Source organism: Paralteromonas sediminis (genome assembly GCF_003820355.1).
Classification (GTDB): Bacteria; Pseudomonadota; Gammaproteobacteria; order Enterobacterales; family Alteromonadaceae; genus Alteromonas_F; species Alteromonas_F sediminis.
Window position 1 is genome coordinate 461,373 of sequence record NZ_RPOK01000002.1, and the last position, 230,686, is coordinate 692,058.

Consider the following 230,686-nt stretch of genomic DNA (forward strand, 5'->3'; position numbering starts at 1 on the left):
CTTGGAATACGTGTGGTGCCTACATGCATGGCGTGTTAATGGTGCACCCATTACAGTATTTATTCTATGCATTTTTTAACGTAATTAACCCAATATTAGCCATCATATATGCCTATGTGGGTATAAAAATTCTGAGAATTACACCGCCAAAACTGAAAACGGTATGAAAGTAAAACGAAGACTCGATTACACGCCCCCTCCATTTACTATCTCCAGTGTGGAGCTGAACATCAAGCTCCACCCAACACACACGCGTGTTGAGTCAACGCTAACGGTAAGTCGCCAGGGTGTTCACAATGAACCCTTGTGGTTAGATGGTGAAGGGTTAAACCTTGTCTCTGTGAAAGTTGACGATAGCGATATCACGGCGCAGGTGCAGGTTAGTGAGACGGGGATGAGCGTACCTTGTACGCAAGATACTTTTAAATTGCACATTGTTAATCACATTTCCCCATCAACCAATAAAGCGCTGGAGGGCCTTTATCAGGCCGGGAATGCATACTGTACGCAGTGTGAAGCAGAAGGCTTTAGGCGTATTACTTATTTTACCGATCGCCCTGATGTGTTGGCGGTATATACGGTTACGCTCAGCGCGCCTGAGGAAGGTTATCCGTTTTTGTTGGCAAACGGCAATAAAGTGAATGAGCGCACGGAAAATGGGGAAAGGATAGCCACATGGCACGACCCATTCCCTAAACCGAGTTATTTGTTCGCAATAGTCGCCGGTGATTTTGATGTGGTTGAAGACAACTACGTAACCGCATCTGGCAGGGACGTAAAATTGGCGGTATACGTTGACAAGGGCTATGCGTCCAGAGCGACTTTCGCACTGCAGGCACTACAGCGCGCCATGCGCTGGGATGAAGAAAATTACGGCCGCGAATATGACCTTGATGTATATATGATAGTGGCGGTCGACTTTTTCAATATGGGTGCCATGGAGAACAAAGGATTAAATGTTTTCAATAGCAAATACATTCTTGCCGATAACGCCACGGCAACAGATAAAGATTTTTTCAACGTTGAAGCGGTTGTGGCACATGAATACTTTCATAACTGGACAGGAAACCGAGTAACGTGTCGTGATTGGTTCCAGTTGAGTCTCAAAGAAGGTTTAACAGTATTTCGCGATCAGCAGTTTAGTGCCGATATGAGCTCACCGCTTAGCACGCGTCTGAGTCAAATCAATATTATGCGCGAACATCAGTTTGCCGAAGATGCCAGTGCTATGAGTCACCCAATAAGGCCTGACGAAGTGATAGAAATGAACAATTTCTACACTGTGACTGTCTATGACAAAGGCGCTGAAGTGATTCGCATGCTACATGCCATCCTTGGAAAAGAGCGGTTCCGGCAAGGCATGGACACGTATTTTGAACGGCATGATGGCAAGGCTGTGACTTGTGACGATTTTGTTGATGCCATGCAAAGTGCGACTACCACCGACCTTAGCCATTTCAGACGCTGGTATTCACAGTCTGGAACACCTGTCCTTTCAGTTGGTAAAGTCGTTAATTCTGAGAGCGGGGAAGTTACCATTTCTCTTAGCCAACACACTAAGCCGACGGCTGGTCAACCGGACAAGCATCCTTTAACACTCCCCCTGAGGATAGCCTGCTACACATCAACGGGTAAGGTTTTAGCCCTTTCAAAGGCGAGTGAAGGTATCAAGGTTCTCAGTGATGATCTCATTATGTTTGAGTCAGAATGTGCTGAATTGACGTTTAATAGCCATGACATCAATCCACCGACGGAACCTGTTGTATTCACCGCGTTAGGTGATTTTAGTGCGCCGGTTAAAGTGGAACAGTCTTTTTCAGTATCTGAGCGCTCAATTGTTGCCATGGCAGATCCCGATCCTTTTAATCGCTGGGACGCATTACAAAGCTTGTATAATGAAGGGGTTCTGCGTTGCCAGGCTGGGGAATCAGCCAACTTAAATGACTTATTTTCGGTGGTAAAAGAAGTCATTACACTGCATTCCCATGATGCACATTTATTAGCGGAACTACTCTCTGTTCCGTCCGTCGAGTCGCTGATACAGCAACAGGACGATGTCGATCCAATCAAGCTTAGTCAGGCCCGAGCTGAGTTTTGTCGTTGTCTAGCTATCTCACTGAACGCTGAATTAACAGCTATGCTTCAGGCTCCAAGTGCCAGTACCTACGCCTATGAGCAAGAGCAAGTGGGTGAACGAAAACTGCGACATGCATTACTGATGCTGCTGTCGTATTTACCTGATACAAACGCATTTATTGAAAAGCTGTATCAGGTGTCTGATAACATGACGGATACGCTAACAGCGTTAAATGCAGCGCAACGCTGTAATAGCCAAACCTTTATTGCATTAATGCACGACTTTGAACAAAAGTGGCATGGCGATAGCTTGGTATTGGATAAGTGGTTTGGTTTGCATGCAACCCAGCCTAGCCGGGATATTTTGTCTACGCTGACACTACTTAAACAGCACCCTAAATTCGCCGATGACAATCCGAATAGAGTGCGCGCACTAATTGGCAGCTTTGCTTTCTACAATACTGAGGGCTTTCACGCGAAAGACGGTTCTGGCTACAAATACGTCACCGATTACTTAATGGAATTGGATAAGGTTAATCCCCAGGTAGCCGCCCGCATTGTTACACCACTTATTCAATGGCAAAAGTTTGATCAGGCACACCAGCAATTAATGAAAACGCAATTAAGTCGATTGCTCAATGAGCCTGGCTTAAGTAAAGACTTATTTGAAAAGGTGAGTAAGAGCTTAGCGTATGAGCAAGCCTCGTAATCACTTTTATTTTTTTAGTCTTAATGTCCCTTATCAAAAGTGTCAGGCGCTCTATGATGGGGGCTTGCCCCATGCCATTCTAACATCAGATAGCGGACAGCGCGTGCAGATACCGGTTGTGCGCCTGAAACAATGCATTAACAGTAACGGATTAAAAGGCCGCTACAGATTAACAGTGGATGAAAACCATAAGTTCATAGAATTCGTAAGAGTAACAACGTGATATGTTCGTGAATCAACTGGTACGATTTGTTCTTGCGATTATACACAAATGATGTAATCATTTTGTTAACCGAAGTGTTGGTCTAATTGGCGTCATTCAATTAATGGCAGCTTAGGAGAATAAAAACTATGACAAACAGACCCCGCGCATTTAAAAAGTCCCCAATTGCAGCTGGTATTCTTGCCCTCATGGCGGGTGCGAGTGGTGCCCAAGCCGCAAGCTGGGATTTTGGCGATGTTTCCGTTACTCTCGACTCTACATTCACTCTGGCTACCAGTATTCGCGTTGAAGACCGTGACCTCAACCTGATAGGTAAGAGTAATCAGGCCAATTTCAACTGGCTTGGTTATAACGCTGCATTTAATGAAAAATACTCGAGTTTTGACGTTTGGGCACAAACTGATGTTGGCGGTTATTCTACCAACGGTGATTTGGGTAACTTGGCACACGATCCAGGTGAAGCGTTTTCTACTCAGATAGCCGGTAACCATGAACTCGATATCAATATGGGTGATTATGGTTTCTTTGCCCGTGCATTCTGGTTCTATGATTTTGAACAGGAAGAGCGCGATAGACCGTGGTCAAACAAAATCACTGATCGCCGTGTCGACTTATGTGCAGACCCAGAGGCCGCTGATTTACTTTGCTCAGACTTTAGGCTGTTAGATGCGTTTTTCTATGCAGATGTTTGGGTCGGCGATATGCCACTGAGTATCCGTGTAGGTGAACAGGTTATAAGTTGGGGTGAAAGCACCTTCATTCAGCACGGTATCAATACTACAAACCCTGTTGACGTAACCCGAGCGCGCTCACCCGGTGCGGAATTGAAAGAAGTGTTCATTCCCGTAGGTATGGTTTATGCGTCCCTAGGGGTAACCGAAAACTTCAGTATTTCCGGTTACTACCAGTATGAATGGCAGGAAAGCTTGTTGCCAGTAGCGGGTAGTTATTTTGCCACCAATGACTTCGGTGGTGAGGGTGGTCAGGATAGCAACATACAACTCGGTTTTGCGGGAAATCCAGATATCGATCTTGAAACCTTGCTGGCGCAATTGAATGACTTGGGCAGTATGATTCGGTCAGGCGCAGATATCGCTCAGATCTCAGGTGCCTATGTGCAATACCCAAGAAAAGTGGCTATTCGTGGCTACAGTGATGCGGCTCTGAACAAAGCTGACGACCAAGGCCAATTTGGTATTCGTTTAACCTATTTCGCTGAAGAGTTAAATCAGACGGAAATGAGCTGGTACATGATTAACTACCATAGCCAGCGTCCACTGATTTCTGGTGTAACATCAGACTTCACTGCGGCGGGAATAGGGCACGATATTGGGTTGTTAGCAGACCCTAATGTCACTATTACACGAGATAACATTACTGACTTAAAAGCGTTCACAAAAGCTGAGTTCTATTTCCCTGAAGACATCAAGCTATATGGGTTTAGTTTCAACACAAACGTAGGAACGACAGCGATAGCCGGTGAGATTGCTTACCGTCAGGACGAGCCTTTGCAAATCGATGATGTTGAGCTTTTGTATATGGGTATGCCTGAGCAGCTAGCAACCGGATTCCCTGAATCAGCAGGTGCACTAGCAGGGATTTCCCAGCTCAATAATATCGGCAGGGCAGTAGGACCAGGTGAAACAGCAGAGGGCTTCTTGTTCTCTGATACCATGCAGATTCAGGCTACTGTTTCTCATGTATTTGGCCCTATGTTTGGTTCAGACAACTTCATCTTACTCGGTGAAGCGGGTTATGTTGACATTATGGATTTCCCAGACCCAGATGTGATCCGCCTAAATGCGCCCGGTACATCTAGAACACCGTCACTAGAGCCAAATCCGATTACTGGCAGTAGCAACGAAGGTTTGCACACGCTAGTATCAGATGGACCTGAGACTAACCCTTTTGCAACAGAAGATTCATGGGGTTACAGATTGGCCGCCGTCGCTGATTTTAACAATATCTTTAGCGGCATCAATCTGCGCAGCCGAGTGACATTTGCCCACGATGTAGACGGTACGACACCCGATCCGTTGTTCTTATTCATAGAAGACAGAAAGTCTGCGAATTTGTCGTTCACTTTCGATTATTTGAGTAAGTGGTCAGCAACTGCGTCTTACAGTGCTTTCTGGGGTGGCATAGGTACAACCAATGCATTGGCAGATCGTGACTTTATCTCTTTCAACATCAAATACGCGATTTAACGAGGCAGTATAATGAGAATGAAAAAATTAGGACTGGTAGCCGCCACGCTTGCACTAACGCTTGGCGCTAGTTCAGTTGCAAACGCAAACGTTACGCCAGAGCAAGCAGCAGCCTTAGGTGATACGTTAACGCCGCTTGGTGGTGAAAAAGCAGGTAACGCTGATGGCTCAATTCCTGCCTGGACGGGTGGAATCACAGAAGCGCCGGCAGGGTATACCCCGGGCGATTTTCACATTGATCCCTTCCCAAATGACAAAGTGTTATTTGAAATTACCGGCAGTAATTATAAAGAGTATGCTGATTTTTTATCGCCAGGCCAGATGAAGCTATTCGAATTGTACGGCGACACCTATCGTATGCCTGTTTATGAAACGCGCAGGACAGCATCAAATCCTCAGTCGGTTTATGATGCTACTAAGGTGAATGCAACTCGTGCAGAACTACTGGATGGTGGTAATGGTATTAAAGGTGCCGCTATCGGTATACCTTTCCCTATTCCGCAAAATGGCCTAGAGGCCATTTGGAACCATATTTTGCGTTATCGTGGTGAAGGGGTTCAGCGGTATGGTGGTCAGGCTGCGGTAACGTCAGGGGGTGATTACAACGTCATTGGTTTTGACGAGCAGTTGATTCTGAAGTATTCATTGCCAGATGCCACACCAGAAAGTTTATTGGAAGATAACATCTTGTTCATGTTTAAACAGAAGGTTACCAAGCCATCGCGTTTGGCGGGTACGGCCTTGCTGGTGCACGAAACAGTTGACCAAATCAAAGAGCCGCGCAAGGCGTGGACATACAATACCGGGCAGCGTCGTGTTCGATTGGCGCCTAACATAGCGTATGACACACCCGGAACGGCAGCTGATGGTCTCAGAACTACCGATGATTTCGATATGTTTAATGGTTCTCCAAACCGCTATAACTGGGAGTTAAAAGGCAAACAAGAGATGTATATTGCGTATAACAACTTTAAGCTAAATAGCAATGAAGTGTCATACGAGGATATACTTAAGCCGAATCATATCAACCCAGACGTGACGCGTTTTGAGAAGCACCGTGTTTGGGTTGTTGAAGCAACGTTAAAAGAGGGGTTCCGCCACGTTTATCAGAAGCGTGTGTTCTTTATAGACGAGGACAGCTGGCAAATTCACGTTGCAGATATGTATGACAATCGCGGTGAACTGTATCGCGTAGCCATCGCTCATGGTGTAAATTATTATGAAGTTCCTACACATTGGTCTACATTAGAAGTGTTCCATGACTTAAATTCACGTCGCTATTTGGCGTTGGGTCTGGACAACGAAGAGACAATGTATGATTTCAGTGTAGAACTGACCGATAAAGAGTTTACACCTCAAGCCTTACGGCGAGAGGGCATACGCTAATCACAATGACGGTTGGCGATTGCCAACCGTTTTTTTATATTGTCCCTTAAAACATCAACAAGGATAATAGAATAGATGAATTCAATGCGCCGGCTTGCCTGCCTCCTAGTGTTATTTTCTTCCTTTCCTCTCTCTGCTCAAGAAGCATCGTTTATCGCTCCACTTGCTAAAAGCTCAGTTTTGCTCGACGCAAAAGTGGGTGATTATCTGGTAGTAGTGGGTGAACGTGGACATGTTTTACTCTCAGAGGATGGTGAGGTGTTTGAACAGGTTCAAGTTCCTACGCAGTCAACGTTAACGGCTGTTTCTATGATTGGCGATAACATATGGGCCGCGGGGCATGATGCTGTCATTCTTTATTCGGGTGATAGAGGGGCAACCTGGACCGTACAAAATTATGAGCCCGAATTAGAGCGGCCTTTTTTGGACCTGCATTTCTTTGATGTTAATGAAGGGATTGCAATTGGCGCATACGGGCTGTTCTACAGAACGGTAGACGGCGGTTTAACTTGGCAACCAGAGAGACATGCTGAATTACTTGACCCGATGGATCAAGAGTACCTTAACGAGATCAGGCAAGAAAGCGAGGAGTTTTATCTACAGGAGCTAGATTCTATCTTGCCCCATTTGAATCGCGTGAGTGAAAGTGGTGATGCGTTATTTATGGCTGGTGAAACAGGTCTGCTCGCGTCAAGCAGCGACAGAGGAAAAAGCTGGCAACGCCTATCAGCCAATTATGCTGGTTCTTTTTTTGACATTAAAGCTGTTGATCAACAAGGTACACTGTTAGCTGTTGGCCTTAGGGGAAATGCCTTTGTTAGCGAGTCAGGCGAAACCTGGACAAAGGTTCAAACATGTACAACAGCCACGTTAAACTCGCTCTATCATCACGAAGATAACACCTGGATAGCGGTAGGCAATAATGGTGTGATCACCAGGCTTCAACTTCCATTGCAACAGGCCTTAGACGCGCCTGCATCGCAATGTGACTCGCTGTCTGAGGTAACCACAACTCAAACTGCCGACAAGAGCGCCATTGTAAATCTGGTTTCAGTTCGGGACCAGGTATTTGCAGTGTCTGCGCAGGGCATTCAACTGTTGGACTTAAAATAAGAAAATCGCATGACGAAGTTTACTGAAATTGCAGAAAAAGCCATATTCTCTAATCGTCCCATCGTTATTTTGCTGTTTGCATTGGCGACGCTGTTTTTGGGCTACCAGTCGTCTCAGTTGAAATTGGATGCAGGGTTTGAAAAGAATATTCCCCTAAATCACGAATACATGAAAACGTATATGAAGCACCGTGAAAACTTTGGTGGTGCAAACAGTATTTTGGTTTCAGTGTGTGACAAGAGTGGCAATATTTTAAATCAGAATTTCTTCGATACGTTGAAGGATGTTCACGATCAGTTGTTTTTCATTAACGGTGTAAACCGTTCACTGGTCGTGTCTTTGTTTTCGCCATCCACGCGTTTTACCGAAATCGTAGAGGGCGGTTTTGCCGGCGGACCAGTCATTCCCGCTGATTTTGATTCATCGCGGCCAGAAGCTTTGCAGTTAGTAGCGGCGAATATTGAAAAAGCCAAAATCGTAGGACGACAGGTGTCAAACGACTACTCCTGTGCCATGGTTACCGCCCAGCTACTTGATATCGACCCAGAGACCGGTGAGGCACTTGATACCTTGTCGCTGGCAGCCGAACTAGAAGAGAAGCTTCGAGGGCAATACGAAAATGACAAGATAAGCATCCACATCATTGGCTTTGCTAAGATGATTGGTGATGTGGCTGACGGCGCAAAAGATGTAGTGATGTTCTTTGCCATTGCCATTGCGATCACCGCGGTGATGGTGTATTTCTTCTCACGCTCACTGATGCTCACCTTGTTACCGCTAATTTGTTCGGTCATTGCGGTGATATGGCAAATGGGGCTGCTAACTGTACTCGGGTTTGGGTTGGATCCCATGTCAATACTGGTGCCATTCTTAGTGTTTGCCATTGGTGTGAGTCATGGCGTTCAAATGATAAATGCGGTAGAGAAGCGAGCCAGCCGAGGAATGGATGCAAAATCAGCGTCTATGTCAGCGTTTCGTACACTGCTAGTGCCTGGTGGTATAGCGCTTTTATCCGATACCGTGGGCTTCATGACCTTGTTAGTCATCGACATCGGCATTATCAGAGAACTTGCTATAACGGCCAGTGTGGGTGTTGCGGTGATAATTTTAACGAATTTGTTATTACTGCCAGTGTTGATGAGCTATCTGAAGCTCAATAAAAGCGACGTTGAAGACTTTTCTGAGAAGGAGTCTGACACTTCAACATTCTGGAAAATTACCGCGGGTTGCGCCAACAAAAGTTCGGCATTGGTGATTGTTGGCATCACTATCGTGTTGTTTGTGTTGGGTTTGATTCAATCTCAGCAAATGAAAATTGGCGACTTGCATGCTGGTGCACCGGCGTTGCATGAGTCGTCTCGCTATAACCAGGACGTATTCTCAATTACTGATAAGTACGAGGTTACCGTAGATTATATATCTGTGTTAGTAGAGACCTCAGCGGAAGCGTGTACATCCCATGCGGTGATGAAAGCGATAGATGATTTCCAGTGGAAAATGGAAAACGTCCCAGGTGTACAATCAACGGTTTCCTTAGCGTCAGTAGCCAAGGTGGTTAACGCGGGCTACAACGAGGGCAATGTTAAGTGGCAAGTATTACCGCGTAATCAGCAGACATTAGTACAAGCCATGAGTAGGGTACCTACATCATCGGGCTTGTTGAACAATGACTGTTCTGTGATGCCTGTGATTCTATTTATGGAAGATCATAAAGCCGAATCTATCGAACGGGTAGTGGACGCAGTAAAGAGCTATCGTGATGAGTATGAAACCGATGACCTTAAATTCAAACTGGCATCTGGACCTGTTGGCGTTATGGCGGCTACCAATGAAGCCGTAAGTGCAGCACAAGACCCTATGATGCTATACGTCTTTGGGGCTGTGATTTTACTGTGTCTGTTAAGTTTCCGCTCTTTGCGTGCAACCTTGTCTGTGGTTATTCCACTGTATGTTGTGTCTATACTTGCTCAGGCACTGATGACGTATCTGCAAATAGGCCTGACGGTTTCAACGTTGCCGGTTATCGCATTAGGGGTTGGTATTGGTGTGGATTACGGCATCTACATTCTTTCAACCATGAATGCGAAATTGAAGGAAGGAGCGTCGGTCGAAGTTGCTTATTTAGCGGCATTAAAAGAGCGCGGCAGTGCAGTGCTGTTCACTGGGATCACACTGGCAATAGGTGTGAGTACTTGGGTGTTTTCTTCACTTAAATTCCAGATGGATATGGGCATTTTGTTGACCTTTATGTTTGTTGTAAACATGTTAGGCGCCATAATCGTACTGCCAGCCATTGCCCGATTGCTGTGGTGGCGTCGTTAAACAAAAATATTTTTGCATATATAGTCACAAAAAGGGCCAAAAGGCCCTTTTTTTATGGTCGTTTGTCAGATAGTTATCTATGCTGTTAATAATTCGTAAAGTAAAGGCTTTAAATACCTGATTGAATTAGCGAAAATAGGCCTTGGGTGAACGCGCTAAAACAATAAAGGACCCGTAATGACAGTCAACACTCAACGACACTCTGTACTCCTACAAAACGTATTTACGTTAATTGATAAAAAAGTCGCTGCCGATTCTCGTGACATGGTGAAAGATTTTGCCAAGTTATTGTTCAGAAATATGTCAGCGGATGATCTTGAAAATCGAAATGACAGTGATTTATACGGTGCAACTCTGAGCCTGTGGCAAACATTTGCGCAATACGATAAATCTGAACCCCATATCCGTGTATTTAATCCCGAGATCGAAAAGCATGGCTGGCACTCTAGTCATACCATTGTAGAAATCATGGTAGACGATATGCCGTTTTTGGTTGATTCCATTCGTATGGCATTAAACCGCCTTAATATTACGGCTCATTTATTACTGCACAATCCCATTGGTTTACAGCGCGACAAAAGCAACAGTATCGTAAAGCTTTCCAGCGGTGTGAAAGAAGAAAAAGCGTCGCACAAAGAGACGGTGTTTCTAATTGAAATAGATCGTCAAAGCACAAAACGCGATTTAGATATCTTGACGAAAGAGCTACATTCTGTTGTTGATGAAGTGTCACTTGCTGTGAGCGACTGGCAATCTATGCGGGCAAAGCTCAAAGAGGTGATGACTTCTTTTGATAATGCACCTTGCCCCGCTGGCGATGCAGTAAAAAAAGAAACGCAAACGTTTATTAAGTGGTTATACAACCATAATTTTACCTTGATGGGGTATCGCCACTATTCGGCTAAGGCCATTAAGGGTGACCATCGCTGGGTTCCCGATAATGATAGTAGCCTAGGCCTGATGAAAAACTCTATCAGTGACCGCGAGCGCTTGTTGTCACGTATACCAGCTTCTGCTAGAGAAGAAGCATTAAGTGATAAACCGCTTATGCTGACTAAAACCAATACAAGAGCTCGTGTCCATCGCCCGGCCCATATGGATTATATAGGTGTTAAAGAGTTCGATAAGTCGGGCCAGGTGATTGGTGAACACAGATTTATTGGGTTGTATTCAGCGTCCTTTTACAACAGCAGTGCAACAGGCCTTCCTGTACTCAAGGAAAAAATCGAACGTATCTGTAATCTGTCAGGTTTTGAACCAGGTACGCATGCGTTTAAAGCATTCGTTAATATAGTTGAAACATACCCTCGTGATGAATTGCTGCAGACTTCTGAAGAAGAGCTGGCGCAAATTGTGTTGGGTATTTTTCAGATGCAAGAGCGCGGGATCTCCAGAATGTTCATGCGCAAAGATGTGTTTGGCCGCTTCTATTCGTGCATGGTTTATGTACCCCGCGAGCGCTACAACACTCAGTTGAGAAAAGATACTCAAGAGCTCCTTAAACATTCATTTGGTGCTTCGGAAGAGGTTGAGTTTACCACTTACTTTTCAGAATCAGTGTACGCGCGTACACACTATATTGCCCGGGTCAAAAATAATAATACGGACGTCGATGTGAAAGAAATTGAAAAAAATATTATCGAGCTCAGCAAAACCTGGAACGACAGGTTAGCTGCTGCGATCCGCTCGGCTCATGGTGAAAGTAAGGGTAAGGCACTTGAAAACCGCTATATCAATGCATTTTCTCGAAGTTACACTGAACAAAATCTTCCTAGCGCGGCGTTAGTCGATATCGGTAAGCTTGAACAGTTAAACGATCAACACAAACTCGACATGCTGTATTACCGTCCGCAGGAAGAGCCGGCAGGCAGCGACGTCGTTAAACTGAAACTGTTTCACAAAGACGTGCCTATTCACCTCTCTGATGTGTTGCCAATGCTTGAAAACTTTGGCTTGAGAGTCATAGACGAAAGTCCTTACCGTATAAAATGTGCTGAAGGTGACACCCATTGGATAATGGATTTCAGCATGCTCCACAAGCGCGATAAAAAGCTCAATATGGAAGAAGCGCAGGCGTTATTCCAGGATGCATTTGCCAAGGTCTGGAACAATGCATTGGAAGATGATGCGTTTAACCGGTTAGTGCTAGGTGCCGGCTTGACTGGCCGTAAAGTGACCATTTTGAGAGCGTATGCCAAATACATGCGTCAGACCGGAAGCTCTTTTAGCCGCGATTATATTGCAAACACCTTGTCAAAATATCCGCAAATAGCCACCTTATTAGTGCAGTATTTTGATATGCGTTTTGATCCGACAATCAAACGCAATGCCAAAAAGACGGAAGCTTTGTTGGCGACTATCATTGAGCACTTGGACAATGTAAGTAACCTGGATGATGACCGTATCATTCGTCGTTATCTGGATATGATGGCAGCAACCTTGCGGACCAATTTCTATCAACCAGATGACAAGGGTGAGGAAAAGTCTTATGTGTCTATTAAGATGCAGCCTGAGCTTATCCCTGATATGCCATTGCCATTGCCGAAGTTTGAAATTTTTGTGTACAGCCCTCGTGTCGAGGGTGTACATCTTCGCGGAGGTAAAGTAGCCCGTGGTGGATTGCGCTGGTCTGATCGCCAGGAAGATTTCCGTACTGAAATTCTTGGCTTGGTTAAAGCACAACAGGTAAAAAATACCGTAATTGTGCCTGTGGGCGCTAAAGGCGGCTTTGTGTGTAAGCAACTTCCCACTGAAGGCGGCAGACAAGCGTTCTTCGAAGAGGGGCAGGCGTGTTATCGCATGTTTATACGCAGTCTCTTAGATATCACAGACAATATTGTAGACGGCGCTATCGTACCGCCTAAGAATGTCGTTCGTCATGACGAAGATGACCCTTATTTGGTTGTAGCTGCCGACAAAGGTACCGCAACATTTTCTGATATCGCGAATGGCATTGCTGAAGAGTTTGGTTTTTGGCTAGGCGATGCGTTTGCGTCGGGTGGAAGTATTGGCTATGACCATAAAAAGATGGGTATTACTGCGCGTGGAGGCTGGGAGTCTGTTAAGCGCCATTTCCGCGAGATAGGTATTGATTGTCAAACTACAGATTTTACCTGTATCGGTGTGGGTGATATGGCAGGTGATGTATTTGGGAACGGTATGCTTCTTTCAGAGCACACGCGAATCATAGCCGCCTTCAACCACATGCACATTTTCTTTGATCCTAATCCAGATGCAGCTGCGTCGTATAAAGAGCGAAAGCGTTTGTTTGACGATCCAAGCCTGAGTTGGGAAGACTATGACAGCAAATTGATTTCAAAAGGCGGTGGTATTTTCAGCCGTGCAGCCAAATCAATCAAGCTGACGCCAGAAATGAAAAAGTGGCTGAGTACACGCCAGCAAACTATGACGCCCAATGAGCTCATTCATAACATACTCAAAATGCCTGTCGACTTGCTTTGGAATGGCGGTATTGGGACGTACGTGAAAGGAAGCAAAGAGTCTCACTCCGAAGTGGGAGACAGAGCTAACGATACGACCCGCGTCAACGGCAAAGACCTACGCGTTAAAATAGTGGGTGAGGGTGGTAACTTGGGCCTCACCCAGCTAGGTAGAGTTGAGTTCGCAGCAAACGGCGGGCGCGTCAATACCGACTTCGTTGACAACGTGGGGGGCGTTGATTGCTCCGATAACGAAGTCAACATTAAGATATTGCTTAACTCGTTGGTTCAAAGTGGTGATATGACCATGAAGCAGCGAAACGAGTTGCTTTATGCAATGACTGATGACGTCTCAAAGATAGTTTTGCATGATTGTTATCGCCAGACGCAGTCATTATCAATTACTGAATTGGGTGGTGTTTCGCAACTCAAGGAGCAGCTTCGTTTTATTCACGGTTTAGAGCGCGACGGAGCCTTGAATCGCGAACTAGAATTCATTCCCAGTGATGATGAGATCTCAGATCGCGTTGCGACTGATAAGGGGCTGACTCGACCTGAACTATGCGTCTTGATTGCCTACGGCAAGATGGTTTTAAAAGATTCTCTGAATATCCCTGAGATAACAGACAATCCTTATCACGGCAAATTGTTAATTGAAGCATTCCCCGAGAGGCTTCGTGATAAATTTGCCGATAAGATGCAGGAGCACCCGCTTCGTAGCGAAATTATTGCCACTAAGTTGACCAATGAAATGGTCAACACTATGGGTCTGAATTTTGTTTTTCGCATGCAAGAAGAAACCGGTGCTTCAATTCAGGAAATTGCCGATGCATATAGTATCGTTAATGGTATTTTTGATATTGATATGCTTTGGGTTGATATTGAAGCTCTCGATAATAAAGTGGATGCAACTGTTCAATTAAGAATGCTGGAAAGTGCACGACGTTTGCTACGCAGAGCGGCGCGTTGGTACATACGTCATGGCGATAAAAGCAAAAGTATCAGCGATGCCATTGCTTATTACACGCCGACCATGGAAAACTTGCTGGTTAACTTAGGTGATTATCTGGTTTCAGCTGAATACAACCAGCTAGAATCTAATACCCAGAAGTTAATAAAAGAGGGTGTACCCGACAAGTTAGCATACCGTGTGGCCAGCTTCAGCAATCTGTTCTCTACACTTGATTTATCGCAAATCAGTGACGAGACCAAGCATGATACGACCTTAGTTGCCCGATTGTATTATCAGCTGGGATCAAAGCTTGAGCTTCACTGGTTCCTTGATCAAATCAATAATCAGGCTGTCAGCAATCACTGGCAAGCATTGGCCAGAGCATCTTATCGTGAGGAACTTGATTGGCAGCAGCGTTCGATTACTACCAATCTTTTGTCAACGGGTGATGAAGCAAAAAATGCCGATGACATCTTGAATGCCTGGATAGAGAGTCATGACGTGCTGCTTAAGCGTTGGTATTTAATGATGAGCGAGTTTAAAACTAGCTCGACGCACGAATTTGCTAAATTTTCTGTCGCACTTCGTGAATTGATGCTTTTAAGCGTGAAGTCAAACCATTAAAATACCCACAATCAGACAACATGCCCTGGTTTGATTACCGGGGCATTTTTGTATAAGCCCGTTAATTATTGAAAGTGATCTCATGTTTCAAGTTGCACAGCACGCCTTACACGCCCTCTCTCCAGAAACTGCGCATGACCTAACTATAGGTTGGCTAAAGCGCACCCAACGCACTCCGTTAAAGGCCACCTACGCGCAACATCGCATTGATAAGCCCGTTAAGGTTGCAGGTATCACGTTCCCCAATCCAGTGGGGCTGGCCGCAGGACTGGACAAAAATGGCGAATGTGTGGACGCTTTTGCTGCTATGGGTTTCGGTTTTGTTGAGATTGGCACTGTCACACCAAAAGGTCAGCCGGGGAACGACAAACCTCGTATTTTTCGTATTCCAGAGAAGCAAGCCATCATCAATAGAATGGGATTCAATAATTACGGCGTTGATTATTTAATTGAAGAAGTGAAAAAGGTTAAGTCATCGTGTGTTGTGGGCATTAATATCGGCAAAAATAAAGCAACGCCCGAAGCGCAAGCGCTTGACGATTACGTGCACTGTCTGAACCGAGCCTATCCGTATGCTGACTATATTACCGTAAATATTTCGTCACCCAATACGCCGGGCTTAAGGAATCTTCAGTACGGTGAAGCACTTGATGCATTGCTCGCAGGGTTGAAGGCCGCGCAAGAAACACTGGCACAAGCTCATGGGCAATATAAGCCATTATTTATTAAGATTGCGCCTGATTTATCCGATGAAGAAATAAAGAGCATTGCGGCATCACTGATGAAGGCTAAGATGGATGGCGTAATCGCGACGAATACCACCCTATCAAGAGAGAGTGTCGCTGGGCTCGAGCATGCGGAAGAAGCTGGCGGTTTAAGTGGCTCAGTATTAACTGATATGTCGTTACGCGTAACCGAGGTTCTTGCCGAATCTCTAGCTGGCAGCCTACCTATTATAGGGGTTGGCGGAATTGACAGCCCAGAGGCTGCAAAAGCAAGATTGGAGGCAGGAGCATCTCTGGTCCAACTATATTCAGCCTTTATTTACCAGGGGCCAACCCTAATAAACAAAATTGTGGCTGCTTTATGAGCATGATCCACGTCACCACGAGCAAAGGGTTAGATACGTTATTAGACGACGAGATTCATGCGCTGCTTCCTGATGTCACTACGAAGATGTCTCCTGGCTGCATTTCTTTTGAAGGCACTTTGGAAGATGCGTACACCTTATGTCTGTGGTCCAGACTAGCAAATAGAGTCCTCTGGCAGCTGGCCGAAGGCAAAGTCAATGATGCCGAAGACCTTTACCAGCTTGCCGCTGACATAGACTGGTCGATGCAATTTAAGACAGATTCACGGTTTATGGTGCAGTTCAATGGCACAAACAGAGCCATTCAGCATACCCAATTTGGAGCACAAAAAACCAAAGATGCGATCGTTGATCATTTTTCAGAAAATGGCGCGTCGCGACCTAGTATTGACACCAAACAACCCGATATTTCTGTGTTTGTAAGATTGCGCAGAGAGCAATGCCAAATAGGTATTGACCTATCTGGTAGGAGCTTGCATCAGCGTCATTATCGCGAAGCGCAGGGTGATGCGCCGCTTAAAGAGCATGTAGCTGCAGCGATGTTAATGCGCAGTGGCTGGACTGAGAATAAGACACTCCCCTTGGTCGACCCCATGTGTGGTTCGGGTACGATTGCCATCGAAGCCGCGTTAATAGCAACTAATGTAGCACCTGGTTTAAACCGTGAAGTATGGGGCTTTTCTTATTGGTTGCAACACAACGCAAATAGCTGGCTCCGTCTGCGTGAAGCTGCGTTAAATGCGAAAACAGAGTGCGAGTGTAAAATACTAGCCTCAGATTCAGATAAGCGTCTGGTCATTAAAGCAAAGAAAAATGCCGACAATGCTGGCGTATTTTCATTAATACAATTTTCTCACCGTGATGCGTTGCAACTTACACCCGCTGACACTGAATCAGGTTTTATTGTGTCTAATCCTCCCTATGGGGAGCGTCTCAGTGAACTGGCCCAACTCGTTCCCTTGTTTACGCAGTGGGGTAAACATCTAAAACAAGAGTGGTCGGGTTGGCATGTAAGTTTACTCAGCAGCAATCGCGACTTGTTGCGAACCTTGAAACTTCGCGCAGACAAAGAGTATGCCGTTATGAACGGTAAGCTTGAATGTAAGCTGGTTAATTATGCCTTGGTTGGCGATAACCTGGAAATAATTGGTAATGATGCTGAACATCCATTCTCAAATCGCCTGAAAAAGAATATTAAGCGCTTAAAACCTTGGCTTAAAACACAAGATACTGAGTGTTACCGGATTTACGACGCTGACTTGCCAGAATACAATGTGGCTGTGGACCGTTATGGTGATTATTACGTTGTACAGGAGTATGCGCCGCCAAAAACGATTGACGAGCAAAAAGCCCGTCGGCGGTTACAGGATGTACTCTTGTATTTGCCCGCAGCGCTGGGGATAAACACAGACAAGATAGTGTTAAAAGTGCGTGAGCAGCAAAAAGGCAAAGCCCAATATGAAAAAGTCAGTCAAACTGAAAAGCGTATAACGGTAAGAGAAAACGGGGCGCGGTTTTTGGTCAACCTGTGGGACTATTTGGACACCGGATTGTTTCTTGATCACCGGGAAACGCGTCAGATAATCAAGAAAGAAGCCAAGAATAAAGACGTTCTCAATTTGTTTTCTTATACCGGCAGCGTTTCCGTAATGGCGGCGTTAGGCGGAGCGAGATCAGTGACCACCGTTGATATGTCTAATACCTACTTGCAATGGGCTAAAGATAATTTCCGAGAAAACCATATAACAGGTCCACATGCCTTTATACAGGCCGATTGCTTGAGCTGGTTAAAATCTCACAAAGGTAAATACGGGTTGGTTTTTGTCGACCCACCGTCTTTCAGTAATTCTAAACGGATGCAAACAACCTGGGATGTTCAGCGTGATCATCTTTCGCTGTTAGTAAACGCAGCGGCTTGCCTTAATGAAGAAGGAACCCTGATGTTTTCGAATAACAAACGGGGCTTTAAATTGGATGTGAACGGGTTGCAGCAGGCAGGGCTTATTGCCACAGAGATAACAGAGCAGACTATTCCCGAAGATTATAAGCGCCGCGGAAACATTCACAAATGCTGGAGCATCACCCGTGCACATTAATCTGTATACTGGGCCCCAGTGTAGTTTGTGTGATGATGCAAAATCATTGCTCGATACATTGCCAGAAAATATTCGCCCTCAGGTAACACAAATTAACATTAGAGATGATGTAAACCTGTATCATGCCTATGCAGTTCGTATTCCGGTATTAAAGCGAACTGATAATCAGCAAGAGTTGGGCTGGCCTTTTGACCAGACACAGTTAATTCAGTTTCTATCATGAGTTTATTACAACTAAAAGACATTCAGCTTGCCTATGGCACACCGGCGTTATTGGAGGGTGTTGACCTAACGATCCACAACGGAGAACGGTTGTGCATTGTGGGACGTAATGGCAGTGGGAAGTCAACGCTCATGAAAGTTATCGCAGGGGAAATACTCGCTGATGATGGTCAACGCATTATAGATAGCAGTGTTGGTGTAGCCAGATTGGAGCAAGATCCCCCAGAGCGGGGAGACGTGACCCTGTTTGATTATGTCGCCGAAGGTTTATCCGATGTCGGTGAGGTATTAAAGGCTTACTTTAGACAACTTGATGTGGTCGCTCATTCTCCTGATGAGAGTAATCTCGCTCGGCTACAGCAGCTTCAGGATAAACTTGAAAGTGCTAATGCCTGGCAATTTGAACAAAGGATAGAACAAACTTTATCGACCCTAAAACTACAAGGGAATGCACTACTTTCATCACTGTCAGGTGGTTGGAGAAGAAAAGCGGCGCTTGCTCGGGCTTGGGTTCAGAACCCTGATATTCTGCTACTGGACGAGCCTACCAACCATCTAGATGTCCAAATGATCGACTGGTTAGAGTCCAGTTTAAAGCAGTTTCAAGGCGCAATCGTATTTGTGAGCCATGACAGAGCATTTATTCGACATCTGGCTACCCGTATTCTGGATTTGGACCGCGGTTGCTTAACCAGTTATCCGGGCGATTACGATACCTATCTGCAAAAGCGTGAGGAAGCGCTGGCGGTGCAGGAAACGCAACAAGCTGAATTTGACAAAAAGCTAGCTCAGGAAGAAGTGTGGATTAGGCAGGGGATCAAAGCCCGAAGAACTAGAAACGAAGGTAGGGTTAGAGCGTTAAAAGCGCTCCGTGAAGAACGCAAAAAACGCCGAGAGCTGCAAGGCTCAGTTGTTGCAAAACAAAGTAAAGCCGCCCGTTCAGGCAAGCGCGTATTTGATGTAGAGGGGCTGTCCTTGATACGTGGTGGTCATATCGTCGCTAAAGATCTCAACTTACAGGTGCTACGAAAAGACAGAATTGCATTTCTGGGGCCTAATGGATGTGGGAAAAGCTCGCTCATTCAGTGTTTATTAGGTGAGCTTTCCCCAGACAGTGGGGACGTTCACCAAGGCGCTAACCTTGAGGTTGCCTATTTTGATCAACACAGAAGTCAACTCGATTTAGAGAAAACAGTGATAGATTGTGTGGGTGACGGAAAACGTGATTTAATCGTTAACGGTCACCCCCGTCATGTCATTAGCTATTTACAGGATTATTTGTTTGAGCCTGAAAGAGTCAATGCTAAGGTAAGTTCTCTTTCGGGTGGAGAAAAAAACCGCCTGTTGTTAGCAAAAATCATGTTAAAGCCAAGCAATGTCCTGATATTGGATGAGCCAACCAACGACTTGGATGTTGAAACCTTAGAAATGTTGGAAACGTTATTGATTAACTACGACGGTACAGTGTTACTAGTGAGTCATGACAGGGACTTTATAGACAATGTTGCGACAGCATCCTTGTCTTACGAAACCGGAGGACAATGGCAGGAGTTTGTGGGTGGATACTCCGACGTCTCCCGCTGGTATCAAGAAAATCAGGCGAAAACAGAAAAAAGTGGAACTCAACCCAAGTCACAGAGTCCTAAAGCCACGTCTTCTGTCACTAAGCCAAAAAAGTTATCCTATAAAGATAATCGGGAGCTGGAAACGCTACCACAGGAAATTGAAAAATTAGAGCTTGAAGTCGCGCAGATACAAGAAAAGATTAACGCGCCAGATTTTTTCAAGCAAGAGAATACGCAACCCATTTTAGATAGCCTGCAAAAGCAGGAGGCCGCACTGAGTCGTGCTTATGAGCGATGGGATGAATTGGAAAGCATGTTAGCTGACATGCAGCAGTAAACAGGAAATAGAATGAGAAAAACAATTCTTGCCAGTGCCGTTGCGCTGGCCAGTCTGAGCCTAACTACCACCGCCGCCGTGTATGACGTTGACGTTTTGACGGCAAATGATCTGGCGCAAAATGTATTTGCCAAAGGTATAGACGACACTGGCAACGCATTAGTGGTTGTTCAAAATGAATACAATCAACCTATCGACCTGTCACAGTTGGATTTTGATAATGAAGCGTTTACGGCAAACCTGACCGATGTTGATGCCGCAAAAGAGGGTAACTTCAACGATGCTGATTACAATTTAATTATTGCCTTGTTACGGTCTTCCACAGGCAGAAACACGGGCGGTCAGCGACTGCCCAATTTCAGAAGTTACCAGCAAAGTGGGGTGCAGATTAATTCGGTATTTGCGTTTGACGAACTCAACGAAAATTTCAATGCATTGAGCCGTTCTAACCAGGTCATCGTTAGAGATAGCTTGAACGGTGATTATTTTGTTGGAACCAGTGATGATGCGTTTAGCTTGTTCACTTACACCGATACTGATGGAGACGAACAGACAATTCAAATCAACGATTTTGGTAATCGTGGTTTTGTTCAAATTAATGGTGTGACAACAGGCTTGCCCGGTCCATATAGTACCTTAGGAGGCAGCTCTGACGCGTTCGCCATTAACAATAATTTGCAAGTAGCGGGTAGTGCGATTGTCTCTGTTAGCGAAAACGTGACAGATGCGATTGAAAGGTGTGACGATGATGACGCTAGGGGCGATACGCCCATTGAAGTGTGTCGCTGGAGAATTAACTATCCAAATAATCTAAACGGTGCCTCTGTTTCAGCGATTGTAGCTGGCGGTCAGCGCAGAGCGGTGATTTGGGAGTTGTCAACCGATGGTACGCTGGTAAATACCCAAGAGTATGGTTTGCTGTTTGAGCCTGAAGAAGATGATACCTTCCTGTATTTATCGGAAGCGGTAGATATTAACGATGCGGGTATCGCCATAGGTACAGCAAGTACCGGTGAAATAGTAGAGATTACACGGCCCAACCCAAACAGTGGCGTCGGTTCTAACATTATTGAGCTTGGTGTTGTTGCCACTTCTTTTCACAACGGCGAAATGACCGAGCTGCTGGATAGAAGCACGTTTAGCCAGAGTAGGGCATTGGTAATTAACAACAACAATTGGGTAGCCGGAATCTCAGCGCAGGTTGCGAGCACCACTGCCAGAGACAAATTATTTGTAAAAAACTTAGACTCCGGTGAAGAACGTATCGTTAATGGTTTTTTCACCAGCTCTCAAACCACGCCAAGAGATATTAACGACAACAATATTATTGTGGGTGAAGCAGAAGTTGAGGTGAGTAATGAAGCAAGGCGTGAAAAGAATGCCTTTATGTACAATATCGAAACCGATGAATTCGTAAACCTAAATACCCTGATCCCATGTGATGCGCCTTACACCTTGGTTGACGCAGTTGGCATCAACAATAACGATGAAATTTTGGTAACTGCGCGTGCGAGTTCACCGATTAGAGATGCGCGAGGTCAGGATGTGCTGGATGATGATGGGAATCAGCAACTGATTGACAAAGCCATTGTTTTAAAACTCTCGCCTAACGCGAACGGGCAGGTTGAAGAATGTGGCGGTTCCACAGATACAGACACTATTCCTGAGCGTCAGGGCGCTTCTCTACCGCTATCGGTATTGGGCTTTTTAGCAGGTGCTCTGGTATTCTTTAGGCGATATAACGAAAGGGATTAATCCCTTTCGTGTTTATGAAAAAAAAATGTAATAAAAAATACATAAACGCATCAGGAATTTAGTTAATGTCAATACCTTTTAGCGATAAAATTCATTGAACCAAATGCCAACTTAGCCTATCAATAATAGTGTGAGAGGTTGTGAACTGCCGCCATGAATACAAATTGATTTAGCGCGCAAGTAAGCAACGTTTCATACTTAACTTGAAAGAGGCGAATCAATGAAAAGACAAAAAAGAGATAAAGCTACACGTGCTCATGCAAAGGGCTATCAAGCAGGTATCAGTGGACGTTCTAAAGATATTTGTCCATTTCAGGCAGCAGAACCCCGGTCGCAGTGGTTAGGAGGATGGCGCGAGGCGGTCGAAGATAGGCAGATTGGCCTGGGAACGCGTTAACTTAATCTCAAAAAAAGCCCCTTTACGGGGCTTTTTATTTAGAAATTACTCGTATCTTGGAACAAACCAACCTTTAAATCTTTTGCACTGTATATTTCTCTTCCATCAACTTTTACAATGCCATCGGCCATACCCATAAACAGTTTGCGTTTTATTACACGCTTCATTGTAATGTGATACGTTACTTTTTTAGCGGTCGGCAGTATTTGGCCCGTAAACTTGACTTCACCGACACCTAAAGCGCGGCCTTTACCCGGTCCGTCACACCAGCCAAGGAAAAAGCCAACCAATTGCCACATAGCATCTAAACCTAGGCAACCTGGCATTACCGGATCACCCGGGAAGTGGCAGTCGAAAAACCACAGATCGGGCGTAATGTCTAATTCAGCAAGAATTTCACCTTTGCCATATTCACCACCGTCTTCGGTAATGGAAACGATCCGGTCCATCATCAGCATATTGGGTGCCGGTAACTGACTGTTGCCCGGTCCAAACATTTCTCCGCGACTGCATGCTAAAAGATCGTCACGGTTGAATGCATTAGGCCTATTACTCATGGGTTTCCTCATTTTTTTATCGAGCGCGTAATTTAGCTAACACTTGTACGCTATACAACTCTGAACAGTGATTTTTCTCTAAATTTTCACATGCTACACTTCTGTGTAGTGCAAAATCACAGAATAAAATGTATGACGGTAAGTAAAACAAAATCCCAATTGAATGCTGAAAAGCAAAAACGCTTTCGGGAGCGCCAAAGAGACGCGGGAAAAAAGCTAGTTCGTGGCTACATTACGCCAGAAGCCATGAGTTGTTATGAAGAGATACGAGACAAAACCCATTGGAAAGACAGTGAAGTGCTCTCTAACGCACTCCGCCTTACGTATGCTGCTTACAAGTGTGGTCAAATACAATTGCTGACACAATGGCTAAAAGACCATGAGCGCTAGCTCAGTTTAGCCTGTTTCCTGGAGGGGCTAGAAGGCGTAGTATGCCTCGCAATGATGCGCCTGGCTTCCTGTTTCACTTCGCGTTTTTTTCTGAACGCCCACATTCTTTCTCTTGCATCTTCCATCGCGCGCTCAATGTCGATTATTGGTTTAGGGTACGCCAACGGCTCGGAGCCAAACAAAGTAAAGTCAAGTGGCGTGAGTTTCCAAGGCTGGAAGAGTAGGGGCGGAGGAAGTGCATTGAGTTCAGGTACCCATTTGTAGATAAAAGTACCGTCGGGATCATTGTCTTCGGCCTGTTTAACCGGGTTGTATAACCTGATCGTGTTGGTACCCGTCACGCCTGCTTGCATTTGAATTTGTGGATAATGAATGCCTGGTTCGAAATCCAAAAACACGGTGGCAAGGTGTTCAGCCGCCAGTTTCCAATGTACATTGAGAACATGGGTTAAGAAACTTACTAACAGTGCTCTCATGCGAAAATTAAGATAGCCAGTCTCGTTTAATGCTCGCATACAGGCATCGACAAGCGGAACACCAGTCTTACCCGATTTCCATGCATAAAAGCGGCGTTGTGCCTCTGGACCTGTTTCGTAGGGATAAGACAGATAGGCTTTATTGACTGGTCTGAATTCCATGTCAGACTCGCTTTCAAATTTTTGAATAAAATGACAGTGCCAATGTAGCCGCGAGGCTACAGCTGACATTGGACGACGCCACTCCGGCCTGTTTTGTTGCAGAATGCTGTGATAAACCTGTTTAACTGAAATGTTGCCCCATGCAAGGTAGGGGGACAATCGAGAACAAGCTTTTCTCGCGAGCGCTGGCTTTGATATGTGTTGATGATAGTGTTTTCCTCGGTCTTTTAAAAAACTCTTCAACACTTGCCATGCACGGCATTCACCGCCCGGTTGACGGCTTGGATGGGCACAGATATCGTCAGTCTGGCCAATTACCTCTGAAGGCAACGCTGCAAAGGATGTAAACCAGTTTACTGCTGCTAAGTCAATATCACTAGTTGGCGTAAGGATGCGTTGTTGCCAGCGTTTATCCCAATCTTGACGATGAGATAACCCCCGATACACGGCCCCGTAAGGAGATTCATGCCAATGTAAATTGTGCTGACAACACCATGTTGCAACTTTTTTGTCTCGTTCGAAGGTTACACACAAACCAATTTGTTGGTAGCTATAGAGTGATGCCAAACCAAGATGCCGCTGAAGTTTCTTCAGTAAGCCCTTCATGTTACCTCGGAACACAAGAACCTGTGTGTTGAATGCGGACAATTGCTGATCAATATCTTTAATCGACTGAAAAACAAAGGTTTGATGGCGCTCATCATAATGGGGATTAGCCCAGATATCATTATCTATAGCATAACAGAGTAAAACAGGCTGACCATTTTGAGCCGCAAGTTGCAAAGGGGCATGGTCTCTTAGCCTAAGGTCACGTTTTAACCAGACTAGGTTAACCATTTACGCCTAAAGGCTCCATCTGCATCATAATACTGGGCTTGTTTTTCAAGGTTGAATTGACGATGACCACGGGGATCACTGCCAACCCCTGCAAGGTACTGCCAATTGCCATAATTACTGGCAACATCAAAATCGATCAGTTGTTGTTCAAAATAAGCGGCCCCATAACGCCAATCCAAATTAAGTTCATGAACAAAGCAAGAAGCCACAAGTTGTCGTCCCCGATTAGACATAAAACCAGTTTCATTCAATTCATGCATGTTGGCATCAACGATATCGAATCCGGTTGCACCCTGACACCAAAGGTGGAAGCGCTTTTTATCATATGAGGTCTTAGGCAGCTTGTTTTGAATACCCGAAATCTTGAAAAAAGCCGTCTTGTGTTTTGTTAGTTGCCAATGAAAAAACTCACGCCACAGTAATTCAAAAAATAACCAGTACGTGGACTCATTAGCAACATGTGCCTGCTCGTAGGCTTTGAGTTTTTCGTAAATCACGCGTGGTGACACATGTCCATTGGCTAGCCATGCTGAAAACTTACTTGAAAAATCCCAACCAAGCATTCCGTTACGTGTTTCCTTATATCGAGACACCGCGTGTGTTCGGCTAAAATAATAATCAATCTGATTTAACGCATGCTTTTCTCCACCGATATGCTTAGCATCATCGGTCACAGTGCAGTCAGTTGGCGGAGCAGTGCCAATATCAATATCACTGGGCGGAGGTGGTAGCGCCTCAGGCGGAGGGAGGCTAGCATTTACCGATGAATATTTTTCCACTTTTCTACGAAAGGGAGAGAAGTGGTCTGGCATAGACTCAAGCGAAAACGGTAAGGTGTCTGATTCATATAGTAGAGTGGCACTGTCTTCAAAAAACACCAGCTCCTCATGTGCCTCCTTCAACCTAGCAATTTGGTGCACTTCATTTGGACCGGCGTAAGCAGCACATCCCATATGAGTCACTTTATAATGGGAAATCAACCGGGTGATAACCTCGACAGGCTGACCTTTTTCAATAATGAGTGTTTGCCCTAAATGAAACAATTGCCTATTTAGCGATTGTAGCCCAGATTGAATAAAGTCATTTCTGCGCGCTCCTAATGGTGTAGTTCCGTAGGCTGTGGTTGTGAACCATTCCTGATCATACACGTACACACACAACAAGCGGTCAACCTGGTCGGCTAATTTACGCAGCGCTGGCATATCGGTGAGACGACAATCGTGCCGAAACCAGAATAATCCAGTTAATAGTTTTCTCTCATTCATATGTCTGAATAGAGGGCCCAGCAAAAAAAGATCATTCAGTGACTAAAGCAAATAGCATAATGTGGTTCAGAAAGGACCTAAGACTTAAAGACAATCCGGCATTGCACTTTGCTGCCAAACAAGGCGATGTTTTACCCGTATTCATTTTAGATACACAGACCGATCAAAACGATGCGCTTGGTGGCGCCTCTCAGTGGTGGTTACACCACTCATTAGAATCGCTGAATCGCGATCTGGGTGGTAAGTTATTGGTTTTAAAAGGCGCACCCAAACCTTTACTAGAAAAACTGATTGATGCTTTTGATATTCAGGTTGTTACGTGGAATCGTTGCTATGAGGCTAATAGCATTGAACGAGATACCGATATAAAACAACACCTCACAAAAAAGGGACTAACGGTTAAGAGCTTCAATGGTTCGCTTTTGTGGGAGCCAATGCAAATCACAAAGCAGGATGGCAGTCCCTACAAAGTATTTACTCCTTATTATCGAAAGGGCTGTTTAGCTGCACCGCCGCCCCGGTACCCTGAAGAAAAGCCAAATGTTACTACGTTAGATAGTAAGGGCTATGGTTTGTGTATTGAAGAGCTGTGCCTTCTCCCTGACATTGCGTGGGACCAAGGCCTAAAAGAAACGTGGCAGCCTGGAGAAGAGGGCGCTGCGACGCGTTTGCATACCTTTCTTGATGGACCGATTTTACGCTATAAAGACGATAGGAACATTCCTGCGATCCGGGGCACTTCAATGTTGGGTCCACATTTTCATTGGGGTGAAATGTCAGTAAATCAGGCGTGGTATGCTACGTTGGACAAATTTGGCGGGATGGATAAAGAAGGGGTTGATACGTTTCTAAGTGAGCTGGGTTGGCGTGAATTTAGTTATTATTTATTGTTTCACAACCCACAGCTGAGAACGAAAAATGTTGCATCAAAATTTGATGCTTTCCCATGGCGAGAAGACTCGTCAGCATTGAAGCGTTGGCAGAAGGGCCAGACAGGTATTCCTATTGTTGATGCGGGTATGCGTGAACTATGGCAAACCGGGTATATGCATAATCGTGTACGCATGGTAGTGGGGTCATTTTTAGTCAAAAATCTACTACTTGACTGGCGATTGGGTGAACGCTGGTTTTGGGATTGTCTCTGTGATGCCGATACGGCCAGTAACAGTGCTAGCTGGCAGTGGGTTGCTGGTTGCGGAGCAGATGCTGCGCCCTATTTTCGTGTATTCAACCCCGTTTTGCAGGGAGAAAAATTTGATAAACACGGTGAGTATGTAAAAACCTATTGTCCAGAGTTATCCGCCCTTCCAAATAAATACATTCATAAGCCCTGGGATGCACCAAAGTCGGTATTATCGGAAGCAGGTGTGACCCTCGGGGAGCATTACCCAAAACCGATCGTTGATCTAAAAGCATCAAGGGTACGGGCATTAGAGGCTTTTGATGCGGTGAAGCAAGCATCATGACAGAGAAAGTACTCAGAGTTGTATTGGGCGACCAGCTAAACCTGTCTATCTCTGCATTAGAGGGTATAAAAGCGGCTTACGATACTGTAATAATGGCAGAGGTGAGAGAAGAGGCCACCTATGTTAAACACCACAAGAAAAAAATTGTTTTTCTCTTTAGCGCAATGCGTCATTTTGCACGTTTACTCGAGCAAGAAAAATTCAATGTATGTTACGTCGCCTACGACGACGAGAGTAACAAAGGGAGTCTCTTCGAGCAGGTAAAACATCAGCTAAGGCAAGAGGAATATAGCAAAATCGTGTTGACTATGCCGGGTGAATATCGGCTGCTTGAGGAGGTGAAAAGCTGGTCAGATAAGTTTAGTTTACCTGTCGACATTAGGCCGGATAATCGTTTCATAGCCGATGACGGCTTTTTTGCCAACTGGGCAAAGGGCAAAAAACAGTTGAGAATGGAATTTTTTTACCGAGAGATGAGGAAACGTACCGGGTTTCTCATGGAGGGTGATCATCCTGTAGGAGGAAAGTGGAATTATGATGAACAAAACCGCTCTCCGCTGCCCGCACAAACCTCTATTCCAAAGCCAACACACTGTGTTGTGGATGACATAACCCATGACGTTATCAGGCTTGTAGAAAAGTATTTTCCAGATCATTTTGGAGACATTCTACCGTTCCACTATGCCGTTACACGAGAGCAAGCGTTAGACGTGCTTGATGAGTTTATCGAAAAAAGGTTGGTTAATTTTGGTCAATATCAGGATGCCATGGCACAAAATCAGCCTTGGTTGTTCCACTCTCATATTAGCTTCTATCTAAATTGTGGTTTGTTGCATCCTGAAGAAGTCATCGCTCGGGCTGAAGAAGCTTATTACAATGACAACGCACCATTAAATTCTGTTGAGGGATTTATACGTCAAGTTTTGGGTTGGAGAGAATACGTTCGCGGCTTTTATTGGTATTTCATGCCCGCACTTAGTACTGAGAACGTGCTTCAAGCAAAACGAAAGCTGCCGGATTTCTTTTGGTCTGGTCAAACGAATATGAACTGCCTTCGTCAGTGTATAACAGAAACAAAGCAAAACGCTTATGCCCATCACATCCAAAGACTGATGGTCCTAGGTAATTTTGCATTATTAGCAGGTCTGTCACCCAAAGCGGTCAATGAATGGTATCTCATTGTTTATGCTGATGCTTATGAATGGGTGGAACTTCCCAATGTGTCGGCAATGATCTTGTATGCAGATGGCGGAAAGCTAGCCAGCAAGCCTTACGCCGCGAGCGGCAGTTACATTAACAAAATGTCTGACTATTGTAAGAAATGTGGCTATAGCGTGAGTAAAAAAACTGGTGAAAAAGCGTGCCCTTTTAATTATCTGTACTGGGACTTTATTGATAGAAATTTGGAAGCTCTGGGTAATAATCCAAGAATGAATATGACGTTAAACACCTATAAAAAGATGTCAGAGGAGAAGTTAACCCTCATTCGGGAAAGCGCGTCAGCATTCTTACACAAAATCGACAATGCACAAGAAGTGTAATCTACCGCAGAAGACGTGCGTCGTCTGTCAACGCCCCTTTGCGTGGAGGAAGAAGTGGGAACGGGACTGGGAAAACGTGAAATACTGCTCTAAACGGTGCGCGAGACAAAAAGACAAACACGCTAATTTGTGTAAAACTTAAAACTTAGAAGGGTTGCCTTTTTCGGTTTTGCACATGAACCTAAGTATCAGTCGTCAGACTAAGTTATATATAGCTCTGTTTGTTGGGTTATATGGGCTATTGCTCTGGATAGCTGTCCAAACAGTAACCGATTTGTATGTTCAAAAAGTGACAAACCAGGAAAGCGCTCACCTAACTCAACGTTCTGCACTGCTCAAATCAGAAATAGAAGCGCTATTGTTTGAGAGTATTTACCTCGCAGACAGCCTCGCCAATGTGGTCGTCATGGATCCGCAGCTGGCACTTGAAAACTGGGCAAAATTAAGTGAGAAACTAATCGGCCGAACCAGCATTGTGCGAAACCTCGCTATCGCACCTAACGACATCATTGAAAAAATCTATCCTATAAGCGGAAATGAGCAAGCTCTGGGGCTGAACTACAGCAATGTACCATTACAATATCCGAGTGTCTTAGAGGCTAAGCAATCAGGCGATGTTTATTTGGCTGGCCCCGTAAATCTGGTTCAGGGCGGCAAAGGTCTAGTCGCCCGATTTCCCATTTTTACAGATTATCCCAAGAATAAAACCTATTGGGGGCTGGTAAGCGTGGTTATCGATTACGATACGCTACTGGAAGATGTCGGTATAGATAATATTAACAATATGAAAGTATCACTCAGACGGTTGGACACGGCTTCCGGAGAGCGTCTTGCTGAGAGCTTCTTTGGACCTGTAGAGGTATTTAAGAAACCAGATTTCATTTCACCCGTTATTTTGCCAGGTGCCACATGGGAGTTAGCTACCCAATTTCAATTTGATTCTTTAGAAAGTGTTCTTAAAACAAAAGCAACAGTACAAGTCATTGGGACCACGATAGGGATAATCGTTTTATTGGGCCTTTTACTTATCGCCAGAGCGTTCCAGATAGTAAGGGTTGCATCATTACATGATGAGCTAACAGGCCTACCAAACCGTCGATTTGTCCTGTCTCATCTCAAGCACATTTTGGCCAAAAAACGAAATGGGCACCAATTCTCCATTTTTAATATTGATATTAATAATTTTAAATCTATCAATGACAACTACGGCCATGTTGTGGGTGACGATGTATTGTGTTTTGTGAGTGAATATTTAACTGAGTCATTGAGAACCTCAGACATGGTATCCAGAGTAGGTGGCGATGAGTTCTGGGCTATTGTAGACAGGACCGAAAGCACAGAAGAAGCACATAGGCTCAAAGATAAGTTAAAAAATGGCGTAAAGGCACGGCCGTTTTTGATGGGGGCTGAATCAATAGAAGTCTCTATGAGCATTGGTGTAGTGGTAGTTGAAAGCATTGATAAATCGTTAGACGTTTTGTTGAAACAAGCCGACGATGAAATGTACAAGGATAAACAATCAATGCACTTAGTTAATGACTAATGTTATATGGTATTTTTGTTGGATATAATTGTGCTTATATTCTTAGAGGTTTGAGGTGAGTCGCGTGTTAAGGGGTTTTCTGTTTCTGTTATTGCTGAGTTGCTCTCGCGTTGGACTTGGTGAAGAAACAGTAATGTTCATTCGCGACGATGTACTGGAAAACTACACCAAGTTTGTTGGTGATAGCGATGTACTTCAAATTGACAATTTCGAGAGTGAGTTTATACGGCGCGACGTTGTTGAGATGGTACTGGTTCAGCAAGCGCTTAAACTGGGCGGACTCAATATTAACTTTGTCTATGCACCTGGCAGAGTTAATTTCCGTAATACTCGGCTATTGGAACAAGGAAAACTTCTTCTTAGCTTCGACTCTTATTGGCGTTCAGATGCGCAAACAATTGCCGATTCCGTGTACATGTCAGAACCCGTTATCCGGGCCGGCGAATATCACGCAGGTATATTTGCAAGCCCTGAACACCCGACTATTTTTACGCTGAAAACGCTGAGTGATTTAGAGCAATATAGCGCGGTTTCAACACCGCGCTGGAAAACAGACTGGCATACACTATCGGCATTGCCTTTAAAAGAACTTATTCGCGAAGATGAGTGGGTCAGTCAGGCAAATATGGTATCTAAGATGTATATTGATTTTATCATTATGCCGTTTTTTGCCAATGATAATGACATTTATGAATTAGAAACTATCAGGCTGCGGCATGTACCGAACGTTGCGATTTTGCTCAATGACAGCAGGCACTATGTGATCAGCAAAAAACATCCGCTAGGCGCTCAAGCCTATCAGGCAATCAATAAAGGTCTCGCCATCCTGCGCAGAGATAACCGTATTGTTAGAGCCTACAGGCAAGCCGGCTTCTTTATTGATACCGAACAATACACCATTCTTAACCAGTAGCCTTTTTCTAGGAAGCTGTCTTCGTTTGCTGAGTTTCGAGGTGGTCGATTTTTTGCTCAGCGAGTCGCAACTGCCGTTCCAAAATTTCAATATGCTTGCTCTGATCGTTTATCTTCGCTTCACTCTGTTTAAGCTTATCTGCCATGCTGTCATATTTCTCAGAAACAGAATTGCTACGACTTTGCAGCATACTATTACCGCGTTGCAGGGCATCGTTTTCTTCTTGCTTTCGTTGCAGGTGTTCTGAGAGACGTCGGGTTTCTATTTGCAGAGAGGCAAGCAGAGCACCTCTGCTATCAAGCTCAGTCATGAGGGTAGCTTTTTCTTCAAGCAGAGCCGCATGTTCTTTTTTAATTTCTTCCTGTTCACTGCTGCTTGAGGTAAGTACATCAAGTTCGCTACGTAACGATTCATTTTGGGAGGTTAAATCCTCAAGCGCCTTATTGGCTTTGTTACCGCTTTCTTGTTCTTTTTCCAACTCAGATGACAAGGTTTCGTTTTGCTCGTTGATACGCGCAATATCCGCCTCCAGAGCAGTAAGCTGGGCCTGGTAATCGGCTATTTTTGTCGTGGCATCTTTTTGTGCCTCAGCAAGCGCATCTTCAAGATCTTTGGTTTGTGTCACGTTTTCTAAACGTTCTTCCAAAGCACGATTCTCTTCGCCTAAAGCATCAATAACCGCTTTTAATTCTTCAATGGTGGATTGCTTGTTTGTAAGGGCTTGCGAAAGGCCCTCTACATGTTGCTTTGAATTGGCTAGATCTCTTTGTGATTCATTTGCTGATGCACTGAGGGCCATTTCAAGCTGTGCAATTTTAACCGAGCGGTCGCGCAATAGGACCTTGGCCTTTTCAAGCTGTTCTTTGTACTTTACCGTATCTTTTTCATCGATATCAGCAACAGCTTCCTGCCACGCCGATTCCAACGCTTGAATGATAGAGGCTGGAATTTTGCTCATGTGCTCTGACCCCGCAGCGTATTATAATTATGATTTATGAACCATCGAGCCAATGATTCACACGCGTAAGTGCATTTTGACAACAAATGCCGGCTGGTACAATGGTTTATTATTTAGTTCAGTTCTACGAGCCGGCAATTTATTCGCAATGAAATCCAAAAAGACTACGTTTAAGTACAAAGCTATGTGTGTCAGCGAGTAAGTCAAGATATGTATTGTGCAGACTGCGAGTCAGTAGACGACTATTTTTTTGAGTCCACCTATTTCTGGATATTTGTGCCAACTATTGAGTCATTTGGTAAGCTCGCCAGCCTTTGCGGTGGTTTGGGGCTAATATCCAAACAAGAAACCACTCACTGTATTTCTTGCCTTGTACCTAAGGATAAGGTGAAAGACTTTATGACCGCTATGCTAGGCGCGCTAGAAGGTGCAGAGCTTGCTGCCACAAAGGTGACTACGACAGCCAGTCAATCTTCACCCACCTTGGCTGACATGGCGCGCATGACCACATTGGACATACTCATAAATAGGTATAAGGCAAAGTGGCTGGTAGACAGTGTTGAATCGGAAAGTTATGAGACATGGTTTCAACCTATCGTTCAAGCAAAAGATGCCCTCAATACTCCTCGAATCTTTGCTCACGAGGGATTGTTTCGTATTCGCGACGAATACGACACCATAGTGCCACCCCATTTGGCGTTTCAGATAGCAGAAAAATCGGACCTGCTTTTTTCATTGGATTTGGTAGCCCGCCGCTCCGCGGTCGAAAGTGCCGCCAAAGCAAGGTTAGGAGGGAAATTGTTTATCAATTTTAATCCCTCCAGTATTTATGACCCTGCCTATTGTTTAAGAGCGACCGCTGCAGCCGTTAATGACATTGGAATGAAGCCCAAGGATATCGTATTTGAGGTAACAGAAACTCACAGGGCGTCAGACCTTAACCACCTGAAAGGAATACTGGCGTTTTACCGCAATGCTGGTTTCCAGGTAGCATTGGATGATATAGGGTCTGGCTGGTCAGGGCTTAACTTACTCGACAGCTTAAGACCAGATTACGTGAAGATAGACATGGAGCTAGTGCGCGGCATAGACGGTGATGTCTTTAAACAAAACATTGTTGAAAGTTTAATTAGGATCGCGAGAACCAGTGACATTCGCGTTATCGCAGAAGGCGTTGAAACCGAAGCCGAAGCAAGCTGGCTGATTGGTGCCAATGCTGATTTTTTACAGGGTTATTATTTTGCCAAGCCAAAACCCGTGGATATGCTGAGTGATTGCAAGGGGAACAAACAGATTGAAGAATCATTAACTCCTTTAAAGAAAGCTGCCAAACGTCTGCAAGGTTGAATTGCAATAAAAAAGCCAGCATTATTCGCTGGCTAATCTTACTATCAAAACGACGACTATTTTTACTGCCTGCGTTTCCCTAGTGCTAGGCCTATGATTCCAAGCCCTAACAACAATAAAGGCCCCGGTGTAGGTACTTTTGTTAACGCAATGTCAGCAATTTGAAGACCATTTGCAGAAGTTGAGCCGCCACCATTAAACCGCAATTGCAGTTCATCACCTTGCTGCGTGTTTCCCCATAAAAAGCTGAAACTATTAAAACTCCAAGTATTTTTAGCTTTGGGCGCAGTTGGATTAAGAGCTGGCGTCAATAAGCCCGTTAATGAATAGTTTTGTGTCACGTTGAAGACTTCCACACTTGCCCCTTGGGCATTTGCTTTTCTTACTCCTGCAAAAAAACTTAATGTGCCCACTTCCCAGGAAAAAACACTTTGATCCATAACAAAAATTTCAGACATGAGCTGTACATTGCCCGCATCATCGTTAACTTCCAGTGCGCCGACAATGGCTACATCGGGTGTGAAAGGGTTGTTGTCATGATCGTAAACACCCACCATGCCGCGAGGGCTCGCGCTGTTTGTTCTATATAGTTCTAGGCCATTACTGTTGTCTGAGTCTGACCATCCCGCACTCACCAGTGAGCCCGCACTTCCACTAAAGTCTTCATTATAGATAAGTGTTGCACTAGCAGACGCGCTAGCTATGAGTGACATGCTAAGCATAACAGTTCTAATTAGTTTCATTGTTTACATACCTCAAAATTGTAATCAACCGTCACTAAGCATTTAATGTGCCAGATTTGTTAAATCTATAAATAACAATAGGATGAGGAGTGTTTATTGTTTAATTTTACACGGAGTGTAAAAAAAATAGACATCAGATGTATTGCAGGGGGGTGATAATAAATCAAACAATGCTGAGTGAATTACACTAAGGGTATTACATGTTTGTGCTATACCTAAACTCAGATAACAAAAAACATCTAAGGACGATGTGAATGTTAGAGAGTTTTTTCCGAGGTGATTATATGCCCCATGGGCATTGTTACCTGTGGCAGCCCCACATTTTACTGACCCATGTAGTATCCGACGCCTTGATTGCATTGGCCTATTTTTCTATTCCTTTTGGTATCATGCTGTTTGTCAGGGGCCGTTCGGATATTAAAGATAACAGTGTTTTTGTCCTTTTTTCCTTGTTCATTGTGTTTTGCGGCATTACGCATTTGTTTGGCATTTGGACAATTTGGCAGGGAGTCTATGGTATACACGGCATCAGTAAGGCGGCTACGGCTGTAGTGTCAATGCTAACAGCCATCTATGTGTTTAAGAATCTGCCTACGGCATTACAAATACCCTCGGTCACGCAATTTCAAGGGGTGGTAAATAAACTTAACGTGCAGTCTAACGAAAACCAAGCCTTGTTGTCGCAGCTTGAAACACAACGCTTGGCACGTGTTATGTTGGACTCTTTACCTGTAAGTGCGCTCTTGCTTGACGACCAAGGAAACATCAAACTGGGAAATCGCAACGTTGAGCGAGAATTTGCCATTGATACAGCGCTGTTATCGAAAGGTAAGATGACAGACTTTTTTGTGCCTCAGAATGATGAATTTTATCAATCACTGTCTGTGTTTGGACGTTCAACGGATGACACTGAACTCTCTGTGTCTTTTGTTGGGGGGATTAAAGCAAGTAACGGCAATACAATCCCGGCTGAAATATCACTGACTAAAATTGATTATGCTGAATCCAACTTGCTAGTTGCTACCATCAAAAACCTCTCCGATCTCACCGAAATTAAAGAGGCACTGGCTGAATCTAAGTTAAGGTTAAAACGGGCAACAAGTGCCACTGAAGACGGTATTTTTGAATTTGACTTTGTTAACGGTACTTCCAGTTGCTCGGATACGTTGCGTACACTTCTAGGTACAGCAAAAGGTGAAAAACTAGGCTATCAGGATCTCATAGAGCACATACACCCTGATTTCAGGCATCAAGTCCAGTCTGTCATTGATAACCATTGGAAAAACAAAGTGCCCTTTGAACAAGAGTATCTGGGAGAAAGTGCATCAGGGGAATATGCCTGGTTTCAAATTCGAGGGAATAGTTCTTTTACTGTAGAGGGGGAACCCAAGATACTCTCTGGCTCTGTTCGCTATATTCAGAGCCAAAAAGAGACTGAGCGTTCTGAACGTCAGAAATCCAGTTTCCTTACTGCAATTTACGAGAGCCCAACCCAAGCCATTTGGGCAGCGGAATGCTTGCCAGACAATGAGTTTAAATTTGTAGAATACAATACAACAGCCCTCAAACGGTCTGGTGAAAATATCACCTTGGATATGATTTTAAATAAAACATTAACGGAATTAAGTGGAGCAGTATTTCCGCCAAATGCTATTGAAAGGATAAGGACTAATTATGCTAAGTGCGCGTCAACAAAAAGACCACATAAATATACTGAACAATTAGAGGTAAATAGTGAACACTGGTATCAGACGAGTCTTTATCCGGTATTCGATGAACAAGATCGCGTCACCCATGTTATCGGCTCGGCTATTGACATAACGGAACAAAAAAAGAATGAGCGTGCTTTAGATGAACAAAATGGATTGCTTGCCAGTATTATCAACAACTCAGTGTGTGGTCTTTATGTCTATGATTTTGAAAAAGAGGCCAATATTCAGATAAATCAAAGGTACGTCGACATTCTTGGTTACAATTTAACTGAACTGAATACTATCGAAGATTTTATGGCACTTTTTCACCCAGATGATCGCGACCACGTGATAGCTCATATGGAAAAAGTACTGACGTCATCTCCCGAAGAATTAATACCATTAGAGTACCGTTTTTTACATAAAAAAGGGTATTGGGTGTGGTGTTACTCTTTCGACTCGGTCATAAAGCGGGGCCCTGATGGAAAAGCTGTTCAAATGTTGGGTACGTTTATTGACGTAACGGAGAAAAACAAGTTATTAAATCAACTAAGTGAATCTAATGCTTATCTCGAGCGATTTGCATTTGTTGCGTCTCATGATCTTCAAGAACCATTGCGTAAAATAAGCTCGTTCTCGGAATCGTTAACCGATAGTTTGCAGAACAAGTTTGATTCGGAAGATGAGCGTTATCAACTCTCCAGAATAAACGATGCAGCCTTAAGAATGCGGCAAATGATCGAAGGTCTGTTGTCACTTTCTCGAATAAAAACAACGAAGCTTGATGTAGCATCGCATTCATTATCTGCCCTGATACAGGAAGCCATCACGGATATCTCTATGTTGTTGGAGGATTCACAAGCGAATATTAAGTTAGACGTGGGCGATACTTATGTCGATGTTGACATAACTTTGTTCAAGCAGGTTGTGCAAAACTTAATCCAAAATGCGGTAAAATTTGTAGCAAAAGAGACAAAACCTGTTATTACTATAAGTAGTCGTGTCACGGTTGGCTTTATTATTGTTGAATTTGCAGATAACGGCATTGGTATAGACCCAAAGAATGCGAACGCAATTTTTGAGCCGTTTAGACGATTGCACAGGCGCGAAGAATACAGCGGCAGCGGTATAGGATTGGCCATTGTAAAGCAAATTGTGCTGGTTCATGGAGGCAGCATCGAATGTTTCAGCAATAGGGAACAAGGTGCAACGTTTGTTGTAGCAATACCACGGAGGTTACATGCCTAAAATAATAATTGTTGATGATGACGACGATGACATCTACTTTTTTAAGAAAGCTTGTCAGCAAGTTAGTCCGCCACCCAACGTTGAAACACTAAATGACGGCAGCGAACTTCTTGAGTTCATTGAGCAGGGAAAGGCTGATAATTCGGTCATTTTACTAGATTTAAATATGCCCAACATGGGAGGATTTGATGTTCTGCGCAGTTTGAATGCGTCAGACAACGTCAACCATCTTGTGATTGTCACTTACTCTACCTCAACGAATCCTTCTGATGTCAGGCAGTGCTACGAGCTGGGTGTGAAGTCTTACATAACAAAACCAGATAGCAATGGCGAGCTAGCTAAACTGGTGTCTACACTTTGTCAGTATTGGTTTGAATATAACCATGCACCATTGAGCACATAAGCAATGAATGCTACTAAACCAACCATTTCTGTTTTCATCGTCGATGACGATAGTGATGATGTTTATATTGTTAAACAGATACTCAAAGACGACGCTACGGTAAATTTCAGCCTAACCCATTTCTATTCTATTGAAGAAATCACAGAAGCCATAGGTAAAGAGTCCTGCGATGTAATATTGTTGGACCTTGGTCTGTCGCAAACCAAAGGTTTAGATTCACTTAAACACCTAAACGAGCAGCAATTTGATATTCCTGCCATTGTGTTAACGGGGTTTGATGAGGAAGAGTTTGGTGAAGAAGCTATTAAACTAGGCGCTCAGGACTACATTCCAAAAGCTGAGTTGCGCGGGACACTTTTGAGGCGAGTAATCCGCTTTACACTTGAACGTTACAAGTTAGTGGCTGAACTTAAGCGTTTGAGCCAAAAAGACTCACTGACTTCGTTAAGTAACAAGAATGCTTTTCATCAGTGTCTGAAAACAGCATACGAACGTTTGAAGCGGTATGGCCAACCCTTTTCATTGATGTTTATAGACTTGGACGACTTTAAACCCATCAACGACTCTTTTGGCCATGCATTCGGGGATGAGGTGTTAAGGATAATAGGGCAACGGTTAGTGTCTTTTGGCCGCACTACAGATTGCATTGCCAGAGTAGGTGGTGATGAATTTGCTATTATTTTGCCAAATTTAACAGATAAAGTTGCCTTGGAAAACACCGCAGTAAGCAAGCTGCATCTTTTGCGTCAGCCTATTATTATTGATACAGAAGATGGCCCAGAAGAAGTGCACATCGGCGCCAGTATCGGAATAGCCATACCAGATGCAAGCGCCGACTCTCCCAAAAGCGTGTTAGAAAATGCTGACAAAGCTATGTATGAAGCTAAATCTAATGGTGGCAATAAGGTTGCTTTTTACCTCAATTAATTGGTTTGTCTTGGGTGGTCATTTGCGCGGCGAACTTTTCATACCACATTTGCATAAAGGCTTTAGTGATCTTTTGTTCTAATTCTATTGCACGCTCAGTAGGGCAAAATATGGTAATGGTAACCACTGTACCGCCTATGTCGTTGGTTTTTACCTCCAGCAAAGGTTCAGGACCGGCAATATGAACCTCTAAGCGTCGTTCAAGCATTTGGTTGTAACGAACAGCTACATCATAGAAGTCTTCGCAATAACCCAGCGCTGTGTCATACAGCTGATCTAAAAAGGCGTGAACATTTACGCTGTGATCGCGTGCGATTTCAAACCTATGACTTACGTATCTCTTGTGAAAGTTTAAATTTTTAATAGGAAGCGTGATCAGCTTATTATTGGGTATGAACAGGGTTTGGCCAGTATATTCGTATGTATGTGGATCGACTTCCAGCAGGGTGCTTTTAATCCAGTCGGTGGCAGCCACCTCGCCAACGGCATTTTCAACCTGAATCCAATCTCCAATACGAAAAGGCCTTGTTGATATGAGATAAAAGAAGCCTATAACGCACTGTATGAATTCTCTGGTTGCCAGCACAATTGCAACGGAGAATGCGGCTATGGATAGCGCAAAGTTTTGTAGTTCACCTGCCCACAACCCTAAGAGTACGACAAGAATAATAAAGTTGAGGAAGTTTTTTATATTATTGACGAAATCCCGCTTGTCTTTCCCTTTACTTTTTGCAAATGATCTTACCCATTTAACCAACACCGTCTTAACAACAAAAATTGAAAAAACGGAGGCTACTGTGATCACTATTTTATGATCTAAAAATAAAGCAATAAGGTCTTGCACGTCACCCCTTTAATACAATTGCGAACCAAACTGGTATTACAACAAAAAAACTGTGCCTAAACCAAGAAAAGTTACAAAACCAACGATATCCGTAACCGTAGTGAGTATGACAGACCCAGAAAGAGCAGGGTCTAATTTTAGCTTTGACAGCACAACGGGCAGAAAAACACCCGAAAGAGCGGCTGCAATAATATTAAGTAGTATTGCTAGCCCGATAACCAGACCTAACATGGCGTTGCTGAACCAAATAAACGCTACAAATCCAATAACACCCGCCCAAATGACACCATTTAATGCTCCCACTCTGAGTTCTTTGTTTAATAAAGCCTTTCGGTTAGCGTCAGTGACCTGACCAAGTGCTAGCCCTCTAACAATGAGTGTCAGAGTTTGACTACCTGCAATCCCTCCCATACTGGCCACTACTGGCATCAAAACAGCAAGTGCCACGACTTGTTGCAGTGTTGCTTCAAATAAGCCAATAAACCAAGACGCCAAAAATGCAGTAACGAGATTGATGCCCAGCCAAATTGCACGTCCCTGGGCACTTTTGCGAACGGGAGAAAATAAATCTTCGTTTTCATCCATTCCAGCGGATGCCATGACTTGTCGCTCGTGATATTCATCAATCAATTCACAGGCAGATGCAATATCGACACGGCCCAATAGAATATTGTTTTCATCAAGCACAGGAATAGCGGTAAATCCAGAACGTTGAACTGTCTTAGCAGCAACCACACCGACATCCTCAGCCTTAACTACATCAATGAAAGGCTCTGCTAATTCAACCAGTTTTAAATGCTCAGGCGCACCAAATACACGCGTCAGTCGAACAGCGGCAGAAAACTGACCAGCTCGGTTCACCAGAAATATACAATCTGTCAGTCGTGGTACCGTGCGGCGGATCAGTCTCATTGCGTCTTTGGTATCAGCGTTTATAGGGAGTGTTAAAACGTCATGGGTTAGCCAGTGACCAATTTGCTCTTCTGCGTATTGACTGGCATCTTTAAAATATTCATGTTGCTGCTTATCCATAGCAGCAAGGGCTTTGTCAACCAGACTATCTGGTAAAGAATCGGCAAGTTCAAGGAGAGTTTCAGCATCTATACCTGTAAATAGCGCATCCCACCGTTCAGGTTCTGTGGTAGCAATCAATACCTCACGAGGATCACTGCGCATCTCGACAAGAACCTGCACTTTCTTGTGGTCAGGTACTAATTGCCATGCATCCACACGCTGATTAACAGGCAAAGATTCCAACAGTAATCCAATACTGGTGGTATCTTCAGAAATCATAATCTGTGCAACTGATGCTGAATCATCATGCAAAGGTGCACTGACGACCTCTTCAATAAGTTCGGAAAGCGGCTCCGCCATAACAGCTCCTTACCGTAAAACGATACTCTTTATATACTATAAGGGCTGATGGCTTTTTTCTGTATAAATCTTTGCGGGTTAGTTCGGAAGGATTGAAGGCAGTGGTGGTTGAACACTGCCATTTAATTTATTCGTGTGTTGTGCGTAGTTTGTCTTTTCGTTTTTGTTCAACTTTACGCTGACGCTTCTGAGAGTCACGCTTGTGGTTCACAGCACTACTGTCGTCTGCCCATTCGTTTTTGTTGAATCGAAAATCTTTACCCATTTCCAAATCTCCGGTTATACACGCGCGGATGTTATCGCTCATCGGTCAAACTAATAAAACAAATATTTTTGTTCTTGACGATAAAATTTTTGCGTTTTCCACCAGCAGAAGTATCCGTTAAAAAGCAGCTGTTACTTCTAACTAATGGTGCAAATTGCGATGAATGGCTTTAGACAGACATCAAAAACGTTCTTAGATGCAAAAAACTATCCAAGGGGTTTCAAAAAAAGTGGAGACTTTAGTATCGCTGAGTCTGATATCCTCTCTCAGCTTGGTGTCACGTTAGAAGGGCTATCTAATGGTTCTCTTCAACCAGAATCAGAGGAAGAATTACGTCTGGTAAGTGTTTTACAGGGGCAGGCTGAAGCAGAGTCTAAAGTAGAAAAGACGTGGTTGAAATATAAGAAGCTCACGCTAACACCACGAAAGTTCTACACCCTTTACAGCTCTAATCGTTCAGTAACGACCGACGATGACTTTGAAGAAGACACTGTTTTAGATTATGACGATGCCTAATTGCCATAAACCTTGAATTCTTATGTGATTAAGCGTCATTATTGCACTTTGATTCTTTAAAAGAACATCGGCAATGGATGTACGCTTTTTCAATACCTTTATAGAAGTCGCTAAAACAAAACACTTTGGCAAAGCAGCGGAAAATCTCTATCTGACACAATCAGCGGTAAGTGCCAGAATCAAACAGTTGGAAGAATATTTTAACGCGCCGTTGTTCATAAGAGAGCGGCACAGTATACGTCTGACAAGTACCGGCGAGAGGTTATTGCCGTTTGCCGAGTCTATGGTGGTAACCTTAAACGATGCGCGGCGCGCGTTGCAGGAAGTCGATGTTCAACTCTTGTCAACCGCCGCGACATCCAATGCGTGGCATCTTTTATTCTCTCATTTATATGCAGCTACAAATCATCACTTCCCTGAACTAACCTTAAAAAGTGACGTGGTAAACACAGAACAACTTTCCCGGCAGCTTCATGAAAGAACTGTAGACATCGTGTTTAGCCTTGAAAAAATCAAGTCTGACGATGCAGAAACATTGTGCATTGGAAACCTAGAATTGGGGCTGTATCATACCCATGACGCTGATCCAGCAGAAGCGCTGAATAACTTAATTCACATTAATTGGGGTGATAAAATAAGTGCTTTGTTATTTGGTGAATTCCCTAAACTCAGGCAGGCCTGTTTCAGTACTTCTTCCATCGCGCTCGGTCTGCAAGTGCTCAATCAGCGAGAATGCGCAAGTATTGTGCTTCCACACAATATTGCGACTTCCGTTACGCATCCACAAGGTCAACTTATAAAAGCGCAACCTATTAGCGGCTACCTTTCTTTGTATGTCTCGCGTTTAAAAAATGCACAGCACTCAGCGTTAGATGATATTTTCCAGTTTTATGCCAGTCCACTCACATACTCAACCCTCTTTCAGATGACTCAGGAGTAAGCCATGACCATCGACGTTGATAACACAGACGAACCCCTGCACCACTTTGAGTTGCGTCATCTCACGTTGGATGACTATGCCGATGTAAAAGCATTAATGGACAAGGTCTATGCCCAAGTTGGTGGCGCCTGGCCCTATAAAAACTATAAGGCGCAGATTTCAACATTTCCTGACGGACAGATCTGCATTGAAGATAAGGGTAAAGTGGTAGCCTTCGCCATATCAGTGATCGTTGATTATGATCAGTTTGGTGACAAACACAGTTATGATGAGATTACGGGTGATGCCTATTTAACCACTCATGATCCAAACGGCGACGTGTTATACGGTGTAGAAGTCATCGTCTCACCTGACTATCAGGGTATGCGCTTGGGCCGTCGTCTTTATGAAGCGCGCAAGGAACTGTGTCGTAACCTGAATCTCACCTCAATTATGGCGGGCGGACGAATTCCCAACTATGCCAAGGTGGCAGATAAGCTTACCCCCTTTGAATATATTGAAGCCGTAAAATCCAAAGACCTTTATGATCCTATACTCACCTTTCAGCTTTCCAATGGGTTTGAGGTTAAGCAAATACTTAAAGCTTATTTACCGGAAGATAAAGCCTCCAAGGGTTATGCCACGCTGTTGCAATGGCACAACATCTACTATGACCCGAATATGTCCAATTTGATTGGCAAACGCATCACCAATGCTCGGATTGGTTGTGTGCAGTGGCAAATGCGATATTTCAATAATATGGAAGAGCTATTACAACAGGTTGAGTACTTTGTTGATGCATTGTCTGACTATAAGTGTGATGTGGCACTGTTTCCTGAGTTTTTTAATGCACCTTTAATGGGATTAAGTCCCAGTGACACGTCCATAGATGCTATTTGGCACTTAGCCGAATACACCGATGAAATCAGAACAGCCATGTCACAGCTAGCGGTTAGCTATAACATCACTATCATTGCCGGTTCTATGCCGGTGGTTGAAGATGATGAACTCTTCAATGTAAGTTACATTTGCAATCGTGATGGCACCATAGACAGCCAGTATAAATTGCATCCTACGCCACATGAAAAAACAGACTGGATCATGAAAGGCGGGCAACACATTAAGGCATTTGATACCGATTTTGGTAAAATTGGTGTGCTTATTTGCTATGACGTTGAGTTTCCAGAATTGGCACGTATTCTCAGTGAGCAGGAAATGCAGATTTTATTTGTGCCTTTTTGGACCGACACAAAAAACGGCTATCTGAGAGTCCGTCGCTGTGCCCAGGCTCGTGCCATAGAAAATGAATGTTATGTCGCCATTGCCGGTAGTGTGGGTAACTTACCTAAAGTGGACAATGTTGATATCCAATATGGTCAGACGGCGGTGTTTTCGCCATCTGATTTCGCTTTTCCCCATGATGCAATTGTGTCTGAAACAACACCTAATACAGAAATGACATTAATTGTTGATTTGGATTTAGATAAATTAACCAAGCTTCAAAACGAGGGTTCAGTGAGAAATTACCTTGATAGAAGGCGAGATCTCTACCGGGTCGAATGGTTAGGCGGCAATGAAGAGTAACTATGTTTAAAACGCTAATTGTTTGTGTTTGTTTGTAATATGACGCATGCTTTTTAATTCTCGTATATATATCTAAAAATAAAGGACTAATATGCGCATTGCTATTCTGTCTAGAAACCCTAAATTGTACTCAACCCGTCGGCTAGTAGAAGCCGGTGAAGAAAGAGGGCATAAAGTTGACGTAATCGACACTATGCACTGTTACATGGACATCACCAGTAACAACCCGTCGGTTCGATACAGAGGTAAAAAGCTGCCATTTTACGATGCTGTGATCCCAAGAATCGGGGCCTCTGTTACCTTCTATGGTACGTCTGTAGTGCGTCAATTCGAGATGATGGGGACTTATAGTATTAATGAGTCTGTCGCCATTAGCCGCTCGAGAGATAAGTTGCGCTCTTTGCAGTTGTTATCAAGAAAAGGTATTGGTATGCCAAGAACCGGTTTTGCGTATCACCCTGATAAAATTGATGATTTGATTAAAAACGTGGGTGGTGCCCCCGTTGTTATCAAATTGCTTGAGGGCACGCAGGGCATTGGTGTGGTGTTAGCTGATACCCACAAAGCCGCTGAGTCTATCATTGAGGCCTTTATGGGACTTAATGCCAGTATATTGGTGCAGGAATACATCAAAGAAGCGGGGGGCTGTGATATACGCTGCTTTGTTGTTGGGGGTAAAGTGATTGCCGCAATGAAGCGACAAGCCGCGCCAGGGGAGTTTCGTTCAAACCTTCATCGAGGTGGTTCGGCGAGCTTGACCCGTTTGTCACCAGCAGAACGAAAAACCGCTGTTGATGCTGCTAAGACGATGGGGTTAAATTGTTGTGGTGTTGATATTTTGCGTTCTAATCATGGACCGGTAGTAATGGAAGTTAACTCCTCTCCAGGGTTAGAAGGCATTGAAAATGCGACGGGTAAAAACATAGCCGGAATGGTGTTTGAATTTATAGAAAAATCAGCAAGACCTAATAATACTAAGACCAAAGGTAAAGGCTAGGTGAGCAGCAAAGATCTGACTATCGCTGGCCATAATATCGCGCCGGGCGAAAGTAAAAAAATTGAATTGGAGATGCCGCCGCTTTATACCTCTAATAGTATGGGTATTCCTGTTTATGTGCAGCGAGGTAAAAGGCCAGGCCCAACGTTATTTGTCAGTGCGGCAATCCACGGTGACGAGCTAAATGGCATTGAGATAGTCGGCAGATTAATAAAGTCGAAATCTATTCAAAGGTTACGCGGTACCCTTATCGCGGTTCCTATGGTGAATGTATATGGGGTCCTCAACCAGTCTCGTTATCTTCCTGACAGGCGCGATTTAAACAGGAGCTTTCCCGGCAGTAAAAAGGGCAGCCTAGCTGGCAGAATTGCTAATTTATTTTTTAAAGAGATAGTCACCAAATGCGATGTAGGCATAGATCTGCACACTGGCGCTATCCATCGTAGTAATTTGCCACAAATTCGAGGGAACCTAAGCGACGAGTCGGTAAAAGAACTCGCCAGTGCTTTTGGCATCCCAGTAATGCTCAATTCTGATATTCGTGATGGTTCTTTGCGGCAGGCAGCCAGTGATGCGGGGGTGAAGATACTCTTGTATGAGGCGGGACAGGCATTGCGTTATGACGAGTTTAGTATACGCGCTGGTGTGAGAGGCATTGTAAATGTAATGCGGCACCTGGGAATGCTCAATAAGCGTAAACGTGCAACACCTTTTACCCCTTTTGTTGCCAATCAAAGTGGCTGGGTAAGGGCTCCTGAAAGTGGGTTTGTCAATCACATCGCCCAGTTAGGTGACCATGTATATGAAGGCGATAAGTTGGCGAGTATTTCTGATCCCTTTGGCGAGGTCCACGATTACGTAATTAGCCCTGCTGAAGGCATTGTTGTGGGTAAACAGAATATCCCTTTAGCGCAAGAAGGCGAGGCCATTTACCATATTGGATACTTCAAACAACCCGTCACTGTGGCTGAACATGTGGAAAGGTTACAAGATAGTTTGGTTCCACAAGAGTTAAACCCTCAGGATTGAAAAAAAATGAGCAAAACAAAACCGATTATTGGGGCACTTGAATACTGTAATCTTCCTTCTTTGAATATCGAAGGACTAACCGTGAGGGTGGATACAGGGGCTGCAACGTCTTCACTGCACGTTGATGATATTGAAGAGTTCGAAAAAAACGGAGAAGCCTGGGTTCGGTTCACCATGCATCCTGATATTCATGATGTGTCTAAAGTGGTTCGAAAAGAAGCACAAATTATTACGCAAAAGAAAGTCAAGAGCTCTACCGCGACGTTGGAAAGGCGCTACACGATAGAAACAGATATTGTGATGGCTGACATGCGCTGGCCGATTCAGATTACACTCACAGACAGGTCTTCTATGACCTATTTGATGCTTTTTGGCCGCCAGGGCATGGCAGACAGGTTTCTCGTTGACCCTGCTTCTGAGTTTTTGCTGACAAAAAACTAATACTGGAATGTGATTGTGAATGAAATTGTAAACGAATTTTGGCCATCTCTGTCAGCTTGGGCAGAAAACTACTTGGTCAATATCTTGTTTACCGTCATATTACTGGTGTGCTTTATGGTGGTGAGCAGACTTCTCATACCGCTAGTGGGCAAAATAGTGGAGAAAAGCAAGCTGAATGAAGAGGCGAGAAGTAAAACGTTTCACACAGCTAGGTTATTTGTTGGCATTATCACTGTTGCTATTTTGCTCATTATATGGGGCGTCGATTTTAGCGGCCTGTTGGTGTTATCCACGTCCATTATCACACTCACCGGGGTCGCGCTATTTGCTAGCTGGTCTTTGCTGAGCAATATCACGTCATATTTTGTATTGCTATTTCAAAATTCTTACAGCAAAGGTAACTTTATTCGCATCATTGACGGCGACAACTATATGGAGGGGTATATCAGCGATATAAATTTATTTACAACGCGATTGATCACTAAAGATCAGGAAGAAATTGCCTATCCCAACAATCTTATTCTTACCCGACCTACTATTATTAATCCAAATATTCAGTGGCACGTAATAGGGAAGGTCACAGAAAAATTATCGTCGGGCACGCAAAAAACCGACTAGTGGTGTAATTGCTTGAGTACAAGCTTTGTGACGAGCACATTCAAATGCTCCGAAAATTCTCGCCATGAAAAGCTTCTTTGTTTGAATGAAATTTAACTTATTCAATAAAGCCAAAAATAACCCGTAAACTAATCATAATCAAACATGTTGCGTCAATGTATCTCTATGTTACAAAACGCTCATATCGTAAACATTTTTATACGAATTTTAGCGTTGCACCGCTAAAAGCCGCACCACCTTTGATATTAGCGATTCAAACCCATATAATAGTTCGTGCTCTAATCAATATAATTCTAATTAATAATTAGTGACAACTTAACTAAATGGGAGTCCCATGAGTTTTATTTCAATCGGCCTGTACTTTGTCGTCATGCTGTGTATCGGGCTTTTTGCATATAGAAAGTCAACAAGCGATGTATCTGATTATCTTTTAGGTGGACGTAATGTTAGTCCACAAGTTACCGCGTTGTCTGCCGGAGCCTCCGACATGAGCGGATGGATGTTAATGGGCTTACCGGGTGCGATGTTCGTAATGGGGTTCGACGCTGTCTTTATTGCGATAGGGCTTGTTTTAGGTGCGCTTGCTAATTACCTGCTGGTAGCGCCCCGATTACGCGTGTTCACCGAAGTAGCAAGTGACTCGTTGACCATCCCGGAGTTTTTATCGCAACGATTTGGCCACAAGGCAAGCTCGTTGAGATTGGTTTCGGCCATTATCATTATCGTCTTTTTTACTTTGTATACCTCAGCGGGACTTGTCGCTGGCGGCAAATTGTTTGATTCCGCTTTTGGTGTTGATTATCAGCTGGGTGTTCTTGTGACCCTCGTCGTGGTCGTTTCTTACACATTACTAGGTGGTTTTTTAGCGGTGAGCCTAACCGACTTTGTTCAGGGCTGTATCATGTTTCTGGCATTAGTGATCGTTCCTGTTGTTGCTTTTCAACAATTCGACGGGGTAGGAGAGATGGCAGACAGTGCTTATCAATCCATTCCAACCATTGCTGCAACGTGGGAAGGCCTTACCTTGATAGGGCTTATTTCGAGTCTTGCCTGGGGTCTAGGTTATTTTGGTCAGCCTCATATCATTGTCCGGTTCATGGCAATCCGTTCGGTGGCGGCTGTTAGTGTGGCAAGAAATATCGGTATGAGCTGGATGACAGTGACCATAGTCGGTGCCTTGGCAACTGGCTTAGTGGGGGTTGCCTATGTAAATAAAACAGGCATGTCGTTAAGTGACCCAGAGACTATCTTTATTGTCTTCACTGACATTTTATTTCACCCATTGGTAACTGGCTTTCTGCTTGCTGCGATTCTCGCGGCTGTGATGAGCACAATTTCGTCACAATTACTGGTGTCGGCAAGTTCATTAACAGAAGATATTTTTAGTCATTTTAGTAAACACAAGGCTGACGCAAAAAAAGCGGTGCTAATAAGTCGTGCAGGTGTATTTGGCGTAGGGATAGTGGCGATGCTTCTCGCTTTGGATAGCAATAACTCAATTTTGGGATTAGTGAGCAATGCCTGGGCCGGTTTTGGTGCCGCATTTGGTCCTCTCATTTTATTTAGTCTATACAGCGAACGCTTAACACACAGTGCAGCTTTGGCCGGCATGATAGTGGGCGCAGTGACCGTCATATTCTGTATCTATGCACCGGTTTTAAATGGCGGAGAAACTATCAGCTCAGTGGTATATGAAATCGTACCTGGGTTCATTCTTAGTAGTTTGGCTATCTGGAGTGTTTCACTACTGGACAAAAGTGCCAACGAGCGCGCACGAGATGTCTTTAAAGAATCTTCTCGCGTTTTATCAGAACAATATTAGTGGGAAATATAATGAACAGTTTTAACTGGAAACGAATTGTCGTAAAGGTAGGTAGTGCACTCATTGCCCCTAATAATAATGGTTGTAGCAGTCACTATCTGCTGGGAATAGCGCAATTTATCGTAAAGTGCCGTGCACAAGGTATTGAAGTTGTGCTGGTTTCTTCAGGGTCCGTCGCTGCTGGTGCGCACTTGTTTAAAGACGATACTGTTAGTGTGTCAGTCAAAAAAGCCATGGCAGCAGCAGGTCAAACAGAAATGATGGCTACATGGGATAAGCTATTTGACTTTCCCACTGCACAAATCTTGCTAACCCATGCAGATTTAAGAAACCGTGACCGCTATGTCAGCGTTAAAAAAACGCTTTCTACACTGTTAGAAAACGACATACTGCCAGTAGTCAATGAAAATGACACTGTCACAACGGACCGTTTAAAAGTGGGTGATAACGATAATCTATCTGCAATGGTGGCTTCAGCTTCTGACGCTGACGCATTGATCATTTGCTCAGATGTAGACGGTTTATATGACAAAAACCCCCATGAGCACGATGATGCACAATTGCTATCGTGGGTTAATGAGATTGACGATGATATTTACGCCATGGCTGGCGGTGCGACCAGTGCAGTGGGCACGGGGGGCATGAAGACCAAAGTTCAGGCAGCTGAAAAAGCAACCTCAGACGGCATTAGCACATTTATCGTGAATGGCTTTACAGAATTAACATTTAATTTGTTACTTCAGGGTAAAAATCCGGGCACGCACTTTCAGCCTTATGAGACGCCAATGCAGGAACATCAGCATTGGCTAACGCACACGTCTAAAGCACAAGGTGAAGTGGTGGTTGAAGAGTCATTTGAGGCTGAACTGAAAAACAATACTGAGCAATTAACCAGTGCAGATTTAATTTCGGTAGAAGGTAATTTCTCAGTAGGCGATACCATCTTAGTCAGAACGACGGACGGTACTAAAATCGCCAAAGCTAAATCGAATTACAGTAGTTGTCTGCTGAGCTTTTTAGCAGACCAGGATGATAAAGACTTACCGGCAGATTTTCAGAATTCAACCGGGCCTATCATCTCAGAAAAGAATATCGCAATATTGGAGGATTCATGAGCTTAATTAAAACACTAGCTAAAGATACAGCGCAGGCAGCCAAAACACTGGCTCTAGTCGATAAAGACTTTAAAAACACTGTGCTTAAAGCGATGGCGCAAAAGATCAGGGACAACGTTGAATTTATCGTTAAAGTAAATACTCATGAAGTGCTCGACGCCAAGAGTGCCAATTTACCTGAAGCTATGCTGGATCGGCTGACATTAAATGCTGAACGCATAGAAGCGATGGCGCAAGGTATTGAAGAGATTGCATTACTGCCAGACCCAGTGGGTGAAAGCCGCTTTATCGATAAACGCCCTAACGGCATTGAAATAAGCAAAATGCGTGTGCCGTTAGGCGTGGTTTGCATGATTTACGAAGCCCGTCCTAATGTTACTGCCGATGCGGGTGCATTGTGTTTTAAATCTGGTAATGCGGTGATTCTGCGGGGTGGAAAAGAAGCACTTCAAACCAGTAAAGCGATTGCGTCGCTATTACAAGATGTGCTTTCAGAGCATGGTCTGCCTGAGCAACTTATTACTGTGGTTCCTGATGCCGATCGCGCGCTAATGCAAGAGCTCATGGAACAAGATGACTATATAGATGTTATTATTCCTCGAGGTGGAGAAGGTTTAATTCGCTATGTAACTGAAAATAGTAAAGTACCAGTCATTCAGCATTTTAAAGGCGTATGTCATCTGTATGTTGATCATGAAGCCGATTTGAATACAGCTATTGATTTGCTTGTTAACGGTAAAACACAGCGTACGGGTGTCTGCAATGCCTTAGAATGTCTTGTAGTTCATCAGGCCATTGCCGAGAAATTTTTGCCTATGGCTAAAGCTGAGTTAGAAAAACGAGGTGTGAAAGTTAACGCCTGCGAGAAAGCAATTGGCTACTTCCCCTCGGCAAATCTACTTAAAGAAAGCGAATTCGGTCAAGAGTACCTGGACTTAGAAATTGCAATCCGTGTGGTCAGTGATTTTGAAACGGCTCTGGATCACATTTCAGAGTTTGGCAGTAATCACACTGAGGTGATATGCACACAAAACAAAGAAACCGGCGAGTTGTTTCAGCGTGCAGTCGATGCATCGGTGGTTATGATAAATGCGTCATCGCGTTTTTCTGACGGCTCTCAATTAGGGCTAGGTGCTGAAATTGGTATTGCCACGACAAAGCTCCACGCTTATGGACCGATGGGACTTGAATCGCTAACTGCTGAAAAGTTTTTAGTGTCCGGTGACGGCCAGATCAGAGAATAAAAAATGTTAAATCCTGAATGTAAAATTGCTTTTATCGGCGGCGGCAACATAGCCGATGCTATGGTGAGTGGTTTGATTAACTCAGGACACAGGTGCACAAACTTACTTGTTTGTGCACCTTCAGCTACTACCCGAGAACAGTTTGCAGAGCGCTATAAAGTGAAAACATCGTCAATAAATAGCGATGCCATAAGTTTTGCAGATGTTGTTATTGTCGCGGTTAAGCCACATCACGTAATAGAAGCATGCCTCGACCTATCGGGCAGTATTCAGAGTGGTTCCGGACAACCTTTGATAGTTTCTGTTTGTACAGGGGTATCTTGGCAGCTTATTTCGGAATTGCTTGGCGGGTATCGGAGCTTGGTGTGTGCGATGCCAAATATACCCAGCTCGCTGGGCAAAGGGCTTATTGGTATGTATATGCCAAAAGACGCGAAAGAAGACGATGTAGCTCTGGCAAACAGAGTAATGCGTGCTATAGGTAAAACAGTGTGGGTTGAAAACGAAGAAATGATGTCTGCTTTGGTGGCTTCTGCCGTGAGTGCACCTGCATACCTGTTCATGTTCATGGAGGCCATGGAAAAAGAAGCCATGAAGTTAGGACTACCAAAGAAAATGGCGAAGGACTCTGTGTTACAAAGCGCATTAGGTGCGATTTCAATGGCAGAACAATCCGATAAGTCGTTTTCTGAGTTGCGTGGTGATGTAGCTTCATCTCGCGGTACAATAGCCGACGCCGTTAAAGCCTTACAAAATCAAGAGTTGGAAGCTGTCGTAGCCAGCGCAATGCGGTCTGCAGCCTCCAAAACAGATGAACAATACTTAAATTACTGAAGTGTTTGCTGTGAGGCGGCTTCATCGCATTGATGAAAGAAACAATCGTTTATCATTGCACTCATATTGGATATATAGTGTAGTAATGATATGCCAATTTGCGGGAGACGGGTGTTTTGACACGCAGCCTTGTTCAGTACGTTTCTTTTTTTCTTCTTAACGCGATTATTCATACAAATGCTTATGCTAACAGCACCACGGTTCGTGTGGTAGATGAGAATGGCCAGCCTATCTCAGGTGTTGTGGTAAGCACACCCAGCAATAAAGACATGGTTCCACCGGACGAGCCCGCTATTATGGATCAGATAAACAGAAGGTTCGTACCTTATGTGCTGACAATTAACAAAGGCCAATATGTAAATTTTCCTAACAGCGACGATGTTAGGCATCATGTCTACAGCTTTTCTGACGCCAAGCAGTTCGAGATTGGATTGTACAAAGGCGTTAACGCAGCCCCCGTATTGTTTGAAAAATCAGGTGTAGTAGACATTGGCTGCAACATTCACGACAGCATGGTGGGCTTTATTTACGTCGGAGACAACGAAATCATCACAAAAACTGACGAAAACGGTGTTGCCAGGTTGGCTGTCATGGGTAGTCATTTTCACTTGTGGCATCCAAGGCTATCCGCCGATAAAGGCTTTCGGCAAAAGAACACATTTACTCCGAACCCGACGAATAACCAACAAACAGTTGTTTTAACGTTGTTGCCAGAGCAGGAAGAAGACACCGACATAAACACATTTGGTGGTAAAAAGCGCTTTAAGGTATCAGAACAATGAAAATAAGATTATTTGGAAGTGCGGTTTATGCACTTATAGCAATTTCCGGCTCCTTTAATACTATGGCAGCCGAGGGAAAGTTAATTGGAACAGCAGGCCTTATGCAAGTAGAAGGGGCAGGCGGTGGCGGCATCGTGCCTTGGGCAACACTGGCTGGGTATGACAGTCGGGAGGAAGTTGCCTTCAATGCTATGGCCACACAGGTTGACGTTGATGATTATCGCCTTGATGCGTTTGGAGTTAGCGCCTCATTTTACGATCGAGTAGAAGTCAGCCTCACACAGCATAGGTTTGACCTAAAGACTTTAGGTGGCGAAATAAAACAAAATGTTATTGGCGTAAAATATCGGTTATATGGCGATGTTGTATATTCTGATTGGCCGCAAGTTAGTGTGGGCGTATTGCATAAATCACTCGAAGACAAGGCAATAGCAAACGCATTGGGCGCGGAAAAAACGAGCGGTACGGATATATATCTGGCAGCCACCAAGGTTCACTTAGGCGCAGTTGCTGGTTATAACTTTCTTTGGAATATCAGTGCAAGAGCGACAAAAGCAAATGAATTAGGCATATTAGGTTTTGGTGGGCCTAATCAAGATAACTATGAGCTCGTTGTTGAAGGAACAGCCGCTGTGCTTTTGTCCAGACACTTAGCAGTTGGCGTTGAGTATCGACAAAAACCGGATAATCTCGGGTTAGGTGAATCCAATTGGAAGGATTTTTTCATCAGTTATATTCCGAGCAAGCAATTTAGTATTACGGCGGCATGGGCTGATTTAGGCACTATCGCAGGCGCTGAGAAGCAGCGCGGACTTTATCTATCATTGAGTGGGCAACTATGATCATGAAGACAATCAAATTCTGTGTTTTTTTGGGGGTGATATTACTTCAAGCTTGTGCAACGACACCGCCTACGTTGTATCAGGAACTTGGTGGGGAAAAAAAAGTTGTAGAAATCGTAGATAACTTTATTGCCGAAATAGAATTCGATGAGACCCTGTTTGAATATTTTAAAGACTCTAATGTCAATCGCTTTCGGGAAAAGCTCATAGAGCATGTGTGTATGTTAACAGACGGTCCGTGTGAATATACTGGAGACAGTATGGTGGACGTGCATACGGGTATGAATATTACGGAATCTGACTTTAATCGTGGCGTAGATTTATTTATTAATGCCATGACAAAAGCCGGGGTGCCTCATGCCACGCAAAACAAAGTACTTGCTGTTATGGCTCCCACCCGTAAGGAGATTATTTACTTGTAACGAAAGGCGTGCTGAATAGGAGCGAATAACATGTTGGTGTGGATGGGTATAAATGCATTTTTATTGGCATCTGACACGGCTTTTGACCCATACCCTTTCATCGCTGGCTGCATTACAAGCGCCAATTATTACGATGTCGCAAAATAGACAGGCTTAATAAAGCTTTATTAAACCATCGTCGCCATTAACATCTGTGATAAACCACACCTGTTCAAAGCAGTGCTGTGAGGGTACCTGAATCTTCTCCAGATTATTAAGGACAGCATTCCTTGTCCAATTTGGGTTAGCATTGCGGATAACAAGCCATACTCGTTTACTGTCATAGGTCTTTTCTGATTTATTCAGTAATATACGATTAAGGGCACTGACAAACCTTTCTGTGGGGTCACTGGTCAACTCTAGGCAAATAAGCTCCTCAATGGTTTTGTTACTCAGCGATTTACCCAATAGGTGTTGTGCTTCGGCTTGAGAGCCATAGAGATGTGCAATTTCAATGTCTATGATCTCAGTTCCTAATTTACAGGTAACATCAGGCTTTTTTGGCATGTTATGAGACACAAAACTGAAGTCACAATTAAACTGCGCTGAATAGCTACGGGCAAACACTTCAGCGGCCTGCCTTTCCAAGACTAGCTTTTCCGTTTGTGAGTGATTCAACGTGAAACCTGCAATTTTGGCGTCTATTTATGTCAAACATAGTATGCTGTTTTGCAACAAATTATTCTACTATACTGGCCTCTTATTCATAAAAAGGTGATATAAATCAAAAATTTCCATTCCAAAAATTGCACAACTGCAAAGACGTATTTATGCTGTTTCATAAGCGAACAAATCGGCATTATTTAGGTTGGTGAGACGCACATGGAAAATCTGACCATTGCGATGGCGGGTATGACCGCCGTTATCCTTTTTATATTTGGACTGGAGAACTTTTCTCGTGAAATAGAAAATATTTCAGGCGAACGTTTTCGAAAGTCATTGGGAAGTGCCACGCGTTTACCTATTGTGGGTGTAGTCATCGGAGCCTTGGTTACCGCTGTTATTCAATCAAGCTCAGCAACCTCAGTTATTACAATTAGCCTAGTGAACGCGGGTGTTTTAACGTTTAAAAACAGTGTTGGGATTATTTTTGGCTCTAATGTCGGAACAACGATTACAGCCCAATTAGTCGCCTTTAAGTTGACTGCGTTTGCGCCTCTGATCATCATTCTTGGTTTCTTTTTGTCATTAACACGAAATCGGTTTTCAATTTTTGGTAAAGCGATTTTTTACTTTGGCTTTGTCTTTTTCAGTTTAAATCTAATCTCATCCTCGTTGGCTCCATTGCAAAACAACCCTGACCTGATTGCTTTGCTAACACAACCACAAAACCCATTAATTGCTATATTGGTCGGCTGTTTATTTACAGCCATGGTGCAGTCCAGTTCCGTCACTACTGGATTGGCAATAATTTTCACGCAACAAGGAATATTAGGTTTAGAAAATGCCGTACCCTTGATTATGGGCGCCAATATTGGCACAACGGCAACGGCTATGATTGCCGTCTTTGGAATGGATATAGCCGCTAAAAAGACAGCACTCTGTCACTTTTTGTTCAATGTTGGAGGGGTACTACTATTTATTCCTATACTTTTTTTATTCGGTCATAAACTTAGCGAAGTATCTGTGGAACCTGCGTTAGCGCTGGCCAATATACATTTTATTTTTAATGTAGTAACCAGTCTCATATTTATTGTTCTTGTTACCCCTTTTACCCGATTTGTCGACCTAGTATTAGGAGAAGGTAAAATGGATTTTGAGCGGTTGTCTTTGCCCTCTTACAATGAATCCGATGATTATCATCGCGTTGTAGAAAAACTGGATAACGGGAATAAAGAGCTCATAGAATTTCTACAGGAAAACTACAATCAGGTAACTTTGAGTCTGGAAACAAACTACAAAGGTATACATGATTCTGCACAAAAGCGTATTGAATACACTAATTTCCTAGAAAAAGAATATGTAAGCTATTTCACTACAGTTGTAAGCAAAGTAAACGAAGAAGAACAATCCAAAGTGGTCATTGACCGGATTAATCGCTACGATTATTTATTCCAAATCCATGACTCCATTGCTGATTTGTTTGCCTGCAAACGTATAATCGACTCACAATTTATTGAACTACGCAGTGATATTGTAGTTTTGATAAGGGAGCTTTCCAATGATACGCTCAGTTTGTTTGCGTTGATTAGAGAGCATCATGATGAGTCCAAGAGCAGCGACATTGATAAAGCGGCCAAAGAATTACAGCGCAACCTTAATCAGGCACAAAGAAAACTGTTATTGCTGCTTGCCGATACAAATAGGAAAGATGCAGGCGCATTAACTAACTTTGTAACCTATTCTCAGCGATTAAAAGACAAACTTTTAAACTTCCATAAAATCAGTTCAAAAAACTCAACAGAACAATAATTTTATGTTGATGCAAAGGAACATCAAAAAATAAACTCAATTTCAAAAAATGGAACTCAACATGTCTGATGTCCCCTGTTTAACCTTGCTGCTGGTCTGTGAGACGCAGCAGCAACGTTATAGTGAATCACTAAAGCAAGCAATGGCGCGAGTAGAACGCACTGATATGCAACTGATGATATCTTGTATACTGCCTACATCCCTAGATGAAGTCTTGCAGGCTAACGGTGACGTGCAAACTGTGGTGTTATAGAAGGTTTCTTTTCTACCAGTGAAGTTGAAAAGGAACCCGATTCAGTAATTGGCTACATCATCAACGACTTTGACGATCGATGTGAAACGCCTTTCTGGACTGCTTATAAGCGCTATGCGATAGAAACGAATGATTCTTGGCATACGCCGGGCCACAGCGGCGGAGCTAGCTTTAGGAACTCGCCCTATATTAATGATTTTTATCGTTTTTATGGCCGTAACACTTTTATCAGCGATCTGTCCGTCAGTGTAGACTCATTGGGTTCATTGTCAGACAGTTCCAACTGTATTGGTCAGGCACAAAAATTAGTTGCCAATACGTTTAGTGTTAAAGAAAGCTTCTTTGTTACTAATGGGTCGTCTACGTCGAATAAGATTGTCCTGCAAACACTGTTAAGAGAAGGTGACAAGGTCATTGTTGACCGAAACTGCCACAAGTCGGTTCATTATGGTGTTATCCAGGCCAGAGCCATGCCGCTCTATCTAGACAGTATGTTCAACCCGGACTATGGCATTTTTGCACCGCCATCTTTGCAACAGCTTCGCCAATTGCTCCACGACAACCAAGACGCAAAACTGGTTGTACTTACTGGCTGTACCTATGATGGTCTGCTCACAGATTTAAAACAGGTTGTAGAGGCGGCACACAGTTACGGTGTAAAAGTATTCATTGATGAAGCCTGGTTTGCTTATGCTGGTTTCCATCCACGCTACAGGCCTTATTCCGCGATAGAAGCGGGCGCTGACTATGTAACCCATTCCGCGCACAAAGTTGTGTCAGCGTTTAGTCAGGCTTCGTATATTCATGTGAATGATCCTGAATTTGACAAAGACTTCTTTAAAGAAGTGTATGCAATTCACACCAGTACATCGCCGCAATATCAGTTAATTGCATCACTGGACGTTTGTAGAAAGCAGCTCGAAATGGAGGGATTTAGTATTATAAGCAGACTCCTTCAGCATGTGGATGAACTCAAGCATAAAGCGAAGGAGTTTACCCGCATTCGAATATTGGATACAGCGAATTTTGCAGGTATGTTCACGCATTTTAGCCAGGACAATATAGGTCACGATCCTTTGAAGATATTGATTGATGTGTCTGAACTAGATTACTCAAACCAAGCTATCCATGGTTTTTTAATGGATGAAGTAGGCTTGGAAATTGAGAAATTTACGCACAGTACGTTACTGGTGCTGCTTACCTTTGGAGGGTCAAAATCAAAATTAATTCGTTTGTTTAATGCGTTAAATAAACTCGACAGTGGGCACGTTTCTTTGCGCAAAAGCAAAACGCTACAACCCTTACCACAAGAAATTCCCCCCATTACACTGACTACCTTACCGGCTGATGCGTTTTTCGCTGAGCGTGAGTTGTTGCCTTTACATGAAAGTGAGGGCAGGGTGGCCGCAGGGCTTATTACGCCGTATCCACCTGGTATCCCACTTCTCGTGCCCGGCCAATTAGTAGAAAAGGCACACATCGACTACCTTTATTCATTGATGAAACAGAAAGTAACTATCCAGGGTTTACATGACAGTCATCTGTATGTGCAAGTTAGCTAATAAAATTACTAGGCAAAAGCCGTATTCAATGGGAATATCACAGCGAGAAGTTAATGCCTAAGGCACTATTTATATGATGCAAATCGAAGAACTTCAAAATGCCTTTTACAACGTCAGTGAACGCGCAGGCCTTTTGCTATCATCTACCGAAACCTATATTCAGGTAAGCAGTATATTAGCGGTGTATTTTATCGCCTTTGCTATAGCCTATCAGATAAGAAGGCGCTTTAGTTGGGTACGTGACGCCGCAGAACAAAACAGTCATCCTATGAGAAAGCTAGCGTTTGATATTCACAAACTCATCTTTCCACTGGTTGCCATTGTAGGCATGAAGTTTTTGTATGAGTACTATCAGGAAACTGAGTACTCCAACTGGCTAATTCAGTTTGCACTCAGTGTGGCTATGCTGGTGTTCCTCAGTCAGATCATTACCCGTTTTGTGGCGAATGCGGCGCTGGCAAGGCTCTTTAAGTGGATTGCGTTACCCCTTCTTTTTCTGCACCTCATAGATGTATTATCGGCCATTATCCTGGTATTAGAAGGAATTAAGCTTGAAGTAGGAAATATCAGCGTTTCCGCTTATGGGCTGGCCAGGGTATTTATCTTTGCGTTGTTTTTATTTTGGTGCGGCAGGGCATCCAATCGGTTTGGAAAAGAAGTCATTCGCAAGCAGCCCACGTTGGATATTCAAACTAAAGAAGTGTTAGTAAAGCTGCTTGAAGTGGCACTTTTCACTGTTGTTGTCCTTATTTTGCTAAATGTAATGGGCATTAATTTAACCGCTTTTGCCGTATTTGGCGGTGCAGTCGGTGTAGGCTTAGGGTTTGGATTGCAGTCTATTGCCTCCAACTTCATCTCTGGATTAATCATCTTACTCGACCGTTCTATAACGGTTGATGACTACATTGAGTTCGATGAAGGTACCAAAGGTTATGTTCGTGAATTTCGCATGCGGTATACCACCATGGAAACGTTTGATGGCAAATTTATCATGGTGCCAAATGAAAAGTTCATTTCAGAAACGTTTGTAAACTGGTCACACAAAGACTTAAAGCAGCGCTTTAGAGTCGATTTCTCGGTAGCTTATAAGACAAATATCAGAGAACTGGTAGATATAATAAAGGCCGTTGTTGCCGAGCACCCACAAGTTATCAGTGGTGAAGATATTCCCTTTGAAGAGCGCCCTGACTGTGAAATTGACAGTTTTGGAGACAGTGGCGTGAATATGTTTGTAGAGTTCTGGATGATGGGTGTTGATGACGGAAAAAATCGTGTGGGCGGCGATTTATTGCTGATGATTTTTGAAGCGCTGCGTGAGCACAACATTGAGATCCCATTCCCGCAACGTGAAGTCAGAATTTTAAATGAAGACAATAAAGGTGATTAACTTTTAAACGGCTTGTGTGGTGATATAAAACGCGTTACGTTAGTGAAAACTCATGGTACATAAGGAAGTGTTCAATGACGTATCGCGTTGCTGTTGCTATATCGGGTGCTGTCAGCCTGGGATCATACGAAGCGGGTACCCTCCACGAATTGATTAAAGCGTTTGAAGAACACAACAAGCTGGCTTCAGATGATTCTAAAATAAAAATTGATGTCTTAACCGGGGCTTCTGCCGGCGGTATGACGGCCGCGCTGATTGCACATAAATTGTTGTACGATCCTGAAATGTTGCGCGGTGATAAAACTAATGCTGGTTATCGTGCTTGGGTAGAAATGGTCGATATCCAGGGGTTACTCACACCTCATGAAGGTGACCTCACCCGAACATCACTGCTTTCCTCTAATTTTGTAGGCAACATAGCCCATGAACTTATCACACGCCGGCAGGCAGCTTTACCTGATGTTTCAGAGCCACATCCAGTTGCCGCTGAGGAAATCAAGCTGGGTTTGGCAATGGCGAATCTCAATGGTGTGGATTATGAGGTAAAAGTATTTTCGTCGGGTGAGGAAGGACTGGATCAGGGCAAGTTTGTGCAAACCCGTTTTCAAGACAGATTCACCCGGACATTGGCAGGCCCATACAGTAAGGAAGTCTGGAATGACATCATTCTTGCTGCTCGGGGTTGTGGTGCGTTCCCTGTTGCATTTTCCCCCATTGGTTTATTCAGAAACTGGCAAAATGAGCCACTAGATTACCGGGACAGAGGGGCTTCGCCCTTTACCCCTAATAATACCGATAGAGACCACGCATTTTATTACATGGATGGCGGCGCATTTAATAATTATCCCTTAGGGATGGCCAGAGCCTTAGCCGACAGAATCGATAAAACGCCTGAAGACTATGAAAAGCGTTTTTACATATATATTTCTCCCAGTGCGAAAGAGAGCGTTCAGGATTTACGCTTCCACATTGATGAAAACACATCCATGGCAGAGACTGCCAAAAGAATGGTAAAGAGTGTTTTTTGGCAAGGCCGTTTTCAGGAGTGGATGCAGATAGATTCAGTTAACGAAAAAATTAAGCGCCTTGATGATCACGCCGCAAGTCTTGCATCGTTTATTGCCAATATGACCGAGCAAGAGATAGCGGCCACCCAAAAAGTCTTTGACGCTATGTTATTGCAGCTTTATTCCCATGAATCAGATGTTGAAGAAAACCTACAGCGACTGGCTGTAGCATATCGAAATGACAGTGCCCAGATAGATTTGAATACTGAAGCAAAAGCGGTTTGGCTGAAAGGCGTAGCAGTTTTGGAAAAGTCAGGCGACCTAAACAACCGTGAACAAATGAAAGTGTATACGATCACAGCCAATAAAAATAAATTGGCCAGCGAAAAACTCGCTGCTTTTATGGGCTTTTTTGACGAAAATCTACGTGAGCATGACTACCTGCTTGGACGTGTTAATGGCATGCGTATGGTCCAGCACATCCTGAACTGCCGGGAAGATGCACTGATAAGAGATAAGCATTTACCCCTAGCAGTTGCTTCTCGAACAAACGATATTGCTCAGGCAACCGAAATGCTTTCCGAAATGGACTTGGGTCATGCAGATATGCATGATGTGAATAATGATATAAAAAAAGCGGTTTACCAAAGAGTAAAAGAACGCACTAGATTATGGCTAAAAGCTGAGGGAGTAGGGTGGTTTTTTCGCACTGGGATATGGTTTTTTTCACGGGTATACGTAAAGCAAGGTCTCAAGCTTACCCCAACGCGGATCCTTGGACTAAAGCTGCCATACTGGTTGTTTTAATTAACATCGGTTTAATTTTCAAAATGGCCTGACACTGAAAGATTTGCACGAAGTAAATCACTGATTAACGCTACACATAATTCCTCAATGAATAAAGAAGTAATAAGGATATGACTAACAACTGATGGAGTAGGGGGCTTATTTAGAAACAGCTTCTCTGGTTGTGATATATGTACTTTAAAATATAAGGTAAAACAGATTGATAGAACCTCTGTTTTACCTTACCAATGGTGGCTAATCGACTTTTTAAGAGCCCCGTTTATCTAAAATAGCTTCTATCTTATCCATTACATCATCCATGCGATCGATGACCGCATTGTAAGGTGCGGCACTCGTCATATCGAGCCCAGCTTCCTTTAAGATCTCAACCGGATAATCTTTACCGCCAGCTTTAAGAAAGTTGAGGTAGGTATCTACGCCTTTTTTGCCGCCAGTTTTCATTTCATCAACAAAGTAAGCTGCGCCCGCGATCGACGTGGCGTACTGATAAACATAGAAGTTGTAATAGAAATGAGGGATATAAGCCCATTCAATCATGTCTCTTTCAGAGATTGTCATTACACCTTCATCATGACCGTGGTACCGCTTCAATATTTCACCGTATATCTCTGTCATCCGCGCGCCAGTCAGTGCAGCACCTTTTTCTACTTCTTCATGGATAGCCAGTTCAAATTCAGAAAACATTACCTGACGGAAAAAAGTCCCACGCATTTGCTCAAGTGCATACCCAAGATAAAATAGCTCTTCGTCTTCGGATTTAGCCTGCTGCAGCATATGGTCTTGTAACAGTAATTCTTTGGCAATAGCAGCGATTTCAGTAGTAAAAATAGAGAAGTTAGATAGCTCATAAGGTTGATTTTCATTGGTCAACACTTTGTGCATCGCATGACCCCATTCATGTGCATAGGTAGACGCACTGCCGTAATCATCTTGGTGATTTAATAGTATCAGCGGATGAACATCGTATGCACTGCCCGACATATAAGCGCCGGAACGTTTACCTGCTTGAGGGTAAACATGCATCCAGCGTTCGCTTGATGCTTTGGCAAATTTTCCCGAAAACTCTTCGCCCATGAGACGCAATGACGCCAACATATGCTCCCGAGTTTCATCAATGGGGAAGGACAAATCTGTTTGCACAAGATCAGGGTAAATATCGTGATAGCCTAGGTCTTCGATCCCCAACATTCGGCCACGAAGCTTAAAGTAGCGATGCAATACATCTATACGATCATTGGTCACTTTTACTAGTGTGCGGTAAACCTCTTCTGGAATATTGTCACCGGATAAGAAATATTGAAGTGTGTTGTTGTATTTTCTGGCTTTACTTGTGGCGACATTAGCTTGTACCTCACCGTTTAACGTTATGCCAAAAGTACTTTCAAAGTCTTTATACTTTGCCCAAAAAGCATCAAAAACCGCTATGCGATCTTCTCTATCTTTGTCTGCTCTATGTAATGTATAACCCGCATTGGTCAGATGTGCTTCGGTGCCATCACTTAACGTAATAGTCGGCCATTCAATTTCTGCATTAGCCAACATATCTCGTGCATTCTGGGGAGCTGAAAGCGCCCCAGTCAACAGTGAAAGTACTTGCTCTGACTCAGGCGACAATACGTGTTTACCTTGACGAATAGTATTGCGCAATGAAAATGCATGGTCTTTTAATCCTGGCTCGCTGCTTATAAATCGTTCAATTTTCTCTTGACCTAACGCGACTACCTCTGGCGCAAAAAAGCTTTGAGCGGCACTTGCCGTTTGAAATAATGCCATTAGGCGACCCACCATAGCTTGACCCTCTGGGTTCGCTAAGTTGGTATTTTGAATATTAGACGCGTAAGTCCATAATCGTAAAAGCTCTTTTGAAAAAGCAGACTGGGCTTCCAATGCTGCAAGTAGAGTTTGTGCATTATCTAATTTACCGGCAAAAGCCGACAGGCCGTCAATTTCGCCACGTAGTCGCTCAAGCTCGTTTTCCCAATCTGATTTTGTGGCATAAAAAGGCGTCAAGTCCCAGGTGTATTGCTCGTCTGCTTTGGTTGATGCATCCTGAGCCTGAACAGACATCGAGATGGCTGTTAGTGCAAAGGCGCTAGAGCATAATACCGCTAAAGCCCGTCTTTTTAAGTTATGTTTTTTCATGTTGATCCCTAATATTCATACTATTCAGTTGAATTACTCTCACCATTAACGCCTTAGGAGCTGACGCTCATCGGGGCACACAAAAACGAACGTGAAACATCAATGGCCAAAGGTTAATAGTTAAACAGAACGTTTATCCTCAGCAAGGAATTGTGAAATGAAATAAGTAACAAGATTTTACAATGGCATCTCTCAGTTTTTTTACACCCATCATACCTTTAAAAAATGAAAAAAAAGTAAGTCGCGACTTAAGCGCCTAAAAAATGCACTTCATCAAGAGAAAAATAGGGATATATTGGAGCTTGCTCTAGAAAGTGGATTTAATTCTAAAGCAACCTTTTATCGGGTATTCAAGAGAGAGACGGGCATGACACCCAATCGGTATCGGAGCCAGTTATTGCTGGTGCAAATAGTCTATTCGTGAACTTGGCACTGCTTCATTTGCTAAATGTAAGAAGTATAAGGTGAGGCTTAACCGTTTCTGTCATGTTTATTTACGAAAATCTTCAGTATTTCCTCGAATACATCTAAATGAAAGTGTCCCTTGCCATTCAGGGTATACGTGGATACTTGCTTTAGGTTGCTCATAATGTGTTTAGACATCAAGCAGTCAACAAATACATCATGTGTGCCGAACCACATATCTACAGTATTATTCACATCTGAAAGATTGAATCCCCAATCTGTGTATTGCAATAGAGCTTCTCGTGCGGCTCCTGTAGTGCCATTGGAAAAGGCCTCTTGTTGTGAATCAATTAGTACCCTAGCAAAGTTTTCATTATCCAACATTTCTCTGTCAGACACAGAAACGCAGAGTTTTAGTATTTCTATCATTAAGTTGGGAAATCTTTTAAATAGAACACTGATAGGAAGGAAAGCAACTTTTAGTGTACTTGGAAATTTTCGTGCGATATTGGCAAAAAATCTATCTACACGATTTAGTTGACTGCTAGCCTGGTATGTTCCAACTGGAGCGAAAGCGCAAAGAAGCCCTAAAAATGTAATTCTCTCTGAAAATTGAATTGAGCAAGCTAGTGCTGCTGCTCCACCTCCAGAATACCCAAGTATTCCAAATTTATTGATATCAAGATGGTCGGCGATTTCCTTGATAACGTTAGCCCACTCTAAGAAGGTCCAGTTGGTGTTAAAGTCAGATGTGCCGTAACCTGGTCTATCACACGCGATTACCCTTACATTAAGTGTTTTAGCATGATTTATGAATAGCTGTACCTCTATTCTACTACTTGGCGTTCCGTGAAAATAAAAAATAGGGCGTCCTTTCTCAGGGCCGATATCTAAATAGCAAACCCTTTTTCCACGGATAAATAACGTTGTGGGTTCAACTTTCAAAATGCTTCTCCAATTTATTTCTTGTAATTAATCAGTAGGAGAGGGGCAAGAAGTACCTCCATTTGACTATCCAGTCTCTTTAAGGGGCTTCAGGACAATTCCACTACTGGCAATAGAAATACTCTGCTACGTTTGGTAATAGATAAAACAATTTGTGAACGGGGAATTGCGTATGTAAACGGACTGCTTAAAATCCTTTGAGGAGTTACTATATTGTAATACTTTTTTGCTTTCATATTTTAGTACAGACAGGAATACAGATGCACCTTTTCACTAAGTATTTATTTTTTCTGTTTTTGCTGTTCACCTACTCAAATATTAATGCAGAGCAACCACAATCCTTTAAATTCTATGCTCAAGAATCACCAAATTGGTCAAAACCTACAATAGAAAGTAGCAACTGGTTAGAGTTTGACCGCAATGTGCGAGCGTACCCTAAAAGTGGCATTTTTTGGTTAGAGATACCTATTAGTCTGGAGATAGAACGTCCTCCTCAAAAAGACTGGGAGCTAACAGTTCATATGTTAGCGGCATATGACGTATATTTTAATGATGAGCTAATTGGAAACAACGGTATGCCCTCAATGCATATTGAGGGTGAGCAACCTGGGATGGTTTGGAATAGTTTCCTTGTTCCAGATCACATGATCAAAGCGGGGCATCATAAGCTTAGGTTTAAGGCATCAACCCACTACTCAGAACCGAATATGAAGCTAACAAGGGAAATATGGCTCAAACCTTATGATGCTGAATCAAAATACATAAGGGTTTGGAGTTTGATCCCCGCACTTTTAGTTAGTATTGCATCTGTAGTCGGCCTTTATTTTTTATTCCTCTTTTTTTCTGATGATAAACAATACGAACACCTTATCTTCTTTGTACTCCTTCAGGGCATGATGGTATATGGCTATGCTATACAATGGGACCATCTTGTCGGATATGATTATAGTTCTGAAATAACTAACCTTCTCGTTGAGCAGTTTTCTTCCATCACTGTCCTATACAGCTTGCCAATATATTTTCTGCTCAAACATAAAGTTGCCTATTGGTGGGTATGGATAATTGGTGCTTCATTTACAACTGTTATTGCAATGAATTATGTGGATCTCTCAGATGAAAAAATTCTATGGGGTTGTAGTTTTTTACTCTCTTTGTATATCAGTATTTGGTACGGAGCACTTAAGCAATCACGCTTTTGGTTGGAATCAATGGGCATCGCAGTATGTCTTGTCGCAATTTTCATGCAAAATCTGGAAGACTTATTTATCTATTTTCCTATTTTATTCAGTTTTATATTGCTCACACAGGCCATCAATACACGAGAACGTCGCATTGCACTGAAAGAAGCTGAATATATACAAGCAAAACTGAATGCGGAGTTACTTAAAAAGCATATTCAACCACATTTTTTGTTAAACACACTTACTTCTTTAATGGAGTGGGTGGAAACTGACGTTGATAAAAGCATGAATTTTATAGCGTTACTAGGCGATGAGTTCAGAATGATGGCACAAATGAGTAACAAGCGCTTAGTGCCATTGTCATCGGAAATTGACCTATGCGAAAAGCATTTATCATTGATGTCAATGCGCCTAGATTGCGAGTGTGAGTTGAGCAAAAATATTTGTAATGGTCAAGTGCTGATTCCACCTGGGATTTTACATACTCTGATTGAAAATGCATTTACTCATAACGTTTTTACTGAACAAAAACTTATATTTCAATTAATACAGACTAAGGTATCCCTAACTGAGTACAGTATCCGCCTAACAACACCCAAATCTAAAAATAGAACGTCAGAATTCAGGAAAATTGGGGCCGGAACAGGCACCAAATATATTGAGGCACGACTGAATCAGTGCTTTGGAAAGCATTGGCAATTTTCGGTAGATGAAACAGAAGAGACGTTTACTACAGACATCAGAATTAACTACCTAAAAATTAAACAATAAGGAATATTCATGAACATTGTTATAGTTGAAGACGAAAAGGTTGTTTTGAATCGATTACAAAGGTTGATAGCAGACTATTTTGGCGACAAATTATCAGGGTTGAAATGTTTCCAGACATTAGATGATGCCGACGAGTATATACAGGAAAATAGCGTTGACTTGCTTTGCTTAGATCTAAATTTGGCAGGGCGCGATGGCTTTGAGTTATTGAAAAGCGTTTTATCTAGTTCTTTTCACACCATTGTCGTATCAGCTAATACCGATCGAGCCATTGAGGCATTTGAGTATGGTGTTTTAGATTTTGTTGCAAAACCATTTACGCGACAGCGGTTGTTTGAAGCCCTATCAAGATTTGGTGAAAACAATGCTCACCAATCCACTAAGTATATTAGCCTAAAACGTGGGGGAAAATTGGAGTTACATCTTTTGACGTCTGTGATTTTTATCAAGGCTGATAACGTTTACTCAGAGGTATATATGACAGGAGACAGTCCCGTATTACATGACAAATCACTGAGAAAGTTTGAACAGGTTTTGCCGAGCATGTTTAAACGCGTTCATAAGTCTTACATCATCAACATGATGCATGCTCAATCAATAATTAAACAGGGGAAAGAGCTCATAATAACCACTAAAGGGGGTTATGAAATCCCAGTCAGCAGAAAAATGCATTCTGAATTTAAGGATACAATCATCAAATAAGAAAGGTCTACGAATATAGCAAATTCGACCATTCACTAGCTTTCCAGACCAGTCACAAAACAAGTTATCGTTTCATCACCCTAAAATACTATCGTAGCGTTCCTTGATATGAACTGGAACGAATTATGAATCTTTTAAAGAAAACTATCTCTGTCTTGAGTGTGTGTCTTTTCACTGCTTGCGGCGGCAATACCGGTGAAACTTCTGACATTCAATACCCCTCAGAAGAAGAGCGCTGGAGTGCGGACATCAATTATATGGTAGAAAGAATGATTTCTGTACACCCAGATATCTACCATACTGTCAGTGAGGTAGATTTTGAAACTGCTAAACAACAATTGCTTGATGATATTGGGGGGCTGGATGCTCATCAGCGCCTTGTTCGAATATTAGAGGTATTTGCGCTACCTGCTTCACAAAGAGATGGACACATGGCACTTTCTTATTATGCAGGTACTGACAGTCTTATTCTTCCTTTAAAATTTCACCAGTTTGATGACGGAATTTATCTGATTGATGCCACCACAGAAAATGAAGAGTTTATAGGAAGTAAACTGTTGGCAATAGAGGGACTTAGTCTTGTTGATGTCAATGAGCTACTTGACCCTTTGCTACCCAGAGACAACGCGCAGTCTTTAGAGTCTGCGCGCAGCATTGCTTATCTCAATCCTTCAATCTTAAATGGGCTAGGGATTACTAATTCGCCCACGGAAACTACTTTCGTGGTCGAAAGGAGAAATGGCCAGATTAGCGATATGCGGGTATTGGCAACAAGCCCCACCAATTTCCCACTATCAGAAGTACCGAGTAATAAACTTCCCAAGAATGCCTTGGTTAATTATCTAAAGCCTGGCAATGACCTTTGGGTTGAATTCTACCCTCAATGGAACACTATCCATGTAAAACTAAATGCCATAACTGATTCTTCAGGAAACATAGCATTAGACGATATTGCAAGAGAAGTTCAAGAATTATTGATTGAGTCACCAAGTGCCAAAATTGTTATAGATCTAAGGCAAAACAGTGGAGGAAATAATCAACTCGTAGAGCAATTAATAGAATTCGTTAAATCTCCTGTTATTAATATTCAAGGTAGATTACATGTATTTACTGATAGGCAAACATTTTCAGCCGCTGGAAATTTGGTTGCCGAGTTAGACTATAAAACTAACGCTATGTTTTGGGGTGTCCCGCCTGGAGGGAGTGGCAGCCAATTCGGTGATGTAAATGAATTTACAATGCCGAACTCTGGCATGATTTTCTACGTCCCTACTAAATTTTGGCAATTTGGTGACCCTTCTCGCCAAACTCTAAGTCAGCCAATGGATCATTGGGTTGACCAGACAATTGAGGGTTACTTAAGCAATCTAGACACTTTAATGGACTATTTTGTGGCAGAAATGAACTGATGTCATGTATGAGTCACACCTCTTACCTCATGAGCGTGACTCAAATCAGTCGCATCATGAATCAATCAATTTTTATCTGCACTGAAACAATATAAAGGAATCATCATGAACTCTTTAAAAGTTATTGAAAAACTACTATTTATGTCTAACGAGACATGGAAAAAGCACGGCAACCCAGCGAGCGTTTTCTCTCGACTACTGGTATTTCCTTTACTTATCCTAACGATATGGTGGCGGGAAACACTAGCAGAATTTTTTTGGGTAATATTTATAGTGTTACTTGTTTTTTTGTTCTTGAGTACAAGATTATTTCCAGCTCCAAAAAACAATAAATCATGGGCATCCAAATCAATACTGGGTGAAAAGCTGTGGTTGGACAACACTAACTGTCAAGTTCCTCAAAAGCACTCTTATGCAGCTACTCTCATCATTAGTGGCCAGTTTATCAGTCTATTACTAATTGTGTTGGGACTCGTCTACACAGTTCAGAGCATGGTATGGACAGGAACATCAACTTTCCTAGTTTTAAAACTTTGGTTTTTGGACAGAATGGTGTGGCTGTTGTCTGACATGTCTTAATGTAAACAACCAATAATGATGAACACGATTTTCTGTGATGACGCTACGTGGATGAAACAAAACCAATATCCACAAAAAATCATTTTAAGCTCGTAGCGCACGATTTAAAAAAAGAGTGTAATTTGTACGTGATAAAAAATATATAGATAAGTGAGCTGGGTTACAAAAGTCCCAGTTCACTGAATTAATCCCGAAAACGACTGATTTCGACAACAGATAAGCACCCTAATCAGATAAATACTAGAGTTCGCATAATGTATATTATGTTAAATTAAGAATCTGCTAATAAGACATCTATGTCAGCACTTGGTAATCGACATTAGAAATGAAAATCCTTAACCCTATTAAAATAAATTGTTTGGCGTGTTATCGCACTATCCTCTTACAACTTACAACTTTTTTTAGATATTTAACTTCTACATGCTGACAATAGTCATGTCTTAATTTAGTTACTTTAGGCACATGTACCGTCCCGTCATAGACACTAAACTAGGACCATTGATCAATGAACTTATAAACGTGTCATGACCACTTTAATTAAAACTAAAGATAAAATAAGAACTCATAAACCGATATATTTCACTCCTCTTATATTATTCGTTGTTCTTTCCACATTGCTGAGTGGTCTTTTCAGACCGCCTGTTACTAACTTCCTGACAGGAATCGATCTTTCTTTTATAGAGCGTTTTGCATTGGTAGTTGTATGCATTGGTTGGGGACCCGCTATAGCAGCTTTTATTATCAGCAAAGCCAGTCACAAAAACATTAAATTCAACATGGTAGGTACTTGGAAGACAGGTGCTATTTTATCGATTTTTGCAGTACCAGCATTGATGGCAGTCATTGGTGTAGAAAACAACGAAAAAGTTAACCCGCATCTTTTTGGACTTATACTTGGCGCTCTCCTCATTCTGTATACTATCGGAGAAGAAATTGGATGGAGAGGCTATCTTAATAACTCACTTAAGTCATTAACACTTGTTTTGCGTTCAATTGTTATTGGAACAGTCTGGTGGTTTTGGCACCTTTCATTTCTTAAAAAATCCACTGAATCTGGACTTTATCTTGCAGGCACTTTCTCTTCACACTTGTTTTATTGGGGCATTTTGGTTGGCATTTCTGTATTGTTTTTAAGTATCGTTGACCGCAACAAGTCAATACTACAAGTAGCAGCATTTCATGCCACTGGAAATATTGCTTTCTTTGCAGGTTCATTTACTTTTATCAGTAACGACAAAAGATATTTTATCGCCACCTGTGTATTGCTCTCATTATTAGTCATTCATGGCTTGTGGCAAAAAAACAAAGCTATAGAAAATAAGGCGGTGTGAGCTCTTGCCAAAGGCTTAACTGGAGTTTTTGGCAACACATATACAGGAGATAACGACGAAATAATGACGTTTTTCAACATCCTAGATTATTGAACTTTCAAAACATGCTGATTACGGCCTTGCTCTTTTGCCTCGTACAGGTTTTTATCCGCTGCTAAGAATAATGTTTTCCAATCTTTTGGGGTTTCATTAACCATAACTCCCCCAATAGAAACCGTTAAATATCCGGTTGGTGAATCCTCATGCTGAATACGCTCTTCACATAAGATTTGCATTATTCGGTTTGCTACCAATACACAACCATCGTAGTTGGTATGAGGCAGAACCACTGCAAATTCTTCACCACCCCAACGAGAGATAAAATCCGTTTTACGGCCCAGCGCTTCCTTCACTGCGTCCGTAAAAACGACAAGTGCAGCATCACCAGCGAGGTGACCATAGCGGTCGTTATATTTTTTAAAATAATCAATATCCAGAAGCAACACCGATACTTCAGGCGATTCATGGCGTGCACTCAATTGCTGCATAACCACTTCGAGATAGCGTCGATTGAAAACTTGGGTCAGAGAGTCAATCATCGAAGCTTCTTTATGTTTTTCCAGCAGAGCATTGTATTTAAGTTCTTTTGCTAAACGCTTCTGTAATGTTGTTGCACTGTATGGTTTAGCGATAAAGTCGTTACACCCTGCGTCCCAGAACTTATGTTCGAAATTTGCATATGCCTCACCCGTTAACATAACAATGGGGGTATGCTCATAATCAGTAAGTCCCCGTATATGCTGACACAGACCGATACCGTCCAAACCAGGTAATTTATAATCGAACAAAAAAAGCGACACAGTCAGTTCGCTTAAATGCTCAAGCATTGCTTCAGCAGTTGAAAAGTGCTTTACAACGTATAGCGGTGATAACACTTCCTTAATGATATTTGCATCTATATCACTGTCTTCAACAACCACAATAGTGCTCTTGTATGTGGTGTTATCTAAATCTTTTTCTGCTTTTTTTCGCAATAAATTCAGCGAGCTATCCATTTTATAACCTAATGTAAATACTATTGTTACAATAGACCACAAGAGGAGATATTCAAGTGGCAGCTTGTATTCCAAGCTATGTATAAATCTAAATCGCAATACGATTGCAAGCACCATCTATTGGACTATGAACTATATAATTGGCAACAGATACCCATTAACTGCAATCTAGCTTGTTAACTTCACTTGTCACCTGAATTTCATACTTTTTTACACCATTGCCAATCATCTTTTTGTGCATAGGCTACTATTACAACTGTTTTAGCAATAAATCATGTTGTTTAGTAAAGTATGTATAAATACAAAGACAGTTTCGGTACAGAAGAGCTCTCTGACATTGTTGCAGATCAGAAAGAGCGTCAGTACTCGTACATGGAAAAGCTCAAGGAAGAGATCAATGCATACAGTGTTTGCCTGCAGTCAATAAAACAGAATGGTATTTTTACCCTTTTAACTGTCGGTGAAGCAGACATTGACTTACCTGTAATGGCAGAAAAGGTGTTGCATGAGGGCTATTACTCTGAGAAAGATTCAAAAAACACTATTTATCTTGGCTGCGCCATCAAAAATGGTAAAGGAGACAATATTGGCGTGCTAGCCTGCTACTGCCCTGACCTACCCAATAACTCCGATCTCATACACAAACTCACAACCTTGTATGCAGACAAAATCAGTATTTTTGTGCAAAAGTGCTTCGGTGAAAAGCGTTTAGAATCCTACCTGGTACTGGTCGACAAAATACAGGCCATTTCAAAAACAGGCGCATGGGAATATAACTTCGAAAACGGTCAGGTATATTGGTCTGAGGAGATTTACCGTATTCATGGGCTTCCTTCTGAACATCAATTGAGCCCGGAACAGGCCATTAATTTTTATGCAGAAAATGAAAGACCCATAATTACAGCCGCTTTTAATCGGGTTGTCTCTGAAGGGAAAAGCTATGATTTAGAGTTGGAGTTTTTTGACCATGCAGGTAATAAAAAGTGGATCAGAACCACGGGTACGCCAGAATTTGATTCTCAGGGGCAAGTTATTCGTGCCTATGGTGCTTTTGAAGATATCACTGAGCAAAAGTTGTTAACGCTTAGCGTCGAAGAGAAAAAAGCTAAAATAGCCAATATTTTTGACAACATAAACGACGCAATACTTACGATAAACTCCTCGGGCATCATCACCCATTGCAATCAAGTAGCCAACAAAATGTTTGGCTATGCTGACGACGAGTTAATTGGCAGTAACGTGTGCCTACTAATGCCAGAACCTCATGCGAGTATGCACTCCGGTTACATTGCCCACTTTGAAAAAACCCGGCAGGCAAAAATCATAGGGATTGGTAGACAACTCCCTGCGCAACGAAAAAACGGCGAAATATTTCAGATGGAGTTGTCACTCACTGAATCGATAGAAGATGGAAAGGTGCAATACATAGGGACGATTAGAGATATTAGCGAGAGGATAAAGGCTGAGGACACTATCTATAACATAGCTTATACCGACAGCGTAACAGGCTTGAGAAACTTTCGCTGGTTTGAGGTGGTCTGTCAGGAACTTATGAATCTTGCTATGCGAGAAGCAAAGCATATACATTTGTTATTGCTCGATATAGACGCGATGAGCACCTTCAATCAAAAATATGGATTTAAAGAAGGTGACCGTGCAATGAAGCAGATTGCCGAGAACATTCAAAATGTCATCCCTCTTCACTATACCATCTTTAGATATCAATCTGATTCGTTTATTTTGCTGTCTGATGAATTGTATGCACCTGAAACCTTATCTGATGCGTCTTTTGAAGACATTAAGCACACTTTATTAGACCCACAGAACTTCTATCTAGATATCAAACATAACACAGTCAGCCTCGCGGCAAGCGTTGGCAGTGCGGTATGTAATCCTGATCAGCATAGCTTTGAGTCGGTACTGGGCGTGTTAGAGCATGCGAGAAAAGTGGCAAAACAAGACTCTCCTATGGGATTCTTTCATATTGATGACAAAGCGTTTGCTGCTTACAACCGGTTTATAGCAATAAACAATTTACTTTCACAACCACAGAAAATCAGTGGCCTTTCATTGCACTTTCAGCCACAGTTTAACAATGATGGACACCTGTTTTCCTGTGAAGCATTGCTACGATGGAACGATAAGGACATGGGTTTTATCAGCCCTGCGGAATTTATTCCCCTAGCGGAAGAAAACAATGCAATTATAGAGATTGGCCAATGGGTTATTGAAGAATCCTGTGCATTTATAAAACAATTACAGGATAAAGGCTTTTCTCTTTCCGTATCGATAAACGTCAGTGTGAAGCAGATTTTAATGCCAGACTTTTCTTCCGGTTTCATTAACACTTTGGAAAAGCAAGGTATTGACCCAAGTCGCATTGTTATTGAAATAACAGAAACCGTTTTGATTTCCAACATTGCCGTGGTAAAGGAAACAATGTCTACATTAGCAGAACGAGGGATCAGGTTTTCAATTGATGACTTCGGGACAGGGTATTCAAGTCTTGCTTATTTAAAAGAATTACCCATCTCGGAAATAAAAATAGATAAGTATTTTATCGACGATATACAGTGCAACGACGAGTCAAAAAGCTATGCCATAGTGGATGCTATTATTAATATGTCAAAAGCATTGGGCGCCGTGTGTGTAGCAGAGGGAGTGGAGTCGGAAAGCCAATTTCACTATTTAAAACGGCACGGCTGCAGCCTTTACCAAGGCTACTATTTTTCAAAACCCATAAGCATGACCCATTTTGTTTCGTTCTTAGAAAAGCGCGCCCAGTCCACAGTAAACATTTGACCCCTGCCCGCCCATTCACTGAAGTTTACTATTTTCGCCAATGGCAACGTTGTCATGTTTAGATAAAGTAAGTATAGTGTAAACACTTTTTTCACATGTGGCTGAGCATAAAGGGTGCTTTTCACATCATGGATTACGAGTAACTAAGAAGAAGTGACTTATGGAAACTGTTGATCAAAAACAAATCGCACCTGAGAAGCAGAGCATACTACTGCCAATGACATTGGCGGGTTCTATGTTTTTTATTCTTGGGTGTATTACCTGGCTAAATGGCGCGATAACGCCGTTTTTGCAACAAATGCTCGAATTAACCCCATTGCATGCCGCCTTTATTATCGCGTCATTTTACATTGCCGTGACCATAGCTGGTATTCCATCGGCTATGCTCATCAAACGTGTGGGTTATAAAAATGGTATGGCAATAGGCTGCGCAGTGATGGCTGCTTCCGCCCTTCTATACATACCCGCTGCGCAATTACAGAAAATTGAAATCTTTCTATGTGCACAGTTATTGATAGGTGTTGGCCAAACCATTTTGCAAACGGCTGTCAATCCTTACGTTGTAAAAATGGGCTCAGAAGATTCAGCGGCTGTTCGTGTTTGCATCATGGGACTTTTAAATAAGTTTGCCGGTGTTGTGGTACCGTACATGTTTGCTGCAGTCACAGTGGCAGGTGTCACAGACGGCGATGTGTTAAGTCAGGCTCAGAAAGACATAATGGCAAACAGTCTAATTGCGCCTTACATTGCAATTTCCGGTTTAATCTTCCTGTTCGCAGCGTTTGCTAAATTCTCTCCCCTACCCGATCTTGTTTTTGAGGAAGAGAGTTCAAGCAGTAAGGGCGAAGTCAGAGAGGCTATGCGTCACCCTCATTTAGTGTTGGGTGTTATTGCCATTGCACTGTACGTAGCGGTAGAGGTGATAGCTGCAGACACCATAGGCTCTTATGCACTCCACTTAGGTATTGCCGACTACTCGATCATGACCTCTTACACAATGAAGTGTATGTTGGTGGGGTATGCGATTGGTATTGTGCTCATTCCGCGCTATATGACACAGCAAAGTGCACTGGTTATGTCTGCTGTATCGGGCATTGTAGTGGCATTGTTAGTGGTATTTGGCAGTAACGATTCGTATTTAATTGCTAACGCCCTTCTCGTACCATTTGGTGGTCCAGAATTGCCAGATCCATTGCTGTGCATTGCATTGCTGGGTTTTGCCAACGCGATGGTATGGCCTGCAGTTTGGCCACTTGCACTTGCAGGATTGGGTAAACTCACTGGTACAGCTTCTGGCTTGCTGATTATGGGTATCGCTGGCGGAGCTTTAGGCCCTTTATTGCTTGGTCTGGCTAATATGTCAGGTTTAGGGCCGCAAGGCGCATACAGTGTTATGGTCCCTTGCTACTTGTATATTTTATTCTACGCATTGAAAGGCCACAAAATGCGCAGTTGGTAATACGCCATAAAAACAACCAAGCCCGACTATGAGTTGGGCTTTTTTCGTTTTGCAGGTTTATAAACCAGCTTGTGGGACTGATCGATTAGCCTTTCAATTTCGCCTTTTGGCACATCACCGTCGAGAAACACTGTTACCCAATGCTTCTTATTCATGTGATACCCTGGAATAACGTCGGCAAATACATCACATAAGCTTTGATTTTCTTCAGGTATACCCTTTACATTAATAATAGGACGCCCTTGATGAATGCTATGCAAAGCAAACATTTTCCCTGACACTTTGAACACTGCGGTGTCAGGGCCAAAAGGGAAGCACTCCTCTGCAAAAGGCATTGTCCGTAGGTAATTCACGATATCCATACATTACCCCAAGTTACGCGTAACGCGTGATTAGTATGCTAAACCAACAAATACTCGCGACAAGTAAACTGATAAAGACGGCTGCTGAACCTATGTCCTTGGCTTTTCCACTAAGTTCATGTTGATCAAAACTCACTCTGTCAACAACGGTTTCAATCGCGGTATTGAGTAATTCAGTAATAAGTACTAACAATAGGCTGCAAATTAATGTCAGCTTTTCTAGCAAGGACACATCTACCCAGAGAGCTACAGGAACAAGAATAATGATCGCCACTACTTCTTGTCGAACAGCGGCTTCACTTTTCATCGCGGCTTTAAGACCATGAATTGAGTAAATTGTGGCCATAACAATACGCTTAATACCAGTATTTTTATGCTGCATGCGAGTGTCCTAATCCGTTGAGATTTAGCTGCATTACTACTACCATTAAATCCCATTTATTGTCGGCTAAAAAACAACAATTAATGTCAGTTATCCAATTATTTTGGCTGTTTTTGCGCTTGGGTTTAACGTCATTCGGCGGACCAGTCGCACACTTGGGCTATTTTCAACATGAATTTGTCAAAAAGCGTGAGTGGCTCACTGATTCCGAATATGCTGAGCTTGTAGCACTTTGTCAGTTTTTACCCGGCCCGGCAAGTAGTCAGGTCGGAATGGCCATTGGTTATAAAATGGCAGGGCAAAAAGGCTGCTTGGCAGCATGGGTGGGCTTCACCTTACCAAGTGCATTGTTGATGGCAGTTTTAGGGGCTGGCGTTTATTTACTCAACCCTGAGTGGTTATCACCTGTTATCCAAAGCTTTTTATTGGTCGCAATTGCTGTTGTCGCACATGCGGTATGGGGTATGTATCAGAAATTATGTGGTGACACCTTAACCAGGTGCATAGCGTTAGCCTCAGCGCTTTTGCTATTGTATGTGTCGTTCCCCTTCTTGCATATCCTTATCATCGTGATGGCAGGTATGCTTTCGTTCATAGTCTTGCCTACCCTGTCGGTAGCCGATACCTCTCCTGAAGCAAGAACAAGACGCGCTCGTGGATTTGTCTGGTTTGCTGTTTTTACACTGTTGTTACTGCTGTTACCTATACTCGCTCAATTGGAATCAGGTGAACTTATTGCTCTTTTCGACATAAATTACCGAGCGGGTGCATTAGTTTTCGGTGGTGGCCATGTAGTGTTGCCTCTTTTGGAAAACGAAATTGTTGCCAATGGCTGGATGAAGGAAGGTGTGTTTTTAACCGGTTATGGCTTTGCTCAGGCCTTGCCAGGTCCCCTGTTTACTTTTTCTACGTTTATAGGCAGTGTGATGGTGAAAGAACAGCCCTTAATAGGGGCGCTGGTAGCGACCATCGCAGTGTTCTTGCCTGGCTATTTGTTGCTTATGTCAGCGTTGCCTCATATCCAGGGACTTCGCCAGCACCCCCATTTAAGTAAAGCCCTGGTAGGCATCAATGCTTCTGTGGTGGGCATACTCTTGGCCGCGTTCATCAACCCGGTTTTAATCAAAGGCATTCAAGACGTAATCGACATTGTAATAGCGATTTTGGGATTTTACCTGCTTAACAACAAAAAACGGCCTATCTTAGAAGTAATGAGCGTGATCATCTTACTTTCATTGTGCAAGACGTGGCTTATTTAGACGTTGAGATCAGGTGACCATGTGCGTATGATCTCGCGCTTTATTTTAAACACTGAATTGGGCTGAATAAGCTATGTTACTTTTATCAAAAAAGCAGGATTGGTTCGGTAATATCCGTGGTGACGTTCTTGCCGGTATTGTCGTCGCACTGGCGCTTATACCTGAGGCTATTGCATTTTCAATCATTGCTGGCGTTGACCCAAAAGTCGGCTTATATGCATCATTTTGTATAGCGGTAATTATTGCTATTGTGGGTGGTCGCCCCGGTATGATCTCAGCCGCTACAGGTGCCATGGCACTGGTAATGGTTACCTTAGTAAAAGAACATGGCCTCGAATACCTATTGGCGGCAACCTTACTCACAGGCATTTTACAAATTATAGCGGGGTACCTGAAACTGGGGGCCTTGATGTCCTTTGTATCTCGATCTGTAGTAACGGGTTTTGTAAATGCGTTGGCCATTCTTATATTTATGGCACAGTTGCCTGAATTAACCAATGTTACTTGGCATGTTTATGCGATGACGGCCGTAGGCCTTGGGATCATTTACCTGTTTCCTTATATCCCTGTGATTGGTAAATCAATTCCGTCTCCGCTAGTGTGTATTCTGACATTAACTGTGTTTGCTGTAGCGACAGGACTAGATATCAGAACCGTAGGCGACATGGGCCAGCTGCCCGATACATTGCCTGTCTTCCTCTGGCCCGATGTTCCACTGACATTAGAAACGTTAGCTATCATTTTTCCCTATTCTGCAGCACTTGCTGTGGTGGGGTTATTGGAATCACTCATGACAGCAACGATTGTTGACGATTTGACCGACACTGAAAGTGACAAAAACCGTGAATGTAAAGGCCAGGGTATTGCTAATATCGGTGCTGGCTTGTTAGGCGGAATGGCCGGTTGTGCCATGATTGGCCAGTCAATAATCAATGTTAAATCTGGTGGTCGAGGCAGGTTATCTACGTTTGTAGCAGGTGCTCTACTACTCATTATGGTGGTGTTTTTGAGTGACTGGATCAGTCAAATTCCAATGGCAGCGCTTGTTGCCGTGATGATCATGGTATCGATTGGAACGTTTAGTTGGGACTCCGTTAAAAACCTTAAGTCACATCCTTTGTCATTTAATATTAGTATGCTCGCAACAGTCATTGTAACGGTTGCAACACACAATCTAGCTTACGGTGTATTTGTCGGTGTGTTGTTCGCGTCTGTGTTTTTTGCAAATAAAGTCAGCCACTTCATGTATGTAGAAAAAGAGGTAGACCAGAGCAGTGCTACTGCCACCTACAAAGTACACGGTCAGGTATTTTTTAATTCAGCGGATAAATTCACCGCTCAGTTTGATTTCAAGGCTGTTGTAGAAAAAGTGGTTATTGATTTACACCTCGCACATTTTTGGGACGTGTCAGCCGTTGAAGCACTGGATAAAGTGGTTTTAAAATTCAGAAGAGAGGGTGCTGAGGTAGAACTCATCGGCCTGAATGAAGCGAGCTCAACCATTATTGACCGCTTTGGCATACATGACGACCCCAAAGAAATTGATAAAGTGCTTGGAGGACATTAAGCATGGAACAGCCCAACGTAGTTGCCGGTATTGATGGTTCGAAACTAAGCACAAGCGTTGCAGATTATGCAAGCTGGATAGCTCAGACGGTGGGTGTGCCACTGACATTTTTACACAACTTGGAACACAGAGAGCCACCCGTTTCCAGTGATCTTAGTGGTAGTATTGGACTGGGTAGCCGCGAACACCTACTTGATGAACTCATTGAGTTGGAAGCACGTCGCAATAAGTTATTGGTGGAAGAAGGCAAATCCATGCTGGATACTGCAAAAGAGCGTGCAAGTCAGGTTGGTGTGGAGCATTGTACAACGCTTCAGCGTCATGGCGTGTTATCAGAAACACTGGTTGAGCTGGAAGACAGTATACGTGTTTTAGTACTAGGTGCCCGCGGTGAGGACCACGAAGAAGGTTCGTCTGCGTTAGGACACCAAATTGAATCAATCATTCGTGCTTTACACAAGCCCGTGCTTATCGTTAACAGAGAATTCAGACAGCCTAAGCGCTTGTTACTTGCCTATGATGGCAGTGAAGCAGCCAATAAAGCCTTAAATTGGCTATGCACATCACCACTCTATAAAAGCATGACCTGTCACGTTGTACATGTATGTGATAAATCAGACAAAGGAAGTCAGTTGTTAGCCGAAGCTAAGCAAACCCTTGAGGCTGCTGGTGTATCGGCTGAAACACGGCTGATTGAAGGCAACGCAGAAACTGAATTACTGGGCTATCAACACAAACACAATATCGACCTTCTCGTGATGGGTTCATTTGGACACAGTCGTTTAAGAGAAATGTTGCTCGGAAGTTTTACGTTAAAAATGCTTAATAAGGCGAGTATTCCATTACTGTTGTTGCGCTAATGTGAACGCTTTTTATACTCGTATCCAGATGAATTACGAGGTAACATAGTTAAGCGCTTAAAAAATAACAAAAACAACAAATGGAAAAAATAGATATTGTTAAGCGGCTCGTCCGCTCACATAACTATCAACACATCGAAAACGTTTATACTCGTTGTGTCGAACTGGGCATTCATGTTAACAGAAGTGCCCTCACCCGCTTTGCTCAAAAGCTCGCGCTGATTGATCGCGCTGAGCGCCAGGTTAAGAAAAAAAAGCATTTATCTGACTTTGACTTTGAGCCAAAAACGCAAACTTTTTACGCAGAAAAACAAACGCAAGAAGAATACCAGCTTGCCGCTGACTACGAACCTGAACCACAAGCACAAACATATCCAGTTGAGCCTAAACCTATTCCCTCACCTGCTGCTGTATCAGTGGCCGATATTGCATCTGCTTCCTCAGCGAATGAGGTGCAAAATAACAAGAAAGTTCTAAGCTATGGTGAGGCTAAACGACGCGAAACAGAGATCACCTTTGAATTGGGGGCACTCAAAATAAAAGAGCATGCTTTGTTTGAAGAACTCAATGAAATCGCACAAATAATTGAAGACAAGCACTAAGCCTTTGAGCCTCAATGCATAAAATGGCAGACTTAGTGCTGGTTATTACACGGACTTTGTCTCTTGGAATACAGTTTCTTACTATTTGCATTTATTTGCGGACTTTCAGTTAAACTTATTGGCATCCCACCGCTAGTCGGCTATTTGCTAGCAGGGTTCATTCTTCACGCCGTAGGTTTCAATGCTACAGAAGAGCTCACCACTATTGCCAATTTAGGCATTACTATTATGTTGTTCACCATCGGATTGAAACTTAACATCCGTGATTTGGGGCGAAGAGAAGTCTGGGCCAACAGCCTGCTACACACAACGGCATGGGTGGCACTGTGTTCCTCTATATTATATGGCGCAGCGGTTGTGATCAGTTATTTAACCGAACTCAGTATTGCCAGTGCCTTGCTTATTGCTTTTGCGTTGAGTTTTAGTAGTACAGTTTGTGTTGTAAAAGTATTAGAAGAAAGCGGCGAAAGTAAAACACGTCACGGCAAAATAGCCATTGGTGTGCTAGTGATGCAGGATATCTTTGCCGTTGTTTTCATGGTAGTTGCCACAGGTAAAATCCCCAGCGTTTATGCGTTACTGTTACTGTTGCTCATACCATTGATGCCAGTTTTCTACCGAATTATCAATAAATCTGGTCACGGTGAATTACTGCCGTTAACCGGATTTATATTTGCTTTGGGTGGTTATCATTTGTTTGAAGCCGTCAATATTAAGGGCGACTTGGGCGCACTGTTAGCCGGGTTGTTGCTTGCCCGGCATGGAAAGGCCGTTGAATTGGCAAAGTCCTTGATGAGTTTTAAGGATCTGTTCCTGATAGGTTTTTTCCTTAGCATTGGCCTTACCGCTTTACCTGACACGCCTATGTTGCTGACTGGACTTGCATTATGCCTCTTGCTTCCGTTGAAGTTTGCTATGTTCTATTTTTTGTTTATGGCGTTGCGTCTGCGTGCAAGAACAGCATTTCTTTCAAGTTTAGTGTTAGGCAACTACAGTGAATTTGGTTTAATTGTGGGTGCTTTGGCTGTCTCACTTGGAATGCTGGATGCAAATTGGCTAGTCATTATTGCCATATCGGTGTCTACATCATTCGTTTTTACCAGTATCGCCTACAAATCCTCACATCAGCAATACAACCGTTTTAAAGAGTCGTTAAAACGCTTTGAAAAGACCGAACGACTGAATGAAGATATTTATCCGGTAATGACAAACGCACAATTCTTGGTAATTGGCATGGGCCGTGTGGGCATTGGGGCTTTCACCTCCTTGTCGAACCTGGCTAAAGATGTGGTGTGGGGTATGGATGCTGACAGAGCGAAAATCAATTCCCTAAAACACCAAGGTCATAATGTGGTACTGGGAGACGGAGAAGATATTGACCTGTGGGAAAACTTAGACATGAGCCAGGTAAGATTAATACTGCTTGCCCTGCCCTCAATTGAAGATGCGATTAACGTTACATCGCAACTGAAACAAGCAAAATATGAAGGCAAGATCGCCGCCATTGCCCGCTATCAGGATGAAGTAGATATCTTACTTGATAATGGCGTTGACAAGGTCTTCAATTTCTTTACCGATGCCGGATTAGGTTTTGCTGAAGAAAGCTTGTCGTATATCGGTGATCACCCTGCTGCTAAATAAGAACCTTTAATTTAGTGATAATCGTTTTCATTAGTATGTTGTTGAAATATAACGTATTTTTTTGACTTCTCAACAAGAGGAGCTATACTTGTGTCTGTATTAACTTGCTGGGGATAGCAAATGCGTGGCGACAAAGCCGTAGTGGCCTCTTTAAACGAGGTGTTAACCACTGAACTTACTTCCATAAATCAGTATTTTTTACATGCTAGAATGTATAAAAACTGGGGGCTGGATAGTTTAAATGAAAAACACTACAAAAAGTCGATTAAAGATATGAAACAGGCAGATGCATTGATTGAGCGCATTCTGTTTTTGGAAGGACTACCCAACTTGCAGGCATTGGGAAAGCTGTATATCGGCGAAGAAACAGCAGAAATGCTCGCCTGTGACATGAAGTTTGAAAATGAACAATTAGCCGTGATAAGAGATGCCGTTACCTTGTGCGAACAAAAAAAGGACTATGTGAGTAGAGATTTGCTGACAGAGATCCTTGAATATGAGGAAGAGCATCTAGACTGGATTGAAACGCAACAATATCAAATTGAGAATATGGGCATGGAAAACTACCTACAGGCCCAGGTTTTGGGAGATGACTAATGAAAGGTAATCAAAAAATCATTGACGCCCTCAATGGCTTGCTAGCCTATGAACTTGCCGCCATGGACCAGTATTTTATTCATTCTCAGATGTACCTTGACTGGGGGTTAAATAAACTTTACGAGCGCATTAATCATGAGTTTGACGACGAACGTGGTCATGCCACCAAGTTAATCGAACGTATGTTGTTTTTGGAAGGCGTGCCAAATATGCAAAATCGCAGCGGCTTTCAAGTAGGTCATGATGTACCCAGTATGCTGGAAAGCGATTTGCGTGTTGAATATGCTGTCGATGAGGCCCTGAAAGACGCTATTGCATTATGTGAAGCTGAACGCGATTACGTTACCCGCGACATGCTAGTCACTTTGCTTGATGATACTGAGATGGATCACGCTTACTGGTTAGAGCAGCAGCTAGGTCTGATCAAACGACTAGGGCTAGAAAACTATCTCCAGTCTCAACTATAAAGCGCGCGTTTGAAACTGAATTAGGGACGTGGTGGCGTCTTCAAAGGTCACCACCATGTTCCATGTCATGTTGGGCTCACTGCACGCACCAAGCATAGTCCACCCTTTCCACTTATTCTTTTCCTGGCTTTCAGCAACTACAGGCGTTTTACCCATATACATGTTAGCCCCCTCTATGTGAATTGACCGTATAGGCTTGAGTGAGTCGCCGGCAAAACGAATGGTTAACGGCTCTTCAATTTGAGGCTTTGGTGAAAAGCTGACCAAAACACGTTCGTTATCCAGTATAAATTCGCACTGACCATCCTGAATAACACAATTTTCGGGGCCTTCTAGCGCCCGCGCAGTAGGCTGACGCGAGTACTTCATCGCCCAGGCCATGGCAATGACTAATACAAATACCCAAAAAGCCTTTAAATAAACCATCTAATCTCTTCAAAATGTTTATAATTTGTAAACCTAACACGACGTATTTGTAAACGTAAACTTTGCTGGTTTGACTTGGATCAACCCTTGCGACTTTACGGTATCTTTTTGTAATTAAAAACTTTATTATTCCCGCGTGAACGCCGCTATGTGGGTGGAAAGTGTACAAAAATTTACACCTAAAATCTGCAGAAGTTAGCGAAATTACCGACGTTGCGATTCTTTTTTTATAATAGATAGTGCGAAAAGACTTAACGTCAACACAGCAAAAAATTCCAAACTCAAAATGGAAACTTTAAGAATGAGTGATACAAGCCAGGTAACTCCAGACTATAACTATAAGGTAGTACGGCAATTCACTATTATGACCATTATATGGGGCATAGTAGGTATGGCCGTAGGTTTGCTGATTGCAGCACAACTATTTGCACCAGCACTAAATTTTGATGTGCCATGGTTAACCTATTCCCGTTTGCGACCTTTACACACCAATGCGGTCATCTTTGCATTTGGTGGCTGTGCGCTGTTTGCAACGTCCTATTATATTGTACAACGCACTTGTCAGGTTAGGTTGTTCAGTGACAAGTTAGCTGCGTTTACCTTTTGGGGATGGCAGGCTGTTATTGTACTGGCTGCTATCACTTTACCTTTGGGCATTACATCCAGTAAAGAGTACGCTGAGCTTGAGTGGCCAATCGACATATTAATTGCGTTGGTCTGGGTAGCTTACATAATCAACTTCTTTGGTACCCTGGTTATCCGTAAAGTGTCGCACATTTACGTTGCCAATTGGTTCCTGGGAGCCTTTATGCTGACCGTTGCAGTATTACACATCGGTAACAGCATGGCGCTACCTGTATCATTCACTAAATCTTATTCTATCTATGCCGGCGCTGTCGATGCTATGATGCAGTGGTGGTATGGACATAACGCAGTTGGGTTTTTCCTAACAGCGGGTTTCCTAGGAATGATGTATTACTTTGTACCTAAGCAGGCTGGACGCCCTGTTTATTCATATCGCCTTTCAGTCGTTCACTTTTGGGCCCTAATTTCACTTTATATTTGGGCGGGTCCTCACCATTTACACTACACCGCTCTACCTGATTGGACACAGTCGTTAGGTATGGTGATGTCGCTAATTCTATTTGTGCCTTCTTGGGGTGGGATGATCAACGGGATCATGACACTGTCAGGCGCCTGGCATAAGCTGCGGACTGACCCTGTATTGCGTTTTCTGATTGTTTCATTGTCTTTCTATGGTATGTCCACCTTCGAAGGGCCAATGATGAGTATTAAAACGGTAAATGCGCTATCTCATTACACCGATTGGACTGTAGGTCACGTTCACTCTGGCGCATTGGGTTGGGTTGCCATGGTATCTATTGGCTCGGTATATCACCTTATTCCTATCCTGTTCGGACAAAAAGGCATGTACAGCACGAAATTAGTGAATGTGCACTTCTGGTTAGCCACCATCGGTGTTGTGCTTTATATCGTTGCCATGTGGATGTCTGGTGTACTGCAGGGCCTAATGTGGCGTGCAGTCAATGAAGACGGCACCTTGACCTATAGCTTTGTTGAGTCTTTGGAAGCCTCATATCCGTTCTATGTTGTTCGTTTTATTGGTGGTGTGTTTGTTGTTGCCGGCATGTTGGTGATGGCCTACAACACTTATCGCACTGTACGTGCACCCAAAGGTAGCTTTGCATCAGCCGATGCAGCAGCTCAAGCAGCATAAGGAGCGCGCAAATGGCAAATCCACATGAGTTAATTGAAAAAAATGTCGGCCTGCTGACAGTGCTTATCTTAATCGCTATCAGCTTCGGTGCCATGGTGCAAATTACACCACTTATGTTTCAACAGGACACTATGGAACCAGTGAAAGGATTAAAACCTTACACTGCGCTTCAACTCGAAGGACGGGACATTTATATCCGTGAAGGCTGTTCTGGCTGTCACAGCCAAATGATCCGCCCTTTCCGCGCTGAGACCGAACGTTATGGTCACTACAGTGTTGCTGGTGAGTCTGTTTGGGAGCATCCATTCTTGTGGGGCTCTAAGCGAACCGGCCCTGACCTTGCACGTGTAGGTGGTCGTTATAGTGATGAGTGGCACAGAGTCCACTTGATCAACCCCCGTGATGTTGTACCAGAGTCTAATATGCCGGGTTACCCATGGCTGGCAGAAAATGTGCTTACTGGAGAATTGACTGCTAAGAAAATGAAAACCTTTCAAACATTTGGTGTTCCGTATACCGATGAAGATGTAGCTGGCGCCAAAGCGGCGGTTGAAGGCAAAACAGAGATGGAAGCCTTAATTGCATATCTTCAGTCACTGGGAACGTATTTACAGTGATGGACCAGGGGATCATAGGCAGTATTTTTACCGTTGTTGTATTTGTCGCCTTTATCGGCGTGTGTTGGTGGGCTTTCAGTGGCCGCAATAAAAAGCGCTTTGATGAAGCTGCCAACCTGCCCTTCGCAGACGAACCAACAACGAACGAACAAAATGAAAAGCGGGAGTCATAACCCATGAGCATGTTTTGGACTATTTGGATTTCAGTAATTACCTTAGGGTCAATTATTGGCTGTTATTTTTTACTTCGCTGGTGCCTGGCTAATAATACGGGTGTCAAGGAAGGCGAAAGCATGGGGCACGAATTTGATGGGATCATCGAAATCAACAACCCCCTGCCAAAGTGGTGGACCTACTTATTTTATATTGTGATCGTTTGGGGCTTTGTCTACTTACTCCTTTACCCAGGTTTAGGGGCGTGGCAAGGTCTGTTTGGTTGGAAAAGCTCTAACCAAGGCATACTAACACTGGAAGAATCTGCTCAGGCACGCATTGAAGCCAAAGAGCAAGGAAAACTGGTCCAGTACGACCGTGAGTTAGACTTTGCTGCTGAGCGTTTCGACCCTATTTTTGCTGAATATGCTAAAGTACCGGTAGAAGAATTGGCAACAAATGAAGAAGCCATTAAAGTGGGTCAGCGTCTATTTTTACAAAACTGTGCGCAATGCCATGGTTCAGACGCCGGCGGTCAAAATGGCGGATTCCCGAATTTGACAGACAACGACTGGTTATATGGCGGCTCGGGTGCAAAAATTAAAGAAACCTTGCTGCTTGGACGCCAAGGTGTGATGCCTGGATGGATAGATTCATTTGGCGAACAAGGCGTTGATGAAGTAGTCGCCTACACGCTTAGCCTCAGCGGCAGAGACGTTGATCAAGGACTTGCTGACAGGGGTAAAGCACGCTTTGCCGCTTGTGCTGCCTGTCACGGCATGGATGGAAAAGGTAACCAAATGTTGGGTGCACCAAACCTTACTGACCAGATTTGGTTGTATGGTGGCAGTACACGTGCGGTAACTGAGACCCTCACCTACGGAAGAAACGGCGTGATGCCATCCTTCAAGAAAACCTTGGGTGAGGACAAAATCCATGTTGTTTCAGCTTATGTATACAGCTTGTCAAACTAACGAAATATGAAGTGTAAAAAGCCCCGTGCATACGGGGCTTTTTATCGTGAAGTGATAATGAAAACTGAAAACCTAGTCCCTTGGTATAAACAATTTTGGCCCTGGTTCTTAATTGCCATCCCCACCTCTTCATTCATTGTTGGTGGTATTGTGATTCACTTTGCAACCACAACAACCGATAGTCTAGTGGTTGACGATTATTATAAAGAAGGCCGTGCCATCAATGCCCGATTAGACAAAAAAGAAAGGGCAAAGTATCTCAACATTACAACCGAAATAGACATACAAAAGTCTGGCGCTGCGAGCGTTGTTTTCCACTCAGGTCGTCCTAAATCCGGTGAAGCCATCAAGCTCATGTTTTATCACGTTACCCTACAGGACAAAGATCAGGAAATACTATTAACACGCGATGCAAATGGTGTGTATAGAGGCTTCGTGGAAGGCATGCCCAAACAAGGGAAATGGCGTGTAACGCTATTGCCACTTAACGAAGAGTGGAAAATTCAACAAACTTTATATTTCCCCCAAAATGGGCCGTTTGCTTTTAACCCCAAATGAGTAATCACGAAAATTGTTATCATTGCGGTTTGCCGAACGACCCGCAGCAGGAATTTTTCACGACTATTTTAGGGCAGCCCCGTCAACTATGCTGTCCAGGCTGTCATGCAGTTGCAACCGCCATCGTTGAAAATGGGTTGGAAAGCTATTATCAATTTCGCACAGAGCCCGCTGAAAAAGGCGACGACGCTCTGGATATAACACTGGCTAAATTGGCGATATACGATCAGCCCGAGCTGCAAGAAGAGTTTGTCTACGACGAGGGAAAACACAAACAAATTCAGCTCACTATTGAAGGTATAACCTGTGCAGCCTGCGGCTGGCTAATAGAAAAGCAACTGATTAAACAGGCAGGTATAAAGCAAGTTGCTGTCAATGTGGCGGAAAGGCGGGCCGTGGTGACGTGGGAATCAGCAACCATCTCACTGAGTAAAATACTCCTAACCATTAAACGTATTGGTTATCACGCCATGCCTTTCCAGCCTGACCAGCACGAGCAATCTTTTATTAATGAACATAAGCGCTATCTAAAAAAGGTAGGGCTAGCCGGCATCATGACGATGCAGGTGATGATGTTGATGACCGGGCTTTATTTTGATCTTTTTGGCAATATTGGACATGAAACACGGCAGTATTTCTATTGGATTGCACTAGTTTTAACCACACCGGTGGTGTTTTATTCAGGCAGTGTGTTTTATCTAGGCGCGTTTAAAGCGCTTGCTGCCAAAACAGTAAACATGGACGTGCCCGTTACAATCGCAGTGCTCGGTACTTACCTAGCAGGGATAAAGTCGGTATTGCTTGAAGAGGGAGAGGTTTACTTCGAGTCAATCTGTATGTTTGTCTTTCTGCTATTGCTTAGCCGCTTTTTGGAGCACAGGGCACGACAAAAAGCCGCGCAGGTTTCTGCCAATTTAATGCAACATATTCCTGTAACGGCAAATCAATTAGATGAGAAAGGTAACCTCACTACACAGTTGGCAAAATCTTTATCGGTCGGTGACAAAGTGTTAGTAAAGGCCGGTGAGACTGTGCCAATTGATGGAATAATTGAACGCGGGGAATCAAGGATTGATGAGTCTATGTTAACCGGAGAATTTGCCCCTGTTGCGAAAGTGGCAGGCGATGGCGTATACGGTGGAACCATTAATCAAAATGGCGTATTGGAAGTCAGGGTCACCGCAACGCTAAAGAATGCATTGGTCAACCAGATTATACGTTTGCAAACGAGCGCCTTGATTAATAAACCCAAAATTGCACAAACGGCAGACAGGTTTTCCAAAATATTTGTCAGTATTGTGTTGGTGCTTTCAGCGCTTACCTTTGGTTTTTGGTCTTACCTTGGCAGTGAACAGGCATTTTGGATCATGATTGCGGTATTAATTGCCACTTGCCCCTGTGCGCTAGGTTTAGCTACCCCTTCAGCATTAACCTGTGCCATGGCCAATTTAAATTCCCATGGGATCCTCATTAAGCGCGCCGATGCCCTTGAGCAGCTCACGAAAATAGACACCATCGCGCTAGACAAAACAGGTACGCTCACCAAGGGGGCATTTAGCATAGAAAAACAGGTGTTTGCACCGGAAATACATGAAAGCACGGCATTAGGTATTGCCCATGCGCTAGAAACAGCATCAGAACATCCTATTGCCAGTGCATTTCTGAGCAATACCGATTTCACCGCAAGAAACGTAAAAGTAGAACCGGGTAAAGGCTTGATGGGACACGTTGACGGTGAGGTATTTTACATAGGGTCGCCCCAATGGTTCGCTGAAGTCACTGGTCACACCCTCGTGGTCCTGCCGTTATCACCGAATGTAATTCTTTTTAATGAACACCAGTGGTTGGCCGCATTTGTAGTAAGTGACGAGCTCAAAGAAGGTACAGACACGGTTATTGACGAACTGCGTGCGCGCTATGCTATGTGTTTATTAAGTGGCGATACACAAAAGCAAGTTGATAAAGTAGCCAGAGCACTGAATATTCAAAATGCCATGGGTGAAATGACCCCCGAATCGAAAATGGCATATATGCAAGACGCCCAGCGTGATGGATCCCGCGTATTAATGATGGGCGACGGGATTAACGATGCGCCTGTATTGGCGCAAGCTGACGTTTCAGTAGCGGTTGGTAACGCTACTGATGTGGCGCGCTCTGCAGCTGATGTCATCTTTTTGAATGCAGAATTACAGGGTGTTCAAAGGGTGATCGGAATAGCCGAACTAACTGCTCGAAAAATTAAGCAAAACATGGCATGGGCCCTAGGATATAATGTATCCATTCTGCCATTTGCGGTTTCAGGTATACTGCATCCATGGATGGCAATGGTTGGCATGTCACTAAGTTCAATCATTGTAGTTGCCAACTCCGCCCGTCTTTTGAAGAAGGATTTGCTGTGAGTATTATTTATGTATTGATACCGATTGCAGTGATTATTGTCGCGATTGCTATTGGCGTTTTCTTTTGGGCCGTAAAGTCTAATCAATTCGACGATTTGGAACGTCACGGCTCAAGCATCTTATTTGACGACGATATTCAGTCTAAAAAGGATGACTGAATTTTCTTATATCAGTGCCTTTTTTATTGGCCTTGCGGGGGGCGTTCATTGTCTGGGCATGTGCGGCAGTATAACGCTAGCCATGAGGGCTGCGTCACCCGTGAATTCTCATCACTTCCCTTTTGCCCTCAGTTATCACACTGGCAGAGTCATTAGCTATTCTGTCGCAGGTGCGTTCACAGGTTTGTTAGGAGGCATGGTTTCAACAGCATCACATTATGGCGCTGTGACCTTACAACTCATTAGTATTGTTATGTTGATATTAATGGCGCTCTACCTTGGTCAATGGTATCGAGGGCTGACCCGTTTAGAGCAATTGGGTGCTCATTTATGGAAAAAGCTACAGCCAGTATCAAAACGCTTTATTCCTTTTCGAACACCGCTTCATGCCCTGCCCTATGGCATGATTTGGGGGTGGCTACCCTGTGGACTCGTGTACTCCACACTCACGTGGTCCCTTGCATCACAAAGCATGCAACAAGGTTTTTTCATTATGTTGGCATTCGGATTAGGTACTTTTCCGGTCATGCTGCTCGCCAGTGCTGGTGCTTCTTCATTGGCAACCTTATTACGACATGCTGCTACCCGCCAAATCATCGCCGTCGGCCTAATTATGTACGCTTTCACTTTGCTTTTTTTTATTCTTTGATAGACTAATTTAAGGAATAGTAAAGAGGTTTTTTATGTCAGCTTCTCAGAGTTACATTCATTGTCAGAACTGCAATTTTAGCCATTTGTGCTTACCCTTGGCATTGAACACGGATGAAATGGACAAACTGGATACCATCGTTAAACGCAACAACCCGTTGCATAAAAACGACTATCTGATTGAGTCCAACACCCCACTGACATCTTTGTACGCGGTGCGAACAGGTTCGTTCAAATCTTATATTGAAGACGACGACGGTGAGTACCAAATAACCGCGTTTCACTTTCCCGGTGATATCATTGGGTTTGACGGCCTAAGAGAAAAAAGGCATGTCAGTCAAACGCAAGCCCTAGAAACTGCAATGGTATGTGAAATTCCTTTTCATATGCTTGAAGATGTGGCTGAAAAACTCCCTAACCTCCGCAATCAATTAATGAAGTTTATGAGTGCAGAAATTCAGCAGGATCGCGAACTTGTTATGTTGTTAAACAAACGCAACGCCGAATCCCGCTTACTTTATTTCCTTATTTCGCTGTCAAAACGGTTTGAAGAGCGCGGATTCTCGGCAACATCGTTTTTATTACCTATGACCCGAACTGATATTGGTAACTTTTTGGGATTAACGGTAGAAACGGTAAGTCGACTATTAACTCGCTTCCAAAAGAATGGGCTGATAAAAGTGGAAGGAAAAGCCTTAGAAATACTGAAAAAAGGTGACATGGAACAAATGCTCACCGATTATCACATCAACATCGACTCGATTTAACCGAACAAGCCTTTTCGATTGGGTACCGAAACCCGTATAATACCGCCGATTACAGTGGTTCACGGGTTTCAAGGTAGTGCTTCAGAAACAAAAATACAACGAAAACAAACTTCTTAAACGGCTAAGAGGCCTAACCGGTAAAGCCGTCATTGACTATGCAATGATAGAAGAAGGCGATAAGGTTCTGGCTGCCGTTAGTGGCGGCAAAGACTCATTCGTCATGCTGGACATGTTGCTTTATCTAAAAAGCGTTGCGCCTATTCATTTTGACGTAGTGGCAGTAAACCTTGATCAAAAACAGCCAGGTTTTCCTGAACATATTTTACCTGAGTATTTTGAAGGTCGTGACATCGACTATTACATCATCGACAAAGACACCTATTCCATCGTTAAGGAAAAAGTACCTGAAGGCAAAACAAGCTGCTCTCTTTGCTCTCGTTTGCGACGAGGTTCGCTGTATAGTTTTGCTGAGGAAATCGGCGCGACTAAAATCGCGCTTGGCCACCACATGGACGATATGGTTGAAACCCTCTTTATGAACATGTTTAACAACGGAAAGATGAAAGCCATGCCACCCAAGTTGCTAAGTGACGATCAGCGTAATATCGTTATTCGGCCACTGGCTTACTGCCGTGAAAAAGACATTGCAAAACTGGCTGCATTAAACGCGTATCCAATCATTCCCTGCAACCTTTGTGGTAGTCAGGAAAACTTGCAGCGCAAGCGCATTAAAAATATGGCTAAGGAATGGGAGAAGGCCAACCCAGGTTGCATAGAAAATGTGTTTAACAGCATGCGAAGCGTGAGTCCTTCGCAATTGGCTGATTTAGACTTGTTCGATTTTAATGCACTCTCCATTGACCGCTCAACACCAAGAAAGTCCTATGACTTTACTGGGCCTGAAGTGTCTTCAACCAACCTCATTGACATAGTTAACGTAGGATAATATGAAAGTAGGACTCGCCCTTGGCGCCGGTGCTGCGCGCGGATGGACCCATATCGGTGTAATAGAAGCTTTGCAGGAAATGGGGTTAAGAATTGATATGGTAGCAGGCTGCTCCATAGGTGCATATGTAGGTGCAGCTTATGCCAGTGGCAAATTACCAGAGTTAAAAGAGTGGGCCTGCTCATTAACCGAATGGCAAACGCTTTCCCTCATGGGCGTTGGGCTAAAGCGTGGCGGTCTTGCCAGTGGACAGAAGGTATTTGATAAACTCGCGAACGATTTTTGCGCGCCCACTTTTGAAGACATGGATTTACCTTTTGCTGTGGTGGCTACCGACCTTTACTCTGGACGGGAACGCAGCTTCAAATCAGGGCCAATTGGTGACTCTATTAAAGCGTCTTGTGCCATACCAGGCTTGTTTTCACCGGTTTTGCATGACGATAGGTGGCTGGTTGATGGCGCAGTTGTGAACCCGGTGCCGGTGAACCTTTGTCGTCAACTGGGTGCAGACTTTATCATCGCAGTAAATTTAAGCAGTGATTTCAGACCACAGCGTTCAGCTGCAGTGAGTAAAAAACACGAAGAGAGTCAAAAACACACTGATGACTTCTTCTCCAAAAGCCAAAATGTGATCCGACAGTGGTTTTCTCCGCAATCGAATAAGTCTGAAAAACCCACCCAGGCAGATTCACCTGGTGTATTTTCAGTGATGAGCAGCTCTCTGGAAATCTTACAGGCAAGAGTCACTCGCTCTCGTCTTGCCGGCGAACCACCTGATTTACTCATCGAACCTCGTTTGGACAATGTAGGCTTAATGGAGTTTCACCGGGCGAACGAACTAGTGGAATCAGGGTATGCAACCGTTAAGCGGCTGCAAGAGCACATAGAATTTCAGTTAAAGATCAACTAACGCGATGCTAATGCAGTGATCCGCAAGGGTCGCTGTGGCAATTGCAGTGATTCAAGATTTTCTAGGCTTTCGTCATTAAGGATAAGCATTCCGCCTTGGATCTGATGCCCAGAAGCAAGAACAATATTCAGGTTCTCATCAGCAAAATGTACCATAAGCCCTTTTACTGTGGGCATCATAAAAGACAAAAAGCTTCCCATTTCATTGAAAAATGCGGTGTACTGCTGATGAATAAAAGCGAGATCAGACCCAGCATACTCGTTTTTTAAAAATTCAGGTTTCGTTTCAAGTTGTACTGACATGTCACACAGATTAGCGGGTTCAGTAAGAAGAATGTGCACTTTCGCATCAGCTAAATTCAGCGCTTTCTCACTGGGGACCGTGAATCTGTATTCTGGTGTAACCGGCAGCGCTATCGTTTTTTTCTGAGTAACTATGTTAGCTTCCGTAATCTCACACAGCTGCTTTTCTCGCACATGCATAAAACCAAAAGCAAATTGCAGTGCCTGAGTGTCTTCGTTATTTAACTTGCGAACGTGGCTGTAGAAGCGCTTGTAGTCAACCTCAACGGTTTCTGCAAATGTGGTAATGGAAAACAACACTAACACAGCGAAAGTAAGTGTTCTCATTCAGTAAAATACTCCTCATTGAATCGAATCATAGCCTGCAACTCTTCTACATAATCATGACCGCGCTCCGAATAGCTAACCAAGCCCTCGGCTAGGTCACTGCCGGTAATAGGCAGATTATTAGCGCGCAGATTGGCCCTTATCTGTCGCAATTCCCGGTATGCATCGTGACGATTCAAATTGCGTAAATAGGTGTAAACTGCACGTGTCAGATTGGGAAATTTTGCCACTTCGTGTTTGGCATCTTCCTTACGCCTTGAAGGCACAAACCCACACCCTTTTTTAAAACACCATAAACCAAAGAAATTGTATCCTCTTCGGGCGAAACGCGATGTCCCCCAGGCTGACTCATTTGCGGCTTGTACCAGCACCAGGTCGGTAGGGATAATATCTATCCGATTCAACAGCCCTTGTATAACGTTTGCGGTCTGGGCTAAGTCCTGAGGATTAACGTTACTATCTACGCGGTATTCTTTTTTAAGCCATACGAGGCTTTGTCGCTCTTTCTCAGACAAAGGCTCGTTGTTAGCGACTTTTCTTTGTAGCTGCATAAGACGATGTCGAATACCGAGTATATGTTGATTCTGCGCCTCTATTTCAGGCCGAAGGTAATCAAAAAATGCCTTCTTTTTCTCTTCAACGTTGGCAAAATCAGTGAAGTCAGGGACAGGCTTTGCGGCCATTTCTGACGGAGCAGGAACAAGGTCTTGCTGAACGCGCTCGGTCGATAACGACCAAAGGTACAGCACTAATACCAAAGCTATTAGTGTAGAAAGGGAAACTTTAATGACACTTCTGCGGGTCGCCATTAACTACTCAATCTATTACATCAATGGTTAAATTATATCCCATTAAACGCGTTAACCCTACCCTATCAGGTGAAAAGTATCCCAAGGGCGACCACAATCAACAGTGCCCCCATGGCCCTATCAACCCAATAGCTGTAATGTCGTAATACATAAATAACCTTATTATGATTCAAGATCATCGACAAAAAACAGAACCATGCCGCTGTAGCCATTGCCAAATAGCCACCATAAAACAGCTTTACGTTTAGCGCTGTGCTTGGGTCGATGACCAGTGTAAACAGCGACAAAAAAAACAAGGTTGCTTTAGGGTTTATACCGTTGGTAATAAAGCCAATGGTAAACGATTTATACAGTGTTGTAGGAACATGAGCTTGATTGCCAGACGTGTCGCTATCACTGTTTGGTGCCGCTGGCTGAGCTCGAATGGCGCCCCATGCCAAGTAGAGCAAATAGCCGGTAGCAAGATACTTAATAACATTAAATAACCAAGGTGTAGTAGCAATAACCACGCTTAATCCAATGAGTGAATAGGCCACATGAACGAGTATCCCAACACCAATGCCTAAGCTGGTTGCCAGAGCGCTATTTCTGCCATAGTGCAAGCTCTGCCTCACTACGATAGCAAAATCCGGCCCAGGACTTGCGACCGCTAATAAGTGAATAAGGGCAACCGCGGTAAATTCAGTCCAATTCACTACTGACGCTCCAAACACTGCTCAACCCATTTGGGTACTGTGGATGATGCTGCGCCGATATGCTGATGTTCAAACGCTGGGTTGTCAGTTGATTCAAGGTTTATAAAGTGGGTCTCTGCACCATGTTGATGGGCAATATCCACTAACCCAGCGGCGGGATAAACCTGACCCGATGTACCAATGGCGACAAAAACTGAAGCAGACTGTACGGCATCATATATCAACTCCATCTGTAGAGGCATTTCTCCAAACCACACAATATCAGGGCGCAACGCCGAGGCAGGTTGGCAACATTCACATTGGTTTAATCTATCCAAATCGTTTAGCCATTCACTTCGTCGACCAGAAACAGTGCATCGGGCTGACAGCAATTCACCGTGCATATGAATAACATCGCTAATGCCCGCGCGTTCATGCAGGTTGTCTACATTTTGTGTGATCAGAGTAACCTTCCCCTTCCAATTATTATGTAGCTTAGCCAACGCATAGTGAGCAGCATTGGGTTTGAGTGAAGCCTGATGGAGTTGTTGACGACGTAAATTATAAAAATGATAGACAAGTTCTGGATTAGAAATAAACGCTTCTGGCGTCGCCACTTCTTCAATGCGATGGTTTTCCCATAGCCCATTGTTATCCCTGAATGTGTTAATGCCTGACTCAGCGGAAATTCCCGCACCAGTCAAAATAACGATGTGTTCCATTACTGTTTTTTGGCTTTTGGTAAAGATGGATCGGCGCCCCACTCTGACCAGGAACCGTCGTATACTCGCACATCATTAGCGCCTAGTGCTAATGCGGCCAAAGCGCCAATACACGCTGTAATACCTGAGCCACAGCTAAAGATAATAGGCTGTGTTAAATCGACATTTTGTACAGAGAACAAGCTCGCTAATTCCGTAAGATCGCGCAGATTTCTAGGTGATTCAGGATTGATCAATGTTTGGTAATGAAGGTTTATTGAGCCTGGAATATGTCCCACACTAACGTGTGGACGCGGGTCATCTTCTTCACCAGAAAAGCGGGCGACACTTCGAACATCGATAATTTGATTACTGGCATGCATAGCGGCTAACACGGTTTCTTTGCCCACAAAGCCATTAAATCCTAACGTGTCTGGTGCGACAAAAATCGACTCTGACTGGCACTGTTGAAAACCTGTACTTCTCAGCATAAATGCCAGCCTTGGCCCACAAAATACATCGCCCGCTTCAACTATATGTATCTCAGTGTCTTTATCCAGGCCAATATCTTTGGTGGTGTGGAGCCATTGCTCTGCAGAGGGCATGGTTGTTCCGAACTGATCAAAATCAAACACAAAGTCACATGATTCATTGTCTAGCAACTGAGGTTTTTGGTTTGACCCGACTCTTTTCATTCTGCTTTCTATGACTATCACTCTTTATCCTCGGTTAAGGCAATGACGCTGCGATAGAAAAGATCACAGGCTTCACACCAGCAATTATAAATTCAACGGCAATCACCATAATGATTAGGCCCATGAGTCTCATCATCACTTTGATACCCGTTTCACCCAACAACTTAATAATATTGCCTGCAAAAAACAACACCCAGTAAGTGATGAACAATACTAAAAACACAGCCCCGAAAAGCACGAGTTCGTAGTCAATCGACACTGCATCATCCATGAGTACGATTGCGTTAGTAATGGCGCCCGGACCACAAATCATAGGAATAGCCAGCGGCGTAACAGAGATATCTTCTACGTAACTTTTTACGTCTTCCTCATGCACCTTTACTCTTGAAAGCCTGGCCTGCAACATGTCCATCCCCATGATCAGAAAAATTATCCCGCCCACAATTCTGAAGCTATCAACCGTTATATGAAAAAACTCAAACAAAAGCTGCCCTGCATAGGCAAACACACACAGGGTGATAAAGGAAACGATCAAGGCTTTTCGCGCCGTTTTGCGGCGCACGTCTTCAGAAAGTTCTGCTGTGAGCGTCATGAAAACAGGCATGACACCTAGAGGATTCATCAGACTAAAAAATGAAGTAAAGCAAAGTAGTGCAAAGGGAATTAAATCTTGCATGAAATCTGCAGTCAGCCAAAAGGGGCAGTAGTTTCACAAATTCTCGGGGCTGTTTGAACTATTTTTTCTCAAAAATACGCAAAATGATGTTTTCCGACTCGATCTTCGGGACATGCTGATGAATCAGCGACTTCGCTTTTATCATAAATGCCTCCGAGGCCATCACCTCGTCTATTTGTTTAATAAGACGTGCTCCTACTGCTGATTTGGAGCATGCAATAAAACCATCAACATATTCATTTGAAAGTTCTTCAACGCGATAAATAAAAAATCGTGACATGTCCTCGGTTTCGGGTAGAAAACTTTCAAATGTCATTGCGTATTCCAATATCACGTCTAACTTTCCTTGTATCAGCATATTTCTTAATCTAGCTGCTTTATCATTGCCCTTGCCAATATAGAAGTTCTCAGGTTTGGTGTTGATGATTGCATCGGCCGCAGGACCATACATTCGTCCATCAACCACACCTACTAATTCCCTGGCATTTTTTGCCAACTGGCTGAGAGACTGAGTTGATGCCTGACCAAGGCTAATTCGGCTAATTAGACGATTGGGCGGAAATGAGATGACGGGCATTGCAGAAAAGTACGCCATTTCTGCACGCTCTATGGTTTTCATTTTGTTAAACGCACACGCGTTATCAGCCTGCTTGAGCAGCAGCCACATACGTTCGGCACTCGCAACGACAAATTTAAAATCATAGTCTTGTTTTAATTCAGACAAGACATTGTCAAAGATAAGAAATGCCAAATCTGTTGGTTTTTGATTGTCACCCAGCTGCTCTTTCGCAATTAAAACAGTCTGTTGAGCGCCGTTAACGTCATTCATAAATAGCGTAAAACCGACTAAAAAAAGTGCTCGCAGGTAAACCATAGATCCCATTACCGTAAAACCAAAAAAAGGGAGCATTCGCTCCCTTTAATAAAATTGTGACTTACTGCTTTTTTATACAATGCTTACCCACAACGCAACTTTACTTCGGTGATATCCTGCTGCGTTGATACTGGGAACTGACTAACGTAATCTGTAAAGGCATTTAACGAATGATCATTCATGGCAACCGCGGCCTCCGAAAGCTCCTCATCTGACAATATCGCAGACAATGCGCGGGCCTGACAATCGCATTTGGTATTAGTGGCTTTAGCATTATATTGCGTGCCAATTTCATTGGCTAATCGTTCGCTACCCTTTATGCATGCGCGATAGAACCCCAGCTCAGACTGATTAAGAGGCTCTACGCGTTCTGAACATCCTGATACAACAAGACCTAAAAATATCATACTCATTAACTTGCTAGATGTTGAAAACATAAAAGAAACGCTAACAATCAGAAGAAACTCATAAGAAGTTACCCTAAGCCCTTTAACAAATCAATTGGCTAGGCATGCATATTAAAAATATAAAAAACCATAGAGTTTAGGCGCATGCCTCCAATCAAACTGCCAGAGCGGATCAGGGTTCGCCCAATTCTGACCGTAGTTTAACTCCAGTAATGGAATAGGATCCCTAGGTAGATAAATGTCGAAGCCTTGCACGTTTTTCACTTGCGTCGGCGTGATATGCATTGCGCCTACTCCTGGAGCTGGCAGAGGGTTCATCATGCAAATTCCCTCTTCGTTTACCCAACCAGTAAACAGATCTAGTGTAATTTTATTTGGAGTAGTCACCCAAAAATGGGCGACATTTGAATTTCGGACCTGATACCCCTGCTCTGTCAGTGCCGTTCTGATATCTTCTCGTTCCTTCAATATGTCAGATTGCTCGCTGAAGTTGCTGATATAACAGGCGTCAAGATCGTCATCATGAGCGAGAAACTGTCCGTCCCTCACAATACCTAGCAAAGTACCTGATGATGCAAATGCGCTTATATTCATTGATTTATTAAGAAAACCTAATAAGTTAGAGAGTTCCTGATAGGCCAAATTGACTTTTTCTTCCGACCTGACTTCAAACGTCTCTGAAATGCCATGAGGGCCATATGACAGAGATTCTTGCTGAAGAAAATGGTTTACAATATCAACATATTCCCGTGCTTCTTCATAACTGGTCTTTTTGCCAAATCGGTATATTTGACTTCGAAACTCGTCATCATTAAATGTGCAGCACTTTATTAGGGCCTGTTCAAGTTTGGACAGTGCCAAGAATTGTTCTGACTCGGTAAACGCATAGTTATCGTGGATAACCTGCCAATGAGTTAAATCGCTCGAACAGCTCAGTTTGAAGGATAAGGCTCGGTAAAAGTATTTACCACCACGATTAGTAATCGTGATTTTGGATGCTTTTTGTACCTCACCAAGGTCAATTACTAACCAAGGGTTCTTTTCGTTTTTGGAATGAAAGCTCACCCCCCCTGTGGGTGCCCCATCAATTAGACGCTGCCCATCAAACCGAGCTTCATCATTATAGCTAGAACTAACCATTATCTTGGCATTTTTTAGCAAAGACTGATTGTCTTCGTCTACTATTTCAATCTTGTCCAAATTAATAGACTGGGTTGCCTGCAATTCAAATCGTAAAAACCTGAATGAAGGATCAGGCGACACAACAAAGGGCTGGCCTGATGATTTCCCCCTAAATTTAACAAAATTATATTGCTCAAACATTTGTTCAATTTCAGAAATTACAATCGGCATTTATCTCTCATCTAACGTAATAATATTTTTGGAATGTATTCATGCACTACTTGGCTTATGCATGAACAAATTAGAATTAGGTGTCTTGGGCTGGGCGTGGATTTATAAAGCGAACCAGCGCGTGATGTGCTCAGTTTCTCTTGCGCAACGATGAAAATGACATCCTATCAATTAAGCATTGAAGAATACCATATTCACTTATAGGTTCACAAAGGCGATTGATGCAAATTAACATCATTTGCTTTAATGATCGACGTTAGAAAAATTTGCACGCTCATAGTCTTTACCATACAGTCGTTTAAGCTTTCCGGTGATTTTAAGCTGCGGCATAACCGTATCGAACAATGTACTCAGTACTACGCCCTTTTCTGTTCTTTTGAATACCACGTACAACTTTAGACCTGAGGCGAGTTCAAACCTGCCGAAGGCACTATATTCTGGTTTAACAAGGTTATGTTCATAATCAATCACAGCATCTAGTCTTCCTTTTTCAAGTAGGACAAATGCGTGGCTAATCTCTTTAAAAACGTAAGGTTTCACGTTAGCGTTTATAAAAGGTTTAAAGTTATATTCCTCCAACCAACCCACTGTTTTTCCCTCGAGATCTCCATGGGAAGATATTTGTATGGCCTTAGAACGATAGATAGCTAGCAGTGGAGAGTCAGTATCAATGTGATAAGAGGGGGTTATCGGCTCAACAAGTTCGCTTTTATCTTCTAAATAAATGCCGACAAGAATGTCTGCTTGGTCTGAATTAAACTGCCGTTTGGCACGGGCGAAGGTACCCACATCAAAAGTGAGACTATATTCCTTGTACACTTCGCGAATTAAGGTTAAGTAAACCCCCTTACCGTCTGGCTCTGTATAACCAGGCCAATGGGCGGCACTTACCCTAATGGTTTGGGCATAAAGCGGAGCACATAAATTGAATAAAAAAGCAAACGTTATGGCTCTGATAATAAAATGCCAAAGCCAAACTTTATTGTTGATCATACCGCCACAACTAAAGACTGCTATGTCTTAAGAATGTGCTACTAATCGCGAAAGTTCAAGAATGAAATGGTGCCCGGGGCCGGACTTGAACCGGCACGCTGTTACCAGCGAGGGATTTTAAATCCCTTGTGTCTACCAATTTCACCACCCGGGCACTGATATATGGAGGCGGAACCCGGAGTCGAACCGAGATAGACGGATTTGCAATCCGCTGCATAGCCATTCTGCCATTCCGCCATACCGCATAGCATGGAACATTGGAGCGGGAAACGAGACTCGAACTCGCGACCCCAACCTTGGCAAGGTTGTGCTCTACCAACTGAGCTATTCCCGCGCTGCGTGAACTTGTGTTCACACCTCAATGTGGACGAGCATTCTACCTACCACGAAAGCCCTGTCAACAATAAAAAACGTCGAATGCGCGCTTTTTATTCAATCAGAGTTTGTCTGCTGATTTATTATCCGAATTTGCTGCATTTCTTAAATGAGGCCATGCTGCCAGCGAATAGATCACCATTGACCAGATTGATAAAACAGCAGCGATATATAACAAAACATAGCCTAGCGTTACCCAGTAAAGAGGAATTCCCATAAACACTTCCAGGCCGCTTAACAATCCAATAAGAGCGAGCATTTGCGCAGTGGTTTTGGCCTTGCCAACAAAGGAAACCTTTACTTCATGGCTGCCTCCTCGCTGCCCCATCCACTCCCTAAGGGCCGAGATATAAACCTCGCGTAGCATGAGCAAAATAGCAGGAACCGTGATCCATGGCGTTTCATAGGTGTGTGTGATCATCAACAGCGCAGCCGCCACGATGAGTTTGTCTGCAACTGGATCTAAGAACGCACCAAACGCAGTAGTCTGTTGAAGCTTTCTTGCCAGATAACCGTCGAACCAGTCGGTTATCGCAGCCAGCCAAAATATAAAGGCCCCTGCCTCTCTGGCCCACTTCCAATCAAGAAAGTACACAACAACAAATACGGGAATTAATAAAACGCGAAACGCGGTAACAATGTTGGGTATAGTCCACATAACAACTTCCTAACGATGGCCTATAACGCCATTGGATGCGTATTGTGCCATTTACAGGGCATTTCGGCTAGAGGTGTAAGTGTTCATAAATCGTATCGGCGAGTTGTTTGCTAACACCTGGCACTTTTGCAATTTCTTCTACACTGGCTTTTTTAAGTCCATGCAAGCCACCCATATACTTTATCAGAGCCTGACGTCTTTTTGCGCCCACCCCGGGTATAGACTCTAAACTTGAGGTGTTTTTTACTTTTTGTCTGCGTTGCCTGTGACCAGTGATGGCAAAACGATGTGACTCATCGCGAATATGCTGAATTAAATGCAGTCCGGGAGAATGACTATCTAGGCTAAACGTATCATGAGTGTACCCCAAAATAAGCGTTTCAAGTCCAGGTTTACGACTGGTACCTTTCGCTACACCAATGATCAAAGGTGTCTTGTCGTCAGGCCATTCATTAAAATGCGCCTCGGCCTGAGACAACTGCCCCTTACCGCCATCAATAAATAGGATATCGGGTATTTTGAGTTCTTCCTTGCCGGGTTTAAACCGTCGCTGGAGCACTTGTAACATTGCAGCATAGTCGTCACCAGGTGTAATGTCCTCAATATTATAACGTCTATACTCGCTGGTTTTTGGCCCTTCGCGATCAAACACAACGCACGATGCAACAGTAAGCTCCCCTGCGGTATGACTGATATCAAAACACTCCATGCGCTTAATGGGCTCAGCGAGTTCCAACGCCTCTTCTAACGCCAAATACCTTGCGTGCACAGACTTGTGCTGGGCAAATTGTGTATCAACCGCATTTTGGGCATTGGCATTTGCCAGCTGCAAATATCGCTTCTTATTAGCCCTTATACCTTTGTAGACACTCACATTATGACCGGCTTCAGTTTTGAGCAGCGAAACAATGGCCTTTTCGTCTTCCAGCTCTATAGGAAGCACGATATGTTTGGGGATCGTCTTATTGCCGGCCAAATAAAATTGCAAAAAGAAGGATTCAAATATTTCATGCTCTGTGGCTGATGGCGGCACTCTGGGGAAAAAAGCTTTGCTCCCCAGTAACTGGTTATCACGGATAAACATGACTTGTACACATGCCATGTTGCCTCTTATTGCTAAGCCAAATACATCCATGTCATCTTCAGTACCAGCAACAGCTTGCTGCTCTTGGATGCGCCTTAGCGCACTTATCTGGTCTCGGTATTTTGCGGCTGCCTCAAAATTAAGGGATTCACTGGCCTGCTCCATTTTAGCAACCAACTTAGCGATAACCTGATGGTTTTTACCCCGCAAAAACAAGCGAACGAGTTCAACGTGCTCAAGATACTCGTCATCAGAGACATAGCCACCCACACATGGTGCACTGCAACGTTGCATTTGATACTGCAGACATGGGCGACTGCGCGCCCTGTAATAACTGTCTTCACACTGCCTTACGGGAAAGATTTTTTGCATTGACCGCAAACTTTCTCTGACCGACCAAGCACTCGGATAAGGCCCAAAATATTCGCCCTGCTTTTTTTTGCTACCCCGGTGGAAAGATAGCCTAGGATGCTTATGACCTGAGAGATAAATATAGGGGTAACTCTTATCATCTCGCATTACCACGTTATAACGAGGCTTGTATTTTTTTATGAAGTTATTTTCAAGTAAAAACGCTTCTGACTCACTGGTAACAACGGTTACATCAATGTGATGAATATTACTTACTAAGGCTCTGGTTTTAGCATTGTCCAAATGCTTTCTAAAGTAACTAGACACCCGCTTTTTTAAATTTTTTGCTTTGCCGACGTAGATCACATCACCAGACTCACTGTACATGCGATATACGCCTGGTTTTTGTGTCAATGACGCGAGGAACTCGGCCGAATCGAAAGGTTCAGTCAATGCCATACTGAGAATTACAAATTATCGCTGTCAATAAGTTTGTAACGTAGTGCCAAGTGAGTGAGTTCTACATCAGATTCCACACTCAACTTCTCAAACATTCTATACCGATAGGTGTTAACGGTCTTTGCACTAATATTGAGCTGCCTTGCTATATCAGGCACGCGATTACCCTTTGTGAGACGCAAAGCAATATCCAACTCACGAGATGACAAATCGGTAAATGGGTTATCTTCTGACGCCCCCAACTTATTCATAGCAATGCTCTGAGCAATATCAGCAGCTAAGTATTTGGCACCGGACGCAACTTTATAAATGGCATTGATCACTTCTTCGGGTTCTGCATCTTTAGTTAAAAAACCGTGTGCACCTAATTGCATAACCTGACTAGGAATGGGATGTTCTTTTTGCTGTGACAAACAAATAACTTTGGTGTTTTCAGCGAGTCTGCAAATTTGCTTGGTAGCCTCCATACCTCCTATACCTGGCATGTTAACGTCCATAATCACAACATCGGGTGGATTCTTTCTACAAATAGCGACGGCATCTTCGCCACACCTTGCTTCGTTGACCACATTAAAATCGGCCACATCCTGCAAAATGAGTTTAATCCCTGTTCTAACCAAATCATGATCGTCTACAAGCACTACCTTTATCATTATCTATCTCTTTATTAGGCATTTATCAGTAAACACGCCGTTGCACTTCGCGACACAAAAAGCGACCAAAGGCAACGGCGTAAGCCTAACACAGAAAACGATTTTGGTCTTTAAACACTAGCGGGTAGTTCAAACCACAAAGCTTCTAGATGGCCGGTTGAGGAAAGTGTAATAATTTCATCGCCACTTAGCCCAATTCCATCTCCCATTGTTACCTCAATACTGTCGTCAGAATGCGTTAGGTTGGCTAGTCCTTTAACAATGTGCAAGTAACCTGTCTTGCCCCTAGTACTCAGTTCCACCGCATCATCGGCTGGCTGGAGCACCACTCTGAAGAGTGACATATCTTGCTTAATACTCAACGTATTCTGAGACGGCTCAGGTGTGATAAGCGCGGTTACCGTGTCATCCTGCTGAATGCGTGTTTGCGCATAACCTGGCTTACCACCTCGCTCGGACGGTAACACCCATATCTGTAGAAATTTAACACGACTTTTAGTTGACGCGTTGTATTCTGAATGAGTAATACCGCTTCCTGCACTCATAACCTGAATATCGCCCTCGGGGATGATGTGCTCATTTCCCTCGCTGTCTTTATGCTTTAACGCACCTTCTGTAACATAAGAAATAATCTCCATGTCTCTATGCCCATGTGTAGCAAAACCGGCCCCTGGTGCAACAGTATCATCATTGATTACCCTGAGTGCCGACACCCCCATGTGATTGGCATCGTAGTAATGCCCAAAAGAAAAACTATGGGCACTTTGCAACCATCCAAAATCTGCTTTACCTCGTTCGTCTGCACGTCTGATGTACATAGTCATGTCTCCGCTTAAAATGTTATAAACAGATAGTACATTCCAAATACAGGATTGAATATTGCATTAATATGCCTAAAGCATTCTATAAATTAGAATTTATCGCATCTAAACGAGATTCTCATCAACGCATTAATTAATGGTTTTTGGCAGGAATGGTAAGACTAAAACGATCTGCAGCACACTAGGGTGTGAAATAGACGAGCAACAAAAAAGCCGCCCGGTGGGCGGCTTTTTCACAATGTGGCGGAGAGAGAGTCCGCCAGACCTAAATCCACAGAAGTCTTTGATGGCTTAAATACAATAAAAATATCATAAGCTTAAACATATACTTATTCCAATACACTCCACTATACTTTATCGCAATCCACGACCTAACTGTATATAATAATGTATATAAACCAAGGGCAAATCTAAATGGCAAAACTAACAAATAAGCTTACAACCAAATTGGTTGAACACATTAAAGAATCAGGGTTTCATGCTGATGGTAACGGACTGTATCTACAGGTAAGCAAATCAGGAAGTAAATCATGGGCCTTTAGATACCAACTAAACGGCAAACCCACATGGCATGGACTTGGCTCTGTTACAAAACCAAACAATCTTCAAGCAGCAAGAATGGCAGCTATCGAGTGCAAGCAGCTACTGAAAGAAGGCATTGACCCGAAGGTGCACAAAAAGCGACTCATTCAAAAGAATCATGCGGATTCAATACCTACACCTACGTTTCGTCAGTGCGCAATTTCTTATATTGAGTCTAAACGGAGTGGCTGGAAGAATGCCAAGCACTGCGCTCAGTGGAAAAATACTCTTGAAACATACGCTTACCCAGTTATTGGAGAGCTACCCATAAGTACGATAGATATTGACCATGTATTAAGCGTATTGCAGCCAATTTGGCATGACAAAACAGAGACCGCATCGAGAGTACGCCAAAGAATGGAAAGCATCTTAAGTTGGGCAAAGGTCAAAAAATACAGGCATGGAGAAAACCCTGCGTTATGGCGTGGCAATCTCGACCAGATACTTCCGCAAAGAAACAGGGTGCAGAAGCCAAAGCATCACAATGCTTTACATTACAGAGAGCTACCTGCTTACTTCAAGCAATTACGACAAACAAATAGCATCTCAGCTCGACTGCTAGCCTTTACAATACTTAACGTCTCTCGCATTGGGGAGTCTAGAGATGCCACCTATTCAGAAATCGACTTTATATCCAACACGTGGATTGTCCCTGCCAGCCGCATGAAAGCTGGTAAAGAGCACCATGTCCCACTAACTACTGAATCATTGGCCATTATTGAAGAATTAACACCTGCTAGAAGGGCTGCACATGACTTTATTTTTCCGGGCATCCAAGCAGGGAAACCGATAAGCGCATCAGCTCCCCTTAAGCTACTTAAGCGCACACATCCAGATTTAACTGTACACGGCTTTCGCTCTACATTTCGCGACTGGTGCGCTGAACAAACAACTTATTCTCGGGAGGTTGCGGAGGCGGCACTGGCTCATCGCATAAAGGATAAAGCCGAAGCAGCCTACCAGCGAGGCAATTTGATGGAAAAGAGAAGAGCGCTGGCTCTGGAGTGGGAGCAATACTGCTTTTCAGTAACTTGATCTCTTAAATTTGCGCCAGCTCTATCTAGCATGCTCTGAGCATACTATGCGCACTCCAGTAGCCGAACAGAGTGTTTTTTCAAGTTAGTTTGTTAGCCAGCTGTAATCGCCGTGCCAAGACTTATAATCAGAATCAGTATATTCTTTGGGCAAATACCCTATTAGTTCATAATTCCAAGACCAGTTACTTCCTAACTGAGCCCGTGCCTCACCAATATCTTGTGCGATGAATTCAATAGATTCTTTCTTTTTTACTGATGGAAAGATTGATATAGGCAGCCCAATAACTCTTTCTACAACGAGACTACTCTTAGCTTTGTTAAAAATTTTAATTTTGACTATCAGTGTTTCTAGCTTGTAATTTGTATGGTTGACAAATTCCGCTTTAAAAGTGCATGCGTAGAACTCGCGAACAAATTGAGGGCTGAATGCGGTCTCACTGTCATTATCAAGCCTACATCCAAGTGTTTCACCACCATTAATTACCAGCATTCCTTTATTTTCCTTATACCACTGACGCGCCTCTCTCCGCGTAAGACCCCCCTCCATATCTGTTGAGCTAAAGTCATCCATTAACCCTTTAAGCCACCCTTTCTCTTCAGCCTGCGTGCAAAATGAAATGCTGAAAGTTAATAAAGAAAGAAAAAAATAATATTTCATTTGGGCGAAACTCCCTGTTAATTAGTTAAATAGTTATAATTTTTGCATCCAATTTGAGACCCGTTCTCGCAGGCCCTCTTGAACCAGTAAGCCGCTTTATTGTAATCAAGCTCAACACCTCTCCCGTGAAGATACAATAGACCCATATTTGATTGAGCTATAGCCTCTCCCTGAATTGCAGCTTTGTAAAACCAATGAAGAGCTTGAGAATACCTGCCCTGTTTATAGAAGTTCAAACCTACATTGTTCTGTGCGCTTGCGAACCCTTGCTCAGCTGCCTTCAAATAAAGCGCTTGAGCCTTTTCTATATTTTTTTGAAGAACAATTCCTTGTTCATACATTACACCTAAATTATATTGAGCTTTGTAAAAACCTTGGTTTGCTGACTTCCTGTACCATTTAACAGCTTCAGACGAATCCTTCTTTGTTCCAACCCCATTTTCATACATCATTGCGAGATTGTTTTGTGCTATCTCATGCCCGTTGTTTGCAGACTCTGAATACCATTTGAATGCCTTTTCCATTTGGGGTTCAACACCCATTCCCTTTTCATGCATCAATGCGAAAAGAAACTGCGCCAACGCATCCTCTTTCTCAGCTGCCTTTCCACAAATCGAAAAAGCTTCTGTGAATTTTTTACCATCTAACAGCTCATAGCATTGCTCACCTTCTTTCCCATTCGACTGAAAAGCCATTAACACAAAAAAATAAAAAAATAGTGCTTTGAAGGAAAGAGAACTACTAGAACTGAATCGAAATTTTCTGGCTTTATATTCCATCCAATCAACTCCTTTTTAATAGTTAACTTATAAACCGATTAAGCTATGGAAACTTCATGCTGACTTCAGAGATTCATCTGAAGTCATTACCATTTGATAGAGCTCTACTTTTTGACTATAGGCACTCAACTCTTTCATAAACATAGTCGCCTTTGCGTCATTTTCACTATACAAAACATCATTATTGGCATACCAGTGCCGCCTCAATATTTCTACCCATGAAGTAAAAAATGATTCCACAGTATTCATGTATGGTTGTTCATATAACCTAATATGAACAGGCGAAGATGGCCCTCTCACATTATTATTCTGATTCAAATCTTTAAAAGCCAACCAAGTACTCTCATTCAAAAAAATGCCACTGTGATAAAAGATTGATTTGTTAACGCCTATATCAAGCAAAAATTGTGTCTGTTTGTAATCACCAAAAACAAACACCTTCGGTGAGCAGCTTGATGGATAATTGAACTGATCCTTTCCTCTGTTGGTATTGTGTCGGACAAATGAATGAACTTTGTGTACATCAACAATTAGGTCGCAAGGTTTTGGTAAAGCTCGCCTGCGAACTGATGGATTCTCAAGACCAAACGTATCATCGTAAGCTAGGTTACAAATTTCGGCATCACTAATATTGGATAAAGCAGGGTCCAAAATATCTTCAAAACACATTCACACATTCCTTTTAAAAACACTCTTGCCACTTACGATAACACGTTACTTTAAAAGACAAAGCCGGAGCAGCCTATCGACTAGGCAACTTAATGTAAAACGAAGGGGCTGACAACGCCTGCCCCATTGACAAGTAAATATTCTCTATTTACTAACTTTAAAGGTGTCATGGATTTCTATTTTTTCTCAGAGAAATTATGCTAGCGAAGATACTATCACTTATCATTCGAGGGTTTGCTGTATTAATTTGCACAGTGATACTAGAAAATATCTTAGTTCATGGGTTGGGATAGCGTAAAGGTTCTGACACTGTTGCTGCCGCTTCCTTCATATTTTTCATTGTTGGGTTCATCTATTCACTCGCTAGATTTAATAAACCTTTTAAAATGGGACTTGTAGATAGAACGACAGATAACCTTACTGAAAAAGTCAGAAACAATATCAGAGGAAAAGACCTTACAAAAACAGAAGATCAAATGCTACGTCTAAACACCTTAAGAGAAAAAGGTATATTAACGGAAGACGAATACAACGCTAGATTAACAAAACTGAAAGCCGATTATTTGCGCGACTAGCGTATCGTAATGGCTATATTGTGCAAGATCACCTTTTGCATCCATAATGATAGTCAAATGCATCAAGCATAATAATAGCCAAATGGGTGTTGTTCTGCTGGTACTTGTCACCTTTTACTTCCAGCATTTTTCTAAATAGCGTTTCAGAATTAGTTGACACACTACCTTCCTGACTATCACTCAGACACCAGATTTTGACGCCGTTCTTTTCCGCTTTCATATTCGCAGCCATCAACCCCAGAGCAATACCAGAGATAACAATCTTAAAGTCATCGTGCATTGCAGGGTTATTTTCCATACCTTTTAATATATCGTTTATTCCAATTCCTGCAGCGTGGGATTGCATTGCTAGAAAGGAAAAAAATAAGGTTAAGAGTCTAAACCTTTTAATCATATAGCTCCCAGTTCTTAAAAAAAACGGCGATACCTTGGGTATAAATCATGACCTTTATTATTCACCTAGGTTTTGGGGACCATTATTTCTTTTTCATAAATGGCATAACGATAAAAATAAGAATTTGAGCACCAACCGCACCAAAGAACACCATACCAAAATTATCAGCTAGCGTTCGTCCCGCAACACTTTCCCCTGAGAGAGCAATTAACCCAACGTAAGCGATGACTAGTAGCCACAAATACAAACTCGCTTTTTTAACCATATCATTTCCCTTTTTTTAACCTTAATTTAAAGCAAACTACCTAATCTATTCTTCAAAATATAACGATAGTGGCCCAAAAAAGAGCTACAAGCCCCCAGCCCACAATATGTCCAAATATGCCAAATTTATTGTCTTCTTGACTTTGTTGTTCTGCACTTGCGTTTATATTAGGTTCTTCATCATGCTCTGGGTTGGGTTCCAGAACGTTTCCAGAGGCATCTTTTTTAGGCCTCCCATAAAGATTGCCTGCAATGGCCGCTGAAATAAACACGGTGAAGAACTGCAAGGCGCTTAGCCAAAAAACGAAAATTTGAGTTAACGTCCAAATAAACCAAAAAATAGTAACAGCTTTAAAATACCTGCCACTTATTAGAATGGTAATAAAAATAACCGCTTGCCACCCTAAAACTGCTTCAGTCATTTGTTGTTCCTTCAATATTCGCTAAATGAAATGATGTCATTTTTCATCAACATTTAAGCTAGGTGAGACTTCGGTAATACTCAAGTTTGTTCGAGAGTATGTCAGAGTAGCTGTAAATATTAATTTTAGTTATCTTCTCAAACGGCAAGGATACCTGAACTTATTGCATCTTATATTATTTTGTACTATTTTCTACTCTACTGTTATTGCAGTAATACATTTCAATCAAGTCTCTACCGGAGAAAAGCAACCCAAAATTGTGGGACTTTAGACTCTGACTAGCAGTACCAATGGGCGAATGTATCAGGTGGCAAATATGATATTTGTTGATGATATATCTGTGTCTATTGGTTTCACAATTCTTCCAAGCCAATAGATACACCATTCGATGGTGATACTCATGTCTAACAAGGCAATTACTCCTCGCTGGCTTCGAATGAAGCAACTTTCAGACTACACAGGATTTAGCCCTGCATACTTATACAAACTCATTAGCTTAGGAAAGTTTCCTGCTAGCAAAAAAATCGACCCCAAAATATCGGTGTGGGAACGCACTGTGGTTGATGAATGGATGGATTCTCAAGTCGAACATCAGGAGGCTTTATAATGAAAAAAGCCCCACAGAAAAATTTTCTGCAGAGCTCTTCGAATAACCAATTAAATATTAGCAAAAAGCTGCAAACAAATCACATTAAAAAGCGGCTAAAACCGTTGATTCAGCATGATAAATTTGTGAACTGGGATTATCTTGAACGCGATGGAAAGACCATAAAACCACCCGTCAACAATAAAATGATTCCGATTAATGCGCAGTCGTCAGCAAACTGGCGTAGTTTCGATGAGGCTATAGAGATTAGTGATAAAATTGGCTTTGTATTAACTTGTGACGACCCATTTCTATTCATCGACCTTGACCATGTGCTAACCAATGGAAATCTGTGTGGTTGGGCTAATAGCTTGCTGGACGAACTACCAACAACTTATACCGAGGTCAGTCCAAGCGGTGATGGCATTCACCTTTACTACATGCTTGATGATTCGCCGCACATACCCTCAAATAAACACGCTATGAAGGACAAATCCTCATTGGAGGTGTATTTCAACAATCGCTATTTCACTATCACTGGCAATATATATAAGGATGCCCCGATAGCATCTGTAAGCTGGAGTGACTTATGAATACATTAGCTAAATACATGAAGTGGTCCAATAAAACTAACGAGTCAAAACAGCATAAGCATTACATTAGCGCGGCTAACAATACCTCTTTTATATCCACAGAAGGGGGGATGGACGATAACGCCATTCTAGGCATTATGTTTAACGCTGCTAACGGTGACGCAGTAAAGAAATTGTATGAAGGAGATGTATCTGCGCACAATAATGACAGCAGCGCTGCGGATTTGGCGCTCGTTAACCATATCGCATTTTATACACAAACCCCCAAGCAAATAGATAGGATTTTCAGAACTAGCGCACTGTTTCAGGAAAAGTGGGATGATGTTCACAGCGCAGATGGAAGAACTTATGGTGAGATGACCATCACTAAGGCCCTATCAGATTTGAGTAATACCTACTCGAGCCCTTCTAGAACGAAAGTTCAAACTGAAGCTAAAGAATTTCAATTTGTGAATGGCGCAGAGATTATTAAACGCTCCGGTAAAACTGATTGGTTAATTGAAAACTATATACCGAGTGACGCGACCGTATTGATATTTGGCAACCCCGCTAGTGGCAAGAGTCTTATTGCGCTCGACATGGCATGCTGCATTGGTTCTGGCAGAGACTGGGAGGGCAACACAGTAAAGCAAGGTAATGTTGCTTACATTGCTGGAGAAGGCTTTAACGGGCTCTCTAAGCGCTTGCGGGCAGTATCAGAGGCCAAAGACCTTGAGGTTAAACATTTTTACTCAAGCGAAATTTCAATGGACTTGATGGAGCGAGGTAGCGTTGACCTTGTTCGCAAAGCCGTGCGTGGCATTAATGATTTAAGACTTATTATTATTGACACACTGCACAGAAACTCCACGGGAGAAGAGAATAGCTCTAAGGACTTTTCTGTAATACTTAAGCACTGCGATTTGCTCAGAAATGCAACAGGAGCAACCATCATGCTTGTTCATCATAGCGGGCATAGCGACCAGAAGAGAAGCAGAGGTAGTAGCTCGATAAAAGGCGCTATGGATGCTGAGTTCAAAGTGTCGCAATCTCCCCAGAAGGTAGTTACGCTTGAATGCACAAAGATGAAGGATGACAAAAAGTCAGAGAGCATTAAGTTCGACCTTAAAACTGTGATTACGGACTACGACGATGATGGCGAGCCAATAGCTGGGCCGCTGTTAGAGAAATCTACGACATACTTCAAGACTGATAAAACCGCAGTAATGAAAGGTAAAAATGCGCTGGCACTCGATATTTTGCGGGAACTTGCCGGTGCAAACGGTGAGCCAGTTAACAAGGCCAATTGGAGGGATTGCTTCATCAAAAGGTCTAACGTTAAGCCAGACTCAAAAGACCCTGTCGATGCAAAAAGAACACAATTCAAGCGAGCTGTGAAGTCGCTTAAGGAAAACGGCCTTGTTATTGAAGATAACGGCAGCTTCTCCATTGCTGATTCTGATGCATCCACAGAGGAGGACAATGAATAATCTTTTATTCATACCCGGACAGGACAGGACACCCCTAAAGGGGTGTGTCCATGTCTGTCCTGTTTTCGAGGATATGAACGATGGTCAAATGTCTGGACATGTCCGGACATTGTCCTTTTAATTGGCCACTTTCTGCCAACATACAATATGTATAGCCTAAGAAGCAATAGCTAAAGGTTTTTAAAGCGACTTGTATACAGTGAGGAGTTGCTTTTAACGTCTATTAGTAATGACAATAACTACATTATTTTGTCGCAACAACTGATTGCGTAAATTTACCTTTCTAATAAGACCCAATAGGGATTGTGAAAATTTGAGGCTGGTGTTTTGAGTAGATGCGCTAGCGTCTATTACTGGGCTCCCCCCCTGTGGGTATTGATGGGACCCATCTAAAAAAACAACAGGAGAAATAAGATGAATATCAAACACAACCTAATCAAAGTCGATGTAAAAGCAAGAAATGGCATTTTGAAGCGGCTGTATGAGGATGTTAAAACACCTGCTTTATCTGCAATTGAATCCACTGAAAAACTAACTGCCAATGTTTTAATTGCATCTGTACAAACTTTTGATCTTGGCGTGACATCATTAAACGTTATTGCAGAAAGCATTGAAAGCACTGCTCGACACTCTGTAGAGCAGATGAAGCGCATTGATGTCGATTCAGTATTCAAATCATTAACAAAGGATAAAGAAAAAGAAACAGACTAATAAAAGCAACTAAACTCTACCCCCCAAAAGCTTTACTGGCAACGCGATAAATAAGGCTCAATGTCCATACTAACCACCCTCTGATTCGACCGGAATTTTAACTGTATAGCTTTGGCAGATTGGAGGTCTCGTCAACATACTTAGCTGTGTTTCAGTCAAAAGCATCTTTAACAAAAAAATTGCGTTATCAAAGTCGAATAATACCCCACTCCTCTGTGGATATATGGATAGCGAGTTCCAGTCACCTCAAGTATTGATAACAGCATGGACAAAATATGGACAGGCAAGCTGACCACATTGTTGTCCACACCGTTAACAACACAGTGACTGCTATCCACATACCCACAGATTTAACAATAATAACCACTTAATCTAATCCTTTGTCGTATGATAAGGCTTACCACTTACGTAAACACAGGGATAAATCGATGAAAAAAATGGGTTAGGCATAGCGGCACTTTTGGCTGTCACACTTCAAGTCTCTGCAGCACCATTAATTAATTCGTGGATTGGTACTGGCGCTGACGCAGACAAAAGATTCTGTGAATATGGAGATGGAAAAATAAAAACTGTCCCTAGCAATAAGAACTGCCCGCTATCTAACGTTTAATCACAAAAGCGTAGTGTGAAGTGGAGCACATTTCATCACAACATTGAGCTAGAGTGTATATAAAACTGTATATAGCAAATATTTCAGGTAACAAAAAGGCCCAACTATCAAATAGTTGAGCCTTGAATATGGCGGAGAGAGAGGGATTCGAACCCCCGGAAGGTTTGACCCTTCGCCTGATTTCAAGTCAGGTGCATTCAACCGGACTCTGCCATCTCTCCTGAAGTGCTGCGAATCTTAATGATTTTTTTAGCCTTGTAAAGGGTAATTTTTAAAAAAGTGTTTGTTTGCCTGCAATTTGCGCAACATGGTGAATGATTGTTCGAATTAGTGATACCCAACAATATCTGAGGGTTTTATTCGTCTTTTTCTTTCGTTAAGTCAGCCAAAAACACCTTGAAAAAATGAACCAAAAGCCATACAACTACCCTAACTATACACATAGTGTGTTTAGCTTTCGTTCTGTTGGAGGGGAAAATGGAACAACGTTCGGTATACAGTAGTGCTGCTAGGCCATCTGTATTAGAAACAAACAAAGTATTGCGCAATACTTACATGTTGCTAGCAATGACCATGGCTTTCAGTGCGGTATGTGCTGTCGTCACCATGGCTGTTGATATTAGCCCATTAATGTCATTGGGAATGACACTGGGTGCATTTATCACGCTGTTTGTGATAAACAAAAAAGCAGAATCAGCCTCTGGCATATATTGGGTGTTTTTATTCACCGGCCTAATGGGTGGCTCTCTGGGTTACACGCTGGGCTATTACGCTAGCATCCCTGGCGGCCCGGGCATTATCGCTCAGGCGTTGGGAGGCACAGCGTTAGTGTTTTTTGCACTTTCCGGCTATGCATTATCTACCAAGAAAGATTTCTCCTTTATGGGTGGCTTTCTGATAGTGGGCTTAGTGGTAGTGCTGGTTGCAGCGCTTGCGAACATATTCTTCCAGGTACCCGCTGTAAGTTTAGCAATTAGCGCAGCCATCGTATTTTTGATGTCTGGCTTCATTCTGTTCGATACGAGCCGTATTGTTAACGGTGGTGAAACCAACTACATTCGCGCGACTGTTTCAATGTATTTGAACATTTACAATCTGTTCGTTTCATTGTTGCATCTCATTGGCGCATTTGGTGGCGACGACTAAACCATAATAACGTAAACTACACCCCTCACACGAGGGGTGTTTTTTTATGCATCAAAGGAAAGTCGCCGTTTTTGTCACTGCACCAGCCAGCGACCTCGAAAAGTCTAAAAAGGCGTTACAAATGTGCCTAGATGTGGTGCACACGCAAACGCTTGTTGATCATGTATTCTTTTATTTCGATGCAGCTTACAATGCTGCACCAGACGCAATGTTTCACGAGGCATGGAATCAGTTTTCATCTGATTTTTCAATTCCACTCATAGCCTGCTCCACACTCGCCGAAAATCGTGGTCTGCATGCCGATGCTGCAGGCCGGTTTACATTTGCTGGGTTAAGCGAGTTCTATTCGCGTCTCCATCACTGTCACGAGGTGATCCAAGCATAATGTCGTCGATTTTATTTGTTGTACAATCAGCGCCTTATATTGCAGCCCACAGCTCAGATGAAGCACATGATCTGATAATGGCTTCAACTGCCTATGGTCATAGCGCATCAGTATTGTTTATGCGAGAAGGCGTAACACAGCTTGTTTCAACTCAAACACCGCCAGCAGGCTTTAAACACTGTGCAAAGCGTATCAGGGGCTTTGAGATGTTCGATGTTGAACCTTTGTTTGTGTCAAAACACTGCCTAGAACAACAAGATATCGAACTTGATTCCATTATTGATGGTGTTAATGTCCTCAGCAGTCAGCAAGTCGAACAACTAATTCGTGAAGCGACATTAACCCTGTATTTGTAACAACCCAACGGACGACAATGAGCGAAAACACACTGGCTTACAATGGCAATAGCATAGCGTTAGATAAAGAAGGTTATCTGCTTGATTACACTTTATGGGAAGAAGGCTTAGTGCCTCTGCTGGCGGAAAAAGAGAATATTGACCTTACTGAAGCACATTGGGAGCTAATCAGGTTTGTGCGCCAGTTTTACCTAGACTACGAAACGAGTCCGGCGATAAGAGCATTGGTAAAAGCAATGAAAATATCGTTTGGCCCTGAAAAAGGTAATAGCCGCTATTTACACCGTTTATTTCCAGCAGGACCGGCTAAGCAGGCAACAAAACTGGCAGGTTTACCCAAACCTGCCAAATGTCTGTAAATCTTACTTAGATGGGCAAAGTGTCGTTTTACCGCCCATATAAGGCGCCAGTACTTCTGGCACAACCACGCTACCATCTGCTTGCTGACCATTTTCTAGTACAGCAACCAAAGTACGTCCTACGGCTAACCCAGAGCCATTGAGGGTGTGCACAAGCTCAGGCTTTTCACCTTCATGCCGTCTGAAACGGGCTTGCATGCGTCTGGCCTGAAAATCAAACATGTTAGAACAAGAAGAGATTTCACGATAAGCGTTTTGTGCTGGTAACCATACTTCAAGGTCATAGGTTTTGCAGGCTCCAAAGCCCATATCGCCCGTACATAGCACCACTTTACGATAGGGCAATGCCAGCTTTTGCAAGATAGTTTCCGCATGACCTGTTAACGCGTCGAGAGCATCAAAGCTGTCTTCCGGCTTAACAATTTGTACCAGTTCTACTTTCTCAAATTGATGCTGCCTGATTAGTCCTCGGGTATCACGCCCATAAGAGCCTGCTTCACTTCTAAAACAGGGCGTATGCGCTGTCATTTTCAGTGGCAGAGAATCCGCTGACAAAATTTCGTCTCTTACCAGGTTGGTTAGCGGCACTTCAGCAGTTGGGATCAAAGACAGCCCCTGCCCCTCTTCAGTGGCCGGCTTGGTATGAAACAAATCATGACCAAACTTGGGAAGCTGACCTGTACCATATAGACTGGCTTCATTAACCAGATAAGGCACGTACATTTCATCGTAACCATGTTCTTGTACATGCGTGTCTAGCATAAATTGCGCTAACGCCCGGTGCAGCCGAGCAACCTGGCCCCGCATCACTACAAACCGGCTGCCGGTCAGTTTGGCAGAGGCTTCAAAGTCTGCGCCGTTATCTAAACCATGGGCCACATCCACATGGTCTTTTACATCAAAGTCGAATGCTTTCGGCGTGCCCCATGTGAGCACTTCAACATTCTCACTTTCGTCTTTACCAACGGGCACAGACTCATGCGGTAAGTTTGGAATACCCTGCAAAAAGGTTTCCATCTCAGCCATAATGACGGACAAGGCCTGTTTAGCCTCGTCTAGCTGCTCACCTAAATTACCCACTTCGGCGAGCAAAGGCCCTATATCTTGGCCTTGGGCTTTTGCTTTACCAATAGATTTACTTCGAACATTACGTTCGTTTTGCAGTTCTTGTGTTTTCGTTTGCAAGGACTTGCGTTTTTCTTCTAACGCGTTGTATGTATCTATGTCCAAAGTAAAACCACGCGCAGCCAAACGCGCTGCTGTGGTCTCTATATCGTTACGCAAAAACTTCTGGTCCAACATGGATGATTTTTTATCCTTTAAACAGTTGCATGCCTATGTAGGCTGCAAATAAGCAAACAAAAACATTTAATGCCACATTCATCGCCGCTTTCATCCATAACCCGTTTTGCAGTAATGCCAGGGTCTCTATTGAAAAGGTTGAAAACGTTGTAAATGCACCTAATAACCCCACACCGACTAAGAAACGATAAGGCATAGGGTCGAGGGATTCTCGTTCAATAAGGCCATAAACAACGGCGATAAAAAATGCACCAATTACATTGACCGCAAGTGTACCAAATGGAAAGTGTTTGCCAAACAGAGAATCACTCAAATTTGACAAGTAAAAACGCAAAACAGCGCCTAAGCTCCCGCCTAGTGCCACAAACAGATACGCTTGCCACGAATAAGTCATGTTTTATTCTCTGCTTGACGGTCTAGCTCACGTAAATATGCCAGCTTTTCTTTCAATTTTTTTTCGAAACCTCGTTCATTTGGCACATACATGGGTTCAAGTATGACTTCATCCGGCAAATAGTGCTCACCAGCCGCATACGCACCTGGTTCATTGTGCGCATAGCGATAGTCCTTCCCTATTTGTAGTTGCTTCATTAGTTTGGTTGGTGCATTGCGAAGGTGGTTAGGCACGGGCGAATCAGAAAAGTTTTTAGCCGCTTGTTTAGCCATGGCGAAAGCCCGATAAACTGCATTGCTTTTGGGAGCAAGTGAACAATAAACGGTGGCTTGAGCAATCGCCCTTTCCCCCTCAGCGGGTCCAACGCGATGAAAAATATCCCAGGCGTTTAACGCGATTTGCATGGCGTTAGGGTCTGCATTACCGATATCTTCGCTTACAATAGCCAATAATCGCCGAGCCACATAGAGTGGATCACCCCCGCCTTCGAGAATTCTGGCATACCAAAACAACGCCGCATCAGGATCTGACCCCCGAACTGATTTATGAAATGCAGAAATCAGATCGTAAAACTCATCACCATGATTGTCGTACGCCGCTATTTTCTCACCACTTGCTTCTACAATATGCGCGGGTAACAGCGTTTGCCCAGGCGCCACTAGATCACAGGCCAATTCCAGCGTCATCAGTGCCCTTCTAGCATCACCAGCAGCTGTTTTCACAAGCACGTTGATTGTATTTGGGCCCAGTTCAATACTTTTTTCAGCAAGGTCTGCATCATGAGTCAGTGCATGTTTAACCAGTGCTTCGATATGTGGCGCTTGGAGTGACTGTAAGACGTAAACCCTTGCGCGGGACAACAAGGCCTTATTCAGCGAAAAAGACGGGTTTTCAGTGGTTGCACCGATAAAAGTCACTGTGCCGTCTTCCACAAACGGTAAAAAGGCGTCCTGCTGACTTTTATTAAAACGGTGTACTTCATCCACAAATAACAGCGTACGAGTTTGCACTTGTCTAGAGGCCTGAGCTTGTTCAATGGCTGCTCTGATGTCTTTTACACCGGACGTTACGGCTGACAAAGTGATCATGCTTGCTTTGGCATATTGGCAGATAAGACTGGCCAGCGTGGTTTTTCCCGTGCCCGGAGGCCCCCACAAAATCATACTATGACAATCACCGGCTATCATCATTTTGTGAAGAGGCTTGTCTGGCGCAAGTAAGTGTTCTTGCCCAATATAATCTGACAAAGAAGTTGGCCGCATTCTAGCGGCCAATGGTTGGAAAGCTGGATTGTCTTTAAACAAGGTCAACGTTGATCATCTACCGTGAAATGTGCGGGAAAATCAGTACTAAATGTACGCTCAGCAATAGGTTTATTGATTGTAATAGCAGAAAAAGTCATATCACTCACCTGTTGCTGTGAGTCTATGGTTTTTAGCCCAACCAAAAGATCATCTTTAAAACGCAGTTTCAATACCGATATTTGTGCGTCCTGATCCAAAGCAGACACTTCAAATACAGTGTCATATTCAACTTTCATTTGAGAAGGTGCTACTGCCAACTCTACGACAGTAAACTTATCCCACGCTGTCTCATCTTGCGCGGTAAGCAGCATTATAGGGTTGTTTCTCACCGTATCCTGCTGAGGAAAAACGGTGACTTGCTCAACAAAACTGTCGATGTTCCAAATACTTTGACCATCAGCAATGATTAAATTCTCTTCAGGGGAAACCGTCTCCCAACGCATCTTATTGGGTCTTTGTAAAACCAAGTTACCTGTTGAAACATCAAGTACTTCGTCTTCATCTAGAATTGTTTGTTCGAATTGCGCCGAAAACGACACCAAATCAGCAAGTTTGGCTTGCAGTTTAGCTTTCCCCGACAATGACTCTGCACTTACGCTATATGGAAATAAGCCTATTCCAATTAAAACAATGACGCGAGTTAACATTCCACTACTCCTTTGGCGGCGGTGGCGCCAATACTTCACGGGCGCCATTATGCCCTGCAGGACTTACGACACCACTTTGTTCCATTTGTTCGACTAAGCGAGCCGCGCGATTGTAACCAATTCTGAATTTTCGTTGCACACTTGACACTGACGCTCTGCGACTTTCTGTTACAAACGCCACCGCTTCATCAAAGAAGGCATCGTACTCTTCATCGCCGTTGGACTCAGCCTGTTCACCAGGTAAAAGGACTTCGGCTGTCGCCTCTCCATTTAGAATTTCATCGATGTATTCAGGCTCTCCACGCAGCTTCCAATCAGCCACAACAGCGTGCACTTCATGGTCGTCAACGAAGGCTCCGTGCACGCGAGTAGGAACTGGGTTACCAGGTGGGAGGTACAACATATCCCCCATCCCCAACAGCGCCTCTGCCCCCTGTTGGTCTAAAATGGTGCGAGAATCAATTTTACTGGATACCTGAAAAGCAATACGGGTAGGAATGTTAGCTTTTATTAAACCCGTAATAACATCCACGGAAGGTCGCTGCGTCGCCAAAACCAGGTGTATACCTGCTGCACGGGCTTTTTGAGCGATACGAGCGATAAGTTCCTCTACTTTTTTACCCACTATCATCATCATGTCAGCAAACTCGTCGACTACGACTACGATACTAGGCAACTTCGCTAGGTCGGGCGCCTCTTCTTCCATGCTCTCGTTTGCGTTCCACAGTGGGTCTTTAATGGGTTCGCCATTGGCAATCGCCTCAGCAACCTTAGCGTTGTAACCTTTGAGGTTGCGCACACCTAATGCAGACATTAACCGATACCGTCGTTCCATTTCTCCCACACACCACCGCAATGCGTTGGCAGCCTCTTTCATATCGGTTACCACTTCTGCAAGCAAATGTGGAATTCCCTCATACACAGACAGCTCAAGCATTTTGGGATCGATCATGATCATACGCACATCTTCAGGTGTAGACTTATAAAGCAGACTGAGGATCATCACATTAACCCCCACTGACTTACCGGAACCTGTAGTACCCGCTACCAATAAATGCGGCATCTTAGCTAAGTCAACAACCACAGGTTTGCCACTGATATCAGCCCCTAATACCATGGTTAAAGGTGATGAATTACCTGTGAATTTCTCGCAGGAGATCACTTCACTTAACCTAACCATTTCTCTGTGCTTATTCGGAAGCTCTAAGCCAATAACAGACTTTCCGGGGATGACTTCTACCACACGAACAGATATCGCTGACATTGCCCTCGCCAAATCTTTTGATAGCGTGGTTATCTTTGACACCTTCACACCAGGGGCCAAATCTAATTCAAACCGGGTGATCACAGGACCTGGGTAAACGCCCACAACTTCAGCTTCTATATTAAAGTCGGCCAGCTTTTCTTCTACAAGTCTGGATACGGCGTCTAATTCTTCTTGAGTGATCGGGTTTTCGCGCTTATTGGCCCGCTCTAGCAATTCAAACGAAGGCATCTCACCTTCAGGCTCTGGAGGCGCGTCAGCCTTAACTTTTTCTCTTAGTTGGCTAATGGTCGATGTTAGGCCTTGTTTTACCGACTTTTTCTGTGGCGTTACTGCGGATTCCGTTGCAACAAAAGGCGGTTTTTCATCTTCGGGCAGTGTAAAGATGGGCTCCACTTTTTCATCTGGCTCAAAAATGGCCTCTGGGATACCAAAATCGACAGGGTCATCTTCGACGGCAACGTTTTCTTTGCTAGCTGTTACTGTCTCAGCACGTACTTCTTTACTATCATCATGTACTTGTGCTGACTTAGCCGGCATCAAACGTTTAAAGGGCGACGCCAACTCGTGCAGGGTGTCACTGTTTCGCCAAACACCACTGAACAGCCAGATAACACCTGCCCCCAGACTATCGACGATGGTTATCCAGGAAATGCCTGTGACCAAGGTGAAACCGGTGCATAAAAAGCACAACAGTAATAAAATGGTACCTGCAACGTTGAAGTACGGAATAAGCGCTGAGCTAATTAAGTCGCCGGCTAAGCCGCCAGCTGAAAAACTGTAATAATCATCAAAATTTATACTGGCAATGCCAGTTGCACCCGTTACAACAAGTACAACACCAATTAGCCGTAGCCCAATCGAAAGATAGTCAATATCACTGAGTGACTTTACATGCTGAAAGACAAACCACGATACTGCCGCGAGTGCAAAAGGCACTGTAAAAGCAAGGTACCCCAGGCTCACATACAATAAGTCAGCTAACCACGCGCCTGTCACACCTACCCAGTTATACACCTGAGTTTGCAATCCGGCCTGGCTCCAACCTGGATCACCGGGATGAAAAGAAGATAATGCTAAAAGAAGAAAAAAAGCAAACGCGCAGGCCAGCATCATGCCTGCTTCTTTGAGCCTTTGAATGCCGTTTAGTCGCACTGTTGTTCCCCAACCTATCTATATGAATGGTCGTGTTTTAGTTTTTTATATTGCTAAAGACTATCACAAAATCCGCACACGCTGCGTGCTTTTCACCTCTTCCATAACAACATAAGTTCTGGACGCATTTACACCGGGCAGACGCAATAGCGTGTCACCGAGTAATTTGCGATAACTCGACATGTCTGCAACACGTGTTTTTATCAAAAAATCAAAATCACCGGATACCAGATGGCATTCCTGAATGTCATGCTGTTGCTGAACTGCAGCGGAGAAGTCTGCAAAAACATCCGGAGAGGTTTTTTCCAGAGTAATTTCGACAAACACCAACATGGCTGCACCTAGTTTATTCGGGTTCAAGGCAGCATGATAACCTAGAATATAACCCTGCTCCTCAAGCCGCTTTACTCTCTCTAGGCACGGACTTGCACTTAATCCAACCGTCTTAGCGAGGTCCACGTTTGATATCTTGCCGTTTTTTTGCAGCGTATCAAGGATGTTTCGATCTATTTTATCGAGGTGTTTGGGCGTTTTTACTAGCATACGATATTCTGCACTTTTTAATATTTACCATATATTACACTGCTAAAAGTGAAAATACAGTAAGAAGTGTGCTCCCTGCTTGGCTATACTTAGGCACTTATTTTTCCCCTACACGAGAGAATTTTATGTTAGTTGGTGTACCTAAAGAAATAAAAAACCATGAGTACCGGGTTGGCCTAACCCCAGCTGCGGTTAAAGAGTTTTGTAGTCATGGCCACTCAGTATTGGTTGAAACCAATGCGGGTGCTGCGATTGGTTTTACCGACGAGCTTTACATTGAAGCAGGCGCAAAGATTGTTGAAAACGCTGAAACCGTTTTTGCTGAAGCCGAGATGATTGTAAAGGTAAAAGAGCCCCAACCCAACGAATGTAAAATGCTACGAGAAGGACAAACGCTATATACATACTTGCACTTGGCGCCTGACCCTACTCAAACTGAATTATTGGTCAAATCTGGTGCAACTTGTATTGCCTATGAAACGGTTACTGATAAACAAGGTGGGCTTCCTTTATTGGCACCTATGAGTGAAGTGGCTGGTCGCATGTCTGTTCAGGCTGGCGCACACTTTTTGGAAAAAGCACACGGTGGCTCTGGTACTTTATTGGGTGGTGTTCCAGGCGTTGCGCCAGGCAAAGTACTCATCATCGGTGGTGGTGTAGTAGGCACAAACGCGGCCAAGATGGCGCTTGGCCTGGGCGCAGACGTTACCCTGCTTGACCGTTCTTTGCCCCGCCTTCGACAGTTGGATGATATTTTCGCTGGCCAGGTTAAAACCGTATTTTCTACCGTTGATGCAATTGAACACTACTCATCAAAAGCCGATTTAGTCGTTGGTGCCGTGCTTATTCCTGGTGCTGCAGCACCGAAGTTGTTAAACAGGCAACAGATCAGCGCTATGAAACCAGGCTCGGTGTTGGTTGACGTCGCTATTGACCAGGGTGGCTGCTTTGAGACATCAAAAGCGACGACTCACCAAGACCCAATTTACATTGTTGACGACGTCGTACATTACTGTGTTGCTAATATGCCAGGCGGTGTGGCGCGCACTTCTACAATGGCTCTCAACAATGCCACTTTGCCATTTGGTTTGGCACTGGCAAACAAGGGACCAAAACAAGCCATGTTGGACGATCCCCACTTACTAAATGGGTTGAACGTTCACAAGGGCATGGTGACATACAAAGCTGTTGTCGATGCTTTAGGTGAAACACTCAACCTTAATTACGTTGAGGCTGCGGCAGCACTTAACGCCTAATCGTCTTATAAAGGGCCAGTAATAGACTGGCCCCGTCTATCATCTACGCCATAAGTCTAATAACACTTGACGATTTTTTCGACTAGTATCCCGAACAGGTTAAATCATTGTTTTTCGGGTCCGAAATTATGGCATATCAAGAAGAATATTCAGCAGCAACAGAAGATCCACAGACATTTTGGAAGCAGCAAGCCAGCAAGATTGCCTGGTTTAAAGCCCCTGAAACCATCTTAAGTCATGATGAAAATGGCATTGCTAGGTGGTTTGCTGATGGGGAACTCAATACCTGTTATCTAGCGGTCGATCGTCACGTCGAGCTGGGTCTCGGCGAACAAGTTGCCATTATTTATGATTCGCCCGTAACGGGAAAGAAAGGCAAAATCACCTTCTTACAACTGCAACAGCAGGTCTCATTGTTCGCCGGCGTATTGGCAAAAAATGGCGTTGCCAAAGGCGACAGAGTTGTCATTTACATGCCAATGATCCCCGAAGCCGTCGTCGCCATGCTAGCCTGTGCCCGTTTGGGTGCCATTCATTCAGTTGTTTTTGGTGGTTTCTCGGCCAGTGAGCTCGCAGTAAGAATAGACGATGCAAGCCCAAAAGTCGTGGTATCAGCGTCATGTGGTATCGAGGTTAATCGGGTTATTGAATACAAACCTATGGTTGATGAAGCCATTAATCTAGCTACACATAGCGTTGAACGTGTCGTCGTTCTGCAGCGACCAGAGTGTAAAGCCTCTTTGCAAGAAGGCAGAGATCTAGACTGGCAAACCGCTGTTCAAGATGCAGAGCCACAAACGTGTACCAGCGTTAAAGCTACCGACCCACTTTATATTCTTTACACCTCCGGCACCACAGGAAAGCCTAAAGGTGTTGTCAGAGACAATGGTGGCCATGCGGTTGCCTTAAATTATTCTATGAAGACCATCTATAATATGTCGCCTGGTGAAGTTTTTTGGGCCGCGTCCGATGTTGGCTGGGTAGTGGGTCACTCTTATATTGTGTATGGGCCGCTGATCTATGGATGTACAACCCTTGTTTATGAAGGCAAACCAGTGAGAACACCAGACGCTGGCGCATTTTGGCGCGTTGTAGACGAGTATAAAGTAAACGCACTTTTTGCCGCTCCTACTGCATTCAGAGCAGTGAGAAAAGAAGATCCTGATGCTAACGCACTGGCTAACTATTCACTTGATAGCCTTCGCTGTATTTTTATGGCTGGAGAACGGCTTGATCCGCCTACCTACGAATGGACAACAGAAAAGACAGGTAAACCGGTTGTTGACCATTGGTGGCAAACAGAAACCGGGTGGGCTATTTGTGCAAACCCCACAGGGCTTGAAGCGTTACCAGTAAAAGCGGGCTCATCAACAGTACCTGTTCCCGGATTTGATGTTCAGATACTGGATAGTCAAGGCCAGCGACTGGGCCCAAATGAACAAGGCGCCATTGCAATAAAGCTGCCTTTACCCCCTTCGTGTTTGCCTACTGTATGGGGTGATCATGAACGCTTTGTTGACGGCTATCTCACCACTTATCCTGGTTACTATTGTAGTGGTGATGGTGGTTATATAGACGATGACGGCTATCTTTTTATCATGGGCAGAACAGACGATGTCATTAACGTAGCGGGTCACCGGTTATCGACCGGCGAAATGGAAGAAGTACTCGCCTCACACCACGCCGTTGCTGAGTGCAGTGTTATTGGTGTCCATGACGCTCTCAAAGGAGAGGTTCCAATAGGGCTGACGTTACTTAAAGACGGTATAAATATCGATGAAGAAGAATTGCAAAAAGAGCTGGTGGCTATGATCAGAAAAGAAATTGGTCCCCTAGCCTGTCTAAAACGTTCGATTATCGTACCACGCCTTCCTAAAACTCGTTCGGGAAAAATATTAAGAAAGTTGTTGCGCCAAATCGCCGATGGCCAAGAAGTGAATATTCCTTCTACCATCGACGATCCGTCATGTGTCACGGAGATTCAACAGGTAATGAATCAAAGAGGCCTGGTCAAAAACAGCTAAAGACTATTATTTATGGCCTGTAACGCATGAAGAGGATTCTCAGACTGGGTTATAGGTCTGCCAATGACCATGTAGCTCACGCCAGCCTCCATGGCGCGACTTGGCGTCATAATACGAATTTGATCACCGGCCTCACTTCCTTCTGGCCGTATGCCTGGCGTCACCAGTAAGAAATCCTCGCCGATTTCTTGCCTCAGCATTCTGGCTTCTTTAGCAGAACACACTACTCCATCTACGCCAGCCTGTTTGGCAAGCTTCGCCAATTTCATAACTTGCTGCTCAGGTTCAGTGTTAGGTACCACATCACCTAATTGTGCAGCATCCATACTGGTTAGTACTGTCACAGCGGTCAATTTAGTTGTCGGATGCTTACTTGACAAAATGGCCTCCTTTGCCGCTTGCATCATCTTATTACCACCAGAGGCATGCACGTTAACCATCCATACCCCAAGCTCAGCAGCCGCCTTACAGGCCTTAGCAACTGTATTGGGTATATCATGAAATTTTAAATCAAGAAAGACGTCAAAACCAAGGTCCACCAGTTTCTGCACGAAACCAGGCCCAAATAAAGTAAACATTTCTTTGCCGACTTTGAGTTTGCATTGGGTTGGCTCCAGTTGCTCCACTAACGCCATTGCCTTTGAGTCGTCATCAAAATCAAGGGCGACGATAACTCTTGGGTCTTGCATACTATTCTCCATCTAAACCTTTAATTGGCTTCACCACACCCCACTTTTTACAGGACGGACAAAGCCAGTATAATTTTTTACCCGAAAAACCACAGCTAGTGCAGCGGTATCTGGGGCGCAACGTAATTTGTTTTTCAACTAATGATTTGAGCATTGTCAGGCTATCAGAGGAGATATTTTCGCCTTCCAAGTTGATATATAGATCCATTAGGGCTTTAAAGCCTTTCATGGTGGGGTGTAAACGGAGTTGCTCGACCAAGTACTCAGCCGCCTCATGTTTACCCTGCTGATGCGCCAGCACATTCGTTTTTGCTAGAATTGAAGACCCACACTGTTGCCAATGTTGTTCAAGAAACGCGTCTAACACCTGCCAACTATCGGTTCGCTCAGCAATATTCACCAACACATAGATAGCTTCTGAAATCCAGGTTTTATCTCGACGTGCAACCTCTTCCAAATATTGATTCGCTTCGTCGAGTGACTGATTAGCCACGGCGTAGTGGGCCAGCAAAAGCCAAGGCCTCACTGCATTATCGTCGGCATTTACTGCCTTTTGTAAATGCTGCAAGGCTTCACTGTCTTTTCCTTCCTCAAGTAACTGTTGCGACAATTCACAATAAAAATGGGCAAGTCTTGTAGTGATATCCTGGTTATCGACGTTCGTACTGACCGCAGACTCTGCCAGTTGTATGGCTTTACGCCATTCCTTCGTTGTCTGATAAATACTGAACAATTGTGATTGCGCGGCTGCGCGGTGTTTGTCACTTTGCAGGAGTTTTAAAAACGCATTTTCCGCCCGCTCTAAAAACCCCGCCTGATTATAATCCAACCCTAACTCTTTTAGTGCCGTCTCACGCTGTGTAGATGACAACTCTTCACGACTCACCAGGTTTTGGTGCACTTTGATAGCCCGATCTATTTCTCCGCGGTGGCGAAAAAAGTTCCCCATAGCAATATGCGTCTCTACGGTATCCGAATTCAGGTTTATCATTTTGATTAGCGTATCAACCGCTTTATCGGGTTGATCGGAAAGGAGGAAGTTTAGCCCTTTATAGTAGTGCCGCGATAAAATACTGGATTGCTTGCGTTGCGCCTGTCTGACACTGTTTCGGCCCATTACCCAACCGTAACCAGCCGCAACGGGCAACAACAAAAACAGGAGTTCTAACATTTAAGATGAAGATTCTGCTTGGTTGTGTTTTTGTCTTAGTGATGCCAATTGCATCCTGACTCGTAAATAAGCGGGTAATAGCAATGCTAAACCGATTACTATACCCCCACCAAGCACTATCGTAATAAATGTCGAAACGCGGATCGTTGCTTGAGCCAATAGGTAATTAACGGTAATCAGGCCTTCATTCAAAAAACCTACCATCAGAGCCAATACCAATAACACAATGACTATTAAGGTTAAAACAAGTCGTCTCACGTTCTTTTTCCTTCGTCATTTACCGAGTGAGACTTTCATTTACTCTGTCTCTGAGTTCTTTACCAGGTTTAAAATGAGGAACATACTTACCCTCTAATTCTACCGTTTCACCTGTTTTGGGGTTTCTTCCGGTTCTAGGCGCACGATAATGAAGAGAAAAACTACCAAAACCACGAATCTCGATGCGTTCGCCCTTTTGTAAGGTTTGCGCCATCTGTTCTAATAACTCTTTTACTGCTATTTCAACATCTCTGGCCTGTGCATGATGCATAAGCTCTGTGAGTTGCTCGATAAGTTCGGACTTTGTCATGATTTACCCCATCGGAGAATTGAGCATACAATTTCAGGACCGACAGAGCGAGAGAGGATGGCAGACAGCATTTGCCGCCTGCCATTTAACGATTACTCGCCTTTAGCTGCTTTGAAAGCTTCAGCCATTGCGTTAGCAAATCCAGCATCATCTTGCTGATTTACTTTATCAAGCGCTTCTTGCTCATCGGCTTGATCTTTCGCCTTGACTGACAAGTTAACCACGCGGTTCTTACGGTCAACACCCATAAGCTTAGCTTCAAGTGCTTCACCAACAGATACCACTTCAGAAGCGTCTTCTACACGGTCGCGTGACAAATCACCAACACGTACGTAGCCGTCAACTTCTTCAGCTAGGTTAACAGTAATGCCTTTCGCATCAACTGCGGTCACTGTACCAGAAACAATAGCACCTTTCTTGTTATCTGTCAGATACTTATTGAAAGGATCTTCTTCAATTTGTTTCACGCCTAGAGAGATACGCTCACGCTCTGGGTCGACTTGAAGTACAACTGCAGAGATTTCGTCGCCTTTCTTGTAATCACGAACGGCTTCTTCACCAGTTTTGTTCCAAGAAATGTCAGACAAATGAACCAATCCGTCAATGCCGCCGTCAAGGCCAATAAAGATACCAAAATCAGTGATTGACTTGATCTTACCAGATACCTTGTCGCCTTTTTCGTAAGACTTAGCAAACGTTTCCCAAGGGTTGTCGATGCACTGCTTAAGGCCAAGAGATATACGACGACGTTCTTCGTCAATCTCAAGCACCATAACATCAACAGTGTCACCCAAGTTAACCACTTTCGATGGGTGGATATTTTTGTTTGTCCAGTCCATTTCAGAAACGTGAACAAGACCTTCAACACCATCTTCAATTTCAACGAAACAACCGTAATCAGTAAGGTTAGTAACCTGACCGTTGATCTTAGTGCCTTCTGGATAACGGTTAGCAATTTCTTGCCAAGGATCGTTGCCCATTTGCTTCATACCAAGAGAAACGCGTTGCTTCTCTTTGTCGAACTTCAATACTTTAACGTTGATTTCATCACCAACATTCACGATTTCACTTGGGTGCTTAACACGCTTCCAAGCCATATCAGTGATGTGAAGTAGACCGTCTACACCGCCAAGATCAACGAATGCACCGTAGTCAGTAAGGTTTTTAACGATACCTTTAACTTCATGGCCTTCTTCAAGGTTAGCAAGAAGTGTGTCACGCTCTGCGCTGCTCTCAGCTTCGATAACTGCACGACGAGAAACAACCACGTTGTTGCGCTTAGCGTCCAGCTTGATTACTTTAAACTCAAGCTCTTTGCCTTCTAGGTGGGTCGTGTCGCGAACTGGGCGAACGTCAACCAACGAACCAGGCAAGAATGCGCGAACACTGTTTACTTCAACAGTGAAACCGCCTTTAACTTTACCGTTAATAACACCTTTGATGGTTTCTTTCTCTTCGTATGCTTTTTCAAGCTCAACCCACGCTTCATGGCGCTTCGCTTTTTCACGAGAAAGGATGGTTTCACCGAAGCCGTCTTCTACTGCATCAAGTGCTACATCAACAGCATCGCCTACGGAAATTTCTAGCTCGCCTTCGGCATTTTTGAATTGATCCGCAGGGATCGCACTTTCTGATTTAAGCCCCGCATCAACAAGAACGATGTCTTTGTCGATAGAAACTACAGTACCTTTAACAATTGAACCAGGACGAGTTTCTAGTTCTTGTAAGCTTTCTTCAAAAAGTTGTGCAAAATTTTCAGTCATATAATTAATTTACTGGTTACTATCCACGATCTCTTCCTGAATGCGTGGGGTTGTTATTCATTGTCAGCACATCCTGTGCCAACACCTTTATCGACATTATTCCCGTAATTTTTAAATACGTGAATTGATAAAATCTAGTGCCTTTTCAAATACTTGTTCGATAGTCAACGAGGTTGAATCGAGCTGCAATGCATCGTCAGCCGGCACTAATGGTGCCACCGTACGAGACTTATCTCTCTCATCTCTTGACTGTATATCGCTCAAAAGGCGCGCAATATTAACATCCAAACCCTTGGCTTTCAACTGCGCACACCGCCTTTCGGCGCGGGCTTCAGCACTTGCTGTTAAAAATATTTTGGCTTCGGCATCAGGAAAAATTACTGTGCCCATATCCCTTCCATCGGCAACCAGTCCAGGCTGGTCCTTAAACGCCCGCTGCCTTCTTACCAAGGCCTCTCTCACACGGGGAAGCGCTGCGACCTGTGATGCAACGGCGCCAATTTCTTCTGTGCGGATATCATCCGTAACATCTTCACCTTCAAGGACTACCCTGTGCAGGCCATTTTCACAGGTAAAATTCACATCTAGGCCTGTCGCAAGAGGGACCAGGCCTTCTTCATCATCTGCGGGAATATCGTGATGTAATGATGCGACCGCCAAGACTCTATAGAGGGCTCCACTGTCTAAAAAGTGCCAACCCAAATGCGCAGCGATCAACGCCGATAAGGTTCCCTTTCCTGCCCCACTTGGGCCGTCTACCGTGATTACGGGTACGCTTTGCATGAATGCTCCGGGAAAAAAATGAGATGAAAAAACGCGCGCAATTATACGCGCATCATTTAGATTAGCAATTGATGTGGCTAAAACTTAACGACAAATGGTTGAAAATCTTTGAAAATAATCAGGAAACGTCTTGGCTGTGCAGCCTGGATCATTGATAGTGACAGCGGTATCGCTCAAACAAACTAGTGAAAAACACATCGCAATCCTATGATCATTATAGGTGTCTATCGCGGCATGATTAAGCTGCGATGGCGGTGTGATTGAAATAAAGTCTTCCCCTTCTTCAACACTTGCACCCACTTTTCGTAATTCGGTTGCCATAGCATGTAACCGGTCGGTCTCTTTCACCCTCCAGTTATATACATTTCGAATATGAGTGGTGCCCTTGGCAAATAATGCGGCTGTACCAATTGTCATCGCAGCATCAGGTATCGCATTAAAATCTTCATCTATTGCGTGAAGCGGTGCACCAGTGACTTCGATAGCATCAGGATACCAGGTAACTTTCGCCCCCATTTTTTCCAGCGCTTCAGCAAATTTAACATCGCCCTGTACGCTGTTAGAACCGCAACCATGCACCTTAACGGTTCCGCCTTTTATCGCCGCAGCGGCTAAAAAATAGGAGGCCGACGAAGCATCGCCTTCTACCATATAATGGCCCGGTGACCGATAATGTTGCCCAGACTTCACAACAAATCGTTGATAATCTTGATTTTCCACCGTAACACCAAAACGTGCCATAACATTAAGGGTAATGTCGATGTATGGTTTAGACACCAACTCTCCTGATATTGTGATGGTAACATCCCCGTCAAAGAGGGGAGCACTCATTAATAAAGCCGTCAGAAACTGACTTGACACACTGCCATCAACAGAAAGCGCGGTGCCTGCTAATGTCTTACCTTTAATATTGACGGGAGGATAACCACTGTTTTTTAAGTAACGAATATCAGCACCAACAGCATTGAGTGCATCGGCTAAATCACCAATAGGCCTCTCTTCCATTCGTGGTTCGCCGGTTAATGTTGCGTCTACATTAGACAGTGCCAGCGCCGCACACAATGGACGCATAGCTGTACCGGCATTACCCAGAAACAATTCAACAGGCTCTGATACATTAAAAGCACCACCGAGCCCCTTCACAATACAGGTCGTTTTGTCTTCACTTAATTCATACGCAACGCCCAGAGAAGTGAGCGCAGTTAACATATGACGAATATCTTCGCTATCAAGAAGATTAGTCAGTGTAGTTGTGCCTTCTGCCAGCGCAGCCAACAGAAGCGCCCGATTAGACAAGCTTTTAGAACCAGGCACAGTGACGTCGCCGTCAATACGTCCGACGGGGGAAAGTGTCAAAGACTCCATCAACCAAATTTCCTTTCAAACTCTTTCATAAACGCCACTAATGCCTGCACACCAGAAAGTGGCATAGCGTTGTATATACTCGCTCGCATACCACCCACTGAACGATGCCCTTTAAGGGCTTGTAAGCCAGCGCTTTCTGCCTGTTCGAGAAAAACACTATCTAACTCACCATTGGCAAGTGTAAAAGGCACATTCATTTTAGAGCGATTGTCCGGATGTACAGGATTATTGTAGAAATCAGAACTATCGATGGCCTCGTAGAGCAGTGCACTTTTTTGGTCGTTTATAGCCGCGATAGCATTCACGCCACCTTTGTCTTTCAACCATTTAAATACCAACCCTGCCAAATACCACGAGTATGTAGGCGGTGTATTGTACATAGAGTCGTTTTGACTTTGCAGTGAATAATCTAAAAAGCTCGGTGTAATCGCTTGTGCCTTACCCAGAAGATCATCGCGTACAATGACAACCGACAGACCGGAAGGGCCAATATTTTTTTGCGCTCCAGCATAAATAAGACCGTATTTATCTATGTCGAGTGGTTGTGACAATATTGTCGAGGACATGTCAGCGACCAAGGGCACGCTGCCAACCTGTGGCAGCCAGTCAAACGCAATACCATCTACAGTTTCATTTGGGCAAAAGTGACAATAAGCCGCATCTGGCTGCAGGTCACTCTTAACGGGTTCGACATATTTAAGGCCGTCTTTAATAGTCGCTTCAGCAATAACTACAGCGTTATTGTATTTATCTGATTCAGCTACCGCGCCTTTCGACCATGAACCAGTGACAATATGGGTTGAACACTGTTCTGGAGCAGATAAGTTAAGCGGAACGGCAGCAAACTGCCCTCTCCCGCCACCGTGCATAAATAAGACTTTATAGTTAGCTGGAATAGTAAGCAAATCACGAAAATCGCTCTCAGCTTCCTCCGCTACACGCAAAAATGCCTTACTGCGATGACTGATTTCCATGACAGAACTGTGTTGCCCGTTCCAGTCAACAAACTCATTTTGTGCCTGAAGCATGACTTCTTCAGGCAATTTGGCAGGCCCTGCACTAAAATTATATGCTGTCATTATTCGGTTGTTTCACTGTTTCCGGCTTGTGCTTCACCATCAGCCTGTTCTTCTGAAGCAATATCTTCCTGTGCAGTAACAATTTCTTCGATGCGTTGTAACGCAACGAGACTTTCATCATCTGCGGTTCTTATCAAACGCACACCCTGCGTGTTCCGGCCTACGACAGAAACCTCTGAAACACGTGTTCTTACCAGTGTACCTTGGTCACTGATCAACATGATTTCATCGTTTTCGTCGACTTGAACAGCACCGACGACTTTGCCGTTACGTTCAGACACTTTTATCGAAACAACGCCTTGCGTCGCTCTGCTCTTGGCGGGGTACTCTTCGAGTGGCGTGCGTTTTCCATAGCCATTTTCTGTGGCAGTCAGAATAGCACCATTACCCTGTGGAACAATCAATGACACAACGCGTTGTCCGTCCTGTAATTTAATACCTCTTACACCGGTAGCCGTTCTGCCCATTGCACGCAAAGCGTGCATAGGTTCATCTGTTTCGGGGTCGAGTTTGACTTCACCCGTCTCGGAATCTTTGAGCATTTCGTTAAAGCGAACAACCTTGCCTTCGTCAGAAAACAGCATAATGTCGTCGTTACCTTCCGTGATCGCCACACCGATCAGCTCATCGCCCTCTTGCAGATTGACTGCAATAATGCCGTTTGAGCGTGGACGACTATATAAAGTAAGGTCAGTTTTCTTCACAGTACCGTTCGCGGTAGCCATGATCACATACTTGCCTTCTTCAAATTCTTTAATGGGTAGGATCGCTGTTACGCGCTCACCGTCTTCGAGAGGCAAGATGTTAACAAGTGGTCTGCCCCTTGCGTTTCGGCTTGCCAGTGGCAACTGATAGACTTTTAACCAGTACAAGCGCCCTCGGGTAGAGAAACACAATATGTGATCGTGCGTATTGGCGACCAATAAACGTTCGATGAAATCTTCATCTTTCATCTTTGTCGCAGACTTGCCCTTTCCGCCCCGCCGTTGTGCTTCATATTCAGTGAGTTTTTGATATTTCACATATCCCTCTCTAGAGAGGGTCACAACCACATCTTCTTGTTCAATCAAGTCTTCAATATCAATGTCGTGGCTTGCTGCCGTGATTTCAGTGCGTCTTTCGTCGCCGTATTCGTCTCTGACTTTTTCTAGCTCTTCGCGGATCACTTCCATCAAACGCGCTGAAGACCCAAGAATATGCAATAGCTCAGCAATTTCATCGAGCAGTGCTTTATATTCTTCTAGGATTTTTTCATGTTCCAGTCCCGTTAGCTTGTGCAGCCTTAGATCGAGAATGGCCTGTGCCTGTTGCTCAGTAAGGAAGTATTTGCCTTCGTGAATACCAAATTCCGGCGCTAGCCATTCTGGGCGAGCAGCGTCATTGCCTGCTCGTTCGAGCATGTCAGCCACGTCACCTAAATTCCAGCCTTGCGCAACAAGCAGTTTCTTTGCCTCTGCCGGGCTTGAAGAGTTTTTGATTAGCTCAATGACGGGATCGATATTGGTTAGCGCTATGGCCAACCCTTCTAAAATATGTGCGCGCTCTCTTGCTTTACGCAACTCAAATACAGTGCGTCTTGTGACCACTTCGCGACGATGAAGAATAAAACACGACAGCGTATCTTTGAGGTTAAAGACTTTGGGCTGGCCGTTATCCAGTGCCACCATATTGATGCCAAACACCGTTTGAAGCTGCGTGTTAGCATACAAATGATTAAGAAGCACCTCGCCAGACTCGTTACGCTTCACTTCTATAACAATACGCATACCGTCTTTATCTGACTCGTCGCGCAGCGCAGAAATACCTTCAATGCGCTTTTCTTTTACCAGCTCAGCAATTTTCTCAATCAGTCTGGCCTTGTTTACCTGGTAGGGTATCTCATTAACAATAATGGTCTCTTTACCGTTATTGTCTGTTTCGATGTTTGCCCTGGCACGCAAATAAATTTTGCCACGTCCGGTTCTATAGGCGTCAATAATGCCCTTTCGGCCACTGATCATTGCCGCAGTCGGGAAATCCGGACCTGGTATGTATTCCATTAACTCATCAATCGTGCTGTCGGGATTATCTATCAGCGCGATACAACCGTTAACCACTTCAGTCAGGTTGTGTGGCGGTATATTAGTAGCCATGCCTACCGCAATACCCGATGAACCATTAACTAACAGGTTGGGCACCTTCGTTGGTAATACCTCAGGTATTTGCTCTGTACCGTCGTAGTTATCAACAAAGTCCACTGTTTCTTTATCGAGATCGGCGAGTAATTCGTGCGCAATTTTAGCCATGCGAACTTCGGTGTAACGCATCGCAGCGGCTGAATCGCCATCCACAGAACCAAAGTTACCCTGGCCATCAACCAGCATGTAGCGAAGTGAAAATGGTTGCGCCATACGGACTATTGTGTCGTACACCGCTGAATCACCATGAGGGTGATATTTACCGATAACATCACCGACTACCCTCGCCGACTTCTTATACGGTTTATTAAAATCGTTCTTTAATTCGTTCATGGCGAACAAGACGCGGCGGTGAACAGGCTTAAGTCCATCGCGAACGTCTGGCAACGCCCTGCCTACAATTACGCTCATCGCGTAATCCAGATAGGAGTTTTTCAGCTCTTCTTCAATGTTAATCGGCAGGATTTCTTTAGCGTTGTCGGTCATATACGGCGCTGTCCCTTTTTTATTTTTTCTTTGCTAAATCGGAATGTGATATTCAACGATTACAACGGTTTTGGGATCGGATGACGATAGTCACATGTTCTCCGATTAGACTAGCGAGTTTACCACCAGAAATTTTATTTATGTAGTAGGTAATCTCTTTTATTATTCGATCGAGCATGGTAAAAATTCGCTTCTTCAATCCGCTACAGAGAAATTCATGCAGAACGTTGATGAGAATGAAATATCCAAATTTGCCAATCTCGCATCTCGATGGTGGGATCCCGAAGGCGAATTTAAACCGCTTCATCTAATCAATCCCCTGCGCGTGGACTACATTGAAGAACAAGTAAATGGCCTGTTTGGTAAACGCGTCATAGACGTAGGCTGTGGAGGTGGACTCGTGGCAGAAGCCCTCGCTCGAGCAGGTGCAGATGTAACGGGCATAGACATGGCAGAAGCCTCACTCGAAGTAGCGCGTTTACACGGTTTAGAAAGTGGTGTTACGGTTGACTATCAGCTAAGTAGCGCCGAAGCATTTGCCGAGCACCATAAGGGAAGCTTTGATGTTGTCACATGTTTGGAAATGTTGGAGCACGTTCCGTCTCCAGCTAATGTAGTGAAAGCCTGTGCAGACATGCTTAAACCTGGCGGTATTGCTATTTTTTCAACCATCAACCGAAATCCTAAATCCTACCTAATGGCCATAGTGGCTGCTGAGTATGTGTTGAACTGGGTACCAAAAGGCACACATGATTTTAAACGTTTTATTCAACCTAGCGAGCTGATCAGCATGTGCGATCAGGCAGATCTTAAAACCGTGCAGGCAATGGGAATGCACTACCACCCAATCAAAAGCACCTTTTACATGTCTGATACCAACATTGACGTGAACTATTTAATTACATGCATAAAGCCGGCCTAGTTGACGCAAAATACCGTAAAAAAATATTGTGCAAAATAATTGATTTATTGTTGCAATGTCGATGTCGTAATCATGCATTAATCTTAACAGTTAGTCTGTACTAACCGGCATGCAGAATGTACATTTTTCCATCCAATAAACACCATATATTGGGTTGCAATAAAACGTAAACCTCACTATCTTGTGTCTATGTCTTGATGCACACACCAAGATGTAGTGAGGCCCATGAGGCTTCATTTATAACAGGCGTACTAAATACGCTGACTTCTTCGCGCTAATAACAAAAATGGATGCACCAATGAACGATACGCTTTATGTCACCAAGCGCAATGGTGAACAAGAAACCATCGATCTAGATAAAATTCACCAAGTCGTAGAATGGGCAGCAGACAAACTAAACAATGTGTCAGTCTCTCAAGTTGAGATCAAAGCTCAGATCCAGTTCTACAATGGCATTAAAACCGAAGAAATCCACGAGACACTCATTAAATCTGCAGCAGATTTAATTTCTACTGAGTCGCCAGACTATCAGTACCTCGCGGCTCGTTTGGCGATTTTTCATTTAAGAAAGAAAGCGTACGGTCAGTTTGAACCCCCGAAATTGTACGATCATGTGTGCAAAATGGTGGAAGCAGGGAAATATGATCAGCATCTTTTAGCCGACTATACACAAGCTGAATTTGAAGCCATGGATGCGTTTATAGATCATTGGCGCGATATGAATTTTAGTTACGCTGCAGTTAAACAACTTGAAGGTAAATATCTCGTTCAAAACCGCGTGACCGGAGAGATTTATGAAAGTGCTCAGTTTCTCTATGTATTAGTGGCAGCCTGCTTGTTCGCCAAGTATCCGCAAGAAACCAGAATGGATTATATTAAGCGGTTTTATGATGCAGCTTCGACGTTTAAGTTATCTCTACCCACGCCAATTATGGCAGGTGTCCGCACGCCAACTCGCCAGTTTAGCTCCTGTGTGCTCATTGAAACGGGTGATAGCCTTGACTCAATTAATGCCACAGCCAGCGCCATTGTAAAATATGTAAGTCAACGCGCGGGTATCGGTGTAAACGCGGGTCGTATCAGAGCCTTAGGAAGCCCAATACGTGGTGGAGAAGCCTTCCACACAGGCTGTATTCCATTTTATAAGTATTTTCAAACCGCTGTAAAAAGTTGCTCTCAGGGCGGAGTTAGAGGTGGTGCTGCTACCCTGTTTTATCCACTTTGGCACATGGAAGTTGAATCTTTACTGGTATTAAAAAACAACCGTGGCGTTGAGGAAAACCGCGTTCGCCATTTGGATTACGGCGTACAATTCAATAAGCTCATGTATCAGCGCATGATGAAAGATGATTACATCACGCTGTTCAGCCCTTCTGATGTACCGGGCCTATACGATGCCTTTTTCGCCGACCAAGACAAGTTCGAAGCACTTTATGTGCAATACGAAGCAGATGAAAGCATTCGTAAGAAGCGCATTAAAGCGATGGAGCTATTCAGCCTGTTTATGCAGGAAAGAGCAAGCACGGGACGCATCTACTTACAGAATGTCGATCACTGCAACACGCATAGCCCTTTCAACCCAGAATTTGCGCCGGTTAAACAGAGCAATCTATGCTTAGAAATTGCATTGCCCACTAAACCGCTCGAGCACGTCAATGACGAAAATGGTGAGATAGCGCTTTGTACACTATCAGCATTCAACCTTGGTGCTATTGCTTCTCTGGACGAATTTGAAGAATTAGCAGACCTTTCTGTACGCGCTTTAGACAGCCTCTTGGATTATCAAGATTACCCTGTACCAGCTGCTTACAATGCCACTATGGGCAGACGTACTTTGGGTATTGGCGTTATCAATTTTGCCTATTACTTGGCTAAAAACGGTGTGAAATATTCAGATTTCAGTGCTAATAGTTTGGTGCATAAGACGTTCGAGGCAATGCAATATCACCTGCTCAAAGCGTCTAATAACCTAGCTAAGGAAAAAGGCGCCTGCCCTAAATTCAACGAAACCACTTATGCCCAAGGTTTATTACCCATTGACACCTATAAGAAAGATCTCGACAAGATCTGTGACGAGCCATTACATCTAGACTGGGAGTCCTTGAGGGCTGATATCAAAGAGTTCGGTTTGCGCAATTCAACCCTGTCGGCGCTGATGCCATCAGAAACGTCATCACAAATTTCTAATGCGACTAACGGCATTGAACCGCCGCGTGGTCACATCAGTATTAAGTCAAGCAAAGACGGCGTGCTCAAACAGGTAGTACCGGAGTACGAACGTCTAAAAGACAAATACGAATTGCTATGGGATATCCCGTCCAATGACGGTTACCTGCAACTCGTTGGTATTATGCAAAAGTTTATCGATCAAACCATATCGGCAAATACAAACTACGATCCGGGTAAGTACGAAAGCGGTAAGGTGCCAATGAAGCTTTTATTGAAAGACCTGCTTACAACATACAAGCTCGGCGTGAAGACGCTTTACTACCATAACACCAGAGATGGTGCGAGCGACGCGACATCTTCAGATGCCACGGCGAAAGAAACGAAAGCTACTGGTGTAGTCTCTAAGGCCGTTGAGGCCATTGCGACTGAAGACGATGACTGCGCTGGCGGTGCATGTAAGATTTAATTTGGCTAATAATTGCGCTAAAGACTAATAAAAATTATGAAATACACAACATTCAATCAAAAAAGTACTAATCCGCTCGTCGAGCCGATGTTTTTCGGCAATCCGGTTAACGTGGCTCGTTACGACCAGCAAAAACACGCTATTTTTGAGAAGTTAATCGAAAAGCAAATTAGCTTTTTTTGGCGACCTGAAGAAGTAGATGTAAGTAAAGACAGAGTTGATTTTCAAAAATTGACTGAATCCGAAAAGCATATATTTATTTCAAACCTGAAGTACCAGACGCTGTTAGATTCAGTTCAGGGCCGCAGTCCTAATATTGCCTTTTTACCACTCATTTCTTTGCCCGAGCTAGAAACTTGGGTCGAGACTTGGTCGTTTTTTGAAACAATTCACTCTCGTTCCTACACGCACATTTTACGCAACCTGTTTTCAGACCCTAGTGAGATTTTTGAAGACATAGTGATGAATGAGGAAATTAAACGCAGAGCTGCGGATATTTCCAAATACTATGATGATCTCATATTTGCGACTCAGTTATGGCAAACGCTAGGAGAAGGCACGCATACAGTGAACGGTGAAAGGCACCTTATCACCATGCGTGAACTGAAAAAGAAAATGTACTTGTGCATGAATTCTGTTAATGCATTAGAGGCTATCCGTTTCTACGTTTCGTTCGCTTGTACATTTGCTTTTGCCGAACGCAAGTTGATGGAAGGTAATTCAAAAATCATTCGTTTGATAGCAAGAGACGAGAACCTCCATTTGTCTTCAACACAAACCATTTTAAATTTATGGGCGAAAGGAAAAGACGACCCTGAAATGGCAGAGATTGCTGAAGAATGCAAAGAGGAAGCTTCACATATATTCCTTAACGCTGTCGAACAGGAAAAACAATGGGCTGAATATTTGTTTGCAAATGGCTCTATGATTGGTTTAAACAAAGACATTCTTTGTCAGTATATTGAATATATCGCTAATCATCGTATGTCTGCGATAGGCCTTGGTCAACCTTTTGAAATAAAGAGTAACCCATTGCCTTGGATGAATAATTACCTTAATTCAGACCATGTCCAGGTTGCACCTCAAGAGTCTGAAATAAGCTCTTACTTAGTCGGTCAGATTGATTCGAGCGTAAGCGAAGAGGACTTCGCAGACTTCGAACTTTAATCCCTGCAAAGTGACCAAACCTGATGGCAACCTCACCATCCATGTCGTTGATGGTGAGGCCATTTCTACATCACATGACGAAACGATCCTGGAAACGTTAGAAAAAGCCAACATCGATATGCTTTTTCATTGTCGGGAAGGTTTTTGTGGCGCTTGCCGTTCCAGACTCATTAAGGGCGAGGTCGAATACACGACAGATCCACTAGCATTTATTGATGACGACGAAATTTTACCTTGCTGCTGTAAAGCTGCGTCAGACATTGAAATTGAAATTAATCAATAAAAAAACCGCGGTATTTCCGCGGTTTCTACTAAGAGAGACTAAATAGCGTTTACTTTACCGAATCGAGTGCAACACCCAATCGTTCGGCAACTTCAATATAGGTTTCAACTACACTTCCAAGGCCTTGACGGAAACGGTCTTTGTCCATCTTTTTGCGTGTTTCTTTATCCCACAAACGACAACCGTCAGGGGTAAACTCATCACCTAAAATCAAGTTGCCCTCAGCGTCTGTACCAAACTCCAACTTGTAATCAACCAAGATCATGCCCGCATCATCAAACAGTTTCTTGAGAATGCTGTTAACTGCGAACGTCGTTTTCTTCATGGCTTCAATTTGCGATGCCGTTGCCCAGCCAAATGAAGTGACGTGATAATCATTGATCATAGGATCATGCAACGCGTCGTTTTTAAGAAAGAACTCAAAAACAGGCGGGTTAAGGTCCATGCCTTCTTCTACCCCTAAACGACGAACCAAAGAACCAGCTGCGACATTTCTTACTACACATTCAACCGGGATCATATCGAGCTTTTTAACGACAGATTCAGTGTCAGAAATAATCGACTCAACCTGAGTAGCAACCCCGGCTGCTTCCAGTTTGCTCATGATAAAATGATTAAACTTGTTGTTTACCTCACCTTTACGGTCCAGTTGCTCAATCTTTTCACCATCGAACGCAGACGTGTCATTTCTAAACAATAAGATTAATTTGTCGCTATCGTCGGTTAAATAAACCGTCTTTGCTTTACCGCGATAGAGCTCATCTCTTTTTTGCATTGGTATTCCTACATTAAATATCTAAGTCGTCTTGCGACATGGCGTCTGAGAAAACGGCATAAAGATCGGCAACCTGGTTCGCAGCAAACGGCGAACTTTCATCATCCATGAAGGTCAACGAGGTTTTTGCGCCTACAGACGATACTTTCAAACGATAATCACCTTCGTCAAGCAACTCATCATCACTTGAAAACAAGGTCGTCCACCAGCTTCCTTCCTCTCCACCATAAGTAACAAAGAGAAGTCCGTTAGATTTGTCTAAATCTTTTACGTTAAAGCCCAGTTTTCGCAAAACTAGCTGCAATCGTGGCCAGGCAATATCATATTTGCCATCGATAATAAAAGCGGGATCACCGTCAGCATTGAAGCCCATTTCTACTGTTAGGCCTTGTCGGATTTGCTGGCGACGCTTGCTATTTTCAAGTCCTATCTGATAGTCGTAATGGCCTATGACCTGGTTCAGAATGTCTACCTCTTCTGCCCGCTTTTGCACATCTTCAATGCTGGCAACAACACTATCGTCTACTTTTTTGATGTAATCTTTCAATGCCACGTTGAGTGATGCTGTACGACCGTGAGGGGCAACATCGAGTTTAAACTCAAAACGCCTACCCGTTTCACTCTTCGTCGTACTCCATGAATACCAGCTGCTGTCTTCTTCTTGCTTGATGAGCATCCAGTCTGTGATCAGTGTTCCCTCTTCGGGTTCAAAACTTTCTACACCAATAGAGTTTTGTTCAAGAAAGCTGATCAAAGTATTCCATACTGTTTTATCCAGGGGTGTACTGTCGTCAATCTGGTCAAAGTTCACCGTGGCAGACTTGTTGCCCTCTTCAATATGCGAACCTGTGACTAATGGTAATACCAATGCCGGTGAAGCAATGATTAGCTTTTTCCCATACAAGTTCGACGGTGCACTACTGCCAATTTCTGGTATGTTGTATTCATCGGAATAAGTCGGGGAATCGAGCCCTTCTGGCACAGAAACTGGAGTTTGGACAGAAGCATCCACATAATTGAAGTTGCCCGAAGCCCGTTGTCTGTCTTCAATGGTAGAACAGCCGCCCAGTGCGATTACACCGACACCTAACAGCACACCTAATTTGGTTTTCATTAACATCTCTTATTCTTATTTCATTAACGCGTATTCATGCAACACTGCTTCGATTGCTTTTTGACTCGCAAGTTCCGGAATCACCATAGGCAATCTCAATTCAGGGTTTTTGATTAATCCCATTTTATACATTGCCCACTTAGGCATAACCGGATTGGGTTCAACAAACAAAGCCGAATGAAGTTTTTCAATTTCAGCATTTATTGCAGTACACAGCGCAAAGTTATTATCTCGTGCAGCCTGACACATCTTCGCCATTGGACCTGGAACAATGTTTGCGGTGACAGAAATTACACCATGACCGCCCAACTTTAAAAATTCACAGCTGGTTTCATCATCACCGCTGAGAATGACAAAATCATCTGGCACCAAGGCTTTTGTATCCGTCAATCGCTGCAAATCACCGGTCGCATCTTTGAGGCCCACAATATTTTTGTGTTCAGCCAGCACTGCGACCGTTTCAGGTAACATGTCCGCCACCGTTCGACCCGGAACATTGTACAACAAAACAGGGACATCTGTGGCATCAGCTATCGCATTAAAGTGTGCGATCATACCTGCTTGTTGTGGTTTGTTGTAATAAGGCACAACACTTAAAAATCCGTCTACGCCAAGTGGCGCCATTTCACGGCTTAAAAACACGGCTTCATCCGTTGAATTCGCGCCGCTACCTGCAATCACAGGTATGCGGCCAGCCGCTATATCCACAGTGCGTTTTACTACTTTGATATGCTCGTCAAAAGGTAAGGTTGCCGACTCGCCTGTAGTTCCAACGGATACTATACCGTCCGAACCGTTTTCGATGTGAAATTGAATACAGGCTTCTAAATCTTGATAGTCGATTTGGCCATTCGCATCCATAGGGGTAATGAGTGCAACGTAACTGCCTTTAAACATAGATACTCCAACGCAATGAAGCGCACATGGTAATTATCTAATGGCATAAACACAAGCCATGGTAGTGCTGGTTTGTTAAAAAAACTCTGTGTTATTATGCAATAAATGAAATTGTGAATGACAGAGCATGAAAACACAGCTGATTGTGACTTTTTTGGGGTCAGACAAACGCGGTATTTTGAGCGAAATTGCCACAGCGGTTAACGATGCAAATTGCAATATACTGGATAGCCGACAAGCCGTTTTTGGTCAGGATTTTTCTCTTACTATGATCATTGAGGGCACACAACCTGACATTACCCGGGCAGAGTGCACAATCCCACTCATCTGCCAGAAGCTTGATCTACTGTCTATGATGAAGCGTACCAGCAAGCATGAAAAACAAAATTTGGAACGCTTGTTCGACATTGAGTTCAGCGGCATTGATACACCTGGATTGATAAAACGTGTTACCGGTGTATTTGCTGATCACAATGCAACCATTAGTGCATTTAGACAAAAAACCTTCACTGAGCCCAAAACTGGCGAGGAGCACATGCGCTGTAAGATGGTGATGAGCGTACCCCGCGACACAGATATAGACGCGTTAGACAAAGCCATGCAAAGCTGTTTTAAAGGGCTAAATCTAACAGGAAAATTAAAAGACACTCACGGTAAGGAGCAAGATGAAAACGTTGCAAGCTGGTGACAACGCACCTCAATTCACGTTACAGGATCAACACGACAACGCGGTATCATTGTCAGATTTCGCCGGAAAAAAAGTACTCGTGTACTTTTATCCCAAGGCTATGACGCCTGGCTGTACCGTTCAGGCACAAGGGTTAAGAGACGTGAAAGCTGAACTCGACAAGGCCAACGTGGTTGTTCTGGGTATCAGCCCTGATCCGGTGAAAAGGCTGCCCAAGTTTGTAGAGAAAGAAGACCTTAACTTTACCCTGCTTTCAGACGAAGACCACGCTGTCGCCGATGCATTTGGTGTATGGGGCCCCAAAAAATTTATGGGCAAAGAATACGATGGTATTCACCGATTATCTTTCCTGATTAACGAAGACGGTAATATTGAGCACGTATTCAACAAATTTAAAACAAAAGAACACCATCAAGTGGTATTAAATTACCTGAATAAATAAAGGCTTGGGGTACGGCACTATGCCGTACCCTCTTTTACTTGTGAAGATTCCGAACTCCAAGCAGTGATTACGGCTTTTACCAAGGTAGCTAACGGTATCGCAAAGAAAACACCCCAAAACCCCCATAACCCACCAAAAAACAACACCGCAATAATAATGTACAAAGGGTGAAGACTAACCGCCTCTGAGAAGAGCAGCGGCACCAATAAGTTGCCATCCAAAGCCTGAATAATGCTGTAAGCAATCATCAAATACCAAAATTCAGCACTAATCCCCCACTGAAACAATGCAACCACCGCAACCGGGATCGTCACAACAGCTGCGCCAATATAGGGAATGAGTACGGAGAGTCCTACTAACACGCCCAGTAACATGGCATAGCGTAGGTCCATCAAAACAAACGTAAGGCAAGACACGCCGCCGACGATAACAATTTCGATGACCTTGCCACGTATATAGTTGGCGATTTGTGTGTTCATTTCATTGCCAACCTGAGTGATTAGACGCCGTTCATTTGGCAAAAGTTTTGATACGGTCTGCAAGAAAAAGTTTTTGTCTTTTAACATGAAAAAAACCATAAGCGGGACAAGTATAAGATAGATAAGTAACGCCGCCACATTGACCAAAGAGCTAAAAGAAAGACTGATTAACGATTCACCCAACGCGCCAATTTTTTCGTTTAGCCCCGCCATGATGTTTTCTATCTGGTAAACCTGAACGTATCTGGGGTATTTTTCCGGAAGCGTAAGTACCCAGTTTTGCGCAGAAGCGACAATCTGCGGTGTTTCCTGCATAAGATTGACACTTTGTTTCGACACTATAGGCAATAAGATAACCAATGCAATAATGCTCACCGCGCTAAATAGCACCATTACAGTAGCCGTACCAATTGACCTGCCAATACCAGCCTTTTCTAGCTGTACCACAGGCCAGTCTAGTAGATAAGCAATAATGGCCGCTACAATCACGGGCATCATCATTTTGCCCCAAATTAACAAGACGACCGTAGATATCAATATTAGAAGCAGTAACATAACTGCGTCAGGATCTGAAAATTTTCGTTGGTACCAGCGACGAAATACGCTTAGCATTGAAAAGCCTTTTTTGTTCATTAAGTTGCGGACGATAAGATACCAGATTTTCTTTGGAAATTAATGAAACTGTTTGTAGGAATCGGTACTCTACTATGAAAGAGTACACTTAATTATAAAATAGTCAGGGGTGGAATGGCCCGGTTAACCAACCTTTTTATTACGTTTACATGCGCGTTTGTCGTAGGTGCTGCAGTCAGTTTTGCTGCATTCTCTCAGACAAACACGCAACGAAATGACCTTCCTGAAATCGGTGTAGTGGCATCAGAGGTTGTCACCATTGACAAAGAACAGATTATTGGTGATGCACTGATGCGGCAGTTACGCGGTCAGGCTCCATTGGTACACGACCCTGTCCTTGAGCAATATATTCAGGATTTGGGTAACCGGCTGGTTGCCCATGCGGACAACACAAACTTCCCTTTCACTTTTTTCTTTATCAACAACAATGCAATTAACGCCTTTGCCTTTTTCGGCGGGCACATTGGCATGCATACGGGCCTCATTGCAAAAGCGGACAATGAAAGTGAAGTCGCCTCTGTACTTGCCCACGAAATAGCCCATGTCACGCAAAGACATATAGCACGTAGAATGCAGGCTCAACAACGCTCTTCTCCTCTAGCGTTGGCATCGTTGATAGGCGGTGTATTATTAGCGCTGGCCGATCCTTCTGCAGGCATGGCCGCAATTCAGGCAACGCAGGCAGCTTCTGCGCAGTTTCAAATTAATTACACCCGCAGCAATGAACAAGAGGCCGACAGAATAGGTATTGCTATGTTGGCGAGAGCGGGCTTTGACCCTAAGGGTGCTGCTACGTTTTTCTCAAAGTTGGTTGAAGCGTCAAGACTAGTATCAAAACCGCCACAGCGGCTTCTCTCGCACCCTTTGAGTGAAAACAGGGTTGCCGATGCCAGAGCTAGGTTGGAGAGCCTGCCACAGGTAAACCTGCCGCCAAGCCTTGCTTTCCAACTTGCCAAAGCCAGAATACAGGCGCGGTATGAATTTGATGAGCGCTATGCGCTTGACTATTTTGAGGCAGCCAGAGGAAAACGTTCGGGCTTATTTAACGAAGCGATAGAATATGGTTATGCGCTCGCGTTGTTACGCAATGACAAACCTGAACAAGCGCAGAATGTGCTAGCGCCACTTCTGCAATCGCGCCCTGACAATCAGTTTTATTTAGACACAGCAACCGATGTCGCCATTGCACTCGAATCGCCAACCAAAGCGATAGAAATGCTAAATCCGCACTTTGCGTTAACGCCCCGCAACCCAGTATTGGCACTAAACTTGGCCAATGCACATTTAGAGGCAGAGCAATATGAGCAGGCTATAAGTATTCTGCGAGATTTCCTGTTAACCGACAAAGAACACCAGTTGGCACATCAATTACTTTCTGATGCATACCAGGGTGCCAATCAACGCGCGAATATGCATCAGAGTAAAGCAGAGGTGTTTGCGCTTTCAGGAGGGTATAAGCGTGCAGTAGACGAACTACAATTTGCTTATAACCACACCGGTGATGACCACTTAGTCAAACAGCGAATTCGAGCCCGAATAAAACAATTCAGGAGTGAAGAAGAAAAACTGAAGTCACTTTAATTGTCGAATGCGCTTTTGTGTTGAGACAACAGCGCGTTTAATTGGTCAGCTTTTACTTCTCCAAGTATTTCTTCCTTTATCTGACCGTTTGGCGAAATTATATACGTTGCTGGTAAGCCAGCTGGATAAGCAACAGGCAAGGCAGTTTCTGTATTAGTAACAATAACGGGCACTTCGATGGTGTATTGTTCAATAATACGCTGCAGTGTGGCTTTATCCAGCGCATCAAAACTTACCATATACACTTCAGTGTTCTCGCTTACCCCCTGATTAAAACGATTGAGTTCAGGAATTTCTCTCAAACAAGGTGCGCACCACTGGGCAAAAAAGTTTACAACCAGCCATTTGCCTTTCTTTTGTTGCCAAACAATTTTTTCTCCCGAAACGGTCTCTGCATCGTAAGCAGTATTAATGTTGAACAAAACGTAGACACTCAGTCCCATGATCAGTGCCAACAGCGGTAAAACATATTGTAAAGTTGAGTTTTTCATTAATCAGACAAACTTGCAGCGCATTGCCTACGCTAGTTACACTTGTAAAAATAACAACACAGGATAGACGTATATGTCCAGTATCAAAATTTTGCATAATCCACGCTGCTCAAAAAGCAGACAAACGCTCGCGCTAATCGAAAATGCAGGCATCGAGCCAGAAATCGTCTTGTACTTAAATGATCCACCTAGTGAGCAGTGTCTGGAACAATTAAAAACCTATCTTAAGATTGACAGTATTCGGGCTATTACTAGAACAAAAGAAGCACTGTATAAAGAGCTCGGACTGGCTAATGAAACTCAGGAAGCGGCATTAATCAAAGCAATACATACCCACCCAAAACTGTTGGAACGCCCCATCGTAATAAAACACTCTGACGCAGGTATTCAGGCTTGTATCGGCCGCCCACCTGAAAACGTACTGGACTTGCTACCTTGAAAACCGTATTAGTGCTCTATTATTCACGCCATGGAGCGACCAGAATGCTGGCAGAGGCGATTGCAACCGGTGTCGAACGAGGTGGCGCCGAAGCTTTAGTTAGAACGGTGCCATCCGTGTCCACAGAGACTACTGCTTCGGCACCTGAAGTACCGAAATCAGGGCCCCCATTTGTAACTAAACAAGACCTGTGTGACTGTCACGGTCTTATCTTAGGAAGCCCTACCCGCTTTGGAAACATGGCGTCAGCAATGAAACACTTTTTAGATTCAACCAGTGAAGAATGGTTAAGCGGCGCATTAGCCGGTAAACCTGCCAGTGTTTTTACCTCTTCAAGTAGTTTACATGGGGGCCAAGAGAGCACATTGCTTTCCATGATGTTGCCGCTTCTCCATCACGGTATGATAATCAGCGGCCTTCCCTATAGTGAAGGCGCATTGCACACCACTAAAAGCGGCGGCACTCCCTATGGCGTTACCCATGTTGCTAACGGCAACAATGACGCCCTGTCTGACGAAGAAAAAAGCCTAGCCATCGCACAGGGCCAACGCATGGCCGTATTGGCGACATCGTTAGCCACACAAAATAAAGAGTATTAGCATGCATGTATTTCCCGACATTCCCATGGCAAATAAAACCAAATTTTATCGCTATGTTGCGCTTTTGAGCCACTTAGCGTTACTACTTTGGGTGGCCAACTGGCAACTGCTAGTAACAAAAGAACATGCTTACTCTGTACCCTTTGTGGTGTTGATTTATTTGATGCCTCTTTTGTTGCCATTACACGGTATTTTAAGAGGTAAAGCCTACACACACGCTTGGGCAAACTTTTTTATTTTGTTCTATTTTCTTCACAGTATCACCGTACTGTATGCAGTACCTGCAGAACGCGTTTATGCTGCTGTTGAATTAGTCCTTGCGGTTGCTATGTTTACCGGTTGCTGCGTTTTCGCCCGATTACGAGGCCGAGAGTGTGGCCTAGGCATAGGCAAACTTAAAGATGAAATGGAACGAGAAAAACAACATTTTGAACAAAGGTAGTGCAGACATGAAAACCCGTATTGTCTTGTTTAGTGCGTTTTTAATCTTGTTGCAAGCTTGTGGCGGCGGAAGTTCAGGCACTGACACACCACCGCCTGTTCAGCCGCCCACGCCGCCAAACCCTAACCCTCCGCCGGCAGCTGAGACCGTATCACTAACAGAAAACGGACTGCAATTGCATGGTGAGCTAACAGCGCTTGCGGGAGAAAGCGTTGGCTTTGCCATTACGACTGACGATCAACTTGAGATTGAATCCATTCTGTGGCAACAAATTAGTGGGCCTAATGTGACAGTACTTGCAACACATACGCAAGTCATTGGCTTTGATACGAGTGAGCCTGGTCAATATCAATTTAGGGTAACAGCCACATTGAATAGCGATGCGCAAAGGCAGCTAAACTTTTCGTTAGACGTAGCAGATTCAAATTCGGTTTTAGCCAATGTTAGACTTGACCACTCAGCCACGGAACTAGGCAGGGTTTCATTACGGGTGGACACCACTGCAGACAAGACTATCGACAGGATCAGCTGGACGCGTTTGCACGGGCCGCAAGTAAACGATGTACAAACACAATCAGACGACGGTGAGGCGTTCGATTCAACCCGCCCTCATAGCCTGTTCTTTAATGCCCCCTCAGTTACTAGCGACAGCGTCATCAGCTATCAGGCGAATGTTACATTTACGGATGGTTCCGAGGCATCGGATACCGCACTGGTATTGATTGATAATGTCACGATTAATCAGGATGGTTATTTTACTAACAACGACTTATACGTTTCCTCGCATATGATCCCTTACAGGGAAGAGAGCCCCTATGCTGATTCGCTAAAACGCTGTGTTTACAATAACCAGTTTGACACTAGCTGTAGTTTCGAAGATCTGCCGCTATTGGGAATGGAAACCACTACACCGACGGTTGAGGACGTACTAAACAGAACATTAGTGTCGCATCCTTGGATGGGACAGCGTTTTGAAGAGTATCTGCGCCAGTCTGAGGCTGGTAGCGACATGTTAAACCTTCTCAGAGGTACTACCGCGGTTGTTATTTCCTATGACATCAGGCCCTCATTTTATTGGGTGGTATCGGGGGCTATCTACTTAGACGCCAATAATTTTTGGCGCACGCCGCAAGAAAGAGACACATTAAACACTCGTCCTGATTTCAGGAGTAACTTTGGCAATGATTTACAGTTTGGCATTTTTTGGCGATATGTAAAAAATGGACAAAACTACCTTAATCAGGCGTTTCCTGCGGCCTCAGAGCGTGGTGATAAACCTTTCAGTGGACTCGAAGCGAGTTTAACCTGGCTCATGTACCATGAATTAGGCCATGCCAATGACTACTTCCCTCCTCGACGCTGGCCAACCATAAGTACGACAACATCGCCATTGTCTTATTTCAATGATGCACAGCCCGACTCAACCGATATGGATGGCCTGTATCCGTTAACATCCTCTGAGTTAAAATCGCTGGCCAATGTCTCCTTTGGTGGCGAGACAGCCACTGCTCAACAGCGCAATTTTGTGCCTTTGGACATACAGGGCTTTTATGCCCCTGACAGGGCCCCCGCCTATTATGCCTATTTCAACGAGAGGGAAGATTATGCAACGCTTTTTGAGCGTTTCATGATGCTTTACCGTCTGGGCATTCCTGCTGATACAGGTATTATTGGAACGGTAAACAACCCAAATGCTATTGTAACCTGGGGAGCCAGAGCAAGGATCACTGACCCTGCATTGTTCAATAGGCTTAGGTACACCATTGAACGTGTTTATCCTGAGATTGATTTTGACGCGGTATACCCCGATTTACCAGCAACACAAATATTTCCGCCAAATGCGAATTGGTTTGCACTACTCGACCTGGAATCCAATACGCAAAATAATATGGCGGGCAAGTCTATGCAGGGGTCTCATTCAGGGTTAGGGTTTAGTGGAATTCCCAACCTTATGTTGCATCATAAGCATGGTGATCCTAGAAAACTGCCAATGAAACCTTAGGTGCGCCTACTACTGACTATGCTCAATGATCGCTGGTACTCAGTACTTGCTTGAGCATAGCCAGAGAAATCTTTTTCTTTGATTGCAAAGACAAGTCGTCTAACTCACTTAGCACACGCATAAGATAGGGTAAATCGCGCTTACCGTGTGAAAGCAAGTAGTCAATAGTGGCAGAAGAAATGCTTAAACCACGCTGTTTTGCGCGTAATGCAAGGATTGCCTTTTTATCATCATCAGTGGGTTGTTCAATGGCGTACACTAATCCCCATCGTAACCGCGAAATGAGGTCAGGCAACAAGAAAGGCAGTTCGCTGGCCGGTGTTGCACTGGTCATCAATAAATGTGTGTGCGCACCTGTATTGCTTTTTTCTACCACCTTATTGATAAAGTCAAACAGTGCTTCTTCCCAAGTTCCATCCTTGGCTATACAGTGGATATTGTCTAGGCAAACCAGACTTAATTGCTCTAACCCATCAAAAATTTCAGCAGAATAGTGCAAAAAGTCTGACAAATTCAGATAAGCACTACTTTGTCCCTGCAGCTCTGCATTGTGGCAAGCCGCATACAATAAATGGCTTTTGCCCGTAGACGCCCCACCGAAAAGCAATGTGATTGGGTGCTTGATATCACTGCTATTGCTGCCCAAAGTTCTCAGGTAATTGAGCACAGCCTCATTGCCACTGGGGAAAAAGCTACTAAAAGTCTCATCCGCGGGAAGTTGAACGGGTAAGGTCAATTGCATCGACTATTCGTCCCAGTAAAGATTGATCACTGGCGACTGTGCATTAATCTGTATGCCATCCTGATCAATGGGTATCAGTTTTTTATCCAGCGCCAATGTAGTAATTAGGTCCTCTAATTCTCCGAGTAACACCACGTTGAAAGCAGCAACTTTTCCCTCTATCTGAGTCAACCTTACGTCCTGTACGACCGTGAGATCTGCCAGATATCGGCTAAGTGAAACAGAGCTTGATAGCGACTGAATGTTGGCAATATTGAGCACATAGGTAGCATTTTTTGTCTGAGAGACCGAAATAGCATAGAGGTCTGCCAATTTATCTGCATAAAAATCGATAAGGCGCTTAATGACTGTCTGGTCATCATCACCGAAAAACTGACCAGATTCGATGCCGTCTTCGCCTTTAATCGTCCAATCTAACACCACAGAATAACGGTCTATGTCACTGTTGACTATGGCAAATTCGTCTGCTTCAAAACTCTGAATCGTCTGCAGATTGATGTCATCGGCTCGTTGTAAAAACCCATCTACATCATCCACTGAATATGCAAAGGCTGCAGAGTCTACAAATACTGGAGCTTGCGTTTTTTTCCGATTTGCCATTGCTTCTGCAATGGCACGTCTTTGCCTAAGACCTTCGGTATTGCCGATTCTCGCAGCAATTATAAAATCCGGGCGATATCGGCTACTTGCTCGCTCTATAACAGGCATAAACCTCCCCCACACATCAGTAGGTCCCACTGCCATGGTATCTTCCAGATCCATCAAGGGCAGTAATAAATTAATACCACGACCACTGGCAGATTGTTTAATTTGCTGTGCTTGTTCGGTCGGCGATACATCCGACACAATGCCAATACGCTCGCTACTATTCACCGCTAACCACACTATGCCGTCTGGACGCCTTGCGCCCCATAGCGGCAAATTTGCGCGCTTGATCAATTGTTGGACTTTTTGCCGATCAAATACGGCTCTGTATATTTGAGCCTGGTTTCTCATCAAGTATTCATAAGACGCCAGATATTCATCAGATTGACGAAGTGCTTCACGCACTGCAGCGTTGGAAACGCTTGTGGGGTCTCCAGTCATTTTTATTATGACCTGCGAAAATGCCGCACGCCTAGGGTTACTGTGCTCAGAGACGACCACTTCTCCCACGTTGGTGCTAACGATACTCGAAGCATTCACTGCAATGGGGGTGAATAATAAAACCCACATTATAATGCCACCAATTTTAGACATGTGCCCTGATATCCGATCTCTAGGTAAATTTGAACAAGTGCATTGTGCGACATTTGTCGCGGGATTTCATCCCTGATAGAATCGCGCCAGTTAATTTTTTAAACCTTTCTAACACGCGAGTCGAGCAAAAGTGAGCGAATCTAGTAAACCATTGAGCTACAAAGATGCAGGTGTCGATATTGATGCTGGTAATAAACTAGTAGAAAACATCAAGCATGTAACAAAAAAGACACACCGTCCTGAAGTACAAGGCGGCTTGGGCGGCTTTGGTGCGCTGTGTGCGATACCAGAAAAGTATCGTTCCCCACTTTTGGTTTCAGGTACCGACGGTGTGGGAACTAAACTGCGTTTGGCTATGGACTGTGGTGAACATCAAGGTGTGGGTATTGATTTGGTCGCCATGTGTGTCAATGATCTCATTGTTCAGGGTGCAGAACCTTTGTTTTTCCTAGACTACTATGCAACCGGAAAGCTAAATGTAGATACGGCTACGGATGTGGTAACGGGTATTGGTTTGGGCTGTGAAATGGCAGGCTGTGCATTGATTGGTGGGGAAACTGCCGAAATGCCGGGTATGTATGAAGGTGAAGACTACGATTTAGCAGGCTTTTGTGTTGGTGTTGTTGAGAAAGACGAATTAATTGATGGCAGTAAGGTAAAAGACGGCCAAACTATTATTGCCTTGGCTTCTTCAGGTCCACATTCAAATGGCTATTCTCTTGTGCGTAAGGTTTTAGAAGTAAGCAACGCCGACATCAATCAAGCGTTTGATGGAGCCACGCTAAAAGACCGCTTGCTAGCGCCAACGAAAATTTACGTAAAATCTGTCCTGAAGCTGATAGAGTCCCTGCCCGTGCATGCTATCTCCCATATAACCGGTGGTGGTTTTTGGGAAAACATTCCACGCGTCTTACCTAATGACGTACAGGCAGTAATTGATGGCAATTCGTGGCAATGGCCCGCTGTTTTCGCTTGGTTACAGGAAAATGGCAATATAGAAACCCATGAAATGTATCGCACGTTTAACTGTGGCGTGGGCCTAGTGCTAGTTGTTGACAATGAAAATGCAGATAAAGCGGTCGACATCCTCAAGCAAAATGGTGAAAACGCCTGGATTATTGGACACACGGCTAGCGGCCAATCAGACGCAGTTGTCATCAATTGAGCTAGGCTGCGTAATGCATAAAAATCTCGTGGTATTGATTTCAGGTAGTGGCACTAATCTGCAGGCTATCATAGAGGCTATTGAAGCAAACCGCATCAATGGCCGCATTTCACTGGTGATAAGTAATAAAGCAGACGCATACGGACTAACACGTGCTGAACAACATGGTATTGCAACGCGATACATCGATCACAAGGCCTTTGACGATCGTGAGGCGTACGATGCCAAACTCAAAGAAGTGATCGATGATGCCGCACCCGACTTTATCGTTTTGGCCGGCTATATGCGAATAATGACGCCGTCTCTTGTTGAGCATTTCAGTGGAAAAATGGTCAACATTCACCCCTCGTTGTTACCAAAATACAAAGGTTTGCACACACATCAGCGTGCTATTGATGCGGGGGATACGGAACATGGCCTTAGCGTACACTTTGTGACCCCTGAATTGGACGGAGGTCCAGTCATCATTCAAAGTAAAGTACCGGTTTTTACTGATGACGATGCAACCATTTTGGCTGAACGTGTTCAAACCCAAGAGCGGCAAATTTATCCTCTGGTAGTCAGTTGGTTGTGTGACGGGAGACTGGTGATGAGAGATAATCGCGCTGTTATGGACAATGATGTATTACCGCCACAAGGGTTCGCACATGAGTAAAATAAAGGCAGTGTTATTAATGATTGGCCTGACGTTTGTACAAACTGGGTTCAGTCAGGCGGAAACACCGTCTTTAACACCGTTTAAAGCCGAATACACGGCTTACCGATGGGGCGATGCGTTGGGTACAGCGTCGATGGAACTTGAATGGCTGGCAGGCAACCAATACTCTTTGCTTTATCAGTCTAAGGTCTCTAAGTTTTTTCTTTCAGACAAACGCACTGAACACTCTATTTTCTATTTGCAGGATAACCAGCTAGTGCCCAAGGAGTATCACTACTCACGTTCAGGAACGGGTTCCGACAAGCAACTGGATGTGACATTTAATGAAAATCAAAAGCGCATTCAGATTAAAGAAGACAACGATATTAGTACACTCCCATGGCGCGGCGAAACAGATAATCAATTGTATCGCATAGCCCTTCCTTTGCAGTTATCCGTTAACAAAACACAGATGAACGTCAGTTTCATTAACTATCGCGGGGAACAGAAACAGTACCAAATCCGTGTAGAAGATCAGGAGCAGATTGACCTACCTTTTGGAGAATTGAACAGTATTAAAGTTAAAATTGTTCGCCAAAACAGCAGCCGGGAGACTTACGCTTGGTTTGCGCCAGAACTTGATTATCTGCTCGTCAGATTGCAGCAATTCAAGGACGGAGAAGAACAAGGCGATATCAAGCTCACCACGTTCGTTCAAAAATGAATACAACGCTGCCACGCATCTAAATTATCTGCTTGATTTTTTGCTAACACCTTATTAACGTACGTAACAATCTGGTCTGACCTGAGAATCTTATTGGGTCAATCTCATAGAGAGGGATGTTATGGAATCGTTCATTTGGTTTTTATTAGTGGTGGCTGCTCTCAGTATAGCCACCTATAAACGCGCTTCACTCAATAATACTATTGCCGCAGGTGCAGCCGTTTTACTGCTAGGCACCTTTGCTGGTGGTGTCGGATTACTTGCTTGGCTTATTTATGCCGCCGTGTTTGCGCCGTTTGCGGTGTCATCACTGCGTTTAACCTATCTCACCAAACCCATGTTGGCCTTTTATAAAAAGGTCATGCCCGAGATGTCCAGTACTGAGCAAGAGGCAATCGATGCGGGAACCGTATGGTGGGATGGTGATATTTTTTCAGGTAAGCCAGACTGGAACAAGCTTCACTCTATTGAAAAAAGCCGCCTTACTGCGGAAGAGCAAGCCTTCCTTGACGGCCCAGTAGACAAGGTGTGCTCCATGGTTGACGAATGGCAAATCAACCATAAAGACGCCGATCTATCGCCTGAAATATGGGCATTTCTAAAACAACACAAATTTTTCGCCATGATCATCAAAAAGGAATATGGCGGGCTTGAATATTCTGCATTTGCACAGTCGCGAGTGTTACAAAAGCTCGCGGGTACCAGTGCGGTGTTGTCCAGTACCGTTGGTGTACCTAATTCTTTAGGGCCAGGTGAGCTGCTACAGCACTACGGCACCAAAGAGCAACAAGATTATTACCTACCTCGCCTGGCCAATGGTGAAGAAATTCCCTGCTTTGCACTTACCAGCCCAGAAGCAGGTTCAGATGCAGGCGCAATTCCCGACACGGGTATAGTCTGCGAAGGTGAATACAAGGGCAAAAAAGTGCTGGGAATGCGCCTAACCTTTGATAAGCGGTATATCACCCTCGCACCAGTAGCAACTGTTGTGGGTCTTGCGTTTAAATTGCATGATCCTGATGGCTTGCTTGGCGATCAAAAAGATCTTGGCATTACCTGTGCGCTTATTCCAAGTGATACACCAGGGCTTGATATTGGTCGTCGCCACCTACCGCTAAACACCCCTTTCCAAAACGGTCCAATTCGCGGTAACGACATTTTCGTTCCACTTGACTATATTATCGGCGGTCCAGCCATGGCAGGAAAAGGCTGGAGAATGCTAATGGAATGTCTGTCTGTAGGACGCTGCATCACGTTGCCGTCTACCTCAGCTGGTGGCGCCAAATCTGTGGCTATGGCAACGGGAGCCTATGCGCGAATTCGCCGTCAGTTCAGGCTTCCCATTGGCCAGATGGAAGGCATCGAAGAAATGCTGGCACGCATCGGCGCAAACGCTTACCTGATGGATGCCGTCACTCGTTTTTCAACTGCGGGTGTCGACTTGGGCGAAAAGCCTTCGGTTATTTCAGCCATTTGTAAATATCACCTCACCGAGCGTATGCGCGTAGTCATTAATGATGCGATGGACGTGCACGGTGGCAAGGGTGTCATGCTTGGGCCCAATAATTACCTAGGCCGCGGTTATCAGGGAATGCCAATTTCAATTACGGTTGAAGGCGCCAATATCCTTACCCGTAATATGATGATCTTCGGTCAGGGTGCGATGCGATGCCACCCGTATGTGCTGCAAGAAATTAAAGCTGCAGCAGTCGACGACAGACAGGAGCAGTTAAAGGCATTCGACAAAGCGGTATTTGGCCACATAGGTTTTGCAATCGCTAATACTGTTCGCTCAAAATGGTTTGCGTTCACTGGAGGGCTATTCAATAAGACACCTTTTAATGACGAAACCGCGCGTTATTACCGCTCTATGGAAGGCTACAGTGCTAATCTGGCGTTGTTGACCGACGTAGCCATGGGTGTACTTGGCGGTGACCTGAAACGCAGAGAGCGCCTATCTGCACGTTTAGGAGACATCTTAAGCAATTTATATTTGGCCAGTGCCACACTCAAACGGTTCGATGAAGATGGACGTTTACACGAAGATTTGCCTTTGGTTCATTGGGCGGTTCAAGATTGTTTGTATAATCTAGAAACGGCTATGTTGGGATTCTTCGAGAACTTCCCCAATAGAGCGATCGCCAATGTATTGCGATTAATGACAATGCCTTTCGGGCGCCGTTATACCCAGCCGTCAGACAAGCTGTCTCACAAGATCGCCATTATGTTGCAAACACCATCTTCTGCCCGTTCCAGGTTAGGTGATGGACAATATCTCACACGGGAGGAAGGCAGTTTAGCCGGTGATTTGGAACAAACATTGGAGGATATACTGGCTGTTGAACCTGTGTACGAGCGTATTTGCAAGAAGAAAAAACAAAAACTGCCTTTCTCGCAACTTGGAGCTATGGCTGATGAGGCTGTCAAAGAGGGCTGGATAAATGAAGACGAAGCCGCGTTGATGAAACGCGCAGAAGAGGGAAGACTTCGCACCATCAATGTTGATGACTTCGATTCCTCTGAATTGATTGCAGCGACATCTGATTTGGCCAAACCCAAAGCTAAAACCACTAAATCAACAAAATCGAAAAAGGCCGCTTAGGCGGCGCTTTTAGACGTTACCGATTAAGCGCTATATCATATAGCGCTTTTTTTTCACTCTGCGAAAGAAAGGCCTGCTCTACCCCATTTTTCTGAATCTGCGCAAGCTCGGCATCAGTCAATCCAATGACGTCTTTAGCCACCTTGTATTCATGTGCTAAATCAATAGCCGAAACGCCAGGATCGTCCGTACTAAGCGTGACGGGAATACCCCGTTGTAAAAACGCCTTCATTGGATGATTCGCGGTATCCTGAACAGTAGCAGTCTGGTAGTTTGATGTTGGGCAGGACTCTATACCAATTTCATGCTTAGCCAGGTAATCCATTAGCTTATCGTCCTGAATAGCAGCAACACCATGCCCAATTCTCACAGCACCAAGATCATTAATGGCTTTCCAGATACTGCTAGGCCCATCGGCTTCACCCGCGTGCACCGTTATCTGCCAGCCAGCATCACGGCCTCTTTTAAAGTGCTCGACAAACTGTTCTGCGGGGTAATGAATTTCATCGCCTGCCAGGTCAAGCGCGGTGATCCTTTCCTTATGGGCCAGTAACCCAGAAAGCTCCTTAAAACATATTTCACTGCCGTAAGTACGGCTGAGAATGCCAATAAGCTTTGCCTGGCTGTTAAATGCTTTCATACCGGCATCTATGCCGTCGATCACAGCTTCAACGACCCCTTCAACAGATAAACCGTGTGTTTCCCCCATGTAATAGGGTGAGAATCGCAGTTCAATGTAGTCAATGCCTTCTTTAGCAGCATCTTCCACATTTTCATAGGCGATGCGTTTGCAGTCATCATAACTGGCTAACACTGATACACCGGTATCAAGCTTTTTCAAAAAAGCCAGTAAGTCACTGGTCTTGTCGTGTATTTGAACATATGCAGCTAGCGCTTCAGGCGTGTCTACAGGCAAAGAAATTTGATTTTTTTCAGCCAGTTCCCAAATCGTCATGGGTCTGACATTACCATCAAGGTGGCGGTGAAGTTCGGTAACTGGAATACCTTTGTTGATCATGAAAACACTCTTCTTTTTAAACGCGTATTTGGATTACCGTTAGGTATTTTTGTCTCAGATCGGTAAACTATACCGCTATTCATTCAATCAATACAGAAGAGTAAGCGTGTCTCAGAAAGACAATATCTATGCACAAAAAACCCACGCTATTGATGACTTCAGGTTTGACGACACGGTCGCGGACGTTTTTCCTGATATGATCAACCGTTCTGTGCCCGGATACAAAACTATCACCCACAGTGCGGGAAGAATAGCACAGCGTTACGTCGCTCAGGGCGACACCCTGTATGATATTGGTTGCTCACTGGGTGAAACCAGTCTCTCTATTAGCAGAGCCTTGCCCAATGACTTCTGTCATATCGTCGCGATTGACAACGCACAGGCCATGGTCGAGCGGTGTAAAAGAATCGTTCGTCAATACGCCTTGCCCAATCCAATCGATGTAGTGTGTGATGATGCTCAACGCATCAACTATGAATGCAGTGGGTTGATTTGTCTGAATTTCACACTCCAGTTTATTCCCCGCGAGCAGAGAGCATCTTTACTCAGCAAACTTGCAACCGCGTTAAAGCCCGGTGGTGCACTCTTGCTTTCTGAAAAAATTCGTCATCCAACACAGGCAGGTAATGAGCTACTGATCGACCTACATCACGCCTTTAAACGCGATAATGGCTACAGTGAACTGGAAATCGCTCAAAAACGCGCAGCCATAGAAAACGTCATGAAAACAGATACCCTAGATACACACAAGCAGCGGCTGTTAGAGGCTGGGTTTGACGATGTTATTGTGTGGTATCAAAACTATAATTTTGTCTCAATGGTGGCAGAGAAACATCGATGAAATGGTTTTCCGAATTGTACGAGGCGATAATAGATACGCCCCTAGAACCATGGCTTGAAACCTTGCCTTCACAACTTGCATCATGGTCAAAGACGGCTAAACATGGTGAGTTTGATAAGTGGTGTCGGCTATTGGCAAAATTGCCACAAACACAGCCCTCAAAGGTAGATTTAGACACGTCTGTGACTATTGGTAGTGAACAAGACATAGACACCTACACCAAAAAACAAATTACCGGGCTACTCAAACAGTTTATGCCCTGGCGCAAAGGTCCCTTTAATTTACATGGGATTCACATTGACACAGAATGGCGTTCTGATTGGAAATGGGAACGTGTGCTCCCCCACATTACATCACTCAAAGACAGGAATGTATTAGATGTAGGCTGTGGAAGCGGTTATCACATGTGGAGGATGTTAGGTCACCAACCCCAACGCGTAATTGGTATCGACCCCACACAACTGTTTTTAATTCAGTTTCAGGCAATTAAGCATTTTCTTCCCGATCCACGCATACATTTCGCGCCTGTGGGTATAGAACACATGCCTCAATTAAAGGCATTTGACACCGTTTTTTCAATGGGTGTGCTTTACCACCGCAAAGACGCCCTAACTTTTATTACCCAACTCAAAGACCAGTTGCGAACAGGCGGTGAACTGATTTTGGAGACACTGGTAGTCGATGGCGACAAGCATACTGTATTACTGGCACCAGAACGTTACGCTCAAATGCGCAATGTGTGGTTTTTGCCGAGCTCATCAGCGTTGATTTGCTGGCTAGAGCGACTAGGCTTTAAGAATGTGCGGTGTGTGGATGAAAACGTCACCTCATTAGAGGAACAACGTGCCACAGAATGGATGACAAACCAGTCACTGGTAGACTTTCTGGATAAATCTGACACCAGCAAAACAATTGAAGGGTTTCCCGCACCTAAACGCGCAGTAATAGTTGCAACTAAAGCCTGATGGCATGATTGTTGTTAGTTAGCCTATATAAGCATTTGGAAGACGGGTAAGGCCACCATCCTCGCCCACAGCCAATATAGGTGAATAATGACAATTGATGCGTTTTTAGCTAAACATCAATTAGACGTTAACTATCAGTCTTTTGCACAAAAATGGTTCAACCCGTTAGTGCACGCCATTTTCGAGCACCATAAAAGTGCAGAAAAACCGCTCTATGTAGGGATTAATGGCTGCCAGGGTTCAGGAAAATCAACCTTAGCTGACTACCTCGCGATGTGTTTGCATGAAGACTATGCGTTGCAGGTAGTAGTATGTTCACTCGATGATTTTTATCTGCCCGCGGAAAGTCGCCAGCAGCTAGCGCGCACGGTGCATCCGTTATTATCGACCCGTGGCGTGCCGGGCACCCATGATGTCACGCTACTAGAGCAAGTGTTGCTGCATTGCCAGCAGTCAACAACCTTAACCCCCCTTGCCAACCCGCGCTTCGATAAAGCGTCAGACAACCCCTTCCCGCGACACCAGTGGCCACAAATAACATTGCCAGTTGATGTTGTTCTGTTTGAAGGCTGGTGCTGGGGCGTACGATCACAGGACAGTGAAGCATTGGCCACGCCCGTCAATACGCTTGAGCAAAACAAAGATACGTCTGGTGACTGGCGCCGTTTCGTTAATACTCAGCTTCTTCATCACTATGAGCCCTTGTACGCGCTGATGGATTTATGGGTAATGCTAAAAGCCCCCAGCTTTGACGCTGTTGCTCAATGGCGCGAGCAACAGGAAGCAAAATTGCGAGCAAGTATCTCGTCTGATAAAGGCACTAAGGTAATGAGCCCTGAACAAGTACTTCAGTTTATTCAGCATTTTCAACGACTCACCGAGCATGGCCTTAAAACACTGCCAGCGTATTGCGATTGGGTGTATGAGCTCGATTATAACCGCGACATTCACACATTAAGTGGTAAATTAGCAGGTGATTAGCATTGAATAACAATAAAAACACACTCATTTTCACAGACATGGATGGCACGTTACTGGACCATCACACCTATAGTATTGAACCGGCTAGACCTATGCTTGCATACCTAAAGCATGAGCAGGTTCCTGTGATACCCACCACCAGCAAAACCTGCGCAGAGCTTCTTGCGTTGCGTGAGCACTATCAACTAGACGGACCATTTATCGTTGAAAACGGCGCGGCGATTTATATTCCACATGGCTTTTTCCCCCACAAACCTGCAGGGGCAGTATGGTCAGACGGGTATTGGTGCAAATCTCTTTCTTCTCCAAGGCTCCACTGGTTAAAAATCGTAGACCGACTAAAAAAAGATTTCCCCAATTCATTTATTGGCTTTAATGATATGTCGGTGTCAGAAATTTGCGAGGCAACTGGGCTCCCCCCTGCTGATGCAGAACTGGCGGCACAACGTCAATATGGAGAGCCCGTTATGTTTACTGGAGACAGTGAGCAAAAAAGTCGCTTCATTCAGGCTGCACAACATCGAGGCGCAACGGTGCTAGAGGGTGGCCGCTTTTTACATTTGTGTGGTGATGTGAATAAAGGTATTGCGCTTAAATGGTTAACAGACACTTATACACAACAATTTGCACTTGCCCAGGCTCCCACAACCATTGCGTTGGGTGACAGTGGCAATGATATTGCAATGTTAGAACAAGCGGACATTGGAATCCGCATATTATCCCCTACCCGACAACCCCCAGTGGTTAACAAAACAAGCGGGCTTCTCCTCACTAGCTCTCGGTATGGTCCCGAGGGTTGGAATGAGATGCTGGACGATTATTTTAAGAATATGCCTTAGGAGGCAATATGGCTGATTTCCATCAAAATGGTTTAGTAACAACACTGCATAATCTCGCAAACCGACCATTGGAAGCATTGGAAGCTGAACTCGTACAATTTTCTGAAAAACGTCCGATGGCGCTGATACTGCCTTCACTATTTTCGGAGCTAGAAGGACCTGCTTTGGCCAAAATTGTAGATCACTTGGTGAAAGTGCCCTACCTCAATGAAATTGTCATTGGTCTTGATCGGGCAAATGAATCTCAATACCGGCATGCACTGGACTTTTTTGGACGCTTACCCCAACACCATCGTATTCTCTGGAATGATGGCCCCCGCCTGCGGGCAATAGATGATGAGTTACAACAGCTGGGACTTGCCCCAAAAGAAATGGGAAAAGGCAGGAACGTCTGGTATTGCATGGGCTATATTCTAGCATCCAATAAATCGGAATCAGTCGCCTTACACGATTGCGACATCACCACATACGACAGGGAATTATTAGCCCGACTTATTTATCCCGTCGCCAACCCTCAGTTTAATTATGAATTCTGTAAAGGGTTTTATGCACGGGTAGCAAACGGCAAAATAAATGGTCGAGTGTCTAGGTTACTGGTAACGCCACTTATCAGAGCGTTACAGCGCACTATCGGTGACAGTGAATATTTGCAGTTTATGGATAGCTTCCGCTATCCACTTGCCGGCGAATTTTCATTTCGTCGCGATGTGTTAAACGATATTCGTATACCCAGTGATTGGGGGCTTGAAATAGGCGTGCTTTCAGAAATGCACCGCAATTATTCAAGCAATAGACTTTGCCAGGCTGATATTGCGGAAACCTACGATCACAAGCATCAGGATCTTTCCCTGAATAATGATCAAGGAGGCTTGTCCAAGATGTCGATCGACATCACTAAAGCCATGTTCCGCAAACTTGCGACACAAGGTAATACCTTTAACTTAGAAACCTTCCGCTCTGTTAAAGCGACTTATTTTAGGATCGCATTAGATTTTATTGAGACCTACCACAACGACGCAGTTATGAATGGCCTGACACTGGACATACACAGTGAAGAAAAAGCGGTAGAAATGTTCGCCTCCAATATTATGAAAGCGGGTCAGAGTTTTCTGGATAACCCCATGGAAACGCCTTTTATTCCCAGTTGGAACCGGGTGGTCAGCGCCATGCCAGATGTGCTTGACAGGATAGTCACAGCTGTTGAGGCCGATACCAAAGAATACTTGGGGTAAGACATGTCTGCATTTTCGTTTTTGAGAGACAAAGTTAGGCACCATCTGGATTTAATCTATCAAGATGTCAGTCTTGACCGCAGTATTGATGAGCTGGCTGATGCATTGTTACATGTGATGGGACTAAGCAGCGATGATGATATCCAAATTCCGCCACCATTCAGCAACTTTTGGGACGAAAATGATATTATCATGATCACTTATGGTGACAGTGTTATTGAGGCAGGCAATAAGCCTTTAAAAACACTGCACCATTTCCTCAAAACCTACTGTAAGAATGCCATAAACAAAGTACATATACTGCCGTTCTATCCCTACAGCTCTGATGATGGCTTTTCTGTCATCGACTACTCGTCGGTCAACGAAGGCCTAGGTGACTGGTCCGATATTGAAGAATTGGCAAAAGACTTTGGTTTGATGTTTGATTTAGTGATAAACCATTGCTCAGCCAGAAGTGTTTGGTTTGAAAACTTTATTAAGCAAGACGGTGTGGGCAAAGATTTCTTTTTTACCGCTACGCCTGAAGATGACATCAGTCAGGTTACTCGGCCCAGAACATCCCCCTTACTCAGGGAGACAGAAACCGCCAACGGTACCCAATACGTGTGGTGTACCTTTAGTCACGACCAAGTGGATTTTGATTTCACTAACCCTGACGTGTTGCTAGCCTTTGCCTCTATCATTCGGGAATACATTGACCATGGCGCAAAACTATTCAGGCTGGATGCGGTGGCCTTTCTATGGAAAATTCTGGGAACAAACTGCATTAATCTGCCCCAAACCCATGAGGTTATACGCCTGTACCGAACCCTCATTGAACATTTGGATCCCGACGTCATTATTATTACAGAAACGAATATTCCTAACCGAGAGAACCTGACCTATTTTGGCAATGCAAACGAAGCACATGCAATTTATAATTTTTCGCTTCCCCCATTACTGGTGAATACCCTGATAACCGGTTCCAGCCGCCATCTAAATGGGTGGATGATGAGTATGCCACCTGCGCAAAACGGTACCACTTACTTTAATTTTATCGCGTCACATGACGGTATTGGGCTGCGCCCTGCGGAGGGGCTACTAAGTGAGGAGGAACTGTCAGTATTGGTCACAACCATGGCATCCTTTGGCGGTAAGATATCGCTGCGTACCTCAGAGTTGGGACAACAAAAGCCCTATGAGATCAATATTGCACTGTTTGATGCGTTATCAGGCACTACTCAGGGACAGGACAAATGGCAAATAGACAGGTTTATTTGTGCTCATGCCATTATGCTCGGTATGGAAGGCATACCAGGCATTTATATTCACAGCTTGTTAGGTACACCAAACGATTATGAAAAGGTAGAAAATACGGGTCAAAACCGTTCTATTAATCGTCGAAGATGGTACCTCAATGAGTTAGAAGACTTGCTTAACTCACCGTTTTCACATCATCACAAAGTCTTAACTCGAATGACCCAGCTGATCAGAATAAGGACAGCACAGCCCGCATTTCATCCCAATGCGACGCAGTTCACTCTGCGCCTGGACGATCGCTTGTTTGGCTTTTGGCGACAAAGTATTGACCGCAAACAAAGTGTTTTTTGCATCAGCAATATCAGTAACGAAGAGTTTGTATTAACCCTAACGGACATTAATCTGATTGTGACAGATGAATGGACCGATCTCATCACACAACAAGAGGTTGACACAGAAAATAATCAGCTGAAGTTATCGCCTTACCAAACCGTTTGGTTAAGTAACCGAAACGAAAGCATTCAACCTTTATAAAGATTAGCGCATAATGCCCCCACCATTTTATTTAACGCACTGGGGGCAATGTGTCTGGTTGGCTTTCTCTTGACGAAGCACTCTCACAAGCACTTTCTCACATCACACCTGTGACACAATCGGAAGTGGTTTCGCTTTATGAGGCCATGGACAGGGTTTTGGCAACAGATATACAAGCGCCCGTAAACGTCCCCCCATGGGATAATTCAGCCATGGATGGGTATGCGATCTACGTTGATGACGCCACCACTCAAGAAAGAGCAATCATTGGTTCAATTGCAGCAGGCGATGCAGTAAACATCAATGTCGATGCGACAACATGTGTTCGAATTATGACGGGGGCCGCCATTCCACCAGGTGCTAATGCTGTCGTCATTCAGGAGAATACAGAGCGTGATGGCGACAATATCGTGTTTACCAAACCATGCCATGCAGGTGACAACATTCGCCCATGTGCCAATGATATCGCTAAAGGTAGTAAGGTACTATCAGCGGGGCATGCGTTGACATCTGCAGATTTAGTGTTGATATCTTCACTGGGTATCGCCGCAGTTGAAGTAGTTAGAAAGCTTAACGTCGCCCTTGTCGCTACGGGCAGTGAGTTAGTCTTACCCGGGCAACCATTGCCCAATGAGGGTATCTACGAAAGCCACCGGGCCGGCTTGATAGCAAAATTAAGCGCTATGCAATGCAATGTAACTGATGCAGGCATTGTTAAAGACGAACCGGACCAACTCAGGCAAGTGTTTGCAGATCTGGCACTCACTCACGACTTGGTTATTTCCTCCGGTGGTGTGTCTGTTGGTGATGCAGATTGGGTCAAACCAACACTCAACCAGTTAGGTACCTTGCACCTATGGAAAGTCGCTATTAAGCCAGGGAAACCCTTTGCATTTGGTCAGTTTGGCGAGTGTTATTTTTGCGGATTGCCGGGAAACCCGGTGTCGGCCTTCGTCACCTTTGAACAATTGGCATCACCTATTCTGCAAAAGTTATCAGGTCAACATGTAAAACAACGCCTGACAATCCCTGCCAGACTTACCCATAATCACACTCGCAGACCAGGCAGGCTAGATTTTGCCAGGGCTAATTTCACTAAGAATGAGGCCGGTTTAATCGAAGTGACTCTGCACCAAAAACAGAGCTCGGGTGTTATGACATCAATTACACAAGCAAATTGTTTTGCGCTATTACCCGCTGGCCAAGCTGTCTTTCAAAAAGGTGAAACCGTGCAAATTCAACCTTTTTCAATTGTGAATTAGTGTATGTTACTCAAGGAAGCGAAAGCGCTTGCCCATCTGGCTTGGCCACTACTTATTGCGCAAATCACACAGATTTTAATGGGTGTGAGCGATACCATAATGGCCGGCCACTACAGTGCCACGGACATGGCGGCCGTGGCCGTTGGTTTTAGTGTGGTTAACCCCGCTCAGTTTTTTATTCAGGGGTTAGCGCTTGCATTACCTCCCATCATATCGCGTTTGCAAGGGGCAAAAGCCCATCACAGGATTGCCTATGCAACGCAGCAGCTAGCTTATGGATTAATCAGCCTCGCGGTATTGTTTTTTCTGTTATTTCCTTTTGTACCCGAGTTAATAGCCTATATACCCATGAGTCAGGAATTAAGACCGATCACGGCGGAATATGTGCAATACCTGTGCTTCTCTTTGCCTGGCTTCGCTTTGTACCAGTGGCTGAGAAACTATTGTGAGGGATTAGGCCTGACTAAGCCCACTATGGTGATCACCTTGATTGGGCTATTGATTAATGTGATTGCTAATTACGTTCTCATTTACGGTAAATTTGGCGCGCCTGCACTAGGCGGCGCGGGCTGTGGCCTGGCGACGGCGATTGTGTTTTACGGCATGTTGCTTGCGACGTTTATCTATGTTCTGTTCAGCAAGAGGCTAATCAAATATCAACTTTTCAATCAGTTTTACTCACCAAAATGGAAAGATATAAAGTACAGCTTCATGCTCGGGCTTCCCATAGCGATGACGATTTTATTTGAAGTAAGCCTGTTTGCCGTTGTGGCATTACTATTGGCGCCACTGGGCACCACAATAGTGGCTGCGCATCAAATCGCCCTCAACTTTTCTTCTTTAATGTTTATGTTTCCCATGAGTTTAGGCATGGCGGTGGCAATACGCGTGGGGTATCGCATTGGTCAAAAGAAAACAGAAGCTGCACGGAAGTCGGTTTATGCTGCATTGATATTTGGACTCGCCATAGCCGCTTTTACCGCTAGCCTAACGTTAATTGCAAAAGGTTGGATAGTCTTTGCCTACACGAAAGATACCGAAGTCATAGCCCTTGCTACCAGTCTTTTGGTATTTGCCGCATTATTTCAGTTCTCAGATGCCATCCAGGTAATCTCCGCTAATGCACTGCGCGGCTACAAAGACACCACTGCCATGTTTATCATTACCTTTTGTGCCTACTGGCTGTGTGGCTTGCCAACGGGTGTGATTTTAGGCAGAACAAACTGGTTGACCGACACTCCCATGCAGGCCAGTGGATTTTGGATAGGCTTTATCGTTGGCTTAAGTGCAGCAGCAATCATGCTGGGACTCAGGCTAAAATATATTCAACGCACTCTACGAGAGTGATTTAATCGCCTCGCTTAGTCCTTCGAGTGTCATGGGGAACATCTTGTCTTCTACGATATCACGCATGATGTTAATCGATGCGTGGTATTGCCAGTAACCTGGATGCTGAGGGTTTAACCACACGCACCGGTCAAAGTGCTGAAGAATGCGCTGCATCCACACTTCGCCAGATTCCTCATTCCAATGTTCTACGCTACCACCGGGGTAAGTAATTTCGTAAGGCCCCATGGTAGCGTCACCTACAAAAATGACACGATAGTCACTGCCATAGCGATGTAAAATATCCCAAACTGGAGTGGTTTCAGCATGACGGCGGCGATTGTCTTTCCATACCGATTCATAAATACAATTATGGAAATAGAAATATTCCAGATATTTAAATTCACTTTTGGCCGCACTAAATAAGTTCTCGACTTCTTCAATATGCGGGTCCATCGAACCACCAATGTCAAAAAACATCAGCAGTTTCACCGCGTTGTGCCGCTCTGGCGCCATGTGAATGTCGAGCAAACCGCCGTTTTTAGCGGTATGGCTAATGGTTTCATTTACGTCTAATTTCTCACTGGCACCACTGCGCGCGAACTTTCTAAGCTTTCTCAGCGCCATTTTAAGGTTACGCGTACCCAGTTCGTTGTCGCTATCCAGATTTTTGAACTGACGCTCTTCCCATACCTTTACGGCTGAGAACTGCCGATTTTTTCCCTGAGCTATCCGCACACCTTCAGGGTTATCACCAAACGCGCCAAAAGGCGAAGTGCCGCCCGTGCCTACCCATTTATTTCCGCCTTGGTGTCGTTTCTCTTGTTCTTGCAAACGTTTCTTCAACGTAGCCATTAACTCATCAAGCCCCCCCATAGACTCAATCATAGCTTTCTCTTCTGGGGTCAATGTTTTCTCTATTTGTTTGGTTAACCAATCTTCCGGTAAAGACTGATCGAATAAGTTGATAGACTGCACACCCTCAAAATACTCGGCAAACGCCTTATCAAATTTGTCGTACTGGGTTTCATCTTTCACCAAAACAGTACGGCTAATGCGGTAAAAACCGTCCACGTCACACATTACGACTTGTTTTTCCAATACTGAAAGCAAATCGAGCAGCTCACGAAGACTGGTTTTTACCCTGTGTTTTCGCAAGGTATAAAAAAAATCGACCAGCATTAGCGACGCGCCATAAACATCAATTTCTCAAACAGGTGAATATCCTGCTCATTTTTTAGTAACGCACCATGTAGGGGCGGTAACGCATTTCTTTGGTCTTTGTTATGCAACACATCTGCTGGAATATCTTCGGCTACAAGCAGTTTTATCCAATCTATCAATTCGGACGTTGATGGTTTTTTCTTTAAACCCGGCACATCGCGAAGTTCAAAGAAGGCATTCAGCGCATTGTCGAGTAAGTGTTTCTTTAAATCACTAAAGTGAACATCTACGATTTCACGCATCTCATCCGCGGTTGGAAACTGAATATAGTGGAAAAAGCAGCGACGTAGGAAGGCGTCGGGCAGTTCTTTTTCATTATTAGACGTAATAATGATGATAGGCCGCTGTTTGGCGACGATGCGCTCCTGCGTCTCGTAAACGTAGAATTCCATTTTGTCCAATTCGAGCAGGAGGTCATTGGGAAATTCGATATCGGCTTTGTCTATCTCATCAATCAGCAGCACTGGACGTTGCTGTGCTTCAAAGGCATGCCATAGCTTTCCTTTAACAATGTAGTTGGCAATATCATGCACCTTTTCATCACCGAGCTGACTGTCTCTCAGACGGGATACTGCGTCGTATTCGTACAAGCCTTGCTGTGCTTTGGTTGTAGATTTTATGTGCCATTGAATGAGTTGGGTATTCAAGGTGCGCGCCAGTTCTTGTGCTAGTAACGTTTTGCCAGTACCCGGTTCACCTTTTATGAGCAGCGGCTTTTCTAACGTAATGGCGGCATTTACGGCCAGCTGAAGATCTTTACTTGCAATATAGGAATCGGTACCGGTAAAACTCATATTTTCTCTCTGGATTGAAATTTTTGACTTATCTACCATATCTTATAGCGAAAACTACTTTGTATTTTTACAATTCGCATCAATGATATAAACAATCATGTACAGTATGTACGTACCCGAATCATAATCAACTGCTCCGACCTGTGCAATTCTTGGTAGGAGCAATAGCAAAGACAGAAGGAAATTCTTCATGCAGGTATTTGACGACAACTCGTTGGCGATAGGCCGTACACCGCTGGTAAAACTCAATCGTGTCACCAGTGGCAATGTTTATGCGAAAATGGAATCTCGCAATCCAAGCTTCAGCGTAAAGTGCCGTATTGGTGCCAATATGATTTGGGACGCAGAAAAGCGTGGAGTGTTGAAAGAAGGCATCGAGATTGTTGAGCCTACTAGTGGGAACACGGGGATAGCCCTCGCCTTTGTAGCGGCATCTCGCGGCTACAAACTCACCTTGACGATGCCGAGCAGCATGAGTCTTGAACGCAGAAAACTGCTCAAAGCGCTTGGGGCAAACCTCGTACTGACTGAAGCACCAAAAGGTATGAAAGGTGCTGTAGCCGCAGCACAGGAAATTGTTGACAGCGATCCTTCTCGCTATTTAATGCTCCAACAGTTCGACAATCCGGCTAATCCTGAGATTCACTTTAAAACAACGGGTCCCGAAATTTGGCAAGACACTGACGGCGAAGTGGATGCGTTTGTTGCAGGCGTTGGCACTGGCGGTACTATTACCGGCGTAAGTCGTTTTATTAAGCAGGAAAAAGGCAAAGCTATTGTTACAGTCGCCGTTGAACCAACAGATTCTCCGGTCATTACGCAAGCAAAAGCGGGTGAAGAGCTTACCCCTGGCCCACACAAAATTCAGGGAATTGGCGCGGGTTTTATCCCAGGTAACCTCGACCTGGACATCATCGATGAAGTTGAACAAGTGTCTAATGAAGAATGCATGGCCATGGTGCATCGCTTAATGAAAGAAGAAGGCATTTTGGCGGGTATTTCCTCAGGTGCTGCAGTAGTAGCGGCTAAGCGCTTTGCTGAGCGCCCAGAAAATAAAGACAAAAAAGTGGTCGTATTGCTGGCCAGTGGAACGGAACGTTACCTATCAAGCCCACTTTTTGCAGGTGAGTTTTCTGATAAAGAAGAAGTTCAGTAATAGGTTCTGTTAACACCGTATTTACACTAATACTGGTCATAACAAAAAGGTCTGTCGTATACTCTATGACAGACCTTTTTACTTTCTAGCGGTTGGTATGTTTCGAAAATTCTGCTTTCTATTAATTTTAACCTTGTCAGTCTCAGCTTGTAAAAAAGAAGAGCAACTAGGAGTAGGCCGTTATGGCATGCTCGATGACGGAACACCGCAATACACCGCTGTGCGATTTATGCAAAGTCTCTATCACGACGAAAACATCGATAACGTGCTGGCGTTAAGTTCAGAACGTATGAAGCGGGTGTTAAAACGTTATCACACCAACAGAAACGTCCAACGTCATGTGATGAATTTGATGTATGACACCGTAGAGGTATCACCTGAAGGAAGCGATGGTGTAGGCCGCTCAGAGTTTTCTAAAGAAGCTACCGTCATTCTATTTTTCTCTGGACACTATAACGAAGATAAAATCGATGACATACGTACCATTGAAATGGTTAAAGTTGACGGTGACTGGAAGGTTGATCGCATTCAACCCGATAGGTTTTTATAACCGCAGTAGGGTAATTATTGCCCTACTGCAATTCCTTCCCGTCTTGGGTCAGCGCCACCAACCAATGTACCATTGATTATTTGAATACCATGTAGGCCACTGTTTAAATCACCAATGCGTATTTTGTGTCCTTTGGCTTCAAGGGGAGCTTGGAGCGATTCCATCACAGTGCCCTTCTCTAGCGTGGTGTAATCATTTCTGTTAGTGAGTTTAGGCATGTTAATGGCTTGCTGAATATTCAGATCCCAATCGATCATGCCAATCAAAGTTTGTGCTACGTAACTGATAATCCGACTACCACCTGGTGATCCCACCACAATACTCAAATCACCTTTATCGTCAAACACCATTGTTGGGCTCATCGCACTGCGAGGGCGCTTACCGGGTTCGACTCTATTCAACACAGGGCGATTACCTCTGGACGGAGAAAACGAGAAGTCAGTTAGCTGGTTATTAAGCAAGAAGCCCCCAACCATCAATCCAGATCCGAACATAAACTCAATACTCGTGGTCATTGATACCGCGTTGCCCTCTTTGTCGACAATAGAGATATGACTGGTGTTGGGTAGCTCTAAGCTCATGCCTTCACGCCACTGGGCCTGAATATGCGGTTCACCTGGCCGCATTTTGCGCCATCTTTTGTCAAGACCAATGCCCTCTGCACGTCGGGAAAGATATGCATCATTAACCAGAGCCGCTGAAGGCACACGGGTAAAATCGCTGTCAGCAATAAATGCGTTTCTGTCTGCATAGGCCTTTGCCGTTGCTTGGCTATAGAGATGAGCAAATTCAACGCTATTGTAGGTATACTGGTTTATTGGGAAAGTTTCTAACATAGACAATATTTGGAGCACGTTGATCCCGCCCGAACTTGGCGGTGCCATGCCACATAAGCGATAACCCCGATAGGTACCACAAATGGGTTCACGCTCAATGACGTTGTAATTAGCCATGTCTTCCACGGTCAAATTGCCAGGGTTAATAGAGGCATTTTGTACCGCCTGTGCTATTTGCTTGGCAATTTCACCTTTATAAAAATAGTCCGTTCCCTGTTCTGCCACACCCTGAAGGGTTTTTGCCAGTCGTGGATTACGACGTTTGCTACCTTCTGCAAGTGGCATACCAGCAGGGTAGAAATAGCTTGCACTGGCAGGAAATTCCAAAATGCCTTTGTTGAGTTCCATGGACAACAAACGATGCAGTCGCTCCGAAACAGTGAACCCTTTTAGTGAAGTATCGATTGTGTCTTCAAACAATACCGACCAATCTAGTTTGCCAAATTTTTTGTGTGCATGTTCAAGCCCTGCTAATACACCGGGTACCCCTACGGACTTACCGCCAATAACGGCATCAATCCACTTCATGGGGTCATTGCCATCCATAAACCAATAAGGATTGACCTGTGAAGGCGCCATCTCACGAGCGTCTATAGTGTGCAGTGTCTTTGTTTTATTATCCCAATACAGGATAAAGGCCCCGCCACCGATACCCGATGACTGCGGTTCAACTAGGGTCAGCATGGCTTGCACTGCTACCGCAGCATCTATCGCATTACCGCCCTGCTGAATAATATTCTTACCTGTCCATGATGCATAAGGATTGGCAGCAACCACCATGAACTCTTGTGCAGTAAACGCGGCTTTTTGATTAAACCCCGTTGCAGCTTCAGGCTCTCTGTCTTCCCGCTTTACTTTGTTTTTATCGTTGGCATAAGAAAATGGTGCAGAGCCTAACAGGATGACAGACACAATAAAAATTACATTGATAACTCTGAGCAAACGCTATACCTCTTACTTCTGACCTGTTTTTGCTGTCTTATTTATCAGCGATAGAATTCGCACATTATCACACAAACACGTGTGCTTTGTTATGATATGTAGCAAATCAAATAGAAAACAGAATAACTTTGAATTCGTTGCATTTACCCCTTAAAAAACATCAAATTGGCCCAGTATTGCTCATGCTTGTTATGTGCGTGATTTTTTTTGCCGTTCAGGAGTATGTCATTGCGTGGTTTGACTACTCGCGGGCTGGTGTTAACAAGGGGGAAATATGGCGTTTTTTTTCTGCACATTTGTTACATACCAACGGCAACCATTTACTGCTAAATGGCGCGGGTTTGCTGTTACTGTGGGCTTTACACGGTGATTATTATAATGCACCGCGCATTGCTGTTGTGTTTTTTTCATCGGCGTTAATTATTGCACTGGGTATCCACTTGTTCACGCCTGAGCTGAGCCGATATGTTGGATTATCTGGTGTACTTCACAGTTTATTTGTCTGGGGAGCATTACAGGACATTCAACACAAACGTAAAAGTGGTTACCTGTTGTTAGTGGGCGTGGCAATAAAAATTATCGCTGAGCAAATTCAGGGGCCGGATCAACGTCTAGGTGACTGGATTGATGCGATTGTTGCCATAGATGCCCATCTTTATGGTGCATTGGCTGGTATTATCGGTTTTTTGATAACGCAATTATTCATGCGAAGAGAGACAGTAAAAAGGCGCTGAAATTCGCGCCTTTTTTTATTGGACTATAACTCGTCTTCAAACAACTTATAAATTCGCCTGTATTCGTCCAACCAGGAACTGGGCTGCACAAAACCATGCGGCTCAACAGGATAAATGGCTGTTTCAAAGTTGGTTTTTTCAAGCTCAATTAAACGCTGTACCAACCTGACGACATCTACGAAAAACACATTATCATCCACCATGGGGGCATTCATAAGCAAAGGTTTTTCCAACCCTTCGGCAAAGTATATGGGCGAGCTACGCTCGTAAGCGATAGGGTCGACATCTGGCGTATTAAGAATGTTCGAGGTGTAGGGCGTATTGTAATGCGCCCAATCAGACACGGGTCTTAGCGCTGCCCCTGCTTGGAAAAGATCCGGCTCATTGAACAAGGCCATAAACGTTAAGAAGCCACCGTAAGAGCCACCGTAAGTCCCGATGCGTTCGCGATCCACATTGGCATTTTCAACTAACCAATTAACCCCATCACGCAAGTCCTGTACTTCAGGCGTCCCCATTTGACGATAGATAGCGGTGCGCCAGTCTCTTCCATACCCCGCAGAAGCCCTGAAGTCCATGTCTAGCACAACATAGCCTTGCTGTACCAACATACTGTGGAACATAAATTCTCTGAAATAATTTGACCAGCCAAGATGGGCATTTTGCAGGTAACCTGCACCATGATTAAATACGACAGCTTTGCGTGGTTCACCTTGCTTGTAGTCTTCTGGCAAGTATACTCGCGAGTAGATAGGTGCGTCGGTATGAGAAGACGGGATCGCTACTATTTTTGGCACAGACCACGGCATAGATTTAAAGGCATCACTTACAGTATCAGTGAGCTGCTTAGCAGGAGTGCTAGTTACAGCAGATGCCATGAACAGCTCGGGCGGCTGAGTCACTTTACTGTGCGTGAGCAACAACGTTTGTTCATCGGGGCTTAATTCGTAATCAATAAGACCGTTTAAGTCAGTCAGAGCCTGATGTTCGATGGTTTGAGTGTTAACGCGGTACACCTCGTAAATTCCAGGGTGCTTTTTATTGGCTACATAATAAATGAAATTATCATCATTGGTGGCGGTTAAGTTGTCGACAACATAAGCCCCCGCCGTCAATGCAGTTACCTCGCCATTAACAGGCTTGATATACAAGTGACTGTATCCTGTATGTTCAGACAAAAAGTAAAGTGTTGGCGCATTGTTAAACCACTCGAAACGATTAAAACGATAATTTATCCAAGCCTCATCAGATTGACGGTGCTGTGTAATGAAGGTTTTATCTTCCAGATCGATAGTGGCTATCCAACGATCTTTGTTGTCCCAAGCTTCCAGCATCAAAGCGACATGCTGACCATTGTTGTGCCACTTTAGCGAAGGTTCTGTCCAGTACCAACTTCTCAAAAGCGTAATGGGCCGTGGCAGGCGGTTTACTTCATAGGTTTCGCCCTTCGCTTCAGCGTTTTCTCTTTTCACATCAGCGAGCACATCTTCATTGTAACCAGGTAAGCTCTGATAACCGATTTCACTCAACTCACCCGTTGCCAGGTTCACGAGCCACACATGGTGATTCTCCGGTTGAGCATCAGCCACCCGCTGTCGTACGCTTACTGCAGCAATGCGGCCATCTTCCTGAATGTAATGCGGCATAATGTCGCTGTCATCACGAAAGTCCATGGTTTCACGACTGACAATCACAGCATAATTAAGTGCTGGAGAGACGTTAGCAGCAATAAGTTCATGGTCTGCGGGAAGATACACTGGCTCATCTGAATAAGCACTATTCGCTTTTTTCAGCGCGCGCTGGTCATCAAACCTCACTTGTCTGTCTGCACGTGATTTTGCAATGTAGTCGATAAGCGCTATTTGTTCTTCGGCAATGTAATCTTCTGGCGGCTGAACGGCCTGCGGCTTGTCCGCAAAGGCCCAAGTTAACACGGTTTTTTCAACGCCCGTTTTAGGATCAATAACCACAATGCGATTACCTGACTGGGCAAGCAAGCGCTTGTCCGTCGTCCAGTCTAACCTTGCGTAATCCCCCCCTTTTCTTATCTGTAAGGGCGAGGCGTCTCTGTGTTTAACAAAAACGCTATCGGCGTACCGCCACACCAGCATATTGCCGTCTGGTGACAGTATACGTTCATCAGCATCGAATAAGTGCCGCGCCTCGTCTTCAATTGTTACGATTTGCTCATTATTATCCGTTGAGATTCGATACCAGTCCCGCAATACTGAGCCTTGGGTTTTACGTTGAAAAACCATATGTTTTCCATCCAAAGACCAGCTAGGGTTTTCAGGTTGCCTACCTAGCCATTCTGGATCAGCCATAATCTGTTCAAGTGTGATAGCCTTATCTGAGTCAATTTTACTGACATCAGGTTGCATAACGGGGATCGGTGCTCGAATTTGTGAAGTCGCGTCGCCAACCGATTTGGCGGTTGAGGTACAGGCCATCAACAAACTTGTCGTGCCCGCGATCAGAGTAAGTAAACCAAGGGATTGCTTCATGTCGTTGTCACTTTATTATTAATTATTTACGCAAGCATTATACTGCCTGTATTTCTTTTTCGGTCAAGGCTGGTCTTAAAATCTCTCCTACTTATCGAGTGTTGCTTGATCCAAAATGCCAAGTTTGTATTACATAATGCAAACTCACTGAGGAATAAAAAAATGAAGAAGTTAGTTTCTACCCTAGCCGTTGCTGTTGGCCTCTTGGGATCTGCATCTGCTTATGCCTGCCCTGATGCGTTAAAGTTTATGAAGCGCAAGCTAAACTCACAGGAAACAGTTAATTTGTGTCAGGCTTATGAAGGAAAAACTGTTTTAGTTGTTAATACAGCAAGCTTTTGTGGCTTTACGCCGCAATTTGAAGGATTAGAAGCCATGTATGATAAATACCGCGAAAATGGTTTTGTCATTTTAGGTTTCCCCTCAAATGACTTTAACCAAGAAGCGGATGACGAAAGCAAAACCGCTGAGGTGTGCGAATTAACCTATGGTGTCGAGTTTCCCATGTTTGAACCCACATCGGTTAAAGGCGACGACGCAGACCCACTGTTTAGAATCCTTGCCCGCGAAACTGGCGAATCACCTAGCTGGAATTTTAACAAGTACCTGATTAGCCGTGACGGCAAGACAATCAAACACTACGGCTCAAGAACGAAACCTTCTGACAAAGCGTTTGTCAGCGACATTGAAGCCGATCTCGCACTTTAGGCGCCCATAAAAAAGCCCCGCCAATTTGATGACGGGGCAAACAAGCACACTCAACTTGGAACACACTATAGCTTCATACAACTGCTTCTCCGTGAAACAGTATTTGTATTTCACTAACTGCACTTAGTTAGTCAACAGTTACACCGATAAGTTCATCAATTTTTTCATTTGCTGAACGCATTGCCTCTTGTGCTGACGCTTCACCCATCGCAAGTCCTTCTGCGTAAACGAAATTTACATTCTGAATACCAATAAAATTAAAAATATTTTTTATGTAACTCGTTTGAGTATCCAGCGGTGTACCTACATATTTTCCGCCTCTGGTCACAACCACTGTTACCGATTTATCAGTTAACAGTCCCTCAGGGCCTGCCTCAGTGTAACGGAACGTTTTCCCTGCTCTAACTACCCTATCAATCCACACACGAAAGGTAGAGGGTGAGTCAAAGTTATACATGGGCAAACCCAGAACAATGTGATCAGCCCACTCTAACTCACCAATTAACGAATCCGAGAGTGTCGCGTCATTGCCTTGAGGGGCATTTGACCAAGCTTGAAGCTCCTCACCCGACAAATGGGGTAAAGGCTGTTCAGCTAAATCCCGTTGTTTTACACTGATACCCGGGTTTCTCGTCAGTGTTTTGTCTACATAAGTTGAAACCAGTTGACGAGAATGGCTGCTTTTTCCGGTAATGCTGGTATTGATTATCAGTAAATGACTCATTGTGATTGCTCCTCAAATTTGATGTTTCATATTATGGGGCCGCTTATCAAACAGACCATTACTTTAATTGGTGTGCATTATTCTAAATAGTAGAACGAAAGTGAAAGCTGCTAATGGAACGATAAACATTACGTAAATTTAATGTATCTAAATGCTTATTTATCTCGTTATGAGATTTGTTGACTAACCCAAACAAACAATAACGAGGAAAGAACATGAACAGGAAATCACTACTACCCGCCTCGCTTCTGATTGCAGGTCTCATGGTAGGCTGCTCTTCAGATTCAAATGATTTACCGGAAGTTTCACCTCCGCCTCCACCACCGCCGCCACCACCTGCAACTACTATTGTTGACGTTGCAGCCAGCAATGAAGATTTTGAAACCTTGGTGGCTGCACTAGAAGCTGCGAACCTCGTGGAAACACTGGACGACGAAAACGCGACATTCACGGTTTTTGCCCCTACTGACGATGCATTTGCGCTGTTGGGCCAAGAAACCCTTGATGCGCTTCTGGCCGATCCAGAAAACTTATTAGCGCCGATCCTTACCTATCACGTTTTAGATGGCGAGGTTGACGCAGATGCAGCGATTGCTGCTGCGGGCAGCACGGTCGAAACACTGAACGGAGCTTCCGTCGGGCTATCTTTGGCTGGTGACGACTTGCTGGTTAATACCTCTACAGTGATTACTACAAATATCGAAACTGATAACGGTATTATTCACGTTATAGACGCTGTGCTCATGCCGCCTATGCCAACTGATGCCAGTGGTTCTACCATCGTTGATGTAGCATTGGCCGACGACAGGTTCGAAACATTGGTAGCCGCGCTAACGCAAGCTGACTTGGTATCGACACTCGCTGACCCGGATGCAAACTTCACCGTATTTGCCCCGACTGACGACGCATTTGCTAAAATCGACAGTGACACCCTCGGGGCACTGATCGAAGACTTCGATGCACTTCGCGCAGTATTGTTGCAGCATGTTGTGTTGGATGCTGCGGTAGACTCAGTCACAGCCTTTTCATTGGCAGGGACTGACGTTGAAACGGCTTCAGGTGCACTAATCCCAACAGCGATCAATCAAGAAACAGACACACTTACGATTGGTGGCGCTAACGTCGTGATAACAGACATTGTTACTGACAACGGCATCATCCATGTAATCGATTCAGTAATTATTGGTGATGTTGAACTGCCAACACCAGCAACAACCATTGTAGACGTAGCGGCTGGTAACGAGAACTTCTCTACCTTGGTCAGCTTGTTACAAGCAACAGGCCTTGATGCTGCGCTAGATGATGCCAGCGCCGACTTCACAGTATTCGCGCCCACCAACGCTGCTTTCGATGCACTCGACCCTGAGCTATTCGCAGCACTTGGCGCAGATCCAGAGGCACTTTCAAACGTTCTCCTATATCATGTAGCTGAAGGCAGTGTCGCGTCAGATGCAGCTTTGATGGTCGCACAAGGTGATGACAGCCTAGTGGAAATGCTAAACGGAGAAAGCACAGCGCTATCACTCTCGGGCTCTGATTTATATATCAATACCTCTTTAGTATCGAGTACAGATATTATGGCCGACAATGGGATAATTCACGTGGTTGATCAGGTGATTGTTCCCCCCACCAGTATTGATGCGTCATCGCAGACTGTTGCTGAATATGCTGCAGGTAACGACAACTTCTCTACATTAGTTACTGCACTTGATGCAGCAGGCTTGGTAAGCGCCCTGGCTGACCCAGACGCAACGTTTACTGTGTTTGCGCCTACCAACGCGGCGTTTGCAAAGATTGATTCCGACGCGCTCAATGCATTACTTGCCGATACGCCTGCACTCACCTCAGTATTACTACAACACGTGATCAATACAGGCGCGATTAACTCTGTGTCAGCTTTTGCTGCGAACGGCAGCACCGTCAACACTATGGCTGACGAAGACGTTGCAGTAGATATCGTCAATTTTGCCAACGCTACTAACGACATGACCTCAGAAGTAGCGTATGACACAAGTTCAGGTTTACTTGTTGGCGGCATGGGCTCATCACAGCCAGGATTTACTTTGTATACCTTCGACAATGATCTTGGTGGTTCAGGCAGCGCCTGTGTGGATAGCTGCGCTGACGTATGGCCTCCGGTCATGGTGACCGACGGGACAGTTTCAGGCGTACCCGGACTTGGTATGATTGACCGTGGTGATGGCAACATGCAGGCCACGTTCCAAGGACGTCCACTATACTTTTTTGCCAATGACGCCGCTGCTGGCGACACAGACGGCAAGGGGGTAAACGATGTATGGGACACAGTGGCGCAACCGCAAACTGCGTTGACCATTCAGGGTTCAATCGTCACTACAACAGATGTAGTCACCTCTAACGGTATCATTCATGTTATCGATACTGTGATAACAGAAACGCTTGACTAAATCATAAATGGTTGAAAAAAGGCGCCCCTAGGGGCGCCTTTTTTATAACAAAGCCAGATTCATATCTTAGCAAGGCCCTGAGCAAAATCGTTGATCAGGTCTTCACTGTCTTCAATGCCGATACTCAGCCTTATCATGGTATCTGTTATCCCCATCTCAGCGCGCTCTTGTGCAGAATTCTCAAAAAATATTGTGGGAGCAACAGGCAATGCCAACGTGCGGTTATCCCCTAAATGCGTGGCACATAATACCAGCGATAGCGCATCCAAAAACGCTACTGGGTCAGCACCATCAACAAGGTCAACACTCAGGATCCCACCGAAATGTTTAAACAGTTTATCACTGCGACTATGTTGGGGATGATGCTCAAGACCAGGATAGTAAACGGCTTTAACTTTGTCGTGTGCATCAAGAAAACGGGCCAATTCATAGGCATTTTTACACATCTTGGTTACGCGTAACGATAGCGTTTCCATGCCGACAGCCAGAGCGTGCGCGGCCTCTGGCGCTAAGGTAGCGCCCATGTCGCGCAATCCACGTTTGCGAATTTGGGTAAGGCCCCATTGTGTCTTATCAGCAACCTGATACAAAGGTAAGATGTGTGGATACTGTGTCCAGTCATAGTTTCCACAATCCACCACGGCTCCGCCCAACGCATTGGCGTGCCCTCCAATATATTTAGTCAATGATGTAAAGACCAGAGAAACACCGTGTGGTTTAGCTTCGAACAATGGCGCTGGTGTCATTGTATTGTCTAACAAAAATAACAGCCGGTTTTGAGAACAAAACGCTGCAATACGCTCAATGTCTGCAACCTGTGTAACCGGGTTAGCAATAGTTTCACAAAATACCCCACGCGTATTTGCCTGATAAGCGGCTGCAACGTTTGACGCATCAGTCACATCAACATAAGTGATTTCTATTCCAAAACGAGACAAAGTTGAAAAGAAGCTGTTGGTGTTGCCAAATAAAAATTGACTGACAATGAGATGATCACCTTGTTTCAATAAGGCTAACAGTGTTGAGCTAATGGCCGCCATACCCGTTGAAAAGCACACGGCGCCCACACCACTTTCCAAATCATTGACCATATTTTGCAAAGCATTAGCCGAGCCTGTGGATGAACGCGAATATACATGCCCCACTTTTTTGCCCTGAAACACATCGATAAGATCCTGTGCATTGTCGAAATCGAACAGGACTGACTTGGTAATAGGTTCATGAACCGCGCCGTGCTGGGGTCGATTTAGCAACCGGTCTGCATGAACGCGTTTAGTGGTAAATCCTTTAGGGACATGATTGGAAGACAAACTACTCACACTCCTCGTTTTAATAAGCCAGAAATTATAATGCTCAAAATGCGTCGCGCAACGCCTACCAGTACTTTTAACTTAGAAAGAAAATCCGTAATCTTCGGTCTGTAGTTATAAAGCCAGACTAATTAACCTATGTGTATATTGTTTATTGCCGTTAACCAGCACCGTGACTATCCCTTGATCATTGCGGCCAACAGGGATGAATTTCATCAACGCGCCACTGCGTTTGGTCACTGGTGGGGTACACAGCCGCCCATTCTAGCAGGAAAAGACTTGGTCGCTGGGGGTACCTGGATGGGCATAACAGAAACAGGAAGGCTTGCCGCGTTGACCAATATTCGCGATCCTGAGCGACAAAACGATGAAGCAGTTAGTAGAGGCAAACTGGTAACAGATTGCCTGAAGAATAACCACACCACCACTGAATTCATGCACATACTCAAGGCCACTCGTACAAAATACAACGGGTATAACCTACTATTTGGAGAATGGCATGACTTGCACGTGTACAACAACCATATCAATGAATTGGTTTCTCTGGATGAGGGCGTTCACGGCCTTTCAAATGCGGCGTTAAACTCGCCTTGGCCAAAGACAACCAAAGGTATGCAAGCCTTATCAGACTATTGTCAACGGCACGCATCACTGCATAGTGAAGCCCTATTTGACATATTGAGAGACGATGTAAAAGCCTCTGACCATGAACTACCCAGGACAGGTGTACCCTATCACTGGGAGAAGTTGCTTTCGTCTACGTTTATTGTCACGCCAGAATACGGAACCAGAACCTCAACCGTACTCATGATTAATCAGCAAGGCAAGGTCACTTGGGAAGAACGTTATTTTAACGCTGAAGGGACAAAAATCCATTCGGATCACTTCTCTTTTACGCTCGTTTAGGCATAATGCAGAGCGAACCTCTTCTGCAATTAACCTAAAGGAACTTTCAACCGTGTTTAATGTGTTACCTGCACTTGCCCCCGACCCTATTTTAGGCCTTTCTGCCGCGTTTCGAGAAGACACCAACCCAAACAAAATTGATCTGGGCGTAGGTGTATATAAAGACGAGCAAGGTAATACTCCGATCATGGATGCGGTGGCGAAAGCACAGCACAAATTGCTTGATGAAGAGACATCAAAAACCTATATAACGCCACAGGGCGTGCAGGGTTATATCGACAATATGCTCAACATGATCCTCGGCAATGACAGCCCCGCCCTGTTGGCCAATCGTGTGGCAGCGGTTCAGGCTCCTGGTGGATGTGGTGCATTGCGGGTGCTTGCTGAACTTATTAAACGCTGTGGTGGCGACACTAAAGTTTGGGTAAGCGATCCCACTTGGGCAAACCATATCCCACTAATTGGTGATGCTGGTTTGACATTGGAAACCTACCCGTATTTTGATAAAGAAACCGCCAGTATTCGGTTCGATGCCATGATGGAAACTCTACGCACAATTAATAAAGGCGACGTAGTATTGTTACATGGCTGCTGCCATAACCCCACAGGCGCAGATCTTACGCCTGCACAATGGGATGAAGTATTGGAAGTAGCAAAAGAAAGAGAATTTGTGCCCTTTGTTGACTTGGCCTACTTGGGTTTTGGTGACGGCTTAACAGAAGACGCCTACGGTCTGCGATTACTAGCTAATAATTTGCCCGAGGTGATTATTGCAGCGTCGTGCAGTAAGAATTTTGGTCTGTATCGCGAACGCGTGGGCCTCGCAGCAGTCGTGACACAAGATGCTGCCCAAAAAGCTATCGTTCAGTCTCAAATTCAGTCTGTTGCTCGCGGCATCTACTCTATGCCACCAAGCTACGGTGGTGCCTTGGTAAATATTATCCTTTCTGACGATACGCTTCGTCAGAACTGGCAAAATGAAGTGGAAGCCATGCGCGTTCGCATGCAAGAATTGCGAAGCCTTCTGGTCAAACACCTTCACGAACAAGGCGCAACCAGAGATTTTAGTTTCGTAGAAAAACAAAAAGGCATGTTTTCTTACCTCTGCATAACGCCAGAACAGGTAAGAGAAGTTCGCAGCAAAAACAGCGTGTATTTTGTGGATTCGAGCCGAGTAAATATCGCTGGAATCAATAAAAGTAATGTTGAAACGCTTGCCAAAGCGTTAGTGTCTGTCTTGTAAGCACAGAGTGTTAATAAAAAAGACAGGGCAATACGTCCTGTCTTTTCCCAGTATGTACCCTACCCCTTTAGAATCTATCATCTGACCAACGATCCGTAATCATGTCGTAGTTTTTTCCTGTTTGTACAGGGTCCATAGTGATTGCCAAATGCTAACTTAAAGGGTGCGAATGTTCGACGAAAATGGCACCGCCAATACTACAGGTAATCTGCTTCTTGATATTTTTCATAACCCGCATGTGTTAACGCCTTGAGTTCTTGAAAGAGTTTTTCATCTGTTGCTTTAAAATTAAAGCATGATTTGCCCTGCATGCGCTTTTTAAGTTCTGGCGATATACCTTCCAATAATTCTGGAAACACGTAAACAGGCATAAGATGAAAGCTCACATAACGCTTGTTAATTTTGACTGAGCCAAAATACATTGGCTTCTTGTTTTTCATGACATGATGAGTGTTTAAATAAAAATTTTCGGTGTTGTCAGTGGCCACTACCATGCCGTTTTTATAAGGGAACAAAATTTCTCTAAGGTGATGAAATATTTCTTCTGGATTATCCAATTTTTTAAACCCTCTAAGGCTTAACAATGGTGAAGTCACCTAACGCCCGCTTAAGGGGATGATAATATTCGGAATAACGCCTAATCAATGGCCCGATAATTAAACAAAAAAATGGGCGAGTGAAAAACTCGCCCTTGCACGTTACTATGCCAACATACCACCGTCCAGCACCATGCTTTGACCAGTAACAAATGTCGATTCATCACTGCATAACCAAGCGATTGCACCAGCCACTTCGTCAACGGTACCCAGTCGTTTCATGGGGTTAGCACCAATGATCCCTCTTTGTTGTTTCTCTGGTAGATGTTTCAGCACCCCTTGCACCATAGGGGTATCAATGAATGAGGGACAAACTGCATTCACTCGGATATTTGCGCGAGCATATTCCACGGCAGCAGATTTGGTCAATCCCACTACAGCGTGCTTGGTTGCACTGTACGCAGACACAGACGGTGCAGACCTCAGCCCCGCTACAGAGGCGACATTAATGATATGCCCACCACTGTTTTGTAACATATGGCCAATTGCATTTTTCATGCTAAACCACACGCCGTTTAAATTAACCGCGATGTTTTTCATGTAAGCCTGGTCGTCAACTTCATGCATCGGTGCAGGAATATGATCTACCCCAGCGTTGTTGATCACTACGTTAATCACGCCAGCCTTACTGACAGCAGATTGATACATTTGTTCGACCTGCGCTTTGTCACTCACATCAACTGTAAGACTGTACGCATCATGGCCATCAGCGCTAATCTGCGCGACAACTTTGTCTGCATTCTCAGTATTGATATCTGCCACGCCGACCGTCGCGCCCCTTGCAGCCAAAAGCTTTGCCGCAGCCTCGCCAATACCAGACCCACCGCCGGTTATCAGTATGTGCTTTTTATCTACATTTGCCGCTGTCATGCTACTCTCCTACTTTCAATACCAGTTTGCCTTTATTGCCACCGTTGAACAGCATTAATAGTGTTTCGGGGAAATGCTCTATGCCTTCAACCACGTGTTCTTTTGCTTTTAATTTACCCTCATGGATCCAACCAGCCATTTCTTTCGCTGCCTGACCATAATGCTTAGCATTATCAAAAACGACGATCCCTTCCATGCGAGCACGATTCACCAGAAGTGACAAATAATTTGAAGGTCCCTTGACCGCTGTGGTGTTGTTGTACTGACTGATAGCCCCGCATATTACAATACGGGCATGAAGGTTAATTTGGGTTAACACCTGATCAAGTATGTCGCCACCAACATTGTCAAAATACACGTCAATGCCGCCTGGGCAGGCTGTTTTCAGTGCCTTCACAACGTTTTCTGACTTATAGTCGATGGCGGAGTCAAAGCCTAGCTCCTTGATTAAGTAATCGCACTTTTCCTGGCCACCCGCAATGCCAACCACTCTGCAACCTTTGATCTTGGCGATTTGCCCCACTACACCGCCAACTGCACCGGCAGCGCCAGACACGACAACCGTTTCACCCGCTTTTGGTTGCCCGGTATTTAGCAAACCAAAATACCCTGTCATACCAGGCATCCCTAGAACACCAAGGTAACGGGGAAGAGGAGCAATATTTGGATCGACTTTGTGCAGTCCCGCTGGCTTAACAGCCGCATAGGTTTGCACGCCCAAATGCCCGTATACATAGTCACCAACTGCAAAGTCGTTACATTTTGATTCTGTAACCAGTCCAACCGTACCCGCACGCATAACATCACCAATGGCAACAGGTTCGATATATGATTTTGCGTCATTCATCCAACCACGCATTGCAGGGTCCAGTGAAATGTACTCGATCTTTACAACTAACTCGCCCTCTTTGGCTGAAGGAATATCGGTTTCTACAAACTGCCAGTTGTCTTTTGTTGGCTCGCCAACCGGCCTTGAAGCAAGACGCCATTGTTTATTCATTATTCTTTTCCCCTTGTTGTTTAAAACATTCTTGCATATTACCTCTTCGCTGATGATTGGCATTCCTGCCTTATAATGTGGCAAACTAGCCACACATAAGACCAGTGGTAAGCATCAGTGTCACCTTTCAATATCACCATTTTAGGCACAAACGGCATGCTGTCCTCAGCAATAACCGGGGCTATAGACCTTTTTTCCTTGGCGGGTATCACATGGCATCACATTCACCATACCCAGCCGCAACAGATATTTGATGTATCTTTATGTTCTGTCGACAAGGCTCCCTTTAAATGCATTAATGGAATACAACTGCTACCGCATAAAGATATTGCTTCGGTGGTCACCGCCGACCTTGTCTTGGTGCCCACTATTGGTGGAGATTTAACGCTGGTAACAGAAAATAATCAGGCACTGCTAACACACCTGCGCCGGCTCTACGATACAGGTTGCAAAATTGCCAGTAACTGCACAGGCGCATTTCTTCTTGCCGAAGCAGGTCTATTAGATGGCAAAGTAGCGACCACCCATTGGGGCTACGAGACCCCATTTAAACAACGTTACCCACAGGTTCAGCTGGACATAAGCCGCTTGGTAACCCATCAAGATGGCGTATATTGCTCTGGAGGCGGTGTAGCCTGGTTAGATTTAGTGCTGCTATTGATTGCTGAGTTTTGTGGTGAGCAAGTAGCAGAAGAAACCGCGAAAGCCCATGTACTGGATCACGCCAGAACCAGTCAGCGAGCTTACACCTCCATACAACAGAAGACATTGCACGGCGATATGGCAATAGCCAAAGTACAACATTATATACTCACCCACTACACAGAGAATGTAGACATAGCAGTATTGGCTGATATTGCCAACATGTCGCCAAGAACCTTTTCGAGACGATTTAAAGCAGCGTGTGAAATGACACCACAGCAGTATGTTCAATCGGTCAGGATCGAGCACGCAAGAAAACAACTCGACATTACGGCCAAACCCATAGAGCAGATTGTCCATGATGTAGGTTATTCGGATGTGAGTTCTTTTATTCAACTGTTCAAACGTTGGGTAGGTCAATCACCCCACCAGTATCGTATGCGAAAAACAAGGGGTTAACGATATTACACAAGTGAATATTTATCGCTCAGATGTCACGTTTCAAGTAGATGCAAAGCCAATAATGATCTACTATTTATAGCGCTGAAAACACACACAAATACTTGAGATCACAATGATAAACAGAAAGAAAACAACGCTAGCCGTTAGCATAGCGTCTGCAATGCTACTCAATCAGGCCGTTGCACAGGAAGAGCAACAACAGGACTCTGACGGCGGATTGGAGCTGATTACAGTTACCGCACAAAAGCGTGTTCAAACCATCAAGGATGTGCCTGCAACAGTTGTTGCCTTGCCGCCTGAAAATATCAACGACCTTTTAGGTGCAGGCGAAAACATTCGAGCACTAGCAGGTCGCGTGCCCGGATTACAAATAGAATCGTCTAATGGTCGCCAGTCACCTCGTTTTTACATTAGAGGTCTGGGTAACACCGATTTTGACGTGAATGCTAGTCAGCCGGTGTCGATGGTACTGGACGAGGTGGCCTTGGAAAACGTAGTTCTTCGTAGTGTTCCTTTGTTTGATATTGGAAGAGTAGAAGTAATAAACGGGCCACAAGGGACATTATTCGGCAGAAATACACCGGCAGGTATTGTAAAAATTGATACACAAGCGCCAGAGTTTGGTGTGGACACTGGCTATATCCGCGGTGGTTTTGGTTCACGAGAAACCGCATTTGTTGAAGGCGCATACAATACTGAAATTAATGAAAACTGGGCAACAAGAGCATCTTTGAAGTACCAAGAACGTCAGCCTTGGGTTAACAATCCAGTTCGAGGAACAGAGGTTGGAGGCTATGAAGAGCTAGCGTTTCGGCTTCAATTTTTATATGAAGGCGATGACACCAGTGCTCTATTGAAGCTGCATGGTTTTGACCAAGACGGTGACATGCCACAAATATTCTATGGTAATGCTCTAGAAAAAGGCAAAGAGGGATTAAGAGAAGGCTTTGACCCTGAGACCGTTTATCATAATCAACCCTCTGGCTTTAATATGGAGCATATAGGTGTTAGCTTGAAGGTTGAGCATGACTTCGATGCCTTAAATTTTGTCTCTGTTACAGGATATGACTCTGTCGAAAGCTTTAGCTTTGCTGATATAGATGGTGCGCAACCAGTTGGGAGTAATGATTGTACCTTCGATAGATTTGTTGCTCAGGAATTGGGATGTTTCTTATTTGATAACGGTTCTGGAGATGGTTTGTCTGACCACTATCAATTTACCCAAGAATTCAGAGTCTTTAATCAAATTGACCAGCTGTTTTATCAAGCTGGTTTGTACTATTTTGTTGAAGACTACACCGTTGACAACAATGTCTTAGATGCTGACGGTGCTACCCTTGAGTTTTATCAGGTAGACCAAAAGACTACCTCTTACTCTGTCTTCGGGCAAATCGAATACCAGCATACAGACAAGCTAACCACAACTTATGGGTTGCGTTATACAGACGACGATAAAGAACTAGTTATCAACAGAGTCACAGCAGGAGACCCTTTAGAATACTACAGTAAAGGTGACTCATATTTGAATTGGGACTTCGCAGTTAGATATGAGCTTACAGACGACACGACCACATTCTTTCGTGCCGGAAATGCTTCACGTGGGCCCGTGACTATTGGCAGGTTTGGTTTTTATAGCGAGGCTGAAACTGAGACACTTACTTCTTTCGAGGTGGGAATTAAAACGTCACTTTGGGATGACAATGCACGCTTAAACGTTACTGCATATCAGTATGATATTGATGACCAGCAGCTTACCGCAACGGGTGGAGAAGCTAATACTAATTCTTTATTGAATGCAGACAACACTACTGGTCGCGGTATAGAGATGGACTTCGAAACAATCTTAAACGACAACTGGCGACTCAACTTTAACCTTGGTTACAACAAAACAGAGATTGAAGCAGAAGACCTCAAAGCTGAAAGATGTGCCGCACAAGCAGTTACTGAGATTGCTATCTGTACTAATTTAGATCCAGTAGTTGAAACAGTCGATGGTTTTTTTGGTCCAGTGACAACTGTAAGGATAAATGGTAACCAACTTCCCCGTGCTCCTAAATGGATAGCAAATATTATTCTCAATTATGAGCAGCCATTTGGTGAGGGTTATTTATACGCTAATACCGACTGGAACTATAGAAACGCATCGCCAACAACCTTGTATGAATCTGTTGAGTTTGTAGCTGAAGCACGCTGGCTAGGCGGCCTTCGTCTAGGTTACAAAACTGATGATGGGTTCGATGTGGCCTTGGTTGGTAGGAACATCACAGATGAAATCGTTGTTGACGGTGGCGTAGACTTCCTTAACTTAACTGCGTTTATTAATGAACCTCGCTTCTGGGGTATCGAAATGGGTTATAAGTTCTAAGAACCCGGAAAATAGTGTAAAAGCGTCGCACATTGCGGCGCTTTTTTATGCCGCCAGTTTATACTCATCATCTTTGTAGTCTTTTAATGACTTGGCAAGCAAGCGTTTAATTTTATCACACGCCTTTACTCCTCTGTGATCACGGGGATAGTAGACCTGCTCAATAATGTCTTTGTTACTGTTAACCAAAAAAGCTGCCAGCTTTTGTTTCTTGTCGGGTAAAGAAACCGTAAAACACCACAATGCTTCGCCTCCATTAAGGCGTTCAATTTCTCTGTAAAAACAAAACGGCAACCCGCATGTAGCCGCATCAGACTGAACATATTGCTTACGACAGATAAAAGGCGTGTTCTGGGAATACGCATTCACGCCGTATTTGCTAATTAACTTGTCTACATGTTTAAGACCTGTCATGGCTACACCTCGAATACTGTTTATATATACAGTATAGGCATATTTGATTATATTTCAAGCAAAAAAATAGCCGCTTATTTAGCGGCTACGTTGGCAGAAAAGTCTCTTGAATCGTCATTGTCAGGGGTTCGCTTACGGAACATACCCTTCACATCGTCGAGAATGAGATAAAGAGAAGGCACCAGCAAGAGTGTGATCACGGTAGCAAACAAAATACCAAATGCCAGTGATATCGCCATAGGAATGACGATTTGAGCCTGAAGACTGCGCTCCAGAACGATTGGCATTAATCCCATAAACGTAGTCAGTGACGTCAGTATAATGGCCCTAAACCTTTGTGTGCCTGCACTGATGGCTGCGTCCACAAGACGCATGCCTTCTTTGCGTGCGCGGTTCACAAAATCAACCATGATAAGACTGTCGTTTACCACTACCCCACTCAACGCAATGATGCCACATATTGATAATACACTTACCGCTTTACCTAACAACAGATGTCCGACAATGGCACCAACAATACCAAAAGGGATCACTGACATAATAATGAGTGGCTGCGAATATGATTTGAGTGGAATGGCCAACAACGCATAAATGGCGAACATGGCGAACAACATGCCAAGCGCTAGCGATGTGAGTGCCTCAGCCTGCTCTCTGGAGTTTCCTTGAAGTTGGAAGTCCACTTCTGGATAACGCTCAAGTAGATCAGGGATAGTATTGCTAACAACATCCCCAGTCACTTCACCTGGATCGATTCTGTTTTTGTCTACTTTGGCTGTGACTGTCACTGAACGTTGGCCGTCGACCCTGATGATAGAATCAAACCCCTTCCCTAATGACATAATGCCCACTTCTTCAAATGGCACATCGTCGCCATTTGGGGCGCGAACACGCATATTCTCTAAGTGTCCAATAGAATTACGCTCCTCAAGCGGGTATCGCACCATGACTTTAACTTCTTCGTCATCTCTTTGAACGCGCTGTACTTCAGCCCCATAGAACCCAAAGCGAACCTGCTGGCCTAATTGCTGAAGCGTAATGCCAAGGGCTTCCGCCTGTGGTGTCAAATCGAGCTGTATTTCATCGCTGCCGCCGGAGAACGTGTCATTGATGTCAGACACGCCTGTGTAGCTATACAGCGCCTCTTTAAGGTCATTACTGATAGCTCTAAGTTCATCAATATCGTGAGAGGTAAATTCAAAACTCAGGTCTGCACCGCCTCCAGGTCCGCCAGGATTACCGATGCTCAGTGTTCTTACACCGGGTATTTCAACCATTTGCTCACGCCACAGCTCATGAATTTCAGAGTCACTCAGTTCACGGGTCTCACCCTTAGTTAGCTCAACAAACACAGACCCCGCCAAATCACCTTCATCGAACGCAATAGAGTGTTTGACCACACCACTACCCGAATCATTGGCGACCTTGTTATCCATTTTTTCCATCGAATCTAACAGCGCAATCATGGCTTTGTCGCGCTGCTTGGTAGACGATCCTGGTTCCATCTCAACGCTGGCAAACATAAAATCACTGGGGATATCGGGGAAGAAAACAAAGCGCACCAAGCCCCCACCGAATAGACCCACGGTAAGAATTAACATTGCGATAAAACTGGATAAGGTAATGTAACGATTCTCTACTGCTTTGCGTAAAAACGGGGCATATTTGTTATTGATAAATACCTTAATACCCTCACTGAAGAAATCTCTGAATTTCTGCAGACGATTGGCTTTAGCCGGGTCGTAAGGTTTAAGCTTCATATGCACTAAATGAGCAGGCAAAATCAACTTTGACTCCACCAGCGAAAATGCCAGACAAATAATGACAACCAGACCAATAGTTTTCCAAATCACCCCAAATGGACCTGACACCATCAGCATGGGGGTAAATGCGGCAATGGTTGTGAGTACGCCAAACGTGGCAGGCATAGCCACTTTCTTAACACCTTTAATGACATTTTCTGTGGTGTGGCCATTTTTATCTATCTCAGAATAAGCCGACTCCCCCATGATAATGGCATCATCTACCACTATACCCAGCACAAGGATAAAGGCGAAAAGACTGAGCAGGTTAATTGACACACCAAACATATCCAATGGCATAAACAATAGTGTTCCGAGGAAGCAAACCGGCAATCCAACAATCACCCAAAAGGCGAGTTTGATTTTCAGGAACAAGCTGAGCACCAGAAAGACCAACAATGCACCAACAGCCATGTTTTCCAGCATCATGTTCAATCTGTCAGCGAGATAAAAAGAGCTATCTCCCCATGTATCCGCATTAATATTGGCTGGGAAATTGGGTTTATTTTCAGCGATGTACCGATTGACCTCTTCTGAGATCTGTAAGGCATTTTGATCGCCAACTGACTGCACCCGGATACTTACGGCCGGTTTACCATCAAACACGGCAAATTGATTGTTCTCAACAAAGCCATCTTCGATACTTGCAACATCACCCAGCTTCACACGTGTGCCATCTTGTTGGGTGAGCAACACAATTTGTGAAAAATCCCATCCGGTATAGGCTTGCCCTATGGTGCGAAGCAATATATTGCCATTATCTGTCTTGATGGCACCACCAGGCAGATCCACTGATGCCTGACGAACAATACTGACCACTTCAGAAAAAGTGAGATTGTATTTCTGCAAGGTAACTTCACTTAGCTCAATACTGATTTCATACGCCCGGTCACCCAATACCTGCACAGCAGAGATGCCGGGCAAATTAGCAATTTCATCGCGCATAACCTTGGCGAACTCTTTAAGTTCACGCTCAGTGGCATCGCCATACACAGATATCCATATGACGTCTTGCTGAATTTTTTGCCGGTAGACAACAGGTTTTTCAGTATTTGCGGGAAAACTGGGAATAGCATCAACCTGCACTTTTACTTCATCAAGTACAGACTCTACATCATAGTCTTCTTCCACCTCGATGCTTACTGTCCCCATTCCCTCCACCGAAGTAGAGGTAATCTTTTTGATCCCTTCTATGTTTTCTACGGCTTCTTCAATCTTGAGGATAACCCCTTCTTCGACCTCCTGCGGTGCAGCACCAAGGTAAGGCACACGAACCTGCACGAGTTGTATATCAAAATTAGGGAAAATCTGCTTTTGAATGGTCAGTGCACCATAAAGCCCACCCACGATCAAAATCCACATAAGTAGGTTTGCCGCAACGCTATTGCGTGCAAACCAGGCAATTACCCCATTATGGGTATCAATTTGACTCATCAGTTAGCCTCCGCAGTATCTATTGCGCTTGCCTCTTCTGCCTGATCATTTTTTTGAGGTTCTTCGATTTCAGGTTCATCACCTGGCAATCGAACCTTCATACCATTATAGGGATTAGGCACGGCGCTGACGGCAACTTTTTCACCAGAGTTCAGGCCCTCACTGATGTATACCCGCTCTGCGTCTGTTCTGGCGACTTGTACAGGCTTGATAGCAATCTCTCTCTCATCGGAAACTGTTAATACTGTGTTGTCCAGTCTGAGCAGATTCCTTGGCAGAACAATGACATTCTCTGACCGCGTCCCGCTGATCACTGCTTCGACAAACTGACCAAATCTAAGCGGTGCGGCGTCATTGCCACTATTAATACGGTATGGGTCCTCCACTTCGACCACGGCATACATCACCCGGCTACCTGCGTCCATCACCCCTTCACTACGCACCAATCTGCCTGACCATACCCGCTCTCGACCGGCTACATCGGCTTTTAATTGAACTGGATTGTTTGACTCAACACCGGCACTTAAATCTAAAAAGGCCAGATCAGAATTTGCTAACGGTAAACGTACTTCGGCGACATCGGTCGAGTACACTTCACCAACAATTGAGCCCACTGGTAGAAACTGCCCCACATCAACGTCACGCTTAACCACTATGCCGTTATACGGTGCCCTTACCTCTGTGCGCGCGAGATTACGCATTGCTCTTTCATATTTAGCTTCTGCAGCCTTTACATTGGCTTGTTCTCTGGCGAGTTGAGGTTTACGCAAGCCTAGTGCAGGTGGCGTTGAATTATTGAGTGCCTTCCAGTCTTCTTCGGCCACTTTCCCCCTGGCTTTTTCTTCTTCCAATGAAGCACGGGCCTGCGCCAATTCGGCTTCTGCCAATTTAAGATCAGTTAAAAAGTCATCTTGTTCTAACGTTACCAGAATGTCGCCTTGTTTGAAAAAGCCACCCGCTTGGAAAACCGAAGACACACTCACAACTTTTCCACTCACTTGAGTACTAATACGGGTATGATTTTTTGGTTGCACATTACCTTGAGAAAACACCACAAATTCAACGGGTTCACGGAAAACCTCTTGTGCTTCAACAAGAAAAGCCTTTTCAACAACCTCTTCTTTCTCTGGCGGTTTGCGCATATTAATCATGACAAACGCCACGATCACGGCAATGATGATAATGGCAAACGGCAACGCAGACTTGACCATCGATGTTTTTTTCATTCCCTTACCCTAGATATCTAATTAATTTTTATAGTTTTTTTTGTAGCCTAATATTACAAGAATACAGCAAATAACGCGCGATTACTTTTGTTAATAATTATTACAAAGATAGCCTTTTATCGTGTGATATTTGTGACTAACGTATGTACTTTTTGGAGCTTTCCCATGTTACGCCTTTTAAACAGAATTGCAGTCATTCTTTCTCCGCTCAGATATTTCATATTGTTGGTATCTTTATTCTCATTAGGCGCAGTAGTCAGTATTATCTTCAATCAATCTGTTGATACAGATGTGTACCTGCCAGCCTTGATAACATTGTTTGGTTGGAGCTGTTGCCTGTTTGGTATCGTATCCTGGTTTACTGAGTTACCCGAACATCACAGTTGGCAACATGGTTTTTTTACCCGCCAAAGGCTTCGAATAAAGCGCTCGCTTGCCTGGTTACTAGGGTTGTTATTTACCCTCTGCTCAACAGGGTTGCTTTATCTGACCTATTCTTCTGTAAGATTAAGCCTTATCTCGTAATTTATAATACCGACCGTTCAATTTACACCTGCACAAATTGGCAACAAATACGCATAGAAGAGGCACCACCTATATCCAATATTATCAATAGGTTACATTAACCTTGTTAACGCCTTGTAAACAACAAAACCTACCCTAAATTTGCAGCTAAACTATTAATAAAGATTTAACACTAATTTACTTGATTTGATTATTTTTTGTGCATTATGGTTAGCGTGTCAGAAACAAGGGGAGCCAGATATGAGTCTGAAAAAAAGCTATTTAAAATCAAAGCCAGTATGTAAAGTCACCTTTCGCCTGAGCAGCGAAGAAGCAAAGGCTGCGAACAGTGTAAAACTAGTAGGAGAGTTTAATGATTGGGACGATACGGTTTCGCCCATGAAGAAACTCAAAAGCGGCGAGTTCACACAAACCGTCGATTTAGAGGTAGGGAAAAACTATCAGTTTCGTTATCTGCTGAACGAGTCAGAATGGGAAAACGACTGGCATGCCGACGCATATGTGCCTAATGGCATGCCAGGAGAAGACAATTCGGTTGTGAGCGTGTAGCCCACGCAACGAGGAAAGTGCACCTTAAAGTGCGCTTTCCAGTTCCGGTAATACCTCGAACAAGTCGCCAACAAGCCCATAGTCGGCAACTTGAAAGATAGGAGCTTCTTCGTCTTTGTTGATAGCAACTATTACTTTGGAATCTTTCATGCCCGCAAGATGCTGAATGGCGCCAGAAATTCCCACTGCGATGTAAAGCTGCGGCGCAACAATCTTACCTGTTTGCCCAACCTGCATGTCATTCGGTACAAAACCAGCATCAACCGCGGCTCGCGAGGCACCGATGCCGGCATTGAGTTTATCGGCAATACCTTCCAACAAGGCAAAGTTTTCGCCGTTTTGCATACCACGACCGCCAGAAATAATAACGTCTGCTGCCGTAAGTTCCGGGCGCTCAGATTCTGTTAACTGCGCAGATACGAATGACGACTTCTCAGACGCGCCACTACTCTGTAAATTTTCGATACTGGCACTGCCCTCGGCATCAGCAGCATCGAAAGCGGAAGCTCTTACTGTCAGTACTTTTACGGTATCTGATGTTTTCACAGTGGCAATAGCATTACCCGCATAAATAGGTCTGACAAAGGTGTTGTCAGATTCTATCTCGATGACGTCTGAGATCTGCGCCACGTCAAGCAATGCTGCCACGCGCGGCATAAAGTTTTTACCGGTTGTTGTTGCAGCAGCCAAAATATGGCTAAAGCCAGACGCATTATCCAGTACCAGCTTGGATACAGATTCAGCCAATTGATGCTCGTAAGCGGCATCATCGGCTACTAATACTTTCGACACGCCTGAAATCTTAGCGGCTTCATCTGCAACTTGTGAACAGCTCAAACCCGCCACCAAAACGACAATATCACTGCCATTTGATTGCGCAATTTTAGTAGCTGCATTGACCAGTTTATGGGTTTCTGCTTTTAACTGTGCGTTATCGTGCTCTGCATATACTAAGATACTCATGAAATCACCTTCGCTTCGTTTTTAAGCTTGTCTACTAACTGAGCCACACTGTCTACCTTAATACCACCTTCACGTTGTGCAGGCGGCGTGACTTTAATGACTTCAACATTTGAGCTTAGTGCAACACCAAAATCTTCTGCGGCCTTAACGTCTAATGGCTTGCGTTTGGCTTTCATGATGTTAGGCAGTGAGGCATAGCGAGGCTCATTTAATCGCAGATCAGTCGTTACAATGGCTGGCAGTGATAAGCATACCGTTTGCAAACCACCATCAACTTCACGTGTTACTTTTGCCTTGCCATCTTCAACAACAACCTCAGAGGCAAACGTGCCCTGCGGCAAATCACACAATGCCGCCAGCATCTGGCCAGTTTGATTGTTATCAGAGTCAATGGATTGCTTTCCTAAAATGACCAAATCAGGTGTTTCCTGTTCAACCACTTTGCTCAGCAACTTAGCAATTTGAAGTGAATCAAGGCTTGCTGACGTTTCAATTTGAATACCTCTGTCGGCCCCCAACGCCAGTGCTGTTCTAATTTGTTCCTGACAGGCTTTATCACCAACAGAAACCACAACAACCTCGGTTGCCTGGCCTTTTTCTTTCAGCCTAACGGCTTCTTCAACGGCAATTTCGCAAAACGGATTGATGGCCATTTTCGTATTGGCAAGATCAACGCCAGTGCAGTCAGGTTTGACTCTAACCTTCACGTTGTAATCAATGGCTCGTTTAACGGGTACAAGTATTTTCATTATGACCTCATTAAGCTGTAGGGTAAGGTTGTTATGAAAGCAATACATCTGAATTTTGTGCTAATTCGCTAAATCAGAAGTATTAACAACATAAGAATTTGGAATGTACTTACTGTTGACGTAAACGTCAACCTGAATTACCTTCTTGTCCAATATAGTGCGTAAAAAATAGTATAAATAGAGGGCTTTTGTATGGAACGTGAATCGATGGAGTTCGATGTCGTTATTGTTGGAGCCGGTCCTTCGGGTCTGTCAACCGCCATTAAACTGATGCAGTTAGCGCAAAGTGCAGAACAAGAGCTGATGGTGTGTGTTGTCGAAAAGGGCTCTGAAGTAGGTGCGCATATTTTGTCTGGTGCCGTATTCGAAACACGCGCGCTGGATGAGCTTATCCCCGACTGGAAAGAAAAAGGCGCGCCGCTCAACACGCCAGTAACGGGTGACGATATTTACCTTCTTCGTGACGAACAGAAAGCCACAAAGTTACCTTCGCCGATTACACCAAAAACCATGCACAATGACGGTAACTATATTGTTTCTATGGGTAATGTTTGTCGTTGGCTGGCAGAACAGGCTGAAAGTCTGGGCGTAGAAATTTTCCCAGGATTTGCCGCCTCTGAAGTTTTGTACAATGATGATGGTAGTGTAGCCGGTGTCATTACTGGTGACATGGGAATTGCTGCAGATGGTAGTCAAAAAGATGGTTATATGCCAGGTATGGAATTACGAGCAAAAACCACCGTTTTTGCAGAGGGCTGTCGAGGCCATCTTGGCAAAGAATTAATTGCAAAATACGCACTGGATGAAGGTAAATCACCACAGCATTACGCTATTGGGTTTAAAGAAATCTGGGATATTCCCGCATCGCAACATCAGCCAGGCCTAGTTGTACACACGGCGGGATGGCCGTTAACAGATGCTACCGGCGGGAGCTATCTCTACCATGCTGAAAACAACCAGGTCTTCGTAGGACTCATCGTTGACCTTAATTACAAAAACCCCCATTTAAGTCCATTTGATGAATTCCAGAGGTTGAAACATCACCCTCTCATCAGCGGAACCTTAAAGGGTGGCAAGCGAGTCAGTTATGGTGCGCGTGCTATTGCAAAAGGCGGCTTTAATTCACTGCCCAAAATGACGTTCCCCGGTGGTATGTTAGTAGGATGCAACGCCGGTACACTTAATTTTGCCAAAATAAAAGGTAATCACACAGCGATGAAGTCAGGCATGCTTGCTGCGGAAGCCATCTTCAATCAATTAAACGACACACAAACCGAAGCGCTATTTAAACAATCCTGGCTCTACGATGAGCTGTATCGGTCAAGAAATTTTGGTCCCGCTATTCATAAATTAGGTACCTTCTGGGGTGGTGTCTTTAACACCATTGATCAGAATATTTTTTCCGGCAAGTGGCCAGGCACCCTGGTCGATTTACACCAGGACCATGCCGAATTAGGTGAAGCCAGTCATTATACTAAAATTACTTATCCAAAACCCGATGGTGAATTGAGTTTTGATAAGTTATCGTCTGTTTTTCTTTCAAATACTAACCACGAAGAAGACCAGCCTTGTCATTTGCAAATTAAAGATAACGCGATTCCCATCTCAGTTAATTTGCCAAAATACGACGAACCCGCACAGCGTTATTGCCCAGCCGGGGTTTATGAAATTGTGAATGATGAAAATAATGATCCGCAACTGCAAATTAATTCACAAAACTGCGTACATTGTAAAACCTGTGATATTAAAGATCCCAGTCAAAATATTCGTTGGGTGGTACCAGAAGGCGCTGGTGGTCCTAATTATCCCAACATGTAACAATTTTTAATTAAGTCAATCGTTTTTAAATAATTGTTCATTATAATTAGGCTTTCAAAATATAGGTATTGAGAAGAAAAATGACTGAATTTTTAGACATACTTACACATGGACGACGTCTACAAGGGGCAGTGAAAAACTTGTCAATTGAAGAACTTGAATCAGTTCTTGGCAAACTGGAATCATTAATTGAAAAAAGAAAGCAGTTAGCAAAAGAAGAAAAAGCAAAACAGAAAGAAAAACTTGAAAAAATTGCATTAATTAAAAAGCAAATGCAGGAAGCTGGTGTAGATATCTCTGATTTAGAATCAGAAACTAACGCACCGAAATTAAAGAAAAAGGGTAAAAAACGCCCTGTAAAATACCGTCTGAAAGACAATGATGGAAATACACACGAATGGACAGGCATAGGTAGAATGCCAGTGGTTTATAAAAAAGCCTTGGAATCGGGCCAAAAGCTGAGCGATTTTGCAATTTAACTCCTTGATATGAAAATAGGTAAGGCGGCCTAATGCCGCCTTTTTATTATGCTTAATTTTGATAAATTCACAGCCTCAAAGAAAAACGCCCCCAAGGTGGTCCTCATCCATGGTTTATTTGGCGATAAAGATAATCTTTCTGCTCTGCGCAAAAGCCTGCAGGACGAATACCATGTGTTGGCAATTGACCTCCCCAATCATGGTGCCTCTGAACATATTGATAAGTGGTCATTCAAGCAGGTTGCTGCGCTGCTGAAGAAAACGTTTGACGCAATTGATTTTAAACCCGATGCACTGGTTGGGCACTCACTTGGCGGCAAGGTAGCTATGGCATATGCCCTAGAATACCCCAACGATTTGGCCTGTGCCGTGATTGCAGATATTGCACCTGCCAGTTACCCTGCCAGGCATGACAATGTGTTTAATGCTCTCAATGCCGTTGCAGCAAAATCCATAAATCAACGAGCCGAGGCGAGTGATATTTTAAGCGCGACTCTCAAAGAAAAGGCTACACAACAGTTTTTGCTTAAGAGTTTTAAAAAATCTCAAACAGGATGGCATTGGCAGTTTAACTTAAAAGGTCTGGAGTCAGATTATCAGGCATTAAGTGGTTGGCCCTATGATACGCAGAGTACACAAACAAACATGCTCTTCGTAAAAGGTCAAGAATCAGACTATTTGACTACGTGTCACACAGATTCCGTGAATCGACATTTTCCAAACGCCAAGGTAAAAGTGATCGCAGGTACCGGGCATTGGCTACATGCAGAGAAACCGGTAGTGTTTAATCGAATTGTGACGCAATTTTTACAGCAAACCATAGTGTAAACAGACTTGAAAAACGGTATTCTGCGCCCCATTTGTGGTAACCTTCGCAAAACTAGGCGGTAACAGATTCAAATGCTGGCAGAAAACTACGAACTTATAGAAACTATTATGCTCAATTTTGGGCTAGTAGGCTTGTTTTTACTGATGGGTTTTGCAATACACGATGTATTGAAAAAGAATAATGTGCCCAAGGTGGGAAGGTTTGTTGCATACGGTGTTTTAATGCTTGGCGCAATGGGCTTTCTGGCAAAAGGCATTATTCAGATTTTTTGGCAATCCGGTGGTATTGGTTAGATTAATTAGGGTTAGAGGATAGTTATGGCGAGTGTTGGCCTTTTTTTTGGGAGTGACACGGGTAACACAGAGCATGTTGCCAAAATGATTCAAAAGGAATTGGGTAAGCAGTTGATTGACGTGCATGATATTGCAAAGAGTACCAAAGAAGAAATCGCTGATTTCGACCTTCTTATTTTTGGTATTCCTACATGGTACTACGGAGAAGCGCAGTGCGATTGGGATGATTTCTTTCCCGAGTTGGAAGAAATTGACTTCCAAGACAAGTTAGTGGCTATTTTTGGCTGTGGCGACCAGGAAGACTATGCGGAATATTTTCTTGATGCCATGGGCATGATCAGAGACATCGTTGAACCCAAAGGCGCGATACTTGTTGGTCAATGGCCAACAGAAGGTTACGACTTTGAGGCCTCTAAAGGCATGGCTGATGATGATCACTTTGTTGGCCTGGGTATTGATGAAGATCGTCAACCGGAACTTACTGAAGAACGCGTGAAGGCATGGTGCAAACAAATTCACGAAGAGCTCTGCTTGAGTGAGCTTGCGTAGTAAAACGGCGTCATAAGGCGCCGTTTTTATATCGTAAACTGCAGTACAGCTTGTTTTAACTTATCCATTTCTTGAGAAATCTCTTCCGTCATACCGTTTGCTTCGCGAGTACCATCTGCACTGGCATTAGCGAGTGACACTATATTGCTCAAACTGGCAGCCACTTGGCTAAGTAATGCATCCTGCTTTTCAGTATCAGAGACAATACTTTGATTAATCTGCATTAAGCTGTGAATGATCTCGGCAATGCTGCTAACTTGCTCGGAGACATCCTGACTAAGCTTCACGCTGTTCTCAGCCTGCTCACTACCCTCTGCTATTGCTTTAACGGCCTTGCTGGCATCCTGCTGCAACCGACTGATCATATTTTCAATCTCTTCCGTTGAGTTATGCGTTCGAGTCGCCAAGGTTCTTACCTCATCTGCCACAACAGCAAATCCACGTCCTTGCTCGCCTGCCCTGGCGGCCTCAATAGCCGCGTTCAGTGCCAACAGGTTGGTCTGTTCGGCAATGGTCTTAATAACGTCAAGAATACTACCTATGTTGCGACTGTTCTCGTCAAGCTGGTTTATGATCGCGGTAGACGAACGCGCTTGCTCTGCTTGCTGATTTGCCTGAGCCAGATTTTTATCAACCAGTGCGGCAATGTTGTTGCTTTGCTCCGTCACCATTTTCAATGAATGTGTTGCATCATTAATTTGTGAGAGGTTACTGTGACTGGTGTCACGAATTATCTGAGTATTCTCTGAAATAGTGTTTATTTGGCTACGCTGCTCATCAACTTGAGAGAGGCTCTTATTACCCAACTCAACACTGTGTTTGGTCATATCATCAAGCTTTTCTTCCTGGCTCAATATATTGCCAACTAAGCTACGTAAACTGCTGGTAAGCATATTCACTTTACGGGCCAAATCAGTAAATTCATCATTGCCCTCTTCCTTGAGGTTTCTTGATAAATCTCCACCACTTAATCTGGTAAGGCCTTTGTTAATTCGCGCTAGTGGTTTTGCGATGCTTCGTGTAGCCATAAACGCCAAAATAAACGCCGCAGATAAGCCCAAAACAGAGATCACCACGTTTCTGATCACATTTGCCTGAACAGTATCAACAATATTGTTTTGACCTTCTAGCGTTTGTCGGTTTACCAATGCCAATACCGCATCAATATTTGCGATTGCAGCTTCCAATTCGATGTTCTTGTCACGTTTAGACTGATTGGCTTGTTCCATGCTGCCAATTTTTTCCTTTTGCAAGGCAAATACACCCTGCGGCCCCTCAAACGCGTCTGTCAGCAAGTCATTTTGTTCAAGGAAAAGTGTGACTGTCTCTTCAACATCATCTACACCATCAGTGATCCTGAGTAGGTAGTCTTTGTCTACATTAATATTGCTTAGCTGTATTTTGATGTCTTCGATGAGAATCTCACTCTCCTCCCGAGTAAGTACTTTTTTAAATTCACTCATACCATCAGTGAGTGTGAGAAGCTTGTTATCAATATTCGTGCCCACACCTATGATGGTATCAAAGCTCCCATCGCCGGAATCTAAATAGCTCATATCTAACATTAGGGCTGAGGCCTCATCAGCGAACAGCAGTGTTTCCTCAAGTTTAGCCGCCATCGAATTTTGAATAATCAATTGCTGCTGTAATGCTTGATACATAGACTCGGAGTATGACAAATACAGATTGATTTTATCGCTAGCATCCTTGAATTCAGTGCTGTCTATGCGACCCTGCAGTGACGTCAGCAAACCAGATAACTGGTTAGACGAAACAGAATACTGCGCCATGTTCCGTTCGAGTTCATCAAGATTATCGAGATAGAACGCATTTGAGGTAATTACAGACAACTCAAGCAGGTTGGCTTTGATGGCAACCGTGCCTGATTGAACTGGCATCATTTCTTCGGCAACCATTAACGCCGAATCGCGTATGTCTCTGAGACCAAAATAAGACAGTATGCTGGTGAGTAACAGCAAACAGCCGAACAGACCAAACCCATAGGTTATTTTTTTAACAACGGTTAACTGCATCGTCACGCTCTTCTCTTATATTTATTGTATTTTCGGCGCATATCATACCTCTTTATACGCACATTGATGAAAATGACAACATTTAGTTAATATTTCGGCAACGAAGCGGACATTTTTAAAGATTATCAATCGGATGCTTTTAAATCTTGCCGCTTTCACTATAATAGCAATACTTTTTCAAACGCGCGAAATTGGTCATGGATCATAATAAAGAACTAAAAAAAGCAGGCCTGAAAGTGACTCTTCCAAGATTAAAAATCTTGGAAATCCTGCAAGAGCCGAACAACCAACATATTAGCGCTGAAGACGTGTATAAACTGCTTATAGAGCAAGGCGAAGAAATTGGGTTGGCCACTGTCTACCGCGTATTAAATCAGTTCGACGATGCTGGAATACTTAATCGCCACCATTTTGAAGGTGGTAAATCAGTATTTGAAATAAGTCAAAAGGCGCATCATGATCACCTAGTCTGCCTAAAATGCGGCAAAGTGATTGAGTTTGAAGACCCTATTATTGAAGAACGCCAAGAGCAAATAGCGGCAAAACACAACATCAAACTGACTCACCATAGCCTGTATTTGTATGGTGAGTGTCAAAATGAAGAAGATTGCAATGGCGTTGACGGCTAATTTTGTCTAGAGCGTGAATTTGACATTATCAAGGGCATTGATTGCCCTTTCCCAGTATTCTCCAGCCCGACCATCACCAATCAGATGCCCGTCAACCTGACTAACCGGTGCGATTTCTTTAGTTGAGCTGGTCAACCAGACTTCATCGCTGCGTAATAACTCCTCTACCGTCAACACACGTTCCTCTACGGGAATATGGGCGCTTTTGAGCGCTTGGATCACACATAACCTAGTAATGCCTGGCAACAGCTGCAAATCCAATGGCGGCGTAACAACAATGCCGGCAATCACGGCAAATACATTACACGAACTGGCCTCGGTAACCTGACGGTGTTCATTGTACAAAATCGTTTCAGCTAGCCCTTGCTCTGCCGCAGCCTGATAATGCAACACATTGCCAAGTAGTGATGTTGATTTGATGTGACAACGCTTCCAGCGCTTATCTTCGCTTAACCCAACCTGAAGACAGTTTACGTTCTCGCGTTGTTTTGGTGGAGGCGGTGGAATATCAAATGAAAATGCAAAGACGGTGGGGGTTATCCCTTGTGGAAAAGCGTGATGACGTTTTGTATCTGCACCACGGCTAACATGGAGGTAAATAGCGGTATAATCGGCGGGTTCATCCCCTCGCTGATTGTGTGTAACCACATCAATAATCAGGCTTCTCCATTCCTCCGACGTCTTGTTCACATGCAACTTTATGTCTGACAAGCCTCGCGTTAATCGCGATACATGCGCATTGAGTGCCACCGGTTGCCCCTTGTGAACAGGGATCACTTCGTACACCCCGTCACCGTATAAAAAGCCACGATCAAGCGGAGAAATCTTCGCCTCTTCGAGTGCCATCCATTGGTCATTTAAAAACGCTACTGTCATGAGAAATTCTATTTAATTCGTTCTATTACGCTCAGATTGTAATATGATACTGCACCTTAGAAATAGCGGTAATAACAGAAATCATGACAGACATAACCGGACTGCATAACACGTGGACAGTAAAGGATATTCTGCCCACTGGCTATTGGCTTCACAATGAGACGTTAGGAAAACTCTTTTTACCTACAAAAAATGTCGATACCGAATTGCAATCTGGTGACAAAATTGAAGCGATTGCCACCCACGATGAAAACAACAACCCAGTAGCAGACACCCGTATACCTGAATCAGGCCTAAATGCACTATATCTGCTTACCGCAAAAGACGCGATTAAGACAGGAGCGTTTTTTACTTGGGCCATGACCAGAGACTTATATGTTCCTAAGAAATGGCAAGAGTCACCTATCAACCCTGGCATGAAATATCTGGTTTATGTTTTTGTTGACCCGCAAAGCCAGAAAATTGTTGGTGCGACTAAACTACACAAATTTTACCCAGAAACCAGTGAATGGTTGAAGGTAGATCAAGATGTTACTCTTACCGTCTTTGCCAAGACCGATTTGGGTTACAAAGTGCTTATTGACGATACCGCACTTGGCTTACTGTTTCACAGTGATGTTTCTGTCAGTTTGCGTATTGGCCAGGAGGTTCCCGGTGTCATCAAAAATCGTCGCGAAGATGGCAAACTTGATGTGGGATTAAAAGGGCAAACCCGCGAAAACAGAAACGACCTTCAGTCTGCTATTTTGGACGATCTGGCTGCTCACGGTGGTTTATCAACACTGACTGATAAGAGCTCGCCTGATGATATATTTAAGCGTTTTGGCGTCAGTAAAGGTGCCTATAAAAAAGCCATTGGCAACTTATATAAAAACAAAAAAATAGCCATTTCGAAAGACAGCATCACACTACAAAAAGGAAATTAACACATGAAAGCGACAGTTGAGTGGGACAAAGATCTGAGTTTTACCTGTACCAATGAACGAGGTGATACCCTAACACTTGATGGTAATAAACAGGTAACCTCCCCCATGGAGGCCGTTTTAGAAGCAGCAGGTGCCTGTTCGAGCGTTGATGTGGTTGAGATCCTTAAGAAAGGCAGGTTTTCCCTAACAGGTTGTCGCTGTGAGCTGTCTGCAACTCGGGCAGATTCGCCGCCACAAGTTTTTACCAAGCTGCACGCTCACTACATAGTGTCAGGTGAAGACCTTACTGAAAAAGCCGTAGAACGCGCTGTCGCATTGTCAGTCGATAAATACTGTTCTGTTATGAAGATGCTTGAGCCATCAGTAGAAATCACCACAGAGTTTACGCTTATTCAAGCCACCAGTTAGGCGTTTGTACGCCCGTCTGGCGGCTTGTTTACCAAACAGCACTAGCGGGTTTCTGTGGTTAAAAATGTATGTACCTGACGTGCATTACGGCGTTTGGAAAAATCAATCAGGCCTTTTCCGTTGCACTTCAGGCCATCTGACTGAACCACTCGCCTTAGCACATCTTTTTCACTGCCAGCAATCCGTCCAACATGGCGTGATAGACTGGCTTTTAATATCCGTAGATCATCCAACACCACGGCACGACAAAAACTTGCATACTGCAGATCGCCAGAGTAGAGATATGCCTTATCGTTGGCTAAGATAGCCGTAGAATATCCCATAGCTACAATCAACGAAGCCACGGCCCATTTTTTCTTTACGTTTTTCATAGGTTTCCCCTTGATTAATTGTTAGCGTGCAGATTTAGCGCAACTGCACACTTCAATTAATGGCTCAAAAAACAAACACTTTCTGTTGTTTTTGTGTTTAAAGCCCGTGAAAAGAACGTAAAAGGGAAAAGACTAGCCATTTGATAAAAAGCTAAGCAGTTGTTTAATAGTTATTTTTTGTAAAATCCAAAGATGATTAAGCTATAAAAAAATAGCTTATAAGAAGAAAGTCGTATCAAAAAAAGATAACTTTGTGGCCGTTTAAAGATAAAAAGCGCGTCTCAATGCGCGCTTTTTAAACGTTTATTTACAAGATTACTCGTATTTCCGCTCGACTTTGGTTTCTATGGTATCGATATACGCATGCCATGATGCATAACCAATAAGCGGCATCAGTAAGATAAAGCCGACAAATCCTGTTAAAAATCCAATTAGCACAGTAGTAAAAATAATACCGCCCCAAATCATCATAGGTACCTTGTTCAACCACACGGCATTGATACTAGTAAGCACTGCGGTGCCAAGGTCAACCTTACGCTCCATCAATATAGGCTGAGTAAACGCACTTAAAAAGAACACAATAACCGTAAATACAGCGCCTACTAACGTGCCCAGCACCAAGAACGGTAACAGAGATTCTAAGGTATTCTCCATGTATGAGGGATACAAGGCGTGAATGATCGATGCAACACGAAGCCAAAAGATCATGAGCACCATTAGCATAATGCCAAAACCCCACTCATTCACGGCGTTGCGCTTGATGGCTCTTAAGGAATGGCGTAATGAGGGTTTGTGACCTTTCTCGAATTCCCAGCTAACATCATAGAGTCCTGCCGCCAAAAATGGGCCAATTAGCATAAACACCACAATGGCGGGCAAAATAACCAAATGCCATCCCGTCATCGCGACTAAGTAGGTGATGAACCAAGGGATCAAGGCAAAAAATATACCATAGAAAACAGTAATTCCAGGCGCGCGCATTAGATCTCTAAGGCCCAGTGACAACCATTTAATGGGGTCACCAACATCGAGTTCCTTGCACTGGATAACGCGTGCAATACCACTGTCAGTAATCGCATTGTGTGGTGTTTCTTTAAAATGATGTGACATAGATACCCTCGCAGTGTGCCAAATTGGGTTTCATTAAAAGAAATTGTCAGGCGGTTGGATGGGCTCAGTTATCGTGACTAAAAATCCATCGCCATATTATCTACGATAGCGTTAACTGAATTAGTTCACAAATTTTTTACATTTATTTTTTACCAGGGATCGAATATTTTCGCAGGTTGCCAGTAAATAGCACTTGAAAAGTGTCGATGCAATGCCTCATTAAGCTCACCAAAACGTGTGATGCGCTCATCCTCGCCCGTTAGACATTGTCTGATAAAACGATGACAATTATTGTTTAACACATGGTAATCAGAATATTGATAAATCTTGGATACAGCGCGTTCAACGGCGGTGGCGTCATATAATGGATTGCGGGACTGATCGCAGGCAATATAGATTTTTTCGCCACTGCGATCATCCAAAAAACGGGCGGGTGACACTGCTCGTATTAGCCCATTGCCCTTCAGCTCAACAATTCGGCCATCAACCCAAATTCCAGAATGTTCAAAAATTTCGTAAATCCCGCAACAGACAATTGAACCGTCTTTTGGTTTTACACGTGTGGGATCATCACCAGGGTAACAACCAATGATCCCCTCTGACTTTTGTTGCTCCTTCAATAGGTGATTGCCGGCAGCCAATGCAGCTATTCCAGCACCAATCCAAACTAAAGGTAACGGCATAACTCACCTATATATAAAAATGACGTTTCTGTTCTTTGTCATAGTGAAATAGTTTTTCAAATTTGGCAAAGCGCAAATTGTAAGCAAATGCGAGATGCGATACTCTGATCACCCTGTAAATCAAGTATAAAACTGCATGAAACCTGTTGAAAAATCGAACAAATTAGATAATGTTTGTTATGACATCCGCGGTCCAATTGCACATAGAGCCAGACAAATGGAAGAAGAGGGACACCGTATTCTAAAACTGAATATCGGAAACCCTGCCCCGTTTGGTTTTGCCGCACCCGATGACATTTTGAAAGACGTCATTCATAACTTGCCCACTTCACAAGGCTATTCAGATTCAACGGGAATATATGCTGCACGTGTTGCTGTTATGCAATACTACCAACAAAAGAATGTTCGACACATCGCCATCGATGATGTGTTTATTGGCAACGGTGTTAGCGAGCTAATCATGATGGCAATGCAAGCACTGCTAAACACGGGTGATGAAATTTTGATCCCCAGCCCAGACTACCCTTTATGGACTGCCGCCGTAAGTTTGTCGTCTGGCAACCCAGTTCACTATCGCTGCGATGAGCAAGCCGGTTGGTTTCCAGATATCGACGACATTAAAAGCAAAATTACGGCTAATACCAAAGCGATTGTACTTATTAACCCCAATAATCCAACAGGTGCAGTGTATAGCAAATCGTTACTTGAAGATGTGGTTAAAGTGGCCAGAGAACACCAATTAGTGGTTTTTTCTGACGAGATTTACGACAAGATATTGTACGACGAACACCAGCACACCTGCATTGCCTCGCTGGCCGATGATTTGTTATTTGTGACGTTGAGCGGGCTGTCTAAGAATTACCGCGTTGCGGGCTTTCGCGCGGGCTGGATGGTAGTAAGTGGGAACAAAAGAATCGCAGCGGATTATATCGACGGGTTAAATATATTATCGTCAATGAGAATGTGCGCCAATGTGCCATGTCAGAGTGCCATTCAAACAGCGCTGGGTGGTTACCAGAGTATTGACGACCTCGTGGTTGACGGAGGCCGGTTAAAAATACAAAGAGATCTGGCCGCTACCCGACTCAATGAAATCGAGGGGATAAGTTGCGTCACGCCAAAGGGTGCCATGTATTGCTTTGCCAAAGTAGATGCTAAGAAATTTAACATTACCGATGATGAAAAAATGATTTTTGACCTGCTCAACAGTGAAAAGATCCTGCTTGTTCATGGTCGCGCGTTTAATTTGTTTGAGGGTGTATATTTCAGGCTAGTTTTTCTACCTCATTCCGATGAGCTTCGCCCTGCAATGGACAGAATTGCGTCGTTTTTCAGTTACTACAAACAAGTCAGGTAGTTACACATTATGAAGCAAAGCACGTTTTTAGCTTGGATCATGCGTATGCCGTTGATCAAGCGCTGGGCATTAATGCATACGGTTAAAAGGGAAAACATTGCAGAGCACAGTCATCAGGTAGCGGTTATTGCACATCTACTTACTGTAATAAAGCGGGACATGTTTGGTGGAAGTTTAAGCCCCGAAAAGGCAGCGACGGTAGCAATTTATCACGAAATATCTGAGTCAAAACTGCAGGATATTAATCATGTGACTAAGTACCACAACCCGGAACTAACACGTGAATTTAAAAAGCTCGAGAAAATATCTGAACAGGAGTGCCTAGCTTCGCTTCCAGCAGCATTGCAGGGCGCGTTTTCGGATCTTATTGTTCAGGATGATGTGGCCCCTGAGTATAAGCGTATCGTAAAAGCTGCAGATATCATTTCGGCCTATCTCAAAGCCTGTGATGAAATCAGGTTTGGTAATACTGAATTTACGAAAGTAAAAGAGCGTCTCACCCTTATGCTCGCTGAATTTGAACGTGATATGCCGGAGGTAAATTATTTTATGAATGTTTTTGCTGACAACTGTCTGGTCAGCGTTGATGAGTTATCTGAACAAGACATATAAACAATAGAGGTGGGTAACCGGTATGCAAACAAATCCATGGCATGAGCGCCACCTTCCCCGGGCAGAAAGTCGCGACGGCGACCACCGCTCACCCTATCAAAGAGACAAGGCCCGCGTATTACACTCCGCCGCGTTTCGTCGTCTGCAGGCTAAAACACAGGTTCTCGGCGTTGGATTAAGTGACTTTTACAGAACGCGACTTACCCACTCATTAGAGGCAGCGCAAATCGGTACTGGTATTACGGCTCAGCTTATGCAGAAGCATCCCGCTAAAACAGCTGAACTCGACGTTGACGAGCATTTAATTGAAACCTTATGTCTGGCTCACGATATTGGTCACCCTCCCTTTGGTCATGGCGGAGAAATTGCGCTGCATTATATGATGCGTCATTACGGCGGATTTGAGGGCAATGCACAGACCTTTCGTATCGTCACTAAGCTGGAGCCCTACACTGCGCAAAATGGTATGAACTTAGCTCGCCGCAGCGTGTTGGGTCTCATCAAATATCCGAATTTTATTGATACCCTGAATCGACACACAATCACTGAGGAAGCTGATCATTCATTGCGGCAAGTCAGGGCATCAAACTGGCACCCACCCAAAGGGTTATATCGGTGCGATGAAGCAATGTTTGACTGGCTTTTAGCCCCCTTGTCCAGTAGCGACAAAGACAGCTTTATGTGTATTGAAGAGAAAGCACAAGGTCATGCAAAAACACGCAGTAAGTCGTTTGATTGCAGCATCATGGAATTGGCTGACGATATTGCTTATGGGATCCACGACTTAGAAGACGCTATCGTAATGGGCATGGTTAAACAAAGTGCGTTTGAAGAGGCCGTTGTTGAATCAATACAAAATCTTAATGTCCCTTGGCTTTCTGAACACATTCAGCGCATACCTGAAAAGCTGTTTAGCCACGAGCATCACATTCGTAAAAATACCATTGGAGCTTTGGTAAATTGTTTCATTACTGCCATCCACATCGAAGAAGACGACCGCTTTGAACACAGCTTACTTCGCTACAACGCGGCGTTTCCCTCTCCCTTTCAGGCAGCCTTAGACGTATTTAAACGCTTTGTATATCAGCACGTGATAAGAAAGCCAGAGATTCAGCTACTTGAATATAAAGGCCAACAGGTGGTCATGGAGCTGTTCGAGTCGTTTAACTCTGATCCGGAACGGCTATTGCCTCTCAACACACGAAACCGGTGGCATACAGCGATGAAACAGGGTAATGGTCCTCGTGTGATTGCCGATTATATTTCGGGTATGACAGATGAATTTGCCTCGCGGCTCTACACCAACATGTTTATACCTAAGCGCGGTGGCACGCATGACACCCTAAGCCTGTAAAAGTGGAAATTTAATCGCACCTATACGGGTCTTATTGCGTATATGTCTATTAAGTTGTTGAACTAGGACAGGAGCGATGGCCCGCAAAACTTTTAAACCCAGTGTAAAGTTAACCGAAAACGATGTAACTGATGAATCTGTATTCAACGACCGCAGAGCACTGCTTAAAAAGTTGGGTTTTGTAGGTGCAGGGGCACTGTTGGGTCAATCCACAGGCGCACATGCCCAATTATTTGACTGGTTTAAAGAAAAACCGAAGATAGACAAAACATTAGAAGCGCTAACATACGATGCCGCGACGCCAACAAAAGACACACTAACACCGTTTGAAAAAGTCACTTCTTACAACAACTTTTATGAGTTTGGCACTGACAAAAGTGACCCAGTCCAGCACGCGCATGCGATGACAGTAGATCCCTGGTCCCTCAAAATTGATGGCCTAGTTGAAAACCCTATTACGTTGAAATATGACGACCTGCACAAGCGGTTTCCTCTAGAGGAACGAATATATCGCCTTCGTTGCGTAGAAGCTTGGTCGATGGTCATCCCGTGGGTCGGCTTTGAATTAAACAAGTTGCTGTCCTTAGCGAAGCCGCTGTCCAGTGCAAAATACGTTGCCTTCGAAACGCTGGCAAGGCGTTCAGAAATGCGAGGTCTCAAAAATCGTTTTGTTGGCGGAGGAATTGATTACCCTTATGTTGAGGGCCTGAGGATGGATGAAGCCATGCACCCTCTTACGCTCATGGCAGTTGGATTATACGGAAAAACACTGCCCAACCAGAATGGCGCACCTATTCGATTAGTAACGCCGTGGAAGTATGGCTTTAAAAGCATTAAGTCTCTGGTAAGAATACGCTTAACGGACAAACAGCCGCCCACTACCTGGAATATTCTGGCGCCCCAAGAGTACGGATTTTATGCCAATGTCAATCCAAACGTTGATCACCCCAGATGGAGTCAGGCAAGTGAGAGGAGAATTACATCGGGTGGTTTGTTTAATCAGGAGCGCATCGCAACACAAATGTTTAATGGTTATACAGAAGTCGCCTCTCTTTACAAGAATATGGATTTATCACGGTTTTATTAAGAGTATTTTGTGATTCGACTTTTTAGCAAGCCTCTGCGCTTATCTGCGTTTCAGCGGCGTAGCATCAAAGCAGTTCTGCACTTTGGCATTCTGACTTACATCAGTACCCTGTTTACTTTGGCAGTTCAGGATAAATTAGGCGCAGATCCTGTTAAAGCATTACTTCACGACACAGGTATTGCATCTTTATTGCTACTTTTAGTGTCGTTATCCATATCCCCCGCCGCTAAATGGATACCTTGCGCAGATTTAATGAAATTCAGACGGTTATTAGGGTTATACGCCTTTTTCATGTCGGTCACACACATAGCAACTTATATTGCATTTGAGTTGCAATTTGACCTTCTTGTGGTAATTGAGGATATCATTAAGCGGCCATACATCACTGTGGGATTGTGTGCTTTTCTCATTCTTTTTGCACTCGCTGCCACCTCGCCACACCGAGTAAAACGACGTATGGGTGCCACATGGCAAACGTTACATAATGGTGTCTATGTGGCTTTGATACTGGCTTTATTGCACTTCAGCTGGTCAGTGAAAACGGTGTTGCAAGACCCCCTCATTTATTGGCTTGCAGGTATCATTCTGCTGAGTTACCGGGGCTATGAACGGCTCAAAAGACGGCGGATACGGCGTCAATACAAGCGGTAACTTTCCCGCAAGGCTATGGTTTGTTGAGAGCGATTAATGTTGGCAAAAATTGCTTTTAACCTCTCAACTTCCTCTAAAGAGGTTTGTATACTGGCCGCAACGTAGAGTTCTCTGGTGGCCAACAATGCAACACGTTGCATACGTTCAGCAAGTAACGGATCAAGCGTCTTTTGGGCTCTTTTCCAAATATTTTCGGCCATAACAATTCTGTGTACGCGTTGCTTTACCAGCATACCCAGAAGCTGTTCAGTGGTTTCTACGGTAATAACACTGTTTCGATGTACACCGAGACTAGTTTCCAGCATTTTTACGTTTGTCCGGTCCAATGAGCTACTCACAGCATACGCAAGAGTGTCTTTATGTGTGTCTAACTGTGGTTCCTTAAGTTCCCACACATATATAGACATGTCATCAATAGCACCAATCCAATGATATTTATCTTCTCTGTCTGACGTTCGCAACATTGAAAAAATAAGCACATTTGGCTGAGATTGCGCCTTGCGCATTGCACGTGACCATGGCAAAAGTTCAATCGTTAACGCTAAGTTTGCAGATTTCGCCAAACTTTCTACTAATTCGGTGGAATAACCCACCGCCCTGCCTTTTTCCATGTAACTATAGGGCGGAAAATTCTCAGTGACAGCAAGCCATTTGTGATCAGTTTCTGCAATAGACTGTGAAGAAAAGCAAAATATTGTGAGTGCAACTTTGCTCAGCAAAATACAACGCAGTCTTGTCCACTTCAGGAATGTCATAATCATCTACTACCTACTGCCTAAGGGCCCTAATCAACCAGAACCACCCTTGTTTATACAGCATAACGCAAAAAAACGTTTAATTGATTGTCCCTTGAAAGTTTTACGTCAGCAGAAAAAAAATGTGTAAATAATCAACAAAACCACTTGCATGTTTTTTTATACAGTACTACTGTATACCCATACACTGTACATAAATACATAGCGAGGTCAGTATGACATCTACCAATGTGCTTCAATTGCCTGTAACGTGCTCAGCCCAAGGTGTCGAGAATCAAAAACGATGGTCGTACCTTATTGCAGACTCTGTGGCTTTTAATAAAGACATTGATTATGGCATTCGCATTCAGAAACCCAACGAAGAAAAAGTACCTCAATGGATTTCTAAACTTATTACCAGCGGTAAGTGCAATTCTATTTATGTTGAAAACTTGCACCTAAAAGACAGTGAACACAGTAAAATAGAAAAGTTGTGCCACAGACACAATGTTAGCTTGTTTAGTCTTTCTGTTGTTCAACCGTCAGAGACGAAGGTTGTAAAAGGCCCTTGGTAGCGGAATCTATGTTGCCCAACCAGGTTAGGTAGTAAATAAATAATGGCTACCTAGCCTTTTTTGTCTGTTTTAGCCCATTATATGTCAATAATGACAATAATCCTGAACAGGCATTTGCACTAGTATAATGACACACAACTACCTTGAAATTAGGTGAACGTATGTCGTCCCCTCTTATTAATCAATTTGAAATGCCTTTTCAATTGTATGACGTTTTGGCCGTTGAACAGCTCTGCCAGCATCAAGACTTTTCGGAACATAGCAAAGAAACCTTCGATGCGGTCATGGATACGGCCGAAAAAATGGCCACTCAGTTGTTCCTTCCACACAATCATGTTGCTGATCAAAATGAGCCTACCTTTGATGGCAAAAGAATCACCATGATGCAGGAAGTGAAAGCGGCTTTTGATGCCTATCGCGAAGCTGGATTTATAGCCGCTAGATACCCTTTTGAAGAAGGCGGCATGCAGCTGCCTGAGACAGTAAACATAGCCTTATCCAGTTACTTTATGGCTGCCAACCCATCATCAATGGCTTATCCATTTTTAACTTCAGCGGCAGCAAACCTGCTCTCCCATTTTGCAGATGACGGTATTAAACGCGCCTTTTTACCAAAAATGCTCAGTGGTCAATACACAGGGACAATGGCATTAACAGAGCCTCATGCAGGTTCTTCCCTAGCAGACATTCGCACCACGGCCACCAAGCAGGACGATGGAAGTTATCGAATAAAGGGTAATAAAATCTATATATCAGCAGGGGATCATGAACTTGCTGACAATATCGTGCATCTTGTATTGGCAAAAATTCCAGGAGGTCCTGCCGGTGTAAAAGGAATTTCATTGTTTTTGGTGCCAAAGTTTCGGCTCAATAAAGACGGTTCTGTTGGGGATAGCAATGATGTGGCGTTAGCCGGTTTGTTACATAAATTAGGGTATCGGGGAACAACCTCTACAGCACTTTCATTCGGTGAAAATAACGATTGTCATGGTTACCTAGTTGGAGAGCCACATTGCGGCCTAAAGTATATGTTTATGATGATGAACGAAGCCAGAATTGCAGTAGGTTACGGTGCCGCTATGATTGGCTATCGTGGTTATCGTTACTCCCTGTCCTATGCGCAGGAGAGAACACAAGGTCGTATTGCTCCTCATGATAAACCTAATGATCCCCCTACTCCCATCGTAAATCACGGCGACGTAAAACGCATGCTATTAGCGCAAAAAGCCTATTCAGAGGGAGGCATTGCGCTGTGTTTGTACGGGGCAAATCTTATAGACAGAAAAAGAATTGCATCTGATAGCGATGAGCAAAAAGACCTCGCAGAGTTACTCGATTTACTGACTCCTATCGTAAAAGCCTGGCCTTCTGAATACGGCGTTAAGGCAAATGATATAGCGATACAAGTTTTAGGTGGTGCTGGCTATATGCGCGAGTACATGGCAGAGCAATTCTGGCGAGATAACCGGCTGAATCCCATACATGAAGGTACTAATGGTATTCAGGCCCTCGATTTAACCTTCAGAAAGTTATGGCAAGACAATGGCAAAGGACTAAGCGTACTGCAACGCGAATTGATTAATGACTTAGCAAAAGTAGACACGCCAAAAGCCGCAGTGCTGGTCACAAAGCTCACACCTTACCTTGAAAAACTTCGCGTTTTATTGGAGCACATGGCTAAGAGCATGCAGTCAGCTAGCGCGATGACCCTCAGTGGAAACGCACAAGCAGTGATGAATGTAATGGCCGGAATTGTTGTTAGTTGGATGTGGTTAAGACAAGCTGCAATCGCTGAAAAATTATTGGCAGGCCAACACTCCGAAGAGAAGACAAACTTCTATTTGGGCAAGTTACAGGCCGCAAAATATTTTATTAATTGGGAGTTGCCGCTTATCGACAGAGACATCAGCGTGCTCATGGAAGATGATGCTACGTGTGTAGAGACGCGAGAAGGCTGGCTATAAAAAAAAGAGGCTCAGCGCCTCTTTTTTAGTATTCCCACCAACATTCCTGCCACCACTCTAGGAATTCCTCAAAGTCGATGTATCCATCGTCGTTGGTATCGATAAGCCTAAAGCCTTCTTCAACAACGCTGACTTTCGTTTTTGGAGATAACACTGTGAGCATCTCCACAAACTCTGACAGGTCTATCTGGCCATTTCCATCTCTGTCAAAAAACGTAAAGTCTTTGCGTATTTCTTCTACTTTTTGATCTGAAAGTTGAGTATCCACTCAAGAATCCTCTTTACGACACTTTTGAGAAGTGTACCTCTCCCACTTTCAGGTGTCTACGCATCTTTTGCAGCTAACGCTCTCAAACGTTGCGCCTCGGCTTTTTCTTGTCGGCGTTGCACCGTCAACTCATGAGCCTCACTGCCAACGTGCGCTTCATTGCGCTCCCTTGCTAGTTGCACCTGCTTTTCCCTTTCTCTGAATCGTGCAATCTGTTCTTCACTATGTGTGCCATAACAATGTGGACAACTCACCCCTGGCTCATAGTGTTCACTATTCTTATCGTCTTCTGTTATTGGTAAGCGACAAGCGTAACACTGATCATAGTGACTCTTTTCAAGCTGGTGATTGACAGCAACCCTATTGTCAAACACAAAACAGTCGCCTTTCCACAACGAAGACGCTTCTGGCACATCTTCCAAATATTGAAGAATGCCACCTTCTAAGTGATAAACTTCCTCAAAGCCCTGCTCTTTTAGGTATGCAGTAGATTTTTCACAACGGATCCCACCTGTACAGAACATAGCGACCTTTTTATTTTTAGCAGGATCTAGCTCATTCTTAACGTATTCTGGAAACTCACGAAACGTCTTAGTATTTGGGTTGATAGCATGCTCAAATGTCCCGATCTCAATTTCATAATCGTTACGCGTGTCTATCACGGTCACGTCTGGATCACTAATTAGCGCATTCCACTCAGACGGTTTAACATAGGTCCCCACCGTTTCTCTGGGATCGATCCCTTCTACACCCATTGTCACTATTTCTTTTTTAAGTTTTACCTTAGTACGGTAAAAAGGTGGATTGTCGTGAAGCGATTCCTTGTATGAGATAGGATTAATGCGCGGATCCGCATTCAAGTAGCCTAGCAGATTATCAATTCCTTCACGTGGTCCAGAGACAGTGCCATTGATACCTTCACTGGCAAGTAACAGCGTACCTTTTATTTCATTGTCAAGCATCACCTGAAGCAGGGGTTGACGCATAGATTTGTAGTTTTCAAGTGCAACGAACTTGTACATCGCGCACACGATAGTTTTAGACATAGTTATACCTTTTGCGATTTGGAACGTAAAACCAGAGCAAAAATTGCGGCGCGGACTATAGCATAGCCTCAGCAAAGGGTAAAATGTCTGCTAGCAGCGTGGCGTCTGCTTCAACGGTATGTGCTGTAGGTACTTCTTGGGCTTTTCTCAAGTACCGTTGTGTTGCCCATGCACAATTATCTATGACGATATCATCGATTTTTCCATCTTTTTGACAATGCAGTGGGTTTGGATGTGCACATTGCTCAAACCATGCCTGAGCAAAATCGCCCCGTTGGCGTAAATCACTTTGTCGCTTAATCTGACTTACATGAACAGGTAAAGACGAAATAGGTATGGGCGGATAGCTATTGAGTGATTCGAGCAGCTTTTCTGTTTGGTCTGCAGTATCGACCGGCTCCTTAGAAAAGCTTACCGTTTCTTGTCGTGAAACGTGCATTGCTAGCAAGAGGGAAAAATCCGCTCCTTTAGACGCGGCTTCTGCCAATACACCATTCCATTCAAAAGAATCATTGAGGACGGAATGCGGTTGCGTGGGCGAAGATTGCATAGTGTTTTCACGTTTCAAGTGTTAGCTGGATCATATTCACTATCGACATTTTCCATAGAGACTTGAGAAATAAACGTTTTTAACTCAAGATTGAACTGAGCCGAACTACAAGCGTGGACTATGTCGGGATTCACATTTTCAGATAAAAAAGTACTTATCGTGGAAGACCAGCGCCCGTTTCTTGTGCTGTTGCGTGGCTTACTTAATGGACTAGGCGCCTCATCAGTGAAAACAGCACAACACGCTGAACAAGCCGTGGTACTGTGCAAACAGAACCAATTTGATATGGTTATTGCGGATTTGCATTACGGCAGCGACCGTAAAAATGGCTTTGAACTCATCGAAGAGATACGTACTAAAAAGTGGTTAAAGCCCAACGCCATTTTTCTTTTAATTAGTGCAGATACCGCAAGGCCTATCGTGATGGGCTCTATTGAACGACGTCCTGATGACTTTTTGGTAAAGCCTTTTTCACAAGCACAAATTAAATCGCGATTGATAAGAGCCTGGTTGAAGAGACAATTTCTCGCACCCGTCTATTTTGCAGTCAGCAAAGACCAAACAAGCCAAGCGATAGAAACCGCTCAATCCTTATTGTCCCAACCAAGCCAATACAAACGTCATTGCTTGCAGCTGCTAATCGAGCTTTATTGGAAAAATAACCAGCCTGAAAAAGCCATGCAGCTATTAAAAAATGATGAGAGCGGACAGCAGTCCTTGTGGTCGCAAATTGCTATGGGTAAAACGCTGATTGCACTTAAACAGTATGACGATGCAGGTACCTTGGCAGAACAACTTATTAAAAAAAACAAGTTTTGTGTGGAGGCGTACGATGTACTAGCCGAATCGCTATCAGCCAAACAAGAGGCAGAACTGGCGCTGGACACCATAAAGCAGGCGTTAAAAATCTCACCGTTCAGTCTGCAACGTCAATATGTCGCATGCAGAATAGCCAGGGAGCACGGTGATTACCCATTGGCATCTGATACCTGCTTTTCCATTTGGGAACTGTCTAAACGTTCTGTTCACCAATCTGCATCACACTGGTGCAGTTATATTCGCAGTCTATTGGATGCGGCACAATTTGCAGAAGATAAGCGAGGCAAAAACCGTTTCCAGCAAGAAGCACTGCTAGCGATGCAGCGCAGTAAATTTGATGAATCACTGGGACGACTTACGGATGAATTTGATTTTTCTATTTTCGAAGAGCTAGTGCATGCGCGTATAAATGCCATCGATGGTAAGCTCATTGAGGCAAAACGCAATTTGGCGCAATCCCAGTTTATCATTGACAAAAGTTACGAGACTTTCCCCGCAGTTTATGCGCCAGACAGTGTCTATACGCTTTTTCAAATTGGTGAATTTGAACAAGGTCAACAACTTATCAATCGCTTGTCATCTGAGCAAACTAAGCTTGACCCAAACAGCCAGTACGCCGTTGACCATGCCACCAAAGATGTTAGTGATGTGCACCAGGCATACCAAAGCCTTAACCAAAAAGGGATTTCACTTTATCAGGAAGGAAAATTTTCTGAAGCCAAAGAAACATTCCAGCAAGCACAGAAGCTGGCACCAGTAAACACGGGGGTTGCGCTCAACCTGTTACAATGTTTACTGAAGATGATGAATAATAAAACTAGCAATAAAGTAGATGCCAAACTGGTCGCAGAGTGTCGAAGCGTCTATAAGTTAATAGATGGCATGCCAATGGTGGGTCAGCATTTGGAGAAATACGATTCACTTAGTGAAGAATTAAAAGCCATACTGGATTAGGAATTATCATGCGGTCTTTCTATGCAACACTTGCAATATCATGCTCGGCGTTAACAGCTTGCTCTACCACCCCCCCTTGCGAGGATATTCTTGAAGTAAAACGGCAAGAGCAAGAATGTAAGCGCCTGTCTCAGGTCATCAATAACCCAAAAAACCCGCAACAGGCATTGACTGCTAGACAGCGCTTCGAAGCTGAATGCGAAAATTTACGTTACTACAGAGACGATTACGACACCATATGCAAAGGCTCCAATACACCAATTGGAAATGTTGAGACTAAACGCAAAGACCCATAACATTGGGCCACTATTGTGGTTCGACCTGGTTTACAACACGAACGATGCTCTACAGTGTGGGCATGAATTGTTGATTTTTCATCCATTCAGGCAGATGATATAAGTTCTCCTAGCAAGAGATCATATCTAGAGGTAATGGTGCGCCAGGAACTTTGTCGTTATTTTATCGCATTTACAATACTAGTCGTTGGCTGCAACCAAGCGTTGGCACAAAGTAATGAACCCCCTATAGAATTTTACTCAGAATTAGTGGCGCCTTATTACTGGCTTGATAAAAATAAAAAGCCACAAGGTGCTATGGTCGACTTAGCAATGGCATTGATTGATACCATTGGCAGAGAAGCCTCTTTGTCACATCTTCCCTGGGCCAGAGCTGTAGTAGAAGCCAAAAAGCGTCCAAACATTGTGTTGTTAACTGCTTTGCGCACCCCTAGTCGAGAACACGAGTTGCAATGGTTAGGCAAAGTAGGTCAGACTGATGCCTACTTGATTGGGCTAAAGGAACGGCAATACCCTCCCTTGAAAAATCTCGAACAAGCTAAATCTTTACGAATTGCTACCATTCGGGGTTACGGCTCAGCAGCATATTTGCTTGATAATGGTTTTGTCGAGGGCGAAAACCTTGAGCTGTTGGTAGGTATTGATCAGCTCTGGTCAATGCTATATCGCGAGCGTGTAGACGCCGTGCTGATGAACATGTCAACCAGTCCTTTTGAGATTATTGAAGCAGAGCTTGACCCAAACCTAATCAAGCCCTTACTGCACATCGATGAGCTGACCATTGATCTTGAAATGGCTACCGGCAACGCAACATCGCAAGCAACAGTACAACAGATACAGACGGCCCTGAAACACCTTAAAGACAAGGGCGTTTTTAGCGACATTATGAAGCGTTGGCGCTTGTAAGCGTTCTTCAGCATGAAACGCTCGTAATTACGCTGTTTGTAAATGCTGTGAGAAAAAATCGAGCGTTCTTTGCCAAGCAAGTTCAGCGTTTGCTTGGTCATAACGGGCTGTTGAATCATTGTGAAACCCGTGCTTTGCGTTGTCATACCGATGAATTATATAGTCAACACCCGCCTTTTTGAGGTCTTGCTCGTATTCAGGGTAGGTTTTGTTCACGCGTTCATCTAACTCTCCGAGTTGGATCATCAGCGGCGCCGTGATATTAGCCCTTAAAGATTTAGCCGCCGGCGTCCCGTAAAAGGGTACACCCGCAGACAGCAACGCACTGTCCACAGCCGCCAAGAAATTAACTATGTAGCCACCAAAACAAAAACCAACTGCACCGAGTTTTCCATTGCTCAGCGGGTGAGCCTTCAAAAAGCGGGCGGCGGCCAAAAAATCCTGCTCGATTTTTTGGCGGTCCAAACCACGTTGTAACTCTCTACCCTGATCATCATTTCCAGGATAACCACCAACGGGAAACAGTGCATCAGGCGCAAAGGCCATAAAGCCAGCTTTTGCAAGACGACGTGCAACATCTTTAATGTAAGGGTTTAATCCTCTGTTTTCATGGACCACTAATACGACAGGAAAAGGGCCGTTTCCTGCGGTGGGTTTGACCAAGTACCCCCTGCCTTTTTCGTGTCCGTCAGGAGAATCAAATGTCTCATAGGTGGCGTAAATATCACTATCGTTAAACGATACCTGTTCTGCTAAAGCATAGTTCGGCAATAAAGCACCGGTTAGCACACTCATTGAGTAACCGAGAGCAACCAAGCCCGTCAGCTTCTTCATGAAGGTGCGTCTGTCCATGCCACCGTGGGCGTAATCATCGTACCAGTCAAATGCTTCTTGAGGTATTTCAGGCCTGTTATCAGTCATGTGTATTACCAGCGTTATTTACTATTTAGTTAGTTGCATTTACGCGGGTTGCTTTCTATTAGTTCAATAAACTGACCGCCGTTCTAGCACAAAATCAAGCTGAACTGTTTGTCCCTTTGCTGTCACTGCCTGTCCATCTTCGAATTTGGGTGCATATCGCCATTCACTCAATGCGGCTATCGATTCATCTTCAAAACCTTTTCCGCCCTCAGAATCCAACACCTGAATATTTTCGACAAATCCCGTGGGCGATATGTCAAACGCCATTTTCACCATACCTTCTCGCATTCGGGTATTTTTGGGATATTGCGGGTGCACTCTGTAGAGAGGAACCGGTTTAATGTCATCATCCCATGGCGTCATTCTGCCTATCGCCATACAGTGTTCAGTGGCTTTTTCAGACTGCTCTTCCATTTCATACAAAGAGACAAGCTGCGCATGGGCTGCCAGCTCATAAGGATGTGTATAGTCTAGTGAGCCACGTAGAGTGCCGACCAGTGATTCAAATTTATCAATGGCTAAACGTGCCTTTTTGCCTGAATAGAGCTGCCCCAAGTAAAATTGTGTTTTTAACGTCCTGTTGTCACTTTCCCCGAACTTGTCCAAGAGCAAAGATTCAGTCGTCTCAGCGTACGCGATAACACGATTTCGTTTGAGGGGTAACTTTATACTACTGGACAAGATATTAATAACACCAAAATATAACTCAGGTGCTTGCTCAGGTTCTTTTTCAGACAACACCTCAGCCAGCCTGAAAAGTGTTTGCCCTTCATTTCTGTACGCTCGTTCTAAGGGCTTACCTTTACTGATACTGATTTTACTCATGCTTTTAAGCCGTTGCAGACGCAGTTCATAAACTTCCTGGGACTGCTCGCCGTGCAACGTGATAAAGGGGGTTAGAAGTGCATCATAGCTTTCAAGTGCTTGTTCATACTGGTTATTCAAAAGACGAGCGTTGCCCAGGTTGTATAGCAGGTTCAACGCGTTTTCACTGTCTGCACCAAATTTTTCAATACCTAGCTGATACGCTTGCTTTGCAAGCTCACTGGCTGTGGCGTGATCACCATTAGTATGGGCGGCCTGAAAGCGCTGATAGACACTGGAGAAATCGTTTGACGCTAACGCAAATGCAGAAAAGAGTACTAGATATAAAGAGAGTAAAGGTTTCATTATTCATCCTTGAAATTGCTTACCGTATGAACAGTATATACAAGATCAATTGAGTTTTAAATCCATCTGCCTTGCTATTATAAGCATCAACACTATTTTCTGACTCCAGTGTAACTGTGTTGTTCTTCCGACATGGCTTCATGACGTGTGTAGATATTGCTGTTAACTTGAAATCGAAAAATATACTGAAAGTTTTTGCTGTACCCTTCGGTCCTGTATTTGGAGGTAGCGTTTACGGCAAAACTATTAAGGCCGTTTAAAAGCGCCAAGAATTCAATGAATAGGTAGCGTAAGTTTGTCTTTTGCACGCAACCCATTTATAACAATACACTGGAATGTGCTCATCATGCGGTGCATTTCGAATGATCACTATTAGTACAAGCGTTGAATAGTATTACATCAGGAGTTTAACTATGAAAAAATCACTCGCAATTACCGCAGCATTGGCTACCGCAGTATCCATCGGCACAAGCGCACCTGTTATGGCTGACAAAGGCAAGAAAGAGAAGTGTTACGGCGTTTCTCTGGCAGGCCAGAATGATTGTGGAAACATTCAAGGTACACATAGCTGTGCCGGCCAGTCCACTGTAGATAACGACCCGGGTGAGTGGCGACTTGTCACCGCCGGACTGTGTGAAGAGCTTGGTGGTTTTGACCGTAAAACAGCGAAAAAGAAAGTGGCTGAAATGAAAGCCAAAAAAGCGAAAAAAGACGCTTAACAGTAAATAGGGCGTTGTAAAGTAACGCCCTGCTCTTCTCTGTTTACACCTATTACCCTCTGGAAATCACCTGTATGACATTATCGCCACAATCAGTAGGCGTAGGGCTTCGTCATGAGCACTATTATGATGCAATAGACACACCTGCTGATATTGATTTTGTAGAAGTGCATGCCGAAAACCTATTTATGCAAGGGGGAATAGTAAAAGACATTATGCATAAAGCTAGGCATCACTATGCCTTGAGTATTCATGCCACGTCACTGGGATTAGGCTCGGTAACAGCCCCCAGTGATCATGTTTTGGAACAATTAAAACAACTAGCCGATGAATTTTCACCCGAGCTTCTCTCTGACCACGCATGCTTCAATCGCGCCTATGTACATGGAAAGCAAATACACACAGGAGATCTTCTGCCGCTTCGCTATAATACAGAATCCTTAGATATTCTGGCCCGTCACGTGGACAAAGCTCAGGTAACGTTGCAGCGTCCTTTACTCATTGAAAACCTCTCTATTTATATCGAGCAGCCAAGCAATTCATTATCCGAATTCGCCTTTTTAGCACGTTTAAGCGAAAAGACAGGCTGCAAACTATTACTCGATCTGAACAATATTCTAGTGAATCAATACAACCGCTTTATTATGGCTGGGGAACCTTTTCCAGCATTTGATATTACCATGGCGCTTGATGAAATCGCGCCGATAAAAGCCGATATGATAGGAGAGATTCACCTTGCTGGCACCACGCCGGCAGCACCTGCAAAATTAATGATAGACGACCACGCCAGGACAGTATCAGATAGCTGCTGGGCCTTGTATCAAGCAGTCATAGAAGCTTATGGGCCAGCCCCTACCTTGATAGAGTGGGATCAAAACTTGCCGGCATGGGAAACCCTAGTGAGCCTTGCTCAACATGCCAAATCGATTCAACAGCAGGTGTTAATATGAGTGAATCAGACTACCAGCAAGCATTAGTGGCCGCCATTGTGTCTGAGCCTCCCCTAGAGGGTGGAACGGCCATATACAGAAATAACTGGATAGAAAACGCTCACCGTGCACTCAGTGTCAGCTTTCCTACGGTAAAAGCGTTGCTCGGAGAAAATAATTTTAGGCTGATCGTACGTTACGCTTGTGCCAAATCGCCCAAAACCGAATACGATTGGGGTGAGTGGGCACTAGACGAACTTCCAGCCATAATTGAAGCCACCCTTCATGAGCAGAAGCTGCTTGATACTATGGATTTTGTTGTAGACTGTGCAAAATTGGATGCTGCGTTATTTCGTTGCCAACGCAGTGTTGATCCTTTGTTAGACACTGCGTCATTATCTTTGTTGGAAAAGGCTCCGCCGGAATCCTTACGCCTCAATTTGGCTAACAAACAGTCACTGGTTACCTCGAACTATCCACTTAACGATCTGTATGATTTTGTTCATCGTCCGCTTGATGAGTCAGAATCACTGAAAGCACAAATCCAAAAAGCCAGAGACCGTGCCCAGCTTCGCTATTTTCTTGTATACCGCACTGATTTCAATCCTTTGATTAAGGCCTTGACTGAGGAAGAAGCCCAACTCCATCAGTTGGTCGTTAGTAAGACAGATGTCGCCACACTTTTTGAAAAGTGTACAGAAATGAAGGTTGATTTTTCCTCTTGGTTGGGTGAATCAATTGCAGAGAAACGCATTATTGGTATCAACCATATTGAGTCCAAATAAGGTTTATTTATGTTTAATCGAATCAGGTCTTTTCACAACTCAACAACCCTTCTAGTTGATTACCTGCAATCACCCGCCTTGCTGGCTGCGCGAGTGTATGTCGCCTGGGTATTTTTTAAATCTGGGCTGACAAAACTCAATGACTGGGATTCAACATTAATGCTGTTTGAATATGAATATGAAGTCCCCTTCCTGGATCATATGACGGCGGCTTATTTGGCAACAGGCGGAGAGCTGCTATTACCCGTGCTTTTTGCACTAGGCCTACTCAGTCGTTTCTCTGCCGCGGGGCTATTTATTATCAACTGGGTTGCGGTAATAAGTTTGGTCGATATGCCCCAAGCTGCTTTTAACCTTCATCTTATTTGGGCGGGATTAACCGGTTTAGTGTTTGCTTGGGGCGGCGGATTTTTAAGCGTTGATAAAAAGCTGAAGCTCAACTAAACCGCTTTTGGTGTGCGCTTTCCAAGTGCACATATCATTGAGCCTAGCATAACGAGCCCAGCGCCCACATAAGCCATTGCACTGACGTTGGGAACATAGAAAAGTGCCGGCCAGATAGCGTCGGCAATTTCACTGAATATAAAGGTAAACAAGGGAGTTGTTGATAATACTGCGCTAACCCGTGAAGCATCCCAAACACGCAAGGCCTCAGTAAACGCGCCATAGGCAACAAGCGTGTTGATACAACAAAAAAGCAAAGCCAACAATAGGCCTACACTGAGCTCGGAAACA

220 protein-coding genes, 4 tRNA genes and 2 pseudogenes (2 of these 226 only partly in view) are annotated in these 230,686 nt (G+C 44.0%); 138 read left to right on the forward strand and 88 right to left on the reverse strand.

Features of this window, described 5'->3' with window-relative positions; translation table 11 throughout:
- The 14 genes from nhaC to rmf all read left to right on the forward strand — a co-directional run.
- Nucleotides 1-167: the final stretch of a Na+/H+ antiporter NhaC gene (nhaC, locus tag DRW07_RS07335; protein ID WP_124027236.1), read on the forward strand. It extends 1,282 nt beyond the left edge of the window; 167 of the gene's 1,449 nt are visible here — the last part of the coding sequence; its start codon lies beyond the left edge, outside the window; the stop codon is at nt 165-167.
- A complete protein-coding gene (gene pepN, locus DRW07_RS07340) occupies nt 164-2,785 on the forward strand; it encodes an aminopeptidase N (RefSeq protein ID WP_124027237.1) in 2,622 nt (873 codons plus the stop codon). Before nhaC ends, pepN begins: the two co-directional genes overlap by 4 nt.
- Nucleotides 2,769-3,008: a DUF2835 family protein gene (locus DRW07_RS07345; protein WP_124027238.1), complete on the forward strand. Its 240-nt coding sequence runs from the start codon at nt 2,769-2,771 to the stop codon at nt 3,006-3,008. The genes pepN and DRW07_RS07345 overlap by 17 nt, the downstream gene beginning before the upstream one ends.
- A gap of 128 nt (nt 3,009-3,136) precedes the next feature.
- A complete protein-coding gene (locus DRW07_RS07350; RefSeq protein WP_124027239.1) occupies nt 3,137-5,215 on the forward strand; it encodes a DUF1302 domain-containing protein in 2,079 nt (692 codons plus the stop codon).
- Between the two features lie 18 nt (nt 5,216-5,233).
- Complete coding sequence (locus tag DRW07_RS07355) at nt 5,234-6,601, forward strand: DUF1329 domain-containing protein (RefSeq protein WP_124027573.1); 1,368 nt, start codon at nt 5,234-5,236, stop codon at nt 6,599-6,601.
- Nucleotides 6,602-6,676: 75 nt separating this feature from the next.
- Nucleotides 6,677-7,714 (forward strand): WD40/YVTN/BNR-like repeat-containing protein, encoded by a 1,038-nt coding sequence (locus tag DRW07_RS07360; protein ID WP_240630534.1) that lies wholly within the window; start codon nt 6,677-6,679, stop codon nt 7,712-7,714.
- Nucleotides 7,715-7,723: 9 nt separating this feature from the next.
- Entirely contained in the window at nt 7,724-10,036 is a 2,313-nt protein-coding gene (locus DRW07_RS07365) for an efflux RND transporter permease subunit (protein ID WP_124027240.1), read from the forward strand.
- 177 nt (nt 10,037-10,213) lie between these two features.
- On the forward strand, nt 10,214-15,052 hold the full coding sequence (locus tag DRW07_RS07370; protein WP_124027241.1) for an NAD-glutamate dehydrogenase: 4,839 nt from the start codon (nt 10,214-10,216) through the stop codon (nt 15,050-15,052).
- An 82-nt stretch (nt 15,053-15,134) separates the two neighbouring features.
- Nucleotides 15,135-16,142 (forward strand): quinone-dependent dihydroorotate dehydrogenase, encoded by a 1,008-nt coding sequence (pyrD, locus tag DRW07_RS07375; RefSeq protein WP_124027242.1) that lies wholly within the window; start codon nt 15,135-15,137, stop codon nt 16,140-16,142.
- On the forward strand, nt 16,139-18,238 hold the full coding sequence (gene rlmKL / locus DRW07_RS07380; protein ID WP_124027243.1) for a bifunctional 23S rRNA (guanine(2069)-N(7))-methyltransferase RlmK/23S rRNA (guanine(2445)-N(2))-methyltransferase RlmL: 2,100 nt from the start codon (nt 16,139-16,141) through the stop codon (nt 18,236-18,238). The genes pyrD and rlmKL overlap by 4 nt, the downstream gene beginning before the upstream one ends.
- Entirely contained in the window at nt 18,228-18,461 is a 234-nt protein-coding gene (locus DRW07_RS07385; RefSeq protein WP_124027244.1) for a glutaredoxin family protein, read from the forward strand. Before rlmKL ends, DRW07_RS07385 begins: the two co-directional genes overlap by 11 nt.
- Complete coding sequence (uup, locus tag DRW07_RS07390; RefSeq protein ID WP_124027245.1) at nt 18,458-20,362, forward strand: ATP-binding cassette ATPase Uup; 1,905 nt, start codon at nt 18,458-18,460, stop codon at nt 20,360-20,362. Before DRW07_RS07385 ends, uup begins: the two co-directional genes overlap by 4 nt.
- Before the next feature lie 12 nt (nt 20,363-20,374).
- Nucleotides 20,375-22,117: a DUF3466 family protein gene (locus DRW07_RS07395; RefSeq protein ID WP_124027246.1), complete on the forward strand. Its 1,743-nt coding sequence runs from the start codon at nt 20,375-20,377 to the stop codon at nt 22,115-22,117.
- 220 nt (nt 22,118-22,337) lie between these two features.
- Nucleotides 22,338-22,514, forward strand: coding sequence for a ribosome modulation factor (gene rmf, locus DRW07_RS07400; RefSeq protein ID WP_124027247.1), 177 nt, complete (start codon nt 22,338-22,340; stop codon nt 22,512-22,514).
- 38 nt (nt 22,515-22,552) lie between these two features.
- Here rmf and fabA read toward each other — a convergent pair whose 3' ends face one another.
- Nucleotides 22,553-23,071, reverse strand: coding sequence for a 3-hydroxyacyl-[acyl-carrier-protein] dehydratase FabA (fabA, locus tag DRW07_RS07405; RefSeq protein ID WP_124027248.1), 519 nt, complete (start codon nt 23,069-23,071; stop codon nt 22,553-22,555).
- A 132-nt stretch (nt 23,072-23,203) separates the two neighbouring features.
- Here fabA and DRW07_RS07410 point away from each other — a divergent pair, with 132 nt between their 5' ends.
- The gene (locus tag DRW07_RS07410) at nt 23,204-23,461 is read left to right on the forward strand and encodes a hypothetical protein (protein WP_124027249.1); all 258 of its coding nucleotides are present in this window, start codon (nt 23,204-23,206) and stop codon (nt 23,459-23,461) included.
- On the opposite strand, the gene DRW07_RS07415 is transcribed toward DRW07_RS07410, so the two are convergent.
- Both DRW07_RS07415 and DRW07_RS07420 read right to left on the reverse strand, forming a co-directional pair.
- Nucleotides 23,458-24,936, reverse strand: a complete 1,479-nt coding sequence (locus DRW07_RS07415; protein WP_124027250.1) for a cryptochrome/deoxyribodipyrimidine photo-lyase family protein — start codon at nt 24,934-24,936, stop codon at nt 23,458-23,460. The genes DRW07_RS07410 and DRW07_RS07415 overlap by 4 nt on opposite strands.
- Complete coding sequence (locus tag DRW07_RS07420) at nt 24,924-26,201, reverse strand: DASH family cryptochrome (protein WP_124027251.1); 1,278 nt, start codon at nt 26,199-26,201, stop codon at nt 24,924-24,926. Before DRW07_RS07420 ends, DRW07_RS07415 begins: the two co-directional genes overlap by 13 nt.
- Nucleotides 26,202-26,260: 59 nt before the next feature.
- On the opposite strand from DRW07_RS07420, the gene DRW07_RS07425 reads away from it, so the two are divergent.
- The 5 genes from DRW07_RS07425 (at nt 26,261) to DRW07_RS07445 (ending at nt 31,664) form a co-directional block, all read left to right on the forward strand.
- Nucleotides 26,261-27,667, forward strand: a complete 1,407-nt coding sequence (locus tag DRW07_RS07425) for a cryptochrome/photolyase family protein (protein ID WP_205665375.1) — start codon at nt 26,261-26,263, stop codon at nt 27,665-27,667.
- Nucleotides 27,664-29,208 carry a cryptochrome/photolyase family protein gene (locus DRW07_RS07430; protein WP_124027253.1) on the forward strand — a complete coding sequence of 515 codons (1,545 nt, stop codon included), beginning with the start codon at nt 27,664-27,666 and terminating at the stop codon, nt 29,206-29,208. Before DRW07_RS07425 ends, DRW07_RS07430 begins: the two co-directional genes overlap by 4 nt.
- Nucleotides 29,192-29,350, forward strand: a complete 159-nt coding sequence (locus DRW07_RS07435) for a DUF2256 domain-containing protein (RefSeq protein ID WP_124027254.1) — start codon at nt 29,192-29,194, stop codon at nt 29,348-29,350. Before DRW07_RS07430 ends, DRW07_RS07435 begins: the two co-directional genes overlap by 17 nt.
- A 33-nt stretch (nt 29,351-29,383) precedes the next feature.
- Nucleotides 29,384-30,751 carry a diguanylate cyclase gene (locus DRW07_RS07440; RefSeq protein WP_124027255.1) on the forward strand — a complete coding sequence of 456 codons (1,368 nt, stop codon included), beginning with the start codon at nt 29,384-29,386 and terminating at the stop codon, nt 30,749-30,751.
- Nucleotides 30,752-30,815: 64 nt separating this feature from the next.
- Nucleotides 30,816-31,664, forward strand: coding sequence for a hypothetical protein (locus DRW07_RS07445; RefSeq protein ID WP_240630535.1), 849 nt, complete (start codon nt 30,816-30,818; stop codon nt 31,662-31,664).
- 7 nt (nt 31,665-31,671) lie between these two features.
- Here the strand turns inward: DRW07_RS07445 and DRW07_RS07450 are convergent, their stop codons facing one another.
- Nucleotides 31,672-32,622: a coiled-coil domain-containing protein gene (locus DRW07_RS07450; RefSeq protein ID WP_124027256.1), complete on the reverse strand. Its 951-nt coding sequence runs from the start codon at nt 32,620-32,622 to the stop codon at nt 31,672-31,674.
- 210 nt (nt 32,623-32,832) lie between these two features.
- Between DRW07_RS07450 and DRW07_RS07455 the strand changes: the two genes are divergently transcribed.
- Complete coding sequence (locus DRW07_RS07455) at nt 32,833-33,969, forward strand: EAL domain-containing protein (RefSeq protein ID WP_124027257.1); 1,137 nt, start codon at nt 32,833-32,835, stop codon at nt 33,967-33,969.
- Nucleotides 33,970-34,031: 62 nt separating this feature from the next.
- Here DRW07_RS07455 and DRW07_RS07460 read toward each other — a convergent pair whose 3' ends face one another.
- Complete coding sequence (locus DRW07_RS07460; RefSeq protein WP_124027258.1) at nt 34,032-34,712, reverse strand: hypothetical protein; 681 nt, start codon at nt 34,710-34,712, stop codon at nt 34,032-34,034.
- 254 nt (nt 34,713-34,966) lie between these two features.
- Here DRW07_RS07460 and DRW07_RS07465 point away from each other — a divergent pair, with 254 nt between their 5' ends.
- The 3 genes from DRW07_RS07465 to DRW07_RS07475 are packed head-to-tail and all read left to right on the forward strand — an operon-like array spanning nt 34,967 to nt 38,981.
- Entirely contained in the window at nt 34,967-37,651 is a 2,685-nt protein-coding gene (locus DRW07_RS07465; RefSeq protein ID WP_124027259.1) for a PAS domain S-box protein, read from the forward strand.
- Nucleotides 37,644-38,054 carry a response regulator gene (locus DRW07_RS07470; protein ID WP_124027260.1) on the forward strand — a complete coding sequence of 137 codons (411 nt, stop codon included), beginning with the start codon at nt 37,644-37,646 and terminating at the stop codon, nt 38,052-38,054. The genes DRW07_RS07465 and DRW07_RS07470 overlap by 8 nt, the downstream gene beginning before the upstream one ends.
- A 3-nt stretch (nt 38,055-38,057) precedes the next feature.
- Complete coding sequence (locus DRW07_RS07475) at nt 38,058-38,981, forward strand: GGDEF domain-containing response regulator (RefSeq protein WP_124027261.1); 924 nt, start codon at nt 38,058-38,060, stop codon at nt 38,979-38,981.
- On the opposite strand, the gene DRW07_RS07480 is transcribed toward DRW07_RS07475, so the two are convergent.
- From DRW07_RS07480 to DRW07_RS18285, 3 genes are all read right to left on the reverse strand, one after another.
- Nucleotides 38,974-39,825, reverse strand: coding sequence for a mechanosensitive ion channel family protein (locus DRW07_RS07480; protein ID WP_205665376.1), 852 nt, complete (start codon nt 39,823-39,825; stop codon nt 38,974-38,976). The genes DRW07_RS07475 and DRW07_RS07480 overlap by 8 nt on opposite strands.
- 36 nt (nt 39,826-39,861) lie before the next feature.
- Nucleotides 39,862-41,199 (reverse strand): magnesium transporter, encoded by a 1,338-nt coding sequence (locus DRW07_RS07485; protein WP_124027262.1) that lies wholly within the window; start codon nt 41,197-41,199, stop codon nt 39,862-39,864.
- A 127-nt stretch (nt 41,200-41,326) separates the two neighbouring features.
- Nucleotides 41,327-41,506 (reverse strand): hypothetical protein, encoded by a 180-nt coding sequence (locus DRW07_RS18285; protein ID WP_165870443.1) that lies wholly within the window; start codon nt 41,504-41,506, stop codon nt 41,327-41,329.
- A 117-nt stretch (nt 41,507-41,623) separates the two neighbouring features.
- Here DRW07_RS18285 and DRW07_RS07490 point away from each other — a divergent pair, with 117 nt between their 5' ends.
- From DRW07_RS07490 to DRW07_RS18465, 15 genes are all read left to right on the forward strand, one after another.
- Complete coding sequence (locus DRW07_RS07490; protein ID WP_165870444.1) at nt 41,624-41,980, forward strand: MaoP family protein; 357 nt, start codon at nt 41,624-41,626, stop codon at nt 41,978-41,980.
- Nucleotides 41,981-42,053: 73 nt separating this feature from the next.
- The gene (locus tag DRW07_RS07495) at nt 42,054-42,920 is read left to right on the forward strand and encodes a LysR family transcriptional regulator (protein ID WP_124027264.1); all 867 of its coding nucleotides are present in this window, start codon (nt 42,054-42,056) and stop codon (nt 42,918-42,920) included.
- A 3-nt stretch (nt 42,921-42,923) separates the two neighbouring features.
- Nucleotides 42,924-44,483, forward strand: a complete 1,560-nt coding sequence (locus tag DRW07_RS07500; protein ID WP_124027265.1) for a bifunctional GNAT family N-acetyltransferase/carbon-nitrogen hydrolase family protein — start codon at nt 42,924-42,926, stop codon at nt 44,481-44,483.
- 91 nt (nt 44,484-44,574) lie between these two features.
- Nucleotides 44,575-45,480, forward strand: a complete 906-nt coding sequence (gene rimK, locus DRW07_RS07505) for a 30S ribosomal protein S6--L-glutamate ligase (protein ID WP_124027266.1) — start codon at nt 44,575-44,577, stop codon at nt 45,478-45,480.
- On the forward strand, nt 45,481-46,509 hold the full coding sequence (locus tag DRW07_RS07510; protein WP_240630536.1) for a succinylglutamate desuccinylase/aspartoacylase family protein: 1,029 nt from the start codon (nt 45,481-45,483) through the stop codon (nt 46,507-46,509).
- A gap of 6 nt (nt 46,510-46,515) precedes the next feature.
- A complete protein-coding gene (locus DRW07_RS07515) occupies nt 46,516-46,950 on the forward strand; it encodes an ATP-dependent zinc protease family protein (RefSeq protein WP_124027267.1) in 435 nt (144 codons plus the stop codon).
- Between the two features lie 15 nt (nt 46,951-46,965).
- The gene (locus DRW07_RS07520; RefSeq protein WP_240630537.1) at nt 46,966-47,568 is read left to right on the forward strand and encodes a mechanosensitive ion channel family protein; all 603 of its coding nucleotides are present in this window, start codon (nt 46,966-46,968) and stop codon (nt 47,566-47,568) included.
- Nucleotides 47,569-47,902: 334 nt separating this feature from the next.
- Nucleotides 47,903-49,390 (forward strand): sodium/proline symporter PutP, encoded by a 1,488-nt coding sequence (gene putP / locus DRW07_RS07525; RefSeq protein WP_124027268.1) that lies wholly within the window; start codon nt 47,903-47,905, stop codon nt 49,388-49,390.
- An 11-nt stretch (nt 49,391-49,401) separates the two neighbouring features.
- The gene (gene proB, locus DRW07_RS07530; RefSeq protein ID WP_124027269.1) at nt 49,402-50,505 is read left to right on the forward strand and encodes a glutamate 5-kinase; all 1,104 of its coding nucleotides are present in this window, start codon (nt 49,402-49,404) and stop codon (nt 50,503-50,505) included.
- A complete protein-coding gene (locus tag DRW07_RS07535; RefSeq protein WP_124027270.1) occupies nt 50,502-51,749 on the forward strand; it encodes a glutamate-5-semialdehyde dehydrogenase in 1,248 nt (415 codons plus the stop codon). The genes proB and DRW07_RS07535 overlap by 4 nt, the downstream gene beginning before the upstream one ends.
- Nucleotides 51,750-51,752: 3 nt before the next feature.
- A complete protein-coding gene (gene proC / locus DRW07_RS07540) occupies nt 51,753-52,583 on the forward strand; it encodes a pyrroline-5-carboxylate reductase (RefSeq protein WP_124027271.1) in 831 nt (276 codons plus the stop codon).
- Nucleotides 52,584-52,699: 116 nt separating this feature from the next.
- The gene (locus tag DRW07_RS07545) at nt 52,700-53,365 is read left to right on the forward strand and encodes a methylamine utilization protein (protein ID WP_124027272.1); all 666 of its coding nucleotides are present in this window, start codon (nt 52,700-52,702) and stop codon (nt 53,363-53,365) included.
- Nucleotides 53,366-53,427: 62 nt separating this feature from the next.
- Nucleotides 53,428-54,207, forward strand: coding sequence for a DUF3034 family protein (locus tag DRW07_RS07550; RefSeq protein ID WP_240630554.1), 780 nt, complete (start codon nt 53,428-53,430; stop codon nt 54,205-54,207).
- 2 nt (nt 54,208-54,209) lie between these two features.
- Complete coding sequence (locus DRW07_RS07555) at nt 54,210-54,629, forward strand: group I truncated hemoglobin (protein WP_124027274.1); 420 nt, start codon at nt 54,210-54,212, stop codon at nt 54,627-54,629.
- Nucleotides 54,630-54,659: 30 nt separating this feature from the next.
- Nucleotides 54,660-54,776, forward strand: coding sequence for a DUF1003 domain-containing protein (locus tag DRW07_RS18465; RefSeq protein WP_240630538.1), 117 nt, complete (start codon nt 54,660-54,662; stop codon nt 54,774-54,776).
- Nucleotides 54,777-54,782: 6 nt separating this feature from the next.
- Here DRW07_RS18465 and DRW07_RS07565 read toward each other — a convergent pair whose 3' ends face one another.
- Nucleotides 54,783-55,286: a hypothetical protein gene (locus DRW07_RS07565; RefSeq protein ID WP_124027275.1), complete on the reverse strand. Its 504-nt coding sequence runs from the start codon at nt 55,284-55,286 to the stop codon at nt 54,783-54,785.
- Between the two features lie 204 nt (nt 55,287-55,490).
- On the opposite strand from DRW07_RS07565, the gene DRW07_RS07570 reads away from it, so the two are divergent.
- The 5 genes and pseudogenes from DRW07_RS07570 (at nt 55,491) to DRW07_RS07590 (ending at nt 62,096) form a co-directional block, all read left to right on the forward strand.
- Nucleotides 55,491-57,080, forward strand: coding sequence for a Na/Pi cotransporter family protein (locus DRW07_RS07570; protein WP_124027276.1), 1,590 nt, complete (start codon nt 55,491-55,493; stop codon nt 57,078-57,080).
- A gap of 61 nt (nt 57,081-57,141) precedes the next feature.
- On the forward strand, nt 57,142-57,333 hold the full coding sequence (locus DRW07_RS07575; RefSeq protein ID WP_124027277.1) for a hypothetical protein: 192 nt from the start codon (nt 57,142-57,144) through the stop codon (nt 57,331-57,333).
- A pseudogene (locus tag DRW07_RS07580) lies at nt 57,330-58,895 on the forward strand (aminotransferase class I/II-fold pyridoxal phosphate-dependent enzyme); the annotation flags it as partial. The gene DRW07_RS07575 and the pseudogene DRW07_RS07580, both read left to right, overlap by 4 nt.
- Before the next feature lie 76 nt (nt 58,896-58,971).
- On the forward strand, nt 58,972-60,282 hold the full coding sequence (locus tag DRW07_RS07585) for a mechanosensitive ion channel family protein (protein WP_124027579.1): 1,311 nt from the start codon (nt 58,972-58,974) through the stop codon (nt 60,280-60,282).
- A 74-nt stretch (nt 60,283-60,356) separates the two neighbouring features.
- Complete coding sequence (locus DRW07_RS07590; RefSeq protein WP_124027279.1) at nt 60,357-62,096, forward strand: patatin-like phospholipase family protein; 1,740 nt, start codon at nt 60,357-60,359, stop codon at nt 62,094-62,096.
- 246 nt (nt 62,097-62,342) lie between these two features.
- On the opposite strand, the gene pepF is transcribed toward DRW07_RS07590, so the two are convergent.
- Nucleotides 62,343-64,238: an oligoendopeptidase F gene (gene pepF / locus DRW07_RS07595; protein ID WP_124027280.1), complete on the reverse strand. Its 1,896-nt coding sequence runs from the start codon at nt 64,236-64,238 to the stop codon at nt 62,343-62,345.
- Between the two features lie 253 nt (nt 64,239-64,491).
- Here pepF and DRW07_RS07600 point away from each other — a divergent pair.
- Nucleotides 64,492-64,662 (forward strand): annotated as a pseudogene (locus DRW07_RS07600) (helix-turn-helix domain-containing protein); the annotation flags it as partial.
- A 47-nt stretch (nt 64,663-64,709) separates the two neighbouring features.
- On the opposite strand, the gene DRW07_RS07605 reads toward DRW07_RS07600, so the two are convergent.
- Nucleotides 64,710-65,588: an alpha/beta hydrolase gene (locus DRW07_RS07605; protein ID WP_165870445.1), complete on the reverse strand. Its 879-nt coding sequence runs from the start codon at nt 65,586-65,588 to the stop codon at nt 64,710-64,712.
- Nucleotides 65,589-65,848: 260 nt separating this feature from the next.
- Here DRW07_RS07605 and DRW07_RS07610 point away from each other — a divergent pair, with 260 nt between their 5' ends.
- From DRW07_RS07610 to DRW07_RS07625, 5 genes are all read left to right on the forward strand, one after another.
- Nucleotides 65,849-67,540, forward strand: coding sequence for a sensor histidine kinase (locus DRW07_RS07610; RefSeq protein ID WP_124027282.1), 1,692 nt, complete (start codon nt 65,849-65,851; stop codon nt 67,538-67,540).
- A gap of 9 nt (nt 67,541-67,549) precedes the next feature.
- Nucleotides 67,550-68,242: a LytR/AlgR family response regulator transcription factor gene (locus DRW07_RS07615; RefSeq protein ID WP_124027283.1), complete on the forward strand. Its 693-nt coding sequence runs from the start codon at nt 67,550-67,552 to the stop codon at nt 68,240-68,242.
- A gap of 125 nt (nt 68,243-68,367) precedes the next feature.
- The gene (locus tag DRW07_RS07620) at nt 68,368-69,651 is read left to right on the forward strand and encodes a hypothetical protein (protein WP_124027284.1); all 1,284 of its coding nucleotides are present in this window, start codon (nt 68,368-68,370) and stop codon (nt 69,649-69,651) included.
- Nucleotides 69,652-69,792: 141 nt separating this feature from the next.
- Nucleotides 69,793-70,230, forward strand: a complete 438-nt coding sequence (locus DRW07_RS18605) for a DUF6653 family protein (RefSeq protein ID WP_476692361.1) — start codon at nt 69,793-69,795, stop codon at nt 70,228-70,230.
- Between the two features lie 524 nt (nt 70,231-70,754).
- A complete protein-coding gene (locus DRW07_RS07625; protein ID WP_124027285.1) occupies nt 70,755-71,561 on the forward strand; it encodes a CPBP family glutamic-type intramembrane protease in 807 nt (268 codons plus the stop codon).
- An 86-nt stretch (nt 71,562-71,647) separates the two neighbouring features.
- Here the strand turns inward: DRW07_RS07625 and DRW07_RS07630 are convergent, their stop codons facing one another.
- The gene (locus DRW07_RS07630; protein ID WP_124027286.1) at nt 71,648-72,712 is read right to left on the reverse strand and encodes a GGDEF domain-containing response regulator; all 1,065 of its coding nucleotides are present in this window, start codon (nt 72,710-72,712) and stop codon (nt 71,648-71,650) included.
- 174 nt (nt 72,713-72,886) lie between these two features.
- Between DRW07_RS07630 and DRW07_RS07635 the strand changes: the two genes are divergently transcribed.
- Complete coding sequence (locus DRW07_RS07635; protein ID WP_124027287.1) at nt 72,887-75,397, forward strand: bifunctional diguanylate cyclase/phosphodiesterase; 2,511 nt, start codon at nt 72,887-72,889, stop codon at nt 75,395-75,397.
- 160 nt (nt 75,398-75,557) lie between these two features.
- Nucleotides 75,558-76,856, forward strand: coding sequence for an N-acetylglucosamine MFS transporter NagP (gene nagP, locus DRW07_RS07640; RefSeq protein ID WP_124027288.1), 1,299 nt, complete (start codon nt 75,558-75,560; stop codon nt 76,854-76,856).
- Between the two features lie 26 nt (nt 76,857-76,882).
- Here the strand turns inward: nagP and DRW07_RS07645 are convergent, their stop codons facing one another.
- Both DRW07_RS07645 and DRW07_RS07650 read right to left on the reverse strand, forming a co-directional pair.
- A complete protein-coding gene (locus DRW07_RS07645; protein WP_124027289.1) occupies nt 76,883-77,218 on the reverse strand; it encodes an MmcQ/YjbR family DNA-binding protein in 336 nt (111 codons plus the stop codon).
- Between the two features lie 13 nt (nt 77,219-77,231).
- On the reverse strand, nt 77,232-77,600 hold the full coding sequence (locus DRW07_RS07650; RefSeq protein ID WP_124027290.1) for a diacylglycerol kinase: 369 nt from the start codon (nt 77,598-77,600) through the stop codon (nt 77,232-77,234).
- 83 nt (nt 77,601-77,683) lie between these two features.
- On the opposite strand from DRW07_RS07650, the gene chrA reads away from it, so the two are divergent.
- From chrA to bfr (DRW07_RS07685), 7 genes are all read left to right on the forward strand, one after another.
- Entirely contained in the window at nt 77,684-78,859 is a 1,176-nt protein-coding gene (chrA, locus tag DRW07_RS07655; protein WP_124027291.1) for a chromate efflux transporter, read from the forward strand.
- A gap of 73 nt (nt 78,860-78,932) precedes the next feature.
- A complete protein-coding gene (locus tag DRW07_RS07660) occupies nt 78,933-80,426 on the forward strand; it encodes a SulP family inorganic anion transporter (protein WP_124027292.1) in 1,494 nt (497 codons plus the stop codon).
- A 2-nt stretch (nt 80,427-80,428) separates the two neighbouring features.
- Nucleotides 80,429-81,286, forward strand: a complete 858-nt coding sequence (locus DRW07_RS07665) for a universal stress protein (RefSeq protein WP_124027293.1) — start codon at nt 80,429-80,431, stop codon at nt 81,284-81,286.
- Between the two features lie 80 nt (nt 81,287-81,366).
- Nucleotides 81,367-81,888 (forward strand): hypothetical protein, encoded by a 522-nt coding sequence (locus DRW07_RS07670; protein ID WP_124027294.1) that lies wholly within the window; start codon nt 81,367-81,369, stop codon nt 81,886-81,888.
- Nucleotides 81,889-81,951: 63 nt separating this feature from the next.
- Complete coding sequence (locus DRW07_RS07675) at nt 81,952-83,529, forward strand: cation:proton antiporter family protein (protein ID WP_124027295.1); 1,578 nt, start codon at nt 81,952-81,954, stop codon at nt 83,527-83,529.
- Nucleotides 83,530-83,649: 120 nt separating this feature from the next.
- The gene (bfr, locus tag DRW07_RS07680; protein WP_124027296.1) at nt 83,650-84,126 is read left to right on the forward strand and encodes a bacterioferritin; all 477 of its coding nucleotides are present in this window, start codon (nt 83,650-83,652) and stop codon (nt 84,124-84,126) included.
- Complete coding sequence (bfr, locus tag DRW07_RS07685; protein ID WP_124027297.1) at nt 84,126-84,593, forward strand: bacterioferritin; 468 nt, start codon at nt 84,126-84,128, stop codon at nt 84,591-84,593. The genes bfr (DRW07_RS07680) and bfr (DRW07_RS07685) overlap by 1 nt, the downstream gene beginning before the upstream one ends.
- Here bfr (DRW07_RS07685) and DRW07_RS07690 read toward each other — a convergent pair.
- Complete coding sequence (locus DRW07_RS07690) at nt 84,588-85,019, reverse strand: hypothetical protein (RefSeq protein WP_124027298.1); 432 nt, start codon at nt 85,017-85,019, stop codon at nt 84,588-84,590. The two genes, bfr (DRW07_RS07685) and DRW07_RS07690, sit on opposite strands and share 6 nt — an antisense overlap.
- 301 nt (nt 85,020-85,320) lie before the next feature.
- On the opposite strand from DRW07_RS07690, the gene ccoN reads away from it, so the two are divergent.
- The 11 genes from ccoN to rssA all read left to right on the forward strand — a co-directional run bounded on the left by ccoN (nt 85,321) and on the right by rssA (nt 94,887).
- Nucleotides 85,321-86,757 (forward strand): cytochrome-c oxidase, cbb3-type subunit I, encoded by a 1,437-nt coding sequence (ccoN, locus tag DRW07_RS07695; RefSeq protein WP_124027299.1) that lies wholly within the window; start codon nt 85,321-85,323, stop codon nt 86,755-86,757.
- An 11-nt stretch (nt 86,758-86,768) separates the two neighbouring features.
- Nucleotides 86,769-87,374, forward strand: a complete 606-nt coding sequence (ccoO, locus tag DRW07_RS07700) for a cytochrome-c oxidase, cbb3-type subunit II (RefSeq protein ID WP_124027300.1) — start codon at nt 86,769-86,771, stop codon at nt 87,372-87,374.
- Nucleotides 87,374-87,547 (forward strand): cbb3-type cytochrome oxidase subunit 3, encoded by a 174-nt coding sequence (locus DRW07_RS07705; protein ID WP_124027580.1) that lies wholly within the window; start codon nt 87,374-87,376, stop codon nt 87,545-87,547. The genes ccoO and DRW07_RS07705 overlap by 1 nt, the downstream gene beginning before the upstream one ends.
- Nucleotides 87,548-87,550: 3 nt before the next feature.
- A complete protein-coding gene (gene ccoP, locus DRW07_RS07710) occupies nt 87,551-88,501 on the forward strand; it encodes a cytochrome-c oxidase, cbb3-type subunit III (protein ID WP_124027301.1) in 951 nt (316 codons plus the stop codon).
- 57 nt (nt 88,502-88,558) lie between these two features.
- The gene (locus DRW07_RS07715; RefSeq protein ID WP_124027302.1) at nt 88,559-89,059 is read left to right on the forward strand and encodes a FixH family protein; all 501 of its coding nucleotides are present in this window, start codon (nt 88,559-88,561) and stop codon (nt 89,057-89,059) included.
- Entirely contained in the window at nt 89,056-91,458 is a 2,403-nt protein-coding gene (locus tag DRW07_RS07720) for a heavy metal translocating P-type ATPase (RefSeq protein WP_124027303.1), read from the forward strand. Before DRW07_RS07715 ends, DRW07_RS07720 begins: the two co-directional genes overlap by 4 nt.
- Nucleotides 91,455-91,616 (forward strand): cbb3-type cytochrome oxidase assembly protein CcoS, encoded by a 162-nt coding sequence (ccoS, locus tag DRW07_RS07725; RefSeq protein WP_124027304.1) that lies wholly within the window; start codon nt 91,455-91,457, stop codon nt 91,614-91,616. Before DRW07_RS07720 ends, ccoS begins: the two co-directional genes overlap by 4 nt.
- Entirely contained in the window at nt 91,609-92,265 is a 657-nt protein-coding gene (locus tag DRW07_RS07730) for a sulfite exporter TauE/SafE family protein (protein WP_124027305.1), read from the forward strand. Before ccoS ends, DRW07_RS07730 begins: the two co-directional genes overlap by 8 nt.
- 34 nt (nt 92,266-92,299) lie before the next feature.
- The gene (gene fnr, locus DRW07_RS07735; RefSeq protein ID WP_124027306.1) at nt 92,300-93,031 is read left to right on the forward strand and encodes a fumarate/nitrate reduction transcriptional regulator Fnr; all 732 of its coding nucleotides are present in this window, start codon (nt 92,300-92,302) and stop codon (nt 93,029-93,031) included.
- Between the two features lie 76 nt (nt 93,032-93,107).
- On the forward strand, nt 93,108-93,977 hold the full coding sequence (gene ttcA, locus DRW07_RS07740) for a tRNA 2-thiocytidine(32) synthetase TtcA (protein WP_124027307.1): 870 nt from the start codon (nt 93,108-93,110) through the stop codon (nt 93,975-93,977).
- Nucleotide 93,978: 1 nt separating this feature from the next.
- On the forward strand, nt 93,979-94,887 hold the full coding sequence (rssA, locus tag DRW07_RS07745; protein ID WP_124027308.1) for a patatin-like phospholipase RssA: 909 nt from the start codon (nt 93,979-93,981) through the stop codon (nt 94,885-94,887).
- Here the strand turns inward: rssA and DRW07_RS07750 are convergent.
- The 17 genes from DRW07_RS07750 to DRW07_RS07830 all read right to left on the reverse strand — a co-directional run bounded on the left by DRW07_RS07750 (nt 94,884) and on the right by DRW07_RS07830 (nt 107,096).
- Nucleotides 94,884-95,516: a DUF2987 domain-containing protein gene (locus DRW07_RS07750; RefSeq protein ID WP_124027309.1), complete on the reverse strand. Its 633-nt coding sequence runs from the start codon at nt 95,514-95,516 to the stop codon at nt 94,884-94,886. The two genes, rssA and DRW07_RS07750, sit on opposite strands and share 4 nt — an antisense overlap.
- Nucleotides 95,513-96,325, reverse strand: a complete 813-nt coding sequence (locus tag DRW07_RS07755; protein ID WP_124027310.1) for a glucosaminidase domain-containing protein — start codon at nt 96,323-96,325, stop codon at nt 95,513-95,515. Before DRW07_RS07755 ends, DRW07_RS07750 begins: the two co-directional genes overlap by 4 nt.
- 65 nt (nt 96,326-96,390) lie before the next feature.
- On the reverse strand, nt 96,391-97,020 hold the full coding sequence (locus DRW07_RS07760) for a LysE family translocator (protein WP_124027311.1): 630 nt from the start codon (nt 97,018-97,020) through the stop codon (nt 96,391-96,393).
- Nucleotides 97,020-97,721 carry a Sir2 family NAD+-dependent deacetylase gene (gene cobB / locus DRW07_RS07765; RefSeq protein WP_124027312.1) on the reverse strand — a complete coding sequence of 234 codons (702 nt, stop codon included), beginning with the start codon at nt 97,719-97,721 and terminating at the stop codon, nt 97,020-97,022. The genes DRW07_RS07760 and cobB overlap by 1 nt, the downstream gene beginning before the upstream one ends.
- A complete protein-coding gene (locus DRW07_RS07770; RefSeq protein ID WP_124027313.1) occupies nt 97,721-98,395 on the reverse strand; it encodes a sulfurtransferase in 675 nt (224 codons plus the stop codon). The genes cobB and DRW07_RS07770 overlap by 1 nt, the downstream gene beginning before the upstream one ends.
- A gap of 34 nt (nt 98,396-98,429) precedes the next feature.
- Nucleotides 98,430-99,071: a MarC family protein gene (locus DRW07_RS07775; RefSeq protein ID WP_124027314.1), complete on the reverse strand. Its 642-nt coding sequence runs from the start codon at nt 99,069-99,071 to the stop codon at nt 98,430-98,432.
- 58 nt (nt 99,072-99,129) lie between these two features.
- The gene (locus DRW07_RS07780) at nt 99,130-99,981 is read right to left on the reverse strand and encodes a hypothetical protein (protein WP_124027315.1); all 852 of its coding nucleotides are present in this window, start codon (nt 99,979-99,981) and stop codon (nt 99,130-99,132) included.
- Nucleotides 99,982-100,028: 47 nt separating this feature from the next.
- The gene (locus DRW07_RS07785) at nt 100,029-100,358 is read right to left on the reverse strand and encodes a hypothetical protein (RefSeq protein ID WP_124027316.1); all 330 of its coding nucleotides are present in this window, start codon (nt 100,356-100,358) and stop codon (nt 100,029-100,031) included.
- A 105-nt stretch (nt 100,359-100,463) separates the two neighbouring features.
- The gene (locus DRW07_RS07790) at nt 100,464-101,705 is read right to left on the reverse strand and encodes a discoidin domain-containing protein (protein ID WP_124027317.1); all 1,242 of its coding nucleotides are present in this window, start codon (nt 101,703-101,705) and stop codon (nt 100,464-100,466) included.
- A 243-nt stretch (nt 101,706-101,948) separates the two neighbouring features.
- Complete coding sequence (locus DRW07_RS07795) at nt 101,949-102,698, reverse strand: substrate-binding periplasmic protein (protein ID WP_124027318.1); 750 nt, start codon at nt 102,696-102,698, stop codon at nt 101,949-101,951.
- Between the two features lie 67 nt (nt 102,699-102,765).
- Nucleotides 102,766-102,852: transfer RNA gene (locus DRW07_RS07800), tRNA-Leu, on the reverse strand.
- A gap of 9 nt (nt 102,853-102,861) precedes the next feature.
- A tRNA-Cys gene (locus tag DRW07_RS07805) sits at nt 102,862-102,935 on the reverse strand.
- Nucleotides 102,936-102,956: 21 nt separating this feature from the next.
- Nucleotides 102,957-103,032, reverse strand: a tRNA-Gly gene (locus DRW07_RS07810).
- A 102-nt stretch (nt 103,033-103,134) separates the two neighbouring features.
- The gene (gene pgsA, locus DRW07_RS07815; protein ID WP_124027319.1) at nt 103,135-103,731 is read right to left on the reverse strand and encodes a CDP-diacylglycerol--glycerol-3-phosphate 3-phosphatidyltransferase; all 597 of its coding nucleotides are present in this window, start codon (nt 103,729-103,731) and stop codon (nt 103,135-103,137) included.
- 67 nt (nt 103,732-103,798) lie between these two features.
- On the reverse strand, nt 103,799-105,625 hold the full coding sequence (gene uvrC, locus DRW07_RS07820) for an excinuclease ABC subunit UvrC (protein ID WP_124027320.1): 1,827 nt from the start codon (nt 105,623-105,625) through the stop codon (nt 103,799-103,801).
- Nucleotides 105,626-105,633: 8 nt separating this feature from the next.
- Nucleotides 105,634-106,278, reverse strand: a complete 645-nt coding sequence (gene uvrY, locus DRW07_RS07825; RefSeq protein WP_124027321.1) for a UvrY/SirA/GacA family response regulator transcription factor — start codon at nt 106,276-106,278, stop codon at nt 105,634-105,636.
- Between the two features lie 110 nt (nt 106,279-106,388).
- Nucleotides 106,389-107,096 carry a pirin family protein gene (locus DRW07_RS07830; RefSeq protein WP_124027322.1) on the reverse strand — a complete coding sequence of 236 codons (708 nt, stop codon included), beginning with the start codon at nt 107,094-107,096 and terminating at the stop codon, nt 106,389-106,391.
- 417 nt (nt 107,097-107,513) lie between these two features.
- On the opposite strand from DRW07_RS07830, the gene DRW07_RS07835 reads away from it, so the two are divergent.
- Nucleotides 107,514-108,716, forward strand: coding sequence for a tyrosine-type recombinase/integrase (locus tag DRW07_RS07835; RefSeq protein WP_124027323.1), 1,203 nt, complete (start codon nt 107,514-107,516; stop codon nt 108,714-108,716).
- 84 nt (nt 108,717-108,800) lie between these two features.
- Here DRW07_RS07835 and DRW07_RS07840 read toward each other — a convergent pair whose 3' ends face one another.
- Genes DRW07_RS07840 through DRW07_RS07850 form a run of 3 tightly spaced genes read right to left on the reverse strand, consistent with a single transcriptional unit; the run spans nt 108,801 to nt 110,824 of the window.
- The gene (locus DRW07_RS07840; RefSeq protein WP_124027324.1) at nt 108,801-109,376 is read right to left on the reverse strand and encodes a hypothetical protein; all 576 of its coding nucleotides are present in this window, start codon (nt 109,374-109,376) and stop codon (nt 108,801-108,803) included.
- 17 nt (nt 109,377-109,393) lie between these two features.
- The gene (locus DRW07_RS07845) at nt 109,394-110,155 is read right to left on the reverse strand and encodes a tetratricopeptide repeat protein (RefSeq protein WP_124027325.1); all 762 of its coding nucleotides are present in this window, start codon (nt 110,153-110,155) and stop codon (nt 109,394-109,396) included.
- 54 nt (nt 110,156-110,209) lie between these two features.
- Nucleotides 110,210-110,824 carry a hypothetical protein gene (locus tag DRW07_RS07850; RefSeq protein ID WP_124027326.1) on the reverse strand — a complete coding sequence of 205 codons (615 nt, stop codon included), beginning with the start codon at nt 110,822-110,824 and terminating at the stop codon, nt 110,210-110,212.
- Between the two features lie 386 nt (nt 110,825-111,210).
- On the opposite strand from DRW07_RS07850, the gene DRW07_RS07855 reads away from it, so the two are divergent.
- Nucleotides 111,211-111,399, forward strand: coding sequence for an SHOCT domain-containing protein (locus DRW07_RS07855; protein WP_124027327.1), 189 nt, complete (start codon nt 111,211-111,213; stop codon nt 111,397-111,399).
- Nucleotides 111,400-111,427: 28 nt separating this feature from the next.
- Here DRW07_RS07855 and DRW07_RS07860 read toward each other — a convergent pair whose 3' ends face one another.
- The 3 genes from DRW07_RS07860 to DRW07_RS07870 all read right to left on the reverse strand — a co-directional run bounded on the left by DRW07_RS07860 (nt 111,428) and on the right by DRW07_RS07870 (nt 112,479).
- On the reverse strand, nt 111,428-111,793 hold the full coding sequence (locus DRW07_RS07860; RefSeq protein WP_124027328.1) for a hypothetical protein: 366 nt from the start codon (nt 111,791-111,793) through the stop codon (nt 111,428-111,430).
- Nucleotides 111,794-111,875: 82 nt separating this feature from the next.
- On the reverse strand, nt 111,876-112,058 hold the full coding sequence (locus tag DRW07_RS07865; protein ID WP_124027329.1) for a hypothetical protein: 183 nt from the start codon (nt 112,056-112,058) through the stop codon (nt 111,876-111,878).
- A 52-nt stretch (nt 112,059-112,110) separates the two neighbouring features.
- Nucleotides 112,111-112,479 (reverse strand): hypothetical protein, encoded by a 369-nt coding sequence (locus DRW07_RS07870; RefSeq protein WP_124027330.1) that lies wholly within the window; start codon nt 112,477-112,479, stop codon nt 112,111-112,113.
- Nucleotides 112,480-112,879: 400 nt separating this feature from the next.
- Here DRW07_RS07870 and DRW07_RS07875 point away from each other — a divergent pair, with 400 nt between their 5' ends.
- From DRW07_RS07875 to DRW07_RS07890, 4 genes are all read left to right on the forward strand, one after another.
- Nucleotides 112,880-113,086 carry a helix-turn-helix transcriptional regulator gene (locus tag DRW07_RS07875; protein ID WP_165870446.1) on the forward strand — a complete coding sequence of 69 codons (207 nt, stop codon included), beginning with the start codon at nt 112,880-112,882 and terminating at the stop codon, nt 113,084-113,086.
- Complete coding sequence (locus DRW07_RS07880) at nt 113,086-113,658, forward strand: hypothetical protein (RefSeq protein WP_124027332.1); 573 nt, start codon at nt 113,086-113,088, stop codon at nt 113,656-113,658. Before DRW07_RS07875 ends, DRW07_RS07880 begins: the two co-directional genes overlap by 1 nt.
- Complete coding sequence (locus DRW07_RS07885; protein WP_124027333.1) at nt 113,655-115,127, forward strand: AAA family ATPase; 1,473 nt, start codon at nt 113,655-113,657, stop codon at nt 115,125-115,127. The genes DRW07_RS07880 and DRW07_RS07885 overlap by 4 nt, the downstream gene beginning before the upstream one ends.
- Before the next feature lie 414 nt (nt 115,128-115,541).
- Entirely contained in the window at nt 115,542-115,838 is a 297-nt protein-coding gene (locus tag DRW07_RS07890) for a hypothetical protein (RefSeq protein WP_124027334.1), read from the forward strand.
- 739 nt (nt 115,839-116,577) lie between these two features.
- Here the strand turns inward: DRW07_RS07890 and DRW07_RS07895 are convergent.
- Nucleotides 116,578-116,669: transfer RNA gene (locus DRW07_RS07895), tRNA-Ser, on the reverse strand.
- 256 nt (nt 116,670-116,925) lie between these two features.
- Between DRW07_RS07895 and DRW07_RS07900 the strand changes: the two genes are divergently transcribed.
- From DRW07_RS07900 to DRW07_RS07915, 4 genes are read left to right on the forward strand one after another with little or no spacing between them, the layout of a single operon-like run.
- Entirely contained in the window at nt 116,926-117,594 is a 669-nt protein-coding gene (locus DRW07_RS07900) for a Bax inhibitor-1/YccA family protein (RefSeq protein ID WP_124027335.1), read from the forward strand.
- A 46-nt stretch (nt 117,595-117,640) separates the two neighbouring features.
- Nucleotides 117,641-117,979, forward strand: a complete 339-nt coding sequence (locus DRW07_RS07905) for a DsrE family protein (RefSeq protein WP_124027336.1) — start codon at nt 117,641-117,643, stop codon at nt 117,977-117,979.
- Entirely contained in the window at nt 117,979-118,335 is a 357-nt protein-coding gene (locus tag DRW07_RS07910; RefSeq protein ID WP_124027337.1) for a DsrE family protein, read from the forward strand. The genes DRW07_RS07905 and DRW07_RS07910 overlap by 1 nt, the downstream gene beginning before the upstream one ends.
- Nucleotides 118,336-118,352: 17 nt before the next feature.
- Entirely contained in the window at nt 118,353-118,694 is a 342-nt protein-coding gene (locus tag DRW07_RS07915) for a TusE/DsrC/DsvC family sulfur relay protein (protein WP_124027338.1), read from the forward strand.
- Between the two features lie 3 nt (nt 118,695-118,697).
- Here DRW07_RS07915 and serS read toward each other — a convergent pair whose 3' ends face one another.
- The 6 genes from serS to lrp all read right to left on the reverse strand — a co-directional run bounded on the left by serS (nt 118,698) and on the right by lrp (nt 125,303).
- A complete protein-coding gene (gene serS / locus DRW07_RS07920) occupies nt 118,698-119,996 on the reverse strand; it encodes a serine--tRNA ligase (RefSeq protein WP_124027339.1) in 1,299 nt (432 codons plus the stop codon).
- Between the two features lie 10 nt (nt 119,997-120,006).
- Nucleotides 120,007-120,390: a fluoride efflux transporter CrcB gene (gene crcB, locus DRW07_RS07925; RefSeq protein WP_124027340.1), complete on the reverse strand. Its 384-nt coding sequence runs from the start codon at nt 120,388-120,390 to the stop codon at nt 120,007-120,009.
- Nucleotides 120,387-121,652 (reverse strand): replication-associated recombination protein A, encoded by a 1,266-nt coding sequence (locus tag DRW07_RS07930; protein WP_124027341.1) that lies wholly within the window; start codon nt 121,650-121,652, stop codon nt 120,387-120,389. Before DRW07_RS07930 ends, crcB begins: the two co-directional genes overlap by 4 nt.
- Before the next feature lie 44 nt (nt 121,653-121,696).
- Entirely contained in the window at nt 121,697-122,341 is a 645-nt protein-coding gene (gene lolA / locus DRW07_RS07935; RefSeq protein ID WP_165870447.1) for an outer membrane lipoprotein periplasmic chaperone LolA, read from the reverse strand.
- A 4-nt stretch (nt 122,342-122,345) separates the two neighbouring features.
- On the reverse strand, nt 122,346-124,721 hold the full coding sequence (locus DRW07_RS18565) for a DNA translocase FtsK (protein WP_124027581.1): 2,376 nt from the start codon (nt 124,719-124,721) through the stop codon (nt 122,346-122,348).
- A gap of 102 nt (nt 124,722-124,823) precedes the next feature.
- Complete coding sequence (gene lrp / locus DRW07_RS07945; RefSeq protein ID WP_124027343.1) at nt 124,824-125,303, reverse strand: leucine-responsive transcriptional regulator Lrp; 480 nt, start codon at nt 125,301-125,303, stop codon at nt 124,824-124,826.
- Between the two features lie 125 nt (nt 125,304-125,428).
- On the opposite strand from lrp, the gene ald reads away from it, so the two are divergent.
- Nucleotides 125,429-126,559 carry an alanine dehydrogenase gene (ald, locus tag DRW07_RS07950; protein WP_124027344.1) on the forward strand — a complete coding sequence of 377 codons (1,131 nt, stop codon included), beginning with the start codon at nt 125,429-125,431 and terminating at the stop codon, nt 126,557-126,559.
- Between the two features lie 128 nt (nt 126,560-126,687).
- Nucleotides 126,688-128,583 (forward strand): propionyl-CoA synthetase, encoded by a 1,896-nt coding sequence (locus DRW07_RS07955; RefSeq protein WP_124027345.1) that lies wholly within the window; start codon nt 126,688-126,690, stop codon nt 128,581-128,583.
- On the opposite strand, the gene pyrF is transcribed toward DRW07_RS07955, so the two are convergent.
- From pyrF to gyrA, 9 genes are all read right to left on the reverse strand, one after another.
- Nucleotides 128,580-129,272, reverse strand: coding sequence for an orotidine-5'-phosphate decarboxylase (pyrF, locus tag DRW07_RS07960; RefSeq protein ID WP_124027346.1), 693 nt, complete (start codon nt 129,270-129,272; stop codon nt 128,580-128,582). The two genes, DRW07_RS07955 and pyrF, sit on opposite strands and share 4 nt — an antisense overlap.
- A gap of 1 nt (nt 129,273) precedes the next feature.
- Nucleotides 129,274-130,443, reverse strand: a complete 1,170-nt coding sequence (lapB, locus tag DRW07_RS07965; RefSeq protein ID WP_124027347.1) for a lipopolysaccharide assembly protein LapB — start codon at nt 130,441-130,443, stop codon at nt 129,274-129,276.
- The gene (locus tag DRW07_RS07970) at nt 130,444-130,701 is read right to left on the reverse strand and encodes a lipopolysaccharide assembly protein LapA domain-containing protein (RefSeq protein ID WP_240630540.1); all 258 of its coding nucleotides are present in this window, start codon (nt 130,699-130,701) and stop codon (nt 130,444-130,446) included.
- Between the two features lie 19 nt (nt 130,702-130,720).
- Entirely contained in the window at nt 130,721-131,011 is a 291-nt protein-coding gene (gene ihfB, locus DRW07_RS07975) for an integration host factor subunit beta (protein WP_124027348.1), read from the reverse strand.
- Nucleotides 131,012-131,103: 92 nt separating this feature from the next.
- Nucleotides 131,104-132,774, reverse strand: coding sequence for a 30S ribosomal protein S1 (gene rpsA / locus DRW07_RS07980; RefSeq protein WP_124027349.1), 1,671 nt, complete (start codon nt 132,772-132,774; stop codon nt 131,104-131,106).
- Nucleotides 132,775-132,885: 111 nt separating this feature from the next.
- A complete protein-coding gene (gene cmk / locus DRW07_RS18370; RefSeq protein ID WP_124027350.1) occupies nt 132,886-133,557 on the reverse strand; it encodes a (d)CMP kinase in 672 nt (223 codons plus the stop codon).
- Nucleotides 133,558-133,641: 84 nt separating this feature from the next.
- Complete coding sequence (aroA, locus tag DRW07_RS18375) at nt 133,642-134,922, reverse strand: 3-phosphoshikimate 1-carboxyvinyltransferase (protein ID WP_124027351.1); 1,281 nt, start codon at nt 134,920-134,922, stop codon at nt 133,642-133,644.
- Nucleotides 134,922-136,004, reverse strand: coding sequence for a 3-phosphoserine/phosphohydroxythreonine transaminase (gene serC / locus DRW07_RS07995; RefSeq protein ID WP_124027352.1), 1,083 nt, complete (start codon nt 136,002-136,004; stop codon nt 134,922-134,924). Before serC ends, aroA begins: the two co-directional genes overlap by 1 nt.
- Entirely contained in the window at nt 136,001-138,664 is a 2,664-nt protein-coding gene (gene gyrA, locus DRW07_RS08000) for a DNA topoisomerase (ATP-hydrolyzing) subunit A (RefSeq protein ID WP_124027353.1), read from the reverse strand. The genes serC and gyrA overlap by 4 nt, the downstream gene beginning before the upstream one ends.
- Before the next feature lie 217 nt (nt 138,665-138,881).
- Here gyrA and ubiG point away from each other — a divergent pair, with 217 nt between their 5' ends.
- From ubiG to yfaE, 4 genes are all read left to right on the forward strand, one after another.
- Nucleotides 138,882-139,586 (forward strand): bifunctional 2-polyprenyl-6-hydroxyphenol methylase/3-demethylubiquinol 3-O-methyltransferase UbiG, encoded by a 705-nt coding sequence (gene ubiG, locus DRW07_RS08005; protein WP_124027354.1) that lies wholly within the window; start codon nt 138,882-138,884, stop codon nt 139,584-139,586.
- A gap of 298 nt (nt 139,587-139,884) precedes the next feature.
- Entirely contained in the window at nt 139,885-142,221 is a 2,337-nt protein-coding gene (gene nrdA / locus DRW07_RS08010; protein WP_124027355.1) for a class 1a ribonucleoside-diphosphate reductase subunit alpha, read from the forward strand.
- Nucleotides 142,222-142,257: 36 nt separating this feature from the next.
- Nucleotides 142,258-143,388 (forward strand): class Ia ribonucleoside-diphosphate reductase subunit beta, encoded by a 1,131-nt coding sequence (gene nrdB, locus DRW07_RS08015; RefSeq protein ID WP_124027356.1) that lies wholly within the window; start codon nt 142,258-142,260, stop codon nt 143,386-143,388.
- A 10-nt stretch (nt 143,389-143,398) separates the two neighbouring features.
- On the forward strand, nt 143,399-143,671 hold the full coding sequence (gene yfaE / locus DRW07_RS08020; RefSeq protein ID WP_124027357.1) for a class I ribonucleotide reductase maintenance protein YfaE: 273 nt from the start codon (nt 143,399-143,401) through the stop codon (nt 143,669-143,671).
- A 49-nt stretch (nt 143,672-143,720) separates the two neighbouring features.
- On the opposite strand, the gene purC is transcribed toward yfaE, so the two are convergent.
- Genes purC through dapA form a run of 3 tightly spaced genes read right to left on the reverse strand, consistent with a single transcriptional unit; the run spans nt 143,721 to nt 146,457 of the window.
- A complete protein-coding gene (purC, locus tag DRW07_RS08025) occupies nt 143,721-144,446 on the reverse strand; it encodes a phosphoribosylaminoimidazolesuccinocarboxamide synthase (protein ID WP_124027358.1) in 726 nt (241 codons plus the stop codon).
- A 13-nt stretch (nt 144,447-144,459) separates the two neighbouring features.
- Nucleotides 144,460-145,560, reverse strand: a complete 1,101-nt coding sequence (bamC, locus tag DRW07_RS08030) for an outer membrane protein assembly factor BamC (protein WP_124027359.1) — start codon at nt 145,558-145,560, stop codon at nt 144,460-144,462.
- A gap of 15 nt (nt 145,561-145,575) precedes the next feature.
- A complete protein-coding gene (dapA, locus tag DRW07_RS08035) occupies nt 145,576-146,457 on the reverse strand; it encodes a 4-hydroxy-tetrahydrodipicolinate synthase (RefSeq protein ID WP_124027360.1) in 882 nt (293 codons plus the stop codon).
- A gap of 127 nt (nt 146,458-146,584) precedes the next feature.
- On the opposite strand from dapA, the gene DRW07_RS08040 reads away from it, so the two are divergent.
- Together DRW07_RS08040 and bcp are read left to right on the forward strand one after the other, a co-directional pair.
- The gene (locus DRW07_RS08040; RefSeq protein WP_124027361.1) at nt 146,585-147,145 is read left to right on the forward strand and encodes a glycine cleavage system transcriptional repressor; all 561 of its coding nucleotides are present in this window, start codon (nt 146,585-146,587) and stop codon (nt 147,143-147,145) included.
- Nucleotides 147,123-147,587 (forward strand): thioredoxin-dependent thiol peroxidase, encoded by a 465-nt coding sequence (bcp, locus tag DRW07_RS08045; RefSeq protein WP_124027362.1) that lies wholly within the window; start codon nt 147,123-147,125, stop codon nt 147,585-147,587. Before DRW07_RS08040 ends, bcp begins: the two co-directional genes overlap by 23 nt.
- A gap of 17 nt (nt 147,588-147,604) precedes the next feature.
- Here bcp and DRW07_RS08050 read toward each other — a convergent pair whose 3' ends face one another.
- Nucleotides 147,605-148,678 carry an AI-2E family transporter gene (locus DRW07_RS08050; protein WP_124027363.1) on the reverse strand — a complete coding sequence of 358 codons (1,074 nt, stop codon included), beginning with the start codon at nt 148,676-148,678 and terminating at the stop codon, nt 147,605-147,607.
- A gap of 135 nt (nt 148,679-148,813) precedes the next feature.
- On the opposite strand from DRW07_RS08050, the gene bepA reads away from it, so the two are divergent.
- Complete coding sequence (gene bepA, locus DRW07_RS08055) at nt 148,814-150,280, forward strand: beta-barrel assembly-enhancing protease (RefSeq protein WP_124027364.1); 1,467 nt, start codon at nt 148,814-148,816, stop codon at nt 150,278-150,280.
- On the opposite strand, the gene DRW07_RS08060 is transcribed toward bepA, so the two are convergent.
- The gene (locus tag DRW07_RS08060; protein ID WP_124027365.1) at nt 150,277-150,771 is read right to left on the reverse strand and encodes a TlpA family protein disulfide reductase; all 495 of its coding nucleotides are present in this window, start codon (nt 150,769-150,771) and stop codon (nt 150,277-150,279) included. The genes bepA and DRW07_RS08060 overlap by 4 nt on opposite strands.
- Before the next feature lie 73 nt (nt 150,772-150,844).
- Here DRW07_RS08060 and arsC point away from each other — a divergent pair, with 73 nt between their 5' ends.
- The 4 genes from arsC to DRW07_RS08080 are packed head-to-tail and all read left to right on the forward strand — an operon-like array spanning nt 150,845 to nt 154,253.
- A complete protein-coding gene (gene arsC, locus DRW07_RS08065) occupies nt 150,845-151,210 on the forward strand; it encodes an arsenate reductase (glutaredoxin) (RefSeq protein WP_124027366.1) in 366 nt (121 codons plus the stop codon).
- Nucleotides 151,207-151,809 carry an NAD(P)H:quinone oxidoreductase gene (gene wrbA, locus DRW07_RS08070; RefSeq protein ID WP_124027367.1) on the forward strand — a complete coding sequence of 201 codons (603 nt, stop codon included), beginning with the start codon at nt 151,207-151,209 and terminating at the stop codon, nt 151,807-151,809. Before arsC ends, wrbA begins: the two co-directional genes overlap by 4 nt.
- Before the next feature lies 1 nt (nt 151,810).
- Nucleotides 151,811-152,251 carry a DUF2069 domain-containing protein gene (locus DRW07_RS08075; protein ID WP_338067755.1) on the forward strand — a complete coding sequence of 147 codons (441 nt, stop codon included), beginning with the start codon at nt 151,811-151,813 and terminating at the stop codon, nt 152,249-152,251.
- 7 nt (nt 152,252-152,258) lie between these two features.
- Nucleotides 152,259-154,253, forward strand: a complete 1,995-nt coding sequence (locus tag DRW07_RS08080; protein WP_165870448.1) for a hypothetical protein — start codon at nt 152,259-152,261, stop codon at nt 154,251-154,253.
- Nucleotides 154,254-154,275: 22 nt separating this feature from the next.
- On the opposite strand, the gene hda is transcribed toward DRW07_RS08080, so the two are convergent.
- Nucleotides 154,276-154,995: a DnaA regulatory inactivator Hda gene (gene hda, locus DRW07_RS08085; protein WP_124027369.1), complete on the reverse strand. Its 720-nt coding sequence runs from the start codon at nt 154,993-154,995 to the stop codon at nt 154,276-154,278.
- 3 nt (nt 154,996-154,998) lie between these two features.
- Nucleotides 154,999-156,210, reverse strand: a complete 1,212-nt coding sequence (locus DRW07_RS08090; RefSeq protein ID WP_165870449.1) for a DUF2066 domain-containing protein — start codon at nt 156,208-156,210, stop codon at nt 154,999-155,001.
- A gap of 154 nt (nt 156,211-156,364) precedes the next feature.
- Here DRW07_RS08090 and purM point away from each other — a divergent pair, with 154 nt between their 5' ends.
- The 4 genes from purM to fadE all read left to right on the forward strand — a co-directional run bounded on the left by purM (nt 156,365) and on the right by fadE (nt 161,362).
- Nucleotides 156,365-157,399, forward strand: a complete 1,035-nt coding sequence (gene purM, locus DRW07_RS08095) for a phosphoribosylformylglycinamidine cyclo-ligase (RefSeq protein ID WP_124027371.1) — start codon at nt 156,365-156,367, stop codon at nt 157,397-157,399.
- Between the two features lie 13 nt (nt 157,400-157,412).
- Entirely contained in the window at nt 157,413-158,054 is a 642-nt protein-coding gene (purN, locus tag DRW07_RS08100) for a phosphoribosylglycinamide formyltransferase (RefSeq protein ID WP_124027372.1), read from the forward strand.
- Nucleotides 158,047-158,760, forward strand: coding sequence for a DUF3108 domain-containing protein (locus DRW07_RS08105; RefSeq protein WP_240630541.1), 714 nt, complete (start codon nt 158,047-158,049; stop codon nt 158,758-158,760). Before purN ends, DRW07_RS08105 begins: the two co-directional genes overlap by 8 nt.
- 121 nt (nt 158,761-158,881) lie before the next feature.
- Nucleotides 158,882-161,362, forward strand: coding sequence for an acyl-CoA dehydrogenase FadE (gene fadE / locus DRW07_RS08110; RefSeq protein WP_124027373.1), 2,481 nt, complete (start codon nt 158,882-158,884; stop codon nt 161,360-161,362).
- A 16-nt stretch (nt 161,363-161,378) separates the two neighbouring features.
- On the opposite strand, the gene add is transcribed toward fadE, so the two are convergent.
- Nucleotides 161,379-162,380 (reverse strand): adenosine deaminase, encoded by a 1,002-nt coding sequence (gene add / locus DRW07_RS08115; protein ID WP_124027374.1) that lies wholly within the window; start codon nt 162,378-162,380, stop codon nt 161,379-161,381.
- 106 nt (nt 162,381-162,486) lie between these two features.
- On the opposite strand from add, the gene cmoA reads away from it, so the two are divergent.
- The 8 genes from cmoA to DRW07_RS08155 all read left to right on the forward strand — a co-directional run bounded on the left by cmoA (nt 162,487) and on the right by DRW07_RS08155 (nt 171,620).
- Nucleotides 162,487-163,221, forward strand: a complete 735-nt coding sequence (gene cmoA / locus DRW07_RS08120; RefSeq protein WP_124027375.1) for a carboxy-S-adenosyl-L-methionine synthase CmoA — start codon at nt 162,487-162,489, stop codon at nt 163,219-163,221.
- Complete coding sequence (cmoB, locus tag DRW07_RS08125) at nt 163,218-164,186, forward strand: tRNA 5-methoxyuridine(34)/uridine 5-oxyacetic acid(34) synthase CmoB (protein ID WP_124027376.1); 969 nt, start codon at nt 163,218-163,220, stop codon at nt 164,184-164,186. Before cmoA ends, cmoB begins: the two co-directional genes overlap by 4 nt.
- Nucleotides 164,187-164,273: 87 nt before the next feature.
- Entirely contained in the window at nt 164,274-165,167 is an 894-nt protein-coding gene (locus tag DRW07_RS08130) for a kinase (RefSeq protein WP_124027377.1), read from the forward strand.
- A 2-nt stretch (nt 165,168-165,169) separates the two neighbouring features.
- Nucleotides 165,170-166,006 (forward strand): HAD-IIB family hydrolase, encoded by an 837-nt coding sequence (locus DRW07_RS08135; RefSeq protein WP_276310708.1) that lies wholly within the window; start codon nt 165,170-165,172, stop codon nt 166,004-166,006.
- Nucleotides 166,007-166,014: 8 nt separating this feature from the next.
- Nucleotides 166,015-167,238, forward strand: coding sequence for a glycosyltransferase family protein (locus DRW07_RS08140; RefSeq protein WP_124027378.1), 1,224 nt, complete (start codon nt 166,015-166,017; stop codon nt 167,236-167,238).
- A 3-nt stretch (nt 167,239-167,241) separates the two neighbouring features.
- On the forward strand, nt 167,242-169,011 hold the full coding sequence (locus DRW07_RS08145; RefSeq protein WP_124027379.1) for a sugar phosphorylase: 1,770 nt from the start codon (nt 167,242-167,244) through the stop codon (nt 169,009-169,011).
- A gap of 50 nt (nt 169,012-169,061) precedes the next feature.
- Entirely contained in the window at nt 169,062-170,273 is a 1,212-nt protein-coding gene (gene moeA / locus DRW07_RS08150) for a molybdopterin molybdotransferase MoeA (protein WP_124027380.1), read from the forward strand.
- A gap of 3 nt (nt 170,274-170,276) precedes the next feature.
- Nucleotides 170,277-171,620 (forward strand): MATE family efflux transporter, encoded by a 1,344-nt coding sequence (locus DRW07_RS08155; RefSeq protein WP_124027381.1) that lies wholly within the window; start codon nt 170,277-170,279, stop codon nt 171,618-171,620.
- Here the strand turns inward: DRW07_RS08155 and DRW07_RS08160 are convergent.
- Both DRW07_RS08160 and DRW07_RS08165 read right to left on the reverse strand, forming a co-directional pair.
- Nucleotides 171,609-172,781 carry a vWA domain-containing protein gene (locus tag DRW07_RS08160; protein WP_124027382.1) on the reverse strand — a complete coding sequence of 391 codons (1,173 nt, stop codon included), beginning with the start codon at nt 172,779-172,781 and terminating at the stop codon, nt 171,609-171,611. The genes DRW07_RS08155 and DRW07_RS08160 overlap by 12 nt on opposite strands.
- Entirely contained in the window at nt 172,781-173,617 is an 837-nt protein-coding gene (locus DRW07_RS08165) for an AAA family ATPase (RefSeq protein WP_124027383.1), read from the reverse strand. The genes DRW07_RS08160 and DRW07_RS08165 overlap by 1 nt, the downstream gene beginning before the upstream one ends.
- A gap of 190 nt (nt 173,618-173,807) precedes the next feature.
- On the opposite strand from DRW07_RS08165, the gene cysK reads away from it, so the two are divergent.
- Nucleotides 173,808-174,773: a cysteine synthase A gene (gene cysK, locus DRW07_RS08170; protein WP_124027384.1), complete on the forward strand. Its 966-nt coding sequence runs from the start codon at nt 173,808-173,810 to the stop codon at nt 174,771-174,773.
- A gap of 97 nt (nt 174,774-174,870) precedes the next feature.
- Complete coding sequence (locus tag DRW07_RS08175; protein WP_124027385.1) at nt 174,871-175,323, forward strand: hypothetical protein; 453 nt, start codon at nt 174,871-174,873, stop codon at nt 175,321-175,323.
- Between the two features lie 14 nt (nt 175,324-175,337).
- Here DRW07_RS08175 and ggt read toward each other — a convergent pair whose 3' ends face one another.
- The gene (gene ggt, locus DRW07_RS08180; protein WP_240630542.1) at nt 175,338-177,101 is read right to left on the reverse strand and encodes a gamma-glutamyltransferase; all 1,764 of its coding nucleotides are present in this window, start codon (nt 177,099-177,101) and stop codon (nt 175,338-175,340) included.
- 128 nt (nt 177,102-177,229) lie between these two features.
- Between ggt and rrtA the strand changes: the two genes are divergently transcribed.
- Entirely contained in the window at nt 177,230-177,835 is a 606-nt protein-coding gene (gene rrtA, locus DRW07_RS08185; RefSeq protein WP_124027386.1) for a rhombosortase, read from the forward strand.
- A gap of 23 nt (nt 177,836-177,858) precedes the next feature.
- Here rrtA and DRW07_RS08190 read toward each other — a convergent pair whose 3' ends face one another.
- Entirely contained in the window at nt 177,859-180,339 is a 2,481-nt protein-coding gene (locus DRW07_RS08190) for a S9 family peptidase (RefSeq protein ID WP_124027387.1), read from the reverse strand.
- A 162-nt stretch (nt 180,340-180,501) separates the two neighbouring features.
- Here DRW07_RS08190 and DRW07_RS08195 point away from each other — a divergent pair, with 162 nt between their 5' ends.
- Nucleotides 180,502-181,047: a glutathione peroxidase gene (locus DRW07_RS08195; RefSeq protein WP_124027388.1), complete on the forward strand. Its 546-nt coding sequence runs from the start codon at nt 180,502-180,504 to the stop codon at nt 181,045-181,047.
- Nucleotides 181,048-181,174: 127 nt separating this feature from the next.
- Here DRW07_RS08195 and DRW07_RS08200 read toward each other — a convergent pair whose 3' ends face one another.
- Complete coding sequence (locus DRW07_RS08200; RefSeq protein WP_124027389.1) at nt 181,175-181,771, reverse strand: FMN-dependent NADH-azoreductase; 597 nt, start codon at nt 181,769-181,771, stop codon at nt 181,175-181,177.
- Between the two features lie 215 nt (nt 181,772-181,986).
- Here DRW07_RS08200 and DRW07_RS08205 point away from each other — a divergent pair, with 215 nt between their 5' ends.
- Complete coding sequence (locus tag DRW07_RS08205) at nt 181,987-184,197, forward strand: fasciclin domain-containing protein (RefSeq protein WP_124027390.1); 2,211 nt, start codon at nt 181,987-181,989, stop codon at nt 184,195-184,197.
- A gap of 59 nt (nt 184,198-184,256) precedes the next feature.
- On the opposite strand, the gene DRW07_RS08210 is transcribed toward DRW07_RS08205, so the two are convergent.
- Complete coding sequence (locus DRW07_RS08210; protein WP_124027587.1) at nt 184,257-185,507, reverse strand: cystathionine gamma-synthase family protein; 1,251 nt, start codon at nt 185,505-185,507, stop codon at nt 184,257-184,259.
- A 138-nt stretch (nt 185,508-185,645) separates the two neighbouring features.
- Between DRW07_RS08210 and DRW07_RS08215 the strand changes: the two genes are divergently transcribed.
- Complete coding sequence (locus DRW07_RS08215) at nt 185,646-186,413, forward strand: NRDE family protein (protein ID WP_124027391.1); 768 nt, start codon at nt 185,646-185,648, stop codon at nt 186,411-186,413.
- Nucleotides 186,414-186,465: 52 nt separating this feature from the next.
- Nucleotides 186,466-187,656, forward strand: coding sequence for an amino acid aminotransferase (locus tag DRW07_RS08220; protein WP_124027392.1), 1,191 nt, complete (start codon nt 186,466-186,468; stop codon nt 187,654-187,656).
- A gap of 197 nt (nt 187,657-187,853) precedes the next feature.
- Here DRW07_RS08220 and DRW07_RS08225 read toward each other — a convergent pair whose 3' ends face one another.
- From DRW07_RS08225 to DRW07_RS08235, 3 genes are all read right to left on the reverse strand, one after another.
- Complete coding sequence (locus DRW07_RS08225; protein WP_124027393.1) at nt 187,854-188,213, reverse strand: hypothetical protein; 360 nt, start codon at nt 188,211-188,213, stop codon at nt 187,854-187,856.
- 144 nt (nt 188,214-188,357) lie between these two features.
- Nucleotides 188,358-189,122 carry an SDR family NAD(P)-dependent oxidoreductase gene (locus DRW07_RS08230; RefSeq protein WP_124027394.1) on the reverse strand — a complete coding sequence of 255 codons (765 nt, stop codon included), beginning with the start codon at nt 189,120-189,122 and terminating at the stop codon, nt 188,358-188,360.
- 1 nt (nt 189,123) lies between these two features.
- A complete protein-coding gene (locus DRW07_RS08235) occupies nt 189,124-190,125 on the reverse strand; it encodes an NADP-dependent oxidoreductase (RefSeq protein WP_124027588.1) in 1,002 nt (333 codons plus the stop codon).
- 114 nt (nt 190,126-190,239) lie between these two features.
- Between DRW07_RS08235 and DRW07_RS08240 the strand changes: the two genes are divergently transcribed.
- Both DRW07_RS08240 and DRW07_RS08245 read left to right on the forward strand, forming a co-directional pair.
- The gene (locus DRW07_RS08240) at nt 190,240-191,223 is read left to right on the forward strand and encodes a GlxA family transcriptional regulator (protein WP_240630543.1); all 984 of its coding nucleotides are present in this window, start codon (nt 190,240-190,242) and stop codon (nt 191,221-191,223) included.
- A 115-nt stretch (nt 191,224-191,338) separates the two neighbouring features.
- Nucleotides 191,339-193,591: a TonB-dependent receptor gene (locus DRW07_RS08245; RefSeq protein WP_124027395.1), complete on the forward strand. Its 2,253-nt coding sequence runs from the start codon at nt 191,339-191,341 to the stop codon at nt 193,589-193,591.
- A 45-nt stretch (nt 193,592-193,636) separates the two neighbouring features.
- Here the strand turns inward: DRW07_RS08245 and DRW07_RS08250 are convergent, their stop codons facing one another.
- The 3 genes from DRW07_RS08250 to DRW07_RS08260 form a co-directional block, all read right to left on the reverse strand.
- Entirely contained in the window at nt 193,637-194,005 is a 369-nt protein-coding gene (locus DRW07_RS08250) for a hypothetical protein (protein ID WP_124027396.1), read from the reverse strand.
- A 74-nt stretch (nt 194,006-194,079) separates the two neighbouring features.
- Nucleotides 194,080-197,238 (reverse strand): efflux RND transporter permease subunit, encoded by a 3,159-nt coding sequence (locus DRW07_RS08255; RefSeq protein ID WP_124027397.1) that lies wholly within the window; start codon nt 197,236-197,238, stop codon nt 194,080-194,082.
- Nucleotides 197,238-198,464: an efflux RND transporter periplasmic adaptor subunit gene (locus DRW07_RS08260; protein ID WP_124027398.1), complete on the reverse strand. Its 1,227-nt coding sequence runs from the start codon at nt 198,462-198,464 to the stop codon at nt 197,238-197,240. Before DRW07_RS08260 ends, DRW07_RS08255 begins: the two co-directional genes overlap by 1 nt.
- A 165-nt stretch (nt 198,465-198,629) precedes the next feature.
- On the opposite strand from DRW07_RS08260, the gene DRW07_RS08265 reads away from it, so the two are divergent.
- Nucleotides 198,630-198,989, forward strand: a complete 360-nt coding sequence (locus DRW07_RS08265; protein WP_124027399.1) for a hypothetical protein — start codon at nt 198,630-198,632, stop codon at nt 198,987-198,989.
- 240 nt (nt 198,990-199,229) lie between these two features.
- Entirely contained in the window at nt 199,230-199,538 is a 309-nt protein-coding gene (locus tag DRW07_RS08270; RefSeq protein ID WP_124027400.1) for an isoamylase early set domain-containing protein, read from the forward strand.
- Between the two features lie 24 nt (nt 199,539-199,562).
- On the opposite strand, the gene DRW07_RS08275 is transcribed toward DRW07_RS08270, so the two are convergent.
- Nucleotides 199,563-200,501: an electron transfer flavoprotein subunit alpha/FixB family protein gene (locus DRW07_RS08275; protein ID WP_124027401.1), complete on the reverse strand. Its 939-nt coding sequence runs from the start codon at nt 200,499-200,501 to the stop codon at nt 199,563-199,565.
- Nucleotides 200,498-201,250: an electron transfer flavoprotein subunit beta/FixA family protein gene (locus DRW07_RS08280; RefSeq protein ID WP_124027402.1), complete on the reverse strand. Its 753-nt coding sequence runs from the start codon at nt 201,248-201,250 to the stop codon at nt 200,498-200,500. Before DRW07_RS08280 ends, DRW07_RS08275 begins: the two co-directional genes overlap by 4 nt.
- A 192-nt stretch (nt 201,251-201,442) precedes the next feature.
- Here DRW07_RS08280 and DRW07_RS08285 point away from each other — a divergent pair, with 192 nt between their 5' ends.
- The 5 genes from DRW07_RS08285 to fldA all read left to right on the forward strand — a co-directional run bounded on the left by DRW07_RS08285 (nt 201,443) and on the right by fldA (nt 205,218).
- Nucleotides 201,443-203,068 (forward strand): electron transfer flavoprotein-ubiquinone oxidoreductase, encoded by a 1,626-nt coding sequence (locus DRW07_RS08285; protein ID WP_124027403.1) that lies wholly within the window; start codon nt 201,443-201,445, stop codon nt 203,066-203,068.
- 80 nt (nt 203,069-203,148) lie between these two features.
- A complete protein-coding gene (locus tag DRW07_RS08290) occupies nt 203,149-203,547 on the forward strand; it encodes an H-NS histone family protein (protein WP_124027404.1) in 399 nt (132 codons plus the stop codon).
- 48 nt (nt 203,548-203,595) lie between these two features.
- Nucleotides 203,596-204,375: an alpha/beta fold hydrolase gene (locus DRW07_RS08295; protein ID WP_124027405.1), complete on the forward strand. Its 780-nt coding sequence runs from the start codon at nt 203,596-203,598 to the stop codon at nt 204,373-204,375.
- A gap of 72 nt (nt 204,376-204,447) precedes the next feature.
- A complete protein-coding gene (locus tag DRW07_RS08300) occupies nt 204,448-204,669 on the forward strand; it encodes a DUF2788 domain-containing protein (protein WP_124027406.1) in 222 nt (73 codons plus the stop codon).
- A gap of 24 nt (nt 204,670-204,693) precedes the next feature.
- Nucleotides 204,694-205,218 (forward strand): flavodoxin FldA, encoded by a 525-nt coding sequence (fldA, locus tag DRW07_RS08305; protein WP_124027407.1) that lies wholly within the window; start codon nt 204,694-204,696, stop codon nt 205,216-205,218.
- Nucleotides 205,219-205,244: 26 nt separating this feature from the next.
- On the opposite strand, the gene DRW07_RS08310 is transcribed toward fldA, so the two are convergent.
- Nucleotides 205,245-207,251, reverse strand: a complete 2,007-nt coding sequence (locus DRW07_RS08310) for a methyl-accepting chemotaxis protein (RefSeq protein ID WP_124027408.1) — start codon at nt 207,249-207,251, stop codon at nt 205,245-205,247.
- Between the two features lie 197 nt (nt 207,252-207,448).
- Between DRW07_RS08310 and fur the strand changes: the two genes are divergently transcribed.
- On the forward strand, nt 207,449-207,880 hold the full coding sequence (gene fur / locus DRW07_RS08315; protein ID WP_124027409.1) for a ferric iron uptake transcriptional regulator: 432 nt from the start codon (nt 207,449-207,451) through the stop codon (nt 207,878-207,880).
- A gap of 6 nt (nt 207,881-207,886) precedes the next feature.
- Here fur and DRW07_RS08320 read toward each other — a convergent pair whose 3' ends face one another.
- Complete coding sequence (locus DRW07_RS08320) at nt 207,887-208,756, reverse strand: aminotransferase class IV (protein ID WP_124027410.1); 870 nt, start codon at nt 208,754-208,756, stop codon at nt 207,887-207,889.
- A gap of 83 nt (nt 208,757-208,839) precedes the next feature.
- Here DRW07_RS08320 and DRW07_RS08325 point away from each other — a divergent pair, with 83 nt between their 5' ends.
- Together DRW07_RS08325 and DRW07_RS08330 are read left to right on the forward strand one after the other, a co-directional pair.
- Nucleotides 208,840-209,682, forward strand: a complete 843-nt coding sequence (locus DRW07_RS08325; RefSeq protein ID WP_124027411.1) for a CvfB family protein — start codon at nt 208,840-208,842, stop codon at nt 209,680-209,682.
- Nucleotides 209,683-209,685: 3 nt separating this feature from the next.
- Complete coding sequence (locus tag DRW07_RS08330) at nt 209,686-210,090, forward strand: OsmC family protein (protein WP_124027412.1); 405 nt, start codon at nt 209,686-209,688, stop codon at nt 210,088-210,090.
- A gap of 41 nt (nt 210,091-210,131) precedes the next feature.
- On the opposite strand, the gene DRW07_RS08335 is transcribed toward DRW07_RS08330, so the two are convergent.
- From DRW07_RS08335 to DRW07_RS08345, 3 genes are all read right to left on the reverse strand, one after another.
- Complete coding sequence (locus tag DRW07_RS08335; RefSeq protein WP_124027413.1) at nt 210,132-210,461, reverse strand: hypothetical protein; 330 nt, start codon at nt 210,459-210,461, stop codon at nt 210,132-210,134.
- A 315-nt stretch (nt 210,462-210,776) separates the two neighbouring features.
- Complete coding sequence (locus DRW07_RS08340) at nt 210,777-211,571, reverse strand: DUF2189 domain-containing protein (protein WP_124027414.1); 795 nt, start codon at nt 211,569-211,571, stop codon at nt 210,777-210,779.
- Nucleotides 211,572-211,720: 149 nt separating this feature from the next.
- A complete protein-coding gene (locus DRW07_RS08345; RefSeq protein ID WP_124027415.1) occupies nt 211,721-212,254 on the reverse strand; it encodes a C40 family peptidase in 534 nt (177 codons plus the stop codon).
- 136 nt (nt 212,255-212,390) lie between these two features.
- Between DRW07_RS08345 and DRW07_RS08350 the strand changes: the two genes are divergently transcribed.
- From DRW07_RS08350 to DRW07_RS08370, 5 genes are all read left to right on the forward strand, one after another.
- Complete coding sequence (locus tag DRW07_RS08350; protein ID WP_124027416.1) at nt 212,391-213,611, forward strand: pyridoxal phosphate-dependent aminotransferase; 1,221 nt, start codon at nt 212,391-212,393, stop codon at nt 213,609-213,611.
- Nucleotides 213,612-213,620: 9 nt separating this feature from the next.
- The gene (yfbR, locus tag DRW07_RS08355) at nt 213,621-214,223 is read left to right on the forward strand and encodes a 5'-deoxynucleotidase (RefSeq protein ID WP_124027417.1); all 603 of its coding nucleotides are present in this window, start codon (nt 213,621-213,623) and stop codon (nt 214,221-214,223) included.
- A gap of 22 nt (nt 214,224-214,245) precedes the next feature.
- On the forward strand, nt 214,246-215,577 hold the full coding sequence (locus DRW07_RS08360; protein WP_124027418.1) for an anti-phage deoxyguanosine triphosphatase: 1,332 nt from the start codon (nt 214,246-214,248) through the stop codon (nt 215,575-215,577).
- 76 nt (nt 215,578-215,653) lie between these two features.
- On the forward strand, nt 215,654-216,664 hold the full coding sequence (msrP, locus tag DRW07_RS08365) for a protein-methionine-sulfoxide reductase catalytic subunit MsrP (protein WP_124027419.1): 1,011 nt from the start codon (nt 215,654-215,656) through the stop codon (nt 216,662-216,664).
- Between the two features lie 9 nt (nt 216,665-216,673).
- Nucleotides 216,674-217,315 (forward strand): protein-methionine-sulfoxide reductase heme-binding subunit MsrQ, encoded by a 642-nt coding sequence (locus DRW07_RS08370; RefSeq protein ID WP_240630544.1) that lies wholly within the window; start codon nt 216,674-216,676, stop codon nt 217,313-217,315.
- Here the strand turns inward: DRW07_RS08370 and DRW07_RS08375 are convergent.
- Nucleotides 217,300-218,076 (reverse strand): substrate-binding periplasmic protein, encoded by a 777-nt coding sequence (locus DRW07_RS08375; RefSeq protein ID WP_124027420.1) that lies wholly within the window; start codon nt 218,074-218,076, stop codon nt 217,300-217,302. The two genes, DRW07_RS08370 and DRW07_RS08375, sit on opposite strands and share 16 nt — an antisense overlap.
- Nucleotides 218,077-218,285: 209 nt before the next feature.
- Here DRW07_RS08375 and DRW07_RS08380 point away from each other — a divergent pair, with 209 nt between their 5' ends.
- Both DRW07_RS08380 and DRW07_RS08385 read left to right on the forward strand, forming a co-directional pair.
- On the forward strand, nt 218,286-218,624 hold the full coding sequence (locus tag DRW07_RS08380; RefSeq protein WP_124027421.1) for a deoxyguanosinetriphosphate triphosphohydrolase: 339 nt from the start codon (nt 218,286-218,288) through the stop codon (nt 218,622-218,624).
- 161 nt (nt 218,625-218,785) lie between these two features.
- Nucleotides 218,786-220,588 (forward strand): acyl-CoA dehydrogenase family protein, encoded by a 1,803-nt coding sequence (locus DRW07_RS08385; RefSeq protein ID WP_124027422.1) that lies wholly within the window; start codon nt 218,786-218,788, stop codon nt 220,586-220,588.
- A 25-nt stretch (nt 220,589-220,613) separates the two neighbouring features.
- On the opposite strand, the gene DRW07_RS08390 is transcribed toward DRW07_RS08385, so the two are convergent.
- The 3 genes from DRW07_RS08390 to DRW07_RS08400 are packed head-to-tail and all read right to left on the reverse strand — an operon-like array spanning nt 220,614 to nt 222,452.
- A complete protein-coding gene (locus DRW07_RS08390; protein WP_124027423.1) occupies nt 220,614-220,856 on the reverse strand; it encodes an EF-hand domain-containing protein in 243 nt (80 codons plus the stop codon).
- 56 nt (nt 220,857-220,912) lie between these two features.
- Entirely contained in the window at nt 220,913-221,902 is a 990-nt protein-coding gene (gene trhO / locus DRW07_RS08395; protein ID WP_124027424.1) for an oxygen-dependent tRNA uridine(34) hydroxylase TrhO, read from the reverse strand.
- A gap of 55 nt (nt 221,903-221,957) precedes the next feature.
- Entirely contained in the window at nt 221,958-222,452 is a 495-nt protein-coding gene (locus DRW07_RS08400) for a VC2046/SO_2500 family protein (RefSeq protein WP_124027425.1), read from the reverse strand.
- A gap of 120 nt (nt 222,453-222,572) precedes the next feature.
- On the opposite strand from DRW07_RS08400, the gene DRW07_RS08405 reads away from it, so the two are divergent.
- The 3 genes from DRW07_RS08405 to DRW07_RS08415 all read left to right on the forward strand — a co-directional run bounded on the left by DRW07_RS08405 (nt 222,573) and on the right by DRW07_RS08415 (nt 225,427).
- On the forward strand, nt 222,573-224,225 hold the full coding sequence (locus DRW07_RS08405) for a response regulator (protein ID WP_124027426.1): 1,653 nt from the start codon (nt 222,573-222,575) through the stop codon (nt 224,223-224,225).
- Nucleotides 224,226-224,233: 8 nt separating this feature from the next.
- Nucleotides 224,234-224,521, forward strand: a complete 288-nt coding sequence (locus DRW07_RS08410; RefSeq protein ID WP_124027427.1) for a hypothetical protein — start codon at nt 224,234-224,236, stop codon at nt 224,519-224,521.
- Between the two features lie 135 nt (nt 224,522-224,656).
- Nucleotides 224,657-225,427 carry a substrate-binding periplasmic protein gene (locus tag DRW07_RS08415; protein ID WP_124027428.1) on the forward strand — a complete coding sequence of 257 codons (771 nt, stop codon included), beginning with the start codon at nt 224,657-224,659 and terminating at the stop codon, nt 225,425-225,427.
- A 27-nt stretch (nt 225,428-225,454) separates the two neighbouring features.
- On the opposite strand, the gene DRW07_RS08420 is transcribed toward DRW07_RS08415, so the two are convergent.
- Both DRW07_RS08420 and DRW07_RS08425 read right to left on the reverse strand, forming a co-directional pair.
- On the reverse strand, nt 225,455-226,348 hold the full coding sequence (locus tag DRW07_RS08420; RefSeq protein ID WP_124027429.1) for a dienelactone hydrolase family protein: 894 nt from the start codon (nt 226,346-226,348) through the stop codon (nt 225,455-225,457).
- A gap of 63 nt (nt 226,349-226,411) precedes the next feature.
- Nucleotides 226,412-227,518, reverse strand: a complete 1,107-nt coding sequence (locus DRW07_RS08425) for a TonB family protein (protein ID WP_124027430.1) — start codon at nt 227,516-227,518, stop codon at nt 226,412-226,414.
- 413 nt (nt 227,519-227,931) lie between these two features.
- On the opposite strand from DRW07_RS08425, the gene DRW07_RS08430 reads away from it, so the two are divergent.
- The 4 genes from DRW07_RS08430 to DRW07_RS08445 all read left to right on the forward strand — a co-directional run bounded on the left by DRW07_RS08430 (nt 227,932) and on the right by DRW07_RS08445 (nt 230,395).
- A complete protein-coding gene (locus DRW07_RS08430) occupies nt 227,932-228,237 on the forward strand; it encodes a BufA1 family periplasmic bufferin-type metallophore (RefSeq protein WP_124027431.1) in 306 nt (101 codons plus the stop codon).
- Nucleotides 228,238-228,311: 74 nt separating this feature from the next.
- The gene (locus tag DRW07_RS08435) at nt 228,312-229,187 is read left to right on the forward strand and encodes an MbnB/TglH/ChrH family RiPP precursor modification enzyme (protein WP_124027432.1); all 876 of its coding nucleotides are present in this window, start codon (nt 228,312-228,314) and stop codon (nt 229,185-229,187) included.
- Entirely contained in the window at nt 229,184-229,951 is a 768-nt protein-coding gene (locus tag DRW07_RS08440) for an HvfC/BufC family peptide modification chaperone (protein WP_165870450.1), read from the forward strand. The genes DRW07_RS08435 and DRW07_RS08440 overlap by 4 nt, the downstream gene beginning before the upstream one ends.
- Before the next feature lie 9 nt (nt 229,952-229,960).
- Complete coding sequence (locus tag DRW07_RS08445) at nt 229,961-230,395, forward strand: DoxX family protein (protein ID WP_124027434.1); 435 nt, start codon at nt 229,961-229,963, stop codon at nt 230,393-230,395.
- On the opposite strand, the gene DRW07_RS08450 is transcribed toward DRW07_RS08445, so the two are convergent.
- Nucleotides 230,392-230,686, reverse strand: partial view of a DMT family transporter gene (locus DRW07_RS08450; RefSeq protein ID WP_124027435.1) — the 3' portion only. Its footprint extends 659 nt past the window's final position; only the last 295 of its 954 coding nucleotides appear in the window; its start codon lies beyond the right edge, outside the window; its stop codon occupies nt 230,392-230,394. The two genes, DRW07_RS08445 and DRW07_RS08450, sit on opposite strands and share 4 nt — an antisense overlap.

What these genes read in the sequence shown, in the direction of transcription:
- ccoP (WP_124027301.1), top strand. Translation starts at nt 87,551, where the DNA reads ATGAGCATGTTTTGGACTATTTGGATTTCAGTAATTACCTTAGGGTCA.
- DRW07_RS07845 (WP_124027325.1), bottom strand. Translation starts at nt 110,155, where the DNA reads ATGGAATATAAAGCCAGAAAATTTCGATTCAGTTCTAGTAGTTCTCTT.
- pepF (WP_124027280.1), bottom strand. Translation starts at nt 64,238, where the DNA reads ATGAAAAAACATAACTTAAAAAGACGGGCTTTAGCGGTATTATGCTCT.
- DRW07_RS07770 (WP_124027313.1), bottom strand. Translation starts at nt 98,395, where the DNA reads ATGAAAAGAGTCGGGTCAAACCAAAAACCTCAGTTGCTAGACAATGAA.
- DRW07_RS07465 (WP_124027259.1), top strand. Translation starts at nt 34,967, where the DNA reads ATGTTAGAGAGTTTTTTCCGAGGTGATTATATGCCCCATGGGCATTGT.
- lolA (WP_165870447.1), bottom strand. Translation starts at nt 122,341, where the DNA reads ATGTTAACTCGCGTCATTGTTTTAATTGGAATAGGCTTATTTCCATAT.
- DRW07_RS07750 (WP_124027309.1), bottom strand. Translation starts at nt 95,516, where the DNA reads ATGAGAACACTTACTTTCGCTGTGTTAGTGTTGTTTTCCATTACCACA.
- DRW07_RS07715 (WP_124027302.1), top strand. Translation starts at nt 88,559, where the DNA reads ATGAAAACTGAAAACCTAGTCCCTTGGTATAAACAATTTTGGCCCTGG.
- DRW07_RS08375 (WP_124027420.1), bottom strand. Translation starts at nt 218,076, where the DNA reads ATGATTATGACATTCCTGAAGTGGACAAGACTGCGTTGTATTTTGCTG.
- DRW07_RS08260 (WP_124027398.1), bottom strand. Translation starts at nt 198,464, where the DNA reads ATGAAAAAAACATCGATGGTCAAGTCTGCGTTGCCGTTTGCCATTATC.
- DRW07_RS08190 (WP_124027387.1), bottom strand. Translation starts at nt 180,339, where the DNA reads ATGAAGCAATCCCTTGGTTTACTTACTCTGATCGCGGGCACGACAAGT.
- DRW07_RS07620 (WP_124027284.1), top strand. Translation starts at nt 68,368, where the DNA reads ATGAATCTTTTAAAGAAAACTATCTCTGTCTTGAGTGTGTGTCTTTTC.
- DRW07_RS08255 (WP_124027397.1), bottom strand. Translation starts at nt 197,238, where the DNA reads ATGAGTCAAATTGATACCCATAATGGGGTAATTGCCTGGTTTGCACGC.
- DRW07_RS07785 (WP_124027316.1), bottom strand. Translation starts at nt 100,358, where the DNA reads ATGAGTATGATATTTTTAGGTCTTGTTGTATCAGGATGTTCAGAACGC.
- DRW07_RS07645 (WP_124027289.1), bottom strand. Translation starts at nt 77,218, where the DNA reads ATGGATATCGTGAATTACCTACGGACAATGCCTTTTGCAGAGGAGTGC.
- DRW07_RS07870 (WP_124027330.1), bottom strand. Translation starts at nt 112,479, where the DNA reads ATGACTGAAGCAGTTTTAGGGTGGCAAGCGGTTATTTTTATTACCATT.
- DRW07_RS07485 (WP_124027262.1), bottom strand. Translation starts at nt 41,199, where the DNA reads ATGGCGGAGCCGCTTTCCGAACTTATTGAAGAGGTCGTCAGTGCACCT.
- DRW07_RS07425 (WP_205665375.1), top strand. Translation starts at nt 26,261, where the DNA reads ATGTGGTTCAGAAAGGACCTAAGACTTAAAGACAATCCGGCATTGCAC.
- DRW07_RS07610 (WP_124027282.1), top strand. Translation starts at nt 65,849, where the DNA reads ATGCACCTTTTCACTAAGTATTTATTTTTTCTGTTTTTGCTGTTCACC.
- nrdB (WP_124027356.1), top strand. Translation starts at nt 142,258, where the DNA reads ATGAAATACACAACATTCAATCAAAAAAGTACTAATCCGCTCGTCGAG.
- DRW07_RS07690 (WP_124027298.1), bottom strand. Translation starts at nt 85,019, where the DNA reads ATGGTTTATTTAAAGGCTTTTTGGGTATTTGTATTAGTCATTGCCATG.
- DRW07_RS07535 (WP_124027270.1), top strand. Translation starts at nt 50,502, where the DNA reads ATGAGCTTAATTAAAACACTAGCTAAAGATACAGCGCAGGCAGCCAAA.
- DRW07_RS07430 (WP_124027253.1), top strand. Translation starts at nt 27,664, where the DNA reads ATGACAGAGAAAGTACTCAGAGTTGTATTGGGCGACCAGCTAAACCTG.
- aroA (WP_124027351.1), bottom strand. Translation starts at nt 134,922, where the DNA reads ATGGAGTCTTTGACACTTTCCCCCGTCGGACGTATTGACGGCGACGTC.
- DRW07_RS08430 (WP_124027431.1), top strand. Translation starts at nt 227,932, where the DNA reads ATGAAAAAATCACTCGCAATTACCGCAGCATTGGCTACCGCAGTATCC.
- DRW07_RS08335 (WP_124027413.1), bottom strand. Translation starts at nt 210,461, where the DNA reads ATGAAAAACGTAAAGAAAAAATGGGCCGTGGCTTCGTTGATTGTAGCT.
- DRW07_RS07495 (WP_124027264.1), top strand. Translation starts at nt 42,054, where the DNA reads ATGGATGTACGCTTTTTCAATACCTTTATAGAAGTCGCTAAAACAAAA.
- cmoB (WP_124027376.1), top strand. Translation starts at nt 163,218, where the DNA reads ATGAAATGGTTTTCCGAATTGTACGAGGCGATAATAGATACGCCCCTA.
- gyrA (WP_124027353.1), bottom strand. Translation starts at nt 138,664, where the DNA reads ATGACCGACAACGCTAAAGAAATCCTGCCGATTAACATTGAAGAAGAG.
- DRW07_RS08200 (WP_124027389.1), bottom strand. Translation starts at nt 181,771, where the DNA reads ATGAGTCATTTACTGATAATCAATACCAGCATTACCGGAAAAAGCAGC.
- DRW07_RS07890 (WP_124027334.1), top strand. Translation starts at nt 115,542, where the DNA reads ATGAATATCAAACACAACCTAATCAAAGTCGATGTAAAAGCAAGAAAT.
- fur (WP_124027409.1), top strand. Translation starts at nt 207,449, where the DNA reads ATGGATCATAATAAAGAACTAAAAAAAGCAGGCCTGAAAGTGACTCTT.
- DRW07_RS07635 (WP_124027287.1), top strand. Translation starts at nt 72,887, where the DNA reads ATGTATAAATACAAAGACAGTTTCGGTACAGAAGAGCTCTCTGACATT.
- DRW07_RS07780 (WP_124027315.1), bottom strand. Translation starts at nt 99,981, where the DNA reads ATGCTCCCTTTTTTTGGTTTTACGGTAATGGGATCTATGGTTTACCTG.
- DRW07_RS07905 (WP_124027336.1), top strand. Translation starts at nt 117,641, where the DNA reads ATGCATCAAAGGAAAGTCGCCGTTTTTGTCACTGCACCAGCCAGCGAC.
- DRW07_RS08440 (WP_165870450.1), top strand. Translation starts at nt 229,184, where the DNA reads ATGAGTGAATCAGACTACCAGCAAGCATTAGTGGCCGCCATTGTGTCT.
- DRW07_RS08160 (WP_124027382.1), bottom strand. Translation starts at nt 172,781, where the DNA reads ATGCTGGTCGATTTTTTTTATACCTTGCGAAAACACAGGGTAAAAACC.
- DRW07_RS08195 (WP_124027388.1), top strand. Translation starts at nt 180,502, where the DNA reads ATGAAGAAGTTAGTTTCTACCCTAGCCGTTGCTGTTGGCCTCTTGGGA.
- DRW07_RS07850 (WP_124027326.1), bottom strand. Translation starts at nt 110,824, where the DNA reads ATGTGTTTTGAAGATATTTTGGACCCTGCTTTATCCAATATTAGTGAT.
- DRW07_RS07915 (WP_124027338.1), top strand. Translation starts at nt 118,353, where the DNA reads ATGAGCGAAAACACACTGGCTTACAATGGCAATAGCATAGCGTTAGAT.
- DRW07_RS08215 (WP_124027391.1), top strand. Translation starts at nt 185,646, where the DNA reads ATGTGTATATTGTTTATTGCCGTTAACCAGCACCGTGACTATCCCTTG.
- DRW07_RS07840 (WP_124027324.1), bottom strand. Translation starts at nt 109,376, where the DNA reads ATGAAATATTATTTTTTTCTTTCTTTATTAACTTTCAGCATTTCATTT.
- DRW07_RS08080 (WP_165870448.1), top strand. Translation starts at nt 152,259, where the DNA reads ATGAAAACCCGTATTGTCTTGTTTAGTGCGTTTTTAATCTTGTTGCAA.
- DRW07_RS08155 (WP_124027381.1), top strand. Translation starts at nt 170,277, where the DNA reads ATGTTACTCAAGGAAGCGAAAGCGCTTGCCCATCTGGCTTGGCCACTA.
- DRW07_RS08360 (WP_124027418.1), top strand. Translation starts at nt 214,246, where the DNA reads ATGCAAACAAATCCATGGCATGAGCGCCACCTTCCCCGGGCAGAAAGT.
- DRW07_RS07395 (WP_124027246.1), top strand. Translation starts at nt 20,375, where the DNA reads ATGAGAAAAACAATTCTTGCCAGTGCCGTTGCGCTGGCCAGTCTGAGC.
- hda (WP_124027369.1), bottom strand. Translation starts at nt 154,995, where the DNA reads ATGCAATTGACCTTACCCGTTCAACTTCCCGCGGATGAGACTTTTAGT.
- bfr (WP_124027296.1), top strand. Translation starts at nt 83,650, where the DNA reads ATGCGTGGCGACAAAGCCGTAGTGGCCTCTTTAAACGAGGTGTTAACC.
- DRW07_RS08280 (WP_124027402.1), bottom strand. Translation starts at nt 201,250, where the DNA reads ATGAAAATACTTGTACCCGTTAAACGAGCCATTGATTACAACGTGAAG.
- DRW07_RS18565 (WP_124027581.1), bottom strand. Translation starts at nt 124,721, where the DNA reads ATGATGCTGGCCTGCGCGTTTGCTTTTTTTCTTCTTTTAGCATTATCT.
- uvrY (WP_124027321.1), bottom strand. Translation starts at nt 106,278, where the DNA reads ATGATAAAGGTAGTGCTTGTAGACGATCATGATTTGGTTAGAACAGGG.
- DRW07_RS07795 (WP_124027318.1), bottom strand. Translation starts at nt 102,698, where the DNA reads ATGATCAACAATAAAGTTTGGCTTTGGCATTTTATTATCAGAGCCATA.
- DRW07_RS08245 (WP_124027395.1), top strand. Translation starts at nt 191,339, where the DNA reads ATGATAAACAGAAAGAAAACAACGCTAGCCGTTAGCATAGCGTCTGCA.
- uup (WP_124027245.1), top strand. Translation starts at nt 18,458, where the DNA reads ATGAGTTTATTACAACTAAAAGACATTCAGCTTGCCTATGGCACACCG.
- purN (WP_124027372.1), top strand. Translation starts at nt 157,413, where the DNA reads ATGCATAAAAATCTCGTGGTATTGATTTCAGGTAGTGGCACTAATCTG.
- DRW07_RS07455 (WP_124027257.1), top strand. Translation starts at nt 32,833, where the DNA reads ATGTATTGTGCAGACTGCGAGTCAGTAGACGACTATTTTTTTGAGTCC.
- DRW07_RS07665 (WP_124027293.1), top strand. Translation starts at nt 80,429, where the DNA reads ATGGAACAGCCCAACGTAGTTGCCGGTATTGATGGTTCGAAACTAAGC.
- nrdA (WP_124027355.1), top strand. Translation starts at nt 139,885, where the DNA reads ATGAACGATACGCTTTATGTCACCAAGCGCAATGGTGAACAAGAAACC.
- DRW07_RS08130 (WP_124027377.1), top strand. Translation starts at nt 164,274, where the DNA reads ATGACAATTGATGCGTTTTTAGCTAAACATCAATTAGACGTTAACTAT.
- crcB (WP_124027340.1), bottom strand. Translation starts at nt 120,390, where the DNA reads ATGACTTATTCGTGGCAAGCGTATCTGTTTGTGGCACTAGGCGGGAGC.
- DRW07_RS08270 (WP_124027400.1), top strand. Translation starts at nt 199,230, where the DNA reads ATGAGTCTGAAAAAAAGCTATTTAAAATCAAAGCCAGTATGTAAAGTC.
- DRW07_RS07670 (WP_124027294.1), top strand. Translation starts at nt 81,367, where the DNA reads ATGGAAAAAATAGATATTGTTAAGCGGCTCGTCCGCTCACATAACTAT.
- DRW07_RS08435 (WP_124027432.1), top strand. Translation starts at nt 228,312, where the DNA reads ATGACATTATCGCCACAATCAGTAGGCGTAGGGCTTCGTCATGAGCAC.
- DRW07_RS07345 (WP_124027238.1), top strand. Translation starts at nt 2,769, where the DNA reads ATGAGCAAGCCTCGTAATCACTTTTATTTTTTTAGTCTTAATGTCCCT.
- DRW07_RS08105 (WP_240630541.1), top strand. Translation starts at nt 158,047, where the DNA reads ATGAGTAAAATAAAGGCAGTGTTATTAATGATTGGCCTGACGTTTGTA.
- DRW07_RS08380 (WP_124027421.1), top strand. Translation starts at nt 218,286, where the DNA reads ATGACATCTACCAATGTGCTTCAATTGCCTGTAACGTGCTCAGCCCAA.
- lapB (WP_124027347.1), bottom strand. Translation starts at nt 130,443, where the DNA reads ATGTTAGAACTCCTGTTTTTGTTGTTGCCCGTTGCGGCTGGTTACGGT.
- rimK (WP_124027266.1), top strand. Translation starts at nt 44,575, where the DNA reads ATGCGCATTGCTATTCTGTCTAGAAACCCTAAATTGTACTCAACCCGT.
- DRW07_RS07350 (WP_124027239.1), top strand. Translation starts at nt 3,137, where the DNA reads ATGACAAACAGACCCCGCGCATTTAAAAAGTCCCCAATTGCAGCTGGT.
- DRW07_RS07590 (WP_124027279.1), top strand. Translation starts at nt 60,357, where the DNA reads ATGACGTATCGCGTTGCTGTTGCTATATCGGGTGCTGTCAGCCTGGGA.
- pyrD (WP_124027242.1), top strand. Translation starts at nt 15,135, where the DNA reads ATGTTTCAAGTTGCACAGCACGCCTTACACGCCCTCTCTCCAGAAACT.
- DRW07_RS08205 (WP_124027390.1), top strand. Translation starts at nt 181,987, where the DNA reads ATGAACAGGAAATCACTACTACCCGCCTCGCTTCTGATTGCAGGTCTC.
- DRW07_RS07490 (WP_165870444.1), top strand. Translation starts at nt 41,624, where the DNA reads ATGAATGGCTTTAGACAGACATCAAAAACGTTCTTAGATGCAAAAAAC.
- DRW07_RS07885 (WP_124027333.1), top strand. Translation starts at nt 113,655, where the DNA reads ATGAATACATTAGCTAAATACATGAAGTGGTCCAATAAAACTAACGAG.
- putP (WP_124027268.1), top strand. Translation starts at nt 47,903, where the DNA reads ATGAGTTTTATTTCAATCGGCCTGTACTTTGTCGTCATGCTGTGTATC.
- DRW07_RS08090 (WP_165870449.1), bottom strand. Translation starts at nt 156,210, where the DNA reads ATGTGGGTTTTATTATTCACCCCCATTGCAGTGAATGCTTCGAGTATC.
- DRW07_RS08145 (WP_124027379.1), top strand. Translation starts at nt 167,242, where the DNA reads ATGTCTGCATTTTCGTTTTTGAGAGACAAAGTTAGGCACCATCTGGAT.
- DRW07_RS08265 (WP_124027399.1), top strand. Translation starts at nt 198,630, where the DNA reads ATGTTACGCCTTTTAAACAGAATTGCAGTCATTCTTTCTCCGCTCAGA.
- purC (WP_124027358.1), bottom strand. Translation starts at nt 144,446, where the DNA reads ATGCAAAAAAGAGATGAGCTCTATCGCGGTAAAGCAAAGACGGTTTAT.
- DRW07_RS07705 (WP_124027580.1), top strand. Translation starts at nt 87,374, where the DNA reads ATGGACCAGGGGATCATAGGCAGTATTTTTACCGTTGTTGTATTTGTC.
- ubiG (WP_124027354.1), top strand. Translation starts at nt 138,882, where the DNA reads ATGCAGAACGTTGATGAGAATGAAATATCCAAATTTGCCAATCTCGCA.
- DRW07_RS08075 (WP_338067755.1), top strand. Translation starts at nt 151,811, where the DNA reads ATGCATGTATTTCCCGACATTCCCATGGCAAATAAAACCAAATTTTAT.
- DRW07_RS07435 (WP_124027254.1), top strand. Translation starts at nt 29,192, where the DNA reads ATGCACAAGAAGTGTAATCTACCGCAGAAGACGTGCGTCGTCTGTCAA.
- DRW07_RS08445 (WP_124027434.1), top strand. Translation starts at nt 229,961, where the DNA reads ATGTTTAATCGAATCAGGTCTTTTCACAACTCAACAACCCTTCTAGTT.
- fadE (WP_124027373.1), top strand. Translation starts at nt 158,882, where the DNA reads ATGGAATCGTTCATTTGGTTTTTATTAGTGGTGGCTGCTCTCAGTATA.
- DRW07_RS07930 (WP_124027341.1), bottom strand. Translation starts at nt 121,652, where the DNA reads ATGCGGCCAACTTCTTTGTCAGATTATATTGGGCAAGAACACTTACTT.
- chrA (WP_124027291.1), top strand. Translation starts at nt 77,684, where the DNA reads ATGTCAGTTATCCAATTATTTTGGCTGTTTTTGCGCTTGGGTTTAACG.
- DRW07_RS07470 (WP_124027260.1), top strand. Translation starts at nt 37,644, where the DNA reads ATGCCTAAAATAATAATTGTTGATGATGACGACGATGACATCTACTTT.
- add (WP_124027374.1), bottom strand. Translation starts at nt 162,380, where the DNA reads ATGATCAACAAAGGTATTCCAGTTACCGAACTTCACCGCCACCTTGAT.
- DRW07_RS08425 (WP_124027430.1), bottom strand. Translation starts at nt 227,518, where the DNA reads ATGAAACCTTTACTCTCTTTATATCTAGTACTCTTTTCTGCATTTGCG.
- DRW07_RS07720 (WP_124027303.1), top strand. Translation starts at nt 89,056, where the DNA reads ATGAGTAATCACGAAAATTGTTATCATTGCGGTTTGCCGAACGACCCG.
- DRW07_RS07450 (WP_124027256.1), bottom strand. Translation starts at nt 32,622, where the DNA reads ATGAGCAAAATTCCAGCCTCTATCATTCAAGCGTTGGAATCGGCGTGG.
- DRW07_RS07415 (WP_124027250.1), bottom strand. Translation starts at nt 24,936, where the DNA reads ATGGTTAACCTAGTCTGGTTAAAACGTGACCTTAGGCTAAGAGACCAT.
- DRW07_RS07880 (WP_124027332.1), top strand. Translation starts at nt 113,086, where the DNA reads ATGAAAAAAGCCCCACAGAAAAATTTTCTGCAGAGCTCTTCGAATAAC.
- DRW07_RS08400 (WP_124027425.1), bottom strand. Translation starts at nt 222,452, where the DNA reads ATGCAATCTTCGCCCACGCAACCGCATTCCGTCCTCAATGATTCTTTT.
- DRW07_RS08275 (WP_124027401.1), bottom strand. Translation starts at nt 200,501, where the DNA reads ATGAGTATCTTAGTATATGCAGAGCACGATAACGCACAGTTAAAAGCA.
- proC (WP_124027271.1), top strand. Translation starts at nt 51,753, where the DNA reads ATGTTAAATCCTGAATGTAAAATTGCTTTTATCGGCGGCGGCAACATA.
- proB (WP_124027269.1), top strand. Translation starts at nt 49,402, where the DNA reads ATGAACAGTTTTAACTGGAAACGAATTGTCGTAAAGGTAGGTAGTGCA.
- DRW07_RS08140 (WP_124027378.1), top strand. Translation starts at nt 166,015, where the DNA reads ATGGCTGATTTCCATCAAAATGGTTTAGTAACAACACTGCATAATCTC.
- DRW07_RS07475 (WP_124027261.1), top strand. Translation starts at nt 38,058, where the DNA reads ATGAATGCTACTAAACCAACCATTTCTGTTTTCATCGTCGATGACGAT.
- trhO (WP_124027424.1), bottom strand. Translation starts at nt 221,902, where the DNA reads ATGTCTAAAACTATCGTGTGCGCGATGTACAAGTTCGTTGCACTTGAA.
- DRW07_RS08405 (WP_124027426.1), top strand. Translation starts at nt 222,573, where the DNA reads ATGTCGGGATTCACATTTTCAGATAAAAAAGTACTTATCGTGGAAGAC.
- DRW07_RS07555 (WP_124027274.1), top strand. Translation starts at nt 54,210, where the DNA reads ATGAAGACAATCAAATTCTGTGTTTTTTTGGGGGTGATATTACTTCAA.
- nagP (WP_124027288.1), top strand. Translation starts at nt 75,558, where the DNA reads ATGGAAACTGTTGATCAAAAACAAATCGCACCTGAGAAGCAGAGCATA.
- DRW07_RS07860 (WP_124027328.1), bottom strand. Translation starts at nt 111,793, where the DNA reads ATGATTAAAAGGTTTAGACTCTTAACCTTATTTTTTTCCTTTCTAGCA.
- bepA (WP_124027364.1), top strand. Translation starts at nt 148,814, where the DNA reads ATGGCCCGGTTAACCAACCTTTTTATTACGTTTACATGCGCGTTTGTC.
- fnr (WP_124027306.1), top strand. Translation starts at nt 92,300, where the DNA reads ATGTCAGCTTCTCAGAGTTACATTCATTGTCAGAACTGCAATTTTAGC.
- DRW07_RS08340 (WP_124027414.1), bottom strand. Translation starts at nt 211,571, where the DNA reads ATGTCACATCATTTTAAAGAAACACCACACAATGCGATTACTGACAGT.
- DRW07_RS07650 (WP_124027290.1), bottom strand. Translation starts at nt 77,600, where the DNA reads ATGCAGCATAAAAATACTGGTATTAAGCGTATTGTTATGGCCACAATT.
- uvrC (WP_124027320.1), bottom strand. Translation starts at nt 105,625, where the DNA reads ATGGCATTGACTGAACCTTTCGATTCGGCCGAGTTCCTCGCGTCATTG.
- DRW07_RS18465 (WP_240630538.1), top strand. Translation starts at nt 54,660, where the DNA reads ATGTTGGTGTGGATGGGTATAAATGCATTTTTATTGGCATCTGACACG.
- DRW07_RS07360 (WP_240630534.1), top strand. Translation starts at nt 6,677, where the DNA reads ATGAATTCAATGCGCCGGCTTGCCTGCCTCCTAGTGTTATTTTCTTCC.
- DRW07_RS07660 (WP_124027292.1), top strand. Translation starts at nt 78,933, where the DNA reads ATGTTACTTTTATCAAAAAAGCAGGATTGGTTCGGTAATATCCGTGGT.
- cobB (WP_124027312.1), bottom strand. Translation starts at nt 97,721, where the DNA reads ATGGAACACATCGTTATTTTGACTGGTGCGGGAATTTCCGCTGAGTCA.
- DRW07_RS08415 (WP_124027428.1), top strand. Translation starts at nt 224,657, where the DNA reads ATGGTGCGCCAGGAACTTTGTCGTTATTTTATCGCATTTACAATACTA.
- DRW07_RS07550 (WP_240630554.1), top strand. Translation starts at nt 53,428, where the DNA reads ATGGCAGCCGAGGGAAAGTTAATTGGAACAGCAGGCCTTATGCAAGTA.
- DRW07_RS07585 (WP_124027579.1), top strand. Translation starts at nt 58,972, where the DNA reads ATGCAAATCGAAGAACTTCAAAATGCCTTTTACAACGTCAGTGAACGC.
- cysK (WP_124027384.1), top strand. Translation starts at nt 173,808, where the DNA reads ATGCAGGTATTTGACGACAACTCGTTGGCGATAGGCCGTACACCGCTG.
- lrp (WP_124027343.1), bottom strand. Translation starts at nt 125,303, where the DNA reads ATGCTAGTAAAAACGCCCAAACACCTCGATAAAATAGATCGAAACATC.
- DRW07_RS07865 (WP_124027329.1), bottom strand. Translation starts at nt 112,058, where the DNA reads ATGGTTAAAAAAGCGAGTTTGTATTTGTGGCTACTAGTCATCGCTTAC.
- DRW07_RS08385 (WP_124027422.1), top strand. Translation starts at nt 218,786, where the DNA reads ATGTCGTCCCCTCTTATTAATCAATTTGAAATGCCTTTTCAATTGTAT.
- DRW07_RS08350 (WP_124027416.1), top strand. Translation starts at nt 212,391, where the DNA reads ATGAAACCTGTTGAAAAATCGAACAAATTAGATAATGTTTGTTATGAC.
- DRW07_RS08310 (WP_124027408.1), bottom strand. Translation starts at nt 207,251, where the DNA reads ATGCAGTTAACCGTTGTTAAAAAAATAACCTATGGGTTTGGTCTGTTC.
- pepN (WP_124027237.1), top strand. Translation starts at nt 164, where the DNA reads ATGAAAGTAAAACGAAGACTCGATTACACGCCCCCTCCATTTACTATC.
- bcp (WP_124027362.1), top strand. Translation starts at nt 147,123, where the DNA reads ATGAAAACGTTGCAAGCTGGTGACAACGCACCTCAATTCACGTTACAG.
- DRW07_RS07440 (WP_124027255.1), top strand. Translation starts at nt 29,384, where the DNA reads ATGAACCTAAGTATCAGTCGTCAGACTAAGTTATATATAGCTCTGTTT.
- DRW07_RS08320 (WP_124027410.1), bottom strand. Translation starts at nt 208,756, where the DNA reads ATGACAGTAGCGTTTTTAAATGACCAATGGATGGCACTCGAAGAGGCG.
- DRW07_RS07730 (WP_124027305.1), top strand. Translation starts at nt 91,609, where the DNA reads ATGACTGAATTTTCTTATATCAGTGCCTTTTTTATTGGCCTTGCGGGG.
- DRW07_RS08300 (WP_124027406.1), top strand. Translation starts at nt 204,448, where the DNA reads ATGCTGGCAGAAAACTACGAACTTATAGAAACTATTATGCTCAATTTT.
- DRW07_RS07900 (WP_124027335.1), top strand. Translation starts at nt 116,926, where the DNA reads ATGGAACAACGTTCGGTATACAGTAGTGCTGCTAGGCCATCTGTATTA.
- DRW07_RS08250 (WP_124027396.1), bottom strand. Translation starts at nt 194,005, where the DNA reads ATGACAGGTCTTAAACATGTAGACAAGTTAATTAGCAAATACGGCGTG.
- DRW07_RS08420 (WP_124027429.1), bottom strand. Translation starts at nt 226,348, where the DNA reads ATGACTGATAACAGGCCTGAAATACCTCAAGAAGCATTTGACTGGTAC.
- DRW07_RS08050 (WP_124027363.1), bottom strand. Translation starts at nt 148,678, where the DNA reads ATGCTAAGCGTATTTCGTCGCTGGTACCAACGAAAATTTTCAGATCCT.
- fabA (WP_124027248.1), bottom strand. Translation starts at nt 23,071, where the DNA reads ATGAGTAATAGGCCTAATGCATTCAACCGTGACGATCTTTTAGCATGC.
- DRW07_RS07420 (WP_124027251.1), bottom strand. Translation starts at nt 26,201, where the DNA reads ATGAATGAGAGAAAACTATTAACTGGATTATTCTGGTTTCGGCACGAT.
- DRW07_RS07790 (WP_124027317.1), bottom strand. Translation starts at nt 101,705, where the DNA reads ATGCCGATTGTAATTTCTGAAATTGAACAAATGTTTGAGCAATATAAT.
- bfr (WP_124027297.1), top strand. Translation starts at nt 84,126, where the DNA reads ATGAAAGGTAATCAAAAAATCATTGACGCCCTCAATGGCTTGCTAGCC.
- DRW07_RS07855 (WP_124027327.1), top strand. Translation starts at nt 111,211, where the DNA reads ATGGGACTTGTAGATAGAACGACAGATAACCTTACTGAAAAAGTCAGA.
- DRW07_RS07460 (WP_124027258.1), bottom strand. Translation starts at nt 34,712, where the DNA reads ATGAAACTAATTAGAACTGTTATGCTTAGCATGTCACTCATAGCTAGC.
- DRW07_RS07835 (WP_124027323.1), top strand. Translation starts at nt 107,514, where the DNA reads ATGGCAAAACTAACAAATAAGCTTACAACCAAATTGGTTGAACACATT.
- DRW07_RS08165 (WP_124027383.1), bottom strand. Translation starts at nt 173,617, where the DNA reads ATGAGTTTTACCGGTACCGATTCCTATATTGCAAGTAAAGATCTTCAG.
- bamC (WP_124027359.1), bottom strand. Translation starts at nt 145,560, where the DNA reads ATGAAAACCAAATTAGGTGTGCTGTTAGGTGTCGGTGTAATCGCACTG.
- DRW07_RS07910 (WP_124027337.1), top strand. Translation starts at nt 117,979, where the DNA reads ATGTCGTCGATTTTATTTGTTGTACAATCAGCGCCTTATATTGCAGCC.
- DRW07_RS08060 (WP_124027365.1), bottom strand. Translation starts at nt 150,771, where the DNA reads ATGAAAAACTCAACTTTACAATATGTTTTACCGCTGTTGGCACTGATC.
- DRW07_RS08325 (WP_124027411.1), top strand. Translation starts at nt 208,840, where the DNA reads ATGACAGACATAACCGGACTGCATAACACGTGGACAGTAAAGGATATT.
- DRW07_RS08230 (WP_124027394.1), bottom strand. Translation starts at nt 189,122, where the DNA reads ATGACAGCGGCAAATGTAGATAAAAAGCACATACTGATAACCGGCGGT.
- DRW07_RS08290 (WP_124027404.1), top strand. Translation starts at nt 203,149, where the DNA reads ATGACTGAATTTTTAGACATACTTACACATGGACGACGTCTACAAGGG.
- pgsA (WP_124027319.1), bottom strand. Translation starts at nt 103,731, where the DNA reads ATGTGGACTATACCCAACATTGTTACCGCGTTTCGCGTTTTATTAATT.
- DRW07_RS18605 (WP_476692361.1), top strand. Translation starts at nt 69,793, where the DNA reads ATGTCTAACGAGACATGGAAAAAGCACGGCAACCCAGCGAGCGTTTTC.
- DRW07_RS07575 (WP_124027277.1), top strand. Translation starts at nt 57,142, where the DNA reads ATGTCTGATGTCCCCTGTTTAACCTTGCTGCTGGTCTGTGAGACGCAG.
- DRW07_RS07775 (WP_124027314.1), bottom strand. Translation starts at nt 99,071, where the DNA reads ATGCAAGATTTAATTCCCTTTGCACTACTTTGCTTTACTTCATTTTTT.
- msrP (WP_124027419.1), top strand. Translation starts at nt 215,654, where the DNA reads ATGGCCCGCAAAACTTTTAAACCCAGTGTAAAGTTAACCGAAAACGAT.
- DRW07_RS07630 (WP_124027286.1), bottom strand. Translation starts at nt 72,712, where the DNA reads ATGGTGCTTGCAATCGTATTGCGATTTAGATTTATACATAGCTTGGAA.
- cmk (WP_124027350.1), bottom strand. Translation starts at nt 133,557, where the DNA reads ATGCAAAGCGTACCCGTAATCACGGTAGACGGCCCAAGTGGGGCAGGA.
- rmf (WP_124027247.1), top strand. Translation starts at nt 22,338, where the DNA reads ATGAAAAGACAAAAAAGAGATAAAGCTACACGTGCTCATGCAAAGGGC.
- DRW07_RS07615 (WP_124027283.1), top strand. Translation starts at nt 67,550, where the DNA reads ATGAACATTGTTATAGTTGAAGACGAAAAGGTTGTTTTGAATCGATTA.
- DRW07_RS08330 (WP_124027412.1), top strand. Translation starts at nt 209,686, where the DNA reads ATGAAAGCGACAGTTGAGTGGGACAAAGATCTGAGTTTTACCTGTACC.
- ccoO (WP_124027300.1), top strand. Translation starts at nt 86,769, where the DNA reads ATGGCAAATCCACATGAGTTAATTGAAAAAAATGTCGGCCTGCTGACA.
- ihfB (WP_124027348.1), bottom strand. Translation starts at nt 131,011, where the DNA reads ATGACAAAGTCCGAACTTATCGAGCAACTCACAGAGCTTATGCATCAT.
- DRW07_RS08410 (WP_124027427.1), top strand. Translation starts at nt 224,234, where the DNA reads ATGCGGTCTTTCTATGCAACACTTGCAATATCATGCTCGGCGTTAACA.
- DRW07_RS07500 (WP_124027265.1), top strand. Translation starts at nt 42,924, where the DNA reads ATGACCATCGACGTTGATAACACAGACGAACCCCTGCACCACTTTGAG.
- DRW07_RS08295 (WP_124027405.1), top strand. Translation starts at nt 203,596, where the DNA reads ATGCTTAATTTTGATAAATTCACAGCCTCAAAGAAAAACGCCCCCAAG.
- arsC (WP_124027366.1), top strand. Translation starts at nt 150,845, where the DNA reads ATGTCCAGTATCAAAATTTTGCATAATCCACGCTGCTCAAAAAGCAGA.
- DRW07_RS07365 (WP_124027240.1), top strand. Translation starts at nt 7,724, where the DNA reads ATGACGAAGTTTACTGAAATTGCAGAAAAAGCCATATTCTCTAATCGT.
- rlmKL (WP_124027243.1), top strand. Translation starts at nt 16,139, where the DNA reads ATGAGCATGATCCACGTCACCACGAGCAAAGGGTTAGATACGTTATTA.
- fldA (WP_124027407.1), top strand. Translation starts at nt 204,694, where the DNA reads ATGGCGAGTGTTGGCCTTTTTTTTGGGAGTGACACGGGTAACACAGAG.
- ccoN (WP_124027299.1), top strand. Translation starts at nt 85,321, where the DNA reads ATGAGTGATACAAGCCAGGTAACTCCAGACTATAACTATAAGGTAGTA.
- DRW07_RS07625 (WP_124027285.1), top strand. Translation starts at nt 70,755, where the DNA reads ATGACCACTTTAATTAAAACTAAAGATAAAATAAGAACTCATAAACCG.
- DRW07_RS07830 (WP_124027322.1), bottom strand. Translation starts at nt 107,096, where the DNA reads ATGTACATCAGACGTGCAGACGAACGAGGTAAAGCAGATTTTGGATGG.
- yfbR (WP_124027417.1), top strand. Translation starts at nt 213,621, where the DNA reads ATGAAGCAAAGCACGTTTTTAGCTTGGATCATGCGTATGCCGTTGATC.
- DRW07_RS07955 (WP_124027345.1), top strand. Translation starts at nt 126,688, where the DNA reads ATGGCATATCAAGAAGAATATTCAGCAGCAACAGAAGATCCACAGACA.
- DRW07_RS07570 (WP_124027276.1), top strand. Translation starts at nt 55,491, where the DNA reads ATGGAAAATCTGACCATTGCGATGGCGGGTATGACCGCCGTTATCCTT.
- DRW07_RS08285 (WP_124027403.1), top strand. Translation starts at nt 201,443, where the DNA reads ATGGAACGTGAATCGATGGAGTTCGATGTCGTTATTGTTGGAGCCGGT.
- pyrF (WP_124027346.1), bottom strand. Translation starts at nt 129,272, where the DNA reads ATGCAAGACCCAAGAGTTATCGTCGCCCTTGATTTTGATGACGACTCA.
- rssA (WP_124027308.1), top strand. Translation starts at nt 93,979, where the DNA reads ATGAAAGTAGGACTCGCCCTTGGCGCCGGTGCTGCGCGCGGATGGACC.
- serS (WP_124027339.1), bottom strand. Translation starts at nt 119,996, where the DNA reads ATGTTGGACCAGAAGTTTTTGCGTAACGATATAGAGACCACAGCAGCG.
- DRW07_RS18285 (WP_165870443.1), bottom strand. Translation starts at nt 41,506, where the DNA reads ATGAGCGATAACATCCGCGCGTGTATAACCGGAGATTTGGAAATGGGT.
- dapA (WP_124027360.1), bottom strand. Translation starts at nt 146,457, where the DNA reads ATGTTTAAAGGCAGTTACGTTGCACTCATTACCCCTATGGATGCGAAT.
- DRW07_RS07755 (WP_124027310.1), bottom strand. Translation starts at nt 96,325, where the DNA reads ATGGCGACCCGCAGAAGTGTCATTAAAGTTTCCCTTTCTACACTAATA.
- DRW07_RS07355 (WP_124027573.1), top strand. Translation starts at nt 5,234, where the DNA reads ATGAAAAAATTAGGACTGGTAGCCGCCACGCTTGCACTAACGCTTGGC.
- DRW07_RS08345 (WP_124027415.1), bottom strand. Translation starts at nt 212,254, where the DNA reads ATGCCGTTACCTTTAGTTTGGATTGGTGCTGGAATAGCTGCATTGGCT.
- DRW07_RS08040 (WP_124027361.1), top strand. Translation starts at nt 146,585, where the DNA reads ATGAAAACACAGCTGATTGTGACTTTTTTGGGGTCAGACAAACGCGGT.
- rpsA (WP_124027349.1), bottom strand. Translation starts at nt 132,774, where the DNA reads ATGACTGAAAATTTTGCACAACTTTTTGAAGAAAGCTTACAAGAACTA.
- DRW07_RS07875 (WP_165870446.1), top strand. Translation starts at nt 112,880, where the DNA reads ATGTCTAACAAGGCAATTACTCCTCGCTGGCTTCGAATGAAGCAACTT.
- DRW07_RS07515 (WP_124027267.1), top strand. Translation starts at nt 46,516, where the DNA reads ATGAGCAAAACAAAACCGATTATTGGGGCACTTGAATACTGTAATCTT.
- DRW07_RS07410 (WP_124027249.1), top strand. Translation starts at nt 23,204, where the DNA reads ATGACGGTAAGTAAAACAAAATCCCAATTGAATGCTGAAAAGCAAAAA.
- DRW07_RS07370 (WP_124027241.1), top strand. Translation starts at nt 10,214, where the DNA reads ATGACAGTCAACACTCAACGACACTCTGTACTCCTACAAAACGTATTT.
- ald (WP_124027344.1), top strand. Translation starts at nt 125,429, where the DNA reads ATGTTAGTTGGTGTACCTAAAGAAATAAAAAACCATGAGTACCGGGTT.
- DRW07_RS08175 (WP_124027385.1), top strand. Translation starts at nt 174,871, where the DNA reads ATGTTTCGAAAATTCTGCTTTCTATTAATTTTAACCTTGTCAGTCTCA.